Origin of the sequence: Streptomyces sp. NPDC032940 (genome assembly GCF_040636935.1) — a bacterium.
Classification (GTDB): Bacteria; Actinomycetota; Actinomycetes; order Streptomycetales; family Streptomycetaceae; genus Streptomyces.
Genome location: NZ_JBEZVJ010000013.1, coordinates 1 through 180,333, shown reverse-complemented (window position 1 = coordinate 180,333; position 180,333 = coordinate 1). Strand labels below are relative to the sequence as shown.

Annotated in this window: 145 protein-coding genes, 7 tRNA genes and 3 pseudogenes; 55 read left to right on the top strand and 100 right to left on the bottom strand. The window is 72.3% G+C overall.

The annotated features are described in order from the left end of the window. Positions 1–368 precede the first annotated feature (368 nt). Positions 369–579: pseudogene (locus AB0E77_RS18665) on the top strand (Txe/YoeB family addiction module toxin); the annotation flags it as partial. 295 nt (positions 580–874) lie between these two features. On the opposite strand, the gene AB0E77_RS18660 reads toward AB0E77_RS18665, so the two are convergent. The 3 genes from AB0E77_RS18660 to AB0E77_RS18650 all read right to left on the bottom strand — a co-directional run bounded on the left by AB0E77_RS18660 (position 875) and on the right by AB0E77_RS18650 (position 1,319). Beyond that, a tRNA-Ile gene (locus AB0E77_RS18660) sits at positions 875–948 on the bottom strand. 220 nt (positions 949–1,168) lie between these two features. Continuing rightward, a tRNA-Asn gene (locus AB0E77_RS18655) sits at positions 1,169–1,241 on the bottom strand. A 5-nt stretch (positions 1,242–1,246) separates the two neighbouring features. Continuing rightward, positions 1,247–1,319: transfer RNA gene (locus AB0E77_RS18650), tRNA-Asn, on the bottom strand. 149 nt (positions 1,320–1,468) lie between these two features. Between AB0E77_RS18650 and AB0E77_RS18645 the strand changes: the two genes are divergently transcribed. The 4 genes from AB0E77_RS18645 to AB0E77_RS18630 all read left to right on the top strand — a co-directional run bounded on the left by AB0E77_RS18645 (position 1,469) and on the right by AB0E77_RS18630 (position 7,077). Further along, positions 1,469–1,774 (top strand): YtxH domain-containing protein, encoded by a 306-nt coding sequence (locus AB0E77_RS18645; protein WP_361571703.1) that lies wholly within the window; start codon positions 1,469–1,471, stop codon positions 1,772–1,774. Positions 1,775–1,828: 54 nt separating this feature from the next. Next, a complete protein-coding gene (locus tag AB0E77_RS18640) occupies positions 1,829–3,283 on the top strand; it encodes an FGGY family carbohydrate kinase (RefSeq protein WP_361571700.1) in 1,455 nt (484 codons plus the stop codon). A gap of 129 nt (positions 3,284–3,412) precedes the next feature. After that, positions 3,413–5,146, top strand: a complete 1,734-nt coding sequence (locus AB0E77_RS18635) for an ABC transporter ATP-binding protein (protein WP_361571697.1) — start codon at positions 3,413–3,415, stop codon at positions 5,144–5,146. Then, complete coding sequence (locus tag AB0E77_RS18630; protein ID WP_361571695.1) at positions 5,146–7,077, top strand: ABC transporter ATP-binding protein; 1,932 nt, start codon at positions 5,146–5,148, stop codon at positions 7,075–7,077. The genes AB0E77_RS18635 and AB0E77_RS18630 overlap by 1 nt, the downstream gene beginning before the upstream one ends. Positions 7,078–7,112: 35 nt before the next feature. On the opposite strand, the pseudogene AB0E77_RS18625 reads toward AB0E77_RS18630, so the two are convergent. The 6 genes and pseudogenes from AB0E77_RS18625 to AB0E77_RS18600 form a co-directional block, all read right to left on the bottom strand. Further along, positions 7,113–8,336, bottom strand: a pseudogene (locus AB0E77_RS18625) (RNA polymerase sigma factor); the annotation flags it as partial. Positions 8,337–8,497: 161 nt separating this feature from the next. Then, positions 8,498–10,420 (bottom strand): DNA primase, encoded by a 1,923-nt coding sequence (gene dnaG, locus AB0E77_RS18620; protein ID WP_361571693.1) that lies wholly within the window; start codon positions 10,418–10,420, stop codon positions 8,498–8,500. Between the two features lie 57 nt (positions 10,421–10,477). Continuing rightward, positions 10,478–11,026, bottom strand: coding sequence for a hypothetical protein (locus AB0E77_RS18615; protein WP_361571728.1), 549 nt, complete (start codon positions 11,024–11,026; stop codon positions 10,478–10,480). A 132-nt stretch (positions 11,027–11,158) separates the two neighbouring features. Further along, the gene (locus AB0E77_RS18610; protein ID WP_361571690.1) at positions 11,159–12,424 is read right to left on the bottom strand and encodes an FAD-dependent oxidoreductase; all 1,266 of its coding nucleotides are present in this window, start codon (positions 12,422–12,424) and stop codon (positions 11,159–11,161) included. A gap of 89 nt (positions 12,425–12,513) precedes the next feature. Continuing rightward, positions 12,514–13,800: a deoxyguanosinetriphosphate triphosphohydrolase gene (locus AB0E77_RS18605; RefSeq protein ID WP_361571687.1), complete on the bottom strand. Its 1,287-nt coding sequence runs from the start codon at positions 13,798–13,800 to the stop codon at positions 12,514–12,516. Positions 13,801–13,859: 59 nt separating this feature from the next. Then, positions 13,860–14,675, bottom strand: coding sequence for a sirohydrochlorin chelatase (locus AB0E77_RS18600; protein ID WP_361571685.1), 816 nt, complete (start codon positions 14,673–14,675; stop codon positions 13,860–13,862). Between the two features lie 164 nt (positions 14,676–14,839). On the opposite strand from AB0E77_RS18600, the gene AB0E77_RS18595 reads away from it, so the two are divergent. Then, positions 14,840–15,526, top strand: coding sequence for an ElyC/SanA/YdcF family protein (locus tag AB0E77_RS18595; RefSeq protein WP_361571682.1), 687 nt, complete (start codon positions 14,840–14,842; stop codon positions 15,524–15,526). Positions 15,527–15,639: 113 nt separating this feature from the next. Continuing rightward, a complete protein-coding gene (locus AB0E77_RS18590; protein ID WP_361571679.1) occupies positions 15,640–17,745 on the top strand; it encodes a molybdopterin oxidoreductase family protein in 2,106 nt (701 codons plus the stop codon). A 9-nt stretch (positions 17,746–17,754) separates the two neighbouring features. Here AB0E77_RS18590 and AB0E77_RS18585 read toward each other — a convergent pair whose 3' ends face one another. After that, entirely contained in the window at positions 17,755–18,183 is a 429-nt protein-coding gene (locus tag AB0E77_RS18585) for a gamma-glutamylcyclotransferase family protein (RefSeq protein ID WP_361571676.1), read from the bottom strand. A gap of 114 nt (positions 18,184–18,297) precedes the next feature. On the opposite strand from AB0E77_RS18585, the gene AB0E77_RS18580 reads away from it, so the two are divergent. Continuing rightward, on the top strand, positions 18,298–19,941 hold the full coding sequence (locus AB0E77_RS18580; RefSeq protein WP_361571674.1) for a M4 family metallopeptidase: 1,644 nt from the start codon (positions 18,298–18,300) through the stop codon (positions 19,939–19,941). A 76-nt stretch (positions 19,942–20,017) separates the two neighbouring features. Here the strand turns inward: AB0E77_RS18580 and AB0E77_RS18575 are convergent, their stop codons facing one another. Then, positions 20,018–20,602 (bottom strand): NAD(P)H-dependent oxidoreductase, encoded by a 585-nt coding sequence (locus AB0E77_RS18575; protein WP_361571671.1) that lies wholly within the window; start codon positions 20,600–20,602, stop codon positions 20,018–20,020. 302 nt (positions 20,603–20,904) lie between these two features. Here AB0E77_RS18575 and AB0E77_RS18570 point away from each other — a divergent pair, with 302 nt between their 5' ends. Both AB0E77_RS18570 and AB0E77_RS18565 read left to right on the top strand, forming a co-directional pair. Next, complete coding sequence (locus AB0E77_RS18570; protein WP_361571668.1) at positions 20,905–21,435, top strand: hypothetical protein; 531 nt, start codon at positions 20,905–20,907, stop codon at positions 21,433–21,435. A gap of 112 nt (positions 21,436–21,547) precedes the next feature. Then, complete coding sequence (locus AB0E77_RS18565; protein ID WP_361571665.1) at positions 21,548–22,168, top strand: class F sortase; 621 nt, start codon at positions 21,548–21,550, stop codon at positions 22,166–22,168. A 62-nt stretch (positions 22,169–22,230) separates the two neighbouring features. Here the strand turns inward: AB0E77_RS18565 and AB0E77_RS18560 are convergent, their stop codons facing one another. Next, on the bottom strand, positions 22,231–23,013 hold the full coding sequence (locus AB0E77_RS18560) for a TSUP family transporter (RefSeq protein ID WP_361571662.1): 783 nt from the start codon (positions 23,011–23,013) through the stop codon (positions 22,231–22,233). 245 nt (positions 23,014–23,258) lie between these two features. Here AB0E77_RS18560 and AB0E77_RS18555 point away from each other — a divergent pair, with 245 nt between their 5' ends. The 5 genes from AB0E77_RS18555 to AB0E77_RS18535 all read left to right on the top strand — a co-directional run bounded on the left by AB0E77_RS18555 (position 23,259) and on the right by AB0E77_RS18535 (position 28,943). Beyond that, positions 23,259–24,476 (top strand): FAD-dependent oxidoreductase, encoded by a 1,218-nt coding sequence (locus AB0E77_RS18555; protein WP_361571659.1) that lies wholly within the window; start codon positions 23,259–23,261, stop codon positions 24,474–24,476. Next, positions 24,476–27,088: a nitrite reductase large subunit NirB gene (gene nirB, locus AB0E77_RS18550; protein ID WP_361571656.1), complete on the top strand. Its 2,613-nt coding sequence runs from the start codon at positions 24,476–24,478 to the stop codon at positions 27,086–27,088. The genes AB0E77_RS18555 and nirB overlap by 1 nt, the downstream gene beginning before the upstream one ends. Beyond that, positions 27,085–27,435: a nitrite reductase small subunit NirD gene (gene nirD, locus AB0E77_RS18545; protein WP_361571653.1), complete on the top strand. Its 351-nt coding sequence runs from the start codon at positions 27,085–27,087 to the stop codon at positions 27,433–27,435. The genes nirB and nirD overlap by 4 nt, the downstream gene beginning before the upstream one ends. A 46-nt stretch (positions 27,436–27,481) precedes the next feature. Beyond that, complete coding sequence (locus AB0E77_RS18540) at positions 27,482–28,066, top strand: helix-turn-helix domain-containing protein (RefSeq protein ID WP_361571651.1); 585 nt, start codon at positions 27,482–27,484, stop codon at positions 28,064–28,066. Positions 28,067–28,139: 73 nt separating this feature from the next. Continuing rightward, complete coding sequence (locus AB0E77_RS18535) at positions 28,140–28,943, top strand: SDR family oxidoreductase (RefSeq protein ID WP_361571648.1); 804 nt, start codon at positions 28,140–28,142, stop codon at positions 28,941–28,943. Between the two features lie 12 nt (positions 28,944–28,955). Here the strand turns inward: AB0E77_RS18535 and AB0E77_RS18530 are convergent, their stop codons facing one another. Continuing rightward, the gene (locus AB0E77_RS18530; protein ID WP_361571645.1) at positions 28,956–29,888 is read right to left on the bottom strand and encodes an oxidoreductase; all 933 of its coding nucleotides are present in this window, start codon (positions 29,886–29,888) and stop codon (positions 28,956–28,958) included. A gap of 187 nt (positions 29,889–30,075) precedes the next feature. On the opposite strand from AB0E77_RS18530, the gene AB0E77_RS18525 reads away from it, so the two are divergent. Further along, a complete protein-coding gene (locus AB0E77_RS18525; RefSeq protein WP_361571642.1) occupies positions 30,076–30,537 on the top strand; it encodes an excalibur calcium-binding domain-containing protein in 462 nt (153 codons plus the stop codon). A 14-nt stretch (positions 30,538–30,551) separates the two neighbouring features. On the opposite strand, the gene AB0E77_RS18520 is transcribed toward AB0E77_RS18525, so the two are convergent. Next, on the bottom strand, positions 30,552–31,754 hold the full coding sequence (locus tag AB0E77_RS18520; protein ID WP_361571639.1) for an acyltransferase: 1,203 nt from the start codon (positions 31,752–31,754) through the stop codon (positions 30,552–30,554). Positions 31,755–32,033: 279 nt separating this feature from the next. Continuing rightward, positions 32,034–34,754 carry a pyruvate, phosphate dikinase gene (gene ppdK, locus AB0E77_RS18515; RefSeq protein WP_361571636.1) on the bottom strand — a complete coding sequence of 907 codons (2,721 nt, stop codon included), beginning with the start codon at positions 34,752–34,754 and terminating at the stop codon, positions 32,034–32,036. A gap of 673 nt (positions 34,755–35,427) precedes the next feature. Between ppdK and AB0E77_RS18510 the strand changes: the two genes are divergently transcribed. Then, entirely contained in the window at positions 35,428–37,044 is a 1,617-nt protein-coding gene (locus tag AB0E77_RS18510) for a CDP-alcohol phosphatidyltransferase (protein ID WP_361571725.1), read from the top strand. A gap of 21 nt (positions 37,045–37,065) precedes the next feature. Here the strand turns inward: AB0E77_RS18510 and dusB are convergent, their stop codons facing one another. After that, positions 37,066–38,232, bottom strand: coding sequence for a tRNA dihydrouridine synthase DusB (gene dusB, locus AB0E77_RS18505; RefSeq protein ID WP_361571633.1), 1,167 nt, complete (start codon positions 38,230–38,232; stop codon positions 37,066–37,068). A 106-nt stretch (positions 38,233–38,338) separates the two neighbouring features. On the opposite strand from dusB, the gene AB0E77_RS18500 reads away from it, so the two are divergent. Beyond that, a complete protein-coding gene (locus AB0E77_RS18500; RefSeq protein ID WP_361571630.1) occupies positions 38,339–39,784 on the top strand; it encodes an MFS transporter in 1,446 nt (481 codons plus the stop codon). 133 nt (positions 39,785–39,917) lie between these two features. Here AB0E77_RS18500 and AB0E77_RS18495 read toward each other — a convergent pair whose 3' ends face one another. After that, positions 39,918–44,282, bottom strand: a complete 4,365-nt coding sequence (locus AB0E77_RS18495; RefSeq protein ID WP_361571627.1) for a cation-translocating P-type ATPase — start codon at positions 44,280–44,282, stop codon at positions 39,918–39,920. 61 nt (positions 44,283–44,343) lie between these two features. On the opposite strand from AB0E77_RS18495, the gene AB0E77_RS18490 reads away from it, so the two are divergent. Beyond that, entirely contained in the window at positions 44,344–45,345 is a 1,002-nt protein-coding gene (locus AB0E77_RS18490) for a hypothetical protein (RefSeq protein ID WP_361571624.1), read from the top strand. Positions 45,346–45,585: 240 nt separating this feature from the next. On the opposite strand, the gene AB0E77_RS18485 is transcribed toward AB0E77_RS18490, so the two are convergent. Further along, positions 45,586–46,533, bottom strand: coding sequence for a helix-turn-helix domain-containing protein (locus tag AB0E77_RS18485; RefSeq protein WP_361571722.1), 948 nt, complete (start codon positions 46,531–46,533; stop codon positions 45,586–45,588). Between the two features lie 93 nt (positions 46,534–46,626). On the opposite strand from AB0E77_RS18485, the gene AB0E77_RS18480 reads away from it, so the two are divergent. Both AB0E77_RS18480 and AB0E77_RS18475 read left to right on the top strand, forming a co-directional pair. Then, the gene (locus AB0E77_RS18480; RefSeq protein ID WP_361571621.1) at positions 46,627–48,069 is read left to right on the top strand and encodes an MFS transporter; all 1,443 of its coding nucleotides are present in this window, start codon (positions 46,627–46,629) and stop codon (positions 48,067–48,069) included. Between the two features lie 63 nt (positions 48,070–48,132). Then, entirely contained in the window at positions 48,133–49,197 is a 1,065-nt protein-coding gene (locus AB0E77_RS18475) for a chitinase (RefSeq protein WP_361571618.1), read from the top strand. 144 nt (positions 49,198–49,341) lie between these two features. On the opposite strand, the gene AB0E77_RS18470 is transcribed toward AB0E77_RS18475, so the two are convergent. Next, positions 49,342–50,724 (bottom strand): glycine--tRNA ligase, encoded by a 1,383-nt coding sequence (locus tag AB0E77_RS18470; RefSeq protein WP_361571615.1) that lies wholly within the window; start codon positions 50,722–50,724, stop codon positions 49,342–49,344. 150 nt (positions 50,725–50,874) lie between these two features. Here AB0E77_RS18470 and AB0E77_RS18465 point away from each other — a divergent pair, with 150 nt between their 5' ends. Genes AB0E77_RS18465 through AB0E77_RS18450 form a run of 4 tightly spaced genes read left to right on the top strand, consistent with a single transcriptional unit; the run spans position 50,875 to position 54,018 of the window. After that, positions 50,875–51,840 (top strand): zinc ABC transporter substrate-binding protein, encoded by a 966-nt coding sequence (locus AB0E77_RS18465; RefSeq protein WP_361571613.1) that lies wholly within the window; start codon positions 50,875–50,877, stop codon positions 51,838–51,840. A 26-nt stretch (positions 51,841–51,866) separates the two neighbouring features. Beyond that, positions 51,867–52,637, top strand: coding sequence for a metal ABC transporter ATP-binding protein (locus tag AB0E77_RS18460; protein WP_361571610.1), 771 nt, complete (start codon positions 51,867–51,869; stop codon positions 52,635–52,637). Continuing rightward, positions 52,637–53,539, top strand: a complete 903-nt coding sequence (locus AB0E77_RS18455) for a metal ABC transporter permease (RefSeq protein ID WP_361571607.1) — start codon at positions 52,637–52,639, stop codon at positions 53,537–53,539. Before AB0E77_RS18460 ends, AB0E77_RS18455 begins: the two co-directional genes overlap by 1 nt. Positions 53,540–53,598: 59 nt before the next feature. After that, a complete protein-coding gene (locus AB0E77_RS18450) occupies positions 53,599–54,018 on the top strand; it encodes a transcriptional repressor (RefSeq protein ID WP_361571604.1) in 420 nt (139 codons plus the stop codon). Positions 54,019–54,094: 76 nt separating this feature from the next. Here AB0E77_RS18450 and AB0E77_RS18445 read toward each other — a convergent pair whose 3' ends face one another. The 4 genes from AB0E77_RS18445 to AB0E77_RS18430 are packed head-to-tail and all read right to left on the bottom strand — an operon-like array spanning position 54,095 to position 56,164. Continuing rightward, positions 54,095–54,925 (bottom strand): isoprenyl transferase, encoded by an 831-nt coding sequence (locus tag AB0E77_RS18445; RefSeq protein ID WP_361571601.1) that lies wholly within the window; start codon positions 54,923–54,925, stop codon positions 54,095–54,097. Between the two features lie 30 nt (positions 54,926–54,955). Beyond that, complete coding sequence (gene recO / locus AB0E77_RS18440) at positions 54,956–55,723, bottom strand: DNA repair protein RecO (RefSeq protein ID WP_361571598.1); 768 nt, start codon at positions 55,721–55,723, stop codon at positions 54,956–54,958. 22 nt (positions 55,724–55,745) lie between these two features. After that, entirely contained in the window at positions 55,746–55,961 is a 216-nt protein-coding gene (locus AB0E77_RS18435; RefSeq protein WP_361571595.1) for a hypothetical protein, read from the bottom strand. Beyond that, on the bottom strand, positions 55,958–56,164 hold the full coding sequence (locus AB0E77_RS18430; protein WP_361571592.1) for a hypothetical protein: 207 nt from the start codon (positions 56,162–56,164) through the stop codon (positions 55,958–55,960). The genes AB0E77_RS18435 and AB0E77_RS18430 overlap by 4 nt, the downstream gene beginning before the upstream one ends. A gap of 115 nt (positions 56,165–56,279) precedes the next feature. Here AB0E77_RS18430 and AB0E77_RS18425 point away from each other — a divergent pair. Then, positions 56,280–56,881: pseudogene (locus AB0E77_RS18425) on the top strand (helix-turn-helix transcriptional regulator); the annotation flags it as partial. A gap of 140 nt (positions 56,882–57,021) precedes the next feature. Here AB0E77_RS18425 and AB0E77_RS18420 read toward each other — a convergent pair. From AB0E77_RS18420 to AB0E77_RS18395, 6 genes are all read right to left on the bottom strand, one after another. Continuing rightward, positions 57,022–58,215, bottom strand: coding sequence for a hypothetical protein (locus tag AB0E77_RS18420; protein ID WP_361571589.1), 1,194 nt, complete (start codon positions 58,213–58,215; stop codon positions 57,022–57,024). A 75-nt stretch (positions 58,216–58,290) separates the two neighbouring features. After that, entirely contained in the window at positions 58,291–59,268 is a 978-nt protein-coding gene (locus AB0E77_RS18415; protein ID WP_361571586.1) for an SCO2521 family protein, read from the bottom strand. A gap of 1 nt (position 59,269) precedes the next feature. After that, a complete protein-coding gene (locus AB0E77_RS18410) occupies positions 59,270–60,235 on the bottom strand; it encodes an SCO2522 family protein (protein ID WP_361571583.1) in 966 nt (321 codons plus the stop codon). Next, positions 60,232–61,149 (bottom strand): SCO2523 family variant P-loop protein, encoded by a 918-nt coding sequence (locus AB0E77_RS18405; RefSeq protein WP_361571720.1) that lies wholly within the window; start codon positions 61,147–61,149, stop codon positions 60,232–60,234. Before AB0E77_RS18405 ends, AB0E77_RS18410 begins: the two co-directional genes overlap by 4 nt. Positions 61,150–61,151: 2 nt before the next feature. Beyond that, positions 61,152–62,996, bottom strand: coding sequence for an SCO2524 family protein (locus AB0E77_RS18400; RefSeq protein ID WP_361571579.1), 1,845 nt, complete (start codon positions 62,994–62,996; stop codon positions 61,152–61,154). A gap of 79 nt (positions 62,997–63,075) precedes the next feature. Further along, positions 63,076–63,825, bottom strand: coding sequence for an SCO2525 family SAM-dependent methyltransferase (locus tag AB0E77_RS18395; protein ID WP_361571576.1), 750 nt, complete (start codon positions 63,823–63,825; stop codon positions 63,076–63,078). 323 nt (positions 63,826–64,148) lie between these two features. On the opposite strand from AB0E77_RS18395, the gene AB0E77_RS18390 reads away from it, so the two are divergent. Further along, positions 64,149–64,700 carry a GNAT family N-acetyltransferase gene (locus AB0E77_RS18390; RefSeq protein ID WP_361571573.1) on the top strand — a complete coding sequence of 184 codons (552 nt, stop codon included), beginning with the start codon at positions 64,149–64,151 and terminating at the stop codon, positions 64,698–64,700. Between the two features lie 6 nt (positions 64,701–64,706). Here AB0E77_RS18390 and AB0E77_RS18385 read toward each other — a convergent pair whose 3' ends face one another. Further along, positions 64,707–65,402 (bottom strand): TerB family tellurite resistance protein, encoded by a 696-nt coding sequence (locus tag AB0E77_RS18385; RefSeq protein WP_361571569.1) that lies wholly within the window; start codon positions 65,400–65,402, stop codon positions 64,707–64,709. A 184-nt stretch (positions 65,403–65,586) separates the two neighbouring features. Then, entirely contained in the window at positions 65,587–67,308 is a 1,722-nt protein-coding gene (leuA, locus tag AB0E77_RS18380) for a 2-isopropylmalate synthase (protein WP_361571566.1), read from the bottom strand. Positions 67,309–67,641: 333 nt separating this feature from the next. On the opposite strand from leuA, the gene AB0E77_RS18375 reads away from it, so the two are divergent. The 7 genes from AB0E77_RS18375 to AB0E77_RS18345 all read left to right on the top strand — a co-directional run bounded on the left by AB0E77_RS18375 (position 67,642) and on the right by AB0E77_RS18345 (position 73,769). After that, the gene (locus tag AB0E77_RS18375) at positions 67,642–68,712 is read left to right on the top strand and encodes a M4 family metallopeptidase (protein WP_361571564.1); all 1,071 of its coding nucleotides are present in this window, start codon (positions 67,642–67,644) and stop codon (positions 68,710–68,712) included. Positions 68,713–68,733: 21 nt separating this feature from the next. Then, on the top strand, positions 68,734–69,000 hold the full coding sequence (locus AB0E77_RS18370; protein ID WP_361571561.1) for a protealysin inhibitor emfourin: 267 nt from the start codon (positions 68,734–68,736) through the stop codon (positions 68,998–69,000). Positions 69,001–69,057: 57 nt separating this feature from the next. Beyond that, entirely contained in the window at positions 69,058–70,371 is a 1,314-nt protein-coding gene (locus tag AB0E77_RS18365) for a GH1 family beta-glucosidase (protein WP_361571558.1), read from the top strand. 139 nt (positions 70,372–70,510) lie between these two features. Further along, positions 70,511–71,590: a PhoH family protein gene (locus tag AB0E77_RS18360; RefSeq protein ID WP_361571555.1), complete on the top strand. Its 1,080-nt coding sequence runs from the start codon at positions 70,511–70,513 to the stop codon at positions 71,588–71,590. Positions 71,591–71,602: 12 nt separating this feature from the next. Continuing rightward, entirely contained in the window at positions 71,603–72,100 is a 498-nt protein-coding gene (ybeY, locus tag AB0E77_RS18355; RefSeq protein ID WP_361571552.1) for an rRNA maturation RNase YbeY, read from the top strand. After that, the gene (locus AB0E77_RS18350) at positions 72,097–73,401 is read left to right on the top strand and encodes a hemolysin family protein (RefSeq protein ID WP_361571549.1); all 1,305 of its coding nucleotides are present in this window, start codon (positions 72,097–72,099) and stop codon (positions 73,399–73,401) included. The genes ybeY and AB0E77_RS18350 overlap by 4 nt, the downstream gene beginning before the upstream one ends. Next, positions 73,398–73,769 carry an MmcQ/YjbR family DNA-binding protein gene (locus AB0E77_RS18345; RefSeq protein WP_361571546.1) on the top strand — a complete coding sequence of 124 codons (372 nt, stop codon included), beginning with the start codon at positions 73,398–73,400 and terminating at the stop codon, positions 73,767–73,769. Before AB0E77_RS18350 ends, AB0E77_RS18345 begins: the two co-directional genes overlap by 4 nt. Here the strand turns inward: AB0E77_RS18345 and AB0E77_RS18340 are convergent. Then, a complete protein-coding gene (locus AB0E77_RS18340; RefSeq protein WP_361571543.1) occupies positions 73,731–75,185 on the bottom strand; it encodes an MFS transporter in 1,455 nt (484 codons plus the stop codon). The two genes, AB0E77_RS18345 and AB0E77_RS18340, sit on opposite strands and share 39 nt — an antisense overlap. Positions 75,186–75,331: 146 nt before the next feature. Here AB0E77_RS18340 and AB0E77_RS18335 point away from each other — a divergent pair, with 146 nt between their 5' ends. From AB0E77_RS18335 to era, 3 genes are all read left to right on the top strand, one after another. Next, positions 75,332–76,153, top strand: a complete 822-nt coding sequence (locus tag AB0E77_RS18335) for a helix-turn-helix transcriptional regulator (protein ID WP_361571718.1) — start codon at positions 75,332–75,334, stop codon at positions 76,151–76,153. A gap of 29 nt (positions 76,154–76,182) precedes the next feature. After that, complete coding sequence (locus tag AB0E77_RS18330; RefSeq protein ID WP_361571540.1) at positions 76,183–76,536, top strand: cytidine deaminase; 354 nt, start codon at positions 76,183–76,185, stop codon at positions 76,534–76,536. Between the two features lie 72 nt (positions 76,537–76,608). Continuing rightward, positions 76,609–77,562, top strand: coding sequence for a GTPase Era (era, locus tag AB0E77_RS18325; RefSeq protein ID WP_361571537.1), 954 nt, complete (start codon positions 76,609–76,611; stop codon positions 77,560–77,562). An 18-nt stretch (positions 77,563–77,580) separates the two neighbouring features. Here era and AB0E77_RS18320 read toward each other — a convergent pair whose 3' ends face one another. The 4 genes from AB0E77_RS18320 to AB0E77_RS18305 form a co-directional block, all read right to left on the bottom strand. Continuing rightward, entirely contained in the window at positions 77,581–78,726 is a 1,146-nt protein-coding gene (locus tag AB0E77_RS18320; RefSeq protein WP_361571715.1) for a PfkB family carbohydrate kinase, read from the bottom strand. Positions 78,727–78,849: 123 nt separating this feature from the next. Further along, entirely contained in the window at positions 78,850–80,235 is a 1,386-nt protein-coding gene (locus AB0E77_RS18315; protein WP_361571712.1) for an MFS transporter, read from the bottom strand. Positions 80,236–80,298: 63 nt separating this feature from the next. Continuing rightward, positions 80,299–81,588 carry a glucarate dehydratase family protein gene (locus tag AB0E77_RS18310; RefSeq protein ID WP_361571534.1) on the bottom strand — a complete coding sequence of 430 codons (1,290 nt, stop codon included), beginning with the start codon at positions 81,586–81,588 and terminating at the stop codon, positions 80,299–80,301. Then, the gene (locus AB0E77_RS18305) at positions 81,585–82,481 is read right to left on the bottom strand and encodes a 5-dehydro-4-deoxyglucarate dehydratase (protein ID WP_361571709.1); all 897 of its coding nucleotides are present in this window, start codon (positions 82,479–82,481) and stop codon (positions 81,585–81,587) included. The genes AB0E77_RS18310 and AB0E77_RS18305 overlap by 4 nt, the downstream gene beginning before the upstream one ends. Before the next feature lie 169 nt (positions 82,482–82,650). Between AB0E77_RS18305 and AB0E77_RS18300 the strand changes: the two genes are divergently transcribed. Together AB0E77_RS18300 and AB0E77_RS18295 are read left to right on the top strand one after the other, a co-directional pair. Beyond that, on the top strand, positions 82,651–83,445 hold the full coding sequence (locus tag AB0E77_RS18300) for an IclR family transcriptional regulator (RefSeq protein WP_361571531.1): 795 nt from the start codon (positions 82,651–82,653) through the stop codon (positions 83,443–83,445). 174 nt (positions 83,446–83,619) lie between these two features. Next, on the top strand, positions 83,620–84,969 hold the full coding sequence (locus AB0E77_RS18295; protein WP_361571528.1) for an MFS transporter: 1,350 nt from the start codon (positions 83,620–83,622) through the stop codon (positions 84,967–84,969). Between the two features lie 18 nt (positions 84,970–84,987). On the opposite strand, the gene AB0E77_RS18290 is transcribed toward AB0E77_RS18295, so the two are convergent. The 5 genes from AB0E77_RS18290 to AB0E77_RS18270 all read right to left on the bottom strand — a co-directional run bounded on the left by AB0E77_RS18290 (position 84,988) and on the right by AB0E77_RS18270 (position 91,280). Then, the gene (locus AB0E77_RS18290) at positions 84,988–85,986 is read right to left on the bottom strand and encodes an adenosine deaminase (RefSeq protein WP_361571525.1); all 999 of its coding nucleotides are present in this window, start codon (positions 85,984–85,986) and stop codon (positions 84,988–84,990) included. Between the two features lie 20 nt (positions 85,987–86,006). Then, positions 86,007–86,912 (bottom strand): ribonuclease Z, encoded by a 906-nt coding sequence (locus AB0E77_RS18285; RefSeq protein ID WP_361571522.1) that lies wholly within the window; start codon positions 86,910–86,912, stop codon positions 86,007–86,009. Between the two features lie 15 nt (positions 86,913–86,927). Beyond that, the gene (locus AB0E77_RS18280) at positions 86,928–87,281 is read right to left on the bottom strand and encodes a histidine triad nucleotide-binding protein (RefSeq protein ID WP_361571519.1); all 354 of its coding nucleotides are present in this window, start codon (positions 87,279–87,281) and stop codon (positions 86,928–86,930) included. Between the two features lie 173 nt (positions 87,282–87,454). Further along, positions 87,455–90,658 carry a PDZ domain-containing protein gene (locus AB0E77_RS18275; protein WP_361571516.1) on the bottom strand — a complete coding sequence of 1,068 codons (3,204 nt, stop codon included), beginning with the start codon at positions 90,656–90,658 and terminating at the stop codon, positions 87,455–87,457. Between the two features lie 106 nt (positions 90,659–90,764). Further along, positions 90,765–91,280, bottom strand: a complete 516-nt coding sequence (locus AB0E77_RS18270) for a hypothetical protein (protein ID WP_361571513.1) — start codon at positions 91,278–91,280, stop codon at positions 90,765–90,767. A 71-nt stretch (positions 91,281–91,351) separates the two neighbouring features. On the opposite strand from AB0E77_RS18270, the gene AB0E77_RS18265 reads away from it, so the two are divergent. Then, positions 91,352–91,711: a hypothetical protein gene (locus AB0E77_RS18265; RefSeq protein WP_361571510.1), complete on the top strand. Its 360-nt coding sequence runs from the start codon at positions 91,352–91,354 to the stop codon at positions 91,709–91,711. Between the two features lie 7 nt (positions 91,712–91,718). Here AB0E77_RS18265 and AB0E77_RS18260 read toward each other — a convergent pair whose 3' ends face one another. The 4 genes from AB0E77_RS18260 to hrcA form a co-directional block, all read right to left on the bottom strand. After that, positions 91,719–92,468 carry a 16S rRNA (uracil(1498)-N(3))-methyltransferase gene (locus AB0E77_RS18260; RefSeq protein ID WP_361571507.1) on the bottom strand — a complete coding sequence of 250 codons (750 nt, stop codon included), beginning with the start codon at positions 92,466–92,468 and terminating at the stop codon, positions 91,719–91,721. After that, positions 92,465–93,550, bottom strand: a complete 1,086-nt coding sequence (locus AB0E77_RS18255) for a nitronate monooxygenase (protein WP_361571504.1) — start codon at positions 93,548–93,550, stop codon at positions 92,465–92,467. Before AB0E77_RS18255 ends, AB0E77_RS18260 begins: the two co-directional genes overlap by 4 nt. A 99-nt stretch (positions 93,551–93,649) precedes the next feature. Beyond that, positions 93,650–94,786, bottom strand: a complete 1,137-nt coding sequence (dnaJ, locus tag AB0E77_RS18250) for a molecular chaperone DnaJ (RefSeq protein WP_361571502.1) — start codon at positions 94,784–94,786, stop codon at positions 93,650–93,652. Then, positions 94,787–95,803, bottom strand: coding sequence for a heat-inducible transcriptional repressor HrcA (hrcA, locus tag AB0E77_RS18245; RefSeq protein WP_361571499.1), 1,017 nt, complete (start codon positions 95,801–95,803; stop codon positions 94,787–94,789). Positions 95,804–95,966: 163 nt separating this feature from the next. Between hrcA and AB0E77_RS18240 the strand changes: the two genes are divergently transcribed. Continuing rightward, positions 95,967–96,695 carry an MBL fold metallo-hydrolase gene (locus AB0E77_RS18240; protein WP_361571496.1) on the top strand — a complete coding sequence of 243 codons (729 nt, stop codon included), beginning with the start codon at positions 95,967–95,969 and terminating at the stop codon, positions 96,693–96,695. A 34-nt stretch (positions 96,696–96,729) separates the two neighbouring features. Beyond that, on the top strand, positions 96,730–97,530 hold the full coding sequence (locus AB0E77_RS18235) for a DUF3097 domain-containing protein (protein ID WP_361571493.1): 801 nt from the start codon (positions 96,730–96,732) through the stop codon (positions 97,528–97,530). 199 nt (positions 97,531–97,729) lie between these two features. On the opposite strand, the gene hemW is transcribed toward AB0E77_RS18235, so the two are convergent. The 4 genes from hemW to lepA all read right to left on the bottom strand — a co-directional run bounded on the left by hemW (position 97,730) and on the right by lepA (position 105,342). Next, entirely contained in the window at positions 97,730–98,962 is a 1,233-nt protein-coding gene (gene hemW / locus AB0E77_RS18230; protein WP_361571490.1) for a radical SAM family heme chaperone HemW, read from the bottom strand. Positions 98,963–99,005: 43 nt separating this feature from the next. Continuing rightward, positions 99,006–101,063, bottom strand: coding sequence for a SpoIIE family protein phosphatase (locus AB0E77_RS18225; RefSeq protein WP_361571487.1), 2,058 nt, complete (start codon positions 101,061–101,063; stop codon positions 99,006–99,008). Between the two features lie 248 nt (positions 101,064–101,311). Continuing rightward, complete coding sequence (locus tag AB0E77_RS18220; protein WP_361571485.1) at positions 101,312–103,189, bottom strand: long-chain fatty acid--CoA ligase; 1,878 nt, start codon at positions 103,187–103,189, stop codon at positions 101,312–101,314. A 284-nt stretch (positions 103,190–103,473) separates the two neighbouring features. After that, positions 103,474–105,342 carry a translation elongation factor 4 gene (lepA, locus tag AB0E77_RS18215; protein WP_361571482.1) on the bottom strand — a complete coding sequence of 623 codons (1,869 nt, stop codon included), beginning with the start codon at positions 105,340–105,342 and terminating at the stop codon, positions 103,474–103,476. 251 nt (positions 105,343–105,593) lie between these two features. On the opposite strand from lepA, the gene rpsT reads away from it, so the two are divergent. Next, positions 105,594–105,860 carry a 30S ribosomal protein S20 gene (rpsT, locus tag AB0E77_RS18210; protein WP_361571479.1) on the top strand — a complete coding sequence of 89 codons (267 nt, stop codon included), beginning with the start codon at positions 105,594–105,596 and terminating at the stop codon, positions 105,858–105,860. Positions 105,861–106,120: 260 nt separating this feature from the next. On the opposite strand, the gene holA is transcribed toward rpsT, so the two are convergent. From holA to leuS, 8 genes are all read right to left on the bottom strand, one after another. Continuing rightward, entirely contained in the window at positions 106,121–107,110 is a 990-nt protein-coding gene (holA, locus tag AB0E77_RS18205; RefSeq protein WP_361571476.1) for a DNA polymerase III subunit delta, read from the bottom strand. Positions 107,111–107,173: 63 nt separating this feature from the next. Continuing rightward, positions 107,174–107,419 carry a hypothetical protein gene (locus tag AB0E77_RS18200; RefSeq protein ID WP_361571473.1) on the bottom strand — a complete coding sequence of 82 codons (246 nt, stop codon included), beginning with the start codon at positions 107,417–107,419 and terminating at the stop codon, positions 107,174–107,176. 33 nt (positions 107,420–107,452) lie between these two features. Then, positions 107,453–108,280 (bottom strand): arylamine N-acetyltransferase, encoded by an 828-nt coding sequence (locus AB0E77_RS18195; RefSeq protein ID WP_361571470.1) that lies wholly within the window; start codon positions 108,278–108,280, stop codon positions 107,453–107,455. A 4-nt stretch (positions 108,281–108,284) separates the two neighbouring features. Then, a complete protein-coding gene (locus AB0E77_RS18190; RefSeq protein ID WP_361571468.1) occupies positions 108,285–110,885 on the bottom strand; it encodes a ComEC/Rec2 family competence protein in 2,601 nt (866 codons plus the stop codon). Beyond that, positions 110,882–111,970, bottom strand: a complete 1,089-nt coding sequence (locus AB0E77_RS18185; protein ID WP_361571465.1) for a ComEA family DNA-binding protein — start codon at positions 111,968–111,970, stop codon at positions 110,882–110,884. The genes AB0E77_RS18190 and AB0E77_RS18185 overlap by 4 nt, the downstream gene beginning before the upstream one ends. Before the next feature lie 117 nt (positions 111,971–112,087). After that, the gene (locus tag AB0E77_RS18180; RefSeq protein WP_361571462.1) at positions 112,088–112,933 is read right to left on the bottom strand and encodes a DegV family protein; all 846 of its coding nucleotides are present in this window, start codon (positions 112,931–112,933) and stop codon (positions 112,088–112,090) included. A 135-nt stretch (positions 112,934–113,068) separates the two neighbouring features. Continuing rightward, positions 113,069–113,803, bottom strand: coding sequence for a hypothetical protein (locus tag AB0E77_RS18175; RefSeq protein ID WP_361571459.1), 735 nt, complete (start codon positions 113,801–113,803; stop codon positions 113,069–113,071). A gap of 161 nt (positions 113,804–113,964) precedes the next feature. Continuing rightward, positions 113,965–116,844 carry a leucine--tRNA ligase gene (leuS, locus tag AB0E77_RS18170; RefSeq protein WP_361571457.1) on the bottom strand — a complete coding sequence of 960 codons (2,880 nt, stop codon included), beginning with the start codon at positions 116,842–116,844 and terminating at the stop codon, positions 113,965–113,967. 549 nt (positions 116,845–117,393) lie between these two features. On the opposite strand from leuS, the gene AB0E77_RS18165 reads away from it, so the two are divergent. Together AB0E77_RS18165 and AB0E77_RS18160 are read left to right on the top strand one after the other, a co-directional pair. Further along, a complete protein-coding gene (locus AB0E77_RS18165) occupies positions 117,394–118,629 on the top strand; it encodes a ferric reductase-like transmembrane domain-containing protein (protein WP_361571454.1) in 1,236 nt (411 codons plus the stop codon). Continuing rightward, on the top strand, positions 118,626–120,236 hold the full coding sequence (locus tag AB0E77_RS18160) for an NADH-ubiquinone oxidoreductase-F iron-sulfur binding region domain-containing protein (RefSeq protein ID WP_361571451.1): 1,611 nt from the start codon (positions 118,626–118,628) through the stop codon (positions 120,234–120,236). Before AB0E77_RS18165 ends, AB0E77_RS18160 begins: the two co-directional genes overlap by 4 nt. Before the next feature lie 55 nt (positions 120,237–120,291). Here AB0E77_RS18160 and AB0E77_RS18155 read toward each other — a convergent pair. The 10 genes from AB0E77_RS18155 to AB0E77_RS18110 all read right to left on the bottom strand — a co-directional run bounded on the left by AB0E77_RS18155 (position 120,292) and on the right by AB0E77_RS18110 (position 125,555). Continuing rightward, positions 120,292–120,364: transfer RNA gene (locus tag AB0E77_RS18155), tRNA-Ala, on the bottom strand. Between the two features lie 113 nt (positions 120,365–120,477). Then, entirely contained in the window at positions 120,478–120,711 is a 234-nt protein-coding gene (locus AB0E77_RS18150; protein WP_003976229.1) for a hypothetical protein, read from the bottom strand. A 3-nt stretch (positions 120,712–120,714) separates the two neighbouring features. After that, positions 120,715–120,888: a hypothetical protein gene (locus tag AB0E77_RS18145; RefSeq protein ID WP_361571448.1), complete on the bottom strand. Its 174-nt coding sequence runs from the start codon at positions 120,886–120,888 to the stop codon at positions 120,715–120,717. A gap of 213 nt (positions 120,889–121,101) precedes the next feature. Continuing rightward, positions 121,102–121,174, bottom strand: a tRNA-Ala gene (locus tag AB0E77_RS18140). A gap of 133 nt (positions 121,175–121,307) precedes the next feature. After that, positions 121,308–121,979 carry a histidine phosphatase family protein gene (locus tag AB0E77_RS18135; protein WP_361571446.1) on the bottom strand — a complete coding sequence of 224 codons (672 nt, stop codon included), beginning with the start codon at positions 121,977–121,979 and terminating at the stop codon, positions 121,308–121,310. After that, positions 121,976–122,422, bottom strand: coding sequence for a ribosome silencing factor (rsfS, locus tag AB0E77_RS18130; RefSeq protein WP_361571443.1), 447 nt, complete (start codon positions 122,420–122,422; stop codon positions 121,976–121,978). The genes AB0E77_RS18135 and rsfS overlap by 4 nt, the downstream gene beginning before the upstream one ends. 96 nt (positions 122,423–122,518) lie before the next feature. Beyond that, positions 122,519–124,330 carry a LytR C-terminal domain-containing protein gene (locus AB0E77_RS18125; protein WP_361571441.1) on the bottom strand — a complete coding sequence of 604 codons (1,812 nt, stop codon included), beginning with the start codon at positions 124,328–124,330 and terminating at the stop codon, positions 122,519–122,521. A gap of 16 nt (positions 124,331–124,346) precedes the next feature. After that, positions 124,347–125,033 carry a nicotinate-nucleotide adenylyltransferase gene (gene nadD / locus AB0E77_RS18120; RefSeq protein ID WP_361571438.1) on the bottom strand — a complete coding sequence of 229 codons (687 nt, stop codon included), beginning with the start codon at positions 125,031–125,033 and terminating at the stop codon, positions 124,347–124,349. Positions 125,034–125,083: 50 nt separating this feature from the next. Beyond that, positions 125,084–125,248, bottom strand: a complete 165-nt coding sequence (locus AB0E77_RS18115; RefSeq protein WP_094057638.1) for a hypothetical protein — start codon at positions 125,246–125,248, stop codon at positions 125,084–125,086. A gap of 145 nt (positions 125,249–125,393) precedes the next feature. Then, positions 125,394–125,555 carry a hypothetical protein gene (locus AB0E77_RS18110; protein WP_189227842.1) on the bottom strand — a complete coding sequence of 54 codons (162 nt, stop codon included), beginning with the start codon at positions 125,553–125,555 and terminating at the stop codon, positions 125,394–125,396. 143 nt (positions 125,556–125,698) lie between these two features. On the opposite strand from AB0E77_RS18110, the gene AB0E77_RS18105 reads away from it, so the two are divergent. Continuing rightward, positions 125,699–126,817, top strand: a complete 1,119-nt coding sequence (locus AB0E77_RS18105; RefSeq protein ID WP_361571435.1) for a M48 family metallopeptidase — start codon at positions 125,699–125,701, stop codon at positions 126,815–126,817. 25 nt (positions 126,818–126,842) lie between these two features. Here the strand turns inward: AB0E77_RS18105 and AB0E77_RS18100 are convergent, their stop codons facing one another. The 6 genes from AB0E77_RS18100 to galE form a co-directional block, all read right to left on the bottom strand. Next, complete coding sequence (locus tag AB0E77_RS18100) at positions 126,843–127,913, bottom strand: hypothetical protein (RefSeq protein ID WP_361571432.1); 1,071 nt, start codon at positions 127,911–127,913, stop codon at positions 126,843–126,845. Positions 127,914–127,999: 86 nt separating this feature from the next. Next, complete coding sequence (locus tag AB0E77_RS18095) at positions 128,000–128,569, bottom strand: hypothetical protein (protein ID WP_361571430.1); 570 nt, start codon at positions 128,567–128,569, stop codon at positions 128,000–128,002. A 132-nt stretch (positions 128,570–128,701) separates the two neighbouring features. Next, positions 128,702–129,988: a glutamate-5-semialdehyde dehydrogenase gene (locus tag AB0E77_RS18090; protein ID WP_361571427.1), complete on the bottom strand. Its 1,287-nt coding sequence runs from the start codon at positions 129,986–129,988 to the stop codon at positions 128,702–128,704. 61 nt (positions 129,989–130,049) lie between these two features. Then, the gene (locus AB0E77_RS18085) at positions 130,050–130,562 is read right to left on the bottom strand and encodes a hypothetical protein (protein WP_361571423.1); all 513 of its coding nucleotides are present in this window, start codon (positions 130,560–130,562) and stop codon (positions 130,050–130,052) included. Positions 130,563–130,697: 135 nt separating this feature from the next. Next, positions 130,698–131,801, bottom strand: a complete 1,104-nt coding sequence (gene proB / locus AB0E77_RS18080; protein ID WP_361571420.1) for a glutamate 5-kinase — start codon at positions 131,799–131,801, stop codon at positions 130,698–130,700. Between the two features lie 482 nt (positions 131,802–132,283). Continuing rightward, positions 132,284–133,255: a UDP-glucose 4-epimerase GalE gene (gene galE, locus AB0E77_RS18075; protein ID WP_361571418.1), complete on the bottom strand. Its 972-nt coding sequence runs from the start codon at positions 133,253–133,255 to the stop codon at positions 132,284–132,286. A gap of 329 nt (positions 133,256–133,584) precedes the next feature. Here galE and AB0E77_RS18070 point away from each other — a divergent pair, with 329 nt between their 5' ends. Genes AB0E77_RS18070 through AB0E77_RS18060 form a run of 3 tightly spaced genes read left to right on the top strand, consistent with a single transcriptional unit; the run spans position 133,585 to position 139,865 of the window. Then, positions 133,585–135,831 carry a bifunctional glycosyltransferase family 2 protein/CDP-glycerol:glycerophosphate glycerophosphotransferase gene (locus tag AB0E77_RS18070; protein WP_361571416.1) on the top strand — a complete coding sequence of 749 codons (2,247 nt, stop codon included), beginning with the start codon at positions 133,585–133,587 and terminating at the stop codon, positions 135,829–135,831. Positions 135,832–135,849: 18 nt separating this feature from the next. Beyond that, on the top strand, positions 135,850–138,723 hold the full coding sequence (locus tag AB0E77_RS18065) for a CDP-glycerol glycerophosphotransferase family protein (protein WP_361571413.1): 2,874 nt from the start codon (positions 135,850–135,852) through the stop codon (positions 138,721–138,723). After that, positions 138,720–139,865: a glycosyltransferase family 4 protein gene (locus AB0E77_RS18060; RefSeq protein ID WP_361571410.1), complete on the top strand. Its 1,146-nt coding sequence runs from the start codon at positions 138,720–138,722 to the stop codon at positions 139,863–139,865. The genes AB0E77_RS18065 and AB0E77_RS18060 overlap by 4 nt, the downstream gene beginning before the upstream one ends. A gap of 98 nt (positions 139,866–139,963) precedes the next feature. On the opposite strand, the gene obgE is transcribed toward AB0E77_RS18060, so the two are convergent. The 6 genes from obgE to AB0E77_RS18030 form a co-directional block, all read right to left on the bottom strand. After that, on the bottom strand, positions 139,964–141,400 hold the full coding sequence (gene obgE / locus AB0E77_RS18055; protein WP_361571408.1) for a GTPase ObgE: 1,437 nt from the start codon (positions 141,398–141,400) through the stop codon (positions 139,964–139,966). Between the two features lie 103 nt (positions 141,401–141,503). Then, complete coding sequence (gene rpmA, locus AB0E77_RS18050; protein WP_003976205.1) at positions 141,504–141,758, bottom strand: 50S ribosomal protein L27; 255 nt, start codon at positions 141,756–141,758, stop codon at positions 141,504–141,506. A gap of 14 nt (positions 141,759–141,772) precedes the next feature. Next, complete coding sequence (rplU, locus tag AB0E77_RS18045; protein ID WP_004931419.1) at positions 141,773–142,093, bottom strand: 50S ribosomal protein L21; 321 nt, start codon at positions 142,091–142,093, stop codon at positions 141,773–141,775. Between the two features lie 278 nt (positions 142,094–142,371). Further along, positions 142,372–146,481, bottom strand: coding sequence for an Rne/Rng family ribonuclease (locus tag AB0E77_RS18040; protein WP_361571406.1), 4,110 nt, complete (start codon positions 146,479–146,481; stop codon positions 142,372–142,374). A 274-nt stretch (positions 146,482–146,755) separates the two neighbouring features. Then, positions 146,756–147,535, bottom strand: coding sequence for a TIGR03936 family radical SAM-associated protein (locus tag AB0E77_RS18035; RefSeq protein WP_361571403.1), 780 nt, complete (start codon positions 147,533–147,535; stop codon positions 146,756–146,758). A gap of 140 nt (positions 147,536–147,675) precedes the next feature. Continuing rightward, positions 147,676–148,848: a hypothetical protein gene (locus AB0E77_RS18030; RefSeq protein ID WP_361571402.1), complete on the bottom strand. Its 1,173-nt coding sequence runs from the start codon at positions 148,846–148,848 to the stop codon at positions 147,676–147,678. A gap of 231 nt (positions 148,849–149,079) precedes the next feature. On the opposite strand from AB0E77_RS18030, the gene AB0E77_RS18025 reads away from it, so the two are divergent. Next, the gene (locus AB0E77_RS18025; protein ID WP_361571706.1) at positions 149,080–150,642 is read left to right on the top strand and encodes a recombinase family protein; all 1,563 of its coding nucleotides are present in this window, start codon (positions 149,080–149,082) and stop codon (positions 150,640–150,642) included. Positions 150,643–150,867: 225 nt separating this feature from the next. Here the strand turns inward: AB0E77_RS18025 and AB0E77_RS18020 are convergent, their stop codons facing one another. The 11 genes from AB0E77_RS18020 to AB0E77_RS17970 form a co-directional block, all read right to left on the bottom strand. Further along, positions 150,868–151,227 (bottom strand): hypothetical protein, encoded by a 360-nt coding sequence (locus AB0E77_RS18020; RefSeq protein ID WP_324785620.1) that lies wholly within the window; start codon positions 151,225–151,227, stop codon positions 150,868–150,870. 424 nt (positions 151,228–151,651) lie between these two features. After that, positions 151,652–153,610, bottom strand: a complete 1,959-nt coding sequence (locus AB0E77_RS18015; RefSeq protein WP_361571399.1) for a TIGR03960 family B12-binding radical SAM protein — start codon at positions 153,608–153,610, stop codon at positions 151,652–151,654. Between the two features lie 114 nt (positions 153,611–153,724). Continuing rightward, positions 153,725–154,924, bottom strand: coding sequence for a rod shape-determining protein RodA (gene rodA, locus AB0E77_RS18010; RefSeq protein ID WP_361571397.1), 1,200 nt, complete (start codon positions 154,922–154,924; stop codon positions 153,725–153,727). After that, positions 154,921–157,164, bottom strand: a complete 2,244-nt coding sequence (gene mrdA, locus AB0E77_RS18005; protein ID WP_361571394.1) for a penicillin-binding protein 2 — start codon at positions 157,162–157,164, stop codon at positions 154,921–154,923. The genes rodA and mrdA overlap by 4 nt, the downstream gene beginning before the upstream one ends. A gap of 103 nt (positions 157,165–157,267) precedes the next feature. Next, positions 157,268–157,939, bottom strand: a complete 672-nt coding sequence (gene mreD, locus AB0E77_RS18000) for a rod shape-determining protein MreD (protein WP_361571392.1) — start codon at positions 157,937–157,939, stop codon at positions 157,268–157,270. Between the two features lie 13 nt (positions 157,940–157,952). After that, the gene (gene mreC, locus AB0E77_RS17995; RefSeq protein ID WP_361571390.1) at positions 157,953–158,909 is read right to left on the bottom strand and encodes a rod shape-determining protein MreC; all 957 of its coding nucleotides are present in this window, start codon (positions 158,907–158,909) and stop codon (positions 157,953–157,955) included. A gap of 198 nt (positions 158,910–159,107) precedes the next feature. Next, the gene (locus tag AB0E77_RS17990) at positions 159,108–160,127 is read right to left on the bottom strand and encodes a rod shape-determining protein (RefSeq protein ID WP_030381728.1); all 1,020 of its coding nucleotides are present in this window, start codon (positions 160,125–160,127) and stop codon (positions 159,108–159,110) included. Positions 160,128–160,454: 327 nt separating this feature from the next. Next, entirely contained in the window at positions 160,455–160,868 is a 414-nt protein-coding gene (gene ndk / locus AB0E77_RS17985; RefSeq protein WP_361571387.1) for a nucleoside-diphosphate kinase, read from the bottom strand. A gap of 76 nt (positions 160,869–160,944) precedes the next feature. Then, positions 160,945–161,301: a DUF4233 domain-containing protein gene (locus AB0E77_RS17980; protein WP_361571385.1), complete on the bottom strand. Its 357-nt coding sequence runs from the start codon at positions 161,299–161,301 to the stop codon at positions 160,945–160,947. A gap of 5 nt (positions 161,302–161,306) precedes the next feature. Then, positions 161,307–162,821, bottom strand: a complete 1,515-nt coding sequence (locus AB0E77_RS17975) for a folylpolyglutamate synthase/dihydrofolate synthase family protein (protein ID WP_361571383.1) — start codon at positions 162,819–162,821, stop codon at positions 161,307–161,309. A gap of 338 nt (positions 162,822–163,159) precedes the next feature. Beyond that, positions 163,160–165,784 carry a valine--tRNA ligase gene (locus AB0E77_RS17970; RefSeq protein ID WP_361571380.1) on the bottom strand — a complete coding sequence of 875 codons (2,625 nt, stop codon included), beginning with the start codon at positions 165,782–165,784 and terminating at the stop codon, positions 163,160–163,162. Between the two features lie 134 nt (positions 165,785–165,918). Between AB0E77_RS17970 and AB0E77_RS17965 the strand changes: the two genes are divergently transcribed. Next, positions 165,919–166,896, top strand: a complete 978-nt coding sequence (locus tag AB0E77_RS17965; protein ID WP_361571378.1) for a hypothetical protein — start codon at positions 165,919–165,921, stop codon at positions 166,894–166,896. A 72-nt stretch (positions 166,897–166,968) separates the two neighbouring features. On the opposite strand, the gene clpX is transcribed toward AB0E77_RS17965, so the two are convergent. The 5 genes from clpX to AB0E77_RS17940 all read right to left on the bottom strand — a co-directional run bounded on the left by clpX (position 166,969) and on the right by AB0E77_RS17940 (position 171,764). Then, the gene (gene clpX / locus AB0E77_RS17960; RefSeq protein WP_161162849.1) at positions 166,969–168,255 is read right to left on the bottom strand and encodes an ATP-dependent Clp protease ATP-binding subunit ClpX; all 1,287 of its coding nucleotides are present in this window, start codon (positions 168,253–168,255) and stop codon (positions 166,969–166,971) included. Between the two features lie 191 nt (positions 168,256–168,446). After that, on the bottom strand, positions 168,447–169,127 hold the full coding sequence (locus tag AB0E77_RS17955; RefSeq protein WP_361571375.1) for an ATP-dependent Clp protease proteolytic subunit: 681 nt from the start codon (positions 169,125–169,127) through the stop codon (positions 168,447–168,449). 50 nt (positions 169,128–169,177) lie between these two features. Beyond that, positions 169,178–169,783, bottom strand: coding sequence for an ATP-dependent Clp protease proteolytic subunit (locus AB0E77_RS17950; protein WP_030399935.1), 606 nt, complete (start codon positions 169,781–169,783; stop codon positions 169,178–169,180). 323 nt (positions 169,784–170,106) lie between these two features. Next, positions 170,107–171,495 (bottom strand): trigger factor, encoded by a 1,389-nt coding sequence (tig, locus tag AB0E77_RS17945; protein WP_361571373.1) that lies wholly within the window; start codon positions 171,493–171,495, stop codon positions 170,107–170,109. 192 nt (positions 171,496–171,687) lie between these two features. Continuing rightward, positions 171,688–171,764, bottom strand: a tRNA-Pro gene (locus tag AB0E77_RS17940). 160 nt (positions 171,765–171,924) lie between these two features. Here AB0E77_RS17940 and AB0E77_RS17935 point away from each other — a divergent pair. After that, positions 171,925–171,995: transfer RNA gene (locus tag AB0E77_RS17935), tRNA-Gly, on the top strand. Positions 171,996–172,071: 76 nt separating this feature from the next. Here AB0E77_RS17935 and AB0E77_RS17930 read toward each other — a convergent pair. Continuing rightward, complete coding sequence (locus AB0E77_RS17930; protein WP_077800179.1) at positions 172,072–172,266, bottom strand: hypothetical protein; 195 nt, start codon at positions 172,264–172,266, stop codon at positions 172,072–172,074. A 567-nt stretch (positions 172,267–172,833) separates the two neighbouring features. Between AB0E77_RS17930 and AB0E77_RS17925 the strand changes: the two genes are divergently transcribed. After that, the gene (locus tag AB0E77_RS17925) at positions 172,834–173,922 is read left to right on the top strand and encodes an acyltransferase family protein (RefSeq protein ID WP_361571370.1); all 1,089 of its coding nucleotides are present in this window, start codon (positions 172,834–172,836) and stop codon (positions 173,920–173,922) included. On the opposite strand, the gene AB0E77_RS17920 is transcribed toward AB0E77_RS17925, so the two are convergent. Together AB0E77_RS17920 and AB0E77_RS17915 are read right to left on the bottom strand one after the other, a co-directional pair. After that, positions 173,919–174,410, bottom strand: a complete 492-nt coding sequence (locus AB0E77_RS17920; RefSeq protein WP_361571367.1) for an HD domain-containing protein — start codon at positions 174,408–174,410, stop codon at positions 173,919–173,921. The two genes, AB0E77_RS17925 and AB0E77_RS17920, sit on opposite strands and share 4 nt — an antisense overlap. Positions 174,411–174,422: 12 nt before the next feature. Beyond that, positions 174,423–175,610, bottom strand: coding sequence for a PP2C family protein-serine/threonine phosphatase (locus tag AB0E77_RS17915; RefSeq protein WP_361571365.1), 1,188 nt, complete (start codon positions 175,608–175,610; stop codon positions 174,423–174,425). A gap of 155 nt (positions 175,611–175,765) precedes the next feature. Here AB0E77_RS17915 and AB0E77_RS17910 point away from each other — a divergent pair, with 155 nt between their 5' ends. Beyond that, positions 175,766–177,079, top strand: a complete 1,314-nt coding sequence (locus AB0E77_RS17910) for a GNAT family N-acetyltransferase (protein WP_361571362.1) — start codon at positions 175,766–175,768, stop codon at positions 177,077–177,079. 25 nt (positions 177,080–177,104) lie between these two features. Here AB0E77_RS17910 and AB0E77_RS17905 read toward each other — a convergent pair whose 3' ends face one another. Next, positions 177,105–177,944: a DNA-formamidopyrimidine glycosylase family protein gene (locus AB0E77_RS17905; RefSeq protein WP_361571359.1), complete on the bottom strand. Its 840-nt coding sequence runs from the start codon at positions 177,942–177,944 to the stop codon at positions 177,105–177,107. A gap of 176 nt (positions 177,945–178,120) precedes the next feature. Beyond that, the gene (locus tag AB0E77_RS17900; protein ID WP_361571356.1) at positions 178,121–178,606 is read right to left on the bottom strand and encodes a ribose-5-phosphate isomerase; all 486 of its coding nucleotides are present in this window, start codon (positions 178,604–178,606) and stop codon (positions 178,121–178,123) included. A gap of 208 nt (positions 178,607–178,814) precedes the next feature. On the opposite strand from AB0E77_RS17900, the gene AB0E77_RS17895 reads away from it, so the two are divergent. Continuing rightward, the gene (locus tag AB0E77_RS17895) at positions 178,815–180,251 is read left to right on the top strand and encodes an amino acid permease (protein WP_361571354.1); all 1,437 of its coding nucleotides are present in this window, start codon (positions 178,815–178,817) and stop codon (positions 180,249–180,251) included. The last annotated feature ends 82 nt before the right edge of the window (positions 180,252–180,333 follow it).

The following is a 180,333-nucleotide window of genomic DNA, read 5'->3' as shown; positions in this document are numbered from 1 at the left end:
AACGACCACTCGCGATTCGTCAGATCCCCCCGACCCATGACCGAACCAACGAGCGACCAGTCAGAAGGTCACATGATCCGCCGGACAGAACCTAGCCCGTGCACGCCCCGGGGACCGCCGACGCGTGCGAACGTCCCCGGCGCCGGACGGCGCGGGCGGCTTCTGCCTCGGAGGGCGCCAGACCTACCGCCTGTGCCGCCCGCCCGTCGGCGGTCAAGGCGCGCAGGGCGCTCGCCGCCTCGGCGGCTTGCCGCGCACACCCGGAGGCATCCGCGTACTCGATGTACCCGTACCGGGCGGACGGCCGTGGATCGATCAGAGCGATGATCCGATCCCGGACCGTACCGAGGTCGCAACGAGCAGCGTGCGTGAACATCTCGTTCACGTCCCACGCCTGGGAGGACTACACCAACTGGGCCGAGCGACCGCAAGATGGTCAAGCGCATCAACAAGCTCATCGACGACACCATGCGCGATCCCTTCAAGGGCATCGGCAAGCCGGAGCCCCTGCAGGGTGACCTGTCGGGCTACTGGTCTCGGAGGATCGACGACACGCACCGACTCGTGTACAAGCCGACCGGAGAGCACCCAACCGCTCGTCCCGTTCGCAGCAGTGGACCGAGCCGGCAGCGGAGTGCGGGTGCCCCGGCGTGCGGAAGAGGCAGAGCCGAGGTCCCGCTCGATGCCTTCCATCCACGGCACCGATCAGGCGATACGGCCAATCTCGGCTATGACCCTCATGTCGCCCGGCCGTGTCCCCTGCGTGTCCCCTGGCTCTTGGTCGGAACGAATAAACGGGGGTCCCCACCCTGGGGTGGGCCCCCCGCTCTCGCGTATCCGCAGGTAGAAACGGTTCCCTGGGAGAACCTTGGGGTGGGGCGGGTGGGACTCGAACCCACGGCCGACGGATTATGAGTCCGCTGCTCTAACCGGCTGAGCTACCGCCCCATAGCGGCGTGTCGCGTACATGTGTGCGCGCCGTCTGCCGCAGCATAGCCGCTCATACGATCTCCTGCCTCGGCTGGTCGGCTCACCACGGCACCTTCATGACCTTGAGACTCCGCAGCGTGCCGCGTGGTTCCCGGGTCGTGCGGAGAGTTGTGGGGCGGGGGCGGGGACGGCACCCGGGCACATGAAAAAGGACCCCGAAGGGCCCTCGTTCACCATGCTCCCCCGACTGGACTCGAACCAGTAACCTGCCGGTTAACAGCCGGCTGCTCTGCCAATTGAGCTACGGAGGACCGAGCTCCCCGGACTGGACTCGAACCAGTAACCTGCCGGTTAACAGCCGGCTGCTCTGCCAATTGAGCTACCGAGGAAGGTCTCGTATCGCATCGAACGCGTCTGCCTGGGTATTCGCCAGGGGGCGCGCGCTCGCTGCGACACATACATTAGCGCAAGCAGGGGGGTGCTCCGCCAATCGGTACTCCCCCGCACCGTCAGAGCTAGGCAAGGGAAGGTGGCCGCCATGCGTTACCGGCTCACATTCGTCGTCGGACTCGCCGTCGGTTACGTGCTCGGCACCAAGGCCGGGCGCGAGCGTTACGAGCAGTTGCGGCAGTCCGCGCGGCAGGTCGCACAGAACCCGGCCGTCCGCAACACCGCCGAGTCGGCGGCCCAGCAGGGACGGCACTTCGCGGACAAGGCGTACCACGTGATGAGCGACAAGGTCGGCGACCGGATGCCCGACTCGGTCGCCGCGCGGGTGCGGTCGCTGCGCGAGCGCAGTGCCAACGGCAGCGCCTCGGACGACTGGGGCACCAGCAACACCTGAGGCACCTGCCCCCACCCGGTACGGACACCTCCGCGCGTGCGGCAGAATTTCCGCATGGGGATAGTCGCCGGGTTGGACAGTGCGCCCGATTTCACTCGTATCGTCGTCTGTGATGCGGACACCGGTGCCGTGCTCCGGCAGGGATACGCGCCGCATCCGGTGGAGGGCCCCGAGGGCGGGGGCCGCCCCAGCGATGTCGACCCGCAGGCCTGGCTGCTGTCCCTGGGCGAGGCCGCGGGCGGCGGGCTGCTGGAGGGTGTGCAGGCCATCGGGGTCTCGGCCCAGGCCAACTCGGTGGTGCCGCTGGACTCCCAGGGCAACACCGTGCGCCCGGCCATGGTGGGCGGCGACAAGCGCTCACAGGTGGCCGCGGCCGATCTGATCGACGCGCTCGGCGGGCGCGAGGCGTGGGCGCAGTCCGTGGGCTGTGTGCCGCAGGCCGCGCAGCCGGTGACCAAGCTGCGCTGGCTGGCCCGGACCGAGCCCGAGGCCGCCGCGCGGACCGCCGTGCTCCTCCAGGCGCACGACTGGCTGGTGTGGCAGCTGCTGGGGCGGCCGGCCCGCAGGACCACCGACCGGGGCGGCGCCTCCGGGACCGGGTACTGGTCGGCGGCGACCGGCGGCTACCGGCCCGATCTGGTCGAACTGGCGCTCGGACACCAGGCGATGCTGCCGGAGGTGATCGGCCCGGCGGACGCCGCCGGCACGACGCCGGAGGGCCTGCTGATCTCCGCCGGGACCGGCGAGACGATGGCCGCGGCCTTCGGGCTCGGCATCGGGCTCGGGGACGCGGTGGTCTCCCTCGGCGCCTCCGGGTCGGTGATGGCCGTGCACCCCGAGGCGCTCGTGGACCGCACCGGCATGATCACCTCCCTGGCGGACGCCACCGGCATGCACCTGCCGGTCGTCACCACCCTGAACGCGGTGCGGACCCTGCGCGGCACCGCCGAACTGCTCGGCCTGCCGGACCTGGAGAGCCTGTCCGACCTGGCGATGAAGTCCACGCCCGGCGCGCACGGGCTGGTGCTGCTGCCGTATCTGGAGGGTGAGCGCACCCCGAACCTGCCGCACACCGCCGGGACGCTGCACGGGCTGCGGCGCGAGTCGATGAAGCCCGAGCATCTGGCGCGGGCCGCGTTCGAGGGCATGCTGTGCGGTCTCGCCGACGCCCTGGACGTGCTGCGCGGCCGGGGTGTGGACGTGCGGCGGGTGTTCCTGCTGGGCGCGGCGGCCGAGCTGCCGGCCGTGCAGGCGGCGGCGCCGGCGCTGTTCGGGGTCCAGGTCGTCGTACCGCAGCCGGCGGACTACGCGGCGATCGGCGCGGCCCGGCAGGCGGCCTGGGCGCTGGGCGTGTCGCAGGGCACGCTGGACCCGCGCACTCCCCCGGCCTGGCAGGGCGCGGTCGCGCAGGTGCTGGAGCCGGGCGAGGAGCTGGCCGTGGGGCAGGCGGTGCGGCAGCAGTTCGTGTCGGTGCGGGAGCAGACGCACCCGGGGGCGCTGCACGCGTGAGCGCTCCGCCGGTGCGGTTGGACGCGCGAAGCTGTCGGCTTAATCGGTTGAGGTAACGCGGGTGGAGTGTTCGACGATAGGGGCCAAGGGCAACCAATCGCCCCTGTCGCCGACCCCGAGAGACCCAGCGTGCTCATACGACTCCTGCGGACCTATCTCAGGCCCTACAAGAAACCCATCGCCCTGCTGGTGGTCCTGCAGTTCCTGCAGACCTGCGCCAGCCTCTACCTGCCCACCCTGAACGCGGACATCATCGACAACGGTGTCGTCAACGGCGACTCCGGCTACATCCTGGGCTACGGCGCTCTGATGATCGGCATCTCGCTGGTGCAGGTCGTGTGCAACATCGGTGCCGTCTACTACGGCGCCCGTACCGCCTCCGCGCTCGGCCGGGACGTGCGGGGCGCCGTCTTCGACCGGGTGCAGTCCTTCTCCGCGCGCGAGGTCGGCACCTTCGGCGCGCCCTCGCTGATCACTCGGACGACGAACGACGTGCAGCAGGTCCAGATGCTGGCCCTGATGACGTTCACCCTGATGGTGTCGGCGCCGATCATGTGCGTCGGCGGCATCGTGATGGCGCTCGGCCTGGACGTGCCGCTGTCCGGGGTGCTCGTCGGCGTGGTGCCGGTGCTGGCGATCTGCGTGACGCTGATCGTGCGCAGGCTGCGGCCCCTGTTCCGGTCCATGCAGGAGCGCCTGGACACGGTGAACCGGGTGCTGCGCGAGCAGATCAGCGGCAATCGCGTCATCCGCGCCTTCGTGCGGGACGAGTACGAGCAGCGGCGGTTCCGGAAGGCCAACTCCGATCTGACGGACGTGGCGCTGGGCACCGGCAATCTGCTCGCGCTGATGTTCCCGGTGGTCATGACGGTGGTGAACCTGTCGTCGATCGCCGTGGTGTGGTTCGGCGCCCACCGGATCGAGAGCGGCGGGATGCAGATCGGTGACCTGACCGCGTTCCTGGCCTATCTGATGCAGATCGTCATGTCCGTGATGATGGCCACCTTCATGTTCATGATGGTGCCGCGCGCGGAGGTGTGCGCCGAGCGGATCCAGGAGGTCCTGGGGACCGAGAGCAGCGTGGTGCCGCCCCTGGCGCCGGTCACCGAGCTGCGCCGGCACGGGCACCTGGAGATCCGGGGCGCGGGCTTCCGCTACCCGGGGGCCGAGGAGCCGGTGCTGAAGGACATCGACCTGGTGGCCCTGCCGGGCGAGACGACCGCCGTCATCGGCTCGACCGGCAGCGGCAAGTCCACGCTGCTCGGGCTGGTGCCCCGGCTGTTCGACGCCACGGACGGGGAGGTGCTGGTCGACGGGGTGGACGTGCGCACCGTCGATCCGAGGACGCTGGCCCGCCTGGTGAGCCTGGTGCCGCAGAAGCCGTACCTCTTCGCGGGCACCGTCGCGACCAATCTGCGCTACGGGAATCCCGACGCCACCGACGAGGAGCTGTGGCACGCGCTGGAGGTGGCGCAGGCCAGGGAGTTCGTGGAGCGGCTGGAGGGCGGGCTCGACGCGCCGATCTCGCAGGGCGGCACCAATGTGTCCGGCGGTCAGCGGCAGCGGCTCTCGATCGCCCGGACGCTGGTGCAGCGCCCGGAGATCTACCTCTTCGACGACTCGTTCTCGGCGCTCGACTACGCCACCGACGCCGCGCTGCGCGCCGCGCTCTCCCGGGAGACGGCCGAGGCCACCGTGGTGATCGTCGCGCAGCGCGTGGCGACGATCCGGGACGCCGACCGGATCGTCGTGCTGGACGAGGGGCGGGTGGTCGGCGTGGGCCGGCACCACGAGCTGATGGCGGACAACGAGACCTACCGGGAGATCGTGCTCTCCCAGCTGACGGAAGCGGAGGCTGCCTGATGGCGGGGCCTGGCGGTCGGATGATGGCCGGGGGCGGCCCCGACCAGCGTTCGATGGACTTCAAGGGGTCGGGCAAACGGCTGGTCGGCCGGTTCCGGCCGGAGCGGGCGACGATCGGCGCGCTGCTGGCCTGCGTGGTGTTCAGCGTCGGCCTCAGCGTGGTCGGGCCGAAGATCCTCGGCAGGGCCACCGACCTGGTCTTCGCGGGCATCGTCGGGCGGGAGATGCCGTCCGGCGCCACGAAGGAGCAGGTCCTCGAGGCCATGCGGGAGCGCGGTGACGGCGCCGTCGCCGACATGCTCCGCAGCACGGACTTCACGCCGGGCCAGGGCATCGACTTCGGTGCAGTCGGCGAGGTGCTGCTGCTGGCACTGGCGGTGTTCGGCGCGGCCGGGCTGCTGATGGCGGTGGCGACCCGGCTGGTGAACCGGGCGGTCAACCGGACCATGTTCCGGATGCGCGAGGACGTGCAGACGAAGCTGTCGCGGCTGCCGCTGTCGTACTTCGACAAGCGTCAGCGCGGCGAGGTGCTGTCCCGGGCGACGAACGACATCGACAACATCGGGCAGACGCTCCAGCAGTCGATGGGCCAGCTGATCAACTCGCTGCTGACCATCGTCGGCGTGCTGATCATGATGTTCTACGTCTCCTGGATCCTGGCGCTGGTCGCGCTGGTGACGGTGCCGCTGTCCTTCACGGTGGCCACGCGGGTCGGCAGGCGGTCGCAGCCGCACTTCGTGCAGCAGTGGCGCTCGACGGGGCAGCTGAACGCGCACATCGAGGAGATGTACACCGGGCACGCGCTGGTGAAGGTGTTCGGCCGGCAGGAGGAGTCGGCGCGGCAGTTCGCCGAGCAGAACGACGCGCTGTACGAGGCCGGGTTCAAGGCGCAGTTCAACAGCGGGATCATGCAGCCGCTGATGATGTTCGTGTCGAACCTGAACTACGTGCTCGTCGCGGTCGTCGGCGGTCTGCGGGTGGCCTCGGGCTCGCTGTCCATCGGTGACGTGCAGGCCTTCATCCAGTACTCCCGGCAGTTCTCGATGCCGCTGACGCAGGTCGCGTCGATGGCGAACCTGGTGCAGTCGGGCGTGGCGTCGGCGGAGCGGGTCTTCGAGCTGCTGGACGCCGAGGAGCAGTCGGCGGACCCGGTCCCGGGCGTGCGGCCCGCGGAGCTGCGCGGGCGGGTGGAGCTGGAGCACGTGTCCTTCCGCTACGACCCGGAGAAGCCGCTGATCGAGGACCTCTCGCTGACGGTGGAGCCGGGCCACACGGTCGCCATCGTCGGCCCGACGGGCGCCGGCAAGACCACGCTGGTCAATCTGCTGATGCGGTTCTACGAGGTGTCCGGCGGCCGGATCACCCTGGACGGCGTCGACATCGCGGGGATGTCCCGCGACGAGCTGCGGGCCGGGATCGGCATGGTGCTCCAGGACACCTGGCTGTTCGGCGGGACGATCGCGGAGAACATCGCGTACGGCGCCTCGCGGGAGGTCACCCGCGGTGAGATCGAGGAGGCCGCCCGGGCCGCGCACGCCGACCGGTTCGTGCGGACGCTGCCCGACGGCTACGACACCGTGATCGACGACGAGGGCACGGGCGTGAGCGCCGGTGAGAAGCAGCTCATCACCATCGCGCGGGCGTTCCTGTCCGACCCGGTGATCCTGGTGCTGGACGAGGCGACGTCGTCCGTGGACACCCGTACCGAGGTGCTGATCCAGAAGGCGATGGCCAAGCTGGCGCACGGGCGGACCTCGTTCGTCATCGCGCACCGGCTCTCCACCATCCGGGACGCGGACACCATCCTCGTCATGGAGAACGGGTCGATCGTCGAGCAGGGCGCGCACGCGGACCTGCTGGCGGCCGACGGTGCCTACGCGCGGCTGTACAAGGCGCAGTTCGCGCAGGCCGTGGCCGAGGTCGACGGCTGAGCCGCCGGGGCCCGGTACGCCGCCGGGCCCCCTGGTCAGTCCAGATAGCCCCGGAGCTGGTCCGCGTAGGCGTGGTCGCGGAGCTTGTTGAGGGTCTTGGACTCGATCTGGCGTATCCGCTCGCGGGTCACGCCGAAGATGCGGCCGATCTCCTCGAGGGTGCGGGGGCGGCCGTCGACCAGGCCGTAGCGGAGCTGGACGACCTTGCGCTCGCGTTCGCCGAGGGTGGAGAGCACGGCCTCGAGGTGTTCGCGCAGCAGCAGGAACGCGGCGGACTCGACGGGGCTGGTGGCGTCGCCGTCCTCGATCAGGTCGCCGAGGGCGACGTCGTCCTCCTCGCCGACGGGGGCGTGCAGGGAGACGGGCTCCTGGGCCAGGCGCAGCACCTCGCCGACGCGCTCCGGGGGCAGGTCCAGCTGGGCGGCGACCTCCTGCGGGGTCGGCTCGTAGCCGCGTTCCTGGAGCATGCGGCGCTGCACGCGCACGACGCGGTTGATCAGCTCCACGACGTGCACCGGGACGCGGATGGTGCGGGCCTGGTCGGCCAGGGCGCGGGACATGGCCTGGCGGATCCACCAGGTGGCGTACGTGGAGAACTTGTAGCCGCGGGCGTAGTCGAACTTCTCCACGGCCCGGATCAGGCCCAGGTTGCCCTCCTGGACCAGGTCGAGCATGGTCAGCCCGCGTCCGACGTACCGCTTGGCCACCGACACGACGAGCCGCAGGTTGGCCTCGATCAGGCGGCGCTTGGCGAGGCGGCCCAGGACGACGAGCCGGTCGAGGTCCAGGGCGAGGCTGCTGTCCAGGTCGGGGGTGAGGCGCAGCTTCTCCTCGGCGAACAGCCCGGCCTCCACGCGGCGCGCGAGGTCGACCTCCTCGGCCGCGGAGAGCAGCGGGATCCGGCCGATCTCGCGCAGGTACTGGCGGAACAGGTCGGCGGAGGGCCCGCCGGTCTCGGTGCGGGTGGGCCGCGACGGCTCGACGGGCTCGACCGGCTCGCCGGGGCCGTCGGCGGGGCCGGGAGGCTCCTCGGCCGCTTCGGGGGGCGCGGGCTCCGGGTCGTGCACGGCGCGGTGCCGCGCGGCCATGGCGAGGAGGGCGCCGGTGTCCGCGTCCGGCTCCGCGCCGTCGGTATGCGCGTCGGTCTGGGTGAGGGTCTGGGTCTGCACGGGGGCGACCTCCAGGATGGACGCTGCCGGCGGGGGCGGCAGCGGTACTTCGGGGGCGGAGCCGGCGCGCTCGCCGCCGTCCGTCCCGTACGTGGGGAACGCGGCCGGGGGATCCCGGGCGCCGCCGGGGAAGGACCGGCCGGATCCCGGGGCACCGCCCTCAGTGTGGGGTACGACACATCGCCGCCACGAGGGGCGTGCGGTGACTTTTTGCGTCCGGTCCGTGACCGCGTGGTGATCGGCCGGTGCTGCTACAGCGCGGCGGCGCCGTGCGCGCGCAGCGTCTGGTCGTACTGCTGGAGGACCCACAGCTCGTTCTGCACGGCGGCGTACTGGGCCGGGTCCCCGTGGCCGGAGAGGCGGGCCAGCTGGCCGTTGACGTCGCGGATGCGGCGTTCGACGGCGCGGCGCCGGACCCGGACCAGCACCTCGCCGGCGTACATCTCGTCGACGACGCGGCGCATGATCGCCTCGACGGCGAGTTCGGTGACCATGGCGCGGACGGTGTCGTCGGGGGCGGCCTCGCGGACGCGGACCAGGTAGTCCTGCGGGTCCTGGACGCCGAACTCGGCGCCGCCCGCCTCCAGGATCGCCTGGCGTACGGCCGCGTAGGGCGGGGCGGTGAACTCGTCCACGCCGTACGCGTCGAAGGCCGGGGAGACCAGCTCGGGGCGCTGGAGGGCGAGCTTCAGCAGCTCGCGTTCGGTGGCGAAGACGGGGTTGCGCAGGTTGAGGGCGGGGCCGCGGGGGGCCGCTGCGGCGGGGGGCGCCGCGTACTGCTGCGGGCCGTCGGCGCCGCCGCGCTGCGGCCGCTCGGGCGCGGGGCCCTTGCCGCCGCGGTCCCGTGCCCAGCGGGCGAGCTGGGCGACGCGCTTGACGACGAACTGGGTGTCGAGGATGCCGAGCATGCCGGCGAGCTGCACGGCGACCTCGTGCTGGGCGCCGCTGTTCTTGATGCGGGCGACGACGGGGGCGGCCTCGTCGAGGGCGGCGGCGCGGCCCGCCGGGGTGTCCAGGTCGTAGCGGGCGACGATCTGGCGCAGCGCGAACTCGAACAGCGGGGTGCGCGGCTCGACCAGGTCGGCCACCGCGTCGTCGCCCTTGGCTAGGCGCAGGTCGCAGGGGTCCATGCCGTCGGGCGCGATGGCGATGTACGTCTCGGCGGCGAACTTCTGGTCGTCCTCGAAGGCGCGCAGGGCCGCCTTCTGGCCGGCCGCGTCGCCGTCGAAGGTGAAGATCACGCGGGCGGAGCCGTTGTCCATCAGCAGGCGCCGCAGGATCTTGATGTGGTCGCCGCCGAAGGCCGTGCCGCAGGTCGCGATGGCGGTCGTCACCCCGGCGAGGTGGCAGGCCATGACGTCGGTGTAGCCCTCGACGACCACGGCGCGGGACGCCTTCGCGATGTCCTTCTTGGCGAGGTCGATGCCGTAGAGGACCTGGGACTTCTTGTAGATGGCGGTGTCGGGGGTGTTGAGGTACTTCGGCCCGTTGTCGGCCTCGTAGAGCTTGCGGGCGCCGAAACCGACGACGTCGCCGCCGATGTCGCGGATGGGCCACATCAGCCGGCCGCGGAAGCGGTCGATGGGGCCGCGGCGGCCTTCCTGGGAGAGGCCGGAGAGCAGCAGCTCCTTGTCGCTGAAGCCCTTGCCGCGCAGGAAGCGGGTGAGGTGGTCCCAGCCCTGGGGGCTGTAGCCGACGCCGAAGTGCTGGGCGGCGCCCTGGTCGAAGCCTCGCTCGGCGAGGAAGGCGCGGCCGGTGTCCGCCTCCGGGCTGGTGGCGAGCTGCTCCGCGTACCACTGGGCGGCGATCTTGTGGGCCTCGACCAGGCGGATGCGCTCCCCGCGCTGGTGGGAGGGGTTGTACCCGCCCTCCTCGTAGCGCAGGGTGATGCCGGCCTGCCCGGCCAGGCGCTCGACCGCCTCGGAGAAGGTGAGGTGGTCGATCTTCATCACGAAGGTGATGGTGTCGCCACCCTCCTGGCAGCCGAAGCAGTGGAAGAGTCCCTTGCTGGGGCTGACCTGGAAGGACGGCGACTTCTCGTCGTGGAACGGGCACAGCCCCTTCAGGTTGCCGCCGCCCGCGTTGCGCAGCTGGAGGTACTCCGAGACGACGGCGTCGATCGGGACCGCGTCCCGAACCGCCTTCACGTCCTCGTCGTTGATCCGTCCTGCCACGGGTGAATTCTACGGGGGTCCGCCGGCGCTCCCGACGGGCTCCGCCCCGGGCGGGCCTCAGCCGGCCGGAGCCGGATGCGGCGCGAGGCGATGACGGCGGTGGTAGGAGAGGGTCACGGCCGCGGTGAGCGGGCCCCAGAGGACCAGCGGCTGGTAGACGATGCCGACGAGGACGCTTCCGGTGGCGGTCATGTCCTCGTGCGGCTGCGTCCACCACAGGGGCATGACGGCCCAGAGCGCGGTGAGCACCGCCGCACCGACGGCGGCGGGGACGACGGCGGCCAGGGGGCGCACCCGGCGCCCGCCGATCAGCGGTATCCAGCGCGGTACGACCTCGCCCCAGGGCCGCACCAGGCCGAGGGTGAGGAGGGCGACCAGCTCGCCGGCCACGCTGAGCGTCAGCATCCACAGCTTGGCGCCGGCGGTCTCGAACGGTGCGAAGCCCGCGTCCGTGTAGCCGGCGGGGAGGCCGAGCACCCACAGGATGCGCCACAGCCCGCTCGGCAGGACGACCAGCACGGTCAGGTGCGCGGCAAGGACCGCCCAACGGGGCGGTGCCGGCACGGACGTCACGGGGGAGGCCGGGGGAAGGCTCATGCCACTCATCATCGAGCCGCCGCCGGCGCCCTGCCGTCAGCCTGTACGGCGGACCCGGCCGGCCCACGGGAAGGAGGGCCGCACACCGGGATCGGCCGCGGGGCGGAGCCGCCGTCGTCCTCCCGGACGATGCGCCCGGCCTCAGGGCACGAGGGTGTCCAGGGACACGTGCGGGTCGGACAGGGCCTCCGTGTCGACGGGGGCGCCGGAGCGGATGAGGTTCTGGATGTCCTCCGTGACGTCCCACACGTTGACGTTCATCCCGGCCAGGACCCTGCCCTGCTTGACCCAGAAGGCGATGAACTCGCGCTTGGCGGCGTCGCCGCGCAGGACGACCTGGTCGTACGAGCCGGCCGGGGCCCAGCCGGAGTACTCCATGCCGAGGTCGTACTGGTCGGAGAAGAAGTAGGGCACGCGGTCGTAGGTGAGCTCCTTGCCGAGCATCGCGCGGGCCGCGGCCGGGCCGCCGTTGAGGGCGTTGGCCCAGTGCTCCACGCGCAGCCGGGTGTCGAAGAGGGCGTGCGGGAAGGAGGCGACGTCGCCGGCGGCGTGGATGTCGGGGTCGGAGGTGCGCAGCCGCTCGTCGACGACGATGCCGCCGCCGTGCGCGCGGTCGGCGATCTCCAGGCCGGCCGCCTGCGCGAGGGAGGTGCGGGGGGCGGCCCCGATCGCGGCGAGCACGTCGTGCGCGGGGTGTTCCTCGCCGTCGTCGGTGCGGGCGGCGAGGACCATGCCGTCCTGGCCGACGATCTCGGTCAGCCGCACGCCGAAGCGGAAGCGGACGCCGTGCGCCTCGTGCAGCTCGGTGAAGACGGAGCCCAGCTCGGGGCCGAGGACGCCGTGCAGCGGGGTGGGGGCCGGCTCGACGACGGTGACCTCCGCGCCGTACTCGCGGGCCGCCGCCGCGACCTCCAGGCCGATCCAGCCGGCGCCGGCGATCACGAGGTGGCCGTTGTCCCGGCCGAGAGAGGCGAGGACGCCCTTGAGGCGCTCGGCGTGGGCGAGGCGGCGCAGGTGGTGGACGCCCGCGAGGCCGGTGCCGGGCACGTCGAGGCGGCGGGGCTCGGCGCCGGTGGCGAGGAGCAGCTTGTCGTACCGGACGTGGGTGCCGTCGTCGCCGTAGTGCACGGTCTTCGCGGCGCGGTCGATCGCGACGACGGTCTGGCCGAGGTGCAGCTCGATGTCGTGCTGCGCGTACCAGGCGGGCTCGTGCACGAAGACGCTGTCGCGTTCCTCCTTGCCGAGCAGATAGCCCTTGGACAGCGGCGGGCGCTCGTAGGGGTGGTCGCGCTCGTCGGAGATGAGGATCACCCGGCCGGTGAATCCCTCGGTGCGGAGTGTCTCGGCCGCCTTGGCGCCGGCCAGGCCGCCTCCGACGATGACGAATGTCTGATCCGCGTCGACCACTTGTTGCCTCCTCGTCAGGGTGCCGCCACATGCGAGCGTCCCGCACACGGCGTGGCGCGGGAAGGGGGAGTGAACCGATCAGGCCATCGTCAGTCTCCCCGATGCCCCGTCAGGCGGGCGTGAAGCGAGCGGGCCGAGGCGTCCGTGAGGGAGGCGATCTGGTCGACGATCACCCGTTTGCGCGCCCGGTCGTCGCCGGCCCGGCCGAACAGGGCGCGGAACTGGGGGTCGAGCCCTTCGGGCGCGCGGGCCGTGAGCGCCTCGGCCAGTCCGGCGACGACGACGCGCTGGTCGGCGCGGAGCCGCTCCTGCTCGGCGCGCTGCATGACGTACCGGTCGGCGACGGCCTTGAGGACGGCGCACTCCAGGCGGGTCTCGCGGGGGACGACCAGTTCGGCGGTGTACCGGGTGAGGCGCCCGCCCCCGTACGCGGCCCGGGTGGCGGCCTCGGCGGCCAGGCAGAAGCGGCCGATGAGCTGGCTGGTGGCGTCCTTCAGCCGGGCCTGGGCGACGGCCGAGCCGTCGTAGCCGTGCGGCCACCAGTCCTGGGCGAGGAGGCGGTCGAGGGCGGCGGCCAGCTCGGCGTGGTCGGTGCCGGCGGGGACGTAGCGGCCGACGGCGACCTCGAAGACCGCCTCCCGCTCGGGGTCGGCGAGCAGGCAGTTCGGATCGATGTGTCCGGCGTGCAGGCCGTCCTCGACGTCGTGCACCGAGTACGCCACGTCGTCGGACCAGTCCATGACCTGTGCCTCGAAGCAGGCGCGGCCGGCGGGGGCGCCCTCGCGCAGCCAGGTGAAGACGGGCAGGTCGTCCTCGTACACGCCGAACTTGGGCGACGCCGGGTCGGTGGGGTGGGCGCCGCGGGGCCAGGGGTACTTGGTGGCTGCGTCGAGGGCGGCGCGGGTGAGGTTGAGGCCGACGGAGCCCTCGTCGGTGAACCGCTTGGGCTCGATGCGGGTGAGGAGCCTGAGCGACTGGGCGTTGCCCTCGAAGCCGCCGCAGTCCTCCGCGAACTCGTTCAGCGCGGCCTCGCCGTTGTGGCCGAAGGGAGGGTGGCCGAGGTCGTGGGAGAGGCAGGCGGCCTCCACGAGGTCCGGGTCGCAGCCGAGGGCGGCGCCGAGCTCGCGGCCGACCTGGGCGCACTCCAGGGAGTGCGTGAGGCGGGTGCGGGGGCTGGCGTCCCACATCGGGTTGCCCTCGCCGGGCGTGACGACCTGCGTCTTGCCGGCGAGGCGGCGCAGGGCGGAGGAGTGCAGGACCCTGGCGCGGTCGCGCTGGAAGGCGGTGCGGCCGGGGCGTTTGTCGGGCTCCGGGGCGTAGCGGGCCACTGACGTGGGGTCGTACGGGGTGGGTGCGGTGCCTGTGGTGCCTTCCATGTGGTGAACAGTACGGGGGGAGGTGCGACGGTGGGCGCCCGTGCGTCTGCCTGGTGCGGTTACCGGGCGAGTGCGGGTGTCGCTGCGGCCGGTCGCGCAGGTCCGTACGCCCCTCGGGGCACGTCGTTCTCGCCGCCCCCGGCAAGCGCCTCGTCGTAGCGGTGGAGCAGGAGGCGGGCCATCGCCGGGTGGGTGCCCAAGGGGGCCGACGCGATCCACGGGGCGTGGGTGGTGGACTCCGTGGCGAAGCGGCCCGGGGCCGTGAAGTGGGCGGCGACGGCGATCCGGCGGTGGCCCCGGGCCGTCAGGGTGCGGATCGCGTCCGGGACCGTCGGGGCCGCCGCCGAGGCGTACGCGGGGAGGACCGGGACGCCGAGGCGGGCGGCGAGGAGGGCCGCCGTGCGCTCCGTGTCCGCGCGGGAGGCCGGGGCGCGGGAGCCCGCGGAGGCGAGGACGACGGCGGCGTCCCGGGGGGCGTGGAGGGGCCAGCCGGCCTCGAGGAGGTTGTCGTGCAGGGCGTCCACGAGGAGGGGGTGGGGGCCGAGCGGGGCGGCCACGCGGGTGCGGGCCGGGGAGGCGGCCGCCATGCCGGGGATGTCCCGTTCGACGTGGTGGCCGTGGCTGAGGAGGAGCGGGACGAGGACGGCCTCGCCGTCGCCGAGCGCGGCCAGCGTGTCGGGCAGCAGGGGGGCGTTGAGCTCGATGTGCCCGAGGTGCACCGGCAGGGCGGGGCGCAGGGCACGCACCCGGTCGAGGAGGGCCCGTACGGTGCTCAGTGCGCGCGGGTCGCGGCTGCCGTGGGCGACGACGACCAGGGCGGGGGTGCCGCCGGGGTGCGCCGTGCTCGTCCTGACCGTCACTGTCGTTGCCGTCATGCACCGAGCGTGGCGCCACGACGTTGCCTTCCCGTTGCGCGGAGGTCACGGGAATTTGCCGTCGGTTCACACGGCACCGGGCGTCCCGTGTGAGCGGGCGGCGAACCGGACGGCACGTCCGTACGTCCCTGTGGGCGGGAGACGATCAGGGGAGGGACCGACCGATGCGCCGCTGGAGACCTGGCAGACCGCGCCTTCCGCGCACCCGCGCGGGGCAGCGACGGCTGATCCAGGCGGTGATGGCCGGGTGCGTGCTGGCACTGCTGCCGGCCACCTGGATGTACGTGGTGACCGGCGACCGGCTGCGCACCACCGCCGACGTGCCCCGTACCGGGGTCGCCGTCGTCTTCGGCGCCGGGCTGTGGGACGGGGAGCCGTCGCCGTACCTCGCGCACCGGCTGGACGCGGCGGCCGGGCTCTACCGGGCGGGGCGGATCGAGGTGGTGCTCGTGACCGGGGACAACAGCCGCAAGGAGTACGACGAGCCGGACGCCATGCGCGCGTACCTCGTCAGGCACGGGGTGCCCGACGCGCGGATCGTCAGCGACTACGCGGGCTTCGACACCTGGGACTCCTGCGTCCGCGCGAAGAAGATCTTCGGGGTCGACCGGGCCGTGCTGATCAGCCAGGGCTTCCACATCCGGCGGGCGGTGGCGCTGTGCCAGGAGGCGGGGGTGGCGTCGTACGGCGTGGGGGTGGACGCCCGGCACGACGTGACCTGGTACTACGGGGGCGCCCGGGAGATCTTCGCGGCGGGCAAGGCGGCGCTGGACGCGGTGTTCGAGCCGGATCCGCGCTTCCTCGGGCCGAGGGAGCCGGGGGTGGCGGAGGCGCTGGCCGGCGGGCGGTGACGCCCCTCGCCGCCGCCCTCACCGCGGCCGTCGGGCGGCGGGGAGGTCACCGTCCCGGGGGCGTAACAATCGGCCGCCCGGTCGTGTAACACGGGCGGCGCAGGCTTGGCGGCATGCAGAACACCTCGACGCCCACGCACTGTCCGTACTGCGCGCTGCAGTGCGGGATGAATCTGACGCCCGCCGCCGGGGGGAGCGTCGAGGTGACCGAGCGCGCGGACTTCCCGGTGAACCGGGGTGCGCTGTGCGGCAAGGGCCGTACGGCGCCTGCGCTGCTCGCGCCGGGACTGCGCCTGACCTCGCCGCTGGTCCGCGGCGGTGACGGCGCGCTGGTGCCGGCCTCGTGGGACGAGGCGCTGGACCGGATCGCCGGGAACCTGGCGCGCACGCGCGAGGAGTACGGCGCGGACGCGCTCGGGGTGTTCGGCGGCGGCGGGCTGACCAACGAGAAGGCGTACGCGCTGGGCAAGTTCGCCCGCGTGGTGCTGGGCACCTCGCAGATCGACTACAACGGGCGGTTCTGCATGTCGTCGGCCGCCGCGGCGGGCGTCAGGGCCTTCGGGCTCGACCGGGGACTGCCGTTCCCGCTGGAGGACATCCCGAGGACCGGCTGCGTGATCCTCGTCGGGTCGAACCCGGCGGAGACGATGCCGCCGTCGCTGCGGTACTTCCACGAGCTGCGCGAGAACGGCGGCACGCTGATCGTCGTGGATCCGCGCCGCACCCGGACCGCCGAGCAGGCCGACCTCCACCTGGCGCCGCGGCCGGGCACCGACCTCGCGCTCGCGCTCGGCATGCTGCACCTGGTCGTCGCCGAGGGGCGGGTCGACGAGCGGTACGTCGGGGAGCGCACGGCGGGCTGGGAGGAGGCGCGGGCCGCGGCGATGGCGCACTGGCCGGAGTACGTGGAGCGGATCACCGGAGTGTCCGTTCCCGAACTGCGGGAGGCGGTGCGGCTGTTCTGCGCGCCGGAGGCGGCGATGGTGCTCACGGCGCGCGGGCCCGAACAGCAGGCCAAGGGCACGGACACGGTGGGCGCCTGGATCAACCTGTGCCTGGCGACCGGGCGGGCGGGGCGGCCCCTGTCGGGGTACGGCTGTCTGACCGGGCAGGGCAACGGGCAGGGCGGACGTGAACACGGGCAGAAGGCCGACCAGTTGCCGGGCTACCGCAAGCTGACCGACCCGGCGGCGCGGCGGCACGTCGCCGAGGTGTGGGGCGTGGACCCGGACTCGCTGCCGGGGCCGGGGCGCAGCGCGTACGAGCTGCTGGACGCGCTGGGCACGGACGTCAGGTCGCTGCTGGTGATGGGCTCCAACCCGGTGGTGTCGGCGCCGCGCGCGGCGCATGTCGAGGGGCGGCTGCGGTCGCTGGACTTCCTGGCCGTGTGCGACGTGGTGCTCTCGGAGACGGCGGCGCTGGCGGACGTCGTGCTGCCGGTGACGCAGTGGGCGGAGGAGACGGGTACCACCACCAGCCTGGAGGGGCGGGTGCTGCTGCGGCGGCGCGCGCTCGACCCGCCGGCCGGGGTGCGGAGCGATCTGGAGGTGCTGCACGAGCTGGCCCGGCGGCTCGGAGCGGGGAAGGGACTGGAGAAGGGCTTCCCGGCCGATCCCGAGGAGGTCTTCGAGGAGCTGCGCCGGGCCAGCGCGGGCGGGCCGGCGGACTACTCGGGGATCAGCTACCGGCGGCTCGCCGAGGAGAACGGCGTGTTCTGGCCGTGCCCGGCGCCGGACGCCGCCGGGGCGGCGCCGCACCCGGGCAGCCCCCGCCTCTTCCTGGACCGTTTCGCCACCGACGACGGCCGGGCCCGCTTCGTGCCCGTCACGCACCGGCCGAGCGCCGAGGAGCCCGACGACGAGTACCCGGTGCTGCTGACCACGGGGCGGGTCGTGTCGCAGTACCAGTCCGGTGCCCAGACCCGGCGCGTGGACGAGCTGAACGCCGCCGCGCCGGGCCCGTTCGTGGAGCTGCATCCGAGGCTGGCGGCGCGGCTGGGGGCGGCCGAGGGCGACCCGCTGGCCGTCGTCTCCCGGCGGGGCCGGGCGGTGGCACCGGCCCGCATCACGACCGGCATCCGTCCGGACACGGTGTTCATGCCGTTCCACTGGTCCGGTGAGGGCCGCGCCAACACCCTGACCAACCCGGCTCTGGACCCGGCCTCGCGGATGCCGGAGTTCAAGGTGTGCGCGGTGCGGGTGGAGACGGTGACCTTCTAGGCCCTGTCGTCACCTGACCCACCAGTCGCCGCTCCCGATCGCGGTGCCGCGCGCCCGCAGCCGGGCGGCGACCGGCGGGGCGGCGACGTACACCCAGGCGCGCACGGGCGTGCCGGCGGCGTCCGGGACGACGTGCCTGGCCACGCGGTCGTACAGGTTGCGCGGATCGCCCGGCGTGTACTCCTCCAGCCGGTCGAGAGCGGCCAGCAGGTCGTCGTACGCCTCCGGCCGGGGGGTGACGAGGTCGCCGCGCACCGTGCCGTCCGGGGCCTCGACGGCGTACGGGTAGCCGGGTCCCGCGTACAGCACGGCGCCGGTGAGGCGGGCCGGTTCCTCGGCGCGGGTGCGGCCGGTGAGGAAACGGGCGTGGTTGGGGCCGCCGGGGCGGAGCGTCCCGTAGACGAAGAACGGCAGGTGCTCGGCATCCACGAGGGTCATTCTCTCCCCTCATGATCTCCACGCGAGCGCTATGGACATGACATACGGGCGGGCTCTTGAATCCGAGTCAGCACCAGCGTCCCCACGCGCACCGCGCCTGTCCCGAGGAGATCGATGAGCCGAATACGGCACGTCAGAGGTTCCCGCCCCACCACGGTCGGCATCGCCGCCACCGCCGTCTCCCTCCTGGCCGCCGCCCTCGCCCCCACCGCGGGCGCGGCCGACGGGCCCACCCCCGCCGCCGCCCTCGACCACGCCGCGGCGGCCCTCGCGGACCACGCTCCGGCCCTGGGCCTGACCGGCGCCCAGGGCACGGAGGTCCGTGACGTCATCGTCGACCCGGACGGCACCCAGCACGTCCGTTACGACCGCACCTACCGTGAACTACCCGTACTGGGCGGCGACTTCGTCGTCCACCTCGCCCCCGACGGCGACTACCGGGGCGCCGACCGCGCGACGACGGCATCCCTCTCCCTGTCCACCGTCACCCCGAAGCTGTCGGCGCCCAAGGCCGCCGACCTGGCCGCGAACGCGCTGCGCGCCGCCAACCCGGGCGAGCTGCTGAAGCGGCTCACCGCCAAGCCCGAGCTGGTCGTCGACGCCCTGCACGGCACCCCGAAGCTGGCCTGGCGCACGAACGCGGCGGCGCTGGACTCGCTGGGCAACCCGGTCGCCCGCACGGTCCTGACCGACGCGGCCACCGGAGCCCGCATCGACGCCTGGGACACCATCGAGTCGGCCTCGGGCGACGGCAGGTCGCTGTACGGCGGCACGGTGCCGCTGGAGACGACGCCGTCCGGGTCGGCGTACCAGCTGACGGACGCGACGCGCGGCGGCACGTACACCGGCGACGCGGCGAACAAGACCGACCTGTGCATCCTGACGATCTGTCTCGGCCGGGCGCCCTCGACGGTGTTCACGGACGCCGACAACCACTGGGGCACCGGCACGGACGCCGACCGGGCCTCCGCCGCGGTGGACGCCCAGTACGGCACGGACGTGACCTGGGACTACTACCGGAACGTCCACGGGCGCAGCGGCATCGCCGGGGACGGCAAGGGCTCCTACAACCGGGTGCACTACGGCACCCGCTACAACAACGCCTTCTGGGACGACACGTGCTTCTGCATGACGTACGGCGACGGTGACGGCACGGCCTTCGGACCGCTGGTGTCGCTGGACGTCGCCGGGCACGAGATGTCCCACGGGGTGACGTCGTCGACGGCGGCGCTGACCTACTCGGGCGAGTCCGGCGGCCTGAACGAGGCCACCTCCGACATCTTCGGCACGCTGGTGGAGTGGTACGCGGGCAACTCCGCCGACGCCGGGGACTATCTGATCGGCGAGAAGGTCGTCCGCTCCGGCTTCGGCCGCGACGCCCTGCGCTACATGGACCGGCCGAGCCGGGACGGCGCCTCGGCGGACTGCTGGAGCGGTTCGGTCGGCGATCTCGACGTGCACTACTCGTCCGGCGTCGCGAACCACTTCGCGTACCTGCTGGCCGAGGGCAGCGGCGCGCGGACCGTGGGCGGGGTGCGCTACGACTCCCCCACCTGCGACGGCTCCTCGGTGACCGGCATCGGCCGGGACAAGCTGGGCGCGATCTGGTACCGGGCGCTGACGGTCCACATGACCTCGTCCACGGACTACGCGGGCGCGCGCACCGCCACCCTGAGCGCGGCCGGGGAACTGTACGGCGCCGACAGCCCGGAGCACGCCGCGGTGGCCGCGGCGTGGAAGGCGGTGAACGTGGGCTGATCCCCCACCGACCCCACCCGACGGCAGGCCGGTGCCCCTCGCGAGGGGTACCGGCCTGCCGTCGGGTGCGCCCTGCTCACGCGTCGTACGGACGCCTCTCCTTCGCCTCTCGCAACGCCTGCCCCCACCAGACCAGTTGGTCCAGCAGGGTCTTGGCGGCCGCGTCCGGGCCGGCCGGGTCCCGGAGGGTGCCCGCGTCGTCGAAGGCCGCGCCGGCGTTGTGGAAGGAGACCGTGTCGCGGACGGTGACGGCGTGCAGTTCGGCGAAGACCTGGCGCAGGTGCTCCACCGCGCGCAGGCCGCCGGAGACGCCCCCGTAGGAGACGAGGCCGACGGGCTTGGCCCGCCACTCGGCGTAGTGCCAGTCGATGAGGTTCTTCAGACCGGCCGGGAACGAGTGGTTGTACTCGGGGGTGAGGACGACGAACGCGTCGGCCCGCGCCAGTTTCGGGGTGACGTCCGCCAGTGCGGCGGCCGCCTCCGGGGTCCGGGCGAAGTCCGTGGGCAGGGCGGTTTCGGCGACGTCCACGACCTCGGGTACCAGGTCGTCGCGGTCGCGGAGACGGGCGAGGAGCCAGTCGGCGACGACGGGGCCGAAGCGGCCGTGGCGGTTGCTGCCGACGAGCAGGGTCACATGGAGGGGAGCGGTCTGTGTGGTCATGCGGGACAGCGTGGTACCTCGACTTAACTTGAGGTCAAGTCCGAGTCCCCGGCGTCCGGCCCGGTCCGGACGCCCAGGCACCGCTCACCCGTTCACCCGCCCGCCGCGCGTCCGTACGGGTCTTTCCTCCGCCGCCCTCCGCCGCCGCCCTGACCTGCGCGGACGTGATCACCGGCCGGCTCGGCGGACGCGTCGGTGACACCCGTTCATCCCATTGCCCGCACGCGCTCGACAAGCGGGGTGCGCCCGGTGCCGATTTCCTCGGTAGGGCAGGGGCCACCGAAGAGCTCGAAGGAGCACCGATGCGACGCACCGCCCGCCTGCTGACCGGTACCGCGCTCGCCGTCGCGGCCGCGGGACTCGCCACCGCGCCCGCGTACGCCGGGGACGCCGCGGCCACCGGCCGACTGGAGGTGTACCCCTCCTCGGTCGTGCCGGGCGAGGAGGCCGTCGTGACCACGTCGGCGTGCGGCGAGGACGGTGCCGCGACGGGCGACGCCGGCGCGGTGGGCGCCGGCCGGTTCCCGCTGGCGCCGGACACGCCCGGCGACGAGGTGACCGGGCGGTTCGACGTACCGCCGAGCGCGCAGCCGGGGACGTACGAGATCGTCGCCACGTGCGCCGAGAGCGGCCGGCGGGTGACCGGCGACCTGGTGGTCACGCTGACCTCCGCCGGTGCGCAGGTGTACCCCCGGGGAAGCGTCAAGACGGGGGTCGGCGGCGCACTCGGCCCCGATCCCGTGCAGACCGCGGCCGGTGTGGCGGCTCTCGCCGTCGCCGCCGCGGGCGGTACCTGGCTCCTGCATCGCCGGGCGAGAGGCGACGGGATCTGACGGGCACCCTCCGCTGCCCGTCCGCCGGTACCGCACTTCCCCACCCCCTCCGGGTCCGATGCCCCTCGCGGCCCGGAGGGGGCAGGGGATCCCCCGAGGAGAGGTGGTCGTCATGCGCAGGGTCGGCAACACCGCGATAGCGGCGGTCACCGCCGTCGCCCTGTGCGCAGGGGCGTATCTCCTCAGCGGCGGCACGGAGAGCGGGGCCCCGCCGCAGCCGTCGGCCGCGCAGGCCGGCTCCGGGCGGGCCCGGACGGCACCAGGCGCCCCGGCGCTGCCGCCCTCCCCGCCCGACCGCGTCCGCATCCCGGCGATCGGCGTGGACGCCCCGCTGACCGGCCTCGGACTGACGCCCACGGGCAGTCTGGACGTCCCTCCCGCCGACAGGAAGAACCTCGCCGGCTGGTACGAGGCGGGCACCACCCCCGGCGAGCGGGGCACCGCGATCGTCGCCGGGCACGTCGACAACGCCGAGGGACCCGCCGTGTTCTACCGGCTCGGCGCGCTGAGGAAGGGCGCCGAGATCGAGGTCGACCGGCGCGACGGCGGCGTCGCGGTGTTCACCGTGGACGCGGTGGAGGTGTACGCGGCGACGGACTTCCCCGACCGGAAGGTGTACGGCGCCGCGGACCGGCCGGAGCTGCGCGTCATCACCTGCGGCGGCGGCTACACGCGCGGGACCGGCTACCAGGGGAACGTGGTCGTCTTCGCCCATCTCACCGGGAGCCGGTGAGAGTCGGTGAGACCTGGCGGACCCGGTGGGACCTGGTGGGACCCGGTGGGACCTGGTGGGCCTCAGGCCAGCCACTGCTCGTACGCCAGGTTCGCCACCAGGGCGAAGACGACCGTCAGCAGGACGACGCGGACGAAGCCGCTGCCCTTCTTGAGGGCCGTGTGCGCGCCGAACGTGCCGCCGGCGAGGTTGAAGACGGCCATCAGGGCGGCCGGCTGCCACAGCACCGCGCCCTGCCAGGCGAAGGTGGCGAGGGCGCCGGCGTTGGTGCAGCAGTTGACGATCTTGGCGGTGGCGGAGGCCGTCACGAGGTCCAGGTGCAGGACCGCGGTGAGCGCCAGGACCAGGAAGGTGCCGGTTCCGGGGCCGATCAGGCCGTCGTAGAAGCCGATGCCGAGGCCGGCGAGGCCGATCGCGGCGAGGATCTGGCGGCGGGTGGCCGGGCCGGGGGCCGGTGCGGTGCCGAAGGCGGGGCGCAGGATCACGAAGGCGGCGACGGCCAGCAGCACCACCATGATCACCGGCTTGAGCACCTCGGTGCTCATCCCGGCGGCGAAGAAGGCCCCGCCGGAGGACCCCGCGAGGGCCGCCAGGCCGATCCGCACGGCCAGGCGCACGTCCACCGGGGCCTTGCGGGCGTAGGTCACCGCCGCGCCCGTGGTGCCGACGATGGCGACGGCCTTGTTGGTGCCCAGGGCGTGCGCGGCCGGCGTCCCGGCGGGCAGGCCGAGCAGCAGCGCCGGCAGCAGCAGGAGGCCGCCACCGCCGACCACGGCGTCGATCCACCCGGCCGCGAAGGCGGCGAGGCAGAGGAGGACGACCGTGGTCAGCGCTATGTCGGGCATGATCGCGACCCTAAGGACGAGATGGATGTGCCGTCCATCGAGATGAGGGACATCTGAGGTTCCGGGACCGGGCCCGGAGCCGCCTCCGGGGCCGGTCCGGAGCCGCCTCGGGACCGGCCCCGGAGGCACTTCCCGCCCGCCCCCGAGTCCCTCACACCCCTCCCCCGCCGCCGCTGAGGGCAGCGTTCCCCGTGGGAAACAGAGGGGATGCCGTCGGGTAACACCCGCGCAGCACGCTCGTCGTCATGACCTCGAATGCGCGTGTGGTGGTGATCGGTGCCGGGCTCGCGGGTGTGACGCTCGCCCGGCGCCTCGGTGAGCTGGGCACGCCCGCACTGGTGGTCGGCGACGAGGAGCACCGCCCGTACAACCGGGTGCTGCTCGCGGACGTGCTGGCCGGACGGCTCGGCCCCGAGGTCGTCGCCCTGCCGGAGCCCGCGGAGCTGGTCCGCGCCCGGGTCACCGGCATCGACCGGGTCGGCCGGACGGTGCGCTGCGCCGACGGCTCGGCGATCGCCTACGACACGCTGGTCCTGGCGACCGGCTCCAACGCCGTGCTCCCGCCGCTGCGCGGCCTGTTCACCGCGGACCGCCGGCTGCCCGAGGGCGTGCACGCGTTCCGCACCATGGACGACTGCCTGGGCCTGTCCAAGGCGGTACGGCCGGGGGTGCGGGCGGTCGTCGTCGGCGGGGGTCTGCTCGGCGTCTCCGCCGCCCGCGCGCTGGCCGTGCGCGGCACGCAGGTCGTCCTCGCCCAGCAGTCCGAGCGGCTGATGGAACGCCAGCTCGACCCGGCCGCCTCCGCGCTCGTCCGGCGCCATCTGGAGGGCCTCGGCGTCGAGGTGCACACCGAGTGCCGCGTGCGGGACGTGCGCTCGGTCGGCGGGGCGGTGCGGTCGGTCGAGCTGGCCGACGGTTACGCCCTCGGCGCCGACCTGGTGGTCCTCGCCTGCGGCGTCCGTCCCCGGGTCGGGCTGGCGCGGGCGGCGGGACTCGAGATCGCGGACGGCGTGGTCGTCGACGACGAACTGCGCACCTCGGACCGGCACATCCGCGCCGTGGGCGACTGTGCCCAGCACGCGGGCACGGTGTACGGGCTGGCCGCGCCCGCCCTGGAACAGGCCGGTGCGCTGGCCGGGCTGCTGGCCGACGGCCGCGCCGCCCGCTACACCGGCACCCGGTCCCTGACCCGGCTCACCCTCACCGGGCCGGACAGCCCCTTCGACCTCGCCGCGTTCGGCGAGACCGACCCCCGCCCCGGCGACGACGTCGTGCAGCTCGCCGACGCCACCCGGGGCACCTACCGCAAGGTCGTCGTCCGCGACGACCGGCTGGTCGGCGGGGTCCTGGTCGGCGAACTCGGCACCGTCGGCGCGCTGGCGCGCGCCTGGGAGGGAGCAGAGCCGCTCCCCTCCGACGGCGGCCCCCTGCTCCACCTGCTCACCAACGACGGAGGCTCCTGATGACCGCCACCCCGGGGCCCACCCCCACCATCGTGCTCGTCGGCCACGGCATGGTCGGCCAGCGCTTCCTCGAGGCGCTCGCCGAACGCGGCCTGACCGCCTCGCACCGCGTGGTCGTGCTGTGCGAGGAACCGCGGCCCGCCTACGACCGCGTCCAGCTCACCTCGTACTTCTCGGGGAAGTCCCCCGAGGACCTGTCGATGACCGACATGGCGTTCATCGAGCGGCACGGCATCGAGCTGCACGTCGGCGACCCGGCCGAGACGGTCGACCGCGAGGCCCGCCGGGTGACCGCCCGCTCGGGTCTGGCCGTCGACTACGACGTCCTGGTGCTGGCCACCGGCTCCTACCCCTTCGTCCCGCCGGTCCCCGGCAAGGACGCCGAGGGCTGCTTCGTCTACCGCACGATCGAGGACCTCCTCGCCATCGAGGAGTACGCGAAGAGGGCGACGACCGGCGCGGTGGTCGGCGGCGGGCTGCTCGGTCTGGAGGCGGCGGGCGCCCTCAAGGGGCTCGGACTGACCTCGCACATCGTGGAGTTCGCGCCGCGCCTGATGCCGGTGCAGGTCGACGAGGGCGGCGGGGCGGCGCTGCTGCGCACCATCGAGGAGATGGGCCTGTCCGTCCACACGGGCGTCGGCACGCAGGAGATCGTGACCGGCGAGGACGGCGCCGTCACCGGCATGAAGCTGTCCGACGGCTCCGAACTCGCCACCGACCTGGTGGTGTTCAGCGCCGGTGTCCGCCCCCGCGACCAGCTGGCCCGCGACTGCGGCCTCGCGGTCGGCGAGCGCGGCGGCATCAGCGTCGACGAGCAGTGCCGCACGGTCACCGACCCGCACGTGTTCGCGATCGGCGAGTGCGCGCTGGCCGCGGACGGCCGGGTGTACGGCCTGGTGGCCCCCGGCTACGAGCAGGCCGAGACGGCCGCCGCGACGATCGCCGCCGACGAGGCGTCCTTCACCGGCGCCGACCTGTCGACCAAGCTGAAGCTGCTCGGCGTGGACGTGGCCTCCTTCGGCGACGCGCACGGCACCGCCGAGGACTGCCTGGACGTCGTCTACTCCGACTCCCGCGCCGGGCTGTACAAGAAGCTGGTCATCGCCCGCGACGGCACCCTGCTCGGCGGCATCCTGGTCGGTGACGCGGAGGCCTACGGCACGCTGCGCGCCTTCACCGGCTCGGTCCCGCCGGTCTCGCCCGAGTCGCTGGTGCTGCCCGCCGGTTCCGGCGCCCCGGTCCAGCTCGGCCCCTCCGCGCTGCCCGACGACGCGGTGATCTGCTCGTGCCACAACGTCTCCAAGGGCACGATCCGCGGTGCGGTGACGGAGCACTCCTGCACGACCGTGCCCGAGGTGAAGAAGTGCACCAAGGCCGGCACCGGCTGCGGCTCGTGCCTCAAGGTGCTCGACCAGCTGGTCACCGCCGAGCTGGAGGCGAGCGGCGTCGAGGTCGACAAGGGCCTGTGCGGCTGTTTCGCGCAGACCCGCGAGGAGCTGTACGAGATCGTCCTCGCCCTGCGGATCACCTCCTACCAGGAGCTTCTCGACCGGCACGGCCGCGAGGACGCCCGGGGCGGTGACGGCTGCGAGGTCTGCAAGCCTGCAGTCGGCTCGATCATCGCCTCCCTCGCCCCGGCGATCGGCGCGAGCGGCTACGTCCTGGAGGGCGAACAGGCCGCGCTCCAGGACACCAACGACCACTTCCTGGCGAACCTCCAGCGCAACGGCTCGTACTCCGTCGTCCCGCGCATCCCCGGCGGCGAGATCGCCCCGGAGAAGCTCATCGTCATCGGCGAGATCGCCCGCGACTTCGGGCTCTACACGAAGATCACCGGTGGTCAGCGGATCGACATGTTCGGTGCCCGCGTCGAGCAACTGCCCGTGATCTGGGCGCGACTGGTGGACGCCGGCTTCGAGTCGGGGCACGCGTACGGGAAGTCGCTGCGCACGGTGAAGTCCTGCGTGGGGCAGACCTGGTGCCGCTACGGCGTCCAGGACTCGGTGCGCATGGCGATCGACCTGGAGCTGCGCTACCGGGGGCTCAGGTCCCCGCACAAGCTCAAGTCGGCGGTGTCGGGCTGTGCCCGCGAGTGCGCGGAGGCCCAGTCGAAGGACTTCGGCGTGATCGCCACGTCCAACGGCTGGAACCTGTACGTCGGCGGCAACGGCGGCGCCACCCCGCGCCACGCGGACCTGCTCGCGCAGGACCTCTCCGACGCCGAACTGGTCCGTCTGATCGACCGGTTCCTGATGTTCTACATCCGTACCGCCGACAAGCTGGAGCGCACCTCCACCTGGCTGGAGCGCATCCCCGGCGGCCTGGACCACGTCCGGGACGTGGTGGTGCACGACTCGCTCGGCATCTGCGACGAGCTGGAGTCCCTGATGCGGGCGCACGTGTCCCACTACCGCGACGAGTGGGCCGAGACGATCGACGACCCCGAGAAGCTGGCCCGGTTCGTGTCCTTCGTCAACGCGCCGGACACCCCCGACCCGGTCGTCGGCTTCGTGCCCGAACGCGACCAGATGAAGCCCGACCTGCCGCTGCTCAGCATCGGCGTGCGGCGCCCCTCGGAAGACGACCTCCTGGAAGGAAGCACCCGGCGATGACCCTGGCACCCGAGACCACCAGCCTGAAGGTCCGACTGCGGCTGACGGACGACTGGTTCACGGCCTGCGACCTCGGCGCCCTGCTCCCGGGCCGCGGCGTGGCGGCCCTGCTGCCGGACGGCGGCCAGGTGGCCCTGTTCCGCGACCGCTGCGGGGAGCTGTACGCCATCGACAACCGCGACCCGTTCACCGGCGCGGCGGTCCTCTCCCGCGGTCTGACCGGCAGCCACCGCGGCCGGCCCTTCGTCGCCTCCCCGCTCCTGAAGCAGCGCTTCGACCTCGCGACCGGGCAGTGCCTGGACGACGAGACGGTACGCGTGGCCACGTACGAGGTGACGGCCGCCTGACCCGGCTTCTTGACCGGTCGTTCCAATAAGGCCTAGGCTCCACGGCGTGGCCAGGACCAAGGAGTTCGATCCGGACGCCGCGCTGCGGGCAGCCCTGGAGCTGTTCTGGCGGCGCGGCTACGAGGCGACGTCGATGTCCGACCTCGTGGAGCACCTCGGCGTCGGACGCGCCAGCCTCTACGCGACCTTCGGCAACAAGCGCGAGCTGTACCTGAAGGCGCTGGAGCGCTACGAGGAGGGACTGCTCCCGGACCTGCTGGCCGATCTGGCCCGGCCCGGCCCCGCCCTGCCGGGCGTGCGGTCCCTGGTGCGGCGCTACGCCGCCGAGGCGACCGCCGAGGAACTGCGGGGGCGCGGCTGCTTCGTCACGAACACGGCCGCCGAGCTGGCCCCGCACGACCCGGTCGCCGCGCGGCGGGTCGAGCGCAACTGGGACCGGCTCGAGACGGTGCTGCACGCGTCGCTGGACCGGGCCCGCGCCCAGGGCGAACTGCCCGCCGGCCGCGACCCCCTGACCCTGGCGCGCACGCTGCTGGTGCTGCTCCAGGGGCTGCGGGTGGTCGGCAAGGCGTCGGCGGACCCGGCGCGGGTGCGGGACGCGGCGGAACAGGCACTGGCACTGCTCGACTGAGACACCACCCTCCGCGGAGGGTGTCTTTCCGGCCCTCATAATGAACCGATCGGTCAAGAAAAAGGGGAGCTTCATGACCGCCCAGCGTTTCACCGGCAAGACCGCCCTCGTCACCGGCGCCGGCTCCGGCATCGGACGTGCCGTCGCCCTCGCCTTCGCCCGGGAGGGCGCGCACGTCGTGGTCGCCGGGCGCGGACGGGGGCCGCTCGACGAGACGGTGGCCCTGATCGAGGAGGCGGGCGGCAAGGCGCTGGCCGTCACCGCCGACGTGTCCCGGGCCGCCGACGTCCGGGCCGCGGTGGAGGCCGCCGTCGCCTTCCCCCACTCTCGGCTTCGCTCGAGCGGGGGGACCCCCATCGGCTCGCTCGACGTGGCGGTCAACAACGCGGGCGTCTTCCGCGGCGGAACCCCCGTGGCCGACCTCTCCGACGAGGACTGGCGCACACAGCTCGACATCAACGTCACCGGCGTCTTCCACGCCCTGCGGGCGGAGGTCCGCCAGATGCGCACCCAGCCGGCCGGCGGGGCGATCGTGAACATCGCCTCGACCTTCGGCCTGCACAAGCGCAGCCCGGGCGCCACCGCCTACGCCGCCACCAAGGCGGCGGTCTCGGTGCTCACCCGGGGCGCCGCCCTGGACCACATCGCCGACGGCGTCCGCATCAACGCCGTCAGCCCGGGCGCCACGGCGACCGCCATGTCCCTGCGGCCCGGTGAGACGGAGGAGGGCCGGGCCGAGCGCATGCGGGGCGAGACGCCGCTCGGCCGGGTCTCGTCGGTGGAGGAGGTCACCGCGGCCGTGCTGTATCTGGCCTCGGACGACGCGTCGTCGGTGGTGGGCACCGACCTGGTCGTGGACGGCGGTCAGACCGCCTGACCTCCCGGGTCGCTACCCCGTCAGGGCGTCGTACGTCACGCCCGTGAGCCGTTCGGAGGCCGCCCACAGGCGCTCGCCCATCGCGTCGTCCAGGGTCCGGGGTGCCCGCCAGGACGGTGCGGGCGCCCCGCGCCACATGGCGAAGGACGGGCCGGTGAAGGAGTCGGGGGCGACTGCCGGGGCCGTGGCCGCGTACAGGACCGGCAGCGCGCCCGCCTCGGCGGACTGGGCGACGACACGGTTGGCGAGCTGCATCAGGTGCTCGGCGAGCCGCCGTCCCTCGGCGCGCGGGCCGGCGGTCTGGAGGTTGGTCTCCGCGTACCCCGGGTGCGCGGCGGCCGCCGTCACGTGCGGGCCGCCGTCACGTGCCGCCAGCCGGCGGGCCAGCTCGTGCGTGAAGAGCAGGTTGGCGGACTTGGAGCGGGCGTAGGCGGTCCACCGCCCGTAGCGCCGCACGTTGTTGAGGTCGCGCGGGTCGATGCCGGCCAGCGCGTGGGCGAGGCTGGAGACGGTGACGATCCGGGCGTCCGGCGATGCGAGCAGCGCGGGCAGCAGCAGCCCGGTCAGCGCGAAGTGCCCCAGGTGGTTGACGCCGAAGTGCGTCTCGAAGCCGTCCGCGGTCGTGCCGTAGGGCAGGGCCATCACCCCGGCGTTGTTGACCAGCAGGTCGACCCGTGCGTACGGCAGCGCGCTCGCGAACTTCCGTACGGAGGCGAGGTCCCCCAGGTCGAGCCGTGCCAGTTCCACGTCGGCGTCCGGGACGTCGTCGGCCAGCCGCTCCAGGGCCTGTTCGCCCCGCGTCTCGCTGCGGCACGCGAGCACGACCCGCGCCCCCTTGCGCGCCAGCTCCCGTGCGACCACGTAGCCGAGTCCGCTGTTGGCCCCGGTGACGACGGCGGTCCGCCCGCCCTGGTCGGGGATGTCGCGCACACTCCAGCCGGCCATCGACGGCTCCTTCCCGATCTCCCGGACCCCACCTCACCGTACGCGCCGTTGGGCCCGGAGCGGAGAGTTACCGTCCGGTCACGTCACGTTCCCGTCACGTCTCCTCCATATCGGCTCCACGTTCCCGTCACATCACTAGCTTCGTCACCTCCGAAGCATCCGCTCCACACCACTTCCGGGACACTCGATGAACCTGCTCCGCAAGCCGGCCGCCGTGGCCGTCGCCGCGCTGGCCCTCGCCGCCCTGCCGGCCGCCGCCGAGGCGCACGACGGCGCCCACCCCTTCGAGAACTGCTCCGAGGCGTACGCCGCCGGGTACTCCGACATCAAGGAGGGCAGCGAGCACTACGGCGCGCACCTCGACCGGGACAAGGACGGCGTCGGCTGCGACAAGCCGCCCGCGGGCTTCGTGCCGGCCGGCGACAAGGACGCGGACGCCGGTGAGGACACGGGCTCGGGCACCGGCAAGGCCGGCGGCGAGCGGACCGGCGGCGGCCAGGCCGCCGGGGAGTCGGGCACCGACCTGGCCGAGACCGGCGGCGACGACACCACCCCGTACATCGCCGCGGGCGGCGGGGCCGTCGTGCTCGCCGGCGGCGGGCTGCTGCTGGCGGTGCGCAGGCGCAAGGACGCCGCCGGCGTCCGCTGACGCGCCCCGCCCGCTCAGCGGCGCGGCTTCGGCGGCTGCAGACTGAACTCGGCACTGCTCAGCAGCCGCCGCATGGCCACCGCGATCGGGCGCTCCACGAACCGCTGCACGAGGTACGACAGCAGGACCAGGCCGGCCACGGTCACCCCGACCAGAAGCCAGGGGTCGACCCGGTCGCCGAAGTGGTGGGCGACGGTCATGCCGATGACGTCGTGCAGCAGGTAGAGCGGGAAGGTCAGCGTCCCCGCGACCGTCAGCCCCCGCCAGCGGATCCTGCGGGTCCAGCCGAGCGCGATCACCGCGATCAGCACGAAGAACACCGTGGTCACCAGGACCAGCCAGCCACGCCACGGCGCCCAGGTCTCCCAGTTGTTGCGGCCCCCGCGCGGCGCCAGCAGGAAGTGCAGCGCCAGCAGCCACGACATGGCGACGATGCCCCACAGCAGCGGGGTGGGCCGGTAGCGGTACATGAGGTAGAAGGCCATGCCCGCGATGAAGTACGGCGCGGAGGACGGGTTCACCAGCAGCGAGAGCAGCGGGATGTGGGCGCTGGGCGCCAGCACCGCGGCGACCGTCCACAGCCCGCAGAAGATGACCACGCGCTGGTAGGTGAGGCCCTTCCACACCACCACGACGAAGGTGAGGTAGAAGCAGAGCTCCGGCCAGAGCGTCCAGTAGACCGAGTCGAGGTTGTCCACGCCGAGCGGGGTCTGCAGCATCGTCAGGTTGGCGAAGAGCAGCCGCGGGTTGGGGTGCCCGAAGGGCGTGTCGAAGAGGTAGATGACGCTCGCCGACACCGCGATGGCCACCCAGTACATGGGGTACAGCCGGGTGACGCGGGAGATGAAGAAGTCGCGCGGTGTGCGCCCCCAGGCGCTCATACAGATGACGAAGCCGCTGATCAGGAAGAACAGGTCGACGCCGAGCCGCCCGAAGGCGAAGTAGCGGTGCGCCTCGGGGAAGGTCGCCTGGTAGGGGCGGCCCCAGACCTCGAACATGCCCCAGGGGGTCTGGCCGACGAAGTGGAAGAGCACCACCGCGAGGGCCGCCAGGAAGCGCAGCCCGTCCAGTGCGGCGAGCCGGTTGCCTCTGACGACCGGTCCGGCCGGGACGGCCACGCGCGCACCGGCGGCGGGCGGCACTTCCGGCGCCACCACCCCGCCCCCGTCCTGCCCGGGGGCCTTGTCCACCGGCCTTGCCTGCTCCGTCTGGGACATCCGTCCACCATTCCCGCCATCGTTGTCACTGCTGTCAGGTGCGTAGGACCATCGTGCAGATGACCAACAGGTGAACAGGGTGGTTGTGGTACGGCCTGAAAGAAGAGTCACACCTCGGGCACAGCAACCACACAACAGGCGGTGGACGCGGGGAGAACGCGAGAGGCGGCACCCCCGCACAGGGTGCCGCCTCTTCTCGTGGACCGGAGCCGCCGCCGATCGGTGAGGGTGGTCGGGTGACAGACGGCGGCTCCGGGGCCTGGTGTGCCCCGCGCGGGGTCAGCGGTGGTCGCTGCCCTGTGCGGTGACGGCCGCCCGGCCGGCCTCCAGACGGGCGACCGGGATGCGGAACGGGGAGCAGGAGACGTAGTCCAGACCCACCTCGTGGAAGAAGTGGACCGACTCCGGGTCGCCGCCGTGCTCACCGCAGACGCCGAGCTTCAGGTCGGGGCGGGTGGCGCGGCCGGCCTTCGCGGCGGCGGCGACGAGCGAGCCGACGCCGTCCTTGTCGATCGTCTCGAACGGGGAGACGCCGAAGATGCCCTTCTCCAGGTAGGCCGTGAAGAAGCTGGCCTCCACGTCGTCGCGGGAGAAGCCCCACACGGTCTGGGTCAGGTCGTTGGTGCCGAAGGAGAAGAACTGCGCGGCCTCGGCGATCTGACCGGCGGTCAGCGCGGCCCGCGGCAGCTCGATCATCGTGCCGATCGACAGCTTCAGCTTGGTGCCCGTGGCCGCCTCGACCTCGGCGATGACCTGGTCTGCCTCGTCGCGGACCAGCTCCAGCTCCTGGACGGTGCCGACCAGCGGGATCATGATCTCGGCGCGCGGGTCGCCCTTGGCCGCCCTGCGCTCGGCCGCGGCCTCGGCGATCGCCCTGACCTGCATGGTGAACAGGCCGGGGATGACCAGTCCGAGGCGGACGCCGCGCAGACCCAGCATCGGGTTCTGCTCGTGCAGGCGGTGCACGGCCTGGAGCAGGCGCAGCTCGTTCTCGTGCGGCTCCTGCCGGGACTCGGCGAGGGCGACACGCACCGACAGCTCGGTGATGTCGGGCAGGAACTCGTGCAGCGGCGGGTCGAGCAGGCGGACGGTGACCGGGAGGCCGTCCATCGACTCGAAGAGCTGGACGAAGTCCTTCTTCTGGAGCGGCAGGAGTTCCTTGAGGGACTCCTCGCGCTCGGCCTCCGTGTCGGCCAGGATCAGCCGCTCGACCAGCTCGCGCCGGTCGCCGAGGAACATGTGCTCGGTGCGGCACAGGCCGATGCCCTGGGCGCCGAAGCGACGGGCGCGCAGCGCGTCCTCGGCGTTGTCGGCGTTGGCGCGCACCCGCAGCCGGCGCTTGCGGTCGGCGAAGGCCATCATGCGGTGCACGGCCTCGACCAGCTCGTCGGCGTCGTCGGCGCCCGGGTGCATGCGGCCCTCGAAGTACTCGACCACGGGGGACGGGACGACCGGTACCTCGCCGAGGTACACCTTGCCGGAGGAGCCGTCGATGGAGATGACGTCGCCCTCCTCGACCACATGGCCGCCCGGCACCGTCATGCGGCGGCGCTTGGTGTCGACCTCCAGCTCCTCGGCGCCGCAGACACAGGTCTTGCCCATGCCGCGCGCGACGACGGCCGCGTGGGAGGTCTTGCCGCCGCGCGAGGTGAGGATGCCCTCGGCGGCGATCATGCCGTCCAGGTCGTCGGGGTTGGTCTCGCGGCGGACGAGGATGACCTTCTCACCGGAGCGGGACCACTTCACGGCGGTGTAGGAGTCGAAGACCGCCTTGCCGACCGCCGCGCCCGGCGAGGCCGCGATGCCCCGGCCGACCTTCTCGACCTTGGCGCTCTCGTCGAAGCGGGGGAACATCAGCTGGGCGAGCTGGGCGCCGTTGACGCGGGTGAGCGCCTCGGCCTCGTCGATCAGACCCTGGTCCACCAGCTGGGTGGCGATACGGAAGGCGGCGCCCGCGGTGCGCTTGCCGACGCGGGTCTGGAGCATCCACAGCTGGCCGCGCTCGATGGTGAACTCGATGTCGCACAGGTCCAGGTAGTGGTTCTCCAGCGTCTCCATGATCTGCATCAGCTGGTCGTACGACTTCTTGTCGATCTGCTCCAGCTCCGCGAGCGGCACGGTGTTGCGGATGCCCGCGACCACGTCCTCCCCCTGGGCGTTCTGGAGGTAGTCGCCGTAGACGCCCTGGTGGCCGGAGGCGGGGTCGCGGGTGAACGCGACGCCGGTGCCGGAGTCCGGGCCGAGGTTGCCGAAGACCATGGAGCAGACGTTGACGGCGGTGCCGAGGTCGTGCGGGATGCGCTCCTGGCGGCGGTAGAGCTTCGCGCGGTCGCCGTTCCACGAGTCGAAGACCGCCTTGATGGCGAGGTCCATCTGCTCGCGCGGGTCCTGCGGGAAGTCCCGGCCGGCCTCCTTCTTCACGATCTTCTTGAAGGCGGTGACCAGCTTCTTCAGGTCGGCGGCCTCCAGGTCGGTGTCGACCGTGACCTTCTTGGCCTCCTTGGCCTTCTCCAGCGCCTCCTCGAAGAGGTCGCCGTCGACGCCGAGGACGGTCTTGCCGAACATCTGGATCAGGCGGCGGTAGGAGTCCCACGCGAAGCGGTCGTCGCCGGCCTGCTTGGCCAGGCCCTGCACCGACTTGTCGGAGAGACCGATGTTGAGGACGGTGTCCATCATGCCCGGCATGGAGAACTTGGCTCCGGAGCGGACCGACACGAGGAGGGGGTTGTCGGCCTGGCCGAGCTTCTTGCCCATCTTCGCCTCGAGGGCGTCGAGGTGCGCACTCACCTCGTCACGCAGTGCCGCCGGCTCCTCGCCACTGTCGAGGTAGGTCTTGCAGGCCTCGGTGGTGATGGTGAAGCCGGGAGGGACCGGAAGGCCCAGGTTGGTCATCTCGGCGAGGTTGGCACCCTTGCCGCCGAGGAGGTCCTTGAGGTCCTTGTTGCCCTCGGTGAAGTCGTAGACGAACTTCGTTACGTGGGGATCTTTGTTTTCCGACACGGGTCTCGACTCCTCGAAGACGCGGTGGCTGCCCTGACGGCGAGGAATCTACCCAGATCGAAGGCACCTGGGTACGTCCACTTGCGCGTCATGCGCCTGTAACCACTCGTCCGCCAGCGGATTGAAAGTCAAGGCTGGGCAAGGGAGCGGCCGGTCATGTTTTCATTTCTTGAACGAATCACCCCCCGTTGGCGCCCCAGGATGCTCACCTGAGCGGCAATCTCCACGTTTGAGTTCGATCGATGAACGATCAAGCCATGGCACTCAGTGCCACGATTTGGAGAAGTGGAACAGCCCAAGATCCGCTCATCTGAGCGCCGCCTCTATCAGAGGTGGCGAGAATCACGCTGTCGTCCGCCGCCGGATTTCATCATGCGGACGTCCGCCGAACCGGATCACCACCAGGCTGAACGCACCCCGCGCACGGGACGTACGACAGTGCGGCGGACCCGGGCCCCCACACCGGGTCCGCCGTCCACCGGGTTCCACAGGGAAGGACCTTCGGGTGCCTGTCTTCACGCACTTCCGCCGGCCACCGCACGCGGCCCCCGACACCGACACGGGACCCACGGAAACGGCGACGGACCCCACGGAAGCGCGTCCGCACCCCTTCAGGGCCCGCCTCGCCCACTGGCGGGCATGGCGCACCCGTCACCCCGTCCCGGCGCTCGTCCTGCGCCGGACCACCACGGCCCTGGCCGCCGTCCTCGTCCTCGCCGCACTGCTCCTGCCGAACACCTACGTCGCGCTGGAGCCGAACCGCTTCACGCAGATTCCGGCGGAGGCCGTCGTCGGCGCCGCCGTCCTGCTGGGCCTGCCGCGCCGGCCCCGCCGGATCGCGGCCGTGCTCTACGGCGCCGGCCTGGGCGTGCTGACGCTGCTGAACCTGCTGGACATGGGCTTCGGCGAGTACCTGGGCCGGGGCTTCAACGTCGTCCTCGACTGGGGGCTGCTGGAGGACGCCCGCTCCTACGTCGAGGACTCGCTCGGCGGGACGGTCGCGACGCTGGCCGCCCTCGGCGCCGTCGCCCTCGCCCTGCTGCTGCTGGTGTGCATGGTGCTGGCGACGGTCCGGCTGGGCGACCTCCTGGCCGCGCACCGGGAGCGGTCGACGCGCGGGGTGCTGATCGCCGGCACCGCGTGGATCACCTGCTCGATCCTCGGACTGCACGCCTTCGGCATGCCGCTCGCCTCGGGCCGGGCCGCGTACGCCCTGCGGGCGCAGACCGAGCGCGTGGTGGACACGGTGCGGGACGAGGCGGCCTTCGCCGAGGAGGCGAAGGCGGACTCCTTCGGTGCCACGCCCGGCGCGCAGCTGGTGCCGGACCTGCGCGGCAAGGACGTGATCTTCACCTTCATCGAGAGCTACGGCCGCAGCGCCGTCGAGGACCCGATCATGGCCCCGGGCGTGGACCGGACGCTCGACGCGAGCACGAAGGCGCTGGCCGCGGCGGGCTACCGGGCGAAGAGCGGCTGGCTGACCTCGCCGACGTACGGCGCCGGGAGCTGGCTCGGCCACTCCACCTTCCTGTCCGGCCTGTGGGTCGACAACCAGCAGCGCTACCGCACCGTGACGTCGGGCGACCACCGCACGCTGACCGCGATGTTCGGCGACACGGGGGCCTGGGACACGGTCGGCATCATGCCCGGGGTGCAGAAGGCCTGGCCGGAGGCGAGGTTCCACGGGCTGGACAAGGTCTACAACGCCCGCGGGCTCGGGTACGAGGGGCCGAAGTTCAGCTGGTCGACCATGCCGGACCAGTTCGCGCTGGAGGCCTTCCAGCGCCTGGAGCACGGCAGGAAGCGCGACAAGCCGCTGATGGCCGAGATCATCCTGACCTCCAGCCACCAGCCGTGGGCGCCGATCCCGAGGATGGTCGGCTGGGACGAGCTCGGCGACGGTTCGGTGTTCGACGGCATCGAGGCGGCGGGCGAGAAGTCGAAGGACGTGATCGCCGACTCCAAGAAGTCCCGCGAGGAGTACGGCAAGTCGGTGCAGTACTCGGTCACCTGCCTCACCCAGTGGCTGGAGCGCTACGGCACCGACGACACCGTGCTGGTCTTCCTCGGCGACCACCAGCCGATCGCCCGGGTCAGCGGCGAGGGGGCGAGCCGGGACGTGCCCGTCTCGATCGTCGCGAAGGACCCGAAGGTGCTCGACGCGATCGACGACTGGAACTGGTCCGAGGGCCTCCGGCCCGCCCACGACGCCCCGGTGTGGCGGATGAGCTCCTTCCGCGACCGCTTCCTGACGGCGTACGGCTCGACCCCGCGTCCGTCCAAGGGGTGAACGCGGCCGGCCGGGAGGGGGTCAGCCGCCGGAGGTGTCCAGTTCGGCGTCCTCGCCGACGCCCGCGCAGTCGTACGGGTCCTTCAGCCAGCCGTCCGGCAGGACCACCCGGTTGTTGCCGGACGTGCGCCCGCGGGGGCCGTCGGCGCCCGTGGGCCAGGGCTGGTCGAGGTCCAGCTCGTCGAGACCGGCGCGCAGCTCCTCCAAGGAGGAGGTGATCGCGAGCCGCTTGCGCATCTCGGAGCCGACCGCGAAGCCCTTGAGGTACCAGGCGACGTGCTTGCGGAAGTCGATGACACCCCGTGCCTCGTCGCCGATCCACTCCCCCAGCAGCGTGGCGTGCCGGACCATCACGTCGGCGACCTCGCGCAGGGTGGGCCGCACATAGGCGTCCGTACGCCCCTCGAAGGCGGCGACCAGGTCGGCGAACAGCCACGGGCGTCCGAGGCAGCCGCGGCCGACCACCACGCCGTCGCAGCCGGTCTCCCGGACCATCCTGAGCGCGTCCTCGGCGCACCAGATGTCGCCGTTGCCGAGCACCGGGATCTCCGGGACGTGCTCCTTGAGGCGGGCGATGGCCTCCCAGTCGGCGGTGCCGCCGTAGTGCTGGGCGGTGGTGCGGCCGTGCAGGGCCACGGCGGTCACACCCTCCTCGACGGCGATGCGGCCGGCGTCGAGGTAGGTGAGGTGGTCGTCGTCGATGCCCTTGCGCATCTTGATGGTGACGGGCAGGTCACCGGCGCCGGAGACGGCCTCGCGCAGGATCGCCCGGAGCAGGTTGCGCTTGTACGGGAGCGCCGAGCCGCCGCCCTTGCGGGTCACCTTGGGCACCGGGCAGCCGAAGTTCAGGTCGATGTGGTCGGCGAGGTCCTCCTCCGCGATCATGCGGACGGCCTTGCCGACGGTCACCGGGTCCACGCCGTACAGCTGGATCGAACGCGGCGTCTCGGTCGCGTCGAAGTGGATCAGCTGCATGGTCTTCTCGTTGCGCTCGACCAGCGCCCGGGTCGTGATCATCTCGCTCACGAACAGGCCCTTGCCGCCGCTGAACTCCCGGCACAGCGTGCGGAAGGGCGCGTTGGTGATGCCGGCCATCGGCGCCAGCACCACGGGCGGTGCGGCGGTGTGCGGGCCGATCTGCAACGACGGTTTCGCGGTGGCGGGGGCGGGCGCGGTGGGCGTGGACATTCCCCCATTGTCCCGCACGCGGGGCGGTGCTCCGGCGGGCGCGGCTCACCCTCGTGTATCGGTCATTAGTTAGCCGCACTATTGAAATGGGCGTACGATGGAGCCCATGCCCGAGCTCACCCGCCGCCGACGTCTGCTCGTGCTCGCCATCTGCTGTATGAGCCTGCTGATCGTGAGCATCGACAACACGATCCTGAACGTCGCCCTGCCCTCGATGCAGCGTGATCTGCACACGAGCACCTCGGGGCTCCAGTGGGCGGTCGACGCGTACACGCTGGTGCTGGCCGCGCTGCTGATGCTGGCCGGCTCCACGGCCGACCGGATCGGCCGCAGACGGGTCTTCATGACCGGCCTGGTGATCTTCACCATCGGCTCACTGCTGTGCTCGCTGGCGCCGGACCTGTCCTCACTGGTCGTCTTCCGGATGATCCAGGCGGTGGGCGGCTCCATGCTCAACCCGGTCGCGATGTCGATCATCACCAACACTTTCACCGACCCGCGCGAGCGCGCCCGCGCGATCGGCGTCTGGGGCGCGGTGGTCGGCATCTCCATGGCCGCCGGACCGCTGGTGGGCGGCGTGCTGGTGGAGTCGGTCGGCTGGCGCTCGATCTTCTGGGTCAACCTCCCGGTGGGCCTGGCCGCCCTCCTCCTCACCCTCCGCTTCGTGCCCGAGTCCCGCGCCCCGAAGGCCCGCCGCCCCGATCCGCTGGGCCAGCTGATGGTGATCGTGCTGTTCGGCTCGCTGACGTACGCGATCATCGAGGCGCCGAGCGCCGGGTTCGCCCCCGTGCTCCCCTACGCCGTCCTGGCGCTCGCCGCGCTGATCGGCCTGCTCGTCCACGAGCCGCGCCGCGCCGACCCCCTGATCGAGCTGCGCTTCTTCCGGTCGGCGCCGTTCAGCGGGGCCACCGTCATCGCGATCAGCGCCTTCGCCGCGCTGGGCGGCTTCCTGTTCCTGTCCACGCTGTACCTGCAGAACGTGCGCGGACTGAGCGCCCTGGAGGCCGGTCTGTGGATGCTGCCGATGGCCGTGCCGACCTTCCTGTGCGCCCCGCTGTCCGGGCGGCTGGTCGGCAGCCGGGGGCCGCGCCTGCCACTGCTGATCGCGGGCGGCGCGCTGACCGTGAGCGGGGTGCTGTTCGCCGCCTTCGAGGCCGAGACGTCCGACCTCACCCTCTTCCTCGGCTACGTCCTGTTCGGCATCGGCTTCGGCTTCGTCAACGCGCCCATCACCAACACCGCGGTCTCCGGCATGCCCCGCGCCCAGGCCGGGGTGGCCGCGGCCGTCGCCTCCACCAGCCGCCAGCTGGGCCAGACCCTGGGCGTCGCGGTGATCGGCGCGGTGCTGGCGGCGGGCGTGGGCGCGTCGTCGTACCGCGACACCTTCGTCTCCGCCGCCCGCCCCGGCTGGTGGATCCTGGCCGCCTGCGGTCTCGCGGTCCTCGTCCTCGGCGCCGTCACGAGCGGCCGCTGGGCCCGCCGCACGGCGGAACGAACGGCGGAACGCCTCCGGTCCCCGCAGGTGCGGGAGGCGGCCGGCGCGGGGGTGTGACGGCACGCTGTACGGGGAGCCGCGCCTCGTACGCGGGCCCACCGCATGCCACAGGGGCGCGGGGAACTGCGCGACCAGCCCCCGCCGACCCGCACACGCCACACCACCCGACGCGGCCACCCCCTGGGGCGCATCACCCGAGCGCCGCAGGCGCAGGCACCCCCGGCCAGAACTTCGCCACCGCGTCCTCCACCACCGGCAGCGCCCGCTGCCCGGCCAGCGCCAGCGCGATCGCCGCGGCCACGCCCGTCCACGCGACCGGGCCCAGCGGGGTGCAGCCGAAGAGGCGGCTGGCGCCCGGCGTCTGCACGAGGGCGACCAGCGCGGCGGCGGAACCGAGCGAGGTGACCTGGACCAGACGGCTGTCGCGCCGGTCGGCGAGGGTCTGGGCGAGCTGCGTGCCGACGACCGCGCACAGGGCCATGGTCGTCGAGCGGCGCCGCGTGCCCGGGGTGAAGCGGCCGAAGAGCCAGGCCGCGGTCGCCCCGAGCGCCGTGGTCATCGCCCGGTGCCGGATCTGCCGGAGCAGGGGCTCGCCCAGCACCGCCGTACCGAGGGGGGCGCCCGCGTCGTCCTTCTCCTGCTCGGCGTCCCCGGTCTCCGTCACCGCCACGGCCATCGCCGGGAACAGGTCGGTGAAGAGGTTGACCAGCAGCATCTGACGGGTGGACAGCGGGGCGGAACCGCCGAGGACCGTGCCGAGGATGCCGAAGCCGACCTCGCCCGCGTTGCCGCCGATCAGGATGGCGATGGCGTCGGCGACGCTGTGCCACAGCGCCCGGCCCTCACGCACCGCCTCCACCAGCACCAGCAGGTCGTCGCCCGTGAGGACCAGGTCGGCGGCGTTGCGGGCGGCGGCCGAACCGCGGGCGCTGATGCCGACGCCGATGTCGGCGGCGCGGATCGCCGCGGCGTCGTTGGCGCCGTCGCCGACCATGCCGACGACCCGCCCGGCGTCCCGCAGCGACTCCACGACCTGGAGCTTCTGCTCCGGCGCCACCCGGGCCACCACGTCCGCGTCCCGCAGCATCCGGGACCGTGCCCTGCGGTCGGCCGCGGCCAGCTCGTCGCCGGTGACCACGACCGCGTCCTCGGGCCAGCCCAGGTCGACGGCGATGGCGCGGGCGGTACCCGGATGGTCGCCGGTCAGCACCACGGGTCGTACGCCCGCCGCGCGCAGCCCGCGCACCAGTGCCGGGGACTCCTCGCGCGCCACGTCGGCCAGTGCGAGCAGACCGGTGAACTCCAGCCCCGACAGCGGCTGTTCCAGCACGTCGGCCGCCCGTTCGCCCCGGCCGAGCGGGCGCTGCGCCACCGCGATGATGCGCAGCCCGGCGCGGGCCAGGTCGTGCGCCGCCCCGGAGGCGGGCGACGAGGAGCCGGCGCAGGCGGGCAGCACGGTCTCGGGGGCGCCCTTGACCACCAGGACGGGGGCGCCGTCCGCGTCCCGGCCGACGGCGGCGGCGTAGCCGCGGGAGGTCTCGAAGGGCAGGCCCTCGTCCTGCGTCCACCCGGGGTCGGGCCCGGCGGCGTCCAGGACGGCCTCGTCGGTGGCGTGGGTCGGGCGGGCGTCGTCGCCGTTCAGGCGCGGGCAGGCGCGGGCGGCGACCCGCACGATGCCGGCGGCGTCCGGGTCGCCCGCCCTGCGGACGGTGCCGTCGGCGCCCGCGACCCGGGACAGCCGCAGCTTGTTCTCGGTGAGCGTGCCGGTCTTGTCGAAGCACACGGTGTCCATGCGGCCCAGGGCCTCCAGCGTGCGCGGGGTGCGCACCAGGACGCCGTGCCGGCTGAGCCGGCGGGCCGCCGCCAGCTGGGCCACCGTCGCCACCAGCGGCAGCCCCTCGGGCACGGCGGCCACCGCCACCGACACCCCGCCGGAGACGGCCTGCCGGATCGGCGTGCCCCGCAGCAGGGCGAGACCGGTCACCGCGGCGCCGCCCGCCAGCGTCAACGGCAGTGCCTTGCGGGTGAGTTCCTGGAGCCGGGCCTGGACGCCCGCGGCCGCCGGCGTGCGGGCGGCCAGCGCCACCGCCCGCGCGGCCTCGGTGTGCTCGCCGGTGTCCACGACGACGGCCCGCGCCCGGCCCGCCACGACGGTCGTGCCCTCGAAGACCATGCAGTACCGCTCGGCCACGGGGGCCTTCGGCGCCGGGTCCACGCACTTGTCCACCGGCAGCGACTCCCCGGTCAGCGCGGACTCGTCCACCTCCAGGCCGTCCTCCCACAGCAGCCGGGCGTCGGCGGGCACGACGTCGTCCGCCTTCAGCTCGATCACCTGCCCCGGGTGCAGCTTGGCGGCGTCCACGATGCGCGGCTCGCCGTCCGCGGGGGCCTCCGTACCCGCCTCGGGGGTCTCCGCGTCGTCGTCGGCCGGGAATTCCTCGCTCACCCGCGCCTTCTGCTTCTGCTCGGCGAGCAGCCCGGACAGCGCCCGTTCGGCGCGCAGCCGCTGGAACCCGCCGACCAGCGCGTTCAGGTCCAGCGCGCCGACCACCAGCGCCGCGTCCACGACCGAACCGAGGATCGCGGAGGCCGCCGAGCCGACCGCCAGCACGGGCGTGAGCGGATCGTCCAGCTCGCCGCGCACGGCCCGGGCCAGCTGCCACGACCACCGCACCGGCGCCAGCGCCCGCACCCGGCCCGCCCGTTCGGCCGCCTCGCGCATCCGGAGCCGGGCCAGCTCGACGACGGTCGGCTCGGGCTCGCTCTCGCGCTCCAGCCGGTCGCGTACGTCCGCCACGTCCAGCGCGTGCCAGGCCACCCGCGGCCGGGGGTGCGGGGCGCGCGCCGCCGCCACGCCGAGGGCGGCCCGCGCCCCGGACAGCAGGGCCGCGGCCGCGCTCGCGTCGACCGGCGCGTGCCGCAGGCCCGGCATCGGCGAACCGGTGCCCCGGCTGCGCGCCTCGCCGACCGCGACCAGCAGCCCGGACAGCGCTGCGCCGGCCCGGGCCAGCGTCGTCGAGCGGCTCCCGACGGCGCGTGACGCCGGCACCGCCCGCAGCACCCGCCACACATCGGCCAGACCGCCCAGGGCCAGCACGTCCGCGCCCCACGCCACCGGCGCGTCCGCGTCGGCCAGCGCCACGGCCACGTCCCCGGCGAACAGCCCGTCCAGCAGCGTCCCGTCGTCGCCGGGCAGGGGCCGTACGACCGTGATGACGCCGCCTCCCTCGGCGCGCAGCCCCTCGACCACGTCCCGGAGCGGGCGGCGGGCGCTGACGACGTGGTCGGCGAGGCCGGTGAAGTCGGCCAGCGCCGGATCCTCCACCATCACCACGCGCAGCCCCGCGCGCCGCGCCGCGTCCAGGACGTCCTCGGTCCACGGGTCCGCCCCCGCGTGCGGGGTGCGCAGCGCACTGGGGTGCAGGACGACCGTGCCGGTCATCTCCAGCTGCCGCAGCCGCTCCGGGTCGCGCACCAGCACGCCGGTCCGGGCCAGCGCGGCGCTCAGTACGGCGTGGAAGGCGGCGGGCCCGTAGCGGGCGGCCTTGGGCGAGCCGGCCAGCACCGCCTCCGCGGCCTCGGCCAGATCGTGCTTGACCAGCAGGGTCGCCGCCGCGCCCGCGACGCTGCCGGTCGAGGCGTGGGCGGCGTACTCCTGGGCCGGGGAGGTGCGCAGCGGCGGGCGCTGGGTGAGGTCGGCGGGCAGGCTGCCGCGCTCCGGGGCGCACAACCGGTCGTGCACGGCCTCGAAGGCCGCCGACCGGGCCACCGCCTCGCCCAGCTGGCAGGCGCGCAGCGCCCCGTCGAGCACGAGCGAGGTCGGACTCTGGCCCGCGCCGTGCACGGCCGCGTTGGCGGTGGCCAGCGCCACGTCCATGCGGTGTGCGCCGAGCCGCTCGCGCAGCCAGGCACGGAACCTGGGGTTCTCGCGCAGCAGCGTCGCCACCGCGGTCACCAGGCGGGGCGAGGGCGGCAGCCGCAGGGAGGACGCGGTCACGGCGACGGCCACGCCGAGCACGTCGGCGCCGAGGGCGGTCGCCGCGACGCGCACCGGGGCGGGGTCCCCGGGGTGGGACAGCTCCTCGGCCTCGCCGTCGGCGCGGATCAGCCCGTGCTGTGCGGCGAGGTCGGTCGCGTGGTCCACGACCCGGTCGGTGAGTTCCTCCTCGGTGGCGGTCACCACCAGGCGGGCCAGCCCGTGGTCCCAGTAGGCGAGCGCCACGTCGGGGTGCTCGGCGACGGCCGCCGCGACGCGGCGCGCGACGCGTTCCGTGCCGCCCGCGCGGCGCACCTTGTCGGTCGCGGCCGGCCGCAGCGCGAGGTGCGCCCGGGTGCCGGCCCGCCAGTGGCGGGTGCCGCCCGGCAGCGCGGCACGGGCGACCCGGGCCGCCCGCGCCGCGAAGTCCGCGCCGCGCACACCGGCCCGTGCGGTGCCCGCGACCGCGCCGGCCGCGACGCCCACGGCGGGGGCGGTGCCGCGTGCGACCAGCCGGGGCCCGGCCAGCACGATCCCGGCGACGGCACTCTGGGAACGCGTCAGAAGTCCACCGGCCATCGCTGCGCCTCAGCCCGCCTTTCCGGTACGGGTGCCTGCGGCGCCTTTCGCGGCGCCTGTCTTGGCGGCGCTCGTCCTGGCGGCGCTCGTCCTGGCGGCGCCCGTCTTGGCGGCGGTGGACTTCCGCGCGGCGGCACCGGTCGCGGTGGCCTTCGTCGCGGCGGATTTCCGCGCGGCGGCACCGGTCGCGGCGGACTTCGTCGCGGTGGTCTTCCCGGCGGCGGACTTCCGCGCGGCGGTACCGCTCGCGGTGGCCTTCCGGGCGGCGGTGCCGGACGGGGCGGCCTTCGCCGTGGCCTTCCCGGCGGCGGACTTCCCGACGGCGGACTTCCGTGCGGCGCTCCCGCCCGAGGTGGCCTTCTGTGCGGCGGCCTTGGTGGCGGTGCTCTTCTGCGTGGCCGTCTTCCGCGCGGCCGCCTTCTGCGCGGCCGGCCGGGTCGCGGCGCTCTTCCGCGCGGCGGCGCCGCCCGAGGTGGCCTTCGCGGTGACGGCCCGAGCGGCGGCGGACTTCCGCCCGCCGGCGCCGGCGTCGGCCTTCTCGGCCGCGGCCCCCGTCCCGGCGGTCCCGGCGCTCTTCCCCGCGGCCGGCTTCGTCGGGGCCGACTTGACCCCCGCCGCACCGCCCGCCGCCGTCGCGGCCCGGGCCGGCGCGGTGGCGGACGGCGCGGTCGAGGCCGGCCCGCGCGCCGTGGGCTTCCCGGTGGACGACGCCGTCCCGGCCGGCCCGCGCGCCGCGGACTTCCCCGCGGCCGTCTTCGCCGCGACCGTCCTGGCCGCCGCCGACTTGCTCGCGACCCGCCTCGCCGCCGCGCCCTTCCGGGCGACGCCGGTCTCCGCCGACGCGCTCCGCGTCGTGGTCCTCGTCGCGGCGTTCCGCTTCGCCGCGACACTCCCCGCGGACGCCTTCCCGCCGGAGGCGGCCGGCACCGCGTCGGCCGCCGAAGCCTCCGCCTCCTCGGACTCCTCCCGCCGTGGCCGCGTCAGCCACGCCACCGCCGCTCCGGTGAGGGCCACCGGCCACTCCACCAGACCGGCGACGCCCAGCACCCCGGCCCCGGTGTAGACGACGATCCGCCGCCCGCGCGGCGACACCGCGCCGAGCCTGTCCAGCGCCCCCTCGGCCGCCCGGCCGACCGTCCCGGCGCCCGGCACCTTCCGCAGCACCGACGCGGCCGCGTGCAACGGCCGCGGGAGCGTCTGCGCCGACTTCTGCTCAGCCATGACTGTCCTCGCCCTGTGCGAACTGACGAAACCCTGGGAACATCACCTTCCGCACATCCCCGGGTTCCCGCACCTCGGGCGGTCATCCCGGCGAGATCGCTCCGCGCTCCAGGGCGATCGCGTGCAGCCGCTCCAGCCGCTCCCGGGACGTCTCGTCGGCCGGCGCGTACGTCACCATGCGGGGCCCGGCCTCCGGTCCCAGCCACAGGTCGGTGTGGTCGACGCGGACCCGGCCCACGTACCGGTTGTGGAACTCCTTGCGCTTGCCGCGGTGGGCGACCACCTCGTACCGCTCCCAGGCCTCCCGGAACTCGGCGGACTCCGCCCGCAGCCGCGTCAGCAGCACCTTCCAGGCGGGCTCGGTGAGATGGCCGGCCATCGTGGCGCGGAACCGGGCGGCCATCAGCCGCTGGGTCTCCTCCAGATGGACGATGGAGGACTGCCACTCGGCGTGGGTGAAGGACAGGACCATGCAGTTGCGGTCCTCGGGCGGCACCGCGTCGAGGTCGCACAGCAGCAGCCCGTAGGTGCGGTTGTGGGCGAGGATGTCGTACCGGCTGTTCTGCACGCACGCCGGGTACGGCTCGAACTGCTCCAGCAGGGCGCGCAGCGCCGGGGTGACCGACGGGCAGTCGGTCGCGGGCGCCGGGTCGACGGCGCCGGCCAGCTGGAAGAGGTGGGCGCGCTCGGTCGGGTCGAGCAGCAGCGCGCGGGCGAGGGCGTCGAGGACCTGCACGGAGACCTGGATGTCCCGGGCCTGCTCGAGCCAGGTGTACCAGGTGACGCCGACGGCCGAGAGCTGGGCGACCTCCTCGCGGCGCAGCCCCGGGGTGCGGCGCCGGCGTCCGCGGGGCAGCCCGACCTGTTCGGGGGCGATGCGTTCGCGGCGGCTGCGCAGGAACGCGGCGAGTTCGTGCCGCCGGACCCGCGACGCCGTCTCCGGGGGCCGCGGTTCCCGGTCCGTCCGGCGTACGGCCGCCGGGCCCGCCGTCATGGTGCTCTCCTGGGCCGTCGTCGTCATGCCTACCAGGGTGCCGCCCGCCGGATCCTGTTGCCAGGTACTCCTTCTACCAGGACAAGGAGACTCTGGTACCGGTCACGGGGCCGCCGCAGTCTCGGTCACGTGACCGAAACCATCACTGCACGTCCTGCCCGTCCGGCGGCCTCGGCGCCTCCCGCGCTCAGCGGTCCCGGACTGTTCACGGTGCTGCTCGCCGCGGCACTCCCCCTCGTCGACTTCTTCATCGTCAACGTCGCCCTGCCCACCATCGGCACCGACCTCTCCGCGGGCGAGTCGGTCCTCGAACTCGTCGTCGCCGGCTACGGGGTGGCGTACGCCGTGCTGCTGGTCCTCGGCGGCCGGCTCGGTGACCTGTTCGGCCGGCGCCGGCTGTTCCTGGGCGGCATGGCCGCCTTCGGCCTGACCTCGCTGGCGTGCGGTCTGGCGCCGGACGCCTGGACGCTGGTGGCGGCCCGGGTGGCGCAGGGCGCCTCAGCCGCCGCGATGCTCCCGCAGGTGCTGGCCACCATCCAGGCGACCACCTCGGGCCCCCGGCGCGCGAAGGCCATGAGCCTCTACGGGGCCACGGCCGGGCTCGCGATGGTGGCCGGCCAGATCCTCGGCGGCGTGCTGGTGGCCGCCGACGTCGCGGGCACCGGCTGGCGTTCCGTCTTCCTGGTGAACGTGCCGGTCGTCCTGGTGGGCCTGCTGCTGGCGGTCCGCTCGGTCCCGGAGACCCGTTCGGCGCGCCCCGAGCCGGTGGACGTCCCCGGCACGGTGCTGCTGGCCGCCTCGCTGCTGACCCTGCTGGTCCCGCTCACCGAGGGCCGGGCGGCGGGCTGGCCGCTGTGGACGTGGCTGTCGCTGGCGGCGTTCCCGCTCGTGGCGGCGGCGTTCTACGCGGTGGAGCGCCGGGCGGACCGCACGGGCCGTACGCCGCTGGTGCCGCCGAGCCTGTTCGCGCTCACCTCGCTGCGCCGCGGGCTGCTGCTGATCGTGCCGTTCTCGGTGGGCTTCAGCGGTTTCATGTTCGTCATCGCGGTCGCGCTCCAGCAGGGTGCGGGTCTCGGTCCGGTGGCGGCGGGCACGGCGCTGGCGCCGCTGGCGGGGGTGTTCTTCCTCTTCTCCCTCGCCGGTCCCCGGCTCGTCGCCCGGTACGGCACCCGGGTGGTGCCGGCGGGTGCCGTGCTCCAGGGCGCGGGCCTGGCCCTGATGACGCTGGCCGCCTGGCGTTCCTGGCCGGATCTCGGCCTGGTCGAGCTGCTGCCGGGCGCGGCGCTCGCCGGGGCCGGACAGGCGCTCCAGCTCCCGGTGGTCTTCCGGGTCGTCCTGTCGGAGGTGCCGGCTGCCCGCGCGGGCGTCGGCAGCGGCGTCATGATGACCACGCAGCAGTCGTCGCTGGCGCTCGGGGTGGCCGCCCTGGGCACGCTGTTCCTGTCCCTGGTGCCGGACCTGGGCATGCGGGACGCGCTGGTGATGACGCTGCTGGTCCAGTTGGGTGCCGTGGCGCTGACGGGACTGCTGAGCCTGCGGCTGCCTCGGACGATCGGCTCCGGCCCCTCTTGACGAATGGTCTGGACCAAGGGATTGTCATGGCTGCGCCACCTCACCCCACACAGGAGGCCCCCCATGCTCCGTCGCCGACTGCGGCTGTTCACCGCCGCGCTCGCGGCCGCCGTCCTCACCCCCCTGACCGCCGCCGCCTCGTCCGCCGCCCCCGCCCCGGCGCCCGCCGCCGACACCTGCGCCGTGAAGTCGAAGCCGGCCGGCAAGGTCCTCCAGGGCTACTGGGAGAACTGGGACGGCGCCGCCAACGGGGTCCACCCGCCCTTCGGCTGGACCCCGATCACCGACGCCCGCATCGCCCAGCACGGCTACAACGTGCTCAACGCGGCCTTCCCGGTCATCCGCTCCGACGGAACGGCACTGTGGGAGGACGGCATGGACGCGGGCGTGAAGGTGGCCACGCCCGCGGAGATGTGCGCGGCCAAGGCGGCCGGGCAGACGATCCTGCTCTCCATCGGCGGCGCGACGGCCGGCATCGACCTCAACTCGAGCGCCGTCGCGGACCGCTTCGTCGACACGATCGTGCCGATCCTCCAGAAGTACAACTTCGACGGCATCGACATCGACATCGAGACCGGCCTGACCGGCAGCGGCGACATCAACCGGCTGTCCACGTCCCAGGCCAACCTGATCCGCATCATCGACGGCGTCCTGGCCCGCATGCCGTCCAACTTCGGCCTCACGATGGCCCCGGAGACGGCGTACGTCACCGGCGGCAGCGTGGTCTACGGCTCGATCTGGGGCGCGTACCTGCCGATCATCAAGAAGTACGCCGACAACGGCCGCCTGTGGTGGCTGAACATGCAGTACTACAACGGCAGCATGTACGGCTGCTCCGGTGATTCCTACGCGGCCGGCACGGTGCAGGGCTTCGCCGCCCAGACCGACTGCCTGGACAGGGGCCTGGTGATCCAGGGCACCACGATCCGCGTCCCGTACGACAAGCAGGCCCCGGGGCTGCCCGCCCAACCGGGCGCGGGCGGCGGTCACATGACCCCGTCCCAGGTCGCCCAGGCCTGGACCCGCTACAACGGCGCCCTCAAGGGCCTGATGACGTGGTCCCTCAACTGGGACGGCTCGAAGAACTGGACCTTCGGCGACAACGTGAGGTCGCTGCAGGGCCGCTGACGCGAAACAAGGCCGCCGACCCTCGAAGCAGAGCCCCCTGAAACGCCGAACGCCCACCCTCCGTCCGACCGAGTCGGGTGGTGGGTGGGCAGAGGCCGGGGGTCCAGGGGGCGGAGCCCCCTGGTACTCACCGCAAACGAACGGTCAGCAGCCGACCAGCCGGGACGCGAGGTACCCCTCGATCTGGTCCAGCGACACGCGCTCCTGCTTCATCGTGTCCCGCTCCCGCACGGTCACCGCGTTGTCGTCCAGCGTGTCGAAGTCGACGGTGACGCAGAACGGCGTACCGATCTCGTCCTGACGCCGGTAACGCCGCCCGATCGCGCCCGCGTCGTCGAACTCGATGTTCCAGTTCTGCCGCAGCGCCTGCGCCAGCCCCTTCGCCTTCGGCGACAGCTCCGGGTTGCGGGACAGCGGCAGCACCGCGACCTTCACCGGCGCGAGCCGCGGGTCGAGCCGCAGCACGGTCCGCTTCTCCAGCTTGCCCTTGGCGTTCGGCGCCTCGTCCTCGACGTACGCGTCCAGCAGGAAGGCGAGCATCGCGCGCCCGACACCGGCCGCCGGCTCGATGACGTACGGCGTCCAGCGCTCGCCGGCCTCCTGGTCGAAGTAGGAGAGGTCCTGGCCGGAGGCCTTGGAGTGCGCGCCGAGGTCGTAGTCGGTGCGGTTGGCGACACCCTCCAGCTCGCCCCACTCGCTGCCGCCGAAGGAGAACCGGTACTCGATGTCGGCGGTGCGCTTGGAGTAGTGGGAGAGCTTCTCCTTCGGGTGCTCGTACCAGCGCATGTTCTCCTCACGCAGGCCGAGGCCGGTGTACCAGTTCCAGCGCTGCTCCATCCAGTACTCCTGCCACTGCTCGTCCTCGCCCGGCTTGACGAAGAACTCCATCTCCATCTGCTCGAACTCGCGGGTGCGGAAGATGAAGTTGCCGGGCGTGATCTCGTTGCGGAAGGACTTGCCCATCTGCGCGATGCCGAACGGCGGCTTGCGGCGCGACGTGGTCTGCACCTGGGCGAAGTTGGTGAAGATGCCCTGCGCGGTCTCGGGCCGCAGGTAGGCGACGGAGCCGCTGTCCTGGGTCGGGCCGAGGTGGGTGGAGAGCAGGCCGGAGAACTGCTTGGGCTCGGTGAAGGTGCCCTTGTTGCCGCAGTTGGGGCAGTTGAGGTCGGCGAGGCCGTTCTCGGGGGCGTGGCCCTTCTTCTCCTCGTACGCCTCCTCCAGGTGGTCCGCGCGGAACCGCTTGTGACAGGAGGTGCACTCGGTCAGCGGGTCCGTGAAGGTGGCGACGTGACCGGAGGCGACCCAGACCTCGGGAGCCAGGATCACGGACGAGTCGATACCGACGACGTCCTCGCGCGAGGTGACCATGTAGCGCCACCACTGGCGCTTGAGGTTCTCCTTGAGCTCGACACCCAGCGGACCGTAGTCCCAGGCGGCGCGCTGGCCGCCGTAGATCTCACTGCACGGGAATACGAAGCCACGGCGCTTGCTCAGGCTGACGATGGTGTCGATCTTGTCGGCGGCCACGGTGCTCTCTTCATTACGACGACGGGCGACGAAGCGAGATGCTTCCAGAGAATTGCCTCAGGTTACCGGCGCGGGACGCCCCCCGGCCAAATCGGGGGCCGTACGGGGGCTTGTTGACAACGGTTTCCAGAATCGTTGAAAATGAGTGTCATGAACGTACGACGACGCCGCATATCCGGCATAGCAGTCACCGCGGCCACCGCACTGGGCCTCGGCACCCTTTCCGCCTGCTCCGGCGACAGCGCGGCGGCGGGCAACACGGACAAGTTCGACGTCGTCGCGTCCTTCTACCCGATGCAGTACCTCGCCGAGCAGATCGGCGGGGACCATGTGAACGTCACCACCCTCACCGAGCCCGGCCAGGAGCCGCACGACCTGGAGCTCAGCACGAAGCAGACCGCCGAGATGGGCGAGGCGGACGCGGTGCTCTACCTGAAGTCCCTCCAGCCCGCCGTGGACGAGGCCGTCGCGCAGTCCGACGTGAAGACCAAGATCGACGCGGCCGCGCTGACGAAGCTCGAGGACCACGGGAGCGTGGAGCACGACCACGGGGGCGAGGAGCACGCCGAGGAGGAGCACTCCGAGGACGGGCACGCCCTCGACCCGCACCTCTGGCTGGACCCGGTGAGGTACGCCGAGGTCGCCGAGGGCGTCGCCAAGGCCTTCGAGAAGGCCGACCCGGACCACGCCGCCGACTACCGCAAGAACGCCGAGGCGCTGGCGGGGAAGCTGGCCGGCCTGGACACCGCGTTCAGGAACGGCCTGGCGAAGACCGACACCAAGGTCTTCTTCACCAACCACGCCGCCTTCGGCTACCTCGCCGAGCGCTACGGACTCACCCAGGAGGCCATCAACGGCCTCGACCCGGAGAGCGAGCCCAGCCCCGCCCGGATCAAGGAACTCCAGGAGGAGGCCGAGGCCGACGGCGTCACCACCGTCTTCTACGAGACACTGGTGTCCGACAAGACCGCGAAGACCCTCGCCAAGGACGCCGGCCTGAAGACCGACGTGCTGGACCCGCTGGAGGGCATCACCGAGAAGTCCAAGGGTGACGACTACCTCGCGGTCATGGAGTCCAATCTCAAGGCGCTCGAGACCGCTCTCGGCGCCAAGTGAGCGTTTCGACCGTTACGGAGGACCTCGTGAGCGACGAGACCGTCATATCCCTGCGCGGCGTCCACGCCGAGCTGGGCTCACGCCCCGTCCTGCGCGGCATCGACCTCACCGTGCGCCGCGGCGAGGTCGTGGCCCTGCTCGGCGCCAACGGCTCGGGCAAGTCCACGGCTGTGCGCACGATCATCGGCCAGGTGACGGCCGGCGCCGGGGAGATCGAGCTGTTCGGCACCCCGCGCCGCCGGTTCCGCGACTGGGCGCGCGTGGGCTATGTCCCGCAGCGCACCACGGCCGCGGGCGGCGTGCCCGCGACGGTGACCGAGGTCGTCTCCTCCGGCCGCCTCTCCCGGGCCCGCTTCGGCGTGCTGCGCAAGGCCGACCACGAGGCCGTGCGCCGGGCGCTGGAGATGGTCGGCATGGCCGACCGGGCCAAGGACTCCGTGGACGCCCTCTCCGGCGGCCAGCACCAGCGCGTGCTGATCGCCCGCGCGCTCGCCTCCGCACCCGAGCTGCTGATCATGGACGAGCCGATGGCGGGCGTCGACCTGGCCAGCCAGGAGGTGCTGGCCGCCACGCTGCGCGAGCAGGTGGCGGCCGGCACCACCGTGCTGCTCGTCCTGCACGAGCTGGGCCCCCTGGAGCCGCTGATCGACCGGGCCGTCGTGCTGCGCGACGGCTGCGTCCTGCACGACGGCCCGCCCCCGAAGGCCGTCGGCCAGCACGCCCTGCCAGGCCACGACCACGTGCACCCGCACGCACCCGCGGGCGCCGAACCGATCCGCACGGGACTGCTGAGCTGATGGAATTCCTGAACTACGCCTTCATGCAGCGGGCGCTGCTCGCGGCCGTCCTGGTCGGCATCACCGCCCCCGCCATCGGCGTCTACCTGGTCCAGCGCCGCCAGGCCCTGATGGGCGACGGCATCGGCCACGTCGCGATGACCGGCGTCGGCCTCGGCTTCCTGCTCTCCTGGTCCCCGGTGTGGATGGCGACGCTGGTCTCCGTCCTCGGCGCGGTCCTCATGGAGCTGATCCGCTGGTACGGCAAGACCCGCGGCGACATCGCCCTCGCCATGCTCTTCTACGGCGGCATGGCCGGCGGCGTCATGTTCATCAACCTCGCGCCGGGCGGCTCCAACGCCAACCTCACCTCGTACCTCTTCGGCTCCCTGTCGACGGTCTCCGAGTCCGACGTCACCGCGATCTGCGTGCTGGCCGCCTTCGTGGTCCTCGTCACCCTGGGTCTGCGCCGTCAGCTGTTCGCGGTCAGCCAGGACGAGGAGTTCGCCCGGGTCACCGGGCTGCCGGTGCGCGCCCTGAATCTGCTGACCGCCGTCACGGCCGCGGTCACGGTGACGGTCGCGATGCGCGTCGTCGGGCTGCTGCTCGTCTCCGCGCTGATGGTGGTCCCGGTGGCCGCCGCCCAGCAGCTCAGCCGCAGCTTCGCCGCGACCTTCGCCGTCGCCGTCGCGATCGGCGTCTTTGTGACCATCGGCGGCACGGTGACCTCGTACTACCAGGACGTCCCGCCCGGCGCGACGATCGTGCTGCTCACCATCGCCGCGTTCATCGCGCTGACCGCGCTGGCCACACCGCTGGCCCGGCGACGCGCGCGGGCCGCCGCCCTCGCCCGGTCCGACGGGGATCCCGCGGAGTGCAGGATTCCGGCCACCCGGGGGTCCGGCGACGAAGTCGGCGTCTGACCGCTGACAGCCCGGGCTGGCACAATGGCCCCGGCAGTGCAGACGTGAGGAGGCACCCCGTGACGACCGCTGGACCGCCCGTGAAGGGCCGCGCCACCCGGCAGCGGGCCGCCGTGGCGGCGGCCCTCCAGGAGGTCGAGGAGTTCCGCAGCGCGCAGGAGCTCCACGACATGCTCAAGCACAAGGGCGACTCGGTGGGACTCACCACGGTCTACCGCACGTTGCAGTCCCTCGCCGACGCCGGCGAGGTCGACGTCCTGCGGACCGCAGAGGGCGAGTCGGTCTACCGCCGCTGCTCCACCGACGACCACCACCATCACCTCGTCTGCCGTGTCTGCGGCAAGGCGGTCGAGGTCGAGGGCCCCGCGGTGGAGAAGTGGGCGGAGGCCATCGCCGCCGAGCACGGCTATGTGAACGTGGCGCACACCGTGGAGATCTTCGGCACCTGCGCGGACTGCGCGGCCGCCGCGGAGAGCTGAGCCGCGGAGAGCTGGGCCGCGGAGCACGAGACGCGGGGCCGGGGCCGACGCTCCGGCCCCGCGCCCGTACCCGCACCTACGCCTGGCGGCCCTCCATCGCGAGCAGTTCCTCGTTCGGGATCGCCCCGCCGAAGCGGCGGTCCCGGGACGCGAACTCCAGGCACGCCCGCCACAGGTCGCGCCGGTCGAAGTCCGGCCACAGCACGTCCTGGAACACCATCTCGGCGTACGCGCTCTGCCACAGCAGGTAGTTCGACGTCCGCTGCTCCCCGCTCGGCCGCAGGAACAGGTCGACGTCCGGCATGTCCGGGTAGTACAGGTACTTCGCGAGGGTCTTCTCGTTGACCTTCGCCGGGTCGAGCCGCCCGTCCCGCACGTCCTGCGCGAGCGCCTGCGCCGCGTCGGCGATCTCGGCCCGGCCGCCGTAGTTCATGCAGAAGTACAGCGTGAGCCGGTCGTTGTCCTTGGTCTGCTCCTGGGCGATCTGGAGCTCCTTGGCGACCGACCGCCACAGCTTGGGCATCCGCCCCGCCCAGCGCACCCGCACCCCGAGCTCGTCGAGGGTGTCGCGGGACTTGCGGATGAAGTCGCGGTTGAAGTTCATCAGGAAGCGCACCTCCTCCGGCGAGCGCTTCCAGTTCTCCGTGGAGAAGGCGTACAGCGAGATGCTGCCGATGCCGATCTCGATCGCCCCCTGGAGGACGTCCATGACCTGCTCGGCGCCGACCTTGTGCCCTTCGGTGCGCGGCAGCCCGCGCTCCTTGGCCCAGCGCCCGTTGCCGTCCATGACGATCGCCACATGCTCCGGCACCAGCTCACCGAGCCTCGGCGGCCGCGCGCCGGACGGGTGCGGCTCCGGCGTCTTGTACTCCCGGCGCTGAAGCCCCAGGAATGCGCGTACGGCCATGTGTCTTTCGTCTCCTCGTGCTCTGCCTGTCTAGGGCTCTTGGCCTGTCCAGGACTTCTCGACGTACCGCAGGGAGCGCAGGCCGCGCTCCAGGTGCCAGTGCAGGTACGCGGACACCAGCCCGCTCCCCTCCCGGACGTACCGCGCCTCGCACGCGTCCGCGGTCTCCCAGTCTCCCGTGAGCAGTGCTCCGAGGAGCCCGAGGGCCTGCGGCGAGGGTACGACGCTGCCGGGCACCCGGCAGTCGGCGCAGACGGAACCGCCCGATCCGACCGAGAAGAACCGGTTCGGACCGGGCATGCCGCACTTCGCGCAGTCCCCGAAGGTCGGGGCGTAGCCGTTCACCGCCAGCGAGCGCAGCAGGAACGCGTCGAGCACGAGGTTCGGCGCGTGCTCGCCCCGGGCGAGGGTCCGCAGCGCGCCGACCAGCAGCAGGTACTGCTGCACGGCCGGCTCGCCCTCGTGGTCCGTGAACCGCTCGGCGGTCTCCAGCATGGCCGTCCCGGCGGTGTACCGGCCGTAGTCCGTGACGATCCCGCCGCCGTACGGCGCGATGGTCTCGCTCTGCGTGCACAGCGGCAGGCCGCGCCCGACCAGCTCGCTGCCCTTCGAGAAGAACTGCACGTCCACGTGCGAGAACGGCTCCAGCCGCGCCCCGAACTTCGACTTCGTGCGGCGCACCCCGCGCGCCACGGCGCGTACGCGTCCGTGACCGCGCGTGAGCAGGGTGATGATCCGGTCCGCCTCACCCAGCTTCTGGGTGCGCAGCACGATGCCGTCGTCGCGGAACAGACTCATGGAGCCCATTCTCCAGCATGTCTCAAGGCACCTCGCCGCGACTTCGCGCGTTGGTGTAGGCCGTGGCCGCACTGAGCCGCTCGGCGGGGGTGGCGTGACGTACGTCACCCGGCTCGGCGTCCCACTCCCGCCCGCCTCCGTACGGCCGCAGCTGCACGTACGGTCCCTCGTGTCCCATGACGATGCCGACGCGTCCGGTGCGGGTGTCGACGGCGTGGGACCCGATCGCCGGCCTCATCGCAGCGCCGCCGCGAGACGCCGCGCGGTCTCCACGGAACATCGTCCCAATTCGATGAGCGGACAAGGTGCCTCCCGCGCGAGACTCACCGGGTCGATCCCGAGTGACGGCAGTGTGATTCCGGCCGTCCCGAGTGCCGCGCGCAATTCTTCCACCGTGTCCTCCGCTTCTTCGGCACAGTGCGCCGAGTGTGTTGCCTCCACCGTGTTCCCCTGCCCTTTCCGGTTTCACTCTTCGTGCCTCCAGGATGCCTCTGCGCAACTACACTCGGCGGGAGCCTGTGCACTACAAGTGCAGGTCAGCGCGGGGGGTTTGGTTATGGCCAATGGTTCGCGGCAGGAGGCGTGGGAGTTCTTCGGCGCGGAACTCGAGCGGCGCAGGGAGGATGCCGGGATCACCCAAGTGGACCTGGGCGCAAGGGTATTTGTGTCCGGCGGCTACATCGGCCAGTTCGAACAGGCGATTCGCAAACCGCAGTTGGACGTGGCCCAGCGTATTGACTCGGCGCTGCAAACCGACGGTATTTTCGAGCGGTTGTGCAGGAAGCCGATCGATGATCCTCGGTATGCGGATTACTTCGCGGGGGTGGTGGAGCTGGAGCGCCTGGCGACGCGGATCTGCGAGTTCGCGCCGACGGTCGTTCCGGGCCTGCTCCAGACCCGGGAGTACGCGCGCGCGGTCACGGTCGCCGCGAACCCGTTCAAGCCCGACTCCCACGTGGACGAGATCGTCGCGGCCCGCTTGGAACGTCGCTGATCCTCGGCGACGCCACAAGGCCCGAGTTCTGGGTCACTCTGCACGAGAACGTGCTGCGCGTCCCGGTGGGCCGCCCGCTGGCGATGGCGGCGCAGCTGAAGGACATCGCGCGGCTGATGCGGGAGCGCACGGCGTGGGTGACGGCGCTGCCGTACAGCGCCGGGTGCGGCAGCGGCCGGTCCCACGGCCCCGCGTGCCGGTCGCGTCCGAACGGGCCGCTCCCCCGACCGGCTCGTGCGGACCGAGCCCGTCGCGGCCGTCCTCGGCGCGCCTTGGCCTGCTGAACACCACGCCCCGCCGGGGTTCAGGCCCGGTCGACCATCCAGTTGCCGTCCTCCTCGGCGTCGACCCGCACCTCCAGCTCGCGCAGGCTCATGCTCGCCTCCCACAGCTCCTTGAAGCGCTTCATCCGGTCCCGCACATGGTCCTGGCGGGCGATGAGCCGGGTCCGGACGTTGACGTCGCGCAGATCCTGCTCGATCTCGAAGGAGACCTCCTCGTCGAAGACGATGAAGTCGTTGGTGGTGCCGCGCTGGAGGTGCGGGGGCAGTTCGGGCAGGACCGCGGCACGGACCTCGATGTGCCGCAGCTCCTGCTCCTCGCACAGCCGCAGCAGCCGGTCGTCCAGCTCGCGGGCGCTCTCCAGCAGGAACAGCCGGCGCACCGTGACGCCCTGTTCGTCGACCGCGTCCTGCTGTGCCTCCAGATAGCGGCTGGCGGGCTCGCTGTTCCAGAACTCCCGGTCGACGGAGGTGCTGGTGGCGCAGATGGACTCCGTGGCGGAGCGGGTGAGGGCGAGCATCCAGTCGTGGTTCTCGCCGGGGCACTCCGCGGTCAGGTTGGTGAGGTCGGCCATGTAGCCGACGACCCGCGTCATCTCCAGGCGGACGAAGGTGTAGAGGATCGAGGGCCCCGGCGCGAGGACCTCGGCGAAGCTCTTGGCCAGTTCGGGCACGCCCTCGATGCGGGCCCGGTCGAGCGGAGGGTAGGGCGGCTCGGTGACGTGGCCCGCGTGGACGAGATGGGTCTCGACGAGCTGCTTGACGTCCTCGGTGTGCCGGACCAGGCCGGTGCGCAGCTCGTCGTCGTACTGGTTCAGACCGTCGCGCACGGCGGCGGCGTGCTCGGCCAGCGCGCTCTCCACCCTGCGGGTGTGTTCCTCCACCCGACGGGTGTGCTCCTCCACCCGCAGGTCATGGGCGTGCCGCTCCGCCGTGCGCAGATCGTCGGCCCGCCGGTCCAGGCCGTGGACGTACTGGACGAGGACCGCGGCGACCGTGCACAGCGCGGCGGTGACGAACTGTCGCGGGGCGCCGCTGTCCGGGCTCAGCAGTGCGGTGACGCTCCAGGCCAGGGCGCCGAGGACCAGGCCGGTCAGCAGGCGGCGCGGCCATGGGGAGGCCCCGGTCAGTACCGCGAGGCCGGGGATCGCCGGGCCGTTCGTGCGGCCCGGCGAAGCGGCCGTCTCGTCGGGCTGGGGTGACTGTGCCGTGCTCATCTCGCTTCTCCCCCCGTTGGGATACGCGTCGGATCGGGGTGCTGCGGGGATGTGCGTGGGAGGTCGTGCCGTCGCTCAGGACGCCGGCTCCACCTCCCGGTGGGCCGAGGGGATCGCGTGCAGCGTCAGCTGGTCCCGGATGCGCTGCACCAGCGTCCGCCACTGGCGGGTGAAGCCGGGCCGCTCCTCCAGGGGGTCCCACAGCGCGGCCAGTTCCTGCGGCACGCGGGCCCGGGGCATCCACAGGTGCAGCAGGTGGTGGACGGCGGGGCGCAGGGCCTCGACGACGGCGAGGCCGTGTTCCGGGCCGCCGCCCAGGCGGATGCCGTCGAGCATGCGGACCAGGGTGGTGAGCAGCCAGTCGTGCAGGGCGAGGTCGTCGCACAGGGCGGCGAGGTCGCCGCCTGCGGTGTCCTCGGGAACGCGGAGCAGGACGGTGCGCAGTTCGTCCTCGGCGAGTGTGAACCGTTCGAGCGACGGGCCCTCGCCCGTCGCCGCGGGCAGGGCGGCCCAGCGCAGCCGGGTGGGGCGGGACCTCAGGGGCGGCCGGTGGTCGAGGAGGGGGTGGCGCAGCAGCCGGGTGAGCAGTCCGTCGGCGATCAGCCCGACGTCGAGGTCGCCGTGCCGTCCGCCGCCGAGCACGCCCTGGGCGACCGCCTCGCGGGGCAGCCTGCCGAGCGGCTCGACCAGCCCCGGCCGCACCAGGTACTGGCCCCAGGGCCGGCGCTGGTCGGGTCCGGCGGCGGGGACGCGGAAGTGGGCGGAGGTCTGCAGGACGCGGCCCTCGGTGAGCGCGGCCCGGGCGACGACCGTGCCGACCGCGCGGATCCGGGCGCCGTTGGCGCTGGGCAGGGGGCAGTCGACGCCGGTGAGGGTGTTGGGGGAACGCGCGTAGAGGTTGGGGCGCTCGGAGAGCAGGACGCGTTCGTCGGCGCGCAGGCCCAGGAGCTGGGCTGCGGCCCGGATGTCGAGGGCCTGCCGGGTGGGCAGCAGGCAGGTGCGGACCTCTCCGCAGGCGAGTACGGAGTCCGGCGCGTTCTCCCGCGGCGCCATGTCAGAGCCCCGCGTAGTAGACGTAGGAGATGCGGTCGGCGACCGAGTCGGGGACGGCCGTCCGCTCGCCCGCGGACCGCTTGGCGACCTGGTCCAGGGCGTGCGGGTCGACCTCGATCTGGTCGAGGATGACGCGGACGGCGTGCTCGACGGGCAGGAAGCGGGTCGGCAGCACCGAGCAGGTCCGGTAGGCGGCGAACGGGTCCGCCCGGGGGTTGAGCCGCAGCAGCGAGGGCAGTTCGTCCCAGTCGTCGGGGAAGCCGGAGGCGGTGTGCGCCTGGGGCACGAGGACGGCCTCGCCCTGGTTGCGCAGCAGGCCGAGCCGGGCGAGCTGCCACACCGCGGCGAGGAACGGGCAGGACCAGGTGCGCTGCCCGTCCGCGTCGTCGCTCCACAGCTCGACGTCCACGAAGACGGAGTGCCGGCGGGCGGCGGTCTCCCGGGGCGGCTGCCAGGCGGCGGCGCGTTTCATCGCCTGCGGGGCGCGGGCGACGGGGCTGCGTTCGCCGTTGGCCAGCCAGCCGGTCTGTGCGGCGGGCGGCCGCATGCCGTAGCTGCCGGGCGGCGGCGATTCGACGATGCGGCCGGCCACCGCCTCGGCGACGGGCACCTTGCCGGTGACGGCGCAGCCGGACTCGCGGGCGAGGTAGTCGACGGTCAGCCCGGCCCGCTCGGCCTCCGCCAGGAGCATCGGGACGACCTCGGCGGGGGTGGAGAAGCGTGTGAAGTAGTCGTCGATGAGGAAGCAGGTGCTGATCCGGGCGCGCTTGCCGCCGATGCGGGCGCCGGCGGCGGCTCGGGCGGCGTCCACCCAGGGGCGGACCTGGGTGAAGTGTTCGCGCAGCCGCTCGGGACCGGCCTCGAAGTCCTCCATGTAGAGGTGGCCCAGTTCCAGGGAGAGATGGGCCAGCGGCACCGCTTCGGTGCGCGGCTCGGCGGCGGTCTCACGGAACCCGGTCTCCGTCACGGCCGCCCCCAGTAGGTGTCGTCGGTCAGCCGCCGCGCGATCTCCTCCAGCGCCTCCAGGGTCTCCTTGTTGGCGATCTGGGTGGAGAGCACGTCCTCCTCGGTGATCAGCTGCTCGCGCCACTGGAGTATGGGCTCCAGCGGCACGATGCCGAGGACGACGCTGTCGCCGATGCGGTGCTCGGCGGCGAGCCGGCGCAGCGCCTCGTCGCAGGCCTGCATCCAGGCGGCCTGCGCGGGTGAGCCCTGGGACCACAGCGGTGACTCGGGGTCGGGCACGGCGGCCCGCACGAAGCGGATGGCGGCGCGCAGCGCCTCCTCGTCGTGACCGCGTTCGACGCCGCCGCGGATGATGCCGTGCTCGGCGTGGACCAGTCCGGAGGCGGCGATCACGTGCTGGCGGGTCCAGCGGTGGAAGACGAGCCAGCGGAAGGGCACGAACTGCATCCGGGGGTGGGCGGTCGCCGCGAGGACCATGTCGACGGCGTAGCTGCGGCCGGCGCTGAGGTCCACGACGGTCAGGTCGAACTCGGCGTTGAGGCGCAGCAGCAGGTCGACGCAGCGGTCGAGGGCGTCCTCGCCGGTGGCGAACTCGCCGCCGCCCGCGTCGCCGGGGAACAGGACGAGCCGCCCGGACTGGTTGGGGCGGGAGCGCAGCAGGGGGTGCTCGGTCTGCCGCCAGACGTCGATCCGGGCCGGTTCGGCGGTCTCGCCCTCCAGGTAGGAGTGAAGGCCGCGTTCCTCGGTGCCGCGCATGGCTCCGGGCACGTCGAAGACGGCCGCGGCCGTGGGCGAGCCGAAGTCGAAGTCCACGTAGGCGACGTGGTCGCCGGTGAGGGCGCGCTGGTAGGCCAGGTTGGCGCTGGTCACCGAGCGGCCGGTGCCTCCCTTGTCGGAGGCGGCGAAGACGAGCACGCTCACACCTCCTGTGCGGCGGCGCCCCTGGCCTGGGCCAGGGTGTCGAGTTCCTGGAGGACGGGGAGGGCGAGGGCGAACGCGGTGGCGGGCCGGTCGTCGACCAGGCTGCGGGCGTGGTCGAGGCGGCTCTCGATGCTCCGCATCGCCCTGGCTCTGGCTCCGTCGCTCGCGGCGGACGCCTCCAGCTGTTCCTTGCCGAACAGGTGGGTGGCCTCGCTGAGCAGTTCCCGGGCCAGTTCGGCCAGTTCGGGGCTGCGGATGGGCTGCTGCTCGTAGAGGTTGCGGGCGGCGACGAGGCATTCGGTGACGCGCTCGGTGATGCTCCAGGACATGCGCAGTTCGGCGTCGTGCGCGTCGGGGTAGACGGCCCGGACGTTGTCCCAGAGTCCGGCACCGTCGTCGTCCTCTATCCGCCGGTTCCACAGGTGTTCGAAGGTCTGCTCGGCGAGGCGGAGCAGCCGGTCCTGGGCGCCGATGTTCCGGGAGAGCTCGGCGAGCTGGACGATCCGCTTGAGGAGCTGGGCGGAGAAGTCGGTCATGCGCCACAGCAGGAGGCTGCCGGAGCGCTCGGATCCGGCGAGCGGCATGGTGACGCCGGGGTTGTGCAGCCGGATGGTGGGGTCGTCCCGGGTCATCCGGCTGGAGACGCGGCCGCGGTCGGCGAGGCGCTCCATGATGGCGACGGTGCGGGTGAGGTCGTCGTCGGTGGCCTTCCGGCGGACCAGGTCGTGCACGAGGATGGCGGCCACGGTGAGGGAGAAGTACTCGGACTCCAGCCTGAGGCCGGTGGTCTGCCAGGGCAGGTCCTCCAGCGGCCAGCGTTCGGAGCCGAAGCGGGCGATGGCGGACCAGTACTGCTGGCTGAGTTCCCAGCGCAGGCGCAGGGCCTCGGCGAGTTTCTGCTGGTCGGCGTCGAGCAGACCCAGGGTGAGGGTGCGCTCGGAGAAGAGGTCCTGGATGCCGTCGAGGGCGACGACGGTGAAGTACACGTAGGGCAGCCGGTCGGCGATGCCGTCGGGCTGGCCGGGCACCTGGACGTCCAGGTCGGTGACCTTGGGTGCGTCCTGGACGATGCCCCAGGCCCAGCCGCACTCGAAGAGCTGGCTCTCGTCCCGGATGCCCTCGTCGAACTGGATGCCGCGGGTGAGGCTCTCGATGATGGTGGCGCGCAGCGGGCGTAACCTCCGCGAGAACTGCTGGAGGGCGATCCGGTCGGACTGCTTGCCCTGGCCGATGACCTGGATCAGCCGGCGGCCCTGTTCGGACTCGGCGTCGAAGACGTTGACCGTGAAGGAGCGCAGCAGGCTGATCATGGCGGAGGTCAGCCGGGCGTTGGTGGCCTCGCGCAGTTCGGCGATCGCCCTGAGGACCTCGGGGCGGGTGGTGGTGGTCTCGTAGACCTTGAGGTAGCCGAGGGTGGCGAGGCAGAGCGTGACGGACATGGAGTAGGAGTCCACCACGCCCAGTTGGCTCTGCTCGTGGGTGATCTGGCCCTGCGGGTCGGCCGGTCTGAAGTAGTGCCCGCCGGCGAAGGTGGGGCTGTCGTCCGGGCCGGTGTGGGTGCGCATGAACTGGGCGAGGGCCGTGATCAGGTTGGCGGGGATCTCCAGCCGGGTGCCGAGCCGCTCCAGGGCGCGCAGCACGTCCCGTTCGGTGGTGTCGGGGCGGTCCAGGCGGAAGGCGGGGACCTCGGTCGCCGGATACAGCAGGCAGAGCAGCCGCTCGGCGTCCGCGACGCTGCTGAGCCCGTCGGTGGGCCCCTGGACCAGCTTCCCGTCGTCGAACGAGTGGCGGGCCATGGCCTGCCAGATGTCCAGCAGGTGCTGGCGTGGCTTGATCTGCATCCCCGTACCCCTCGTACAGATCTCGTTGCCCTGGGTCTGAGCGCCCGTTCTGACAGGCGCTCAGACATGGTCCCCGTTCTCAGGGGGCGGCAATCTCCGCGTTCCGCTGCCCCAGGGCGAGGAGAATTCCCTCGTGTCCCGGCCGCACCACGTGGTGCAGGTCGTGGATCTCCAGTTCCTTGCAGAAGGGGGTCAGGCTCTCCCTGGCCCGCTCCTCGTTCACCCGGTAGGCCGGGTACTGGTGTTCCCCCACCCGGTAGCCGACCGACTCCTTCATGAACGCGGCGGCGAAGGGGGCTCCCTCGTTCAGCGCGTTCATGAAGCACCGCACGCCCCGCTGGAACTCCTCGGGGCACTCGGACATGGAGTCGGCGACGAAGAACATCGTGCCGAGCTCCCAACGGCGTTGCCCGTCGAGGTCGAAGAGGTTGCCGCGCTCCACCCGGACGATCTCGCTGAACCGGGCCCTGGGCTCCAGGTCACGGTAGGCCGGGGCCTGCCGGAGCTCCTCCCAGAAGGCGTCCCAGGCGGTGTCGTACCCCTGGTCGGAGGCCTGGCGCTCCAGGTACTCGACGTTCGGGCCGGCGTACTCGAGCAGGAGGACCTTCTCGCACCAGGGCAGCATGGACAGGGCGGGGTAGAGGTTCGCACCGGCGCCGACGTCGACACCCCGGACCGAGTCCGGTACGGCCCCGGCGAAGCAGCGGCTGAAGTGGTCGCGCATCAGGCGCACGATCAGCCGGTCGACGTCGAGCGGGGTCCGGTAATTGTTGTCGACGTACACCTCGGGATCGAACTTCGACCAAGGCGCGTCGGCATTGCGATCCATAGTCACCCTGCCGCGTTCCGTTCGCTTGTGGACAGGACCGCGCACGCGCGCGGGTCCCGTGGACGCCGACCGGTGAAGAGGCGTCTCCTTGTTCGCAAGATAGGACGTCACGGCACATCCGGACAGCCGGGAACCCGCCAGTCCGCAACCCCCGGGCGCACGTCGGGCGCACCGTTGCACACCCTAACTCTCCCTTGCACAGCGGGAGTTGAGCGCTCACTGTAGCCAGAAGGAGCACCGGCCGCCAGCGGGAGACCTCATTCCATCGAGTGTGGCACCGGTGCCCCTCGAGTTGACGTCCGCACATCCTGACTGGGGGTGGCATGACCGCCGAACCGCTGGAGCGCGCCCTGGACCACGAGCACCTCACGCAGCCGAGGCCGTTCCCGGACGCCCTGCCCCCAGTTCTGCGGACGGCGCGGGAGTCCGACCTGCCCGAACTGCGGCGGCTCGACGAGGAGGTCTTCCAGGAGGTCGCCTATCCGGGCTTCCTGCTGCGCCAGCTCTTCGACATGTACGCGGAGCACTTCCTGGTCCTGGACGAGGGCGGGGGCCGGCTGCGCGGCTATGTGCTGGCCGCCACGACGACGCCCGCGCTCGGCCGGGACAGCTGGATCCTCGGCCTGTGCGTGACCCGGGACCGCCGGCGGCACGGGTTCGGCCGGGAACTGATGACGGAGGTGCTGGCGCGGCTGCGCCGGGACGGCATCGAGCGGGTCCGGCTGACGGTGGAGCCCGCCAACGACGCCGCGATCCTGCTCTACCACTCCCTCGGCTTCGTCCCCGAGGGACCCGAGGCGGGGCTGCGCCGGGACTACTTCGGGCCCGGCATGGACCGCCAGGTGCTGTGCCTGGACCTCACCGGGGGCCGCTGAGCGGCGTCAGGAGGGGGTGCCCGCCGACTCCAGCAGCCGGGTCACGTCGTCGGAGCGGATGGTCAGCGCCGCTCCGGCGGTCGCCAGGGCGTCGCGCTCGGCGGGGGTGTAGGGGCCGTCGGCGAGGGCGATGCGGGCGCCCTGGAGCAGGATCGCCTCGCGGCCGACGGCGGCGAGGTGCGGGGCCAGCGGGTCCAGCGCCTCGTGCAGCTCTATGGCCAGCCCCGGCACGCACGGCTCGTCGCGCACCCGGCCGGTGTCGGCCTCGAGCGCCTCGACCAGCGCGGCGAGCTGCTCCTCGGTGCAGTCCTCGAAGCCGGCCGCGCGCACCGCGACGACCGCCGCCTCCAGGGCCGTACGGGAGCCGGTGCCGCCCGCGACGAGCACCGCGAGGGCGACGGTGTGGACGGCGTCGCGGAGCATCGCGGAGAAGCGGGTGGTGGTCGGGTGGTCGAGGACGTCGGTGCCGTAGTGGCGGCGGCAGGCGGCGCACTCCACGGTCGGCGCGGACTCGCCGCGCGGCAGCACGGGGACGCCGAGCAGGGTGAAGCGGCGGCGGCCGGTGAGGCGCTGGTAGTTGCGGTCGCCCCCGCAGCCGGGGCAGAAGAACTCGCCGTCTCCGACGGGCGTCCAGGCGGTGCGCGTGCCCACGATGCGCGGCAGCCGGGCAGCTCGGTCGTCTCGTCCCCGTCCAGGCAGCACGTCGCACCTCCGTAACCGCGCGGCAGCATCGCCGCGCTGGCGTGATGTTAGCCACATCACCGACGCGGAGTCAGTACCCGGGACGAGACCTTTCCGTGACCTCGGGGTGGAGATGGCCGGTATACGACGGGGCCCCGCCCGCCGATTTCCGGCGAGCGGGGCCTCGAACCACCGATTCGGCTGGTCAGCGAGCCGCCCGGTTGACGGCGGAGACGACCGCCTTCAGCGAGGCGCGCGTCGTGTTCGCGTCGATTCCGATGCCCCACAGCACCTTGTCGCCGATGGCGCACTCGATGTACGAGGCGGCCTGCGCGGAGGCGCCCTCGCTCATCGTGTGCTCCTGGTAGTCCAGCAGCCGTACGTCGATGCCGACGCCCTGCAGCGCGTGGAAGAACGCCGAGATCGGGCCGTTGCCGGTGCCGACCAGGGTGGTCTCCCGGCCGTCGACCGTCGCCTCGACGGTGAGGGTGTCGACGCCGTCGCGGTCGGTCGTGGTCTGGCCGTTCCTGACCTGGATGCGGCCCCAGGGGTTGTCCGGGTTGGGCAGGTACTCGTCCTGGAAGACGTCCCAGATCGCGGTCGGCGTGATCTCGCCGCCCTCGGCGTCCGTCTTGGCCTGGATGAGCTTCGAGAACTCGATCTGCATCCGGCGCGGCAGGTCCAGGCTGTGGTCGTTCTTCAGGACGTAGGCGATGCCGCCCTTGCCGGACTGCGAGTTGACGCGGATGACGGCCTCGTAGGAGCGGCCGACGTCCTTGGGGTCGATCGGCAGGTACGGGACCGCCCACTCGATGTCGTCGACGGTGACGCCCTTGGCGGCCGCGTCGGCCTCCATGGCGTCGAAGCCCTTCTTGATGGCGTCCTGGTGGGAGCCGGAGAAGGACGTGTAGACCAGGTCGCCCACGTACGGGTGGCGCGGGTGGACCTCCATCTGGTTGCAGTACTCCCACGTGCGACGGATCTCGTCGATGCCGGAGAAGTCGATCTGCGGGTCGACGCCCTGGGAGAACAGGTTCATGCCCAGGGTCACCAGGTCGACGTTGCCGGTGCGCTCGCCCTGGCCGAACAGGCAGCCCTCGACGCGGTCGGCGCCGGCCATGACCGCCAGCTCGGCCGCCGCGACCGCCGTGCCGCGGTCGTTGTGCGGGTGGGCGGACAGGCAGACGTACTCGCGGCGGGACAGGTTGCGGTGCATCCACTCGAAGCGGTCCGCGTGCGTGGACGGCGTCGAACGCTCCACCGTGGCGGGCAGGTTGAGGATGATCTCGCGGCCGGGGCCGGGCTGGTAGGTGTCCATCACCGCCTCGCAGACCTCCAGGGCGAAGTCCAGCTCGGTGTCGGTGAAGATCTCGGGGCTGTACTGGTAGCCGAACTCGGTCTCGGGGCCCAGCAGCTTCTCGGCGTACTCCATGACCAGGCGGGTGCCGTCGACCGCGATCTGCTTGATGTCGTCCCTGGAGCCGCGGAAGACGACCCGGCGGAAGACCGGGGCGGTCGCGTTGTACAGGTGGACGGTGGCGCGCCTGGCGCCCTTCAGGGACTCCACCGTGCGCTCGATCAGGTCCTCACGGGCCTGGGTCAGTACGGAGATGGTGACGTCGTCCGGGATGGCGTCCGGGTCCTCGATGATCGACCGTACGAAGTCGTAGTCGGTCTGGCCGGAGGCCGGGAAGCCGACCTCGATCTCCTTGTAGCCCATCTTGACCAGCAGATCGAACATCGCGCGCTTGCGGGCGGGCGACATGGGGTCGATCAGTGCCTGGTTGCCGTCGCGCAGGTCGGTGGAGAGCCAGCGGGGGGCGGCGGTGATCCGCCGGTTCGGCCAGGTGCGGTCGGAGATGTCGACCTGCTCGTAGCCTCGGTACTTGGCGGTCGGCATGGGGCTGGGCTGCTGGCGGTTGGCCATGATCGCGTGGGCTCCTCGTGATGTCCGCGGTGTCCGCGTGTCCGGAAGGACGGCCGACGCGCAACACCAAGCACCGCGGGGAGGGAGTCGGCCTCTACAGGCCCTCGCCGCGGCAGCTAAGGAGAAGCAGCCCGAAACGCATGATGCCCAGCACCCTAGCCGAGCCACGCCGGTCACGCGGGCCCGTATCAGTATGCGGGACCACGGAGGGAACCGGGACAAAAAGTGCCGTATACCACTTCCGGCTGGTCGGCGGGGCCTGTTGACGTCGCTTTCCACCGATCATGGTTGCGGGTGGTGACAGGACGGTCACACAGTGCGAGGGTTCCGTGCATGACGACCAACGGGGGCTTCGAGCCCGTCTTCTGCACCATCGTGCCGCCCCACGTCCTCGACAAGCTGGCCCGCAACGCGGACCCCGTGCTGGCCGGGCCCGCCCGCCGGACCATCCAGCGCGACGCCGCCGAGCGCACCCGCCGCGGTCTGACCACCGTCCTCGGCGCCCCCGCCGTGGCCCCGCGCGCCGGCGCCGAGGCCGGCAAGCCCCACCGCACGATCTACGACGCCCGGCACGGCACCGACCTGCCCGGCCGGAAGGTGCGCGGCGAGGGCGACGAGCCCGGCCAGGACGCCACCGTCAACCGCGCCTACGCGGGGCTCGGCGCCACCTTCGAGCTGTTCCTGAAGGCGTACCGGCGGGACTCGATCGACGGCGCCGGGCTGCCGCTGGACGCGACCGTGCACTACGACCGCGAGTACAACAACGCGTTCTGGGACGGCGAGCAGATGGTCTTCGGCGACGGTGACGGTGAGATCTTCCTCGACTTCACCATCCCCGTGGACGTGATCGGCCACGAGCTGGCCCACGGCGTCACCCAGCACACCGCCAACCTGACGTACTACGGCCAGCCCGGCGCGCTGAACGAGTCGGTGTCGGACGTCTTCGGCTCCCTCATCAAGCAGTACTCGCTCGGCCAGAGCGCCGCCGAGGCCGACTGGCTGATCGGCGCCGGGCTGCTCGCCCCGCGCGTGACGGGCGAGGCGCTGCGCTCGATGAAGGCGCCGGGCACGGCGTACGACGACGACGTCCTCGGCAAGGACCCGCAGCCCGCCACGATGGACGACTACGTGCGCACCGGCCGCGACAACGGCGGCGTGCACATCAACTCCGGCATCCCCAACCACGCCTTCTACCTCGTCGCCACGGAGCTGGGCGGCAACGCCTGGGAGCGGGCCGGTCAGGTCTGGTACGACGTGCTGACCGGGGGCGAGCTGGCCGAGGACGCGTCGTTCGCGGACTTCGCGACGCTGACGGTGGCGGCGGCCCGGGAGCGCTACGGCGACGGGGACGAGCTGGAGGCGGTGCGCAAGGGCTGGGAACAGGTCGGGGTGCGCACGCTGTAGTTCCGTACTAGACACGGTCCCATGCGGATTCAGGTGAGGCGCACAGGAGGCTTCGCGGGCATCGAACGCCACGCGGAGATCGAGACCACGGGACGGCCCGACGCGGACGAGTGGCACGCCCTGGCCGAGCGGGCGGTCGCCGACGGCCGGGGCACACCGCCCGTCGGGGTGCCGGACGGCTTCAGCTACCAGATCACCGTGGACGGGAAGACCGTCTACGCGACCGATCCCCGGCTGACGGACGAGCAGCGCAGGCTGATCTCGCGGGTGCTGAAGGAGGGCGCGTAACACCGCCCGTGCGCAAGGGCGTTGACTTCCGTTACCGGGGGTACGGATGATCCGCGCATGGCGACTGACGCGATGCCGCGGTTCCCGGACGGTTTCCTGTGGGGCGTGTCCACGTCCGCGCACCAGATCGAGGGCGCGGCCGGGCTGCGGGAGCCGTCCGTGTGGGACGTCTTCACGGCCGGGCCCGGGCGGATCGGGGACGGCTCGACGGCGGCGGTGGCCTGCGACCACTACCACCGCTACCGCGAGGACGTGGCGCTCCTCGCCGGCCTGGGCGTGGACGCGTACCGGTTCTCGGTCTCCTGGCCCCGGGTGAACTCCCCCGGCGGCCTGGACTTCTACGACCGTCTGGTCGACGAGGTGTGCGCGGCGGGCGTCCGCCCGGTGCCGACCCTCTTCCACTGGGACCTCCCGGCGGACCTGGACTGGCTGGAACGGGACACGGCGTCCCGGTTCGCGGAGTACGTCTCGGCCGTCGCGGAGCGGCTGGGTGACCGCGTCGGCACCTGGCTGACGCTGAACGAGCCCGCCGAGCACACTCTGCTGGGCCATGCCCTGGGCGTCCACGCCCCCGGCCGGAAGCTGCTGTTCGACGCCCTGCCGGTGGCCCACCACCAGCTCCTCGCGCACGGGCTCGCGGTCCGTGCGCTGCGCGCGGCCGGCGCCCGGGACGTCGGCATCGCCAACTCGCACGGGCCGGTGTGGCCCGCCTCGGACGAGCCGGCCGACCGGGAGGCGGCGGACTTCTACGACGTCCTGCTGAACCGCCTGTTCGCCGACCCGCTGCTGCTCGGCCGGTATCCGGGGGGCATCGGCGAGCTGATGCCGGGCTCCGCCGGACGGCTCGACGCCGACCTGGAGGTGATCGCCGAGCCGCTGGACCGGTACGGCGTGAACTACTACGCGCCGGCCCGGGTGGGCGCCCCGCAGGACGCCGAGAGCGGGACCGGCGGGGTGCGCGTCCCGGCCGGGCTGCCCTTCTCGCTGCGCGAGATCGAGGGCCGGCCGCTGACGGACTTCGGCTGGCCCGTGGTGCCCGAGGGGCTGACGGAGCTGCTCACGGGCCTGCGCGAGCGCTACGGCGACCGGCTGCCGCCCGTGACGATCACGGAGAACGGCTGCTCCTACGAGGGCCTCGACGACCAGGACCGCATCGCCTTCCTCGACGCCCACGTCCGCGCCCTGCACCGGGCGCTGGAGGCGGGCGTGGACGTGCGCGGCTACTTCGTGTGGTCGCTGCTGGACAACTTCGAGTGGGCGCAGGGGTACGCGCGCCGCTTCGGGCTGGTGCACGTCGACTTCACCACGCAGGCGCGGACGCCCAAGGCCTCCTACCGCTGGTACCGGGAGCTGCTGCGCGTCCAGCGGTGAACGTCCCCGGTACGCCGGGCACCGGTCGGATAAAAGCTCTGGGTGCTGTCGGCGGGGAGTCGTACGCTGGAGACAGCAGACACACCCGTCACGCGGCGCACGCCGCAGAGGAGGACGTGCAGGCCTCGAGCGCCGGCCCATGACTCAGACACCCTCAGCTCACACCCCCGCGCAGGGGCAGGCGAGAGCACAGTTCACCGTCCCCGCCCAGCACCCCATGGTGACCGTTCTGGGTTCCGGCGACTCCCTCCTGCGCGTGATCGAGACGGCCTTCCCGGCGGCCGACATCCACGTCCGGGGAAACGAGATCAGCGCGGTCGGCGACGCCCATGAGGTCGCCCTGATCCAGCGCGTGTTCGACGAGATGATGCTGGTGCTGCGCACGGGGCAGCCGATGACGGAGGACGCAGTGGAACGCTCGATCGCCATGCTCAAGGCGAGCGAGAACGGGGAGAGCGACGGCCAGGAGACCCCGGCCGAGGTGCTCACGCAGAACATCCTGTCCTCGCGCGGCCGTACGATCCGCCCCAAGACGCTGAACCAGAAGCGGTACGTGGACGCGATCGACAAGCACACGATCGTCTTCGGCATCGGCCCCGCGGGCACCGGCAAGACGTATCTGGCGATGGCGAAGGCGGTGCAGGCCCTGCAGTCCAAGCAGGTCAACCGCATCATCCTGACCCGTCCCGCGGTCGAGGCCGGCGAGCGGCTCGGCTTCCTGCCGGGCACGCTCTACGAGAAGATCGACCCGTATCTGCGCCCGCTGTACGACGCGCTGCACGACATGCTCGACCCGGATTCCATTCCGCGGTTGATGGCGGCGGGGACCATCGAGGTGGCACCGCTGGCGTATATGCGCGGCCGGACCCTGAACGACGCCTTCATCATCCTGGACGAGGCCCAGAACACCAGCCCCGAGCAGATGAAGATGTTCCTCACCCGCCTCGGCTTCGACTCGAAGATCGTGATCACGGGTGACGTGACGCAGGTCGACCTGCCCGGCGGCACCAAGTCGGGTCTGCGGCAGGTGCAGGAGATCCTGGAGGGCGTCGAGGACGTCCACTTCTCCCGGCTGACGTCCCACGACGTCGTCCGGCACAAGCTGGTGGGCCGTATCGTCGACGCGTACGAGCAGTACGACAGCAGGAACGGCACCGAGAACGGCGGCCACAACGGCGGCCGGACACCGAGACACGGTGCCAAGGCCAAGGGGAAGTAGACCAGCACGACCATGTCGATCGACGTCAACAACGAGTCCGGAACCGAGGTCGACGAGCAGGCGATCCTCGACATCGCCCGCTACGCGCTCGCGCGGATGCGCATCCACCCGCTCTCCGAGCTCTCGGTGATCGTCGTGGACGCCGACGCCATGGAGCAGCTGCACATCCAGTGGATGGACCTGCCCGGTCCGACGGACGTCATGTCCTTCCCGATGGACGAGCTGCGTCCGCCGTCGAAGGACGAGGACGAGCCGCCGCAGGGCCTGCTCGGCGACATCGTGCTCTGCCCTGAGGTCGCCGAGAAGCAGGGCGCCGAGGCCGAGACGCGGCACTCCATGGACGAGGAGCTCCAGCTGCTCACCGTCCACGGGGTGCTGCACCTGCTCGGCTACGACCACGAGGAGCCCGACGAGAAGGCCGAGATGTTCGGTCTGCAGGCCGCCATCGTGGACGGCTGGCGTGCGGAGAAGGGCCTGACCGGCCCGTCCCCGGCCCCGACCGTCTCATGAGCCTCCCGCTCGTCGCCGGTGCCGTCGCCCTGGTCGTCGTCGCCTGGCTCGCCGCGTGCGCGGAGGCGGGCCTGGCGCGGGTGTCCAGCTTCCGCGCCGAGGAGGCGGTGCGCTCGGGGCGGCGCGGCAGCGCCCGGCTGGCCAAGGTCGCCGCCGACCCGACGCGCTATCTCAACGTGGCGCTGCTGGTCCGCGTCGCCTGCGAGATGGCCGCGGCCGCGCTGGTCACGTACGCCTGCCTGAGGCAGTTCGACGGCACCGGCGAGGCGCTGGTGGTCGCCATCGCGGTGATGGTGCTGGTGTCGTATGTGGCCGTCGGGGTGTCCCCGCGCACCATCGGGCGTCAGCATCCGGTGAACACGGCGACGGCGGCGGCGTACGTGCTGGTGCCGCTGGACCGGGTCATGGGCCCGATCCCGTCGCTGCTCATCCTCCTCGGCAACGCGCTCACCCCTGGCAAGGGCTTCCGCCGGGGCCCCTTCGCCTCCGAGGCGGAGCTGCGGGCGCTGGTGGACCTCGCCGAGAAGGAGTCGCTGATCGAGGCCGAGGAGCGCCGCATGGTGCACTCGGTGTTCGAGCTGGGCGACACGCTGGTGCGGGAGGTCATGGTGCCGCGCACCGACCTCGTCGTCATCGAGCGGTACAAGACCATCCGCCAGGCCCTCACCCTCGCGCTGCGCTCCGGTTTCTCCCGGATACCGGTGACCGGGGACAGCGAGGACGACATCGTCGGGATCGTGTACCTGAAGGACCTGGTGCGCAAGACGCACATCAGCCGGGACGCGGAGAGCGACCTGGTGTCGACGGCGATGCGTCCGGCGTTCTTCGTGCCCGACACCAAGAACGCCGGTGACCTGCTGCGCGAGATGCAGAAGGAGCACAATCACGTCGCCGTCGTCATCGACGAGTACGGCGGCACGGCCGGCATCGTCACCATCGAGGACGTCCTCGAGGAGATCGTCGGCGAGATCACCGACGAGTACGACCGTGAGCTGCCGCCGGTGGAGGAGCTGGGCGAGGACCGCTTCCGGGTCACCTCGCGCCTGGACATCGGGGACCTCGGCGAGCTGTACGGGCTGGAGGAGTTCGACGACGAGGACGTGGAGACCGTCGGCGGGCTGCTGGCGAAGGCGCTCGGCCGGGTGCCGATCGCCGGGGCCACGTCGATCGTCGAACTGCCCGACGGCCGCGAGCTGCGGCTGACGGCGGAGGCCGCCGCGGGCCGCCGGAACAAGATCGTGACGGTGCTGGTGGAGCCGGTGGCCCCGGCGAGATCCGGTGCCGGGGAGGCGGCGGAGTGACCCCTCAGGAGCTGCGCGCGCTGTGCCTGTCCTTCGACGCGGCCGTGGAGGACTTCCCGTTCAACCCGGAGACCTCGGTCTTCAAGGTGCTGGGCAAGATGTTCGCGCTCAGCTCGCTGGACGCGCGCCCGCTCACGGTCAACCTCAAGTGCGACCCGGAGGACGCGATCCGGCTGCGCGCCGGGCACGAGGGCCTGATCGTGCCCGGCTGGCACATGAACAAGCGGCACTGGAACACGGTGACGGTGGCCGGCGGACCGCACGGCGGACTCCCGGACCGCGTGGTCCGGGAGCTGGTCGAGGACTCGTACGACCTGGTCGTCGCAGGTCTACCGCGCGCCGACCGGCTCCGCCTCGACCGTCCCTGAGCGGCGGGTCCGCAGTCCGGCCGCGATCAGGGCGGCCGCCGCGAGCACGATCACCGCGTCCAGGATCAGCACCGTGTGCACGCCGGAGCGCAGGTCGGAGGCGGTGGTGGCCAGCACGCCGAGCAGCGGGATGCCGACGGTGAGGCCGACCTGCTGCGTGGAGGTGACCAGGCCGGTCGCCAGACCCTGCTCCTCGTCGGGGACGCCGGAGGTCACGGTCAGGCCGTAGGAGATGATCGCGCCCAGGTGGCACATGCTGGCCAGCGAGACGGCGGCCGTGGCCAGGAACACCGACCCGTCGCCCTCTCCCAGCCCCAGCAGGGCCAGCCCGAGGACGCCCTGCCCGGCGAGCGCGCCGACCAGGGTGCGGCGGGCGCCGAAGCGGCCGATGACGCGGGGCGCGTAGGTCCCGGCGGCCACCGACAGCACGCCCTGCACGCCGAAGACCAGGCCCGTCCGGAAGGCGGAGAGGTGCAGGACCTCCTGGAGGTACAGGGTGAGCACGAAGACCACCGTGGTCATCATCGAGAAGGTCACCAGACCGCCCAGGTTGCCCCAGGCCACCGTGCGGCGGCGCAGCATCGGCAGGGAGACCAGCGGCGCGGCGGAGCGGGACTCGATGACCGCGAAGGCGGTCAGGAGCAGCAGGCCCGCGACGAGGGCGACGAGGACGTCGGTGCGGCCGAAGCCGTGTTCGGCGGCCGTCGTCAGGGCGTAGATCAGGGCGAGCAGGCCGCCGGTGACGGTGACCGCGCCGGGCACGTCGAGACGCGGGCGCTCGGGGGTGCGGGACTCGGGCAGCAGGCGGGGCGCGAGGGGCAGCACGATCAGGGCGAACAGGGCCAGCAGGCCCATGGTGGAGCGCCAGCTCAGCAGGTCGGTCAGGACGCCGCCGGCCACCATGCCGACGGTGAAGCCGAGCGAGAGCAGGGTGCCGGAGATACCGAGGGCGCGGTCCCGGGCCGGGCCCTCCGGGAAGGTCGTCGTCAGCAGGGACATGCCGGTCGGCACGATGGCGGCCGCGCCGAGGCCCTGGAGGGCGCGTCCGGCGAGGAAGGAGGCCGGGTCCCAGGCGAGGGTGGCCAGCAGGGAGGCGGCGCCGAAGAGGGCGAGGCCGGCGAGGAAGAGCCGGCGGCGGCCGTAGAGGTCGCCCATGCGGCCGAAGAGCAGCAGGAAACCGCCCGACGGCAGCGCGAAGGCCGTGACCGCCCACTGGAGGGCGGACTGGCTCATGCCGAGGTCCGCGCCGAGGACGGGAAGGGCGACGTTCAGGACGGAGAAGTCGAGCGCGACCATGAACTGGGCGGCGCAGAGCACGAACAGGACGAGCCGGTCGCGGGCCGAGAGCCGGGGAGCGGCCGGCGTGCCGGCGGGCGCCGGCGGGGCGGAGGTGGAGGTGGAGGTGTCGATCGCCATGGACATGAGCCTGCGGGCGCCGGAATGATCGTGGGGAGCGGGCAGTTGTCCTGGTGGTGGCACCACCAGCCGGAGATCAGGGGGATCGGCACGTGACGGACACCGGACTGAAGTCCCACCGGCGGCGCGAACTGCGGGAGTTCCTGATGAGCCGCCGCGCCCGGGTGACGCCGGCCGAGGCGGGGCTGCCGGGCGGCGGAGGGCGGCGCCGCACACCGGGGCTGCGCCGTGAGGAGGTCGCCGTGCTCGCCGGGGTGGGCGCCTCCTGGTACCAGTGGCTGGAGCAGGGCCGGGACATCTCCGTCTCCCCGCAGGTGCTGGACGCGGTCGCCCGGGTGCTGCGGCTGAGCGACGCCGAGCGTCGGCATCTGTACCTGCTGGCCGGGCTCAACCCGCCCGCGCCCGAGCTGGAGCCCGCCGAGCGCGACATGTGCGACGGGCTGCGGCGGCTGATCGACACGTGGATGCCGTATCCGGCACACATCATGGACCGGTACTACAACTGCGTGATGTACAACGACGCGGCGGCGCTCGTGCTGGGCATGCGGCCGGACATCACGCAGAACTGTCTGATCGACTTCTTCACCGACCCGCTGTACCGGAGCCGTTCGCGCAGCTGGGAGCGGAACGCCCGGACGGTGGTCGCCCAGTTCCGCGCGGCGTGCTCGGCCGACCCCGACGACGAGGGCTTCCAGGCGGTGCTGGCGCAGGCGCGGGAGGGGAGCACGGACTTCGTCCGGCTGTGGGAGGAACGGGACATCGAGGACGCCGGGCAGATCCGCAAGGAGCTGGAGCATCCTCTGGTCGGGCTGCTGTGCGTGGAGTCGACGGCGTTGAAGGTGCCCGCACGCCCGGACCTGACGATCGTGCTGCACACGCCGCTGGACGAGGCGAACACCGCCGCGAAGCTGGAGTGGCTGGCCTCGCCGCAGGGGCGGCGCGGGGCGATGTACCCGGTGGCGGGATGACCGGCGCGGTGGCTCCGTATGCTCTGACCATGACCGACACCACCGACCTCGGCCCCGAGGACCGCAAGATCGTCACCCTGGCCCGCTCCGCCCGCGCCCGCAACGGCGTCCCCGAGGGCGCGGCCGTGCGCGACGAGACCGGCCGTACGTATGTCGCCGGGACCGTCGCCCTGGACTCCCTGAAGCTCAGCGCCCTGCGGACGGCGGTGGCGATGGCGGTGGCGTCCGGTGCGACGTCGCTGGAGGCGGCGGCCGTGGTGACCGAGGCGGGATCGGCGTCGGCGGAGGACCTGGCGGCGGTCCGCGACCTGGGCGGGGCGGGGACGCCGGTGCTGGTCGCGGCGCCCGACGGGACGGTCCGGGAGACGGTGCAGGCGGGCTGAGTCCGTCCGCCCCGCCGGCCCCTGTCCGGTGGTGGTGCGGCGGGGCTCCGGCGATCAGGGACAATGGGCGCCATGAGCGTTCGTACCCAGTCATCCGAAAAGCCGGCCGGGGCTGTCCACCGGGCCGGCTTCGCCTGCTTCGTGGGCCGCCCCAACGCGGGCAAGTCCACCCTCACGAACGCTCTGGTCGGGCAGAAGGTGGCGATCACCTCGAACCGGCCGCAGACCACCCGGCACACGGTGCGGGGCATCGTGCACCGTCCGGAGGCGCAGCTGATCCTGGTGGACACCCCGGGTCTGCACAAGCCGCGCACGCTGCTGGGCGAGCGGCTGAACGACGTGGTGCGCACGACGTGGGCCGAGGTGGACGTCATCGGCTTCTGCCTGCCGGCGAACGAGAAGCTCGGTCCGGGCGACCGCTTCATCGCCAAGGAGCTGGCGGGGATCAAGAAGACCCCGAAGGTCGCGATCGTCACGAAGACGGACCTGGTCGACGGCAAGACGCTGGCCGAGCAGCTCATCGCGGTCGACCGGCTGGGCGAGGAGCTGGGCATCACCTGGGCGGAGATCGTCCCGGTGTCGGCCACCGCGAACCAGCAGGTGGACCTCCTCGGCGATCTGCTGATCCCGCTGCTGCCGGAGGGCCCCGCGCTCTATCCGGAGGGCGACCTCACGGACGAGCCGGAGCAGGTCATGGTGGCCGAGCTGATCCGCGAGGCCGCGCTGGAGGGCGTGCGCGACGAGCTGCCGCACTCCATCGCCGTGGTGGTGGAGGAGATGCTCCCGCGCGAGGACCGCCCCGCCGACAAGCCGCTGCTGGACATCCACGCCAACGTCTTCATCGAACGCCCCAGCCAGAAGGGCATCATCATCGGCCCCAAGGGCAAGCGCCTGAAGGACGTCGGCATCAAGTCCCGCAAGCAGATCGAGGCCCTGCTGGGGACTCCTGTCTTCCTGGACCTGCACGTGAAGGTCGCCAAGGACTGGCAGCGCGACCCGAAGCAGCTGCGGCGGCTCGGGTTCTGAGCATGCCCTGGGGCCGGGTCAGGTCGGGCGGCGGAAGCCGATGGTGGGGACCGCTCGGCGCAGGGGCCAGGGTCTGACCGGCTCGTCCGGGACCAGGTCCGCCAGGAACGCGTACCGTCGCAGGGCCGCGGGGTCCTGCTCCTCGACCGACTGGACCTTGCGCCACCAGGTCGCGATCTCGGACCAGCCCGGCGCCGACAGGGAGCCGCCGAACTCCTGGACGGAGAGGGCGGCGGTCAGGCCGGCGAAGGCGAGGCGGTCGGCGAGCGGCCAGCCGGCCAGGGTGCCGGTGACGAACCCGGCGACGAAGACGTCCCCGGCGCCGGTCGGGTCCAGGGCCTCCACGGCGATGGCCGGGACCTCGGCGCTCTCCCCCGTGCGCCGGTCCACCGCGTAGGCGCCCTCCGCGCCGAGGGTGACCACCGCGAGCGGTACGTGCTCGGTCAGGGCGTGTGCGGCGGCGCGCGGGCAGCCGGCGCCCGTGTAGCGCATGGCCTCCTCCGCGTTCGGCAGGAACGCCTCGCAGTGCGCGAGGTCGGCCAGCCCGGCCAGGTCCCACGCGCCGGTGTCGTCCCAGCCGACGTCGGCGAAGATGCGGGTGCCCCGCGCGGCGGCCTGCGCGATCCACGGGGCGCGGACGCCGGGCGTGAGGGAGGCGACGGCGGCCCGGGCGCGCGGCGGGCAGTCGGGCGAGGGCTCCTCCGGCGGCGGCTCGTGGCCGTGGGAGACCATGGTGCGCTCCCCCTCGTACGCCATGGAGACCGTGACCGGCGAGTGCCAGCCGGGGACGGTGCGCGAGGGGGTCAGGTCGATGCCCTCGCCCCGGGCGAGCGCGTCCCAGCAGTAGTCGCCGTAGTGGTCGTCGCCGAAGGCCGCCGCCAGCGAGGTGCGCAGGCCCAGGCGGGCCAGCGCGGTCGCCATGTTGGCCACGCCGCCCGGGCTCGACCCCATTCCGCGTGCCCAGGACTCGGTCCCGCGCACCGGGGCGGAGTCGAGCCCGGTGAAGATGACGTCGAGGAAGACGGTGCCGGTGAGATACACGTCCCAGGGCGGGTCCTGCGGGGTGCGCAGGGCGGCCAGGGGGTCGACCTGGGGGTGCCGGTACGATCCCTCGTCCTGCTGCGGGTGGCGGTGTGTTCTCTCGTCGGCGGACACGGCGGTCATGACGGTCCCGTCGGACGCCGCGGACACGGTGGACGCTGTCACGGTGCGCTCCCTGGCATGGTGCGGATCAGGCCAGTGTGCACCACGCCGCCGGCCTGCCGGTGGCGTTCGCGCCCCTGGGTGTCAGGCCGCCGCGGGTCCCGGGCGGGCGCTGCGGGCGGCGCCGGGGGCCGTCTCGGGTGACGTGGCGGCCGGCGTCCTCGCGGTCCTGCCGCGGACCCGGTCGTTGCGTCCGCCGCCCCGCACCAGCAGCACACTGAGCGCGGCCAGGAAGCCGACGACGGTGAGCCCGACCAGGCCGCCCTTGGTGGAACCGGTCGTGTCCTCGATGATCCCGAAGGCGGTGGGGGCGACGAATCCGCCGAGGTTGCCGATGGAGTTGATCAGCGCGATGCCGGGGGCGGCGGCCCGGGCGTCGAGATAGCTCTGCGGGATGGTCCAGAAGACCGGGGAGGCCGGTTTGAAGCCCATCGCGGCCACGCACAGCGCGCCCAGCCCGGCCCAGGGCGAGACGAACACGGCCAGCAGGGTGCCGCAGCCGCCGAGGAGGAGCAGCGTGACCAGGACGGGCCGGCGCTTGCCGATGCGGTCGGAGATCCGCCCGCTGACGTACAGGGCGCCGATCGCGCACAGCCACGGCACGGACGTCAGCAGCCCCACCTGGAAGTCGCTCAGCCCGCCGATGTCGTCCACGATCGACGGCAGCCAGAACGTCACCGCGTACAGGGCGACGTTGACGGCGAAGTAGATCCACAGGAAGAGCAGCATCTGCGGGTCGGCGAGGAGTTTCCAGCGGGAGACCTTCGCCGACTTCGCGCCGCGCCGCGCGTCCCGCTCGTCCTGTTCGGCGTCGATGACCGCGATCAGGCCGGTCTTCTCGTCGTCGGTCAGCCAGGTCGCCTGTTCGACCCCGGAGTCCAGGAAGCGGTAGACGACGAAGCCGAGGACGACGGAGAAGACGCCCTCCACGAAGAACATCCACTGCCAGCCGGAGTGGCCCCAGATGCCGTGCATCTCCAGGAGCGCGCCGGAGACGGGGCCGACGACGACCGTCGCCGTGCCGGAACCCATCAGGAAGACCGAGGTGGCGCGGCCCCGGTGGGAGTCGGGCAGCCAGCGGCTGAAGTAGTAGATGACGGCCGGGAAGAACCCGGCCTCGGCGACGCCGAGCAGGAAGCGCAGGGCGTAGAACATCTCCACGCTGTCGACGAAGGCCATCGCGGTGGCGACGACACCCCAGCTGATCATGATGCGGGTGAGCCAGACCTTCGGGCCGAACCGCTCCATGAGGATGTTGGAGGGGACCTCGAAGAGGGCGTACGCGATGAAGAAGATGCCGGCGCCGAGGCCGAACGCGGCGCCCGACAGGCCCACGTCGGCCCGCAGTTCGTCCTGGGCGAAGCCCAGGTTGACGCGGTCCATGTAGTTCGCCACGAACATGACGAAGAAGAGGGGGACCACGCGGCGGAAGATCTTGTGGACGGCGGACTGTACGGCGGGGGGATGCACCTCTGGTGTTGCTGCGGACACGAGCGGCTCCGGTCGTGGCAGGGAAGGGGGGAAGGGAGCGGATCACCAGCGGGGGACGGACGGGGTGACCCACTGCGGGTCGGCGACCCGCATCGCCGCCGCGTCGTCGCGGTCGCGGAGGGTGCCGTCGTCGTCGAGCCAGCGGCGGTGCAGGAACGCCAGCTTGTCGCGGTCGAGTTCGACCCCGAGGCCGGGCGCGTCGGAGACGCTGACCTTGCCGCCGTCGAAGGTGAGCCGCTCGGTGAGCACGTCCTCGGACTGCCAGGGGTAGTGGGAGTCGCAGGCGTGGTGGAGGTTGGGGACGGTGGCCGCCACGTGGGTCATGGCGGCGAGGCTGATGCCCAGGTGGGTGTTGGAGTGCATGGAGACGCCGACGCCGAAGGTGCGGCAGACGGCGGCGAGTTGCTGGGTGTTGCGCAGCCCGCCCCAGTAGTGGTGGTCGGAGAGCACGACCTGCACGGCGCCCTTGGTGAACGCCTCCTGGATCTCGGCGAACGTCGTCACGCACATGTTGGTCGCGAGCGGCACCCCGGTCCGCGCGGCGACCTCGGCCATGGCCGGGGTGCCGAGCGCGGGGTCCTCCAGGTACTCCAGGACGTCCCCGAGCTCCGCGGCGACCTTCAGCGAGGTCTCCACGGACCAGGCGCCGTTGGGGTCGAGGCGCAGGGGGTGGCCGGGGAAGGCCTCGGCGAGCGCCCGGATCGCGGCGATCTCCTCCTCGGGCGGGAAGACTCCGCCCTTGAGCTTGAAGGAGGTGAAGCCGTACCGCTCGGTGAAGGCGCGGGCCTGGGCGACGACGCCCGCCGGGTCGAGGGCGGCGCCCCAGTCGTCCTGCTCGCAGGCCACGCCCTCGGGGTGGCCTGCCCACTTGTAGAACAGGTACGCGCTGTATTCCACGGCGTCGCGGACCTTGCCGCCCAGCAGCGCGTGCACGGGCAGGCCGAGCGCCTTGCCGAGGGCGTCGAGGCAGGCGACCTCGAAGCCGGAGACGACGGACAGGCGGAGCTTGTCGGCGGTCTGGACGCCGCGCAGACCGCCGACGTCGACCTGGCCGGAGACCCGGGAGGAGTCGACGGCGACCTCGTCGGCCGTCGTGAACAGGCCGTTGAGGTCGCTGACCCGGCGCCCCTTCAGCTTGTCGGCGAAGGGGCGGGCCAGCTCCAGGTACTTGGCGTCGCCGTAGGTCTCGCCGACGCCGGTGATCCCGTCGGCGGTCTCCACCTCGACGATCAGGCGGGGGGTGTAGGGCTGGTGGACGCCCTGGGTGTTGAGCAGGGGCGGGTCGGCGACGAGGATCGGCGTCAGGCGGACGTCGGTGACGGTGAGGTTCACAGGGCGGCTCCTACGAGGGCGAGTCCGGCGGTGAGCAGGGTCGTGAGTGCGGCCAGGTCGGCGGCCGACGGGTCGGTGAGCGGGGCGCGCACGGGGCCGACCGGGCAGCCGCGCAGCCGGGCCGCGGCCTTCACCAGGGACACGGCGTATCCGGGGACGCGGTCGCGCAGTTCGACCAGGGGGACGTAGAAGTCCCGCAGCAGCTTGTCGACGGTGCCGCCGTCGCCGGCGCGCAGGGCGGCGAGGAAGGCGTTCGCGATCTCGGGGGCGAAGGCGTGCACGGCCGAGGAGTAGGCGGGGACGCCGACGGCCGCGTAGGCGCGGGCCTGGACCTCGGCGGTGGCGGCGCCGTTGAAGAACAGGAAGTCCTCGGGGGCGGCGAGCACCATGCGCTGGAGGCGGTCGAGGTCGCCGTGGCCGTCCTTGAGGCCGACGACACCGGGGATGCGGGCGATGCGCCGGACCGACTCGGCGGAGTAGGTGACCTGGCCGCGCTGGTAGGCGATCAGCGGGAGCCGGGTGCCGGCGGCGATCCGCTCCAGCTGGGCGACGAGGCCCTCCTGCGGGGCGGCGGTGAGGTAGTGCGGCATGACGAGGAGTGCGTCGGCGCCGGCGTCCTCGGCGATGCGGGCGAACCGGAGGGCCTGCGCCCAGCCGTATCCGGCGCCGGCGACGACGGGCACCCGGCCGGCCGTCTCCTCGACCGCGATGGTGACGACCCGCCGGTACTCGTCCTCGTCGAGGGAGAAGAACTCGCCGGTGCCGCAGGCGGGGAAGACGGCGCCGGGCCCGGCGGCGACGCGTTCGGCGACGTAGGCCCGGTAGCCGTCGGGGTCGAGGGAGCCGTCGTCGCGGAAGCTGGTCAGGGGGAAGGACAGCACCCTGTCCGCCATCCCCTCGCGCAGTCGCCGCACCACGTCCGTCGCGGGGTCGGTGCCGGTGTCGGAACCCACGCTCACCATCGTGTCTCCGTATGTAGATGACGTCTATGTATGGAGATGGAGATTAGAGAGGTGGACGCCGGGCGTCAATGGGGCGGCGGCGTCCGCTTACGATCGGCACATGTCGGAGACAGGGGGCGCGGCAGGCGGCGTCCGCGAGGTGAAGTCGGCGGCGCGCACGGTCGAGCTGCTGGAGGTGCTGGCCGCGCGCGGGGACCGCCCGGCCCGGCTCCAGGAGCTGGCGGACGAGCTGGGCGTGCCGCGCAGTTCGATGTACGCGCTGCTCCAGACCCTGATCTCGCGCGGCTGGGTGCGCACCGACGTCACGGGATCGCTGTACGGCATCGGCATCCACGCCCTGCTCGCCGGCACCAGCTACCTCGACTCCGATCCCCGCGTGCGGGCGGTGCGGCCGTATCTCGACGAGGCGTCCGAGGCGCTGGGCGAGACCCTTCACCTGGGGCGGCTCGACGGGCACGACGTGGCCTATCTGGCGACGCGGGAGTCGCACGAGTACCTGCGCACCATCAGCAGGGTGGGACGCCGGCTGCCCGCCCACGCGGGCGCCCTCGGCAAGGCGCTGCTGGCCGAGCGGCCGGACGCGGAGCTGCCCGAGGGCCCGTACGAGGCGCTGACGCCGAACACGCACACCGACCGGGAGTCCCTGGCGGCCGACCTCGCCCGGATCCGGGAGCGCGGCTACTCCGTCGACCGTGAGGAGGGGGTGACGGGCATCGTCGGCTTCGGCTTCGCGCTGCGGCACGAGACGCCGGCCCTGGACGCCATCAGCTGCTCGGTGCCGGTGGCCCGTCTGACGCCGGATCACGAGGCGCGGATCGTCGCGGTGATGCGGGAGATCCGGGTGAAGGCGGAAGCGACGATTCCGGCCGGAGGAGGCGCAGTTCACTGGCGGTGACGCGCCCTCCTACCCGACTCCTCGGACCCCAAACGCAACTGTGACCTAGATCACACCTTGTCGCCTGTTTTCGGCGTCCCCGCGCTTGATACAAATTGCGCGCGCGTTCCTGTCAGTCGACGGTCGTCGCCCCCTCCCCTTCCCACCCTCCTTTCGCATGCCCTGGGAACGCCCGTGTTCGCCCCCCGCACCACTCCCTGGCCCCTCGTCGCCCTTTTCACGGCCGGGTACCTTCCTCCCTACCTGCTGCCCACCACCGTCGGCAGACTGGACACCGGCCTGCCGCTGACCGCCACGCAGGCGGGCGCCGTCGGCAGCGCGCTGCTGCTGAGCTCCGCCACCGCGGGCTTCCTGCTCGCCTCCCGGGTGCAGCGGATCGGCGCCCGGACGCTGGCCCGCTTCGGGCTCGTCCTGGCCGTCGTCGGCTACGGCTCCGCCGCGCTCACCGGCAGCGTCCCGGCCGTCGTCGCCGGCGCGGTCCTCGGCGGCTTCGGATCGGGCACCGCCACCACGGTCGCCGCCACCCGGATCGCGGCCGAGCGGGATCCCCACCGCGCCTCCACGATGGGCCTGCTGACGGTGTCCGCGCTGGCCGGCGCGGTGTATCTGACGGTGCCGCACCTGGGCCGGGCGCACGGACTGCCGCTGGCCGCGATCGCGCTGACCGCCCTCGCGGTGTGGCCGCTGACCGGCCGGCTGCCGGGCGGCACGGCCGCGTCGCCTGCCGCGCACGACACCGACCCCGCCACCGCGCTCCCCCGCCGCCGCTCCGGCCTCGTGCTCGCCGCCACCGTGCTGTGCTGGTCCCTCGCGCAGAACTCCCTGTGGGGCGTCAGCGGCCGGATCGGGCTGACGCAGGCCGGTCTGGGCGACGCCGCCCTCGGAGTCGTCTTCGCCGTCGCCCTGGGCGCCGGACTGGTCGGCGTCCTGGCGGCCGGCGCGCTCGGGCCGCGGCTGGGGCGGGCGATGCCCATCGGCGCGGGCACGGTGCTGATCGCGGGCTGCATCGCGGTGAGCGCGTCCGCGACCACCCCCGCGACCTTCGCGTCCGGGGAGATCGCCTGGAACACGCTGTACCCGGTCGTCCTGTCGTACCTGATCGGCCTCGCCGCCTCGCTCGACCCGCGCGGCCGGTGGGCGGTGCTCGTCGGCTCGGCGTCCTCGCTGGGCACGGCGGCCGGACCGCTGACGGGCAGCGCGCTGTCGGCGCAGGCCGGTTACGCGGGCATGGGCCTGGTGCTCGGCGCGGGGCTGCTGCTGGCCGCCGTGCCGATGACGGCCGTCGCCCTGCACACGGGCGGGCGCCCGCTGCTGCCCGGCGCGATCCGCCGCCGCGGCGGCACCCCGGCCGCCCTGGTCGCCGCCGCCACCGGCACGCCCAGCGGCGCGGTGCCGGAGGTCGGCGCCCTGGAGCAGCCCGTCGTCGAGATCGACGTGGACGCCCCGGCCCGCCCGGTGCAGCGCGCCTACGGCACGGCGGGACCCCGGGCGGCGGCCGCCACACCGGGGTCCGGGACCGGCTGAGTCAGGGCCCGGGCCGGCCTACGCCGTGGGGAACTCGTACGCCTCCACCTCGGCAAGGCAGCGCGCCCGCAGCTCCTCGTCGTCCTCCAGGAAGGAGGCGAGGAAGGAGTTGCGGGCCAGCTCCCGCAGCCGCTCGTCGGTGAGGCCCAGCGCGGCGCGCACGGCGTCGAGGTTGTCGCCCGCGTAGCCGCCGAAGTAGGCGGGGTCGTCGGAGTTGACCGTGCACATCAGCCCGGCGTCGAGCATCGCGGGCAGCGGGTGGTCGGCGAGGGTGTCGACCGTGCGCAGCCGGACGTTGGACAGCGGGCACAGCGTCAGCGGGACGCGCTCGCGCACCAGCCGCTCGACCAGCGCCGGGTCCTCCATCGAACGCAGGCCGTGGTCGATCCGCTCGACGCCGAGCACGTCCAGGGCCTCGGTGACGTACGCCGGCGGGCCCTCCTCGCCCGCGTGCGCGACGCGGCGCAGCCCGAGGGCGGCGGCGGCCTCGTACACCGCGCGGAACTTCGCCGGCGGGTGGCCGACCTCGGCGGAGTCCAGGCCGACGCCGGTGATGCGGTCCAGGTAGGGCTTCGCGGCGTCGAGGGTCGCGAGGGCCGACTCGGCGGACTCGTCGCGCAGGAAACACATGATCAGGCGGGTGGAGACGCCGTGGTTCTCCCGGCTGCGGCCCAGCGCCCGCCACAGGCCCTCCACGACGGTGCCCATCTCCACGCCGCGGGCGAGGTGCGCCTGCGGGTCGAAGAAGATCTCCGCGTGCCGTACGCCCTGGGCGGCGGCGCGGGCCAGGTAGGCGTCGGCGAGGTCCTCGAAGTCCCGTTCGGTGCGCAGGACGGCCATGAGCTCGTAGTACAGGTTCAGGAAGGACTGGAGGTCCTCGAACCGGTACGCCTCGCGCAGGGCCTCCGTGTCCGCGTAGGGCAGGGCGACTCCGTTGCGGGCGGCCAGCTCGAAGGCCAGCTCCGGCTCCAGGGTGCCTTCGACATGAAGGTGCAGTTCAGCGATGGGCAGGGGCATCGCAGCATCGTACGGCGAGGTCACCGGCGTTTCGGAACCGGGACTCGGTCCAGGTCACGGGCCACGGTCAGCTCCCCCTCGTACCCGGCGGCCCGCGCCTGCCGCTCGAACTCCCCCGGGTCCGGGTAGCGCTGGCTGAAGTGCGTCAGCACGAGGTGGCGTACGCCCGCCTCCCGGGCGGCCCGCGCCGCCTGGCCGGCGGTGAGGTGGCCGTGGTCGGCGGCGAGCTCCTCGTCCTCGTCGAGGAACGTCGACTCGATGACCAGCAGGTCGCAGCCCTCGGCGAGCTCGCCCACCCCCGCGCAGAGCCGGGTGTCCATGACGAACGCGAACCGCTGGCCCCGGCGGACCTCGCTGACCTCGTCCAGCGCCACGCCGTTCAGCACGCCCTCGCGCCGGATGCGGCCGACGTCGGGGCCCTCGATGCCGTGCGCGGCCAGCCGTTCGGGCAGCATGCGCAGGCGGTCGGGCTCGGTGAGCCGGTAGCCGTACGACTCGACGGGGTGCGAGAGCCTGCGGGCCTCCAGCGTGTAGGCGCCGGTGACCGCGAGGGGCCCGTCCGCGTCGACCGGCGCCTCGGTGAGGGCGACCGTCTCGCGGTAGGCGGTGGCGTACCGCAGGCGGTCGAAGAAGCGCTGCCCGGAGCGCGGGTAGTGGGCGGTGACCTCGTGCGGGACCCGGTCCAGGTTGATCCGCTGGATCACACCGGCGAGGCCGAGGCTGTGGTCGCCGTGGAAGTGCGTGACGCAGATCCGGTTCAGGTCGTGGGCGGCGACCCCGGCGCGCAGCATCTGGCGCTGCGTGCCCTCGCCGGGGTCGAACAGGATGCCCTCGCCGTCCCAGCGCAGCAGGTAGCCGTTGTGGTTGCGGTGCCGGGTCGGGACCTGGCTGGCGGTGCCGAGGACGACGAGTTCACGTACGGACACGGTGCCTGTCCGGGCCTATCCGGGGGGCCACTCGAGGCCGCGGCCGCCGAGGACGTGGGCGTGGGCGTGCCAGACGGTCTGGCCGGCGCCGGTTCCGGTGTTGAAGACGATGCGGTAGCTGTCCAGCTTCTCGTCGTCGGCGACGGCCTGGGTCTCGCGCAGGACGTCTGCGGCGGCCTGCGGGTCGGCGGCGGCGAGGGCGGCGGCGTCCTTGTGGTGCGCCTTGGGGATCACCAGGACGTGGGTGGGCGCCTGGGGGTTTATGTCGCGGAACGCGACGGTGGTGTCCGTCTCGCGGACGATGGTCGCGGGGATCTGACCCGCGACGATCTTGCAGAACAGACAGTCGTCCTGCGGCTCGCCTGCCATGGGCGCTCCTTACGGTGGTGATCTTCTGGGGGCATCGTAGCGAGCCGGGGTGCGCGGGGCGCCGCGCGCCGTGGTGGCCGCCGGATGGGTGTGCTTGCCCGCGCCTGCGGGGTGCCGCTGCGCCCACCCGTGCCGCCAGCGGCACGACTGCCCGCAGCTGGGACCGCCGGAGGCTATGGCAAGGCCGGTGGCGTCTTCGCCGGTGTCGCCTCCAGCGCCTCCAGCGCCATCCGGATCGCCTCGTCCAGCTGAGGGTCACGCCCCGCCACATGGTCCTGCGGCCGCTGCGGCACCTCCACGTCCGGATCGACGCCGTGGTTCTCCACGCCCCACCCGTACCCCTCCAGCCAGAACGCGTACTTCGGCTGCGTGATCAGCGTCCCGTCGACCAGCCGGTACCGGCTGTCGATGCCGATGACGCCGCCCCAGGTGCGGGTGCCGACCACCGGGCCGATCCCCAGCGCCTTGATCGCCGCGTTGACGATGTCGCCGTCGGAGCCGGAGAACTCGTTGGCGACGGCGACCACCGGCCCGCGCGGCGCGTCCAACGGGTAGCTGGCGGGCCGCATGCCGCGCGGCAGGTCCCAGCCGATGATCCGCCGGGCCAGCTTCTCCACGACGAGCTGGGAGGTGTGCCCGCCGCGGTTCTCGCGCACGTCGACGACCAGGCCCTCCCGGGCCACCTCGACGCGCAGGTCGCGGTGGAGCTGGGCCCAGCCGGAGCCGACCATGTCGGGCACGTGCAGATAGCCGAGCCGGCCGCCGGACGTCTCGTGGACGTGGGCACGCCGGTCGGCGACCCAGGCGTGGTAGCGCAGGGGTTCCTCGTCGGCGAGGGGGACGACGACGGCGTGCCGCAGCTCGCCGCCGCCGGCCGGGGAGACGGTCAGCTCGACCGGCTTGCCGGCCGTGCCGACGAGCAGCGGGGCCGGTCCCGTGACCGGGTCGACGGGCCGTCCGGCGACCGCGACGATCGCGTCGCCGGCGCGGACCGCGACGCCGGGCGCGGCGAGCGGGGAGCGGGCGTGCGGGTCGGAGGTCTCGGAGGGCAGGACGCGGTCGATGCGCCAGGTGCCGTCCTCGTGCCGGGACAGGTCGGCGCCGAGCAGGCCCTGCCGGGCGGCGCCGCCGTGGCCGCCGCGCGGGCTGACGTAGGCGTGCGAGGTGCCCAGCTCGCCGTGCACCTCGTACAGCAGGTCGACGAGGTCGTCGTGGGTGGCGAGGCGGTCCAGGACGGGGCGGTAGCGGTCGAGGACGCCGTCCCAGTCGACGCCGTTCATGTCGGACCGCCAGAAGTTGTCCCGCATGACGCGGCCGGTCTCGTCGAACATCTGGCGCCACTCGGCGGCCGGGTCGACGGTCTGCCGGACCCGGCTCAGATCGACGGTGATGTTGGTGTCGCTGTCCTCGTCGCCGGAGGCCCGCCGGTCGCTGGGGACGACCTTGAGGCGCCCGTCGGTCCACAGCAGCACCCGCTTGCCGTCGCCGCTGACCTCGAAGTGGTCGGCGTCGCCCGCGAGGTGCTCGACGCGCTGCTGGGCGAGGTCGTAGCGCTCCAGCTCGGTGTGCGGGTCGGGGTCGTCCGGGTTGGCGCGGGAGGCGCCGAGGACGCCGATGACGGGGTGGCGCAGCCACAGGACGCCGTCCTTGGCGGCGCGCAGCCGGGAGTAGCGGGCGGCCTCCACCGGGAAGGGCACGATGCGGTCGGCGAGGCCCTCGATGTCGATCCGGGTGGTCGGGGTGCCCTCGCTGTCGGGGGTCTCCTCGCGGTCCGGGGTCTCGAAGGGCCGGCCGTGGCGCTGCGGGCCGAAGGGCGACGGGGTGGTCGCGGCCAGCGTGATCAGGTACGGACGGGCGCCCTCGACGAAGGCCAGGTCGAAGACGTGCTCGTCGTAGACCGGGTCGAAGGAGCGGGTGGAGAGGAAGGCGAGGTGCTTGCCGTCCAGGGTGAAGGCGGGCGAGTAGTCGCGGAAGCGCAGCGGGGTCGCCTCGCTCACCGACAGGTCGGTGGTGTTGGCGAGCTTGAGCTGGCGCAGCGGGGAGGGACCGGGGTGGGACCAGGCCAGCCAGGCGGAGTCGGGCGAGAAGACGAGGCCGGAGGCGTCGCCGTCCTCGCTGCGGTCGACCTCGCGGACCTCGCCGGTCTCCCGCTCGACGAGCAGGACGCGTCCGTCGTGCGAGGCGACGGCGGCGCGGCTGCCGTCGGGGGCCATCGCGAGGTTCAGGACCCGGCCGAGCTGCCCGGCGGCGAGCCGGCGCGGGGTGGCGCCGGGCGCGAGGCCGGTGGCGGGCGCGAACTCCAGGGCGTCGTCGCCCTCGGCGTCCGTCACCCACACCACCCACTCCTCGCCGTCGGCGCGGAAGGCGCGGGGCAGCCGGGTGCGTACGCCGGGCGTCGCCGCGAGGGCGCGGGCCGGGCCGGAGCGGTGGGTGACCCAGTGGACGCCGCCGCGCACGGAGACGGCGCTGCCGCGGGCGGTGTGGTCGGGGGACGCGGCGCCGAACCAGTGGGCGGCGTTGACCGGGTACGGCTGGAGGTCGACGCGTGAACCGCCGAGCCGGATGTCCAGGCGGCGCGGCTCGGCGCCGTCCAGGTCGTCCAGCGTCCACAGCTCACCCGCGCTGGAGTAGACGACGCGGGTGCCGTCGGTCGCGGCGTGCCGGGCGTAGAAGCCGTCGATCGGGGTGTGCCGGCGCAGGTCGGAGCCGTCGGCGAGGGAGGAGTAGAGGGCCCCGGTGCCCTCGTGGTCGGAGAGGAAGGCGACCCGCTCGCCGACCCAGAACGGGTACTCGATGTTGCCGTCGAGGTCGGCGTGCAGCCGGACGAACTCGCCGTCGTCCTCGGCGTCGATCCACAGCTTGCCCGCCGTGCCGCCCCGGTACCGCTTCCACCAGGCGGCCTCGCGGCCCATCGTCACGGACAGCAGCACGGTGTGCGGCCCGTACGCGACGTCGCCGACGGGCCCGTAGGGCAGGGTGGTGGCGGGCCCGCCGTCCAGCGGGACGGCGCGGGCCCAGGTGCGGCGCAGGCTGGCCTGGCCGTGGGTGCTGAGGGCGAGGACCTCTCCCTCCGGGGTCCAGCCGCGGACCTGTGTCTTCGCGCTGCCCCAGTGCGTGAGGCGTGTCGCCGGGCCGCCGTCGACGGGGGCGATGTGCACCTCGGGGGCGCCGTCGCGGGTGGAGGTCCAGGCGACGGTGGTGCCGTCGGGCGAGATGCGCGGGTGGTTCACCGGCATGTTGTCGGCGCTGACCCGCCAGGCCCGGCCGCCGTCGAGCGGGGCGAGCCACACGTCGTCCTCGGCGGTGAAGGCGACCAACTCGCCGTGCGGGTGCGGAAAGCGGAGGTAGGCAGGCGCTGCGGGCTGAGTCACACGCACAGCCTATGCAGGGGTGGGGGTCGATCGACAGGGGTTCGATCACTTCACGCCCCGGCGCACGGGAGGGCTACGGCGGCCCGGACGGGCGAAGGCGGCCACGGGCGGGCTACTTGCCCTCCACCGGGCGGCAGTACGGATCGTCCGGGCACCAGATGGTCCGGGTGACGGTCACGGTGGGTCCGGGACCGTTCTGGGAGGGCCGGCCGGCCGGCGGGGCGCTCGCGGCGTCGCAGTCGCCCAGCCCCTTGACCCGGAACCACTCCTTGCCGTCCACCTTCGCGGTCAGATCGCCGCGCACACAGGCGCCGTTGACGACGCGGGTGACCTCGCCGTCGACGGCGAGGTCCTGCCCGCCGTCCGTCTTCCCCTCGCAGTGCACGGAGGCGACGGTGTGCGCGGTCGCCGAGGCGGTGCCGTCCCGGTCGCCCAGGGAGGCGGTGCAGGTGAGCCACCGCACCTCGGCGTCCCGCCGCTCGAGTTCGCGCGTCACGGTCTGGTCGGTCGTGTAGGCCACGGTCGCGGAGCTGAGTCCGCCCGGGTCGCACGCGACGAGTCCGCCGGCGGCGACGGCCGAGCCGACGACCACCGGAGCGATGCGCCAAATCCGTCTCAATGCCCCCATGGAGGGCAGCCTGCCACCGCTGCGGCACGCGCGGTAGGGCGCAAACGGCCACTCCTCACTACCGTGGACGGATGAGCACCAAGCGCCGCCGCCGGAAGCTCGTCGTGGACGAGACCGCCGTCTACGTGTGGTCGGTGAGCCATCGGCACAGCACCGAGGGACCCTGCGCGGAGGTGCTCTCCCTGCGCCGGGACGGGACGACGACGCGTCTCGTGTTTCAGGGCGGCGAGGGGCGTTTCGTCCCCGACGGATGGCTGCACTCGGGGTGCGTGGCGATCGGCGAGGAATCGCTCAACCTGCACGAACCCGGTGTCGTACGGGGATTCGTCGACGAGGCGGCCCGGCGCGGGCTCCTCGGCGGGCCCGCGGAGCTGGACGGCTGGGAGCTGTTCCCGGCGGTGGCGTCGGCCCCCGGCGGACCGACGACCTGACGGCCCGTCAGGACCAGCGGCCGGTGCGGGCCAGCAGGACGGCCGTCGCCGCGGTGCCCGCGGTGGAGGTGCGCAGCACACTGCGGCCCAGCCGGTAGGGCTTCGCCCCGGCCTCGGCGAACAGGGCCAGCTCCTCCGGGGACACGCCGCCTTCGGGCCCGACGACCAGCACGATGTCGCCGGAGGCGGGGAGTTCGGCGGCGGCCAGCGGCTCCTCGCCGCTCTCGTGGAGCACGGCGGCGAAGGCCGCGTCGGCCAGAAGTGACGCAACCTGCCTGCTGCTCGCCGCGTCCGCGACGTCGGGGAAGCGGACCCGGCGGGACTGCTTGCCGGCCTCCCGGGCCGTCGCCCGCCACTTGCCGAGCGCCTTCAGGCCCCGGTCGCCCTTCCACTGCGTGATGCAGCGGGACGCCGCCCACGGCACGATCGCGTCGACCCCGACCTCGGTCATCGTCTCGACGGCCAGCTCACCGCGGTCGCCCTTGGGCAGGGCCTGGACGACGGTGACACGGGGCTGCTCGGCGGGCTCCTCGCGCACGCTCTCCAGGCCGGTGACGACCAGGCGGTCCTTGCCCTCGGCGGCCTTCACCACGCCCTCGGCCCAGCGTCCGCGCCCATCGGTGAGGACGACGTCCTCCCCGGCCCGCAGCCGCTTCACGGAGACGGCGTGCCGTCCCTCGGGGCCGTCCAGGACGTACTCACCGCCGGGCAGGTCCTCCGGCCGGAGCGCGTCGACCACGAACACCGGAGCCGTCATCGGCCCGCACCTCCCGTCATGTACGGCGACAACGCCGTACCGACGGACGCGAGTTCGGCGACGAGCACCTCCACGAGCTGCCCCGCGGGCAGCTCCCGGGCCAGCCGGTGGCCCTGCCCCGCCCACAGCGCCATGCCCTGCGCGTCACCGGCCTTCGCCGCGGCCTTGCGCAGCGGCGAGGTGAGGTGGTGCACCTCGGGGTAGGCGGCGGGGGCGTACGGGCCGTGCTCGCGCAGGAAGCGGTTGACCAGGCCGCGGGCGGGGCGGCCGGAGAAGGCGCGGGTCAGTTCGGTGCGGACGAACAGCGGGTTGGTCAGCGCCTCCTTGTGCAGGGCGTGCGCCCCGGACTCGGTGGTGGCGAGGAAGGCGGTGCCGAGCTGGGCCGCGCTCGCGCCGGCCGCGAGGACCGCGGCGATCTGGGCGCCGCGCATGATGCCGCCGGCGGCGACGACGGGCAGGCTCACCGCCTCCCGGATCTGGGCGACCAGCGACAGCAGCCCGATCCCGGCGCCGCCGGTCTCCGGGTGGTCGCGGTGGGTGCCCTGGTGTCCGCCGGCCTCGACGCCCTGGGCGATCACCGCGTCGGCGCCGGACCGCTCGACGGCCCGGGCCTCGTCGGCGGTGGTCGCCGTGACCAGGGTGAACGTGCCGACGCGGTGGAGCGAGTCGACGACCTCGCGGCTCGGCACCCCGAAGTGGAAGGAGACCACGGGCACCGGGTTGTCCAGCAGCACCGCGAGCTTGGTGTCGTAGCCGTCGTCCCGGCCGCAGTCGGGGTCGCCCAGCTCGGTCTCGTACCAGGCGGCCTCGCCGGCCAGCTGATGGGCGTAGACGCCGACGGCCGCGGGGTCGGCCGACTCCGGCTGCGGCATGAACAGGTTGACGCCGAAGGGGCGTGAGGTCAGCCCCCGCAGCTGCTTGATCTCCTGGTACATGCCGTCCGCCGTCTTGTACCCGGCGGCCAGGAACCCCAGCCCTCCCGCCTCGCAGACCGCGGCGGCGAGCTGCGGCACGGAGACGCCGCCCGCCATGGGCGCCTGCACGATCGGCTGGGGGAAGAGATCGGTCAGTGCGGAGGACATGAGCGCATGTTGTCACGTCCTCCGCACAAGTCCGAATCCGGGCTTCCGTCGGCACAGGCCAGGAGCATCAGCCCACGAAGCCCTGCCGGCGTCCCCGTGTCAGCGCCCGTTGAAAGCGTCCTTCAACCGCGAGAACAGCCCCTGCTGCCCCGGCTGGAACTGGCCCTGGGGCCGTTCCTCGCCGCGGAGCTTGGCCAGCTCGCGCAGGACGCGTTCCTGCTCGGGGTCGAGCTTGGTCGGGGTGGTGACCTCGACGTGGACGACGAGGTCGCCCCGGCCGCCGCCGCGCAGGTGGGTGACGCCGCGCCCGTGCAGCGGGATCGACTGGCCGGACTGGGTGCCCGGGCGGATGTCGACCTCCTCCATGCCGTCGAGCGTCTCCAGCGGCACCTTCGTGCCGAGGGCCGCCGCCGTCATCGGGATGGTGACCGTGCAGTGCAGGTCGTCGCCGCGCCGCTGGAAGGTGGAGTGCGGCAGCTCGTGGATCTCGACGTACAGGTCGCCGGCGGGGCCGCCGCCGGGGCCGACCTCGCCCTCGCCCGCGAGCTGGATCCGCGTGCCGTTGTCCACACCGGCCGGGATCTTCACGGTCAGGGTGCGCCGCGAGCGGACCCGGCCGTCGCCCGCGCACTCGGGGCACGGGGTCGGGACGACGGTGCCGAAGCCCTGGCACTGCGGGCAGGGCCGGGAGGTCATGACCTGGCCCAGGAAGGACCGGGTGACCTGCGAGACCTCACCGCGACCGCGGCACATGTCACACGTCTGCGCCGAGGTGCCGGGCGCCGCGCCCTCGCCGTTGCAGGTGTTGCAGACGACCGCCGTGTCGACCTGGATGTCCTTGGTCGTCCCGAAGGCCGCCTCGTCCAGCTCGACCTCGATGCGGATCATCGCGTCCTGGCCCCGGCGGGTGCGCGAGCGCGGACCGCGCTGCGACGCCGTGCCGAAGAACGCGTCCATGATGTCCGAGAAGTTCCCGAAGCCCCCCGCGCCGAAGCCGCCCGCGCCACCGCCGCCGGCCTGCGAGAGGGGGTCGCCGCCGAGGTCGTAGACCTGCTTCTTCTGCGGGTCCGACAGCACCTCGTAGGCGGCGTTGATCTCCTTGAACCGCTCCTGGGTCTTCGGATCGGGGTTGACGTCCGGGTGCAGCTCGCGGGCGAGCCTCCGGAACGCCTTCTTGATCTCGTCCTGGGACGCGTCGCGGCGTACGCCGAGTACGGCGTAGTAGTCCGTGGCCACCTACGACTCCGCCAGGATCTGTCCGACGTACCGTGCCACTGCGCGTACCGCTCCCATCGTTCCCGGGTAGTCCATGCGGGTCGGTCCGACCACGCCGAGCTTGGCAACCGCCTCGCCGCCCGAACCGTAGCCCACCGACACGACGGACGTGGAGTTGAGTCCTTCGTGGGCGTTCTCATGACCGATACGGACGGTCACGCCCGGATCCTTCGCCTCGCCGAGCAGCTTGAGGAGCACGACCTGCTCCTCCAGCGCCTCCAGCACCGGCCGGATCATGAGGGGGAAGTCGTGCCCGAAGCGGGTGAGATTGGCGGTGCCGCCGATCATCAGCCGCTCCTCGTTCTCCTCGACCAGTGTCTCCAGCAGGGTGGAGAGCACGGTGGAGACCGTACCGCGGTCCTCGGCCTCGAAGGCCTCCGGAAGATCCTCGACCAGGCCCGGCACGTCCGAGAAGCGACGGCCGGCGACCCGGCTGTTGAGCCTCGCCCGCAGATCCGCGAGGGACGCCTCACCGAAGGGCGCCGGGCAGTCGACCATGCGCTGCTCGACCCGCCCGGTGTCCGTGATCAGCACGAGCATCAGGCGCGCGGGCGCCAGGGAGAGCAGCTCCACGTGCCGCACGGTCGAGCGGGTCAGCGAGGGGTACTGAACGACGGCGACCTGCCGGGTGAGCTGCGCGAGCAGCCGCACCGTGCGGGCCACCACGTCGTCGAGGTCGACGGCGCCCTCCAGGAAGTTCTGGATGGCACGCCGCTCCGGCGCGGTCATCGGCTTGACGCCGGCCAGCTTGTCGACGAAGAGCCGGTAGCCCTTGTCGGTCGGGATGCGCCCCGCGCTGGTGTGCGGCTGCGCGATGAACCCCTCGTCCTCCAGGGCCGCCATGTCGTTGCGCACGGTGGCCGGGGAGACGCCGAGGTTGTGCCGCTCGGTGAGGGCCTTGGAGCCGACGGGCTCCTCGGTGCCGACGTAGTCCTGGACGATGGCGCGCAGCACCTTCAGCCTGCGTTCACTGAGCATCGCGCACACCTCCAGAAGTTGTCCGCCCGGTGTTCCTCCTGGCACTCACCGTGTACGAGTGCCAGACTTCCCCGGCCCAGTGTACGGCCGTGGGGTACGCCCCCGGCAAGGCCGGGGCACCGCCGTCGTGCCCCGGAGGCGTACAGGCCCTACCGTCGCCGTTGTGACGGTGACTTGGGAAGACCTGGGGTGGGAGCGGCTGGCGGCCGGGGTGGGGCGGTGCCGCCTGCCGGGGTGGGACTGCACGGCCGGGCTGGTCGTCGGCGCCGACGCGGCGCTGGCGGTCGACGCCGGCTCGAGCCTCGGCGAGGGCGCGCGGTTGCGCGTGGCGGCGCAGCAGCTCGCCGGGCACCGTGTGACGCATCTCGCGCTGACCCACCCGCACTTCGACCACGTCCTCGGCGCCCCGGCCTTCGCGGGCGCCGAGGTCTTCGGCGCGGTGGGCACGGCCGCGGTGCTGGCGGGCGCCGGCCGGGAGGCGCTGCGGGCGGACGCGGTGGCCGAGGGCCTGGACGCCGGGCTCGCGGAGGAGGCCGTGGACGCCCTCGTCGCGGTGCGCCACGAGGTGTGCGGCGAGTGGACGCTCGACCTGGGCGGCGGCCGGCAGGTGCTGCTGGCCAACGTGGGCCCCGGGCACACCGGTCACGACCTCGCGGTCCTGGTGCCGGGCGACCCGGAGACCGTGTTCTGCGGGGACCTGGTCGAGGAGTCCGGCGAGCCGCAGGCGGGCCCCGACGCCGTACCGTCGCGGTGGCCGGCGGCGCTGGACCGGCTGCTCGAACTGGGCGGCGAGGACGCGCTGTACGTACCCGGTCACGGAGCGGTGGTGGACGCGGCGTTCGTGCGGGCCCAACGGGACGCGCTGGCCGCGCGGTTCGGCGTGTCGCGTTGATCGTCGCGCGGGCGTTCCTCGTATCGTCGGCAGAATGCGCCAGTACTCCGCCGACCTGACCCCGCCGTGGAAGAAGCCGCAGCCGGTGCCCGAGGTCCCGGCCGACCCCGGTCTGGTGGTCGAGGAGCCCGGCACCGGATTCTGCGGCGCGGTGATCCGCTGCGAGGCGGGCACGGTGACGCTGGAGGACCGCTTCGGCAAGCACCGGGTGTTCCCGATGGAGCCGCGCGGGTTCCTGCTGGAGGGCCGTGCGGTGACCCTGGTGCGGCCCGCCGCGGGCCCGGCTCGTCCCACCCGTACGGCGTCCGGTTCGGTGGCCGTCCCCGGCGCACGCGCGCGCGTGGCCCGCGCCGGGCGCATCTACGTCGAGGGACGGCACGACGCCGAGCTGGTCGAGAAGGTGTGGGGCGACGACCTGCGCATCGAGGGCGTCGTCGTGGAGTACCTGGAGGGCGTGGACGACCTCCCGTCGATCGTCGCCGACTTCGCCCCCGGCCCGGACGCCAGGCTGGGCGTGCTGGTGGACCACCTGGTGCCGGGTTCGAAGGAGTGGCGCATCGCGGAGGCGGTGACGAGCGAGCACGCACTGGTGGTGGGGCACCCCTACATCGACGTCTGGGAGGCGGTGAAGCCGTCGTCGCTGGGCATCGAGGCGTGGCCGCGGGTGCCGCGGGGGCAGGACTGGAAGACGGGGGTGTGCCGGGCGCTGGGCTGGCCGGCGGACAACACGGGTGCGGTGTGGCAGGCCATCCTGGCCAAGGTCGGCTCTTACAAGGACCTGCGGCCGGAGCTGCTGGGACGGGTCGAGGAACTGATCGACTTCGTGACGACCTGAGGATCTCGCCCCCGCCACCCCTTCCCGTCCCGACCCGGGGGCTCCGCCCCCGGACCCCCGCTCCTCAAACGCCGGAGGGGCTGATTTCAGCCCGTCCGGCGTTTGAGGACGAGGCCGTTCAGGCCGAAGCGGGGGTCTGGGGGCGCAGCCCCCAGGGTCGGGAACGGGAAGGGGCGGCGGGGGCGAGAACAGACCCGGGTCAGTCCACCAGGTCCCGCACCACCGCGTCCGCCAGCAGCCGTCCGCGCAGGGTGAGGACCGCGCGGCCGTCGTCGTACGGGCCCCGGTCCAGCAGTCCCTCGGACAGGGCCCGCCGGGACGCGGCGAGGCCGGCGTCCCGCAGCAGCGACAGCGGGACGCCCTCCCGCAGCCGCAGCTCCAGCAGGATCCGCTCCACCCGCCGGTCCTCGTCCGTCAGCACCTCACGCCCGGCCCCCGGCGACCTCCCCGCCGCCAGCGCCCCCGCGTACGCGCCGGGATGCTTCACGTTCCACCACCGCACCCCGCCCACGTGCGAGTGCGCCCCGGGGCCGGCCCCCCACCAGTCGGCGCCCCGCCAGTACAGCTCGTTGTGCAGGCACCGGCCCGCCTCCGAGGTGGCCCAGTTCGACACCTCGTACCAGTCGAAGCCCGCCGCGGAGAGGGTCTCCTCGGCGATCAGGTACCGGTCGGCGTGCACGTCGTCGTCGGTCATCGGGACCTCGCCGCGCCGGATGCGCCGGGCGAGCTGCGTGCCCTCCTCCACGATCAGCGCGTACGCCGAGACGTGGTCGGGTCCCGCGCCCAGCGCCGCGTCCAGCGAGGCCCGCCAGTCGTCATCGGACTCCCCCGGTGTGCCGTAGATCAGGTCGAGGTTGACGTGGTCGAAGCCCGCCGCGCGGGCCTCGGCGACGCACGCCTCGGGACGGCCGGGGGTGTGGGTGCGGTCCAGCACCTTGAGCACGTGCTGCTTCGCGCTCTGCATCCCGAAGGAGATCCGGTTGAAGCCGCCTTCGCGCAGCGTGGCCAGGTACGCCGGGTCGACCGACTCGGGGTTCGCCTCCGTGGTCACCTCCGCGTCCGCCGCCAGCCCGAACTCGTCCCGGATCGCGCCCAGCATCCGCACCAGGTCGCCGGCGGCCAGCAGCGTGGGCGTGCCGCCGCCGACGAAGACCGTGCGGACCTCGCGCGGGTCGTCGCCGAGTACCTTGCGGGCGAGGCGGACCTCGTCGACGAGGGTCTCGGCGTAGTTCTCCCGGGAGGCGAGGACGCCGCCGGTGCCGCGCAGCTCGGTCGCGGTGTAGGTGTTGAAGTCGCAGTACCCGCAGCGGGTCGCGCAGTACGGGACGTGCAGATAGAAGCCGAGGGGGCGGTCGGCGGCCCCGGCGAGCGCGGACGCGGGCAGGGCGCCGTCGGCGGGGACGGGTTCGCCGTCGGGGAGTGCGGAGGGCATGCGTTCCATTGTCCCGTACGGCCGGGATTGCTCGGTCGCCCGGCTATTCGGCCTGGAGCACCATCAGGGCGAGGTCGTCCTCCGGTGGCCGGGCCCCGAACTCGTGCACCAGCCGCCGGATGCGCTCGGCGATCAGCCCGGCGTCCAGCCCCGCGCAGCCGGCGAGCGCCGCCGCGAGTCCGTCGCCGTCGTCGAACTGGCGGGAGCCGCTGCGCCGCTCGGTGACGCCGTCCGTCACGCACAGCAGGGTCTCGCCGGACCGCAGCTCGAAGGTCTCGCTGGTGTACGTGACGTCCTCCAGGACGCCGAGGAGGGTCCCCGGCTCGGCGACCGTGCGGACGGTGCCGTCGGGCGAGAGCAGCAGCGGCAGCGGGTGTCCGGCGGAGGCGAGGGTGCAGCGGACGACGCCGTCGCCGACGGGGACGAGCTCGCCGTAGAGCAGGGAGAGGAAGCGGGTCTGCGGTCCGTCGCCCGGGGCAACCGGACGGCCGCCGACGGCGACCAGGGCGCGGGCGGCGGCGTCCGCGGCCTCGGTGGCGTCGTCGAGGAGCAGCTGGTTGAGGCGGTCGAGGACGTCGGGGACGCCGTATCCCTCACGGGCCAGCAGCCGCAGCCAGGGCCGGGCGAGCCCGATGACGACGGCGGCCTCGGGGCCCTTGCCCTGGACGTCGCCGACGGTGAAGCACCAGCGGCCGTCGCCGGCCGGGAAGAGGTCGTAGAAGTCGCCGCTGGGGCCGCCCTTGTCGCACGGTTCGTAGACGAGGGCGCTGCGCACCCCCGGGATCTCGGCGACGGCGCCCGGCAGCAGGCCGCGCTGGAGGACGGCGCTGATGGTGGCCTGGCGGGCGTACTGGCGGGCGGCGCCGATGGCGAGCGCCACCCGGCGGCTGAGATCCTCCACCAGGCCGCTGATCTCGTCGGGGAAGCGGCGGGTGCCGGCCCGTCCGATGACCAGGGTGCCCAGCGGCCGTCCGCCGGCGACCAGGCGGTAGGCGAGCGCGGCTCCGTGCGCGGCGTGCGGGCCGAGGGCGGCGCCCGGCCAGGGATGGGCGACGGGGCCGGAGCGCCACGGTTCGCGGCCGCGGGGCGGCTCCTTCTCCAGCGCGAGCCACAGGTCGTCGACGCGGCTCTCGCTGCTGTGCCAGACGCGGGCCAGCCGCGCTCCCCCGGCCGCCCCGGTGTCGTCGCCCCAGGCTCCCCGGCCCAGGGACTCGTCGTCGAGCCACACGGCGCACCAGTCGGCGAGGCGCGGCACGATCAGCTGACCGGTGAGGGAGGTGACCAGGTCCTCGTCCAGCTGTCCGGCCAGCAGGTCGGAGGCCTCGGCGAGGAAGGACAGGGCGCCTCGGCCCAGCCACTCCCGGTCGTGGACGCCGCGCCGCGCGGACCCGGCCGTGGCCTCGCCCCAGTCCGGCCACTGCGCGCGCTCCGGCCCGTCCGCGCCGTCGGCCGTGTACACCCCCTCGGCGTACCCCTCGGCCGCGTACCCGCCGTCGGCCCCGCCCGTGCCGTCCGCCGCGCCCTCGGCGCCCGCCGGGCCGCCGCGCTGCCGCTCCCCGGCGTACGCCTCGACCGGGTCGCCGGTCCCGCCGCTCTCGCCGTGCGCCGCGGACAGGCGGGCCCACACCGTCTTGGTCCCCGGCCGGTAGGTGATGCCCCACGCCTCCGAGAGCGCGGCGACGAGCCCGAGGCCGCGCCCGTACTCGGGGGGCTCGTGCGGCGTCTCCCGGTCGCCGTCCCGCGGTGCGCGGGCGGGGTGCCGGTCGACGGCCTCGACGACGAGCGTGCCGGTCTCCTCGAGACGGCAGACCACGTCGACATCGGTCCCGGCGTGCACGACGGCGTTGGTGACCAGCTCGCTGACGACCAGCAGCGCGTCGGCGGTGAGCCGGCCGGTCAGCTGCTGCGCCCCGGGCAGGCCGAGCGCGGTCCAGTCGGCGAGGGCGGCCCGCACCATCGCGCGGGCCGCGCCCGGCGCGAGGGAGCCGGCGAGCAGGGTCACGTGCGCCCGCGCGCACTCCCGGGCGGACACCTCGGCTGCGGGCGCGGACGCCCCGCTGGCGCAGGAGACGGTCTCCCGTTGCGTCGGAATGGCCCCCATGGACGGCTCCCCGGGCAGTTCGTGCGAATACTTCTGGTTCGCAGTCGTTGCCGACAGAGTGACAGACCGGACCCGCGCGGACGCGCGGAGTTACCGAAGTGGGCCGCCATGGGTGAGAACCGTGCTAAGCGAATGCTCGAACACGGCCGCAGGACGGACATGTTCGAGCATCGGCCGTTCGCGCGGGTCCGCGTGCGGACCCGCGCGTACGGCGCCGCGCGTACCGAGCACGCGGCGCCGTTCCCGGGCTACGCCTCGCGTGAGCCCTCGTACATCTCCTCGATGAGGTCCTTGTACTCGCGCTCCACCACCGGCCGCTTCAGCTTCAGGCTCGGGGTGATCTCGCCGTGCTCGACGTCGAGGTCGCGGGGCAGCAGGCGGAACTTCTTGATGGTCTGCCAGCGCTGGAGGCCCTCGTTGAGCTGCTTGACGTAGCCCTCGACCATCTCGACCGTCTGCGGCGCGGCGACGACGTCCGCGTACGGCTTGCCCTCCAGGCCGTTCTCCTTCGCCCACTCGGTGATCGCGGCCTCGTCGAGGGCGATGAGCGCCGTGCAGAAGTTCCGGTCGGCGCCGTGGACCAGGATGTTGGAGACGTAGGGGCAGACCGCCTTGAACTGTCCCTCGACCTCGGCGGGCGCGATGTACTTGCCGCCCGAGGTCTTGATCAGGTCCTTCTTGCGGTCGGTGATGCGCAGATAGCCGTCGGGCGAGAGCTCGCCGATGTCGCCGGTGTGGAACCAGCCGTCGGACTCGAGGACCTCGGCGGTCTTGTCGGGCAGCTTGTGGTAGCCCTCCATGATGCCGGGGCCGCGCAGCAGGATCTCGCCGTCGTCCGCGATGCGCACCTCGGTGCCGGGCAGCGGCTTGCCGACGGTGCCGGTGCGGTAGGCCTCGCCGGGGTTGACGAAGGAGGCCGCGGAGGACTCGGTGAGGCCGTAGCCCTCCAGGATGTGGATGCCGGCGCCGGCGAAGAAGTAGCCGATCTCGGGCGCGAGGGCGGCCGAGCCGGAGATGCAGGCCCGCAGCCGGCCGCCGAAGGCCTCGCGGATCTTGGCGTAGACGAGCTTGTCGGCGACGGCGTGCTTGGCGCGCAGACCGGCGGGGGCGCTCAGGGTGCCGGTGCGCTTGAAGTTGTCCTGGGTGACCTGGGCGTACTCGCGGGCGACGCCGGCCGCCCACTGGAAGATCTTGTACTTGGCCCCGCCGCCCGCGCGCGCCTTGGCGGCGACGCCGTTGTAGACCTTCTCGAAGATGCGCGGGACGGCCGCCATGTAGGTCGGCTGGACGACCGGCAGATTCTCGATGATCTTGTCGACGCGGCCGTCGACGGCGGTGACGTGACCGGCCTCGATCTGGCCGGAGGTGAGCACCTTGCCGAAGACGTGCGCGAGCGGCAGCCACAGGTACTGCACGTCCTCCTGGGTGACCAGGCCGGTCGCGGAGATCGCCTTCGCCATGTACGCCCAGTTGTCGTGCGGCAGGCGCACGCCCTTGGGGCGGCCGGTGGTGCCGGAGGTGTAGATGAGGGTGGCGAGCTGGTCCTTGGTGAGTGCGCCCACCCGCTTCCTGACCAGCTCCGGGTCCGCCTCCAGGCGGGCCGCGCCGCGGCGCTCCAGCTCCTCGAGGGTGAGGACCCAGTCCTCGCCGGTGTCGGCGCCGGCCGCGTCGATGACCACCACGTGGGTGAGGTCGGGCAGCTCGGCCCGCTTCTCCCTGGCCTTGGCGAGCTGGGCGGCGTCCTCCGCGATCAGCACCCGGCTCTCGGAGTCGGACAGGATGTACGCCGACTCGTCCGCGTTGGTCTGCGGGTAGACGGTGGTCGTCGCGGCGCCGGCGCACATGATGCCGAGGTCGGTGAGGATCCACTCCAGCCGGGTGGAGGAGGCCAGGGCGACGCGCTGTTCCGGCTGCACGCCGAGCTCGATCAGCCCGGCGGCGATCGCGTAGACGCGCTCGGCGGCCTGCGCCCAGGTGAGCGACTTCCAGTCGTCCGGGCCCTCGCCCGAGGCCGGTGGGACCGGGTAGCGGTATGCCTCGGCGTCCGGCGTGGCCGCCACACGCTCCAGGAAGAGTCCCGCCACGGAGGGCGGACGGTTCTCGATCAGTGTCTGTGTGTCGCTCACGACATCCTCCGGGCCCGCGACGGTGCGGCTGGCTCAGGTGCGGCTGGTTTCACTCTCGGGCGGTGTTCGACGTGCTGCTCGCGCGACCGTTCCCGGCCGTTGTTTAACTCGCGAGTAACTATGGGGCAGGCATCAGAGTAAAGGGCGACCGGCCCGGGCGTAAGACTCCGCGCCCTGTCACTTCACACAAAGGGCCGCCCTGACATGCGAAGGGGCCCGCCGCACTTTCGCACGACGGGCCCCGACGCGTCCGCTTTGCCCGGGGTGCCCGGGAAGGGCCGCGGTTACTTCTTGGCCTTGCCCGACCCCGCGCTGTCATCGCTGGAGAGGACGGCGATGAAGGCCTCCTGCGGAACCTCCACGGAACCCACCATCTTCATCCGCTTCTTGCCCTCCTTCTGCTTCTCCAGCAGTTTCCGCTTGCGGGAGATGTCACCGCCGTAGCACTTGGCGAGGACGTCCTTGCGGATGGCGCGGATGGTCTCGCGGGCGATGACCCGTGAGCCGATGGCCGCCTGGACGGGCACCTCGAAGGCCTGCCGCGGGATCAGCTCCTTGAGCTTGGCGACGAGCCGTACGCCGTACGCGTACGCCTGGTCCTTGTGGGTGATCGCCGAGAAGGCGTCGACCTTGTCGCCGTGCAGGAGGATGTCGACCTTGACCAGGCTGGAGGTCTGCTCGCCGGTGGGCTCGTAGTCGAGGGACGCGTAGCCGCGCGTCTTCGACTTCAGCTGGTCGAAGAAGTCGAAGACGATCTCCGCGAGGGGGAGGGTGTAGCGGATCTCGACGCGGTCCTCGGAGAGGTAGTCCATGCCGAGCAGGGTGCCGCGCCGGGTCTGGCACAGCTCCATGATCGAGCCGATGAACTCGGTCGGCGCGAGGATCGTCGCCCGCACGACCGGCTCGTACACCTCGTTGATCTTGCCCTCGGGGAACTCGCTCGGGTTGGTGACGGTGTGCTCGGTGCCGTCCTCCATGACCACGCGGTAGACCACGTTGGGCGCGGTGGCGATGAGGTCGAGGCCGAACTCGCGCTCCAGCCGCTCGCGGATCACGTCGAGGTGGAGCAGGCCGAGGAAGCCGACGCGGAAGCCGAAGCCGAGGGCCGCGGAGGTCTCCGGCTCGTAGACGAGGGCGGCGTCGTTGAGCTGGAGCTTGTCGAGGGCCTCGCGCAGCTCGGGGTAGTCGGAGCCGTCCAGCGGATACAGGCCGGAGAAGACCATCGGCCGCGGGTCCTTGTACCCGCCGAGCGCCTCCTCGGCGCCCTTGTGCTGCGTGGTGACGGTGTCGCCGACCTTGGACTGGCGGACGTCCTTCACACCGGTGATCAGATACCCCACCTCGCCGACGCCGAGGCCGTCGGCGGAGAGCATCTCGGGCGAGTTGGTGCCGATCTCCAGCAGCTCGTGGGTGGCGCCGGTCGACATCATCCTGATGCGCTCGCGCTTGTTGAGCTGGCCGTCGATGACACGGACGTACGTGACGACACCGCGGTACGAGTCGTAGACCGAGTCGAAGATCATCGCGCGGGCGGGGGCGTCCTTGACGCCGACCGGGGCGGGGATCTCGGCGACGACCTTGTCCAGCAGCGCGTCGACGCCGAGGCCGGTCTTGGCGGAGACCTTGAGCACGTCGGAGGGGTCGCAGCCGACCAGGTTGGCGAGCTCCTCGGCGAACTTCTCGGGCTGCGCGGCCGGCAGGTCGATCTTGTTCAGCACGGGGATGATCGTGAGGTCGTTCTCCATCGCCAGGTAGAGGTTGGCGAGGGTCTGCGCCTCGATGCCCTGGGCGGCGTCGACGAGGAGGATCGTGCCCTCGCACGCGGCCAGCGACCGCGAGACCTCGTAGGTGAAGTCGACGTGCCCGGGGGTGTCGATCATGTTGAGGATGTGCGTGTTGCTCTTGTCGTGGGTGGGGGCCCACGGCAACCGCACCGCCTGGGACTTGATCGTGATGCCGCGCTCGCGCTCGATGTCCATGCGGTCGAGGTACTGGGCGCGCATCTGCCGCTGCTCGACCACACCGGTCAGCTGGAGCATCCGGTCGGCGAGCGTGGACTTGCCGTGGTCGATGTGCGCGATGATGCAGAAATTGCGGATCAGAGCCGGGTCGGTACGGCTCGGCTCGGGCACATGGCTAGGGATCGCGGGCACGCAGGGTCCTGATTCTTGAGGCGTCCGCAGTGTCTGCGGTCTCGGGTCGGATCGATACGTAGCCTCCATGGTCCCACGGGCGGGGACCATGGAGGGGTTTGGGAGGGGTTGGGGACGGGTTTGGGCCCGTCATCGGGCCGCTGGTAGTGTGGGGGGCTGTGTCTCATGCCCTCTCAGCGCGAGGCACACCTCAAGAAATCACCGGCCCGGGACCCGTGCGGCCCCGTGCCTGAACCTGAAAAGGCTCATTCGTGGCGAACATCAAGTCCCAGATCAAGCGGAACAAGACCAACGAGAAGGCCCGGCTGCGCAACAAGGCCGTCAAGTCCTCTCTGAAGACCGCGATCCGCAAGGCTCGTGAGGCCGCCGCCGCGGGCGACGCCGAGAAGGCCACCGAGTACCAGCGCGCTGCCGCGCGTCAGCTCGACAAGGCCGTCTCCAAGGGCGTCATCCACAAGAACCAGGCCGCCAACAAGAAGTCGGCGCTGGCGCAGAAGGTCGGCGCCCTCAAGGGCTGAACCTCTTATCTGGTCTGATCGCCGGAAGGACCCAGGGCGGGCCCTCTCTCATCCGCTCCCGTCCGGCACCCCGGACCCGTGCGCGGCCTGCGTTCGCCACGCGGGCATGGGTCCCCGAGCTTGATCCGAAGGCCCCGGCACCCGTCCTCCCCAGGACGGGCACCGGGGCCTTCGGCATGTCCTGGGTCGCCCTGGGAATGTCCTGGGTCGCCTGGGACCGACTTGGGGGTGTCCGGAGTCCCAGTAGGCCAAGGGGACGGTTACGCCCGTCCCCTTGAGCGCGCCGCCCGGGCGATGGTCACCACGGCCTTCTCCAGCGCGTACTCCGGGTCGTCACTGGCGCCCTTGACCCCGGCGTCCGCCTCGGCCACCGCGCGCAGGGCGACCGAGACGCCGTCCGGCGTCCAGCCGCGCATCTGCTGCCGGACGCGGTCGATCTTCCACGGCGGCATCCCCAGCTCGCGGGCGAGGTCGGCGGGGCGTCCGCCGCGCGCGGACGACAGCTTGCCGATGGCCCGCACGCCCTGGGCGAGGGCGCTGGTGATCAGCACCGGCGCCACTCCGGTCGCCAGCGACCAGCGCAGCGCCTCCAGGGCCTCCGCGGCCCGTCCCTCGACGGCCCGGTCGGCGACCGTGAAGCTGGAGGCCTCGGCGCGTCCGGTGTAGTAGCGCCCGACGACCGCCTCGTCGATGGTCTCCTCGACGTCCGCGGCCAGCTGGGACACGGCCGACGCCAGCTCCCGCAGGTCGCTGCCGATGGCGTCGACCAGCGCCTGGCAGGCCTCCGGGGTGGCCGAGCGCCCGGCGGTGCGGAACTCCGCGCGCACGAAGGCCAGCCGGTCGGCGGGCTTGGTCATCTTGGCGCAGGCCACCTCGCGCGCCCCGGCCTTGCGCGCGGCGTCCAGCAGGCCCTTGCCCTTGGCGCCGCCCGCGTGCAGCAGGACGAGGGTGATCTCCTCGGCGGGGGCCCCGAGGTACGCCTTGACGTCCTTGACCGTGTCGGCGGACAGGTCCTGCGCGTTGCGGACGACCACGACCTTGCGCTCGGCGAAGAGCGAGGGGCTGGTGAGCTCGGCGAGCGTGCCGGGCTGGAGCTGGTCGGGGGTGAGGTCGCGCACGTCCGTGTCGGCGTCGGCGGCCTTCGCGGCGGCCACCACCTCCTGCACGGCGCGGTCGAGCAGCAGGTCCTCCTGGCCCACGGCAAGGGTCACCGGGGCGAGTGGGTCGTCGTTCGCAGTCTTCCTGGCCATCGCGACAAGCATCGCACGCACCACCGACAACGAACCCCGCCCCACCACGCCCCGCGCCCCCGGCTACGGCTCCTCGCGCCAGCCGTCCCATTCCCGCGCGAACTCGTCCAGCGCGCCGGCGTCCAGCCGTTCGTCCTCGTCCCGCAGGACGACCAGCCACTGGGCGTCCTCCGCGTCGTCCTCACCGGCCAGCGCGTCCCGGACGAGCTGCGGCTCCTCGGCGAGCCCGAACCTCTCCCCCAGCTCCTGGGCCGCCTCTTCCGCGGCGTCACGGTCGGGCAGCACCAGGACATGTCTCACATCGCTCACGCGCCCCATTGTCGGACACGCGACGGCACCTCCTCACCGGCCGGGCAGCTGCGGCACCCGGTCGAGACGGACGCCGAACAGCTCGCGGTACGCCGCGAGCACCTCCCCGTCCGTCTCCAGTTCGCGCACTTCCCGTCCGCCGTCGGCGGCCGTCGTCGTGAGCCTGCGCCCGCTGAGCGTGATCCGCCCTCCGTCCTCCGTGAGCCGTGAGCACACCGGCGACTTCAGGAAGTGCGACCGGGGCGAGGTGCTGTGCCACCAGGCGCCGGACTCGAAGTCGCCGAGCACCCTCGGCCGCTGCTCCAGCCGGTACACGGGCTTTCCGTCGCACAGCACGTCCAGGTCGGCCGCCCGGTCCGCGTCGTGCCCGCCACGCGCCCCGGCCGCGTCCGCACCCGCCTCGGCGACCCGGAACGTCCCTCCGGGATCCTTCTGCTCACCCCGCTCCCCGAAGTCCAGCGGCCCGTGGCTGTGCGCCCCGAAGCCGACGTCCGCCAGCAGGCCTTCCGCGTCCTCCGTCCGCACGAGCAGCGCCAGATGGTCGTACGGGATCCCGAGCGCGCCCCCGTCCCCGTACACCCGTGCCGCGAGCAGCGTGACCTCGTACCCCAGCGCGCGCAGCAACGCGCCGAAGAGGCCGTTGAGTTCGTAGCAGAACCCGCCGCGCCGGGCGCCCACGACCTTGTCCAGCAGCCGCTCCTCCTCCAGCACGATCTCCTCGCCGAGGTGGACGGACAGGTTCTCGAAGGGCACCGTTCGCAGATGACGCAGGTGCAGATCGCGCAGGGCGTCGGCGGTGGGCCGCGCCGGGCGCCCGGCGCCGATCCTGCGGAGGTAGGCGTCGATCCGTCGTGTCTCCATGCCCTCAGTCTGCCGCCACCCGCAGCGCCTCCCCGGTGCCGGTGACCGCCAGCGCCCCGTCCCGGTCCGTGCGCCGCACCATCGCGCCCCCGTCCCGCAGCGCGGCGACGGTGTCGGGTGCCGGGTGGCCGTACGAGTTGTCCGCGCCGCAGCTGATCAGCGCCAGGCGCGGCGCCACTCGCCGTATCAGGCCCGGGTCCTGGTGCGCGGAGCCGTGATGGGCGACCTTGAGGACGTCGACGCCGTCCAGCTGGGCCGCCACCGGTGACCGCGCCAGCTCCTGCTGGGCCGGGGGTTCGAGGTCGCCGAGCAGCAGCAGGCGCAGTCCCGCCGTCCGCACCAGCAGGGTGACGCTGGCGTCGTTGGGCCCTCCCTCCGTGCCGGGCACCGACGACGGCGCCGGCGGTGGCGTCCGCGTCGGAGGTGGCGGCGGCGTCGGAGGTGGCGGCGGCGTCGGTGGCCAGATCACCTCCCAGGACAGCGGACCGATCCGCGCCCGCTCGCCGGAGGCGGCCTGCCGCACGGGGATCCGCCGTGCCGCCGCCTGTCGGCGGACGAACGCGGCCTGGTCCGCGGGCTCCTCCAGCCCGGTCGTCTCGATCGCGCCCACCGGGCGTCCGCGCAGCACCCCGGGCAGTCCCGCCACGTGATCGGCGTGGAAGTGGGTCAGCACGACCAGCGGGACCCTGGTGATGCCGAGCGAGCGCAGACAGCGGTCGACGAGCTCCGGGTCGGGTCCGGCGTCCACGACCACTCCCGTGCCTCGGCCGGCCGCGAGCACCAGGGCGTCCCCCTGGCCCACGTCGCACATCGCCATCCGCCACCCCGGCGGCGGCCACCCCGTGAGCACCCGCGGCAACGGCCCGGGCTGCACCACCGCCAGCACCAGCAGCAGCGCGCAGACACCGCACCACCACGGGTGTCCCAGCAGCCGTCGGCCGACGAGCAGCACGCCCACCGTGGCGAGGGCGACCAGCGCCGCGCCCGTCCAGCCGCCCGGCCAGTCCACTCCCGCGCCGGGCAGCGCGGCGCCGGTGCGGGCGATCCCCGCGATCCACCCGGCCGGCCAACCCGCACACCACGCACACGCCTCGGCCACCGGCATCGACAACGGCGCCGCCGCCAGGGCCGCGAAGCCCAGCACCGTCGCCGGCGCCACCGCGAACTCCACGAGCAGGTTGCACGGCACCGCCACCAGGCTCACCCGCGCCGACAGCACGGCCACCACCGGCGCGCACAGGGCCTGCGCGGCCCCCGCCGCGGCCAGCGCCTCCGCGAGCCGGGGAGGAACCCCGCGCCCCCGCAGCGCCGCGCTCCACCGGGGCGCCAGCGTGAGCAGCGCGCCGGTGGCCAGCACGGAGAGCAGGAAGCCGTAACTGCGGGCCAGCCACGGGTCGTACAGCACCAGCAGCAGGACGGCCGTCGCCAGCGCCGGGATCAGGGATCTGCGGCGTCCGGTGGCGAGGGCGAGCAGGGCGACGGCGCCGCAGGCCGCGGCCCGCAGCACGCTCGGGTCGGGGCGGCACACGATGACGAAGCCCAGCGCGAGCGCCCCGCCGAGCAGCGCGGTCGCGCGCAGGGAGATGCCGAGGCGGGGCGCCAGTCCCCGGCGCTCGCTGTGCTGGGCGAGGCCCGGCGGGCCGAGCAGCAGGGCGAGCAGGATGGTGAAGTTGGCGCCGGACACCGCCAGCGTGTGGGCGAGGTCGGTCTCCTTGAACGCCTCGTCCAGGTCCGGGGTGATCCGGGAGGTGTCCCCGACGACCAGGCCCGGCAGCAGCGCCCGCGCGTCCTGCGGCAGCCCGTCGGTGGCCTCCCGCAGCCCGGCGCGCAGCCGCCCGGCCAGCCGCTGCGGCCCGGACGGCCCCGCCACCACGTCCGGTGCCTTCCGGCCGCGCACCCGCAGCACGGCGGCGACGCGGTCACCGCTCCGCCTCGGAGGCGCCGTCCGCGCGACGACCCGCAACCGGGTGGTCGGCAGCAGCGCCGGCCAGCGCTCGGCCCCCGGCCCGCCACCCGAGACACGGTCACCGTCCCCGGCATCACCGGCGTCGACCAGCAGCATGACCGGCGCCCGGGTCTCCACCGCGCTCCCGTCGGCCCGCTCCACCCGGCGCACGTCGGCCTCGATCACCACGGTCGGCGGCATCGCGCGGTCCCCGCTGATGCGGGGCCGGGTGAGCCGGGGGTCCGCGGTGACCTCCACCTCGGCGGTCACGGTGACGTACTGCCGGGCCAGCGCGGGCACCGGGCCACGGCGCAGGTCCGCTCCGTGCAGCGCCGCCGACGCGGCGGACGCGGCCACGCACAGGAGCACGGCGGCGACCGACACGGTGGCCCACCCGCGAGGGGCGTGCCGTCGCGACCGCAGCAGCAGCGCGCCGGCCGTCGCCACACAGCCGAGCACCAGACCGAGCGGCCACCCCGGTGCCGCGTCCAGCATCAGCGCCGCCGTCGCCCAGGCCGCCACCGCGGGCGGCACGAGCCTGAGGTCCGTGGGGGCCTCCTGCCGGGGACGGGCGGCACCGAGCCGATGCCCGGACGCGGCGTGCACGGCGGCGCGGCCGTCCGTACCCGCCGCCGTCGTCGTGCCCGCGCGCCCGCTCATGGCCGGACGAGGTCGCGCAGATCGGCGAAGCGCCGCTCGCCGATGCCGTTGACCTCCCGCAACTCGTCCACCGACCGGAAACCGCCGTGCTGTGTGCGGTAGTCGACGATGTGCTGGGCCAGGACGGGGCCGACGCCCGGCAGGGTCTCGAGCTGGTCCACGGTCGCCGTGCTGAGGGAGACGGGCGCCGCCGGACCCGCGCCCGCCACCGCGCCGCCCGGGCCGCCCGGACCCGTGCCACCCGCACCGGCCGCCGCCGCGGGCGGCACGGGCGCGCCGACGACCACCTGTTCGCCGTCCACCAGGAAGCGCGCCCGGTTCAGCCCGTCGGTCTTCGTGCCCGGCCGGACTCCTCCGGCCGCCCGCAGTGCGTCCTCGACCCGGGAACCGGCCGGCAGGCGGTGGATCCCGGGCTCGCGGACCTTGCCGCCGACGTCCACGACGATCTCGGCGCCGCCCGGGGCGGTCGCCGTGGACCGGGGCGGACCGGTCGCCGCGCCCGAGCCGGCGGGCGCCCCGTCCCCGCCCTGCGTTCCCTGAGCGGCGGCTGCCCGCACCGCCTCGGGCACGGCCACCGTCTCGGAACGGCCGGTCCAGAAGTGCTGCGCGGCGAAGACCGCGGCGGCGACGAGCAGCACCGCGAGCGCGGCCACGCTGCGCCGCTCCATCCCGCACCGGTGCTGCAGCCACACGGGCATCCGCTCGCGCAGCGCGGGCCCGAACCGCTCCCGCCACGTCGGGGCGACGGGGCCGACGACCGGATCTCCGCGCCCCTCCGGCGAGGCGACCGCGCCGGGCCCCCCGGGCGGCCCCGTCCCCGGCCTCTCCCCGGCGGGCTCGACGGGCCCGGCGTGTTCGGCGCGTTCACCGAGACCGGCGCGTTCAGTACGTTCCGCGCGTGACGCGAAGAGTGTCTCCGCCCGCCGGCGGAGCTCCTCCGCCGGCACATGGCCATGCCGTCGGTGCCGTGCCCGCCCGCGCGGGTACGGGCGGCACCGGCCCGGACGGGTGCGGCCGTCGGACGCCGGTCCGCGGCCCGGTCCACTGCTCGCTGCTGCTGTGCGGGTGCGTGATCGAAGAGCCATGCGCCGAGGATCGGGCACCCCGCCCCAACCGCGATGATCTTGGTCGTTTTCCGTGGACGGTCACCGGGTTGTGGACAACTCCCCCACCCTCACGAGTGACGGGGGGCATCCGCCCGCCTACCGCGACGAGACCACGACCCCCAGCAGCCCCGGCCCGGTGTGCGCCCCGATCACCGCGCCGACCTCGCTCACGTGCAGGTCGGCCAGCCCCGGCAGCCTCGCGCGCAGGCGGTCCGCCAGGGCCGCCGCCCGGTCGGGGGCGCCGAGATGGTGGACGGCGACGTCGACCGGGGCGCTGCCCGCGCGGTCGGCGACGATCTCCTCCAGGCGGGCGATCGCCTTCGACGCCGTCCGCACCTTCTCCAGCGGCTCGATCCGGCCGCCTCTCAGCTGGAGCAGCGGTTTCACCGCGAGCGCGGAACCGAGCAGGGCCTGCGCCGCCCCGATCCGGCCGCCGCGGCGCAGATAGTCGAGGGTGTCGACGTAGAAGTAGGCGGACGTCCCCGCGGCCCGCTTCTCCGCGGCCGTGACCGCCTCGTCCACCGTGCCGCCCGTCTCCGCCGCCCCGGCCGCGGCGAGCGCGCAGAAGCCGAGGGCCATCGCGATCACCCCGGTGTCCACGACCCGTACCGGGACCGGCGCCTCGCGTGCGGCGACGACTGCGGCGTCGTAGGTGCCCGAGAGTTCGGCGGACAGATGGAGGGAGACGATGCCCTCGGCGCCCGTCTCGGCGATCTTCCGGTAGGTCTCGGCGAAGAGTTCGGGGCTGGGGCGTGAGGTGGTGACCGGGCGTCGCTTCTGCAGGGCCTGGGCCAGCGAGCGGGTCGAGATCTCGGTGCCCTCCTCCAGGGCCCGGTCGCCCAGGACCACCGTCAGGGGTACCGCGGTGATGCCGTGCCGTTCCATCGTCGGGCCGGGGAGGTAGGCCGTTGAATCCGTGACGATCGCGACATGGCGGGACATGAGCTGGAGGTTACCTGGCGTAGCGCCCGGACGGCAGACCGGCCCCGACGACCGGCCGACACCGTGGCCACATCACCGCGCCACCGTGGCCGCACCAGGGTGCCACCGGCGCGCCACCGAACCGCGAGGCCCCGCTCAGGCCGTGTTCTCGGGCCGGGCCTCCTGCTGCCAGGGATGCACGGGCCGCGGGCCGGGCGGGGTGATGGCGGGCCGTGCCGGCTCCCGCGCCTCGTCCTGCCGCACCGGCTCGGGCCGGCCCTGCGGGGCGGCCGGGTCGTCGGTGGCCGGCGCCTCGGGCCAGACGGGCGGCGCGGCGGCGGGCTCGGCCCGCGTCCAGTGCCGCAGGGCACCGGCCTCGACGTCGATCTGGGCGCTGAGCGAGTCCAGGTCGTCGTCCGAGAAGTGGCGGGCGCGGTCGCGGGCCGCCCAGCGCAGGGATTCCGCGGACCGGGTGATGCGCTCGGTGCGCTCACGCAGCGCGGGCAGGCGCTCGGCGAGCGTGGCCCGGTCGGGCTCGGACTCCAGCCGCCTGAGCTCACCGTCGAGCTCGAAGCCGTGCGCGCTGAGCCGCTCGAACAACGCCAGGGACTCCTTGAGGGACTCGTCCTCGGCGACGCCCGCGTGCAGCGCGTCCTGGGTGGCCCGCATCGACGTGCGCAGCCTCAGCCGCAGTTGCGCGAGCTCCGCCGCCGGGCCCGCCTGGACGAGGGACTTGGCCCGCAGGGTGTGGTCCTCGACCGTCCGGCGGGCCTGGGTGATGCCGCGGTCCACGCTGCGCTTGGCGGCGCCGACCGCCTTCACCGTGGCGTAGACACCGAGCACGACGGCGAGCAGGAAGAGCAGGGCGAAGACTGTGATCACTGCTTCCACGAAGCTCCTCCTCGAACCGTCCGGCCGCCCACCGGGCACGGCCACGGCGCCCGCCGCGCCGCTCTTCCACGGTAAACGCAACGGGCAGGCCCGGGGTTCCGACAGAACCCCGAACCTGCCCGTAGGGGACCACCCCGAGCGCTCGGCCCGTCAGGAGCCGGTCACGCCGGGACGATGTTCACCAGCTTCGGCGCCCGCACGATGACCTTGCGGATCCCGGCCCCGTCCAGCGCGGCCACGACCTTCTCGTCGGCCAGCGCCGCCTTCTCCAGCTCCTCGTCGGAGATGGACGGGGCGACCTCCAGCCGGGCCTTGACCTTGCCCTTGATCTGCACGACGCAGGTCACCGTCTCGTCCACGACGTACGCCGGGTCGGCGACCGGGAAGTCCCGGTGGACGACCGAGTCGGTGTGGCCCAGCCGGCGCCACAGCTCCTCGGCGATGTGCGGGGCCAGCGGCGCGACCATCAGCACCAGCGCCTCGGCGACGGAGCGCGGTACGGCGCCGCCCGCCTTGGTCAGGTGGTTGTTCAGCTCGGTGACCTTGGCGATGGCGGTGTTGAACCGCATGCCCTCCAGGTCCCCGCGCACGCCGTCGATCGCCTTGTGCAGGGCGCGCAGCGTGTCCTCGTCGGGCTCGGCGTCGACGACCGTCACCTCACCGGTCGTCTCGTCGACGACGTTGCGCCACAGCCGCTGCAGCAGCCGGAACTGGCCCACCACCGCGCGCGTGTCCCACGGCCGGGAGACGTCCAGCGGGCCCATCGCCATCTCGTACAGGCGCAGCGTGTCGGCGCCGTACTCGGCGCAGATCTCGTCGGGCGTGACGGCGTTCTTCAGGGACTTGCCCATCTTGCCCAGCAGCCGGGAGACCTTCTCGCCCTGGTACCAGTAGGCGCCGTCGCGCTCCTCCACCTCGGCGGCCGGCACCGCGATGCCGCGGCTGTCCCGGTAGACGTAGGCCTGGATCATGCCCTGGTTGAACAGCTTGTGGAACGGCTCGGCCGACGACACGTGCCCCAGGTCGAACAGGACCTTGGACCAGAAGCGGGCGTACAGCAGGTGCAGCACGGCGTGCTCGGCGCCGCCGACGTACAGGTCGACACCGCCGTGCGGCAGGCCCTCGCGCGGGCCCATCCAGTACTGCTCGATCTCGGGGTCGACCAGCTGCTCGCTGTTGTGCGGGTCCAGGTAACGCAGCTCGTACCAGCAGGAACCGGCCCAGTTGGGCATGGTGTTGGTCTCGCGCCGGTACTTCTTGGGGCCGTCGCCCAGGTCCAGGGTGACGTTGACCCAGTCCTCGTTGCGCGACAGCGGGGTCTCGGGCTGCGTGTCGGCGTCGTCCGGGTCGAAGGTGCGCGGCGAGTAGTCCTCGACCTCGGGCAGCTCCAGCGGCAGCATCGACTCGGGCAGGGCGTGGGCGATGCCGTCCTCGTCGTAGACGATCGGGAAGGGCTCGCCCCAGTAGCGCTGGCGGCTGAACAGCCAGTCGCGCAGGCGGAAGTTGACGGTGCCCTCGCCGGTGCCGGTGCGCTCCAGCCACTCGGTGATGCGTGCCTTGGCGTCGGCGACGCCCAGGCCGTCCAGGGAGATCTGGTCGTTCGAGGAGTTGATGATCTTCGCGTCGTAGGAGGCGAAGGCGTCCTCCCACGTCGAGGTGTCGGTGCCGCGGCCGTCGGTCGGTTCGACGATGCAGGTGATGGGCAGCTCGAAGGCGCGGGCGAACTCGAAGTCGCGCTGGTCGCCGGCGGGCACGGCCATGATCGCGCCGGTGCCGTAGCCCATCAGGACGTAGTCGGCGATGAAGACCGGGACCTGCTCGCCGTTGACCGGGTTGGTCGCGTAGGCGCCGATGAAGACGCCGGTCTTGTCCTTGGCCTCGGCCTGGCGCTCGACGTCGGACTTGGCGGCGGCCTGCGCGCGGTAGGCGGCGACGGCCTCGGCGGGGGTCGCGTGACCGCCGGTCCACACCTGGTGGGTGCCCTCGGGCCAGGCGTCCGGGGTGAACTTCTCGACCAGCGGGTGCTCGGGCGCCAGCACCATGTAGGTCGCGCCGAACAGGGTGTCGGGGCGGGTGGTGAAGACGGTGATGCGCTCGCCGTCCACGGGGAAGTCGACGCGGGCGCCCTCGGAGCGGCCGATCCAGTTGCGCTGCTGCAGCTTGATGGCCTCGGGCCAGTCCAGCGCGTCCAGGTCCTCCAGCAGCCGGTCGGCGTAGGCGGTGATGCGCATGTTCCACTGGCGCAGCTTGGACTTGAAGACGGGGAAGTTGCCGCGCTCGGAACGGCCGTCGGCGGTGACCTCCTCGTTGGCCAGCACGGTGCCCAGGCCGGGGCACCAGTTGACGGGCGCGTCGGAGGCGTAGGCCAGGCGGTACTCGCCCAGGACGTCGGCGCGCTCGGCCTCCGTCAGCCCGCTCCAGGAGCGGCCGCCGGGCAGCGCGCGCTCACCGGAGGCGAACTGCGCGACCAGCTCGGAGATCGGGCGGGCCTTCTTCGCCTCCTCGTCGTACCAGGAGTTGAAGATCTGCAGGAAGATCCACTGGGTCCACTTGTAGTACTCGGGGTCGATCGTGGCGAACGACCGGCGCTTGTCGTGCCCCAGGCCCAGCCGGCGCAGCTGGGACTTCATGTTCTCCATGTTGGCCTCGGTCGACACCCGCGGGTGCGTGCCGGTCTGCACGGCGTACTGCTCGGCGGGCAGGCCGAAGGCGTCGAAGCCCAGGGTGTGCAGGACGTTGTGGCCGGTCATCCGCTGGAAGCGGGCGAAGACGTCGGTGGCGATGTACCCCAGGGGGTGGCCGACGTGCAGTCCCGCACCGGAGGGGTACGGGAACATGTCCATGATGAACTTCTTGGGCTTGGCGACCAGCTCCGGGTCGCCCGCCAGGTCACCCTTGGGGTTCGGCGCGGCGTACGTCCCCTCGGCGTCCCAGAAGTCCTGCCAGCGTGCCTCGATCTCGGCGGCCACGGCAGCCGTGTAGCGGTGCGGCGCGGCGTCCGCCGACACGGGGGCGGTCGCCGCGGGGTTCGTCTCGCTCATGATCCTCAAAGCTCCATCGATCGTCTCTGCCAGCGGCTGCGACATCCATGACCAGCGGCTGCGATTGCCGGGAAATGAAAAATCCCCTCGCACAGGAGGGGACGCCGCGCCGATTCCGGCCACCGGACTACGACCGGGGCCGGGACTGATCAGCGCGGCTCGCTAAGCAGAAGGCGTACGGCACGCATGGCGTCAGGGTACCGCAGTCGCCGATCGGGCCGCGACGGGCTTCCCCGGCCGCGCCGACGCGCCCCGGAACCGGCCGGTGACCCGCCGGATTCCGCGCGAAACCTGAACCAAGGTCAAAGGTTACTTCGCGTAACGACCACTAAGGGGCATCGCAACGAGCGCATTGTCATTTGATAACAACGCAATAACTCAAACCCCATACCCACGAGTACGGCGCGACTTAGAGTGCGGCTGCGGGACCGCCTTCCCGAACCGCTTCGGAGTTGCCCCCATGAACCTTCTCTCCCCTCCCCGGCACGACCCCGGCAGTGACAGTCCGTCCCCCTCCCCCGTCGCCGTGACGCGCGGAGGTGTGCCGCGGTGACGAACGACAGCACGGCGGACGACACCTTCGCCCAGTTCCTAAACTTCGGCGCGGGTGTCCTCTCGCTCGTCCTCCTGAGCTGCTCGGTGATCTGGGGACTGGTCGCCCAGGACCGGATCGTCCTCGACACGCGCCGGCGGATCCTGGCCCAGGCGGTGCACCGGAACACCGCCGTCGCCTCGATCGTGTTCCTCCTGATCCATGTCGTGGTCAAGCTGCTGCTGGACCACACCACGTGGGTCGCCGCGGTGATCCCGTTCGGGCTCCTGGCGTCGGAGGACGAGGCGTTCGGCGGCCGGGGCTTCCTGATCGGCCTCGGCACCCTGGCGGGCATGCTCATGATCTTCGTGGGCATCACCGGCGCCCTGCGCAGCCGCTTCGCCTCACCCGCCCCGGTGGCCGCCCGCTGGCGGGCCATGCACATGCTGGCCTATCCGGCCTGGTGCGCCGCCCTGCTGCACGGGCTCTACGCGGGTCGCGCGGCGAAGCCGCTCTTCATGATCCTGTACGGCCTCTCGCTGCTCGGCGTGATGGCCGCCCTGGCGCTGCGCGCGGCCCCCGCCCCGGTCAAGCGCCGGGTCGCCGAGAAGATCTCCGGGTTCCTCGGCGCGGAGGGCCGCGGGGCGGAGGGCCGGACGCCCCGGGAGGAGGCCGCGGAGCAGCGTCCGCGGGTCGCGGCCGGTGCCACACCGCCCGGCCGCGGAGGCCTCGCGCCCTCCTCACCGGGCGCGTCGTCCCCGTCCGCCCCGCTGTACGAGTCCGCCGAGCGCCTCGCTCCCCCGCCGCAGGAGCCGCCGAACGGCTTCGCCGCGGCCTACCGCGCCGTCTCCGGCTCCCCCAGGGCGCGGCAGCGGCCGCTGACCGAGCTGCCGCCGGACCTGCGGCCCACCGAGGCGATGCCGCCGGCCGACAGCGGCGCGAGCACCGCGGGCAGCTGGCCGGTCCCGTCGCCGCCCCCGGTCGGCGAGGCACCTCCGTCGGCCTACGACCCGCTCCAGGACACCGGACACACCATCCCAACCTATGGCAATCCGGGCACGTCCGGCTACGGCGGACGTGACGTGTACGACACCGGTGAGACGAACGGCACCTACGGCACGTACAACCCGCACGACACGTACAACAGCGGTCCCGCCACTGAACCGACCCCCGGTGCGTCCTCCAGGTCCCGCGACTTCGACGCACCGGGTTCGGGCGAACCCTGGAACACGCCTTCCGGAGGCACTTGGTGAACGAGGCCCTGCCCGACGTCCCCGAAGTCCGCGTGGTCGGCCTTCCCCAGCTCACGTCGGGCTTCGACCTTGTCGAACGACTGGATCTGCCCATGCACCTCAAGGTGCACGGGCCGCTCGAACCCCTGGGCGGCGAGCAGCTCGCGCAGCTCGCCGAGCGCATCAATCTCAGGGGCCGCGGCGGCGCCGGCTTCCCCTTCCACAAGAAGCTGCGCTCGGTCGCCGAATCGGCGATCAAGCGCGGGGTGCGGCCGGTCGTCGTCGTCAACGGCAGCGAGGACGAACCCGCCTGCCGCAAGGACACGGTGCTGATCAACCGTGCCCCGCACCTGATCCTGGACGGCGCGCTGCTGTGCGCCGAGGCCATGGGCGCCCGCACGCTCGTCATCGGGGTGACCCGCGAGTCCACGCAGCGCTCCATGGAGGCCGCGCTCGCCGAGCGCGGCCTGAGCAACGGCCGCCGCTCCGCCCTGCGCGCCCGCGTGCAGCGCAATCCGGTGCGGATGGTCACCGGCGCGGCGGCCTCGCTGATCCGCTCCATCGACGGCGGCCCGGCGATCCCGCCGGGCCGCAAGGTCAGCGCGTCGAAGAGCGGCGTCGGCGGCGCACCGACCCTGCTGTCCAACGCCGAGACCTTCGCCCAGCTGGCCATCGCCGCCCGCATCGGCCCGGAGCGTTACGGCAACACCGGCCTGTACGACGAGCCGGGCACCGTGATGCTCACGGTCTCCGGTGCGGTGGCCCGGCCGATGGTGATCGAGGTGCCCACCGGTGTGCCGCTGCGCTACGTCCTCCAGCTGGCCGGCGCCCCGCCAGTGCCGCAGGGGGTGCTGACCGGCGGCTACCACGGCAAGTGGATCGACGCGACGACCGTCGACGAGGCGATCGTCTCCCGCAACTCGCTCCAGCAGGTGGGCGGCTCGCTCGGCGCGGGCGCGATCCTGCCGATCGGTCAGGACACCTGCCCGCTGGGCGAGTCGCTGCGGGTGGCGCAGTGGCTGGCCCAGGAGAGCGCGGGCCAGTGCGGTCCCTGCTACCTCGGTCTGCCGGCCGCGGCGCGCGGCATGGAGGACATCCTGAACGGCGGCGGCCCGGCCGCCCTGGAGGCGCTCAAGCAGGTCGCCAGGAACGTCAAACGGCGCGGCGCCTGTTCGCACCCGGACGGGTCGGCGATGTTCCTGGAGTCGACCGTCAAGGCGTTCACGGACGACCTGGCCGCCCACGTCCTCGGCAACGGCTGCGGACGGCCCGTGGAGGGCGTCCTGCCGCTCTTCGAGGGCGGCACGTCCCCGACGGGCGTCCCGGGCGGCGGGGAGGAGAACGGCCCCAGCCGCCAGAAGATCTACGTCGACTGGACGCTGTGCCGGGGCCACGGCCTGTGCGCGGACATCCTGCCGGAGGTCTTCGAGCTCGGCGCGGACGGTTTCCCGACGGTGGCGCAGGCGGACGTGCCGCGCTTCGCGGAGGCCAAGGCGGTGCGCGCCGTGCGCCGCTGCCCGGCGCTCGCCCTGCGCATCGAGGAGGACACCCGCGGGCAGGCGCCGTCGCCGCGCGCCAATCTGCCGGTGCTCTCCCAGGGCAGGGGCCGCCGGGCGCTGGGACGCTGAGCGGGAGCCGGACACGAAGAAACCCCCCGGATCGGTGATCCGGGGGGTTTTCCTGTGGAGCTAAGGAGAATTGAACTCCTGACCTCCTGCATGCCATGCAGGCGCTCTACCAACTGAGCTATAGCCCCTTGTTCCTGCGTTCCGCCCGGTTTCCCCGGCGGCGACGCCAACATTACACGGTCCCCCGGGCCCAACACCAAATCGTTTCCGATTTGCCCGGTTCGCCCTTATGTGACGGTCGTTACGCCGTCACGAACGAGTAGAACCGCTTGAGCGTGCAGTGCTCCTCCAGGAGCCGGCCGTAGATCGGCTCGCCCTCGAGTTCGCGGTAGGTCTCGATGGGGTCGCCCTTTATGATCAGCGCCCGCGCGCACTCCTCGCACCAGTACTGGTAGTCCGGGTTGACCGGCTCCATGTCCCGCACGATCGGGGTGCCGCTGCCACACCAGTCGCACTTCCGCCTGTGTGCACCCATCGGTCAGCTCCAGCTGTGGCCGCAGGCCGTGCACACGTAGGAGACGCCGCCGTTGTCCCCGAGGACCTGGGCGACGTGCGCGGAACCGCAGGAAGGGCAGCTGAGACGGGTGGCCACTCTCCGCGTCACCACTCCATCGAGGAGGTGACCGACCTCCTCGAGGATGCTCGCAGGCATCGCCACTCCCTCCCGTCGGGCCGCGGTCCCCTTCCGGCCGTTTGATTCTGCCACGACCGGACCAATACGGTCAGCGACGCCTCGGTACCGGTCCGGACACGGGCCCCGCGCGGGGCCTCACGGACGTATACGCCCGCGGGGGCGCGGTTGCTCAACGGCGGACACAACGAAAAATCCCGCCCCCCGAGGGGGACGGGATTCGTCCGTGGGCTGTGGAGCTAAGGAGAATTGAACTCCTGACCTCCTGCATGCCATGCAGGCGCTCTACCAACTGAGCTATAGCCCCTTGCTGCCACTCGGCACTGCCGTGTGGTGTTTCGCCCCGCTCGGCGGGGCGAACAAGAAGAACTTTAGCCTGTGACCTGCCGGAAAGTGAAATCCGGGTCCCGAGGCCCACCGACAGTGGCTCGGCGCCCGGCTCAGTCGTCGTCGCCGAGCACCGGTTCGGGCAGCGTGCCGGCGTTGTGCTCCAGCAGGCGCCAGCCGCGGCCGCCCTCGCCCAGGACGGACCAGCAGCAGTTGGTGAGGCCGCCGAGGCTCTCCCAGCTGTGCGGCTCCAGCCCGAGAAGACGTCCGATGGTGGTGCGGATGGTGCCGCCGTGGCTGACCACGACGAGGGTGCCGTCCTCCGGGAGCTTCTCGGCGTGCCGGAGCACCACGGGGGCGGCGCGGTCGGCCACCTCGGTCTCCAGCTCGCCGCCGCCGCGGCGGACGGGCTCCCCGCGCCTCCAGGCCGCGTACTCCTCGCCGTACCTGGCGATGATCTCCTCGTGCGTCAGGCCCTGCCAGACACCCGCGTAGGTCTCCCGCAGGCCCTCCTCCAGCGTCACCTCGAGGCCGGTGAGCGCGGCGAGCTCGGCCGCCGTGTTCGCGGCCCGGCTGAGGTCGGAGGCGACGATCGCGTCGGGTTCCAGGCTGACCAGCAGCCGGGCGGCGCGGCGGGCCTGGGCGACGCCGGTCTCGGTGAGCCCGACGTCCGTGGAGCCCTGGAAACGGCGCTCCACGTTCCACGAGGTCTGGCCGTGCCGCCACAGGATGACGCGTCTGCCGCGGCCCGGTTCCCTGGCCGCCGCCGCGCCGGGGGCGCTCATCGCCAGTCCCCGTCGGTCTCCGTCGCCTCCTCGGCGGCCTGGAGCCGGGCGTGCTCCTCCGCCTTGCCGCGGGTCTCCTTGGCGTCGGCGGGCAGCTCCAGCTCGGGGCAGTCCTTCCACAGGCGCTCCAGGGCGTAGAAGACGCGCTCCTCGCTGTGCTGGACGTGGACGACGATGTCGACGTAGTCGAGCAGGACCCAGCGCGCCTCGCGGTCGCCCTCGCGGCGGACCGGCTTGGCGCCGAGTTCCTTGCTGAGCCGCTCCTCGATCTCGTCGACGATCGACTTGACCTGACGGTCGTTGGGGGCGGAGGCGAGCAGGAAGGCGTCCGTGATCGACAGCACGTCGCTGACGTCGTAGGCGATGATGTCGTGCGCGAGCTTGTCGGCTGCCGCCTGCGCGGCGGTGTTGATGAGTTCGATGGAGCGGTCGGTCGCGGTCACTGCGTGGCTTTCGGTCGGCGGTCGGTTGACCTCAAGGGTCTCACGACCGCCGACGGTGCCCCACGGGATGACACCGGTGGCCCCCGGACGACAGGGCTAGGTCGCCGGCTCGTAGTCCTGGCCGAGGACCACCGAGACGTCGGCGTTCGCCGCTACCTTGCCCTGGGTGACGGACCCGTCGGGCAGGCCGAGGGTCTTGGCGACCTGGACGGCGTTCTCCTTGTCGGCGGCGTCCGCGTACAGGACCTGCGACGTGGCCTGGGTGCCGGAGGCGGTGCCGCCCTCGACGAAGGTGAAGCCGCCGTTGAGCAGGGTGACGCGGGCCTTGCCGGTGCGGTCCTCGACGCCGGTGGCGTTGCGGACGGCGACGCTGACGGCCGCGTCCTCGTCGGGGCTCTTGGCCGTGCCGCCGAGGACGTCCTTGACGACCTCGTCACCGGTCTCGGCACTGAGCCGGCCGTCGCTGCCGACGGGGAGCAGCGTGGTCGTGAAGTCGCCGCCCTTGGCGAGCTCGGAGAGCCCGGCGAGGAAGGTGCCGAGGTCGCTCTCGGTCAGCGGCGGGTCGAGGACCAGGCCGAGGGTCTGCACCGTGGTCGTCGCGCCCTGCGGGTCGGAGGACATCTTGCGCAGCACGCCGTGCAGGACCTGTCCGAACCGCTGGAGCTGGGCGTCGGCGGACTCCCCGGAGCCGCGGTAGGTGGCGTAGGCGACGGCCGTCTTGCCGCTGAGGGTCTGCTTCGCGCCCTTGTGCACGAGCGGCGCGGCGCCCTTGTCCTTGGCGGCCGGGTCGGGCACGTCGGCGTCGGTGTCGACCTCGATGTTGCCGACCAGGTCCACCAGGATCTGCAGGAAGGGGGTGTCCAGCCGCCAGCTGCCCTCGATGTCGGTGCCGAGGGCCGAGTCGAGCGCGGTCCGGGTGGCGTCGGGGCCGTCGTCGCCGACGGACTTGGCGAGCGTGGTGGCGGTGCCGTCGTCGCCGGTCAGGACCAGCGAGTTGGGCAGCAGTACGGTGGTGCCCCTCCGGGTGGTGGTGTTGTTGACGAGCAGCGCCGTGGAGGTGCCTCCCTTGGCGGTGTCGTGCAGGTGGACGGCGATCACGTCGCGTTTCTGGGCGCCCGCCGCGGTCGTGCCGCCCGTCCTGGAGTCCGACGAGGACTGGCCGGGCAGCTTCCCGGCGTGCCAGAGGTAGCCGACGCCGCCGACGGCGACGAGGGCCAGGACGACGACCAGGGCGACGACGCGCGAGCGGGCGCGGCGCCGGGCCTCCTCGCGGCGCTCGGTGCGGTTCTCGGTGAACTTGAGCCAGTCGATGACGTCCTCGGAGTCGTCGGTCGGCTCCTCGACGAAGGCGAACTGCTCGGTCCGGTACTCCCGCTCCGGCTCCGGTTCGCCGGCTCCCGCGGCGTCCGGCGCGTCGGGCGGACCGGCCTGCTGCGGGATGCGGGCGGTCTGCTCGGCGACGCGCGGCTGCCGGCCGCTCGTCGCGGCCTGGCCGTACGGGTCGTACGGGGACTGCGCGGCGTGGCGGCCGTACGGGCCGTGGCCGGCGCCGGGGACGGGCGGCTGCTGTCCGGTGTCCTGGCCGCCGGGACCGGCGTAGGGGTCGTAGGGCGCGGCGGTCCCCGGTGCGCCGGTGGCGTACGGGTCGTAGCCGTAGCCCTGCCCGTACGGGTCCTGCCGCTGTCCGTACTGCTGCTCGCCGTACTGCTGCTGACCGTGCTCCTGCTGACCGTACGGCTGCTGTCCGTAGGACTGCTGCGCGTAGGGGTCGTACGGCTGCTGCGAGGCCCCGGGCCGGCCCGGGGCCTCGGCCTGGCGGTACACCGGCCGGCCGTACTCGTCGTAGCCGACGAGCTCGTACGGGACGGACTGGCCGTCGCCGTATTCCGCGTCGTATGGGTCGTTCACCGGTGCCCCTCTCGGCTCAGTCGCCGCGGTACAGCTGGCGCTTGTCGATGTAGCGCACGACTCCGTCGGGCACCAGGTACCAGACGGGGTCGCCCTTGGCGACTCTCGCACGGCAGTCGGTGGAGGAGATGGCGAGGGCGGGGACCTCGACGAGCGAGACACCGCCCTTGGGAAGCCCGGCGTCCGTCAGGGTGTGGCCGGGCCGGGTGACGCCGATGAAGTGCGCGAGGGAGAACAGTTCCTCGCTGTCCCGCCAGGTGAGGATCTGGGCGAGGGCGTCGGCGCCGGTGATGAAGAACAGGTCCGTGTCCGGGTTGAGCGCGCGCAGGTCGCGCAGGGTGTCCACGGTGTAGGTGGGGCCGCCGCGGTCGATGTCGATGCGGCTCACGGAGAACTGGGGGTTCTCGACGGTGGCGACGACCGTCATCAGATACCGGTCCTCGGCCGCGGAGACCGTGCGGTGGCTCTTCTGCCAGGGCTGCCCGGTGGGGACGAACACCACCTCGTCGAGGTGGAACTGGGCGGCGACCTCACTGGCCGCGACGAGGTGCCCGTGGTGGATCGGGTCGAAGGTGCCGCCCATGACGCCGAGGCGACGCCTGCCCGAGCGCGCCGCGCCGTTGCCCGGGGCGGGCAACGAGCGGTCCTGTGTGCCTCTCGCCGCGTCGTGCGCCGGACCGGTAGGCATGTCCTGCTCTCCCATGCGTGCAGACCCTACCGGCCCGGCCCGGGCCTCCAGATCCCGCCTCGTGCTCAGCGGTCGCGGTTGAAGCGCGTGGTGATCCACAGCAGGAGCAGCAGGATGAACAGCGCGGCACCGCCGGTGAGGTAGGGGCTGAGGCTCTCGTGGTTGCCGCCGTGCTCCTCACCCTCGGCAGCGAGAGTGACCAACTGGGCAGCAGTGCTGTGGAAGCTCATCTTCGGCAGGACCTATCAGGTGTGGGCGGGATAAGGACGTCGCGGCTCATCGTATGCGGGCGCCCCGCGGGCGATCACGCCGACTCCGCCGTTGGGGACGGCCACGGCGGCCCGGCGGCCGTGCCGGGGGAACCTTCGCCCCGCCTCAGTCGTCCTTCCGCTTGTACCCCCGCAGCAGGAACCAGGCGGTCAGCACACAGCCCAGCACCATCACGATCAGGACGACCCGGAGCAGATTGCCCGCCCCCTGCTGCTCGGCCGCGGTCGCCGCTTCGGCGAGCCAGGCGGTGTGGGGGGTGTGCTCCATGACGGTGACTCCTTCGCTGTACTGCCCGTCCACGGTATCTCCGCCTAGGCTGAGATCGGCTCCGGGGGCGCAAAGGGGCGCACAAGGGTTCGCAAAGGGCCTTTCCCACGAACAGGGCCTCACAGACGCACATGGGGGAAGACATGTCCGACGGCCACCAGCACAACGGGCACGAGAAGGTGCCGGGCAGGCAGCGCAGGCGCTTCCCGGGGATCTCCTCGCGTGCCTACGAGCATCCGGCCGATCGCAGTGCCCTGGTGGCGCTGCGCAAGCTGAGCGGCTTCGACACGGTGTTCAAGGCCCTGAGCGGCCTGCTGCCCGAGCGGAGCCTGCGGCTGCTGTTCCTGTCCGACTCGGTGCGCGTCTCGGACCGCCAGTTCGCCCATCTGAACGACATGCTGCGGGACGCCTGCTACATCCTGGACCTGGAGAAGGTCCCGCCGATGTACGTGAACCAGGACCCGGTCCCGAACGCGATGTGCATCGGCCTGGACGAGCCGATCATCGTGGTGACCACGGGGCTCGTGGAGCTGCTGGACGAGGAGGAGATGCGGGCCGTCGTCGGGCACGAGGTCGGGCACGCGCTCTCCGGTCACGCGGTGTACCGGACGATCCTGCTCTTCCTGACCTCCCTCGCGGTCCGGGTCGCCTGGATCCCGCTGGGCAATGTGGCGATCATGGCGGTGGTGACCGCGCTGCGCGAGTGGTTCCGCAAGTCGGAGCTGTCCGCCGACCGTGCGGGGCTGCTGGTCGGCCAGGACCTCCAGGCGTCCATGCGGGGCCTGATGAAGATCGCCGGCGGCAACCACCTGCACGAGATGAACGTGGACGCGTTCCTGGAGCAGGCCGACGAGTACGAGGCCGGGGGCGACCTGCGCGACTCCGTGCTGAAGATCCTGAACGTGCTGCCCCGCACGCACCCGTTCACCACGGTGCGGGCCGCCGAACTGAAGAAGTGGGAGGCCTCCCGGGACTATCAGCGGATCATGGACGGCCATTACCCGCGCCGCGACGAGGACAAGGACGCCTCGGTCCGGGACTCCTTCCGCGAGTCGGCGTCCAGCTATGCCACCCATGTGCGCGGCTCCAAGGACCCGCTGATGAAGCTGGTCAACGACATCGCGGGCGGCGCCGGTGATCTGGGCGACCGGATGCGGCGGGGCTTCGGCGGCTTCACGAAGGGTGCGAACGGCGGGGAGGGCGCCGCGGGGCCGCGCGGCCCGGAGACGCCCGACGACCGTCCGCCGCACGAGGGCGCCTGAGCCCGCCGCCGGGACGCCGTGAGGCTCAGCCCGCCGGCTGGGCGGCCTGCGCCAGGGTGCCGCACACGGCCGCGGTGCCGTCCGTGCGGTACGGGTCGGTGCCGGCCGGGCCGCCGGCCTTGGCGGTCTGCCCGGCGAGCAGCGGGCGCAGGTGGTTGGCGGAGTCCTCGGCGCAGGACAGCGGCCCCGCCTGCACGGAGGAGGCCACGAGCTGTGTCTGGTGCAGCCGCAGGTCGTCCCGGTCGAAGCGGAACTGCAGTTCGCGCCGGACGGTGAACAGCGACACCTCGGCCCGCGCGTCCCCGGCCGGCCGCAGCGCGTAGACGAAGATGTGGTCGGCGGTTACCTCCAGGGTGGAGGCGTCGCTCTCGCCCACCGTCATGCTGCCCCGCGCCCTGATCTCGTCGCCGGCCAGCTCGGCCCGGGAGGGGTCGAAACGCACCAGCCATCCGGTGGGCGCGTGCCGGCCGTCGGCGGCGGGGTGGGCGAAGCTCTCGTCGAACTGGCCGAGCTGCTCGGGGTCGAGCAGCACCCGCACGGAGCGGACGTCGCCGCCGCCGAGCACCTCCGGGTCGAGCGCCGAGCGGACGATGTAGTTCTTGGCGGTGGTCAGCGCGTTCAGCACCTGGTCGTCCGAGAAGTGCGCGGTGCGCCGGGCGCCGGGCAGCGGCACACCCTCGGCACCGGCCGCGAAGGGCGCGGCGGGGCTGTGCGCGTACAGATAGGCGGCATCGCCCGCGCCGGGGACCTTGGCCCGGGGGGCGAGCGGGACGACGGTCATCCGCACCTGCTCGGAGGCCGGCCGTGCGGCGGGGCTCTGGTACGGGTGCCGTACGCCCATGTAGACCGCGGTGCCGAAGGCGAGGGTGATCAGCACGAAGAGGAACAGCACCTGCCGGGACAGGCCCCGGCGCAGCGGCGGGCGGCGGCGTACGGCGGGGGCGTGGTCGGCGATGCGCTCCTGGGCGGAGAACTCCTGGATGCGGGCAGCGCGGACGAACGACTCGTCGAAGACGACGGATCGGTACTCGTCCTCTCCGCCTCCGGGAGCGCCCTCGGGCGTCCCTCCGGGCGGGTCGCCCAGCCCTCCTGCCATACCTTCAGGGTAGGTCCGGGGCGAGTCGCGTAAACGCGGTGGCACAGGTCAAGTTGGGACAGCTCGGGGCCGCCGGAACCGGCAGGTCAGGGAGTGCGCGGGATCACCGGGACCGGGGGTGCGGAGTAGTCGGCGGAAGCCGAGGGGGTCACCCTGCCGCCCTGTTCCGGTCCGGTGGAGGCGGGCGGCGGCACCTGCTCGGGGCTGCTGCCCGAGGATGCGCCCCGGTAGACCGCCGCGAAGGCCAGCGCGACCATGCCGACCCCCATCACCAGGGCGAGCATCCAGGCGACGGGCCGGTGCCAGCGGACCTGCTTGCCGGAGGCCGGTGGTGCGCCGTACGGGCGGTCCAGAAGGTCGCGGTAGTCGTCCGGGTCGTCGAGGTCGGGATCATGGCCGAAATCGCCGTACCCGTCGTCATAGCGCTCGGCTCTGGAGCGGCCGCGGCGGGCCGCCTCGGCCTCGGTGGCCTCGGCTCTGGCCTCGGCGGCGGCCAGGAGGCGTTCGACGGCGGTCGGCTCGTGCACCGCGGCCGCCTGTACGAAGGCCTCGTCGAAGACCACGGAGGCGAACTCTTCGTCCGACACCCCGCGGTCGTGTTCGTCGTCGGGCTCCCAGCCGTCAGGGAACGGCCTACCCCCCACGTCCTCCGGCACGGGTCCAGAGTAGACCTGGGGGGTCGATTTGGGCAGACGGCGGGGAAATTCATCCGGTGGGTGAGATGCCCCGTTCGGATCAGTGGCGCCCGGTGGGGCGCGTGCCGTTCACATATGCCCCCGGCGTGCGCCTCAGCGCCGTACGTGTCCGTCGCCGGTGACGATGTACTTGGTGCTGGTCAGCTCCGGCAGGCCCATCGGGCCCCGGGCGTGCAGCTTCTGCGTGGAGATGCCGATCTCGGCGCCGAAGCCGAACTGGCCGCCGTCGGTGAACCGGGTGGAGGTGTTCACGGCGACGGTGGTGGAGTCGACCAGCTGGGTGAAGCGGCGGGCGGCCTGCTGCGAGGTCGTCACGATGGCCTCGGTGTGGCCGGAGGTCCACAGCCGGATGTGCTCGACGGCCTTGTCGAGGGAGTCCACGACCGCCGCGGCGATGTCGTAGGACAGGTACTCGGTCTCCCAGTCCTCCGGCGTGGCCTCCACGACGGTCGCCTTGGTGTCCTCGGCGTGCGCCATGACCCGCTCGTCGGCGTGCACGGTGACGCCGGCCTCGGCGAGGGCGTCCAGGGCGCGGGGCAGGAACGCGGCGGCGATGTCCTGGTGGACGAGGAGGGTCTCGGCGGCGTTGCAGACGCTGACGCGCTGGGCCTTGGAGTTGATCAGGATGTCCACGGCCATGTCGAGGTCGGCCTGTGCGTCGACGTAGACGTGGCAGTTGCCGGTGCCGGTCTCGATGACGGGGACGGTGGACTCCTGGACGACCGTGTTGATCAGCGAGGCGCCGCCGCGCGGGATGAGCACGTCGACCAGGCCGCGGGCGCGCATCAGCTCGCGGACGCTGTCACGGCTCTCGCCGGGCACCAGCTGCACGGCGTCGGCGGGCAGGCCGGCCCCGCCGACGGCGTCGCGGACGACCCGCACCAGGGCGGTGTTGGACTGGTAGGCGGAGGAGGAGCCGCGCAGAAGCACCGCGTTGCCGGACTTGAGGCAGAGGGCGGCGGCGTCGACGGTGACGTTGGGCCGGCCCTCGTAGATGATGCCGACCACGCCGAGCGGCACCCGGACCTGGCGCAGGTCGATGCCGTTGGGAAGGGTGGAGCCGCGCACGACCTCGCCGACCGGGTCGGGCAGCGCGACGACGTCGCGGACGTCGGAGGCGATGGCGCGGACCCGTTCCGGGGTCAGGGTGAGCCGGTCGATGATCGCCTCGCTGGTCCCGGCGGCGCGGGCCTTGGCGACGTCCTGGGCGTTGGCCTCCACGATCTCGCCCGTCCGGACCTCCAGCGCGTCCGCGACCGCGAGCAGGGCGTCGTCCTTCGCGGCCCGCGGCAGCGGCGCGAGGTCGGCCGCGGCGGCCTTGGCCCGGTAGGCGGCCCGGGTGACCGGGGACATCGAGTCGTACGGCGAGAGCGTGGTCATGGAGGGAAGCGTAGTAGGCCGGACGGGGCCGTTCACCGGCCGTCCCACACCGCGAGATGGGTCAAAACGGGTGAACGCCGACGGGGGTCGCGGGAGCGGGTCCGTAGCCCGCGGCGATGCGCTGGTGGTAGGTCGACCGGTCGATGACCTCGAGGCCGACGATCTCCCAGGGCGGCAGTCCCGCGGTCTGCCGGTGCTCGCCCCACAGGCGCAGGGCGACGGCGGCGGCGTCGTGCAGGTCGCGGGCCTCCTCCCAGTACCGGATCTCGGCGTGGTCGTCGGCGTAGCGGCTGGTCAGCAGGAAGGGGTGGTCGTGGGCGAGCTGCTCCAGGGCGCGGCGCACCTCGGGGAGCGGGGCGCGGGCGCCGGAGACGCTGAGGGTGACGTGCCACAGGCGCGGGGTGTGCGGCGGCTCCTCGCCGCGGAAGCGGTCGCCGGCCGCGACGCTCGTCAGGGCGCGTTCCTCGCCGGCCGCGCGGGCGCCGCCGCGGGCGCCGGTGGCACGCGGTCCGCTGCCGCCCCGGGAGCCGGTACCACCGCGGGACGCCGCCGTCCCAGGGCGCACTCCGCTCACGACGGCCTCCTTCACGCACACGGCTGGGCCCGGCGGTCGGCCGGGCGTGTCCCTGAGGAAAGTTGAGCAGGCCGCGAGAGATCCTGTGGCGGTTTTGCGGAACGTCCACCGCCGATTCGGGGACGTTTCGACCTATTACGGATGCAGGATCACCAGATCGTCCCTGTGTACGACCTCGCGTTCGTACGCCGGCCCGAGCTCGCGCGCCAGCTCCCGGGTGGAGCGGCCGATGAGCCGGGGGATCTCCTTGGCGTCGAAGCCGACGAGGCCCCGGGCCACCGGGTGCCCCTCGCCGTCCCGCAGCTCCACGGGGTCACCCGCGGCGAAGTCGCCCTCGACGCCGGCGATGCCGGCCGGCAGCAGCGACTTGCGGCCCTGGACCACCGCGCGCACGGCGCCGTCGTCCAGCACGAGCGCCCCGCGCGGGGCGGAGGCGTGCTGGAGCCAGAGCAGCCGGTCGGTGGAGCGCTTGCCGGTGGCGTGGAAGTAGGTGCCGGTGTCCCCGCCGGCCAGGGCGTCGGCGGCGTGGACCGCGCTGGTCAGCACCACGGGGATGCCGGCGGCGGCGGCGATGCGGGCGGCCTCGACCTTGGTGACCATGCCGCCGGTGCCGACCCCGGCCTTGCCGGCGCTGCCGATCTCGACGTGGGCGAGGTCGGCCGGGCCCCGTACCTCCGCTATCCGCGAGGTGCCGGGCCGGCTCGGGTCGCCGTCGTAGACGCCGTCGACGTCGGAGAGCAGCACCAGCAGGTCGGCGCGGACGAGGTGGGCGACGAGGGCGGCGAGCCGGTCGTTGTCGCCGAAGCGGATCTCGTCGGTGGCGACGGTGTCGTTCTCGTTGACGATCGGGAACGCGCCCATCGCGAGGAGCTTGTCGAGGGTGCGGGAGGCGTTGCGGTGCTGGGAGCGGCGGCTCATGTCGTCGGTCGTCAGGAGCACCTGGCCGACGCGGACGCCGTGACGGGCGAACGATGCGGTGTAACGGGCCACCAGCAGTCCCTGGCCGACGCTGGCGGCGGCCTGCTGCCGGGCCAGGTCCCTCGGGCGGCGGCGCAGGCCCAGCGGGGCGAGGCCGGCGGCGATGGCGCCGGAGGAGACGAGGACGACCTCCTTGTCGGCGCCGCGCACCTTGGCGAGGACGTCGACGAGCGCGTCGACGCGGTCGGCGTCCAGGCCGCCCGCCGCGGTGGTCAGCGACGAGGAGCCGACCTTGACGACGATCCTGCGGGCCTCGCCCACGGCTTGCCTTGCCCCTGCCACTGTGCCGTCTGCCCTCTCGCCTCTACGGCGCCGGTCCGGGCGCCCGCCAGGCAATCTACGCGAAGCGGCTCCCCCACCGCGCCACGGTCCAGGCTGCGGACAGAGCCGGCGGCTCCCCGCCAAGACTCCGCGCACCGCACAGGGTGCCACCGGGGAACCCCAACGCTCCCGGCCCAGGACGGAGCTCCGCGCGACGCAGAAGCCGGCGGGCGCCCCGGCGCGGGACGAGGCGCCGGCAGACGGCAGACCGCAGACCGCAGACGGCAGACGGCAGACGGCAGACGGCAGACGGCAGACGGCAGAGCGTCCGCCCCGGTGAAGCACCGCCCAGAAGGGCCGCTGCTGTCGCCGACGCGTCACAGGACGGCGCCGCCCCACAGGGCCGACGGGCCGCCGCCACCGGGGGCGGCCACTGAGAACGCCCCGTCACCCGAAGCCGTCGTCGGCACCGGCGTGCGCGCTCAGCCGTTGTTGTGGCGCCAGCCCTGCCAGGCCGAGTCGATCATGTCGTCCAGGCCGTGGCGGGCGGTCCAGCCCAGTTCCTCGCGGGCACGGTCGGCCGAGGCCACGACGCGGGCCGGGTCGCCGGGCCGGCGCTCCGTCACCTGCGGGACGACGTCCTCCTTGCCGGCCACCTTGAGAATGCGGTCCACCATCTCCCGGACCGAACTTCCCTCACCGCGCCCGATGTTGAGGGTGAGCGCCGTGCCCTCGGGGGCGTCCGCCAGGCGCCGGGCCGCCGCGAGGTGGGCGGAGGCGATGTCCTGGACGTGGATGTAGTCCCGGACGCAGGTGCCGTCGGGCGTGGCGTAGTCGTCGCCGAAGACGCGCGGGGCCTCGCCCGCCTCCAGGCGCTCGAAGACCATGGGGATGAGATTGAAGACGCCGGTGTCGGCCAGCTCGGGACCGGCCGCGCCGGCCACGTTGAAGTAGCGCAGGGAGGCGGCGCGGATGCCGTGGGCCCGGGCGGCGGCGTTGATCAGCCACTCGCCGACCAGCTTGGTCTCGCCGTAGGGGCTCATCGGCAGACAGGGCGTGTCCTCGGTGACGAGGTCCACGTCCGGCATGCCGTAGACCGCGGCGGACGAGGAGAAGACGAGACGGCCGGCGCCGCCGGCCGTCATGGCCTCCAGCAGGGTCTGCAGGCCCGTGACGTTCTCGCGGTAGTAGTGGAGCGGCCGCTCGACCGACTCGCCCACCTGCTTCTTGGCCGCGATGTGCACCACGCCTGTCACAGCATGGTCACGAATCACGCTCTCCAGCAGGGGACCGTCCAGCACGCTGCCGACCACCAGCGGCACGCCCGAGGGCACCCGGTCGGCGCGGCCGGTGGACAGGTCGTCGTACACGACCACGCTCTCACCGCCGTCGACCAGGGCGCGCACCACATGCGCACCGATGTATCCGGCTCCGCCCGTGACCAGCCAGCTCATCCTCATGCCTCCCTGATTTCCGTCTCGAGATGCAGACTCGTCCGTGCGCAACGGAAAATCGAGTCGGGCACAAAGGACAGAAGCCAGAAACGGTGCATCCGCATCGAACGTGAGGAAGTTCAAACCTGACGCCGCCCGGCCCGGCCGCCCCGCCGCCGCCCCGCTTTCCGTGCGGTGCGCGGCCCGCGCCGGCCGGCCACCGTGCCCACGGAAACTTCATGTGAATCCTTTACGCTGATGCGGCGGCGCGCTCGGGCCTCCCGACGCTCGGAGCGTGCTCCGGTCCCAGCCCGCGCTCCCGTGGTCCAGTCTCGGAACAGGTTGTAAGGATGCCCAAGCTCTCTCTCGTCGTTCCCGTGTACAAGGTGCGGGGGTACCTCCCCGAGTGCCTCGACTCCGTGCTGGGTCAGGACTACACGGACTTCGAGATCGTCGCGGTCGACGACTGTTCGCCGGACGGATCGGGCGCCATTCTCGATGAATACGCACAGCGGGACGAACGCATTCATGTGATTCATCTCACGGAGAATGTGGGCCTGGGGCGGGCGCGCAACGCGGGACTGGAAAAGGTCCGGGGTGAATACGTCCTCTTCCTCGACAGCGACGACACGCTGTCCGACGGAGCGCTCAGAGCGATAGCGGACCGTCTCGAGGCCACCGGGAATCCCGAGATCCTGGTCTACGACTACGCCCGCACCTACTGGGACGGCAGCGTCCGCCGCAACGCGCGGGCGGACCTGCTCACGCAGGACGGCCCCGACGCGTTCCCCCTCGCCGACCGGCCCCAGCTGCTCGACCTGCTGCAGATAGTCTGGAACAAGGCGTACCGGCGTGACTTCGTCACCCGGGCCGGCCTCACCTTCCCGCCCGGGTACTACGAGGACGCCCCCTGGACGTTCGGCTCGATGATCAGCGCCGGACGGATCGCCGTACTGGACCGGGTCTGCGTCCTGTACCGGCAGCGCCGCGAGGGCGGCAACATCCTCAAGACGGTCAGCCGCAAGCACTTCGACGTCTTCGCCCAGTACCGGCGGGTCTTCGCTTTCCTCGACGAGCACCCGGAACTCGACCGCTGGCGCGCCCCGTTGTTCCGCAAGATGGCCGACCACTACCTGACCATCCTGGAGCGCCCGGGCCGGCTGCCGCGCGACGCCCGTGCGGAGTTCTTCCAGCAGGCCGCCGCCGACTACCGCGCGCGCCTGCCCGAGGGCTTCGAGCCGCCGGCCGGCCCCCGCCGCCACAAGTACGCGCTGCTGCACCGCGGCTCGTATCCCGTGATGGCGAGCGCGCTGACCGCGCTGCGGCTGCGGCAGGGCGTGCGCAGCCGCGCGCGCAGCACGCTCGGCCGGTCCAAGCGCGGCGCGATGGAGGTCTTCTACCGCTCGCAGCTGCGACTGCCGCTGGACGAGAACCTCGCGGTCTTCTCGGCCTACTGGAGCCGCAGCGTCTCCTGCAACCCCGCGGCCATCGACGCCGAGGTGGGCCGGCTGGCCCCCCACATCCGCCGGGTGTGGGCCGTGCGGGCCGACGCGGTGAAGCACGTGCCCGAGGGGGTGGAGTACGTACGCGTGGGCTCACGGGCCTACTGGGCCGCGGTGGCGCGCGCCAAGTACCTCGTCAACAACGTGAACTTCGGGGACACGGTGGTCAAGCGCGAGGGCCAGATCCATGTGCAGACCCACCACGGCACCCCGCTCAAGACCATGGGCCTGGACCAGCAGAAGTACCCGGCGTCCACGAGGATGGACTTCGCCAAGCTCCTGCAGCGCTGTGACCGCTGGGACTTCAGCATCAGCTCCAACCGGTTCACGACCAGCGTGTGGGAGCGGGTCTACCCCAGCGCGTACACCACGCTGGAGACCGGCTACCCGCGCAACGACATCCTGCTCACCGCCGGTGCCGAGGAGGTGCGCGCGGCCCGCGAGGACCTGGGGCTGCGCCCGGGCACCACGGCGTTCCTCTACATGCCCACGCACCGCGAGTACCAGAGCGGGTTCGTGCCCCGCCTGGACCTGGAGCGGCTCGCCGAACGGCTGGGCCCGGACGTCACGCTGCTGGTGCGCGGCCACTACTTCTACGGCGGCACCTCCCGGCTCTCCGAACTGAAGTCCGCCGGGCGGATCGTCGACGTGTCGGAGCACCCGTCGGTGGAGCGGCTGTACCTCGCCTCCGACGCGCTGATCACCGACTACTCGTCGGCCATGTTCGACTACGCCAACCTGGACCGTCCCATCGTCGTCTTCGCCGACGACTGGGACACCTACTCCGTGGTCCGCGGTACCTACTTCGACGTGCTGCGGCAGCCTCCGGGCGCCGTCGCCACGACGCAGGAGGAACTGACCGACCTGCTCCGCACCGAGGGGTGGCGCGACGACCGCGCCACCGAGGCGCGGGCCCGGTTCCGTCGACGTTTCTGTGATTTCGACGACGGGCACGCAGCCGAACGCGTCGTTCGGCACGTCTTCCTCGGTGAGCCGCTTGCGGACCTGCCGCCGATCGTGCCATTGAACGAACGTGTGCCCGCTCCGCCGCCCGGCCCGGACGTCGCCGCGTCCGACCCGATATCCGTTCTTTAACCAGAGGTAGCTGCTGCTGTGTCCCAGCGTCACGACAGAACGCCCGACATCAGCGTCGTCGTCATCGTCTACAACGACGCGGATCGTCTTCCGACAGCGGTGCAGTCGGTCCTCGACCAAACCCTGCAGAACGTCGAGGTCATCGTCGCCGACGACCACTCCACCGACGGCTCCTTCGAGGTCGCCCAGAGACTGGCCGCCGCCTCGGACCGGGTGCGGGCCATCCAGCTGGCCGAGAACAGCGGCGGCTGCGGCGAGCCCCGCAACCAGGGCATCGCCGTCGCCCGCGGGCGCTACGTGATGTTCCTCGACAGTGACGACACCCTCGAGGTCAACGCCTGCCGCAACATGCTGGACGCCGCCGAGCGCACCGGCGCCGACCTGGTGTCCGGCCTGTGCCTGCGCGTCCACACCGACAGCCGGACGGGCAAGACGGCCAAGTGGTACCAGTGGCTGTACCGGCAGACCCGCACCTTCGACTCGGTCGCGGAGATCCCGGACCTCCTGGTCTTCGACACGCTGTCGACGAACAAGTGCTACCGGCGCGAGTTCCTCCTCGACAACGACCTGACCTTCCCCCGCGGCATCCACTACGAGGACCTGCTCTTCTCCGCCCAGGCGTACCTGGCGGCGTCGCGGATCACCCTGATCCCGAACACGGTCTACCACTGGAACGTGGTCGAGAAGACCGAAGAGAAGTCGATCAGCAACCGCCGGCACGAGATCAACAACTTCGCCGACCGGCTGGAGATCCACCGCAGGATCGACCGCATCCTCGCCGAGCAGGGCCACGACGACCTGAAGCTGCACAAGGACACCAAGTTCCTCAAGCACGACCTGGTCCTCTACCTGCGTGACCTGCCCTTCCTGGACGACGACTACCGGCACCGCTTCGCGGAGATGGCGGGCGGCTACATCCGGGACTTCCCCGAGGCGGCCTACGCGGAGCTGACGCCGATCCACCGGCTCTGCGCCTACCTGCTGCTGCGGGAGGACTGGGAACACCTCATGCCGGCCATCGACACGCTCATCAACAAGAGCAAGGTCTCCAGCCCGCTGCTGGAGAGCGACGGCCGGGTCTACTGGTGTGCCGAGCACCTGGACGACCCGATGGGCCGCGCCGTGCTCGACGTGACCGACCTCGGCTACCACGACAAGCCGGTCCAGCGCCTCAACCTGCGCAACGCGGTGACCCGGTACGCGGAGCAGCCCGCCGGGGTGACCCTCGCGGGCTCCCTGGTCAACCCCCTCGGCGTGATCCCGCCCGGCGCCCGTCTCGAGGGCGAGCTGGAGTTCCGGGCCCGCCGCAAGAGCCTGCAGTCGTTCCGCTTCCCGGTGGGGACGCTGCGCCACGCCGGGGACGCCGTCACCTGGCAGGCCACGGTGCCGCTGGCCAGCAAGCTGCGCCCGGTGGGCCTCGTCGACGACGTGTGGGACGTGCGCATGTACCTCACGGTCGACGGAGAGGTCACCACGAGCCGGCTCACCGTCGGCCGCACCGACATCGAGGGCGCCGGGGAGATCCGCGTCCGGCCGCGACTGGGCCGCATGATGGCCGACCGCATCCGGCCGCACGCCTCGGCCAACGGGCACCTCGCCTTCCGGCTGGCCCAGCACGGCCAGCTCGCGCAGCGCACCTCGACGCTCGTGCAGCGCAACATGCAGAGCCCGCCCGCCCAGGTGGCGAAGAAGATGGTGCGCAAGGTCGCCTCGGTGCGCAAGGACCTCAACTCCGGTCCGCGAAAGATCGAGACCTTCGAGCGCATGATCCGGCTGCTGCCGGTGCGCAAGGGCACCGTCGTCTTCGAGAGCCACCTCGGCAAGCAGTACAGCGACAGCCCCCGCGCCATCTACGAGGAGCTGCGCCGGCGCGGTGTGCCGATCAAACCGATCTGGTCCTACGCCGGCAGTCGCCCCACCGGCTTCCCCAAGGACGTCGAGCTGGTGCGCCGCTGGTCCTGGCCGTACCTCAGGGCGCTGGCGCAGGCCGAGTTCTGGATCGACAACCAGGGCTTCCCGCTGAAGCTCAGCAAGCGGCCGGAGACCACGTACATCCAGACCTGGCACGGCTCCGCGCTCAAGCGCATGGGCTTCGACGAGCCGCACTACCGGATCATGCCGGAGCACGAGCAGCAGGCCTACCAGCGGGCGATCGACCGCTTCGACCACTTCGTGGTGCGCGGCCGGCACGACGAGAAGACGCTCGCCCGGGCCTACCGGATCCCGGAGGAGAAGCTGCTGCGCACGGGCTACCCGCGCAACGACGCCCTGGTGCGGGCCCGCGAGTCGGCGACCGCCGACCCGGCCGCCGAGGAACTCGCCGAGCGCCTCGGCATCCGGCGGGACCTGCCTGTCGTCCTGTACGCCCCGACTTTCCGGGCGCAGAACGGCAAGGTCCGCAAGTTCGAGTTCCCGTTCGACATCGAGGAGTTCGCGGACCGGTTCGGTGACCGCTTCACCCTGCTGATCCGCACCCACTACCTCAACAACGTCACGCTGCCGCCGTCGGTCGCCGGCCGGGTGATCAACGTCAGCGAGGAACCGGACATCACCCCGGTCATGCTCCTGTCGGACGTGCTGATCACCGACTACTCGTCGGTGATGTTCGACTACGCCCTGCTCCAGCGGCCGATGGTCTTCTTCACCTACGACTGGGACGACTACGTCGAGAACAGCCGCGGCACCTACTTCGACCTGTCCGAACAGGCCCCCGGCCCGCTCGCGCACACGGCCGAGGAACTGTTCGACGCGCTGTCGGACCTGGACGCCCTGGCGTCCGGCTGCGAGGGACGGATCAAGGAATTCATGACGCAGTACGGTGAGTACGACCGGGGCGACGCCGCCGCCCGGATCGTCGACCGCTTCTTCGGTTCCGAGGGAGAAGCCCGATGACAGAGCGCGACATCATCTTCGTGGCCAACGAGGTCAACGAACTCGGCGGCGTGGCCCGCTGGCAGGCGCTGATGGCCCGGCTGTTCGCCGAGCGCGGGCACCGCGTGACCATCGTGGGCATCGCCCCGCCCGAGGTGCCGATGGACCTCGGCGAGGACCCGCCCTTCGACACGGTGACGCTGTACGACGTCCGCCCGCCCGGCCGCTGGCAGGCCCGCAACCTGCGGGACCGGGCCAACCTCGCGGCCCGGCGCCGGGAGGCCGCCCGCGAGGCGGGCATGCGGGAGGCGACCGAACGGCTGTCGCGCATCTTCCGGGCCGCCCGTCCGGGCGCCATGATCGTCGTGACCCAGGTGTGGGCCATGGAGTGGGTGGCCGTCGCCGACACGGCCGGTCACCCGGTCATCGGCATGAGCCACGAGTCCTTCGAGTACTCCAAGGGCTCCTCCCGCTTCCAGCGCGTCCAGAAGTACTACAAGGACGTCGACCGGCTGCTCCTGCTGACCCAGGAGGACGCCGACCTGTGGGTGGGCCGCGGCCTCAACAACGTGGGCTTCATGCCGAACCCGCTGCCGATGATGCCCGAGGCCCCCTCCCGGCGGACCGAGAAGGTGGTCGCGAGCATCGGCCGCCTCGGTCACCAGAAGGGCATCGACATGCTGCTCGACACCTGGGCCGAGGCGGCGCCCAAGCACCCCGGGTGGCGGCTGCGCATCTACGGTTCCGGGCCCGACGAGCAGGCCCTGAAGCGGCAGTGCACGGAGCTCGGCCTGGACGGCTCGGTGGAGTGGGCCGGCCAGACCGACGACGTCGTGGGCGCGCTGCACGGGGCCTCGGTGTTCGTGCAGTCCTCCCGCGGCGAGGGCTTCCCGCTGGCCCTGCTGGAGGCGATGGCCTGCGGCGTGCCGTGTGCCGCCTTCGACTGCGCGCCCGGCGTCCGCCAGATCGTGCAGGACGAGGAGGACGGACTCCTCGCCCGGCCCGGCAACACCACGGAGCTGGCGCGGCAGCTGGGCCGCCTGATGGAGGACGCCGAGCTGCGGGACACCATGGGCGAGAAGGCGCGGGCCAACGTGCAGCGCTACTCGCCGTCGGCCATCACCGACCAGTGGGAGGAGCTGTTCGCGTTCCTGGAGCGCTGAGCGGCCACCCGTAGGACCCGCACACCACAGGAGGCGAGAACCGGTCCGGTTCTCGCCTCCTGTGTCGTATACGCCGTGCGCTGTGCGCGCGGGGCCCGTCAGAACGGGTCGAAGCCGTCGAACTCCCGCTGTGCCTCGTCCCGTTCGGCGTCCCGGTCCCGGCGGCGCTGGGCGGCCGGGCGGGGTGCCTCGAAGCGGTGGTCCTCGCCGCGGCGGCCGAGCATCTCGGCGCCGGCCGTCACCGACGGCTCCCAGTCGAAGACGACCGCGTTCTCCTCGGGGCCGATGGCCACGCCGTCGCCGCCGCGGGCGCCCGCCTTGAGCAGCTGCTCCTCGACACCGAGGCGGTTGAGGCGGTCGGCGAGGTAGCCGACGGCCTCGTCGTTGTTGAAGTCGGTCTGGCGCACCCAGCGTTCGGGCTTCTCGCCGCGCACCCGGAACAGGCCGTCGTCCTCGCGGGTGACGGTGAAGCCGGCGTCGTCCACGGCCTTGGGCCGGATGACGATGCGCGTGGCCTCCTCCTTCGGCCGGGCGGCACGTGCCTTCGCGACCAGCTCGGCCAGTGCGAAGGACAGCTCCTTGAGGCCCATGTGGGCCACGGCCGACACCTCGAAGACGCGGTAGCCGCGCTCCTCCAGGTCCGGCCGGACCATCTCGGCGAGGTCCTTGCCGTCGGGCACGTCGATCTTGTTGAGGACGACGATGCGGGGGCGGTTGTCGAGGCCGCCGTACTCGCGCAGCTCCGCCTCGATGATGTCCAGGTCGGAGACCGGGTCGCGGTCGGACTCCAGCGTCGCCGTGTCCAGGACGTGCACCAGCACGCTGCACCGCTCCACGTGCCGCAGGAACTCCAGGCCGAGGCCCTTGCCCTGGCTGGCGCCGGGGATGAGACCGGGCACGTCGGCGATGGTGTAGACGGTGGAACCGGCCGTCACCACGCCGAGGTTCGGCACGAGCGTCGTGAAGGGGTAGTCGGCGATCTTCGGCTTGGCCGCGCTCAGCACGGAGATCAGCGAGGACTTGCCTGCGCTCGGGTAGCCGACCAGCGCCACGTCGGCGACGGTCTTCAGCTCCAGGTGGATGTCCTGGAGGTCGCCGGGCTCGCCCAGCAGCGCGAAGCCGGGGGCCTTGCGGCGGGCGGAGGCCAGCGCCGCGTTGCCGAGGCCGCCGCGGCCGCCCTGGGCGGCGACGTAGGACGTGCCGTGGCCGACCAGGTCGGCCAGCACGTTGCCCGCCCCGTCGAGGACCACGGTGCCGTCGGGCACGGGCAGGACGAGGTCCTGTCCGTCCTTGCCGGAGCGGTTGCCGCCCTCGCCGGGCTTGCCGTTGGTGGCCTTGCGGTGCGGGGAGTGGTGGTAGTCGAGGAGCGTGGTCACCGACTGGTCGACGGTGAGGATCACGTCGCCGCCACGGCCGCCGTTGCCGCCGTCCGGGCCGCCGAGCGGCTTGAACTTCTCACGGTGGACGGAGGCACAGCCGTGGCCTCCGTTACCCGCGGCGACATGCAGCTCGACGCGGTCCACGAAGGTGGTCATGGGATGTGCCTCCAGTTACTACGGGGTTGTCTCTTGGGTAACACGCGAAAGGCGGACCCGCTTCCCCGCAGGGAAGTGAGGTCCGCCTCGCGAAAGTGTCCGATCAGGCGACCGGAACGATGTTCACGACCTTGCGGCCACGGTGGGTGCCGAACTGCACCGCACCGGCCTGCAGGGCGAACAGCGTGTCGTCGCCGCCACGGCCGACGCCCGCACCCGGGTGGAAGTGGGTGCCACGCTGGCGGACCAGGATCTCGCCCGCGTTGACGGCCTGACCACCGAAGCGCTTCACGCCGAGGCGCTGAGCGTTGGAGTCACGACCGTTACGGGTGGACGATGCGCCCTTCTTGTGTGCCATCTCTCCTCAGTCCCTTACTTCGCAGCCGCGGGGATCTCAGTGACCTTGATCGCCGTGTACTGCTGGCGGTGGCCCTGACGACGGCGGTAGCCGGTCTTGTTCTTGTAGCGCAGAATGTCGATCTTCTGGCCCTTGTGGTGGTCCACGACCTCGGCCTGGACCTTGATGCCGGCCAGAACCCACGGGTCGCTGGTCACAGCGTCGCCGTCGACCACGAGCAGGGTCGAGAGCTCGACCGTGTCGCCGACCTTGGCGGTGGAAATCTTGTCAACCTCAACGATGTCGCCGACAGCAACCTTGTGCTGGCGGCCACCGCTGCGCACGATGGCGTACACGCGGATCTCACTCTCTCGCTCGGGAACGGCACCCCCGCAGTCCAGCCGACCGGTGCAACACGGACGGCCTCTCCCGGCGTGCCGCCCGCGAGGGCCCGCATGCGGAAGGAAAGAGGTTTACGGGGATGTGACGCGTCAGTCGACACGCCGACGGTCAAGATTACGGGGCCACGCGACAGGGGTCAAACCGGGCTCCCGGCCGCCGTCGTGAGGCCGCGCACAGCCGTGTGGCCCCGCCCGGAGAGGCGGGGCCACACGGCTGTGCGACAGGGACGGGATCAGCCCTCGTCGGTGGCGGCCGTGACCGAGGACGGCGCAGCCTGCTCGGCCGCCGCGGTCTTCTTCGACGCCGTCTTCTTGGCCGTGGCCTTCTTGGCGGTCGTCGTCTTGGCCGCCTTCTTGGCCGTGGCCTTCTTCGCGGTCGTCGTCTTCTTGGCCGCGGTCTTCTTGGTGGCGGCCTTCTTCGCCGTCGCCTTCTTGGCCGTCTTGCGGGCCGCCGCCTTCTTGGCCGGGGCCTCGGCCTCCGCCGGCTCCACCGGCGCCTCCGCCTCGGCGGGGGCCTTAGCCTCGGCCTCCGCCGGGACCGACGGGACGACCACGACGGCCGCCTCCTCGGACGCGGTGGAGGTGGTGGGCTTGCGCACCGCCCGACGGCGCGGACGGGCCGGAGCGGCGCTCTCGGCGGCCGGCGCGGCCTCCGGAGCCTCCTCGGCCACCGGTGCCTCGGCCGGGGCCTGCGGCTCCGGCTCGGCCTGCGCGGTCTCGGCGACCGTCAGCACGGCGGCCTCCGCACCCGCGGGCGAACCGGCCGGCGCGGACGCCTTCCGGGTGGCCCGACGGCGCGTACGGCCCTTGGGCGCGGCCTCCTCCGCGGCCGGGGCCGCCTCGGTGACGACCGGGGCCGGGGCGCCCGACACCGCGTCCTCGAAGGCCGCGGGCTCGGCCAGCGCATCGGCCGCCGACTCCTGCACGACCGGACGCCGGATCTCCTCCGCGACGGTGACGTCCTGGGCGGTCGGCCCCTCGGCCGGCGCCGCGTCGCTCACGGCCTCGCTCTTCGCCGCCTTCGGGGCACCCGCCGGGGCGGACGCCCGCCGGCTCGACCGGCGCCGGCCACGACCGCGTGTGGCGGCGGCCTCGGCTTCGGCGGCGCTGCTGTACAGCTCCTCGTCCGGGGTGAACTCGGGCGCCGGCAGGGCGACCGGCTCGGCCACCTCGGCGGCGACCTCGGACTCGGACTCGGTGTCCGCCTCCTGCTCCGCCGTCGGCGCCGTCTCGACGCCGGCCACGGCCTCGTGCTCGTGCTCACCGGCACCCGCACGCGCCCGCTTGCGGCGCTTGCCGCCGCCACCGCCGGCCGCGGAGGACGGCTGGTCGAGGTGGACGATGACGCCACGGCCGTTGCAGTGGACGCAGGTCTCCGAGAAGGACTCCAGCAGGCCCTGGCCGACCCGCTTGCGGGTCATCTGGACCAGGCCCAGCGAGGTGACCTCGGCGACCTGGTGCTTCGTACGGTCCCGGCCCAGGCACTCCAGCAGGCGCCGCAGCACCAGGTCCCGGTTGGACTCCAGCACCATGTCGATGAAGTCGATGACGATGATGCCGCCGAGGTCGCGCAGCCGCAGCTGGCGCACGATCTCCTCGGCCGCCTCCAGGTTGTTCCTGGTGACGGTCTCCTCGAGGTTGCCGCCCTGACCGGTGAACTTGCCGGTGTTGACGTCGACGACCACCATCGCCTCGGTCCGGTCGATCACCAGCGAACCGCCGCTGGGCAGCCAGACCTTGCGGTCCAGCGCCTTGGCGAGCTGCTCGTCGATCCGGTAGGTGGCGAAGACGTCGACCTCGGAGGTCCACCGGGACAGCCGGTCCGCGAGGTCCGGCGCCACGTGGGAGACGTAGCCGTGGATGGTCTGCCAGGCGTCGTCGCCGCTGACGACGACCTTGGAGAAGTCCTCGTTGAAGATGTCGCGCACGACCCGGACGGTCATGTCCGGCTCGCCGTACAGCAGCGTCGGCGCGTTGCCGCTCTTGGCCTTCTTCTGGATCTCCTCCCACTGCGCCTGGAGCCGCTCGACGTCACGGCGCAGCTCGTCCTCGCTGGCGCCCTCGGCGGCGGTGCGCACGATGACGCCCGCGTCCTCGGGGACGATCCGCTTCAGGATGGTCTTGAGGCGGGAGCGCTCGGTGTCGGGGAGCTTGCGGCTGATGCCGGTCATCGAGCCCTCGGGCACGTAGACCAGGTAGCGGCCGGGCAGGGAGACCTGGCTGGTCAGGCGGGCGCCCTTGTGGCCGATCGGGTCCTTGGTGACCTGCACCAGGACCGACTGGCCGGACTTGAGGGCGGACTCGATGCGGCGGGGGCCGTGGCCCATGCCCAGCGCCTCGAAGTTGACCTCACCGGCGTACAGGACGGCGTTGCGGCCCTTGCCGATGTCGATGAAGGCGGCCTCCATCGACGGCAGCACGTTCTGCACCTTGCCGAGGTACACGTTGCCGACGTACGAGGTGGCCTGCTCCTTGTTGACGTAGTGCTCGACGAGCACCCCGTCCTCCAGGACGCCGATCTGGGTGCGCTCGCCGTGCTGGCGGACGACCATGACGCGCTCGACGGCCTCGCGGCGGGCCAGGAACTCGGCCTCGGTGATGATCGGCACACGCCGGCGGCCCTGCTCGCGGCCCTCGCGGCGGCGCTGCTTCTTGGCCTCCAGGCGGGTGGAGCCCTTGATGGACTGCACCTCGTCGGACGGCTCGGCCTTCGGACGGGGCTCGCGGACCTTGACGACGGTGCGCTCGGGGTCGTCGGAGGAGGCCTCGGCCTCGCCGGAGGAGTCCCCGGCGCGGCGGCGACGGCGCCGGCGACGACGGCTGCTGCTGGAGCCGCCGCTCTCGCCGGTGGCCTCCTCGCCCTCCTCGGCGTCCTCCTCCACCTGCTCGGCGGTGTCCTCGGCGTCCTGCTCGGCCTGCTCGGCGGCGGTGTGCTCGGTCTCTCCGTCGGTCAGGTCGCCGTCCCCGGCGTCACCCCGGCGACGGCGACGGCCGCCCCGGCGGCGACGGCGGCGCGAGCCGTACTCCTCGGAGCCCTCGGCCTCGTCCCCGTGGTCGTCGCCCGTCTCCTCGGCCTCGGCCTCGGTGTCGGTGTCGGTGTCGGCCTCCGGCTCCTCGGCGGCGGCGCGAGTGGACGTGCGGTCCTCGACGGTCTCCTCGGGGGCCGCGGCACGGCGCCGACGGCGGCGACGCGAACCGGCGGTCTCCTCCGGGAACTCCTCGGGCGTCTCGGCCACCTGCTCCGGCTCGGCCTCGGCGGCCTCGGCTGCGGCCTCCGCGGCGGCCCGCTCGGGCGTCTGGAACGCGGGGGCCTGGAACACGGGCGCCTGGAACACGGCGACGGCGGGACGCGCCGGGCGCTTGGGGGCGTCGGCCTCGTCGGACGCCGCGGCGCCGCGCGCGGGCTCGGCGAAGCCGCCGGCGGCCTTGCGGGCGGACCGGCGACGCGGACGACGCTGAGCGGCCTCCTCGACGGGGGCGGCGGGCTCGGCGCTCGGGGCGGCCTCGGGGGCCGGCGCTGCCTCGGCGGGCTCCTCGGTCACGGCCTCGGCGGACTCGGCCTGCTCGGCGGCGGGCTCACCGGCGGGGGCGGTCGCACGCCGCGTGGCACGGCGGCGCGTACGCCGGGGGGCGGCGTCCTCGGCGGCCTCCTCGACGGGCGCCTCGGCGGCCGGAGCGGTCTCGGGGGCGACGGCGGGCTCGGCGGTGGCAGCGGGCTCCGTCGCGGCGGTCTCGGCCGGGGCCTCGGCGGGGGCGGTGACACGCCGCGTGGCACGCCGGCGCGTACGCGGCGGAGCCGGCTCCTCGGCGGGCGCCTCGGCCGGCTCGGACTCGGGGGTCACCGCGGCGGTCTCGGCCGCCTCCGGCGCGGGCGCGGCGGCGGTGGGCGAGGTCACGGTGCGCGTGGCACGCCGACGGGTGCGGCGGGGAGCGGCGTCCTCGGTGGTCCCGGCGGACGCGGCGGGCTCCGGCTCGGCCGGCGTCTCGGCGGCGGGCGCGACGGGAACGACGGTCTCGGCCGTCTCGGCCGCCGCCGGGGACCCGGCGGGGGCGGAGGCGCGGCGCACCGCACGGCGCCGCGGACGGCCGGCGGACGCCGGCTCCGCGACGGTCCCGGACGTCTCGGCGGCCTCGGCTGCGGCCTCTTCCGGCTCCTCGGCCGCGACGGGCGCCTCGGCCGGCGCGACGGTCTCCGCCTGCGCGGCGGCGGCACCGGACGGCGGTCCCGCCGGGCGGGACGCGGCCCTGCGCCGACGACGCGGCGGCAGGGTGTCGCTGGGGGTGTTCGACTCGGAGTCCGTCGAAGACGTCGCGGACTCTGCGGATTCGGTCGGTTCGAGCATGCGGGGGTTTCTCCCGTCAGGCTCCCGGGCGCCGCGCCCGGTCCGGGGTCGACCGTGTCGACCGCCGGTGACGTCCGCGGCTCGCGCGATGCGCGGTCGCCGCCGTCCGGGGCGCGGGCGCCGCTCGGGAGCTCTCCGTGTCTTGTCTCGCCGGTTCCGTACCCCTTGTCGTGCACGGCCTGGCGAAAGTCTTGTGGTCGGTGCGCTGCCCGACCCAGGTGGCTCCCGAGTTCGAGGGCGGCGCTACGACGCTCGTCCCGGTGCGGAACCTTCCTTACGCCGGCGCCTTCGCGGCGGCAGCAGCGGGGGCCGGATGCGGCTCGGGCGTTGCTGCCTCGCGGTCGGGCGCGAGCGGGTCGGTCACCGCGCCGGTCTCTTCATCGAACAGCCCCTGCGCCAGCCTGGTCACCGCTGCGGGGACCGGCGGCGCCAGGTCGGCCACGGCGCGAAGACCGGACAGGACGTCGTCGGGTCGTACGGCAGGCGTCACGTGCCGAACAACCAGCCGCAGTATCGCACAGGGCCGGTCGGTCGGCCTATCAGCCGGCACATCATCGGTGGTGGCCGCGCTCTCGAGGCTCACGACGGCGGAACGGGCGTCGAAGGTGCGGACGCCGTTCTTGGTGCGGCGCTGGACCTCGACGGTCTCGGCCGCGTCGAAGGCCGCCACGGCGCGCTCGGCGTCCGCCGGGTCCACTGCGTCCAGCCGCAGCTCCCACACGGAGGCCGTCAGCCGGTCGGCGAGTCCGGAGGTCCGGGCCTCGACGGCCTCGACGACGTCGAGCCCGGCGGGCAGCGACTCGTCGAGGAGCAGCCTCAGCTGCTCCGGGTCGCGCGCCTCGGTGAGCGCGATCTCCAGGTACTCCGCTTCACTGCCCGTGCCGGTGGGTGCGGCATTGGCGTACGACACCTTCGGGTGCGGCGTGAACCCCGCCGAGTACGCCATGGGCACCTCGGCGCGGCGCAGCGCACGCTCGAAGGCGCGCTGGAAGTCACGGTGGCTGGTGAACCGGAGGCGGCCGCGCTTGGTGTAACGCAGTCGGATGCGCTGCACCGCGGGTACGGGCGGCGGGCCTTCGGGCTGTCGCTTGCCCAGGGGACTTCTCCTTGTGTACGGCGGTCAGGACCGTGGCGCTTCCCCGCGGGCGCGGGGAGCGGACCGGCTGGCCGTTTCCCAGTGCTGTTCCGTCGGGATCATCCCCGCATCGGCGGGGAGGCTTCGCGCCCGGTCCTCTTTTCTAGAGTACGCGGTTGCGCACGCACCGGTTCCCGCCGGCCGCCCGGCGCCTTCTTCGCCGGTTCCCCGAACAGCGCCCGGCGCACGTCGGCGCGGGCCCGTCGGGCGGACCCGCGGACCTCGGCCAGGGCCCGCCGCACGCCCCGGCCCACGGCGCGGGACGCCTCGGCGACGGGCCGCCAGACCGCGTCCCGCACCATGTGTCCCACCGGCGTCAGCAGGACCCGGTACACCCACCGCGCCGGGTCCCCGACGAGCAGGCGGAAGAGGGCGGCGAGGAACCGGCCGACGGCGAGCGAGACGTACCCGGCGATCCGCCAGGCGTGCCCGAGGGCCGCACCGACCTCACGCCCGACGACGGCGAGGCCCCGCCCGAAGGGCGCCAGCACCCACCGCCACAGGGCGAGCGCGGGCAGCACGAGCAGGATGCGGACGGTCCAGTACAGGGCGGTGCCGACTCCGGTGACGAGCATGCCCAGACACCAGGAGAGCCCCCTGGCGCACCAGGCGATCGCGCGCCCCACGGGCGTCAGCACCCAGGTGTACAGCCAGATCGCGGGCACGACGACCAGGTACCGCCCCAGCCAGGCACCGGCGGTGACGAGCCAGATCGCGGGCACGACGATCAGATACCGGACCAGCCAGGCGCCGGCGACGTACAGCCCGCGCCCCACCGCAGCGAGCACGGCCCCCACGCCGCGGACCACCCACAGGAAGGCGTGCCCAACGGGCGTCAGCACCCACCGGTACAGCCACACGAACGCCCGCCCCACCGGTGTCAGCACCCACCGGTACAGCCACACCGCCGGTACGACGAGCAGGACGTGGGCGAGCCAGACGATGCCGCGGCCCGTCGGTACGAGGAGGTACCTCCACAGGCCGACGGCCGGCCACACGAACAGGGCCCGTCCGAGCCAGGCCAGCGCCCGCCCGAAGGGCCGCAGCACGGTGTCCCGCAGGACGCGCCCGACGACGACGAGTGCGTCCCAGGCCAGACGGACCGGCACGACCAGGACCAGGGCGACGATCCGGACCGGGATCCGGATCGCCACGGTGAGACACCCTTCGGCGTCGAAGCGGCCGGCCGGTTGCCGTTCATGCCCGCCGGGCGTCGGTTTCTCGAGATCCATACCCGCCAAGACGCCGTCGGGCCCCGTCCGGATCCCTTCCGCGCCGACGGACCGGTGCTACTTGACCACGGACAGCGGCAGCAGCTTCTTGCCGGTCGGGCCGATCTGGATCTTCATGTCCATTCGCGAGGATATGGAAAAACGCTCAAACCATCCGCGAACTGCGCCACGCTGTCCGACATGAGGAAACGAGGACAGCGGCGGCTCGCGGCAGATCGGGCGGCCTACAGCGTGGAAGCCGAGTGGACAGAAGCCGACCTTGCCCTGTTGGAGGAGCTCAAACGGGATGAGGTGCTACTCCCCCAGGACGCACCCCGGGCACTCTTATCCATTCGCCTGTCCGTACTGACGGACGACACGACGTCGCCGGTACGGCAGGAGCTCGATCTCCGCATCCTGGCCAGGGATCGGGGGAGCCGAGTCGTCGGCGTCGCTTCCGACCTGAACGTGTCGGCGACGAAGGTCCCGCCGTGGAAGCGGAAGGAGCTCGGGGAGTGGCTGAACAACCGGTCCCCCGAGTTCGACGAGCTCTTGTTCTGGAAGCTCGACCGCTTCGTACGGCGTCTCTCCGATCTCTCGACGATGATCGAGTGGAGCCTGAAGCGCGGGAAGAACCTGGTCTCGAAGAACGACAGCCTCGACCTCACGACGACCGCCGGAAAGATCATGGTCACGATCATCGGCGGCATCGCCGAGATCGAGGCGGCCAACACCTCGACCCGCGTCGCGAGCCTGTGGGACTACGCGAAGTCGCAGGAGGACTGGATCATCGGGAAGCCGGCGTACGGCTACGTCACGGACGAGGACGACACGGGGAAGGTCGTTCTCGTCATCGATCCCGAGGCGGCCAAGGCCCTGCACTGGGCCCGACGCATGGCGCTTCGGGGGCGCTCCGCCGGGTTCATGGTGCGCTGCTTGAAGCGGTCCGGCCTGATGACCCAAGGGCTCACCGTGGCAACGCTCCACCGACGGCTGCGCAACCCTGCGCTCCTCGGCTACCGGGTACAAGAGGACAAGTACGGCGGGCAGCGACGATCGAAGCCGCTCCTCGGCAAGGACGGCAGGCCGGTCAAAGTCGCCCCTCCCCTCTTTACTGAGGAGGAGTTCGAGACCCTCGGCGCCGCTCTCGACAAGCGCAAGAAGAACCAGCCCCCGCGTCGTGTCGGAGGAGCAACACAGTTCCTCGGCGTCCTGTTGTGCGCCGACTGCAAGACCAACATGACCGTGCAGATCACCAACAACAGGCATGGGACCTACCAGTACCTGCGGTGCCGCAACTGCAAGAGCGGCGGGCTGGGAGCGCCCAACCCCGATCGGGTCTACGAGCGCCTGGTGCAGGACGTGCTCAAGGTCCTCGGGGACTTCCCCGTACAAGTTCGCCAGTACGCAGAGGGTGCCGAGGCCCGCAAGGAGATCAAGCGCCTTCAAGAGACCATCGCGCTGTACATGAAGGATCTCGAACCCGGGGGCCGGTACACGAAGACGCGGTTCACGAAGGAGCAGGCGGAGGCGACGCTGGACAAGCTCATCAGTGAGCTCGAAGCGATCAACCCCGAGACGGCGAAGGACCGATGGGTCAACGTCCACGGCGGCAAGACGTTCCGTGAGCACTGGCAGGAAGGCGGCATGGAGGCCATGTCCGCGGACCTGTACCGGGTCGGGATCCGCTGCGAGGTGACCCGCACGAAGGTGCCGAAGGTCCGAGCCCCGAAGGTGCACCTCCGCCTACTGATCCCGAAGGACGTACGCGAGCGGCTCGTGATCCGAGAGGACGACTTCGCGCAAGCCTTCTGACCCGGCCTGCACAGGAACGAAGCCGCCTTCCCGTCGCGCGGGGAGGCGGCTTCGTGTCTTACTCGAACCACGTGGAGGCGTCGAACGGTTCTTCCGTGCCGTCCTCATCCACGATCACTATCTCACTTTCGATCAAGCTCGCAACTCTGTCGTTCGCCAGGGCTTGGGCGAGTTCCGGGGTCGGGCGGTTACGTAGCTACTCGCAGACGGCGTCGGCGTATTCATTCAGCCGAGTGCCATACCGGGTATGAAGGCCACGAGGCCGGACAGGAAGCTGCCGATCGCGGCCAGCGTGACGAGGGTGGCCTTGCCGTCCGAGAACAGGCCGGAGCAGAACTCACGTACTTGACGTCGAAGGATGAGCATCTTGAGCTTCTGCCAGCGGTGTTGGCGGATGTGGCAGCCCATGAGGAGACCAGTTGCGTTGTTCCGGCAACCGTCCTCACGGCCTCTGACAGGAGCACCGCACGTCACGGGCGCTTGGAAGAAGCACCAGACGACGACCAGTGCCGACAGGATCGCGACGATCGCCGGCCCTGCAGCCTTGTTGATCCATGCGGCGATCAGTAGCGCGGCGGCGATCACGCCCCACCACTGTCCCAAGCCGCCGAGCCGACTGCTTCTTGTCCTTGCCCCCGAAGTCGCCATGCCGTTCATGGTGCCGTGGCTTGGGTTGCTGCGTGCCGTTTCCTGGCCTCTCGACCGAAAAGGTTCTCAGCGCGTCTGGCGTGACGGATTGTGGCTCTTGGAATCCAGTGGAGACCGAGTAGGGCGCCCGCGAAAGCCTCGAGGCAGCCCCACGCGCCCTCACACCCACTCGACCTCGGAGTGAACGCTGGAAGAGCTTCCAGGCCCCGGCAGTGGCGTCCTAGAGGCCACCTGCGCCCGCTGCTCCGGAGCCCGCTGCACGCCGAGCGCGCTCAACAGTGCCGCTACCTCTCCCTGTGTGACTTCCGCCACAGCGTCGGCAAGACGCTGCAGCGGGTCAGCACTCACGTCAGCGCCCGTTTCAGCTGGTCGGAGCCGGCTTCTTGACCGTCAGCGGCAGCAGCTTCTTGCCGGTCGGGCCGATCTGAATATCCAGGTCCAGCGCCGGGCACACGCCGCAGTCGAAGCACGGCGTCCAGCGGCAGTCCTCGACCTCGGTCTCGTCGAGGGCGTCCTGCCAGTCCTCCCACAGCCAGTCCTTGTCGAGGCCCGAGTCGAGGTGGTCCCAGGGCAGGACCTCCTCGTAGGAACGCTCGCGGGTGGTGTACCAGTCGACGTCCACGCCGAAGGGCTCGAGGGCCTTGTCGGCGCACCGCATCCACCGGTCGTAGGAGAAGTGCTCGCGCCAGCCGTCGAAGCGGCCGCCGTCGTCGTACACGGCGCGGATGATCGCGCCGGTGCGGCGGTCGCCGCGGGACAGCAGGCCCTCGACGATGCCGGGCTTGCCGTCGTGGTACCGGAAGCCGATGGAGCGGCCGTACTTCTTGTCGCCGCGGATCTTGTCGCGCAGCTTGGCCAGGCGCTCGTCCGTCTCCTCGGCCGACAGCTGCGGCGCCCACTGGAAGGGGGTGTGGGGCTTGGGGACGAAGCCGCCGATCGAGACCGTGCAGCGGATGTCGTTGGAGCCGGAGACCTCACGGCCCTTGGCGATCACGCGGGTGGCCATGTCGGCGATCTGCAGGACGTCGTCGTCGGTCTCGGTGGGCAGGCCGCACATGAAGTACAGCTTCACCTGGCGCCAGCCGTTGCCGTACGCGGTGGCGACGGTGCGGATCAGGTCCTCCTCCGAGACCATCTTGTTGATGACCTTGCGCATGCGCTCGGAGCCGCCCTCGGGGGCGAAGGTGAGGCCGGAGCGGCGGCCGTTCCTCGTGAGTTCGTTGGCCAGGTCGACGTTGAAGGCGTCCACGCGGGTCGACGGGAGGGACAGGCCGATCTTGTCCTCCTCGTACCGGTCGGCGAGGCCCTTGGCGACGTCGCCGATCTCGGAGTGGTCCGCGGAGGACAGCGAGAGCAGACCGACCTCCTCGAAGCCGGTGGCCTTCAGGCCCTTGTCGACCATCTCGCCGATGCCGGTGATGGAGCGTTCGCGCACCGGGCGGGTGATCATGCCGGCCTGGCAGAAGCGGCAGCCGCGGGTGCAGCCGCGGAAGATCTCCACGGACATGCGCTCGTGGACGGTCTCGGCGAGCGGGACCAGGGGCTGCTTGGGGTAGGGCCACTCGTCGAGGTCCATCACCGTGTGCTTGGAGACGCGCCACGGCACGCCCGAGCGGTTCGGAACGACGCGGGCGATACGGCCGTCGGGGAGGTACTCGACGTCGTAGAAGCCGGGGACGTAGACCCCGCCGGTCTTCGCGAGGCGCAGCAGGAGTTCCTCGCGGCCGCCGGGGCGGCCCTCGGCCTTCCAGGCGCGGACGATCGCGGTGATCTCCAGGACGGCCTGTTCGCCGTCGCCGATGACGGCGCAGTCGATGAAGTCGGCGATCGGCTCGGGGTTGAACGCGGCGTGTCCGCCGGCCAGGACGATCGGGTCGTCGAGGCCGCGGTCCTTGGCCTCCAGCGGGATGCCGGCCAGGTCGAGCGCGGCGAGCATGTTGGTGTAGCCGAGCTCCGTGGAGAAGGAGAGGCCGAAGAGGTCGAAGGCCTTGACCGGGCGGTGGCTGTCGACGGTGAACTGCGGGACGGAGTGCTCCCGCATCAGCGCCTCCAGGTCCGGCCACACGCTGTAGGTGCGCTCGGCGAGGACGCCCTGCTGCTCGTTGAGCACCTCGTAGAGGATCATGACGCCCTGGTTGGGCAGGCCGACCTCGTACGCGTCGGGGTACATCAGGGCCCAGCGGACGTCACAGCTGTCCCAGGGCTTGACCGTGGAGTTCAGCTCTCCGCCGACGTACTGGATCGGTTTCTGCACGTGCGGGAGCAGAGCTTCGAGCTGCGGAAACACAGACGACACAGACTCGGCGGCTTCGGCAGGCATCTCACGGAACCTTCGTGTGCTGGCAGGGGTGACCATTCAGCGTAACCCGGCCGGAGGGGTCCCCCGCGCCGCCGGCCGCCGGGCAGCCGGCGGCGGACGGGCCGGGGGCGGTGCCTAGGCCGACATGGGCCGCTGCACGGTGATCGACTGGAGGAGTCCGACCGCCATCCACACGGCGAACATCGACGAGCCGCCGTAGGAGACGAACGGCAGGGGCAGGCCGGTGACGGGCATGATGCCGAGTGTCATGCCGATGTTCTCGAAGGCCTGGAAGGCGAACCAGGCGACGATGCCGGCGGCGACGACCGTGCCGTACAGGTCGGGAGTGTCCCGGGCGATGCGGCAGGCGCGCCAGAGCACGACGCCGAGGAGGAGGACGATGAGGCCCGCGCCGACGAAGCCGAGTTCCTCGCCGGCCACGGTGAAGACGAAGTCGGTCTGCTGTTCGGGTACGAAGCGGCCCGTGGTCTGCGAGCCGTGGAAGAGGCCGGAGCCGGTGAGGCCGCCGGAGCCGATGGCGATGCGCGCCTGGTTGGTGTTGTAGCCGACGCCGGCGGGGTCGAGCTCGGGGTTGGCGAAGGCGGCGAACCGGGCGATCTGGTAGTCGTCCAGGATGCCCAGCTGCCAGACGGCGAGCGCGCCGGCCGTGCCGGCGCCGAGGAGTCCGAAGACCCAGCGGTTGGAGGCGCCGGAGGCGAGCAGGACGCCCAGCACGATGATGACCATGACCATGACCGATCCGAGGTCGGGCATGAGCATCACGATCAGCATCGGCACGGTGGCCAGGCCGAGGGCCTGGAGCACGGTCCGGTGGTCGGGGTAGGGCCGGTCGCCGGCGTCCACCCGTGCGGCCAGCAGCATGGCCATGCCCAGGATGATCGTGATCTTCACGAACTCGGAGGGCTGGAGGGAGAAACCGCCGGGGAGCTTGATCCAGGAGTGGGCGCCGTTGATGGTCGAGCCGAGCGGCGTGAGCACCAGCAGGATCAGGAAGACGGAGGCGCCGTACAGGACCGGTACGGCCGTGCGCAGTGCGCGGTGGCCGAGCCAGACGACGCCGACCATGAGGGCGAGTCCGATGCCGGTGTTGAGCAGGTGGCGGGTGAGGAAGTAGTACGGGTCGCCCTGATTGAGCTCGGTGCGGTTGCGGGTGGCGGAGTAGACGAGCAGGGAGCCCAGCAGGGACAGCGCGAGGCCGGCCAGCAGTATCGGCCAGTCGAGCCGCCGGGCGAGGGAGTCGCGGGCGAACACGCGGGTCCAGCCGGCCTTCTCGGGGCCGTATCCGGAGACCTGGAAGCTGTTGGCCCCGGTCATGAGCGCGTCCTCCGCTTCCGCCGGCGGGTCTGCCGGTTCCCGGTGTCGGGGGTGTTCACGGTCGCCTGCTGGTCCTGCTGGCCGGCGGGGGCGTCGCCGCCCTCCTCCGTGGCCTTCTCGGTGGGCTGGAGGTCCTTCACCGGGTCGTTGGAGACCTTCGGGGAGGTGATGGTGCCGTCCGCCTTGATCTTCGGCAGGCTCTTGGCGGGCTGGGGCAGCAGCGCCTTCTTGGTGTCGATCTCCCCGTCGTCCGAGACGCCGTACAGCGCGTCGTAGATGTTGCGGACGGCGGGGCCCGAGGCGCCGGAGCCGGTGCCGCCCTGGGAGATCGTCATGACGATCGAGTAGTCCTTGGTGTACGTGGCGAACCACGAGGTGGTCTGCTTGCCGTAGACCTCGGCGGTACCCGTCTTGGCGTGCATCGGGATCTCGTCCTGCGGCCAGCCGCCGAACCGCCACGCGGCGGTACCGCGGGTGGCGACGCCGGCGAGGGCGTCGTCCATCTTGGCGAGCGTGGTCTTGCTTATCGGCAGCTTGCCGTGCGCGTGCGGCGCGATCTCGTCGACCTGCTTGCCGTCGGGGCTGACGATCGCCTTGCCGATGGTCGGGTCGTACAGGGTGCCGCCGTTGGAGATGGCCGCGTAGATGGTGGCCATCTGGATGGGGGTGACGAGGGTGTCGCCCTGGCCGATCGAGTAGTTGATGGAGTCACCGGCGCGCATCTTGTTGCCCTCGAGGCAGTTCTCGTACGCGATCTTCTCGACGTAGGAGCCGTCCTTCTTCCCCGTCTTGCACCAGGCGTCCTTGTTGGCCTTCCAGTACTCCTGCTTCCACTGGCGGTCGGGGACGCGGCCGGAGACCTCGTTGGGCAGGTCGATGCCGGTCTGCTCGCCGAGGCCGAACTGGTGGGCCGCCTTGTAGAAGTAGTCGTTGGGCTTCTTCGGGTTCATGCCGCCGTCCTTCTTCCACTGCTCGTGGGAGAGGCGGTAGAAGACGGTGTCGCAGGAGAGCTCGAGGGCACGGCCGATGGTGATCATGCCCTCGTTGGCCGACTCGAAGTTCTTGAAGACCTGGCCGCCGACGTTGTAGGCGCTGGAGCAGTCGTAGTTGCCGTCGAAGTCGTACCCGGCCTCGACCGCGGCGGCCGAGGAGACGACCTTGAAGATCGAGCCGGGGGCGGCCTGGCCCTGGGTGGCCCGGTTGAGCAGGGGGTAGTTGGAGTCCTTGCCGGTGAGCTTCTTGTAGTCCTTGGCGGAGATGCCGCCGACCCAGGCGTTGGGGTCGTACGTCGGGTTGGACGCCATGGCGACGACGCGGCCGGTCTTGGCCTCCATCACGACGACGGCACCGGCGTCGGCCTCGTAGGTGCGGCCGGTGTTGCGGTCCATCTCCTTGCGGGCGGTTTTCATGGCCTCGTTCAGCTCGTACTCGGCGACGCGCTGGACGCGGGAGTCGATGCTGGTGACGAGGTTGGAGCCGGGCACGCCCGCGTCGGACTCGGCCTGGCCGATGACGCGGCCGAGGTTGTCGACCTCGTAGCGGGTGACGCCGGCCTTGCCGCGCAGGTACTTGTCGTACTGGCGCTCCAGGCCGGAGCGGCCGACCTGGTCGGAGCGCAGGAACGGCGAGTCGGTGTCCTGGGCCTTCTGGATCTCCTCGTCGGTGACCGGGGAGAGGTATCCGAGGACCTGGGCGGTGTTGGACTTGCCGGGGGCGGCGTAGCGGCGTACGGCCATCGGCTCGGCGGTGATGCCGGGGAAGTCCTCGGCGCGCTCGCGGATCTGCAGCGCCTGCTTGGCGGTGGCCTCGTCGGTGACGGGGATCGGCTGGTAGGGCGAGCCGTTCCAGCAGGGCTGCGGCGTCTTGGCGTCGCAGAGCCGGACCTTGTCCATGACCTCCTGGGGCTGCATGCCCAGGACGCCGGCGAGCTTGGTGAGGACGGCCTTGCCGTCGTCCTCCATCTTCAGCAGTTCGGTGCGGGAGGCGGAGACGACGAGCCGGGTCTCGTTGTCGGCGAGCGCCACGCCGCGCGCGTCCAGGATCGAGCCGCGGGTGGCGGGCTGGACGACCTGCTGGACGTGGTTGCCGGAGGCTTCCTTGGCGTACTCGTCGCCCTGGCGGATCTGGAGGTACCAGAGCCGGCCGCCGAGTGTGCCGAGGAGGGAGAGGACGAGGATCTGGATGACGACGAGGCGGGTCTGAACGCGGGTGTTCCGGCCGGTCTCCGGAATGTTGGTCACTGCCTCCCCCTAGCGAAGTGCGTGCTGTGCGTGGTGTGCAGCCGCGTCGTCGTGTGCTGCCGCTTCGTCGTGTGCTGCCGCGTCGTCGTGTGCTGCCGCTTCGTCACAGCCGCTTGACCCCCTTGATGCGTCCGGCCCGGGCCACCCGGGCCCGCGCCGCCTTCACCCGCAGTCCGCTGCGCTGCTGTCCGATGCGCAGGCCGGTGCCCGAGGAGAGCCAGCCGGAGGAGATGTCGGTGGTCTGGGCGGTGGAGCCGGCCTCTGCCAGCGGGTCGTTCTCGGCGCGGCGGGCGAGCGCCATGATGCCGGGCACCACGAAGGGCGCGAGCAGCAGGTCGTACAGCGCGGCCGTGAACAGCAGGCCCGGCAGGCCCACATGGCGTGCGGCGGTGTCGCCGACGAGAGCGCCCACGCCGGCGTAGAGCAGGGTGGTGCCGACGGCGGCGGCGACGACCACGGCCATGGGGCCGGTCGCCGAGCGGAGCCGGCCGTTGTCCGGCTTGGCGAGGCCGGCGAGGTATCCGATGACGCAGAGCACCAGGGCGTAGCGGCCGGCGGCGTGGTCGGCGGGTGGTGCGAGGTCGGCGAGGAGTCCGGCGCCGAAGCCGACGAGGGCGCCGCCGACGTGGCCGTAGACCAGGGCGAGGCCGAGGACGGTGAGCAGCATCAGGTCGGGGACGGCGCCGGGCAGGTGGAGCCGGGCGAGGACGCTGACCTGGATCACCAGGGCGACGACGACCAGGGAGACGGACAGCAGGATCCGGTTGACGCGCATGAGGTGAAAGCTCCTACTGCTCGGGCTGCTCGGTCTGCGACCGGCCGTCGACGGGCGCCTCGGCGGACGGGGTCACGGTCACCGTCACGGTGGGGGTGGGTTTCGGCTGGGGCTTGGCCGGGAGCACCGTGTCGCGCGGGTCCTTCGCCGGGGCCTGGACGACGACGCCGACGATGTCGAGCTTGGTGAAGGAGGCGAACGGCGTGACGTAGAGGGTGCGGGTCAGGTCGCCGCCGGAGGGGTCCACACGGGTGACGGTGCCGACCGGGACACCGGGCACGAAGGGCTTGTCGGCCTGGGAGCCGAAGGTGACGAGCCGGTCGCCCTTCTTCACGTCGGCCTTGCCGTTGAGGAGCTCGACGCGCAGCGGCCGGTCGCCCTGTCCGGAGGCGAAGCCGAGTTCGTCGCCGGCCTCCATGCGGGTGCCGACGGTGAAGTCGGGGTCGTTGGCGAGCAGCACGGTCGCGGTGTTCGGACCGACCGTGGTGACGCGTCCGACGAGCCCGTCGCTGTTGAGGACGGTCATGTCGCGCTCGATGCCGTCGTTGGCTCCGGCGTCGATGGTGATGGTCCAGGAGAAGCCCTGGGCCGCTCCTATGGCGATGACCTGGGCGCCCTTGATGCCGTACTGGCCGGCGCCGGCCAGGCCCAGCATCTTCTCGAACTGCTTGAGGCGGCTGCGGCCACGTTCGTCGCTGCCGAGCTTCGCCTTGAGGGCCGCGTTCTCCTTCTCCAGTACGGCGAGCCGGTCGTGCCGGTCGCCCGAGTCGCGGATCGCGGAGACCGCGTTGCCGACCGGGTCGACGGCGGACGACACCCCGTTCTCGATCGGGCCGAAGACGGTGGCCGCGGCCTGCCGGGCGCCGTCGACCGGGGAGTCCTCCCCGCCGCGGATGTCCACCGTGATCAGCGCGAACGCGACGGCGATCAGCAGCACCAGGAGCAGCCGGCTCTCTTTCGTGTCCCTCACGTGCGGCGGCCGTGCCTTCCTCGTCGGAATTCGGGAATTATGTTGCGGTGTTCAGGAATTCTGGGGATCCAAGGAGGACGCCCGTCTCGTCCGGTCCGGGCACTGTGGGCGTCTCATGTCTCTTTGTCTTACGTCTCTATATCAACGATCCGCCGCACGAGAGGAGATCGTCTCGTACGGCGGAACCGAAGTGTCACGTCATCTGCGGGGCTGGGCGTCCAGCACCTGCTGGAGCGCCTCGAACTCCTCGACGCACTTTCCGGAGCCGAGCGCCACGCTGTCCAGCGGGTCCTCGGCGATGTGGATCGGCATCCCGGTCTCCCGGCGCAGCCGCTCGTCGAGGCCGCGCAGCAGCGCGCCGCCGCCGGTCAGCACGATGCCCCGGTCCATGATGTCGCCGGACAGCTCCGGCGGACACTTGTCGAGGGTCGTCTTGACGGCGTCGACGATCGCGTTGACCGGCTCCTCGATCGCCTTGCGGACTTCGGCGGCCGAGATGACGACGGTCTTGGGCAGTCCAGACACGAGGTCCCGGCCGCGGATTTCGGTGTGCTCGTCGGAGTCGAGGTCGTACGCCGATCCGATCGTGATCTTGATCTGTTCGGCCGTGCGCTCACCCAGCAGAAGGCTGTACTCCTTCTTCACGTGCTGGATGATCGCGTTGTCCAGCTCGTCACCCGCGACGCGGATGGACTGGGCGGTGACGATGCCGCCGAGCGAGATGACCGCGACCTCCGTGGTGCCGCCGCCGATGTCGACCACCATGTTGCCCGTGGCCTCGTGGACCGGCAGGCCGGAGCCGATGGCCGCGGCCATGGGCTCCTCGATGATGTGCACCTGGCGGGCGCCGGCCTGGGACGACGCCTCGATGACGGCGCGGCGCTCGACGCCGGTGATGCCCGAGGGCACACAGACGACGACCCGCGGGCGAGCCAGATAACGCCGCTTGTGGATCTTCAGGATGAAGTAGCGGAGCATCCGCTCGGTGATCTCGAAGTCGGCGATCACGCCGTCCTTCAGCGGCCGCACGGCAACGATGTTGCCGGGGGTCCGCCCGATCATCTTCTTCGCTTCGGCGCCGACCGCGAGGATGCCACCGGTGTTGGTGTTGATCGCGACGACGGACGGCTCGTTGAGTACGATCCCGCGACCCCTGACGTACACCAGCGTGTTGGCGGTCCCGAGGTCGACAGCCATGTCACGGCCGATGAACGACATTGAGTTCCCCATCAGGATTCGACTGGCCTTCCCAGGAGCTTTTGAGGGCTTTTCAGGTCGGCGAGGTGGGTGCAGTGACGCGTGGAGGCTTCCATCGTAGACGCGCTTTCGCGAACACTGCGCGAGGGTCTTCGCCATTGTCAGCAGATGGCGCACCGCCTCGCTTGTGGAGACGGGCCAACGGTGGCATCCGTTCCCCCGAACAGGCGCGCATATGCCACAGGGCGGTCGCTTTTACGCGACCGCCCCGGTCGGCCCGCGGCCATTCGGCTGACGTCCTGTCAGAAAAAAACCCGTCCGGCGTGTCCCGGAGAGAGCCCGGAAGGCTCAGAACCGGCCCGGAAAGAAGATCTTCAGCTCGCGCTCGGCCGACTCCTCGGAGTCGGAGGCGTGGATCAGGTTCTCCCGGACGATGACACCGAAGTCCCCGCGGATGGAGCCCGGTGCCGCGGCGATCGGGTCGGTCGGGCCGGCCAGGGCGCGCACGCCCTCGATGACCCGCTCGCCCTCGACCACCAGGGCGACGACCGGACCGGAGGACATGAACGCGACCAGCGGCTCGTAGAAGGGCTTGCCCTTGTGCTCGCCGTAGTGCTGCTCCAGCGTCTCGGTGTCCAGGGTGCGCAGCTCCAGCGCGGTGATCTGCCAGCCGGCCTTGCGTTCGATACGGCTGATGATCTCGCCGGTCAGGCCACGACGGACGGCGTCGGGCTTGAGGAGGACGAGGGTGCGCTGGGTCACGAGGGCTCCTTGGAATGTACGAGTGTGCGGTTGTACGAGGTGATGACCGAGGTTACCGGGCGTGTCGCGGCGACCGTCACGCAGCGTCAGGTGCGGACGCCTCGGACTGCGCCGCGAACCTCGCCTTCGCCTCGTCGACCTTCCGCCCGTAGTGCACCGACGCCCACCACAGCGCCGCGAAGACGACCCCCATGAAGAACATCGTCGGCACGACGAAGCCGGACGCGATCAGCGCGATCTGCAGCGCCCAGCCGAGGGCGACACCGCCCGGCCGGGTCACCACGCCGCACAGCACCAGGCACAGGAACATCGCGACACCGCTGACCGTCCACACGGTGCCCATGGACAGGTCAGGGTCCTTCATGGCGACCAGACCGGCGAAGCCGATCAGAAGGAACTCGCCGATCAGGGTCGAACTACACAGCGTACGCACGATTCTCAGCCCTTCCCCAGCAGCAGCCGGGCCTCGCCGACAGTGATGACAGAACCGGTGACGAGGACGCCGCCGCCCGCGAACTCGCCCTCCTCCTCGGCCAGCGTGATCGCGGCCTCCAGGGCGTCCGGCAGCCGCGGCTCGACCTGGACGCGGTCCTCGCCGAACACCTCGACGGCGATCGCGGCCAGCTCGTCGGCGTCCATCGCCCGGTGACTGGAGTTCTGGGTGACGACGACCTCGGCGAAGACCGGCTCGAACGCCTCGAGCAGCCCGCGCACGTTCTTGTCGCCGCTGGCGCCGACCACGCCGATGAGCCGGCTGAACTGGAAGGCCTCCCCCACCGCCTCCGCGGTGACCCGGGCGCCCGCCGGATTGTGCGCGGCGTCCAGCACCACGGTGGGCGAGCGCCGCACGACCTCCATCCGTCCCGGCGAGGCGACGGCGGCGAAGGCCTTGCGCACGGTGTCGACGTCGAGCGGCTCGGGACGCTGGGCGCCGACGCCGAAGAACGCCTCGACGGCGGCCAGCGCGACCGCCGCGTTGTGCGCCTGGTGGGCGCCGTGCAGCGGAAGATAGACCTCGGTGTACTCGCCGCCCAGTCCGCGCAGGGTCACCAGCTGCCCGCCGACGGCGACCTCGCGGGCGACGACGCCGAACTCCAGCCCCTCGCGGGCCACCGTGGCGTTCACGTCCACGGCCTTCTTCAGCAGCACCTGCGCCGCGTCCACCGGCTGCTGGGCCAGGATGACGGTGGCGTCCTGCTTGATGATCCCGGCCTTCTCGGTCGCGATCTCCCCCGGCGTCCCGCCGAGCCGGTCGGTGTGGTCCAGGTCGATGGGGGTGACGACGGCGACGTCCGCGTCGATCACGTTGGTGGCGTCCCAGGAGCCGCCCATGCCGACCTCGACGACGGCCACGTCCACGGGCGCGTCGGCGAAGGCGGCGTACGCCATGCCGGTCAGCACCTCGAAGAAGGACAGCCGGTACTCCTGCTGGGCGTCCACCATCTCGACGTACGGCTTGACGTCCTCGTACGTCTCGATGAACCGCTCGGCGGAGATCGGCGCGCCGTCCAGGCTGATCCGCTCGGTGATCGACTGCACGTGCGGCGAGGTGTACCGCCCGGTGCGCAGCTCGAAGGCGCCGAGCAGGGCCTCGATCATGCGGGCGGTGGACGTCTTGCCGTTGGTCCCGGTGATGTGGATCGACGGGTACGAGCGCTGCGGCTCCCCCAGGACGTCCATCAGCGCGGCGATCCGGGCGACGGACGGCTCCAGCTTGGTCTCGCCCCAGCGGGTGGCGAGCTCCGCCTCCACCCCGCGCAGGGCCGCGTCCACCTCGGGATCCTCGGGCCGCCCGGGGACGTCCGCCTGCGGGGGGCCGCCCTGGGTGCGCAGGGTACGGCTGCCGGCCTCGATGACGGCGAGGTCGGGGTCGCGCGTCGTCTCCGCGTCGATGATCTCGTCGAAGGACTCGAGCGGATCGGACGGCTCGTACTCACCGGGGTTGTCACTCACGGACCCCAGTCTACGGAGGTCTTCGACGGCGGGGCGGCGGAGGTCGTGCGGCGCGTGCGGGTCCGCCGTGGCTGATCGCGCAGTTCCCCGCGCCCCTGGGCACGTACAGGCACCCTGCGCCGAGCAGCGGCACCCCGTGACGCCGGGGCGCGCGACCCGCCCCCGGCCAGCCGAAGGCCCCCGCAGCGGGAAGCGCCCACGGAGTGGGGTGGCTCGCCCGCGGTGGCGCGTGCGGGTCCGCCGTGGCTCGTCGCGCAGTTCCCCGCGCCCCTGAGGTAGCCGAAGGCCCCCGGCACCGACATGGCACCGGCGGCCTTCACCGACGTACATCCGGCGGGCTACGCCTGCGGCAGCTTCTCCAGCTGCGCGACGATTCGCGCGATGTCCTCGTCCGCCTTCGCCAGCCGTCCCCGGATCTTGTCCACGACCTGATCCGGCGCCTTCGCGAGGAACGCCTCGTTGCCGAGCTTCGCGTTCGCCTGGGCCTTCTCCTTCTCCGCCGCGGCGAGATCCTTCGCCAGGCGCTTGCGCTCCGCCGCGAAGTCGATGACCCCGGACAGGTCCAGCGCGACCTCGGCACCCGCCACCGGCAGGGTCGCCGTCGCCGTGAAGGACTCACCCTCCGGCTGGAGGCGCAGCAGCTGCCGGATCGCCGCCTCGTGCGGCGCGAGCGCCGTGCCGTCCACCGTCAGCCGGGCCGGCACCCGCTGCCCCGGCTGGAGCCCCTGGTCGGCACGGAACCGCCGGACCTCGGTGATCACGGACTGGACCGTCCCGATCTCCCGCTCGGCGTCCGCGTCCCGGAAGCCGCTGTCGGACGGCCAGTCGGCGATGACGACCGACTCGCCGCCCGTGAGGGTGGTCCACAGCGTCTCGGTGACGAAGGGGACGACCGGGTGCAGCAGCCGCAGGGTGACGTCCAGGACCTCGCCGAGGACCCGCTTGGAGACCTCCGCGGCCTCGCCGCCCGCCTGGAAGGTGGTCTTGGACAGCTCGACGTACCAGTCGAAGACCTCGTCCCAAGCGAAGTGGAACAGCGCGTCCGACAGCTTCGCGAACTGGAAGTCGTCGTAGTACGCGTCCACCTCGGCGACGACCGAGTTCAGCCGGGACAGGATCCACCGGTCGGTCGCGGACATCGCCGACGGCTCCGGCAAGGGGCCGTCCACCGTCGCGCCGTTCATCAGCGCGAAGCGCGTCGCGTTCCAGAGCTTGTTGGCGAAGTTGCGCGAACCCTGGACCCAGTCCTCGCCGATCGGGACGTCCACACCCGGATTGGCGCCGCGCGCGAGGGTGAAGCGCAGGGCGTCGGAGCCGTACTTGTCCATCCAGTCCAGCGGGTTGACCGCGTTGCCGAAGGACTTCGACATCTTCTTGCCGAACTGGTCGCGGACCATGCCGTGCAGGGCGATGGTGTGGAACGGCGGGGTGCCGTCCATCGCGTACAGGCCGAACATCATCATCCGGGCGACCCAGAAGAAGAGGATGTCGTAGCCGGTGACCAGGACGGAGTTCGGGTAGAACTTCGCGAGCGACTCGGTCTGCTCGGGCCAGCCCAGCGTGGAGAAGGGCCACAGACCGGAGGAGAACCAGGTGTCGAGGACGTCGGTGTCCTGCGTCCAGCCCTCACCGGTCGGCGGCTCCTCGTCCGGTCCGACGCAGACGACCTCGCCGTTCGGCCCGTACCAGACCGGAATCCGGTGACCCCACCACAACTGCCGCGAGATGCACCAGTCGTGGAGGTTGTCGACCCAGTCGAAGTACCGCTTCTCCATCTCCTGGGGGTGGATCTTGACCTTGCCGTCGCGGACCGCGTCACCGGCGGCCTTCGCGAGCGGGCCGACCTTGACCCACCACTGCATGGACAGGCGCGGCTCGATGGTGGTCTTGCAGCGCGAGCAGTGGCCGACGGAGTGGACGTAGGGCCGCTTCTCGGCGACGATCCGGCCCTCGGCACGCAGCGCGGCGACGATGGCCGAGCGGGCCTCGAGGCGGTCCAGGCCCTGGAAGGGGCCGTGGGCGGTGATGACGGCGTGCTCGTCCATCACGGCGATGGACGGCAGGTCGTGCCGCTGGCCGATCTCGAAGTCGTTCGGGTCGTGGGCCGGCGTCACCTTGACTGCGCCGGTGCCGAACTCGGGGTCGACGTGCTCGTCCGCGACGACCGGGATGGAACGGTCGGTCAGCGGCAGCTTGATGAGCTTGCCGACGAGGTGCTTGTAGCGCTCGTCCTCGGGGTGGACGGCGACGGCGGTGTCGCCGAGCATCGTCTCGGCACGGGTGGTGGCGACGACGATGGTGTCGTCCCCGTCCCCGTACTTCATGGAGACGAGCTCGCCGTCGTCGTCCTGGTACTCGACCTCGATGTCGGAGATCGCGGTCAGACAGCGCGGGCACCAGTTGATGATGCGCTCGGCGCGGTAGATCAGCTCGTCGTCGTAGAGCCGCTTGAAGATGGTCTGGACGGCCTGGGAGAGCCCCTCGTCCATGGTGAAGCGCTCACGCGACCAGGCGACACCGTCGCCGAGACGGCGCATCTGCCCGCTGATCTGCCCGCCGGACTCGCCCTTCCACTTCCAGACGCGCTCGACGAAGGCCTCGCGGCCCAGGTCGTGGCGGGACTTGCCCTCCTTGGCCAGCTCCCGCTCGACGACGTTCTGCGTGGCGATGCCGGCGTGGTCCATGCCGGGCTGCCACAGCGTCTCGAAGCCCTGCATGCGCTTGCGGCGCGTCAGGGCGTCGATGAGCGTGTGCTCGAAGGCGTGGCCCAGGTGGAGGCTGCCCGTGACGTTCGGCGGCGGGATGACGATGGTGTACGGCGGCTTCTCGCTCTTCTCGTCCGCCTCGAAGTAACCCCGCTCCACCCAGCGCTCGTACAGCGGCCCCTCTACATCGGCCGGCGCGTAGGTGGTCGGCAGTTCGGTGTCGGGCGCTGGTGGCTGCTGCTGAGCGTTCTCGGTCACGCGCTCAGTTTAAGGGCGTCACGACCGTGTCCCGAAACGCTTTCCTTTGTAACGGTGACGCCCCCGGTGACCTGCGCGCGCCATGTCTGCGTCAGGATGTCAGCACCACGTAAGCATCTGGAGGGGAACCAGGAATGAGTCACAACCAGCCGGGCCCGTACGGCGGGCAGCCACAGCAGCCCGGACCGTACGGCCAGCCGGGACCGTACGGCCAGCAGCCGCAGGCCCCTCAGCCCGGCTACGGCTACCCCCAGCAGGCGCCGCCCGCACAGCCCGGTTACGGGTACCCGCAGCAGGCGCCCGGTCCGCAGCAGGGCTACGGCTACCCGCAGCAGCCCGCCCAGGGCGGCGTCCCGCCGCAGGCGCCGTACGGCCAGCAGCCCTACGGCATGCCCCAGCCCCCGGCGCCGGCCGGCGGCAAGAAGAAGACGGGCCTGATCATCGGCGCGGTCGCGGTGGTGGCGGCGATCGGCGTGGGCGCGTACTTCGTGCTCGGCGGCAGCGGTGGTGGCGGCGCCGGCGACGTCGCCGACGACGGCCCGCACAAGCTGACGACGCCGGCGACGGTGCTCGGCGAGTACAAGAAGGGCGCGGCCGACGACAGCGGCGGCTTCGACGAGGACGACATGAAGGACGCCGAGAAGCACGGCGTCAAGAACGCCGAGAACGTCGACGCGAACTACCAGGCCGGGGACGAGAACAACCCTCTGGCCATGAAGATGATCCAGTTCATGGGCGTCTACGGCGACATCGAGGACCCGGAGAAGGTCGTCGACGGCATGTTCTCCGAGTTGAAGAAGAACGCCTCGGAGGACAAGGACACCGAGGGCGAACTCGTCGGCAGCCCGAAGGCCTTCACGCCGGCCGAGCTGGACGGCGCCGTCCTGAAGTGCCAGGAGACGAAGATCAAGAACGACGACGCCTCGGCGGGCGACGCCGCCTCCGGGCCGTCGGAGATCAGCATGCCGGTGTGCATCTGGGGTGACCACAGCACCCTGGGGGTCGTCATCAACATGGAGCTGGCCGACGCCATGGCCGGCAAGGGAGCCGACCTGGACAAGGCCGCCGAGCTGACGGCCAAGCTCCGCAAGGAGGTCCGCGTCAAGGCCTGACGCGGACGCACGGCAACGCGGAAGGGGCCCGGTCGAGTGGACCGGGCCCCTTCCGCATGCGTACGGCGACGGCTACGCCGTCTTCTGCTCGCCCGGGCCGCGGCCTCGCGAATCGCGGGGGATGAGCGTCGGGTTGACGTTGGAGAGGACCACGTCGGCCGTGATGACGACGCGGGCGACGTCCTTGCGGGACGGGACCTCGTACATCACGCCCTGGAGGACCTCCTCCATGATGGCGCGCAGGCCGCGGGCGCCGGTCTGGCGGAGGATGGCCTGGTCGGCGATGGCCTCGAGGGCCTCGCGCTCGAAGTCCAGCTCCACGCCGTCGAGTTCGAAGAGGCGCTGGTACTGCTTCACCAGCGCGTTGCGCGGCTCGACCAGGATCTGGAGCAGGGCCTCGCGGTCGAGGTTGTGGACCGAGGTGATGACGGGGAGGCGGCCGATGAACTCGGGGATCATCCCGAACTTCACCAGGTCCTCCGGCATGACCTGCTCGAACTGGTCCTTGGACTCGATCTCCCGCTTGGAGCGGATCTGCGCGCCGAAGCCGATGCCCTTGGCGCCGGCCCGGCCCTCGATGATCTTCTCCAGACCCGCGAAGGCACCGCCCACGATGAACAGCACGTTCGTCGTGTCGATCTGGATGAACTCCTGGTGGGGGTGCTTGCGTCCGCCCTGCGGCGGCACCGAGGCCGTAGTGCCCTCGAGGATCTTCAGCAGGGCCTGCTGGACGCCCTCGCCGCTGACGTCGCGCGTGATCGACGGGTTCTCGCTCTTCCGGGCGACCTTGTCGATCTCGTCGATGTAGATGATGCCGGTCTCGGCCTTCTTGACGTCGTAGTCGGCTGCCTGGATCAGCTTCAGCAGGATGTTCTCGACGTCCTCGCCGACGTACCCCGCCTCGGTGAGCGCGGTGGCGTCGGCGATGGCGAACGGCACGTTGAGCATGCGGGCGAGGGTCTGGGCCAGCAGGGTCTTGCCGGAGCCGGTGGGGCCGAGCAGCAGGATGTTGGACTTCGCCAGCTCGATGGCGTCCTCGCGGCCCTGGGCGCCGCCGTTCTCGCCGGCCTGGACGCGCTTGTAGTGGTTGTACACCGCGACGGAGAGGGCCTTCTTGGCCGCCTCCTGGCCCACCACGTACCCCTCGAGGAACTCGTAGATCTCGCGGGGCTTGGGGAGCTCCTCCCAGCGCACCTCGCTGGTCTCGGCGAGCTCTTCCTCGATGATCTCGTTGCAGAGATCGATGCACTCGTCGCAGATGTAGACACCGGGCCCTGCGATGAGCTTCTTGACCTGCTTCTGGCTCTTGCCGCAGAACGAGCACTTGAGCAGATCGCCGCCGTCACCGATGCGTGCCACGGTGTGCTTCCCCTTCGCCTGGGAGACTCCTGGCCGTCGACTCGACGTCGACGGCCGGCTGACTCCTGGTGCTGCCTTATGTCCGACGGTACCTTGCCGGGCCCCCCGTCCGGGCCCCCCTTGGCACGGTTCGCTTCGGCGTGAACCGCGCCAAACCGTGCCAAGGGGCGGCAGACGTTACAGCCTCCCGCCTAGCGCAGGGAGGAGTTGTCCATCTTCCGGGTGGTGATGATCTGGTCGATCAGGCCGTAGCTCAGCGCGTCCTCGGCCGTGAGGATCTTGTCGCGCTCGATGTCCTCGCGGATCTTCTCGACCGGCGTGGTGGAGTGCTTGGCCAGCATCTCCTCCAGCTGCGAGCGCATCCGCAGGATCTCGTTGGCGGCGATCTCCAGGTCGGAGACCTGGCCGCGACCCGTCTCGCTGTACGGCTGGTGGATCAGGACTCGGGCGTTCGGCAGCGCCATGCGCTTGCCCGGCGTGCCGGCGGCCAGCAGGACGGCCGCGGCGGAGGCCGCCTGGCCCATGCAGACCGTCTGGATGTCCGGCTTCACGTACTGCATGGTGTCGTAGATCGCCGTGAGCGCCGTGAAGGAGCCGCCGGGGCTGTTGATGTAGACCGAGATGTCGCGGTCCGGGTCCATCGACTCCAGGCACAGCAGCTGGGCCATGACGTCATTGGCGGAGGCGTCGTCGATCTGCACGCCGAGGAAGATGACGCGCTCCTCGAAGAGCTTCGCGTACGGGTCGTACTCGCGCACGCCCTGCGAGGTGCGCTCGACGAAGCGCGGGATGACGTAGCGGGACTCGGCCGTCGGGCCGGTGTACTCGGCACGTGCGCGGTCGTACAGGCCGCTGCCGGGGAAGTCGTTCACAGTGTCTCCTGGGAAGAGGCTGAGGCGGTCGGCTAGGGCGTCAAGGGGGCTCAGGCGCCCGTGCCGCCGCCGCCCGGCATGCCGGCGGCCGTCGCGATGACGTCGTCGATGAGGCCGTACTCCTTGGCCTCGAAGGCGTCGAACCAGCGGTCGCGATCCGAGTCGCGGGTGATCTGCTCGACCGTCTGACCGGTGTGCTGGGACGTGAGCTCGGCCATGCGCTTCTTGGTGTGCAGCAGCCGCTCGGCGTGGATCTTGATGTCCGAGGCGGAGCCGGCCAGGCCGGCCGAGGGCTGGTGGATCAGGATCTCGGCGTTCGGCAGGGCGAAGCGCTTGCCGGGCGTGCCCGCGCTGAGCAGGAACTGCCCCATCGAGGCCGCGAGGCCCATCGCGATCGTCACCACGTCGTTCTTGATGTACTGCATGGTGTCGTAGATCGCCATGCCGGCCGTGATCGAGCCGCCGGGGCTGTTGATGTAAAGGAAGATGTCCTTGTCCGGGTCGGAGGCAAGGAGCAGCAGCTGCGCGGTGATCTTGTTGGCAATGTCGTCGTCCACGGGCTGGCCGAGGAAGATGATCCGCTCGCCGAGCAGTCGGTTGTAGACCTGGTCGCCGAGGCCACCACCGATGGAGGGCTCGCCGGCGGCTGAGGGCATCAGATTCGTCACGTATCCACCTGCTCGTCTTACGACGGCGCCGGGCCGTCTCACGTTTCCCTGCGGGGCTGGAGCCGCTTTCGGAGACTCCCCTGCCCTCGTATTCATGGACCCTAACGCGGTGACCCTGCGGTGCCATCCCGGTTCCGCGGGTGTTCGCCGGGGGCGTAGCGCCGTTACGGTGCCTGGCCGTCGCCGGGTGCGGGGTCGCAGAGGGCTGGTCGCGCAGTTCCCCGCGCCCCTGGGGCGTAAGCGCGACGGGCCCCGAGAAGCGCACGCGTCTCGGGGCCCGTCGTCTACGGCGTCACAGGTGCCGGAGGGGATCAGCCCTCGGCCTTCTCGTCGGCCTGCTCGGCGTCGGCGGACTCGGCGGCGGCCTCGGCGGCCTCCGTCTCCTCCTCCTCGTCGTCCAGGTCGACGATCTCGCCGTTGGTGTCCTTGACGGTGGCCTTCTCGACCACGGCGGCCAGGGCCTTGCCGCGGGCGACCTCACCGACGAGGAGCGGGACCTGTCCCTGCTCGACGACGGCCTGGGCGAACTGGTCGGGGGACATGCCGGAGGAGGCGGCGCGGCGCATGAGGTGCTCGGTCAGCTCTTCCTGGCTGACGTTGAGCTTCTCCTGCTTGACCAGCTCGTCGAGGACGAACTGGGTCTTGATGCCCTTGACCGCGGCCTCGCGGGTCTCGGTGTCGAACTCCTCGGCGGTCTTGCCCTGGAGTTCCAGGTACTTGTCGAGGGTGAGACCCATCTGGCCGAGCTGGTGGTGCTCGAGGTTGTGCTTACGGGTGTTGATCTCGTCCTCGAGGAGCTTCTCGGGGACCGGGACCTCGACCAGCTCGAGCAGCTTGTCCAGCACGCGCTCCTGGGCCTGGGTGGCCTGGTCGTACTGCTTCATGTTGGCCAGGCGCTTGCGGCTGTCGGCCTTGAGCTCGTCCAGCGTGTCGAACTCCGACGCGAGCTGCGCGAAGTCGTCGTCCAGCTCGGGCAGCTCGCGCGCGGCGACCTGGGTGACCTTGACGGTGACCTCGGCCTCCTTGCCGGCCGCGGAGCCGCCCTTGAGCTCGGAGGTGAAGGTGGCCTCGCCACCGGCCTCCAGGCCCTTCACGGCGTCGTCGATGCCGTCCAGCAGCTCACCCGAGCCGATGGTGTAGGAGACGCCGTCGGCGACGCCGTCCTCGAGGACCTCGCCGTCGACCTTGGCCTGCAGGTCGATGGTGACGACGTCGCCGTCCTGGGCGGCGCGCTCCACCGGGGAGGTGGAGGCGAAGCGCTCGCGCAGCTGCTCGACCGACTTCTCGACGTCCTCGTCGCTGACCTCGACGGCGTCGACCTCGACCTCGATGCCGGAGTAGTCCGGGATCTCGACGGTCGGGCGGACGTCGACCTCGGCGGTGAAGTTCAGCGTCTCGCCGTCCTTCAGCTCCGTGATGTCGACCTCGGGCTGGCCGAGCGGGTTGAGCTCGGCCTCGTTGACCGCCTCGGTGTAGAACTTCGGAAGCGCGTCGTTGACCGCCTCCTCCAGGACCGCACCGCGGCCGAACCGCTGGTCGATGACCCGGGCCGGGATCTTGCCCTTGCGGAAGCCCTTCACCGTGACCTGCTGGTTGATCTTCTTGTACGCCGCGTCGAGGCTGTCCTTGAGCTCCTCGAAGGGCACCTCGACAGTGAGCCGAACCCGGGTCGGGTTCAGGGTCTCCACGGCGCTCTTCACGGTTCGGTCTCCTTGTGGCTGACTGCTTGGGTTCTGCCGGCGCGGAGGGCGTCCGGCGGATTTCGCCGCCCGGAGACTGCAGACTCTGAGACACACGGGCGTGCAGCTTGCATAGTAACGGCAGCGACTACACCGCCCAAAAGGCGATCACTCCCGGTCGCCGCCGGGGACCGCGGGCGACCGGCCGGTGGATGGTCGGGGTGGCGGGATTTGAACCCACGGCCTTCCGCTCCCAAAGCGGACGCGCTACCAAGCTGCGCCACACCCCGTCTGGTGCGACACGTAGGGTACATGCCGCCGGATGCCGGGGCCCGTCGTATTTCCCGCGCGCCCGCGCTGCCCGGCGCGAACGGGAAGGGGTGTGCGGGGAGGGCGGACGACCCGCTACGATGCCTGCAGTGCCGCGGTCGCCGACCTGCGGTGCGCTGTGCGGGCGTAGCTCAATGGTAGAGCCCTAGTCTTCCAAACTAGCTACGCGGGTTCGATTCCCGTCGCCCGCTCCGAGAGGCCTCCGGCCCGGTCCCCCGAGGGGACCGGGCCGGAGGCCTTTGTGCGTGCGGTGTGCCGGGGTGTGCCCTAGAACTGGATGGAGTTGATCGTCTCGGCTATCGAGTCCAGGAACCGCTGGATGTCGTCGGCCATGCCGGTCGAGGCCAGGAAGAAGCCGAAGAGGACCGCGACGATCGCCGGGCCCGCCTTGATGGAGCCTCCTCGCAGCAGCACCACCAGGATGATCGCCAACAGCAGCACCACTGACAGTGAAATGGCCACAACTGATCACACCCTAGGTCGGTCCGCTCTCCCGGCCCGGGGATGCGATCCCGCGCACCCCCGCCAGAACCATCGTGCCACCAACCGGGCCCCGCCATGCGGCAGGTGACACATCGTCCGGCCGTCTTCCGGCCAGGTGCGCTCCCCCGCGCACGCGGGCACGCCCTGCGGGCGCATTCCGTACAGGAATTCGACACGACACTCCCACGGGGAATGCGAGCCGTTTCGTTTCCATGCCCACACAACACGTTCGCAGGCGTTTCGAATTGTCTCCGTGGACACATCCGTGACAGTACGGCACGGATACGCAAGACGGCCCGGCACGGACATTCCCGGGGAGTCGCCCGACGGAGTTATGCCTGCTTTCGTACCGAAGAGTCATGACAAGACGGGCCTGTTGGGCGTCCGGTGGCGGCGGGGTCGGCGGGGACTGTGGGGTCACTCACGTAATTCGGGCGGTCGTCCCGGTGGGAATTGCGGGTAGTCGCGCAAAGACGCGTGGGACCGAATACGGGACAGGCGTGGAGGGTTTTACGGGATCACTCGGACAACGCTAGGGTGCCTCAAATGTTCAACGCTGCCCCGTCCGGCGCGCGACGTGACGCGTTCTTCGACAACGCCAAGTACCTGGCGATCGTGCTGGTGGCCATGGGCCACTCCTGGGACCCGCTCAACGACGACAGCCGGGTCCTGGAGACGCTGTACACGGTGGTCTACGTCTTCCACATGCCGGCGTTCGTCATCATCTCCGGCTACTTCTCCCGCAGTTTCGACCTGCGCCCCGACCGGGTCAGACGGCTGGTAACCGGCGTCGCCGTGCCCTACGTCGTCTTCGAGACGGCCTACGCGCTCTTCCAGCGCTACGCCGGGGACGATCCGCAGCACGTGATCAGCCTGCTGGACCCCTGGTATCTGACGTGGTTCCTGTGCGCGCTGTTCGTCTGGCGGCTGACCACCCCGCTGTGGAAGGCGGTCCGGCATCCGCTGCCCGTCGCCCTGGGCATCGCCATGCTGGCCTCGGCGGCGCCGGAGATCGGTGACGACCTGGACATGCAGCGGCTGTTGCAGTTCCTGCCGTGCTTCGTGCTGGGTCTGTGCCTGCGGCCCGAGCACTTCCGTCTGGTGCGGCGCTGGTCGGTGCGGATCGCGTCGGTGCCGGTGTTCGCGGCCGCGCTGGCCGTCGGCTGGTGGGTGTCGCCGCACATGGACCTGGGCTGGGTCTACCGCAACGCCTCCGCGCAGGAGATGGGCGCCCCGTGGTGGTCCGGGCCGGTCATGGTGCTCGCGCTGTTCGGCTGCTCGGTGCTGCTGACGGCGTGCTTCTTCTCGTGGGTGCCGGGCCGGCGCACCTGGTTCACGGCGCTGGGCACGGGCACGCTGTACGGCTATCTGCTGCACGGCTTCCTGATCAAGGCCGGCTACTACACGGGCCTGTTCGACCGGCCCGCGCTGCACCGGCCGCTGGGTGAGATCGCCGCGACGGTCGCGGCCGCGGTGGCCGTCACGCTGCTGTGCACCGCGCCCGTGCGGCGTGTCTTCCGGTGTGTGATGGAGCCGGGGATGGCGTGGGCGTTCAGGCCGGAGGCCGTCGCACCGGCACCCGCACGGGAACACCGGAGGGCCGCCGACGAGCAGCGCGAGAAGGTTCCGGTCTAGGTGCCCTCGTCCAGGCCGAGGAGAGCGCGCATGCGGGCGTACTTCTGGGCCAGGCGGGTGCGGGTCGCGTCGTCGAGGGCCGCCAGCCGGGACGGGTCGGCGTTGTGCGCCAGGTCCGCCTCCTTGACCAGCCGCGCGCCGGGCGTGGCCAGGATGCGGGCGGCGTACGCCTCGGGCGGCTCGCCCGCGCGCCTGGTGAGCGCGAGCACGATGTCCTTGGTGCGGGCGCTCAGCGCGGCCTCGCGCAGCTCGCGCTCCGGCAGCGCGTCGTCCTCGACCGCGTCGTGCAGCCAGGCCGCGGCGATCTGCTCGTCGTCCCCGCCGCGGCGCCGGACGCCCTCGGCGACGGCCAGCAGGTGCTCGGCGTACGGGCGTCCGGCCTTGTCGGTCTGTCCGGCGTGGGCGGCGCGGGCGAGGGCCTCGACCTCGGCCAGGGAGAGCCGGCCGGCGGGCGCGGGCGAGGGGGCGGACGACGCGGTGGGGGTCACGCGTCCAGTGTGTCAGTCCGCCGCCGGCGCCGACTGGGCCGTCGGGCCCTCCCGGCAGATCAGCAGGAGCGCCCGGTCGTCGTTGACGTCCTTGGCCACCGCCTCGATCAGATGCCAGGCGGCGCCGTGGAAGCCGCCGGCGACATAGCGGTCGGCCTCGCCGGTGAGACGGTCGATGCCCTCGGCGATGTCCCGGTCGGAGGTCTCCACCAGGCCGTCCGTGAACAGCATCAGCACGTCCCCGGACCGGAGGGTGCCCTTCACCGGGTCGAACTGGGCGCCGTCGTACACGCCGAGCAGGGGTCCCTCGGCGGACTTCTCCTCCCAGCGGCCGGTGCCCGCGCTGAGCTGGAGGCCCGGCGGGTGCCCGGCGGAGTACAGCTCGTAGTCGCCGGAGTCGAGGTCGAGGACGAGGTGGATGGAGGTGGCGAAGCCCTCGTCCCAGTCCTGGCGGAGCAGGTAGCCGTTCGCGGCCGGCAGGAAGGCGTGCGGGGGCAGGCTGCCCAGCAGTCCGCCGAAGGCGCCCGACAGCAGCAGGGCGCGGGAGCCCGCGTCCATGCCCTTCCCGGACACGTCGGTGAGGACGACCTCCAGGGTCCGGCCGCCGTTGGTGCGGGCCGCGACCACGAAGTCGCCGGAGAAGGACTGGCCGCCGGCCGGGCGCAGCGCCATCTCCCGGTGCCAGCCCTGCGGCAGCTGGGGCAGCTTGCTCTGGACGCGGATGCGTTCGCGCAGGTCGAAGAGCATGGTGCCGCCGCGCCGCCAGGGCACGCCGACGCGGCTGCGGAACTGGGCGATCAGCAGTCCGAAGAAGCCGCAGGCCGCGACGACCAGGACCACGCCGGGGGTGACCCGGGAGGGGCCCTCGGTGTAGGGGCCCAGCTGCACCGACTCCACGATCAGGGCGGTGGCCGCCGCCGCGTACAGACCGAGCAGGCTCGCCGGGCGCAGCAGCAGACCGCCCGCGACGATCGGCAGCACCAGCGCTGCCGGTGTGCACCACACCGGGTTCACCAAGGTGGTGGCCGCGATGACGGGGATCATCAGCAGCAGCCCGGCGAGCGCGATCCAGTCGGAGCCGTCGCCGCGGAAGTAGTCGACGGCGGACCGGCGCATGCCGACGCGGGCCCGGTGCCACTGCTTCTTCCACCGGGCCGTGAACGTCTCGGCTTCCGCGCGCCGCTGTCGTCCTGCTGCCATTAGTCCGGGACCCTATCCATCGGACCGGCCGCTTGGCACGGGAGGTCCCACTTGTCCCCCGTCCGAGGCCGGACTTCACAGTGAACTTCACGGACGGACGTCGCGCCGCAACCTGGCGGAAATTCCCTCGCCCGGCCTGTGGGGCCCTGGTAGGCATGGGTCCCATGGGCTCCCTGGGCAATGACGGCATCGGCCGGACCGACGGCGACGGCGGCGGCAGCGACGGCGGCGGGTTCGACCCCGTGGGCGGGCTGCGCGTTCTGCGGCAGGACGAATGGGACACGTGGTACGGGGTGCTGCTCCGTGCCTTCGGCGGCATCCCGGAACCGGACGAAGTGCTGGACGTGTACCGGGAGCTGACGCGGTACGACCGCTCCCTCGGCGTCTGGGACGGCGACGAGTGCGTCGGGACGGCGGGCGCGTTCGCCTTCGGGATGACCGTGCCCGGCGGCGCGCGGGTGTCCGCGGCGGGCGTCACCATGGTGGGCGTCGCCGCCACGCACCGGCGCATGGGCGTACTGACGTCGATGATGAGACGGCAGCTGGACGACGTACGGTCCTGGGGCGAGCCGCTGGCCGTGCTGACGGCCTCGGAACCGGCGATCTACGGCCGGTTCGGCTACGGCGCGGCGACCTTCCAGGTGAACGCCGAGATCGAGACGGACCGGGTCCGGCTGTCGGTGCCGGAGGGGACGGACGGCGTACGGCTGCGGTACGCCGAGCCCGCGGACGTCGCCGACGTGTGCGAGGCGGTGTACGCGCGGCTGGTGCCCGGGCGGCCCGGGATGCTGGAGCGGCAGCCCGGCTGGGAGCGGCTGGGGCTGCTGGACCCGGAGAGCGCCCGGGAGGGCGGGTCGCCGCTGCAGTGCGTGGTGGCCCGGCGGGACGGGGAGGTCACGGGGTACGCACGGTTCCGGGTGCGGCCGGACTGGGGGCCCGCGGGCCCCGCGGGCACGGTGGTCCTGCAGGACCTGGCCGGGCTGGATCCGGCCACGGAGGCGGCACTGTGGCGCTTCCTGTTCGGCATCGACCTGACGACGAGGCTGGCCGTGCGCGGTCGGCCGGTCGACGAGGCCTGGCAGTACCAGGTGTCCGACATCCGGCGCTGCCGGCCGCAGTTGCGGGACGCGCTGTACGTACGGCTGGTGGAGGTGGGGGACGCGCTGGCGGCGCGTACGTACCAGGCGCCGGTGGACGTCGTGTTCGAGGTGGCGGACGCCTTCTGCCCTTGGAACGAGGGGCGTTGGCGGCTCACGGGGGACGCGAAGGGGGCATCCTGCGAGCGGACGCCCGACGCGCCGGATCTCGCCCTGTCCGTACGGGAGTTGGGGGCGGCCTATCTCGGTGGCGTGAGCCTGGCCTCGCTGGGCGCGGCGGGGCGGGTGCGCGAACTGCGTTCCGGTGCGCTGGCGGAGGCGTCGGTGGCGTTCGCCTCGGACGTGGCGCCGTGGCTGCCGCACGGTTTCTGACGGCCCGGGGCCGCGTGGGCGGCGGTCAGCCCTTCTGGCAGGTCGGGCACCAGAAGAGGTTGCGGGCGGCGAGGTCCGCGGTGCGGACCGCGTCGCCGCACAGGTGGCAGGGGCTGCCGGTGCGGCGGTAGACGTAGACCTCGCCGCCGTGGTCGTCGACGCGGGGCGGGCGGCCCATGGCCTCGGGGGTGTGCTCCGGGCGCACGGTGTCGATGCGGTTGTTGCGGACGCCCTCGCGCATGAGCGCGACGAGGTCGTGCCAGACGGCGTCCCACTCGGCCGGGGTGATGCTCCTGCCGGGCCGGTACGGGTCGATGCCGTGCCGGAAGAGGACCTCGGCGCGGTAGACGTTGCCGACGCCGGCGATGACCTTCTGGTCCATGAGCAGGGCGGCGATGGTGGTGCGGCTGCGGGAGATCCGGGCGTAGGCGGTGCGGGGGTCGTTGCCGTCGCCGGGCGGGCGGAGCGGGTCCGGGCCGAGGCGGTCGTGTATCGCCTGCTTCTCGGGGTCCGTGATCAGGGCGCAGGTGGTGGGGCCGCGGAGGTCGACGTACGCGGTGTCGCCCGCGAGGCGGAGTCGGACGGTGTCCGTGGACGGGGGCGCGGGGGTCTCGCCGAAGGCGACCTTGCCGAAGAGGCCGAGGTGGATGTGGACCCAGGCGGTGCCTGCGGCGCCGGTGCCTGCGGCGCCGAAGCCGAGGAAGAGGTGCTTGCCGTGGGCCTCGGTGCGGATGAGTCCGGTGCCGGTGAGGAGGGCGGCGGCGTCGGAGAACTTGCCCTGGGGGCTGGTGACGTGCACCGTCGTGCCGGCGAAGGCGGTGGCGTAGTCCTGGGCCAGCCGGTGGATGGTGTGCCCCTCTGGCACGGCAGGGGTCCCTTCGTGGTTCTTTGCCCGCCCGCCCGTCTCGGTCCGTCGAGAGGCGGGGCTCGTTCCGGGGCTCCGCCCCGGACCCCGGGGCGTTACCCACCCGATCCACCCGACTCGGTTGGTCGAGAAGCGGGTCTCGAAATGCGTGGCTCCGCCCCGGCGCCCTGTCGTCGTTACTGCTGCGGGTGGTGCGGCGGGATGGGCGGGAGGTCGCCCGTCGTCTCGTAGGACGACAGCATGTCGATGCGGCGGATGTGACGCTCGTCGCCCGAGAACGGCGTGCTGAGGAAGGTCTCGACGAACTTCGTCGCCTCCTCCTGCGAATGCATGCGGGCGCCGACGGCCACCACGTTGGCGTCGTTGTGCTGGCGGCCGAGGGAGGCCGTCTCCTCGCTCCAGGCCAGCGCCGCGCGGACGCCCTTGACCTTGTTCGCCGCGATCTGCTCGCCGTTGCCCGAGCCGCCGATCACGATGCCGAGGGCGTCGGGGTCCGCGGCCGTCCGCTCGGCGGCGCGGAGGCAGAAGGGCGGGTAGTCGTCCTGGGCGTCGTAGATGTGCGGGCCGCAGTCGACGGGCTCGTAGCCCGCCGCCTTGAGCCACTCGACGAGGTGGTTCTTGAGTTCGTAGCCCGCATGGTCGGAGCCGAGATACACGCGCATGCGTCGAGTGTGACACGCGGGCCGCGGGGAAGCAGCGTCGGGTGTCGCCTGTGAAGAGGGGGAGGGGAAACCATGAAAGCTCAGGGAAAGCTCAAGTAACGATCCGGAATCAAAGGTTTCCGAATTCGTTCGCCTCCGTTTCACTGGTCCGGCTCGTACACCGCTCGTACGGGTGAATGCTCGACCGGCGCAAAGGAAGAACACCCCCATGACTTCGCAGCCGACTATGACAAAGGCCGGGAACGGCCCCGGAGACCCAGCGAACCCCGGAGATCCCGGGTCCGGGCTCCAGGCCGGACTCAAGAACCGCCACCTTTCGATGATCGCCATCGGCGGTGTCATCGGAGCCGGGCTGTTCGTGGGCTCCAGTTCCGGTATCGCCACCGCGGGACCCGGAATTCTCCTGTCGTACGCCCTCGTCGGCACCCTGGTGGTGTTCGTGATGCGGATGCTCGGCGAGATGTCCGCCGCCAATCCGACGTCCGGCTCCTTCTCCGCCCACGCCGACCGGGCGCTCGGGCCCTGGGCCGGGTTCTCCATCGGCTGGCTCTACTGGTTCTTCTGGGTCGTCGTGCTCGCCGTGGAGGCCACCGCCGGCGCCAAGATCCTCGAAGGCTGGATACCGGCCGTGCCCCAGTGGGGCTGGGCCCTCATCGTGATGGTGGTGCTGACCGCCACCAACCTCGCCTCGGTCGGTTCCTACGGCGAGTTCGAGTTCTGGTTCGCCGGGATCAAGGTCGTGGCGATCGCCGCGTTCATCGTCGTCGGCGGGCTGGCCGTCTTCGGCGTGCTGCCGGGTGTCGACAGCGAGCAGGCGGGGCTGTCCAATCTGACCGCGCACGGCGGATTCCTGCCGAACGGGCCGGGAGCCGTTCTCACCGGTGTGCTGCTCGTCGTCTTCTCCTTCATGGGCAGCGAGATCCCCACCCTGGCCGCCGGCGAGTCGGAGGACCCGCAGCGTGCCGTGACCAAGGCGACGAACAGCATCATCTGGCGCATCGCCGTCTTCTACCTCGGGTCGATCTTCGTCGTCGTGACCCTGCTGCCGTGGGACTCCCAGTCCATCGTCGACCTGGGCTCCTACGTCGCAGCCCTGGACTCGCTCGGGATCCCGAACGCCGGCGAGGTCATGAACTTCATCGTGCTGACGTCCGTGCTGTCCTGCCTGAACTCCGGGCTGTACACGGCGTCCCGCATGGCCTTCTCGCTCGGTCAGCGCGGGGACGCGCCGAAGGCGTTCGCCCGGACCACCCGGCGCGGGGTGCCGCAGACGGCGATCCTGTCGTCCGTCGTCTTCGGCTTCGTCGCGGTGTTCTTCAACTACAAGTTCCCCGACACGGTCTTCCTCTTCCTGCTCAACTCCTCGGGCGCGGTGGCCCTCTTCGTCTGGCTGGTCATCTGCTTCTCGCAGCTGCGGCTGCGGAAGATCATCCAGGCCGAGGCGCCGGAGAAGCTGGTCGTGCGGATGTGGCTGTACCCGTACCTGACCTGGATCACCGCCGCGGTGATCGTCTTCGTGCTGGGCTACATGCTGACCGACACCGAGCACGACGGGCGGACGACGGTGCTGCTGACGCTGCTCGTCGCGGCGGTCGTGCTCGGTGTCGCCGTCGTGAAGCAGCGGATCGTCGCCCGCAGGGGCTGATGCGGTAGCGGCCGACACGCGAAGAGGCTCGCCGGGCACTGCGCCCTGGAGGTCGGTGGCGTCGTCGTCGGCGACGTGCCCT

What these genes read in the sequence shown, in the direction of transcription:
- AB0E77_RS18645 (WP_361571703.1), top strand. Translation starts at nt 1,469, where the DNA reads ATGCGTTACCGGCTCACATTCGTCGTCGGACTCGCCGTCGGTTACGTG.
- AB0E77_RS18640 (WP_361571700.1), top strand. Translation starts at nt 1,829, where the DNA reads ATGGGGATAGTCGCCGGGTTGGACAGTGCGCCCGATTTCACTCGTATC.
- AB0E77_RS18630 (WP_361571695.1), top strand. Translation starts at nt 5,146, where the DNA reads ATGGCGGGGCCTGGCGGTCGGATGATGGCCGGGGGCGGCCCCGACCAG.
- AB0E77_RS18615 (WP_361571728.1), bottom strand. Translation starts at nt 11,026, where the DNA reads ATGAGTGGCATGAGCCTTCCCCCGGCCTCCCCCGTGACGTCCGTGCCG.
- AB0E77_RS18605 (WP_361571687.1), bottom strand. Translation starts at nt 13,800, where the DNA reads ATGGAAGGCACCACAGGCACCGCACCCACCCCGTACGACCCCACGTCA.
- AB0E77_RS18600 (WP_361571685.1), bottom strand. Translation starts at nt 14,675, where the DNA reads ATGACGGCAACGACAGTGACGGTCAGGACGAGCACGGCGCACCCCGGC.
- AB0E77_RS18595 (WP_361571682.1), top strand. Translation starts at nt 14,840, where the DNA reads ATGCGCCGCTGGAGACCTGGCAGACCGCGCCTTCCGCGCACCCGCGCG.
- AB0E77_RS18590 (WP_361571679.1), top strand. Translation starts at nt 15,640, where the DNA reads ATGCAGAACACCTCGACGCCCACGCACTGTCCGTACTGCGCGCTGCAG.
- AB0E77_RS18585 (WP_361571676.1), bottom strand. Translation starts at nt 18,183, where the DNA reads ATGACCCTCGTGGATGCCGAGCACCTGCCGTTCTTCGTCTACGGGACG.
- AB0E77_RS18580 (WP_361571674.1), top strand. Translation starts at nt 18,298, where the DNA reads ATGAGCCGAATACGGCACGTCAGAGGTTCCCGCCCCACCACGGTCGGC.
- AB0E77_RS18575 (WP_361571671.1), bottom strand. Translation starts at nt 20,602, where the DNA reads ATGACCACACAGACCGCTCCCCTCCATGTGACCCTGCTCGTCGGCAGC.
- AB0E77_RS18570 (WP_361571668.1), top strand. Translation starts at nt 20,905, where the DNA reads ATGCGACGCACCGCCCGCCTGCTGACCGGTACCGCGCTCGCCGTCGCG.
- AB0E77_RS18565 (WP_361571665.1), top strand. Translation starts at nt 21,548, where the DNA reads ATGCGCAGGGTCGGCAACACCGCGATAGCGGCGGTCACCGCCGTCGCC.
- AB0E77_RS18560 (WP_361571662.1), bottom strand. Translation starts at nt 23,013, where the DNA reads ATGCCCGACATAGCGCTGACCACGGTCGTCCTCCTCTGCCTCGCCGCC.
- AB0E77_RS18555 (WP_361571659.1), top strand. Translation starts at nt 23,259, where the DNA reads ATGACCTCGAATGCGCGTGTGGTGGTGATCGGTGCCGGGCTCGCGGGT.
- nirB (WP_361571656.1), top strand. Translation starts at nt 24,476, where the DNA reads ATGACCGCCACCCCGGGGCCCACCCCCACCATCGTGCTCGTCGGCCAC.
- nirD (WP_361571653.1), top strand. Translation starts at nt 27,085, where the DNA reads ATGACCCTGGCACCCGAGACCACCAGCCTGAAGGTCCGACTGCGGCTG.
- AB0E77_RS18535 (WP_361571648.1), top strand. Translation starts at nt 28,140, where the DNA reads ATGACCGCCCAGCGTTTCACCGGCAAGACCGCCCTCGTCACCGGCGCC.
- AB0E77_RS18530 (WP_361571645.1), bottom strand. Translation starts at nt 29,888, where the DNA reads ATGGCCGGCTGGAGTGTGCGCGACATCCCCGACCAGGGCGGGCGGACC.
- AB0E77_RS18525 (WP_361571642.1), top strand. Translation starts at nt 30,076, where the DNA reads ATGAACCTGCTCCGCAAGCCGGCCGCCGTGGCCGTCGCCGCGCTGGCC.
- AB0E77_RS18520 (WP_361571639.1), bottom strand. Translation starts at nt 31,754, where the DNA reads ATGTCCCAGACGGAGCAGGCAAGGCCGGTGGACAAGGCCCCCGGGCAG.
- dusB (WP_361571633.1), bottom strand. Translation starts at nt 38,232, where the DNA reads ATGTCCACGCCCACCGCGCCCGCCCCCGCCACCGCGAAACCGTCGTTG.
- AB0E77_RS18500 (WP_361571630.1), top strand. Translation starts at nt 38,339, where the DNA reads ATGCCCGAGCTCACCCGCCGCCGACGTCTGCTCGTGCTCGCCATCTGC.
- AB0E77_RS18495 (WP_361571627.1), bottom strand. Translation starts at nt 44,282, where the DNA reads ATGGCCGGTGGACTTCTGACGCGTTCCCAGAGTGCCGTCGCCGGGATC.
- AB0E77_RS18475 (WP_361571618.1), top strand. Translation starts at nt 48,133, where the DNA reads ATGCTCCGTCGCCGACTGCGGCTGTTCACCGCCGCGCTCGCGGCCGCC.
- AB0E77_RS18465 (WP_361571613.1), top strand. Translation starts at nt 50,875, where the DNA reads ATGAACGTACGACGACGCCGCATATCCGGCATAGCAGTCACCGCGGCC.
- AB0E77_RS18455 (WP_361571607.1), top strand. Translation starts at nt 52,637, where the DNA reads ATGGAATTCCTGAACTACGCCTTCATGCAGCGGGCGCTGCTCGCGGCC.
- AB0E77_RS18445 (WP_361571601.1), bottom strand. Translation starts at nt 54,925, where the DNA reads ATGGCCGTACGCGCATTCCTGGGGCTTCAGCGCCGGGAGTACAAGACG.
- recO (WP_361571598.1), bottom strand. Translation starts at nt 55,723, where the DNA reads ATGAGTCTGTTCCGCGACGACGGCATCGTGCTGCGCACCCAGAAGCTG.
- AB0E77_RS18435 (WP_361571595.1), bottom strand. Translation starts at nt 55,961, where the DNA reads ATGAGGCCGGCGATCGGGTCCCACGCCGTCGACACCCGCACCGGACGC.
- AB0E77_RS18420 (WP_361571589.1), bottom strand. Translation starts at nt 58,215, where the DNA reads ATGAGCACGGCACAGTCACCCCAGCCCGACGAGACGGCCGCTTCGCCG.
- AB0E77_RS18415 (WP_361571586.1), bottom strand. Translation starts at nt 59,268, where the DNA reads ATGGCGCCGCGGGAGAACGCGCCGGACTCCGTACTCGCCTGCGGAGAG.
- AB0E77_RS18400 (WP_361571579.1), bottom strand. Translation starts at nt 62,996, where the DNA reads ATGCAGATCAAGCCACGCCAGCACCTGCTGGACATCTGGCAGGCCATG.
- AB0E77_RS18395 (WP_361571576.1), bottom strand. Translation starts at nt 63,825, where the DNA reads ATGGATCGCAATGCCGACGCGCCTTGGTCGAAGTTCGATCCCGAGGTG.
- AB0E77_RS18390 (WP_361571573.1), top strand. Translation starts at nt 64,149, where the DNA reads ATGACCGCCGAACCGCTGGAGCGCGCCCTGGACCACGAGCACCTCACG.
- leuA (WP_361571566.1), bottom strand. Translation starts at nt 67,308, where the DNA reads ATGGCCAACCGCCAGCAGCCCAGCCCCATGCCGACCGCCAAGTACCGA.
- AB0E77_RS18375 (WP_361571564.1), top strand. Translation starts at nt 67,642, where the DNA reads ATGACGACCAACGGGGGCTTCGAGCCCGTCTTCTGCACCATCGTGCCG.
- AB0E77_RS18370 (WP_361571561.1), top strand. Translation starts at nt 68,734, where the DNA reads ATGCGGATTCAGGTGAGGCGCACAGGAGGCTTCGCGGGCATCGAACGC.
- AB0E77_RS18365 (WP_361571558.1), top strand. Translation starts at nt 69,058, where the DNA reads ATGGCGACTGACGCGATGCCGCGGTTCCCGGACGGTTTCCTGTGGGGC.
- AB0E77_RS18360 (WP_361571555.1), top strand. Translation starts at nt 70,511, where the DNA reads ATGACTCAGACACCCTCAGCTCACACCCCCGCGCAGGGGCAGGCGAGA.
- ybeY (WP_361571552.1), top strand. Translation starts at nt 71,603, where the DNA reads ATGTCGATCGACGTCAACAACGAGTCCGGAACCGAGGTCGACGAGCAG.
- AB0E77_RS18350 (WP_361571549.1), top strand. Translation starts at nt 72,097, where the DNA reads ATGAGCCTCCCGCTCGTCGCCGGTGCCGTCGCCCTGGTCGTCGTCGCC.
- AB0E77_RS18340 (WP_361571543.1), bottom strand. Translation starts at nt 75,185, where the DNA reads ATGGCGATCGACACCTCCACCTCCACCTCCGCCCCGCCGGCGCCCGCC.
- AB0E77_RS18335 (WP_361571718.1), top strand. Translation starts at nt 75,332, where the DNA reads ATGAGCCGCCGCGCCCGGGTGACGCCGGCCGAGGCGGGGCTGCCGGGC.
- AB0E77_RS18330 (WP_361571540.1), top strand. Translation starts at nt 76,183, where the DNA reads ATGACCGACACCACCGACCTCGGCCCCGAGGACCGCAAGATCGTCACC.
- era (WP_361571537.1), top strand. Translation starts at nt 76,609, where the DNA reads ATGAGCGTTCGTACCCAGTCATCCGAAAAGCCGGCCGGGGCTGTCCAC.
- AB0E77_RS18320 (WP_361571715.1), bottom strand. Translation starts at nt 78,726, where the DNA reads ATGACCGCCGTGTCCGCCGACGAGAGAACACACCGCCACCCGCAGCAG.
- AB0E77_RS18305 (WP_361571709.1), bottom strand. Translation starts at nt 82,481, where the DNA reads ATGGCGGACAGGGTGCTGTCCTTCCCCCTGACCAGCTTCCGCGACGAC.
- AB0E77_RS18300 (WP_361571531.1), top strand. Translation starts at nt 82,651, where the DNA reads ATGTCGGAGACAGGGGGCGCGGCAGGCGGCGTCCGCGAGGTGAAGTCG.
- AB0E77_RS18290 (WP_361571525.1), bottom strand. Translation starts at nt 85,986, where the DNA reads ATGCCCCTGCCCATCGCTGAACTGCACCTTCATGTCGAAGGCACCCTG.
- AB0E77_RS18280 (WP_361571519.1), bottom strand. Translation starts at nt 87,281, where the DNA reads ATGGCAGGCGAGCCGCAGGACGACTGTCTGTTCTGCAAGATCGTCGCG.
- AB0E77_RS18270 (WP_361571513.1), bottom strand. Translation starts at nt 91,280, where the DNA reads ATGGGGGCATTGAGACGGATTTGGCGCATCGCTCCGGTGGTCGTCGGC.
- AB0E77_RS18265 (WP_361571510.1), top strand. Translation starts at nt 91,352, where the DNA reads ATGAGCACCAAGCGCCGCCGCCGGAAGCTCGTCGTGGACGAGACCGCC.
- AB0E77_RS18260 (WP_361571507.1), bottom strand. Translation starts at nt 92,468, where the DNA reads ATGACGGCTCCGGTGTTCGTGGTCGACGCGCTCCGGCCGGAGGACCTG.
- AB0E77_RS18255 (WP_361571504.1), bottom strand. Translation starts at nt 93,550, where the DNA reads ATGTCCTCCGCACTGACCGATCTCTTCCCCCAGCCGATCGTGCAGGCG.
- hrcA (WP_361571499.1), bottom strand. Translation starts at nt 95,803, where the DNA reads ATGCTCAGTGAACGCAGGCTGAAGGTGCTGCGCGCCATCGTCCAGGAC.
- AB0E77_RS18235 (WP_361571493.1), top strand. Translation starts at nt 96,730, where the DNA reads ATGCGCCAGTACTCCGCCGACCTGACCCCGCCGTGGAAGAAGCCGCAG.
- hemW (WP_361571490.1), bottom strand. Translation starts at nt 98,962, where the DNA reads ATGCCCTCCGCACTCCCCGACGGCGAACCCGTCCCCGCCGACGGCGCC.
- AB0E77_RS18225 (WP_361571487.1), bottom strand. Translation starts at nt 101,063, where the DNA reads ATGGGGGCCATTCCGACGCAACGGGAGACCGTCTCCTGCGCCAGCGGG.
- holA (WP_361571476.1), bottom strand. Translation starts at nt 107,110, where the DNA reads ATGGCCAGGAAGACTGCGAACGACGACCCACTCGCCCCGGTGACCCTT.
- AB0E77_RS18195 (WP_361571470.1), bottom strand. Translation starts at nt 108,280, where the DNA reads ATGGAGACACGACGGATCGACGCCTACCTCCGCAGGATCGGCGCCGGG.
- AB0E77_RS18190 (WP_361571468.1), bottom strand. Translation starts at nt 110,885, where the DNA reads ATGAGCGGGCGCGCGGGCACGACGACGGCGGCGGGTACGGACGGCCGC.
- AB0E77_RS18185 (WP_361571465.1), bottom strand. Translation starts at nt 111,970, where the DNA reads ATGGCTCTTCGATCACGCACCCGCACAGCAGCAGCGAGCAGTGGACCG.
- AB0E77_RS18180 (WP_361571462.1), bottom strand. Translation starts at nt 112,933, where the DNA reads ATGTCCCGCCATGTCGCGATCGTCACGGATTCAACGGCCTACCTCCCC.
- leuS (WP_361571457.1), bottom strand. Translation starts at nt 116,844, where the DNA reads ATGAGCGAGACGAACCCCGCGGCGACCGCCCCCGTGTCGGCGGACGCC.
- AB0E77_RS18150 (WP_003976229.1), bottom strand. Translation starts at nt 120,711, where the DNA reads ATGGGTGCACACAGGCGGAAGTGCGACTGGTGTGGCAGCGGCACCCCG.
- AB0E77_RS18145 (WP_361571448.1), bottom strand. Translation starts at nt 120,888, where the DNA reads ATGCCTGCGAGCATCCTCGAGGAGGTCGGTCACCTCCTCGATGGAGTG.
- AB0E77_RS18135 (WP_361571446.1), bottom strand. Translation starts at nt 121,979, where the DNA reads ATGAGCGCCCCCGGCGCGGCGGCGGCCAGGGAACCGGGCCGCGGCAGA.
- nadD (WP_361571438.1), bottom strand. Translation starts at nt 125,033, where the DNA reads ATGGGAGAGCAGGACATGCCTACCGGTCCGGCGCACGACGCGGCGAGA.
- AB0E77_RS18115 (WP_094057638.1), bottom strand. Translation starts at nt 125,248, where the DNA reads ATGAGCTTCCACAGCACTGCTGCCCAGTTGGTCACTCTCGCTGCCGAG.
- AB0E77_RS18110 (WP_189227842.1), bottom strand. Translation starts at nt 125,555, where the DNA reads ATGGAGCACACCCCCCACACCGCCTGGCTCGCCGAAGCGGCGACCGCG.
- AB0E77_RS18105 (WP_361571435.1), top strand. Translation starts at nt 125,699, where the DNA reads ATGTCCGACGGCCACCAGCACAACGGGCACGAGAAGGTGCCGGGCAGG.
- AB0E77_RS18100 (WP_361571432.1), bottom strand. Translation starts at nt 127,913, where the DNA reads ATGGCAGGAGGGCTGGGCGACCCGCCCGGAGGGACGCCCGAGGGCGCT.
- AB0E77_RS18090 (WP_361571427.1), bottom strand. Translation starts at nt 129,988, where the DNA reads ATGACCACGCTCTCGCCGTACGACTCGATGTCCCCGGTCACCCGGGCC.
- galE (WP_361571418.1), bottom strand. Translation starts at nt 133,255, where the DNA reads ATGAGCTGGCTGGTCACGGGCGGAGCCGGATACATCGGTGCGCATGTG.
- AB0E77_RS18070 (WP_361571416.1), top strand. Translation starts at nt 133,585, where the DNA reads ATGCCCAAGCTCTCTCTCGTCGTTCCCGTGTACAAGGTGCGGGGGTAC.
- AB0E77_RS18060 (WP_361571410.1), top strand. Translation starts at nt 138,720, where the DNA reads ATGACAGAGCGCGACATCATCTTCGTGGCCAACGAGGTCAACGAACTC.
- obgE (WP_361571408.1), bottom strand. Translation starts at nt 141,400, where the DNA reads ATGACCACCTTCGTGGACCGCGTCGAGCTGCATGTCGCCGCGGGTAAC.
- rpmA (WP_003976205.1), bottom strand. Translation starts at nt 141,758, where the DNA reads ATGGCACACAAGAAGGGCGCATCGTCCACCCGTAACGGTCGTGACTCC.
- AB0E77_RS18040 (WP_361571406.1), bottom strand. Translation starts at nt 146,481, where the DNA reads ATGCTCGAACCGACCGAATCCGCAGAGTCCGCGACGTCTTCGACGGAC.
- AB0E77_RS18030 (WP_361571402.1), bottom strand. Translation starts at nt 148,848, where the DNA reads ATGGATCTCGAGAAACCGACGCCCGGCGGGCATGAACGGCAACCGGCC.
- AB0E77_RS18015 (WP_361571399.1), bottom strand. Translation starts at nt 153,610, where the DNA reads ATGCCTGCCGAAGCCGCCGAGTCTGTGTCGTCTGTGTTTCCGCAGCTC.
- rodA (WP_361571397.1), bottom strand. Translation starts at nt 154,924, where the DNA reads ATGACCGGGGCCAACAGCTTCCAGGTCTCCGGATACGGCCCCGAGAAG.
- mreD (WP_361571392.1), bottom strand. Translation starts at nt 157,939, where the DNA reads ATGCGCGTCAACCGGATCCTGCTGTCCGTCTCCCTGGTCGTCGTCGCC.
- AB0E77_RS17990 (WP_030381728.1), bottom strand. Translation starts at nt 160,127, where the DNA reads ATGTCGTTCATCGGCCGTGACATGGCTGTCGACCTCGGGACCGCCAAC.
- AB0E77_RS17965 (WP_361571378.1), top strand. Translation starts at nt 165,919, where the DNA reads ATGAGTCACAACCAGCCGGGCCCGTACGGCGGGCAGCCACAGCAGCCC.
- AB0E77_RS17950 (WP_030399935.1), bottom strand. Translation starts at nt 169,783, where the DNA reads ATGCCCTCAGCCGCCGGCGAGCCCTCCATCGGTGGTGGCCTCGGCGAC.
- AB0E77_RS17925 (WP_361571370.1), top strand. Translation starts at nt 172,834, where the DNA reads ATGTTCAACGCTGCCCCGTCCGGCGCGCGACGTGACGCGTTCTTCGAC.
- AB0E77_RS17915 (WP_361571365.1), bottom strand. Translation starts at nt 175,610, where the DNA reads ATGGCAGCAGGACGACAGCGGCGCGCGGAAGCCGAGACGTTCACGGCC.
- AB0E77_RS17910 (WP_361571362.1), top strand. Translation starts at nt 175,766, where the DNA reads ATGGGTCCCATGGGCTCCCTGGGCAATGACGGCATCGGCCGGACCGAC.
- AB0E77_RS17900 (WP_361571356.1), bottom strand. Translation starts at nt 178,606, where the DNA reads ATGCGCGTGTATCTCGGCTCCGACCATGCGGGCTACGAACTCAAGAAC.
- AB0E77_RS17895 (WP_361571354.1), top strand. Translation starts at nt 178,815, where the DNA reads ATGACTTCGCAGCCGACTATGACAAAGGCCGGGAACGGCCCCGGAGAC.